162 protein-coding genes and 4 pseudogenes (1 of these 166 only partly in view) are annotated in these 230,686 nt (G+C 71.9%); 105 read left to right on the forward strand and 61 right to left on the reverse strand.

The window, feature by feature from the left end:
* Positions 1 to 679 precede the first annotated feature (679 nt).
* The 5 genes from ACIBEA_RS21300 to ACIBEA_RS21320 all read left to right on the forward strand — a co-directional run bounded on the left by ACIBEA_RS21300 (position 680) and on the right by ACIBEA_RS21320 (position 5,651).
* Complete coding sequence (locus tag ACIBEA_RS21300) at positions 680 to 1,549, forward strand: ParA family protein (protein ID WP_385059211.1); 870 nt, start codon at positions 680 to 682, stop codon at positions 1,547 to 1,549.
* A complete protein-coding gene (locus tag ACIBEA_RS21305; protein WP_399263109.1) occupies positions 1,542 to 2,351 on the forward strand; it encodes a hypothetical protein in 810 nt (269 codons plus the stop codon). Before ACIBEA_RS21300 ends, ACIBEA_RS21305 begins: the two co-directional genes overlap by 8 nt.
* Before the next feature lie 332 nt (positions 2,352 to 2,683).
* Positions 2,684 to 3,157: a hypothetical protein gene (locus ACIBEA_RS21310; RefSeq protein ID WP_399263111.1), complete on the forward strand. Its 474-nt coding sequence runs from the start codon at positions 2,684 to 2,686 to the stop codon at positions 3,155 to 3,157.
* A 392-nt stretch (positions 3,158 to 3,549) separates the two neighbouring features.
* Complete coding sequence (locus ACIBEA_RS21315; protein ID WP_399263113.1) at positions 3,550 to 4,920, forward strand: transcriptional regulator; 1,371 nt, start codon at positions 3,550 to 3,552, stop codon at positions 4,918 to 4,920.
* A complete protein-coding gene (locus ACIBEA_RS21320) occupies positions 4,917 to 5,651 on the forward strand; it encodes a DciA family protein (protein WP_399263115.1) in 735 nt (244 codons plus the stop codon). The genes ACIBEA_RS21315 and ACIBEA_RS21320 overlap by 4 nt, the downstream gene beginning before the upstream one ends.
* Here the strand turns inward: ACIBEA_RS21320 and ACIBEA_RS21325 are convergent.
* Positions 5,632 to 6,207 (reverse strand): hypothetical protein, encoded by a 576-nt coding sequence (locus ACIBEA_RS21325; RefSeq protein ID WP_399263117.1) that lies wholly within the window; start codon positions 6,205 to 6,207, stop codon positions 5,632 to 5,634. The two genes, ACIBEA_RS21320 and ACIBEA_RS21325, sit on opposite strands and share 20 nt — an antisense overlap.
* Before the next feature lie 166 nt (positions 6,208 to 6,373).
* On the opposite strand from ACIBEA_RS21325, the gene ACIBEA_RS21330 reads away from it, so the two are divergent.
* Together ACIBEA_RS21330 and ACIBEA_RS21335 are read left to right on the forward strand one after the other, a co-directional pair.
* A complete protein-coding gene (locus ACIBEA_RS21330; RefSeq protein ID WP_399263119.1) occupies positions 6,374 to 7,108 on the forward strand; it encodes a response regulator transcription factor in 735 nt (244 codons plus the stop codon).
* Positions 7,105 to 8,499, forward strand: coding sequence for a sensor histidine kinase (locus ACIBEA_RS21335; RefSeq protein WP_399263121.1), 1,395 nt, complete (start codon positions 7,105 to 7,107; stop codon positions 8,497 to 8,499). The genes ACIBEA_RS21330 and ACIBEA_RS21335 overlap by 4 nt, the downstream gene beginning before the upstream one ends.
* Positions 8,500 to 8,570: 71 nt before the next feature.
* Here ACIBEA_RS21335 and ACIBEA_RS21340 read toward each other — a convergent pair whose 3' ends face one another.
* The 4 genes from ACIBEA_RS21340 to ACIBEA_RS21355 form a co-directional block, all read right to left on the reverse strand.
* Positions 8,571 to 9,248 (reverse strand): response regulator, encoded by a 678-nt coding sequence (locus tag ACIBEA_RS21340; RefSeq protein WP_399263123.1) that lies wholly within the window; start codon positions 9,246 to 9,248, stop codon positions 8,571 to 8,573.
* Entirely contained in the window at positions 9,245 to 10,540 is a 1,296-nt protein-coding gene (locus ACIBEA_RS21345) for a sensor histidine kinase (RefSeq protein ID WP_399263125.1), read from the reverse strand. The genes ACIBEA_RS21340 and ACIBEA_RS21345 overlap by 4 nt, the downstream gene beginning before the upstream one ends.
* A gap of 5 nt (positions 10,541 to 10,545) precedes the next feature.
* Positions 10,546 to 12,447, reverse strand: coding sequence for a nitrate- and nitrite sensing domain-containing protein (locus ACIBEA_RS21350; RefSeq protein WP_399263127.1), 1,902 nt, complete (start codon positions 12,445 to 12,447; stop codon positions 10,546 to 10,548).
* A 273-nt stretch (positions 12,448 to 12,720) separates the two neighbouring features.
* The gene (locus ACIBEA_RS21355; protein ID WP_399263129.1) at positions 12,721 to 13,350 is read right to left on the reverse strand and encodes a LuxR C-terminal-related transcriptional regulator; all 630 of its coding nucleotides are present in this window, start codon (positions 13,348 to 13,350) and stop codon (positions 12,721 to 12,723) included.
* A 125-nt stretch (positions 13,351 to 13,475) separates the two neighbouring features.
* Between ACIBEA_RS21355 and ACIBEA_RS21360 the strand changes: the two genes are divergently transcribed.
* Positions 13,476 to 14,117 (forward strand): response regulator, encoded by a 642-nt coding sequence (locus ACIBEA_RS21360; protein ID WP_399263449.1) that lies wholly within the window; start codon positions 13,476 to 13,478, stop codon positions 14,115 to 14,117.
* 51 nt (positions 14,118 to 14,168) lie between these two features.
* On the opposite strand, the pseudogene ACIBEA_RS21365 reads toward ACIBEA_RS21360, so the two are convergent.
* Positions 14,169 to 15,770 (reverse strand): annotated as a pseudogene (locus ACIBEA_RS21365) (sensor histidine kinase); the annotation flags it as partial.
* A 90-nt stretch (positions 15,771 to 15,860) separates the two neighbouring features.
* Here ACIBEA_RS21365 and ACIBEA_RS21370 point away from each other — a divergent pair.
* From ACIBEA_RS21370 to ACIBEA_RS21385, 4 genes are all read left to right on the forward strand, one after another.
* Positions 15,861 to 16,538, forward strand: a complete 678-nt coding sequence (locus ACIBEA_RS21370; protein WP_399263131.1) for a peptidoglycan-binding protein — start codon at positions 15,861 to 15,863, stop codon at positions 16,536 to 16,538.
* Positions 16,539 to 16,679: 141 nt separating this feature from the next.
* Complete coding sequence (locus ACIBEA_RS21375; protein WP_399263133.1) at positions 16,680 to 17,783, forward strand: alpha/beta hydrolase; 1,104 nt, start codon at positions 16,680 to 16,682, stop codon at positions 17,781 to 17,783.
* Between the two features lie 26 nt (positions 17,784 to 17,809).
* Positions 17,810 to 19,102, forward strand: coding sequence for a D-alanyl-D-alanine carboxypeptidase family protein (locus ACIBEA_RS21380; RefSeq protein WP_399263134.1), 1,293 nt, complete (start codon positions 17,810 to 17,812; stop codon positions 19,100 to 19,102).
* 241 nt (positions 19,103 to 19,343) lie between these two features.
* Entirely contained in the window at positions 19,344 to 20,213 is an 870-nt protein-coding gene (locus ACIBEA_RS21385) for a ParA family protein (RefSeq protein ID WP_399263136.1), read from the forward strand.
* Between the two features lie 40 nt (positions 20,214 to 20,253).
* Here ACIBEA_RS21385 and ACIBEA_RS21390 read toward each other — a convergent pair whose 3' ends face one another.
* The gene (locus ACIBEA_RS21390) at positions 20,254 to 20,703 is read right to left on the reverse strand and encodes a hypothetical protein (protein ID WP_399263138.1); all 450 of its coding nucleotides are present in this window, start codon (positions 20,701 to 20,703) and stop codon (positions 20,254 to 20,256) included.
* A 781-nt stretch (positions 20,704 to 21,484) separates the two neighbouring features.
* Positions 21,485 to 22,243 carry a signal peptidase I gene (locus ACIBEA_RS21395; RefSeq protein WP_399263140.1) on the reverse strand — a complete coding sequence of 253 codons (759 nt, stop codon included), beginning with the start codon at positions 22,241 to 22,243 and terminating at the stop codon, positions 21,485 to 21,487.
* A gap of 257 nt (positions 22,244 to 22,500) precedes the next feature.
* On the opposite strand from ACIBEA_RS21395, the gene ACIBEA_RS21400 reads away from it, so the two are divergent.
* Entirely contained in the window at positions 22,501 to 23,373 is an 873-nt protein-coding gene (locus ACIBEA_RS21400; protein WP_399263142.1) for a hypothetical protein, read from the forward strand.
* 87 nt (positions 23,374 to 23,460) lie between these two features.
* On the opposite strand, the gene ACIBEA_RS21405 is transcribed toward ACIBEA_RS21400, so the two are convergent.
* The 5 genes from ACIBEA_RS21405 to ACIBEA_RS21425 all read right to left on the reverse strand — a co-directional run bounded on the left by ACIBEA_RS21405 (position 23,461) and on the right by ACIBEA_RS21425 (position 28,086).
* Entirely contained in the window at positions 23,461 to 23,904 is a 444-nt protein-coding gene (locus ACIBEA_RS21405; RefSeq protein ID WP_399263144.1) for a roadblock/LC7 domain-containing protein, read from the reverse strand.
* A 47-nt stretch (positions 23,905 to 23,951) separates the two neighbouring features.
* On the reverse strand, positions 23,952 to 24,587 hold the full coding sequence (locus tag ACIBEA_RS21410; RefSeq protein WP_399263146.1) for a GTP-binding protein: 636 nt from the start codon (positions 24,585 to 24,587) through the stop codon (positions 23,952 to 23,954).
* Positions 24,568 to 24,837: a DUF742 domain-containing protein gene (locus tag ACIBEA_RS21415; RefSeq protein ID WP_399263148.1), complete on the reverse strand. Its 270-nt coding sequence runs from the start codon at positions 24,835 to 24,837 to the stop codon at positions 24,568 to 24,570. Before ACIBEA_RS21415 ends, ACIBEA_RS21410 begins: the two co-directional genes overlap by 20 nt.
* A 121-nt stretch (positions 24,838 to 24,958) precedes the next feature.
* On the reverse strand, positions 24,959 to 25,432 hold the full coding sequence (locus ACIBEA_RS21420) for a roadblock/LC7 domain-containing protein (protein WP_399263150.1): 474 nt from the start codon (positions 25,430 to 25,432) through the stop codon (positions 24,959 to 24,961).
* Positions 25,429 to 28,086 (reverse strand): nitrate- and nitrite sensing domain-containing protein, encoded by a 2,658-nt coding sequence (locus ACIBEA_RS21425; RefSeq protein ID WP_399263152.1) that lies wholly within the window; start codon positions 28,084 to 28,086, stop codon positions 25,429 to 25,431. Before ACIBEA_RS21425 ends, ACIBEA_RS21420 begins: the two co-directional genes overlap by 4 nt.
* Before the next feature lie 279 nt (positions 28,087 to 28,365).
* Here ACIBEA_RS21425 and ACIBEA_RS21430 point away from each other — a divergent pair, with 279 nt between their 5' ends.
* Together ACIBEA_RS21430 and ACIBEA_RS21435 are read left to right on the forward strand one after the other, a co-directional pair.
* Entirely contained in the window at positions 28,366 to 29,079 is a 714-nt protein-coding gene (locus ACIBEA_RS21430; protein ID WP_399263154.1) for a response regulator transcription factor, read from the forward strand.
* Positions 29,080 to 29,144: 65 nt separating this feature from the next.
* Complete coding sequence (locus ACIBEA_RS21435; RefSeq protein WP_399263156.1) at positions 29,145 to 29,882, forward strand: peptidoglycan-binding protein; 738 nt, start codon at positions 29,145 to 29,147, stop codon at positions 29,880 to 29,882.
* 25 nt (positions 29,883 to 29,907) lie between these two features.
* Here the strand turns inward: ACIBEA_RS21435 and ACIBEA_RS21440 are convergent, their stop codons facing one another.
* Entirely contained in the window at positions 29,908 to 30,573 is a 666-nt protein-coding gene (locus ACIBEA_RS21440; RefSeq protein ID WP_399263158.1) for a response regulator, read from the reverse strand.
* A 253-nt stretch (positions 30,574 to 30,826) separates the two neighbouring features.
* Between ACIBEA_RS21440 and ACIBEA_RS21445 the strand changes: the two genes are divergently transcribed.
* A complete protein-coding gene (locus ACIBEA_RS21445) occupies positions 30,827 to 32,179 on the forward strand; it encodes a choice-of-anchor A family protein (protein WP_399263160.1) in 1,353 nt (450 codons plus the stop codon).
* A gap of 94 nt (positions 32,180 to 32,273) precedes the next feature.
* On the opposite strand, the gene lepB is transcribed toward ACIBEA_RS21445, so the two are convergent.
* Positions 32,274 to 32,897 carry a signal peptidase I gene (gene lepB, locus ACIBEA_RS21450; RefSeq protein WP_399263162.1) on the reverse strand — a complete coding sequence of 208 codons (624 nt, stop codon included), beginning with the start codon at positions 32,895 to 32,897 and terminating at the stop codon, positions 32,274 to 32,276.
* A 627-nt stretch (positions 32,898 to 33,524) separates the two neighbouring features.
* Here lepB and ACIBEA_RS21455 point away from each other — a divergent pair.
* The 6 genes from ACIBEA_RS21455 (at position 33,525) to ACIBEA_RS21480 (ending at position 40,491) form a co-directional block, all read left to right on the forward strand.
* Positions 33,525 to 35,315: a cellulose binding domain-containing protein gene (locus ACIBEA_RS21455; protein ID WP_399263164.1), complete on the forward strand. Its 1,791-nt coding sequence runs from the start codon at positions 33,525 to 33,527 to the stop codon at positions 35,313 to 35,315.
* 28 nt (positions 35,316 to 35,343) lie between these two features.
* Positions 35,344 to 35,505: a hypothetical protein gene (locus tag ACIBEA_RS21460; RefSeq protein ID WP_399263166.1), complete on the forward strand. Its 162-nt coding sequence runs from the start codon at positions 35,344 to 35,346 to the stop codon at positions 35,503 to 35,505.
* Between the two features lie 170 nt (positions 35,506 to 35,675).
* Positions 35,676 to 37,052 (forward strand): fibronectin type III domain-containing protein, encoded by a 1,377-nt coding sequence (locus tag ACIBEA_RS21465; RefSeq protein ID WP_399263168.1) that lies wholly within the window; start codon positions 35,676 to 35,678, stop codon positions 37,050 to 37,052.
* A 76-nt stretch (positions 37,053 to 37,128) separates the two neighbouring features.
* A complete protein-coding gene (locus tag ACIBEA_RS21470) occupies positions 37,129 to 37,890 on the forward strand; it encodes a lytic polysaccharide monooxygenase (RefSeq protein WP_399263170.1) in 762 nt (253 codons plus the stop codon).
* A gap of 363 nt (positions 37,891 to 38,253) precedes the next feature.
* Entirely contained in the window at positions 38,254 to 38,772 is a 519-nt protein-coding gene (locus tag ACIBEA_RS21475) for a hypothetical protein (protein ID WP_399263172.1), read from the forward strand.
* Between the two features lie 60 nt (positions 38,773 to 38,832).
* Positions 38,833 to 40,491 carry a hypothetical protein gene (locus tag ACIBEA_RS21480; RefSeq protein WP_399263174.1) on the forward strand — a complete coding sequence of 553 codons (1,659 nt, stop codon included), beginning with the start codon at positions 38,833 to 38,835 and terminating at the stop codon, positions 40,489 to 40,491.
* 5 nt (positions 40,492 to 40,496) lie between these two features.
* On the opposite strand, the pseudogene ACIBEA_RS21485 reads toward ACIBEA_RS21480, so the two are convergent.
* Positions 40,497 to 42,683, reverse strand: a pseudogene (locus ACIBEA_RS21485) (ATP-dependent Clp protease ATP-binding subunit); the annotation flags it as partial.
* Positions 42,684 to 43,136: 453 nt separating this feature from the next.
* Between ACIBEA_RS21485 and ACIBEA_RS21490 the strand changes: the two are divergent.
* From ACIBEA_RS21490 to ACIBEA_RS21505, 4 genes are all read left to right on the forward strand, one after another.
* Positions 43,137 to 44,747 (forward strand): phage tail sheath family protein, encoded by a 1,611-nt coding sequence (locus tag ACIBEA_RS21490; protein WP_399263175.1) that lies wholly within the window; start codon positions 43,137 to 43,139, stop codon positions 44,745 to 44,747.
* Between the two features lie 58 nt (positions 44,748 to 44,805).
* Complete coding sequence (locus ACIBEA_RS21495) at positions 44,806 to 45,228, forward strand: hypothetical protein (RefSeq protein WP_399263177.1); 423 nt, start codon at positions 44,806 to 44,808, stop codon at positions 45,226 to 45,228.
* Positions 45,229 to 45,296: 68 nt separating this feature from the next.
* Positions 45,297 to 45,704 (forward strand): hypothetical protein, encoded by a 408-nt coding sequence (locus ACIBEA_RS21500; RefSeq protein WP_399263179.1) that lies wholly within the window; start codon positions 45,297 to 45,299, stop codon positions 45,702 to 45,704.
* 2 nt (positions 45,705 to 45,706) lie between these two features.
* A complete protein-coding gene (locus tag ACIBEA_RS21505; protein ID WP_399263181.1) occupies positions 45,707 to 45,862 on the forward strand; it encodes a DUF6760 family protein in 156 nt (51 codons plus the stop codon).
* Between the two features lie 4,394 nt (positions 45,863 to 50,256).
* Here ACIBEA_RS21505 and ACIBEA_RS21510 read toward each other — a convergent pair.
* Positions 50,257 to 50,625: a hypothetical protein gene (locus ACIBEA_RS21510; protein WP_399263183.1), complete on the reverse strand. Its 369-nt coding sequence runs from the start codon at positions 50,623 to 50,625 to the stop codon at positions 50,257 to 50,259.
* Positions 50,626 to 50,946: 321 nt separating this feature from the next.
* On the opposite strand from ACIBEA_RS21510, the gene ACIBEA_RS21515 reads away from it, so the two are divergent.
* From ACIBEA_RS21515 to ACIBEA_RS21570, 12 genes are all read left to right on the forward strand, one after another.
* Complete coding sequence (locus tag ACIBEA_RS21515) at positions 50,947 to 51,399, forward strand: phage tail protein (RefSeq protein ID WP_399263185.1); 453 nt, start codon at positions 50,947 to 50,949, stop codon at positions 51,397 to 51,399.
* Between the two features lie 13 nt (positions 51,400 to 51,412).
* On the forward strand, positions 51,413 to 51,889 hold the full coding sequence (locus tag ACIBEA_RS21520) for a hypothetical protein (protein ID WP_399263187.1): 477 nt from the start codon (positions 51,413 to 51,415) through the stop codon (positions 51,887 to 51,889).
* On the forward strand, positions 51,886 to 52,113 hold the full coding sequence (locus tag ACIBEA_RS21525) for a LysM peptidoglycan-binding domain-containing protein (protein WP_399263189.1): 228 nt from the start codon (positions 51,886 to 51,888) through the stop codon (positions 52,111 to 52,113). The genes ACIBEA_RS21520 and ACIBEA_RS21525 overlap by 4 nt, the downstream gene beginning before the upstream one ends.
* A 69-nt stretch (positions 52,114 to 52,182) precedes the next feature.
* The gene (locus ACIBEA_RS21530) at positions 52,183 to 53,991 is read left to right on the forward strand and encodes a VgrG-related protein (RefSeq protein ID WP_399263191.1); all 1,809 of its coding nucleotides are present in this window, start codon (positions 52,183 to 52,185) and stop codon (positions 53,989 to 53,991) included.
* Between the two features lie 187 nt (positions 53,992 to 54,178).
* The gene (locus tag ACIBEA_RS21535) at positions 54,179 to 54,628 is read left to right on the forward strand and encodes a GPW/gp25 family protein (protein WP_399263193.1); all 450 of its coding nucleotides are present in this window, start codon (positions 54,179 to 54,181) and stop codon (positions 54,626 to 54,628) included.
* On the forward strand, positions 54,615 to 56,585 hold the full coding sequence (locus ACIBEA_RS21540) for a putative baseplate assembly protein (protein ID WP_399263195.1): 1,971 nt from the start codon (positions 54,615 to 54,617) through the stop codon (positions 56,583 to 56,585). The genes ACIBEA_RS21535 and ACIBEA_RS21540 overlap by 14 nt, the downstream gene beginning before the upstream one ends.
* Before the next feature lie 46 nt (positions 56,586 to 56,631).
* On the forward strand, positions 56,632 to 57,279 hold the full coding sequence (locus tag ACIBEA_RS21545) for a hypothetical protein (protein WP_399263197.1): 648 nt from the start codon (positions 56,632 to 56,634) through the stop codon (positions 57,277 to 57,279).
* Positions 57,280 to 57,314: 35 nt separating this feature from the next.
* Positions 57,315 to 58,937, forward strand: coding sequence for an NADase-type glycan-binding domain-containing protein (locus ACIBEA_RS21550; protein ID WP_399263199.1), 1,623 nt, complete (start codon positions 57,315 to 57,317; stop codon positions 58,935 to 58,937).
* Positions 58,934 to 60,256: a hypothetical protein gene (locus tag ACIBEA_RS21555; RefSeq protein ID WP_399263200.1), complete on the forward strand. Its 1,323-nt coding sequence runs from the start codon at positions 58,934 to 58,936 to the stop codon at positions 60,254 to 60,256. The genes ACIBEA_RS21550 and ACIBEA_RS21555 overlap by 4 nt, the downstream gene beginning before the upstream one ends.
* Before the next feature lie 51 nt (positions 60,257 to 60,307).
* Positions 60,308 to 61,039 (forward strand): DUF4255 domain-containing protein, encoded by a 732-nt coding sequence (locus ACIBEA_RS21560; RefSeq protein ID WP_399263202.1) that lies wholly within the window; start codon positions 60,308 to 60,310, stop codon positions 61,037 to 61,039.
* Positions 61,040 to 61,093: 54 nt separating this feature from the next.
* On the forward strand, positions 61,094 to 64,156 hold the full coding sequence (locus ACIBEA_RS21565) for a lantibiotic dehydratase (RefSeq protein WP_399263204.1): 3,063 nt from the start codon (positions 61,094 to 61,096) through the stop codon (positions 64,154 to 64,156).
* 4 nt (positions 64,157 to 64,160) lie between these two features.
* Positions 64,161 to 65,198, forward strand: coding sequence for a lantibiotic dehydratase C-terminal domain-containing protein (locus tag ACIBEA_RS21570; protein WP_399263206.1), 1,038 nt, complete (start codon positions 64,161 to 64,163; stop codon positions 65,196 to 65,198).
* A 48-nt stretch (positions 65,199 to 65,246) separates the two neighbouring features.
* Here ACIBEA_RS21570 and ACIBEA_RS21575 read toward each other — a convergent pair whose 3' ends face one another.
* From ACIBEA_RS21575 to ACIBEA_RS21600, 6 genes are all read right to left on the reverse strand, one after another.
* Entirely contained in the window at positions 65,247 to 66,749 is a 1,503-nt protein-coding gene (locus ACIBEA_RS21575; protein ID WP_399263208.1) for a hypothetical protein, read from the reverse strand.
* A gap of 202 nt (positions 66,750 to 66,951) precedes the next feature.
* A complete protein-coding gene (locus ACIBEA_RS21580) occupies positions 66,952 to 67,737 on the reverse strand; it encodes a LysM peptidoglycan-binding domain-containing protein (protein ID WP_399263210.1) in 786 nt (261 codons plus the stop codon).
* A 231-nt stretch (positions 67,738 to 67,968) separates the two neighbouring features.
* Complete coding sequence (locus ACIBEA_RS21585; protein WP_399263212.1) at positions 67,969 to 73,029, reverse strand: enterotoxin A family protein; 5,061 nt, start codon at positions 73,027 to 73,029, stop codon at positions 67,969 to 67,971.
* A gap of 92 nt (positions 73,030 to 73,121) precedes the next feature.
* Complete coding sequence (locus ACIBEA_RS21590; protein WP_399263214.1) at positions 73,122 to 75,194, reverse strand: ATP-binding protein; 2,073 nt, start codon at positions 75,192 to 75,194, stop codon at positions 73,122 to 73,124.
* 71 nt (positions 75,195 to 75,265) lie between these two features.
* Positions 75,266 to 75,571 carry a PAAR domain-containing protein gene (locus ACIBEA_RS21595; RefSeq protein ID WP_399263216.1) on the reverse strand — a complete coding sequence of 102 codons (306 nt, stop codon included), beginning with the start codon at positions 75,569 to 75,571 and terminating at the stop codon, positions 75,266 to 75,268.
* A 167-nt stretch (positions 75,572 to 75,738) separates the two neighbouring features.
* Positions 75,739 to 77,418, reverse strand: coding sequence for a chitinase (locus ACIBEA_RS21600; RefSeq protein WP_399263451.1), 1,680 nt, complete (start codon positions 77,416 to 77,418; stop codon positions 75,739 to 75,741).
* Positions 77,419 to 77,735: 317 nt separating this feature from the next.
* On the opposite strand from ACIBEA_RS21600, the gene ACIBEA_RS21605 reads away from it, so the two are divergent.
* Together ACIBEA_RS21605 and ACIBEA_RS21610 are read left to right on the forward strand one after the other, a co-directional pair.
* On the forward strand, positions 77,736 to 78,572 hold the full coding sequence (locus ACIBEA_RS21605) for an L-threonylcarbamoyladenylate synthase (RefSeq protein ID WP_399263218.1): 837 nt from the start codon (positions 77,736 to 77,738) through the stop codon (positions 78,570 to 78,572).
* Between the two features lie 497 nt (positions 78,573 to 79,069).
* On the forward strand, positions 79,070 to 80,611 hold the full coding sequence (locus tag ACIBEA_RS21610; protein WP_399263220.1) for a S8 family serine peptidase: 1,542 nt from the start codon (positions 79,070 to 79,072) through the stop codon (positions 80,609 to 80,611).
* Positions 80,612 to 80,724: 113 nt separating this feature from the next.
* Here the strand turns inward: ACIBEA_RS21610 and ACIBEA_RS21615 are convergent, their stop codons facing one another.
* Positions 80,725 to 82,317: a hypothetical protein gene (locus ACIBEA_RS21615; RefSeq protein ID WP_399263221.1), complete on the reverse strand. Its 1,593-nt coding sequence runs from the start codon at positions 82,315 to 82,317 to the stop codon at positions 80,725 to 80,727.
* Positions 82,318 to 82,430: 113 nt separating this feature from the next.
* On the reverse strand, positions 82,431 to 84,200 hold the full coding sequence (locus tag ACIBEA_RS21620; RefSeq protein WP_399263223.1) for a hypothetical protein: 1,770 nt from the start codon (positions 84,198 to 84,200) through the stop codon (positions 82,431 to 82,433).
* Positions 84,201 to 84,532: 332 nt separating this feature from the next.
* Here ACIBEA_RS21620 and ACIBEA_RS21625 point away from each other — a divergent pair, with 332 nt between their 5' ends.
* From ACIBEA_RS21625 to ACIBEA_RS21650, 6 genes are all read left to right on the forward strand, one after another.
* Entirely contained in the window at positions 84,533 to 85,405 is an 873-nt protein-coding gene (locus ACIBEA_RS21625; RefSeq protein WP_399263225.1) for an ABC transporter ATP-binding protein, read from the forward strand.
* A gap of 14 nt (positions 85,406 to 85,419) precedes the next feature.
* Complete coding sequence (locus ACIBEA_RS21630; protein WP_399263227.1) at positions 85,420 to 86,154, forward strand: ABC transporter permease; 735 nt, start codon at positions 85,420 to 85,422, stop codon at positions 86,152 to 86,154.
* A 93-nt stretch (positions 86,155 to 86,247) separates the two neighbouring features.
* A complete protein-coding gene (locus ACIBEA_RS21635) occupies positions 86,248 to 87,357 on the forward strand; it encodes an ABC transporter substrate-binding protein (protein ID WP_399263229.1) in 1,110 nt (369 codons plus the stop codon).
* Between the two features lie 169 nt (positions 87,358 to 87,526).
* Entirely contained in the window at positions 87,527 to 87,706 is a 180-nt protein-coding gene (locus ACIBEA_RS21640) for a hypothetical protein (RefSeq protein WP_399263231.1), read from the forward strand.
* Between the two features lie 77 nt (positions 87,707 to 87,783).
* A complete protein-coding gene (locus ACIBEA_RS21645; RefSeq protein ID WP_399263233.1) occupies positions 87,784 to 88,287 on the forward strand; it encodes a hypothetical protein in 504 nt (167 codons plus the stop codon).
* 167 nt (positions 88,288 to 88,454) lie between these two features.
* Complete coding sequence (locus tag ACIBEA_RS21650; RefSeq protein WP_399263235.1) at positions 88,455 to 90,449, forward strand: hypothetical protein; 1,995 nt, start codon at positions 88,455 to 88,457, stop codon at positions 90,447 to 90,449.
* 47 nt (positions 90,450 to 90,496) lie between these two features.
* Here the strand turns inward: ACIBEA_RS21650 and ACIBEA_RS21655 are convergent, their stop codons facing one another.
* The 5 genes from ACIBEA_RS21655 to ACIBEA_RS21675 form a co-directional block, all read right to left on the reverse strand.
* Positions 90,497 to 90,787, reverse strand: a complete 291-nt coding sequence (locus ACIBEA_RS21655) for a hypothetical protein (protein WP_399263454.1) — start codon at positions 90,785 to 90,787, stop codon at positions 90,497 to 90,499.
* A gap of 26 nt (positions 90,788 to 90,813) precedes the next feature.
* The gene (locus ACIBEA_RS21660; RefSeq protein ID WP_399263237.1) at positions 90,814 to 91,371 is read right to left on the reverse strand and encodes an RNA polymerase sigma factor; all 558 of its coding nucleotides are present in this window, start codon (positions 91,369 to 91,371) and stop codon (positions 90,814 to 90,816) included.
* Between the two features lie 356 nt (positions 91,372 to 91,727).
* The gene (locus tag ACIBEA_RS21665; protein ID WP_399263239.1) at positions 91,728 to 93,059 is read right to left on the reverse strand and encodes a lanthionine synthetase LanC family protein; all 1,332 of its coding nucleotides are present in this window, start codon (positions 93,057 to 93,059) and stop codon (positions 91,728 to 91,730) included.
* Between the two features lie 210 nt (positions 93,060 to 93,269).
* Positions 93,270 to 94,862 (reverse strand): hypothetical protein, encoded by a 1,593-nt coding sequence (locus ACIBEA_RS21670; RefSeq protein ID WP_399263240.1) that lies wholly within the window; start codon positions 94,860 to 94,862, stop codon positions 93,270 to 93,272.
* 128 nt (positions 94,863 to 94,990) lie between these two features.
* Complete coding sequence (locus ACIBEA_RS21675; RefSeq protein ID WP_399263242.1) at positions 94,991 to 95,692, reverse strand: TNT domain-containing protein; 702 nt, start codon at positions 95,690 to 95,692, stop codon at positions 94,991 to 94,993.
* Positions 95,693 to 96,058: 366 nt separating this feature from the next.
* Here ACIBEA_RS21675 and ACIBEA_RS21680 point away from each other — a divergent pair, with 366 nt between their 5' ends.
* The 7 genes from ACIBEA_RS21680 to ACIBEA_RS21710 all read left to right on the forward strand — a co-directional run bounded on the left by ACIBEA_RS21680 (position 96,059) and on the right by ACIBEA_RS21710 (position 102,297).
* Positions 96,059 to 96,565 carry a hypothetical protein gene (locus ACIBEA_RS21680; RefSeq protein ID WP_399263244.1) on the forward strand — a complete coding sequence of 169 codons (507 nt, stop codon included), beginning with the start codon at positions 96,059 to 96,061 and terminating at the stop codon, positions 96,563 to 96,565.
* A 531-nt stretch (positions 96,566 to 97,096) separates the two neighbouring features.
* The gene (locus tag ACIBEA_RS21685) at positions 97,097 to 97,696 is read left to right on the forward strand and encodes a papain-like cysteine protease family protein (protein ID WP_399263246.1); all 600 of its coding nucleotides are present in this window, start codon (positions 97,097 to 97,099) and stop codon (positions 97,694 to 97,696) included.
* A 2-nt stretch (positions 97,697 to 97,698) separates the two neighbouring features.
* Entirely contained in the window at positions 97,699 to 98,574 is an 876-nt protein-coding gene (locus ACIBEA_RS21690; RefSeq protein ID WP_399263248.1) for a hypothetical protein, read from the forward strand.
* Positions 98,575 to 98,696: 122 nt separating this feature from the next.
* Positions 98,697 to 99,680 (forward strand): hypothetical protein, encoded by a 984-nt coding sequence (locus ACIBEA_RS21695; RefSeq protein ID WP_399263250.1) that lies wholly within the window; start codon positions 98,697 to 98,699, stop codon positions 99,678 to 99,680.
* A 162-nt stretch (positions 99,681 to 99,842) separates the two neighbouring features.
* Positions 99,843 to 100,238 (forward strand): ATP-binding protein, encoded by a 396-nt coding sequence (locus ACIBEA_RS21700; RefSeq protein WP_399263252.1) that lies wholly within the window; start codon positions 99,843 to 99,845, stop codon positions 100,236 to 100,238.
* A gap of 254 nt (positions 100,239 to 100,492) precedes the next feature.
* Complete coding sequence (locus ACIBEA_RS21705; protein WP_399263253.1) at positions 100,493 to 101,818, forward strand: GNAT family N-acetyltransferase; 1,326 nt, start codon at positions 100,493 to 100,495, stop codon at positions 101,816 to 101,818.
* Between the two features lie 71 nt (positions 101,819 to 101,889).
* Complete coding sequence (locus ACIBEA_RS21710) at positions 101,890 to 102,297, forward strand: DUF3224 domain-containing protein (protein ID WP_399263255.1); 408 nt, start codon at positions 101,890 to 101,892, stop codon at positions 102,295 to 102,297.
* A gap of 42 nt (positions 102,298 to 102,339) precedes the next feature.
* Here the strand turns inward: ACIBEA_RS21710 and ACIBEA_RS21715 are convergent, their stop codons facing one another.
* From ACIBEA_RS21715 to ACIBEA_RS21725, 3 genes are read right to left on the reverse strand one after another with little or no spacing between them, the layout of a single operon-like run.
* The gene (locus ACIBEA_RS21715) at positions 102,340 to 103,029 is read right to left on the reverse strand and encodes a response regulator (protein ID WP_399263257.1); all 690 of its coding nucleotides are present in this window, start codon (positions 103,027 to 103,029) and stop codon (positions 102,340 to 102,342) included.
* The gene (locus ACIBEA_RS21720; RefSeq protein WP_399263259.1) at positions 103,002 to 104,144 is read right to left on the reverse strand and encodes a hypothetical protein; all 1,143 of its coding nucleotides are present in this window, start codon (positions 104,142 to 104,144) and stop codon (positions 103,002 to 103,004) included. The genes ACIBEA_RS21715 and ACIBEA_RS21720 overlap by 28 nt, the downstream gene beginning before the upstream one ends.
* Positions 104,141 to 105,277: a sensor histidine kinase gene (locus tag ACIBEA_RS21725; RefSeq protein ID WP_399263261.1), complete on the reverse strand. Its 1,137-nt coding sequence runs from the start codon at positions 105,275 to 105,277 to the stop codon at positions 104,141 to 104,143. Before ACIBEA_RS21725 ends, ACIBEA_RS21720 begins: the two co-directional genes overlap by 4 nt.
* A 180-nt stretch (positions 105,278 to 105,457) precedes the next feature.
* Here ACIBEA_RS21725 and ACIBEA_RS21730 point away from each other — a divergent pair, with 180 nt between their 5' ends.
* From ACIBEA_RS21730 to ACIBEA_RS21760, 7 genes are all read left to right on the forward strand, one after another.
* Positions 105,458 to 106,030 carry a phospholipase A2 gene (locus ACIBEA_RS21730; RefSeq protein ID WP_399263263.1) on the forward strand — a complete coding sequence of 191 codons (573 nt, stop codon included), beginning with the start codon at positions 105,458 to 105,460 and terminating at the stop codon, positions 106,028 to 106,030.
* Positions 106,031 to 106,548: 518 nt separating this feature from the next.
* The gene (locus ACIBEA_RS21735; protein ID WP_399263265.1) at positions 106,549 to 106,767 is read left to right on the forward strand and encodes a hypothetical protein; all 219 of its coding nucleotides are present in this window, start codon (positions 106,549 to 106,551) and stop codon (positions 106,765 to 106,767) included.
* The gene (locus tag ACIBEA_RS21740; RefSeq protein ID WP_399263267.1) at positions 106,764 to 107,654 is read left to right on the forward strand and encodes a sigma-70 family RNA polymerase sigma factor; all 891 of its coding nucleotides are present in this window, start codon (positions 106,764 to 106,766) and stop codon (positions 107,652 to 107,654) included. The genes ACIBEA_RS21735 and ACIBEA_RS21740 overlap by 4 nt, the downstream gene beginning before the upstream one ends.
* Positions 107,651 to 108,427 (forward strand): hypothetical protein, encoded by a 777-nt coding sequence (locus ACIBEA_RS21745; protein WP_399263269.1) that lies wholly within the window; start codon positions 107,651 to 107,653, stop codon positions 108,425 to 108,427. Before ACIBEA_RS21740 ends, ACIBEA_RS21745 begins: the two co-directional genes overlap by 4 nt.
* A 115-nt stretch (positions 108,428 to 108,542) precedes the next feature.
* Positions 108,543 to 109,391, forward strand: a complete 849-nt coding sequence (locus ACIBEA_RS21750; RefSeq protein ID WP_399263271.1) for an ABC transporter ATP-binding protein — start codon at positions 108,543 to 108,545, stop codon at positions 109,389 to 109,391.
* Positions 109,388 to 110,239 (forward strand): ABC transporter permease, encoded by an 852-nt coding sequence (locus tag ACIBEA_RS21755; RefSeq protein WP_399263273.1) that lies wholly within the window; start codon positions 109,388 to 109,390, stop codon positions 110,237 to 110,239. The genes ACIBEA_RS21750 and ACIBEA_RS21755 overlap by 4 nt, the downstream gene beginning before the upstream one ends.
* Positions 110,240 to 110,310: 71 nt before the next feature.
* Positions 110,311 to 111,318: an ABC transporter substrate-binding protein gene (locus ACIBEA_RS21760; protein WP_399263275.1), complete on the forward strand. Its 1,008-nt coding sequence runs from the start codon at positions 110,311 to 110,313 to the stop codon at positions 111,316 to 111,318.
* A gap of 38 nt (positions 111,319 to 111,356) precedes the next feature.
* On the opposite strand, the gene ACIBEA_RS21765 is transcribed toward ACIBEA_RS21760, so the two are convergent.
* The 8 genes and pseudogenes from ACIBEA_RS21765 to ACIBEA_RS21800 all read right to left on the reverse strand — a co-directional run bounded on the left by ACIBEA_RS21765 (position 111,357) and on the right by ACIBEA_RS21800 (position 119,291).
* Positions 111,357 to 112,622, reverse strand: coding sequence for an FAD-dependent oxidoreductase (locus tag ACIBEA_RS21765; protein ID WP_399263277.1), 1,266 nt, complete (start codon positions 112,620 to 112,622; stop codon positions 111,357 to 111,359).
* A gap of 185 nt (positions 112,623 to 112,807) precedes the next feature.
* The gene (locus ACIBEA_RS21770) at positions 112,808 to 113,278 is read right to left on the reverse strand and encodes a cupin domain-containing protein (RefSeq protein WP_399263279.1); all 471 of its coding nucleotides are present in this window, start codon (positions 113,276 to 113,278) and stop codon (positions 112,808 to 112,810) included.
* A gap of 166 nt (positions 113,279 to 113,444) precedes the next feature.
* On the reverse strand, positions 113,445 to 114,998 hold the full coding sequence (locus ACIBEA_RS21775; RefSeq protein WP_399263281.1) for an APC family permease: 1,554 nt from the start codon (positions 114,996 to 114,998) through the stop codon (positions 113,445 to 113,447).
* A gap of 383 nt (positions 114,999 to 115,381) precedes the next feature.
* Positions 115,382 to 115,777, reverse strand: coding sequence for a sterol carrier protein domain-containing protein (locus ACIBEA_RS21780; RefSeq protein ID WP_399263457.1), 396 nt, complete (start codon positions 115,775 to 115,777; stop codon positions 115,382 to 115,384).
* Positions 115,675 to 115,992 (reverse strand): annotated as a pseudogene (locus ACIBEA_RS21785) (3-oxoacyl-[acyl-carrier-protein] synthase III C-terminal domain-containing protein); the annotation flags it as partial. The pseudogene ACIBEA_RS21785 and the gene ACIBEA_RS21780, both read right to left, overlap by 103 nt.
* 885 nt (positions 115,993 to 116,877) lie before the next feature.
* A complete protein-coding gene (locus tag ACIBEA_RS21790; RefSeq protein ID WP_399263283.1) occupies positions 116,878 to 117,618 on the reverse strand; it encodes a hypothetical protein in 741 nt (246 codons plus the stop codon).
* Positions 117,619 to 118,101: 483 nt separating this feature from the next.
* Positions 118,102 to 118,472, reverse strand: a pseudogene (locus ACIBEA_RS21795) (leucine zipper domain-containing protein); the annotation flags it as partial.
* A 108-nt stretch (positions 118,473 to 118,580) separates the two neighbouring features.
* Entirely contained in the window at positions 118,581 to 119,291 is a 711-nt protein-coding gene (locus ACIBEA_RS21800) for a TetR/AcrR family transcriptional regulator (RefSeq protein WP_399263285.1), read from the reverse strand.
* 123 nt (positions 119,292 to 119,414) lie between these two features.
* Between ACIBEA_RS21800 and ACIBEA_RS21805 the strand changes: the two genes are divergently transcribed.
* Positions 119,415 to 120,656: a saccharopine dehydrogenase C-terminal domain-containing protein gene (locus ACIBEA_RS21805; protein ID WP_399263287.1), complete on the forward strand. Its 1,242-nt coding sequence runs from the start codon at positions 119,415 to 119,417 to the stop codon at positions 120,654 to 120,656.
* Positions 120,657 to 120,798: 142 nt separating this feature from the next.
* Here the strand turns inward: ACIBEA_RS21805 and ACIBEA_RS21810 are convergent, their stop codons facing one another.
* Positions 120,799 to 121,308 (reverse strand): SRPBCC family protein, encoded by a 510-nt coding sequence (locus tag ACIBEA_RS21810; protein WP_399263289.1) that lies wholly within the window; start codon positions 121,306 to 121,308, stop codon positions 120,799 to 120,801.
* Positions 121,305 to 121,913 carry an RNA polymerase sigma factor gene (locus ACIBEA_RS21815; protein ID WP_399263291.1) on the reverse strand — a complete coding sequence of 203 codons (609 nt, stop codon included), beginning with the start codon at positions 121,911 to 121,913 and terminating at the stop codon, positions 121,305 to 121,307. Before ACIBEA_RS21815 ends, ACIBEA_RS21810 begins: the two co-directional genes overlap by 4 nt.
* Positions 121,914 to 122,133: 220 nt before the next feature.
* Between ACIBEA_RS21815 and ACIBEA_RS21820 the strand changes: the two genes are divergently transcribed.
* Together ACIBEA_RS21820 and ACIBEA_RS21825 are read left to right on the forward strand one after the other, a co-directional pair.
* A complete protein-coding gene (locus ACIBEA_RS21820) occupies positions 122,134 to 123,669 on the forward strand; it encodes a carboxylesterase/lipase family protein (protein WP_399263293.1) in 1,536 nt (511 codons plus the stop codon).
* Positions 123,670 to 124,001: 332 nt separating this feature from the next.
* A complete protein-coding gene (locus ACIBEA_RS21825; RefSeq protein WP_399263459.1) occupies positions 124,002 to 124,499 on the forward strand; it encodes an RNA polymerase sigma factor in 498 nt (165 codons plus the stop codon).
* Here ACIBEA_RS21825 and ACIBEA_RS21830 read toward each other — a convergent pair.
* Positions 124,476 to 124,979: a hypothetical protein gene (locus ACIBEA_RS21830; protein ID WP_399263295.1), complete on the reverse strand. Its 504-nt coding sequence runs from the start codon at positions 124,977 to 124,979 to the stop codon at positions 124,476 to 124,478. The two genes, ACIBEA_RS21825 and ACIBEA_RS21830, sit on opposite strands and share 24 nt — an antisense overlap.
* 305 nt (positions 124,980 to 125,284) lie before the next feature.
* Here ACIBEA_RS21830 and ACIBEA_RS21835 point away from each other — a divergent pair, with 305 nt between their 5' ends.
* The 16 genes from ACIBEA_RS21835 to ACIBEA_RS21910 all read left to right on the forward strand — a co-directional run bounded on the left by ACIBEA_RS21835 (position 125,285) and on the right by ACIBEA_RS21910 (position 145,236).
* Positions 125,285 to 126,079: a 4'-phosphopantetheinyl transferase superfamily protein gene (locus ACIBEA_RS21835; protein ID WP_399263297.1), complete on the forward strand. Its 795-nt coding sequence runs from the start codon at positions 125,285 to 125,287 to the stop codon at positions 126,077 to 126,079.
* A 180-nt stretch (positions 126,080 to 126,259) separates the two neighbouring features.
* Positions 126,260 to 127,510, forward strand: a complete 1,251-nt coding sequence (locus ACIBEA_RS21840) for a 3-deoxy-7-phosphoheptulonate synthase (protein WP_399263299.1) — start codon at positions 126,260 to 126,262, stop codon at positions 127,508 to 127,510.
* 162 nt (positions 127,511 to 127,672) lie between these two features.
* Entirely contained in the window at positions 127,673 to 128,569 is an 897-nt protein-coding gene (locus tag ACIBEA_RS21845) for an alpha/beta fold hydrolase (protein ID WP_399263301.1), read from the forward strand.
* A 303-nt stretch (positions 128,570 to 128,872) separates the two neighbouring features.
* On the forward strand, positions 128,873 to 130,480 hold the full coding sequence (locus ACIBEA_RS21850; protein WP_399263303.1) for a class I adenylate-forming enzyme family protein: 1,608 nt from the start codon (positions 128,873 to 128,875) through the stop codon (positions 130,478 to 130,480).
* Positions 130,481 to 130,485: 5 nt separating this feature from the next.
* On the forward strand, positions 130,486 to 132,183 hold the full coding sequence (locus ACIBEA_RS21855) for an AMP-binding protein (protein ID WP_399263305.1): 1,698 nt from the start codon (positions 130,486 to 130,488) through the stop codon (positions 132,181 to 132,183).
* Complete coding sequence (locus ACIBEA_RS21860; RefSeq protein WP_399263307.1) at positions 132,180 to 132,437, forward strand: acyl carrier protein; 258 nt, start codon at positions 132,180 to 132,182, stop codon at positions 132,435 to 132,437. The genes ACIBEA_RS21855 and ACIBEA_RS21860 overlap by 4 nt, the downstream gene beginning before the upstream one ends.
* On the forward strand, positions 132,434 to 133,459 hold the full coding sequence (locus ACIBEA_RS21865; protein WP_399263308.1) for a hypothetical protein: 1,026 nt from the start codon (positions 132,434 to 132,436) through the stop codon (positions 133,457 to 133,459). Before ACIBEA_RS21860 ends, ACIBEA_RS21865 begins: the two co-directional genes overlap by 4 nt.
* The gene (locus tag ACIBEA_RS21870; protein ID WP_399263309.1) at positions 133,456 to 133,683 is read left to right on the forward strand and encodes an acyl carrier protein; all 228 of its coding nucleotides are present in this window, start codon (positions 133,456 to 133,458) and stop codon (positions 133,681 to 133,683) included. Before ACIBEA_RS21865 ends, ACIBEA_RS21870 begins: the two co-directional genes overlap by 4 nt.
* Position 133,684: 1 nt before the next feature.
* Positions 133,685 to 135,199: a class I adenylate-forming enzyme family protein gene (locus ACIBEA_RS21875; protein ID WP_399263310.1), complete on the forward strand. Its 1,515-nt coding sequence runs from the start codon at positions 133,685 to 133,687 to the stop codon at positions 135,197 to 135,199.
* Positions 135,196 to 136,323 (forward strand): ferritin-like domain-containing protein, encoded by a 1,128-nt coding sequence (locus ACIBEA_RS21880; protein WP_399263311.1) that lies wholly within the window; start codon positions 135,196 to 135,198, stop codon positions 136,321 to 136,323. The genes ACIBEA_RS21875 and ACIBEA_RS21880 overlap by 4 nt, the downstream gene beginning before the upstream one ends.
* A gap of 87 nt (positions 136,324 to 136,410) precedes the next feature.
* Positions 136,411 to 136,911 (forward strand): PaaI family thioesterase, encoded by a 501-nt coding sequence (locus ACIBEA_RS21885; RefSeq protein ID WP_399263312.1) that lies wholly within the window; start codon positions 136,411 to 136,413, stop codon positions 136,909 to 136,911.
* Positions 136,904 to 138,046, forward strand: a complete 1,143-nt coding sequence (locus ACIBEA_RS21890) for an acyl-CoA dehydrogenase family protein (RefSeq protein WP_399263314.1) — start codon at positions 136,904 to 136,906, stop codon at positions 138,044 to 138,046. Before ACIBEA_RS21885 ends, ACIBEA_RS21890 begins: the two co-directional genes overlap by 8 nt.
* Positions 138,047 to 138,081: 35 nt before the next feature.
* Positions 138,082 to 140,076, forward strand: a complete 1,995-nt coding sequence (locus ACIBEA_RS21895) for an FAD/NAD(P)-binding protein (RefSeq protein WP_399263316.1) — start codon at positions 138,082 to 138,084, stop codon at positions 140,074 to 140,076.
* The gene (gene pcaB / locus ACIBEA_RS21900) at positions 140,073 to 141,524 is read left to right on the forward strand and encodes a 3-carboxy-cis,cis-muconate cycloisomerase (RefSeq protein ID WP_399263318.1); all 1,452 of its coding nucleotides are present in this window, start codon (positions 140,073 to 140,075) and stop codon (positions 141,522 to 141,524) included. The genes ACIBEA_RS21895 and pcaB overlap by 4 nt, the downstream gene beginning before the upstream one ends.
* A gap of 35 nt (positions 141,525 to 141,559) precedes the next feature.
* Complete coding sequence (locus tag ACIBEA_RS21905; RefSeq protein WP_399263320.1) at positions 141,560 to 143,845, forward strand: anthranilate synthase component I; 2,286 nt, start codon at positions 141,560 to 141,562, stop codon at positions 143,843 to 143,845.
* Positions 143,842 to 145,236, forward strand: a complete 1,395-nt coding sequence (locus ACIBEA_RS21910; RefSeq protein ID WP_399263322.1) for an ABC1 kinase family protein — start codon at positions 143,842 to 143,844, stop codon at positions 145,234 to 145,236. The genes ACIBEA_RS21905 and ACIBEA_RS21910 overlap by 4 nt, the downstream gene beginning before the upstream one ends.
* Positions 145,237 to 145,339: 103 nt before the next feature.
* Here ACIBEA_RS21910 and ACIBEA_RS21915 read toward each other — a convergent pair whose 3' ends face one another.
* From ACIBEA_RS21915 to ACIBEA_RS21930, 4 genes are all read right to left on the reverse strand, one after another.
* A complete protein-coding gene (locus ACIBEA_RS21915) occupies positions 145,340 to 146,068 on the reverse strand; it encodes a VOC family protein (protein ID WP_399263324.1) in 729 nt (242 codons plus the stop codon).
* A 60-nt stretch (positions 146,069 to 146,128) separates the two neighbouring features.
* Complete coding sequence (locus ACIBEA_RS21920; RefSeq protein ID WP_399263325.1) at positions 146,129 to 146,629, reverse strand: hypothetical protein; 501 nt, start codon at positions 146,627 to 146,629, stop codon at positions 146,129 to 146,131.
* Positions 146,626 to 147,777 carry an NUDIX domain-containing protein gene (locus tag ACIBEA_RS21925; protein ID WP_399263327.1) on the reverse strand — a complete coding sequence of 384 codons (1,152 nt, stop codon included), beginning with the start codon at positions 147,775 to 147,777 and terminating at the stop codon, positions 146,626 to 146,628. The genes ACIBEA_RS21920 and ACIBEA_RS21925 overlap by 4 nt, the downstream gene beginning before the upstream one ends.
* Positions 147,778 to 147,917: 140 nt before the next feature.
* On the reverse strand, positions 147,918 to 148,652 hold the full coding sequence (locus ACIBEA_RS21930) for a helix-turn-helix domain-containing protein (protein WP_399263330.1): 735 nt from the start codon (positions 148,650 to 148,652) through the stop codon (positions 147,918 to 147,920).
* A 229-nt stretch (positions 148,653 to 148,881) separates the two neighbouring features.
* Between ACIBEA_RS21930 and ACIBEA_RS21935 the strand changes: the two genes are divergently transcribed.
* Positions 148,882 to 149,553 carry a DUF4097 family beta strand repeat-containing protein gene (locus ACIBEA_RS21935; protein ID WP_399263332.1) on the forward strand — a complete coding sequence of 224 codons (672 nt, stop codon included), beginning with the start codon at positions 148,882 to 148,884 and terminating at the stop codon, positions 149,551 to 149,553.
* A 40-nt stretch (positions 149,554 to 149,593) separates the two neighbouring features.
* On the opposite strand, the gene ACIBEA_RS21940 is transcribed toward ACIBEA_RS21935, so the two are convergent.
* Positions 149,594 to 150,349: a hypothetical protein gene (locus ACIBEA_RS21940; protein ID WP_399263334.1), complete on the reverse strand. Its 756-nt coding sequence runs from the start codon at positions 150,347 to 150,349 to the stop codon at positions 149,594 to 149,596.
* A gap of 236 nt (positions 150,350 to 150,585) precedes the next feature.
* On the opposite strand from ACIBEA_RS21940, the gene ACIBEA_RS21945 reads away from it, so the two are divergent.
* On the forward strand, positions 150,586 to 150,789 hold the full coding sequence (locus ACIBEA_RS21945) for a cold-shock protein (RefSeq protein WP_399263336.1): 204 nt from the start codon (positions 150,586 to 150,588) through the stop codon (positions 150,787 to 150,789).
* A gap of 49 nt (positions 150,790 to 150,838) precedes the next feature.
* Here the strand turns inward: ACIBEA_RS21945 and ACIBEA_RS21950 are convergent, their stop codons facing one another.
* From ACIBEA_RS21950 to ACIBEA_RS21965, 4 genes are all read right to left on the reverse strand, one after another.
* Positions 150,839 to 151,267, reverse strand: a complete 429-nt coding sequence (locus tag ACIBEA_RS21950) for a nuclear transport factor 2 family protein (RefSeq protein WP_399263338.1) — start codon at positions 151,265 to 151,267, stop codon at positions 150,839 to 150,841.
* Positions 151,264 to 152,244 (reverse strand): NAD-dependent epimerase/dehydratase family protein, encoded by a 981-nt coding sequence (locus tag ACIBEA_RS21955; protein ID WP_399263461.1) that lies wholly within the window; start codon positions 152,242 to 152,244, stop codon positions 151,264 to 151,266. Before ACIBEA_RS21955 ends, ACIBEA_RS21950 begins: the two co-directional genes overlap by 4 nt.
* Positions 152,245 to 152,264: 20 nt before the next feature.
* Positions 152,265 to 155,081, reverse strand: coding sequence for an AMP-binding protein (locus tag ACIBEA_RS21960; protein WP_399263340.1), 2,817 nt, complete (start codon positions 155,079 to 155,081; stop codon positions 152,265 to 152,267).
* Between the two features lie 126 nt (positions 155,082 to 155,207).
* Entirely contained in the window at positions 155,208 to 155,594 is a 387-nt protein-coding gene (locus tag ACIBEA_RS21965) for a 4'-phosphopantetheinyl transferase family protein (protein ID WP_399263342.1), read from the reverse strand.
* An 807-nt stretch (positions 155,595 to 156,401) separates the two neighbouring features.
* Here ACIBEA_RS21965 and ACIBEA_RS21970 point away from each other — a divergent pair.
* The 4 genes from ACIBEA_RS21970 to ACIBEA_RS21985 all read left to right on the forward strand — a co-directional run bounded on the left by ACIBEA_RS21970 (position 156,402) and on the right by ACIBEA_RS21985 (position 159,797).
* Positions 156,402 to 157,184 carry a DNA-binding response regulator gene (locus ACIBEA_RS21970; protein WP_399263344.1) on the forward strand — a complete coding sequence of 261 codons (783 nt, stop codon included), beginning with the start codon at positions 156,402 to 156,404 and terminating at the stop codon, positions 157,182 to 157,184.
* 108 nt (positions 157,185 to 157,292) lie between these two features.
* On the forward strand, positions 157,293 to 158,039 hold the full coding sequence (locus tag ACIBEA_RS21975) for a TrmB family transcriptional regulator sugar-binding domain-containing protein (RefSeq protein WP_399263346.1): 747 nt from the start codon (positions 157,293 to 157,295) through the stop codon (positions 158,037 to 158,039).
* Between the two features lie 353 nt (positions 158,040 to 158,392).
* Entirely contained in the window at positions 158,393 to 159,178 is a 786-nt protein-coding gene (locus tag ACIBEA_RS21980) for an IclR family transcriptional regulator (RefSeq protein WP_399263349.1), read from the forward strand.
* A 151-nt stretch (positions 159,179 to 159,329) separates the two neighbouring features.
* Positions 159,330 to 159,797 (forward strand): hypothetical protein, encoded by a 468-nt coding sequence (locus ACIBEA_RS21985; RefSeq protein WP_399263351.1) that lies wholly within the window; start codon positions 159,330 to 159,332, stop codon positions 159,795 to 159,797.
* Positions 159,798 to 159,851: 54 nt separating this feature from the next.
* Here ACIBEA_RS21985 and ACIBEA_RS21990 read toward each other — a convergent pair whose 3' ends face one another.
* Positions 159,852 to 160,535 carry a hypothetical protein gene (locus tag ACIBEA_RS21990; RefSeq protein ID WP_399263353.1) on the reverse strand — a complete coding sequence of 228 codons (684 nt, stop codon included), beginning with the start codon at positions 160,533 to 160,535 and terminating at the stop codon, positions 159,852 to 159,854.
* Between the two features lie 246 nt (positions 160,536 to 160,781).
* Between ACIBEA_RS21990 and ACIBEA_RS21995 the strand changes: the two genes are divergently transcribed.
* The 5 genes from ACIBEA_RS21995 to ACIBEA_RS22015 all read left to right on the forward strand — a co-directional run bounded on the left by ACIBEA_RS21995 (position 160,782) and on the right by ACIBEA_RS22015 (position 168,940).
* A complete protein-coding gene (locus ACIBEA_RS21995; RefSeq protein ID WP_399263355.1) occupies positions 160,782 to 161,834 on the forward strand; it encodes a polyprenyl synthetase family protein in 1,053 nt (350 codons plus the stop codon).
* 24 nt (positions 161,835 to 161,858) lie between these two features.
* The gene (locus tag ACIBEA_RS22000; RefSeq protein ID WP_399263463.1) at positions 161,859 to 163,400 is read left to right on the forward strand and encodes an acyl-CoA carboxylase subunit beta; all 1,542 of its coding nucleotides are present in this window, start codon (positions 161,859 to 161,861) and stop codon (positions 163,398 to 163,400) included.
* 11 nt (positions 163,401 to 163,411) lie between these two features.
* Positions 163,412 to 163,621, forward strand: a complete 210-nt coding sequence (locus ACIBEA_RS22005; RefSeq protein ID WP_399263357.1) for an acyl-CoA carboxylase epsilon subunit — start codon at positions 163,412 to 163,414, stop codon at positions 163,619 to 163,621.
* A gap of 154 nt (positions 163,622 to 163,775) precedes the next feature.
* Positions 163,776 to 166,766, forward strand: coding sequence for an AfsR/SARP family transcriptional regulator (locus ACIBEA_RS22010; RefSeq protein ID WP_399263359.1), 2,991 nt, complete (start codon positions 163,776 to 163,778; stop codon positions 166,764 to 166,766).
* Positions 166,767 to 167,122: 356 nt separating this feature from the next.
* Positions 167,123 to 168,940, forward strand: coding sequence for a BTAD domain-containing putative transcriptional regulator (locus ACIBEA_RS22015; RefSeq protein WP_399263361.1), 1,818 nt, complete (start codon positions 167,123 to 167,125; stop codon positions 168,938 to 168,940).
* A 20-nt stretch (positions 168,941 to 168,960) separates the two neighbouring features.
* Here ACIBEA_RS22015 and ACIBEA_RS22020 read toward each other — a convergent pair whose 3' ends face one another.
* Positions 168,961 to 169,200 (reverse strand): DUF6269 family protein, encoded by a 240-nt coding sequence (locus ACIBEA_RS22020; protein ID WP_399263363.1) that lies wholly within the window; start codon positions 169,198 to 169,200, stop codon positions 168,961 to 168,963.
* A 243-nt stretch (positions 169,201 to 169,443) separates the two neighbouring features.
* On the opposite strand from ACIBEA_RS22020, the gene ACIBEA_RS22025 reads away from it, so the two are divergent.
* Positions 169,444 to 171,564 carry an ABC1 kinase family protein gene (locus ACIBEA_RS22025; RefSeq protein WP_399263365.1) on the forward strand — a complete coding sequence of 707 codons (2,121 nt, stop codon included), beginning with the start codon at positions 169,444 to 169,446 and terminating at the stop codon, positions 171,562 to 171,564.
* Positions 171,565 to 171,588: 24 nt separating this feature from the next.
* On the opposite strand, the gene ACIBEA_RS22030 is transcribed toward ACIBEA_RS22025, so the two are convergent.
* A complete protein-coding gene (locus ACIBEA_RS22030; protein ID WP_399263367.1) occupies positions 171,589 to 172,806 on the reverse strand; it encodes a cytochrome P450 in 1,218 nt (405 codons plus the stop codon).
* A 242-nt stretch (positions 172,807 to 173,048) separates the two neighbouring features.
* Here ACIBEA_RS22030 and ACIBEA_RS22035 point away from each other — a divergent pair, with 242 nt between their 5' ends.
* The 4 genes from ACIBEA_RS22035 to ACIBEA_RS22050 all read left to right on the forward strand — a co-directional run bounded on the left by ACIBEA_RS22035 (position 173,049) and on the right by ACIBEA_RS22050 (position 178,842).
* Entirely contained in the window at positions 173,049 to 173,831 is a 783-nt protein-coding gene (locus ACIBEA_RS22035) for an ABC transporter ATP-binding protein (RefSeq protein WP_399263369.1), read from the forward strand.
* The gene (locus tag ACIBEA_RS22040; protein ID WP_399263371.1) at positions 173,831 to 176,374 is read left to right on the forward strand and encodes an ABC transporter permease; all 2,544 of its coding nucleotides are present in this window, start codon (positions 173,831 to 173,833) and stop codon (positions 176,372 to 176,374) included. Before ACIBEA_RS22035 ends, ACIBEA_RS22040 begins: the two co-directional genes overlap by 1 nt.
* Positions 176,375 to 176,591: 217 nt before the next feature.
* Complete coding sequence (locus ACIBEA_RS22045) at positions 176,592 to 176,846, forward strand: LysR family transcriptional regulator (protein WP_399263373.1); 255 nt, start codon at positions 176,592 to 176,594, stop codon at positions 176,844 to 176,846.
* Positions 176,847 to 176,898: 52 nt separating this feature from the next.
* On the forward strand, positions 176,899 to 178,842 hold the full coding sequence (locus ACIBEA_RS22050; RefSeq protein ID WP_399263375.1) for an ArnT family glycosyltransferase: 1,944 nt from the start codon (positions 176,899 to 176,901) through the stop codon (positions 178,840 to 178,842).
* 7 nt (positions 178,843 to 178,849) lie between these two features.
* Here ACIBEA_RS22050 and ACIBEA_RS22055 read toward each other — a convergent pair whose 3' ends face one another.
* On the reverse strand, positions 178,850 to 179,500 hold the full coding sequence (locus ACIBEA_RS22055; RefSeq protein WP_399263377.1) for a response regulator: 651 nt from the start codon (positions 179,498 to 179,500) through the stop codon (positions 178,850 to 178,852).
* Positions 179,501 to 179,654: 154 nt separating this feature from the next.
* Between ACIBEA_RS22055 and ACIBEA_RS22060 the strand changes: the two genes are divergently transcribed.
* From ACIBEA_RS22060 to ACIBEA_RS22085, 6 genes are all read left to right on the forward strand, one after another.
* Positions 179,655 to 183,653: a PA14 domain-containing protein gene (locus ACIBEA_RS22060; RefSeq protein ID WP_399263379.1), complete on the forward strand. Its 3,999-nt coding sequence runs from the start codon at positions 179,655 to 179,657 to the stop codon at positions 183,651 to 183,653.
* Positions 183,653 to 184,618: a TauD/TfdA family dioxygenase gene (locus ACIBEA_RS22065; RefSeq protein WP_399263381.1), complete on the forward strand. Its 966-nt coding sequence runs from the start codon at positions 183,653 to 183,655 to the stop codon at positions 184,616 to 184,618. The genes ACIBEA_RS22060 and ACIBEA_RS22065 overlap by 1 nt, the downstream gene beginning before the upstream one ends.
* Before the next feature lie 286 nt (positions 184,619 to 184,904).
* Positions 184,905 to 191,216, forward strand: coding sequence for an amino acid adenylation domain-containing protein (locus ACIBEA_RS22070; protein ID WP_399263383.1), 6,312 nt, complete (start codon positions 184,905 to 184,907; stop codon positions 191,214 to 191,216).
* A complete protein-coding gene (locus tag ACIBEA_RS22075) occupies positions 191,216 to 206,665 on the forward strand; it encodes an amino acid adenylation domain-containing protein (protein WP_399263385.1) in 15,450 nt (5,149 codons plus the stop codon). Before ACIBEA_RS22070 ends, ACIBEA_RS22075 begins: the two co-directional genes overlap by 1 nt.
* 17 nt (positions 206,666 to 206,682) lie before the next feature.
* Positions 206,683 to 221,487 (forward strand): amino acid adenylation domain-containing protein, encoded by a 14,805-nt coding sequence (locus tag ACIBEA_RS22080; RefSeq protein ID WP_399263387.1) that lies wholly within the window; start codon positions 206,683 to 206,685, stop codon positions 221,485 to 221,487.
* Positions 221,488 to 221,631: 144 nt separating this feature from the next.
* Positions 221,632 to 222,786 carry an NYN domain-containing protein gene (locus ACIBEA_RS22085; protein ID WP_399263389.1) on the forward strand — a complete coding sequence of 385 codons (1,155 nt, stop codon included), beginning with the start codon at positions 221,632 to 221,634 and terminating at the stop codon, positions 222,784 to 222,786.
* A gap of 90 nt (positions 222,787 to 222,876) precedes the next feature.
* Here the strand turns inward: ACIBEA_RS22085 and ACIBEA_RS22090 are convergent, their stop codons facing one another.
* The 3 genes from ACIBEA_RS22090 to ACIBEA_RS22100 form a co-directional block, all read right to left on the reverse strand.
* Positions 222,877 to 223,725 carry an ABC transporter permease gene (locus tag ACIBEA_RS22090; RefSeq protein ID WP_399263391.1) on the reverse strand — a complete coding sequence of 283 codons (849 nt, stop codon included), beginning with the start codon at positions 223,723 to 223,725 and terminating at the stop codon, positions 222,877 to 222,879.
* Positions 223,722 to 224,675, reverse strand: coding sequence for an ATP-binding cassette domain-containing protein (locus ACIBEA_RS22095; RefSeq protein WP_399263393.1), 954 nt, complete (start codon positions 224,673 to 224,675; stop codon positions 223,722 to 223,724). Before ACIBEA_RS22095 ends, ACIBEA_RS22090 begins: the two co-directional genes overlap by 4 nt.
* A gap of 131 nt (positions 224,676 to 224,806) precedes the next feature.
* Positions 224,807 to 226,006, reverse strand: coding sequence for a cytochrome P450 (locus tag ACIBEA_RS22100; RefSeq protein ID WP_399263395.1), 1,200 nt, complete (start codon positions 226,004 to 226,006; stop codon positions 224,807 to 224,809).
* Between the two features lie 157 nt (positions 226,007 to 226,163).
* Between ACIBEA_RS22100 and ACIBEA_RS22105 the strand changes: the two genes are divergently transcribed.
* Positions 226,164 to 227,162, forward strand: coding sequence for a methyltransferase (locus ACIBEA_RS22105; RefSeq protein ID WP_399263397.1), 999 nt, complete (start codon positions 226,164 to 226,166; stop codon positions 227,160 to 227,162).
* On the forward strand, positions 227,159 to 228,328 hold the full coding sequence (locus ACIBEA_RS22110; RefSeq protein WP_399263399.1) for a hypothetical protein: 1,170 nt from the start codon (positions 227,159 to 227,161) through the stop codon (positions 228,326 to 228,328). The genes ACIBEA_RS22105 and ACIBEA_RS22110 overlap by 4 nt, the downstream gene beginning before the upstream one ends.
* A gap of 46 nt (positions 228,329 to 228,374) precedes the next feature.
* Here the strand turns inward: ACIBEA_RS22110 and ACIBEA_RS22115 are convergent, their stop codons facing one another.
* On the reverse strand, positions 228,375 to 229,628 hold the full coding sequence (locus ACIBEA_RS22115) for a sensor histidine kinase (RefSeq protein WP_399263401.1): 1,254 nt from the start codon (positions 229,626 to 229,628) through the stop codon (positions 228,375 to 228,377).
* Positions 229,629 to 229,720: 92 nt separating this feature from the next.
* Here ACIBEA_RS22115 and ACIBEA_RS22120 point away from each other — a divergent pair, with 92 nt between their 5' ends.
* Together ACIBEA_RS22120 and ACIBEA_RS22125 are read left to right on the forward strand one after the other, a co-directional pair.
* On the forward strand, positions 229,721 to 230,263 hold the full coding sequence (locus ACIBEA_RS22120) for a hypothetical protein (RefSeq protein ID WP_399263403.1): 543 nt from the start codon (positions 229,721 to 229,723) through the stop codon (positions 230,261 to 230,263).
* 342 nt (positions 230,264 to 230,605) lie between these two features.
* A protein-coding gene (locus ACIBEA_RS22125; RefSeq protein ID WP_399263405.1) for an MbtH family protein crosses the window boundary here: on the forward strand, positions 230,606 to 230,686 show its start. Its footprint extends 138 nt past the window's final position; the window shows 81 of its 219 coding nt (coding positions 1-81); its start codon is at positions 230,606 to 230,608; its stop codon lies beyond the right edge, outside the window.

The raw sequence follows: 230,686 nt of genomic DNA on the forward strand, positions 1-230,686 counted from the left end.
GGCGAGTTGCTCGAATTTCCTTACAGGGTGGTGCCAGATTCACGATGAGGGGAAGGGCCGTAGGTCCTGGATGTGTGATCTCGACGCCGAATGGTGAGGTTGCATTTCAGCGCCGCATCACCTTTCGGACTCTCGTGGGCTTTCTGTCGGTATGGGCGTTTCTAGCCTTTGGTTGACCGGCCCGAACCCGAGTCGACAGTCCTGTGGCCAAGGGGCCGACCGGCCGGTCGGCCGTACGGACCTGCGGCACGGGAAAGGCGGAAAGTCGGGGGAGGCCGGCGCGGAATCGCGATGTTCAGGGACTAAAGGCCCCGTCCCGGGAGGTCCTTTGGTCCCGTAATTCGCGGGACCAAAGGGCCGGATCCGGATCCGCAAGGGCCGTACGCCTCTTACTGGCCCGTCGGGGCCAATATCGTCTTTATGGACAGTTTTTAGTGGGCCCGCGTGGTCGATTAGCAAGAAAGCTCCCCCGCCGCCGAAGGATCACGGTGGCTGCTGTTATGGTCCTCCTGTTATTCCGGTGTCAATCGAAGATCGTGAATGCATGCGTGGCGGACGAGGCGCGGTACGCCCACGATCCGAGAGAGCGGACAGGAAACGTGGCGCCGCCCCGGTCTCGTGACAGAGGAACCGGGCAGCGCGCCGCCGACCACCGAAGGTGTTTGTGAAGATCATCTCCGTGGCGACGCAGAAGGGCGGCGTCGGCAAGACGAGCTCCACCGTCAACCTGGGCGCGGGCCTGGCCCTGGCCGGGCAACGGGTCCTCGTGGTCGACCTCGATCCACAGGCCCAGGCGGGCACCGCACTCGGACTGAACCTCTCCAGCGAGGAGCAGCTCGCCCGCTCGCTCGGCTGGGTCATGCAGGGGCGGCTCCAGGGCATGCGCATGGACCTGCCCGCCATCTGGTTCGACCGCAGCGAGCTGCTCGCCGACTTCGAGGGGGCTGGCTCGCTGCACCTGCTGGCCTGCGAGGAGTCCACGATGACGGCGGCCCAGGACCTGATCCACAAGAAGGGGTACCAGGCGACCCCCGTGCTGCGGCGGATGCTCCTGGAGGTCGCCTCCGAATTCGACTTCGTGGTGATCGACACCCCGCCCGCGGTGACATCGATGTCAGCCACCGCGCTGGCGGCCGCCGACTACGTGCTCACCGTGTGCGTCCCCGAGTACCCGGCGCTCAAGGGCGCGGCGGCCACCCGCGGCACGGTGCGCTACGTGAAGGACCGCACCGGGGGCGAGTGCGACCCCCAGTACCTCGGGGCGATCATCAACCGGTCGAATCCGCCGTCGAAGTGGAAGATGCAGGAGGTCAACATCCGCAACGGCATGCTCGACACCGACCTGGCCCCCTTCCGGACGGACATCCGCGTCGACAACCGGATCAGCGACTCGTTCGCCTTCGGGGTCCCCGCCGTCGTCCGCTACGCCAGCTACACCCCGGGCAAGATGTACGGCGAGCTGATGGTGCAGATCCTCCGCAGGATGGGGCAGCCCCCGGAGCTGTGGGAGACGCCCGAACGCATCGAGGGCGAGGTGCCCCGTGTCTGAGGAGTCGACTCCGGGCCGGGCGCCCCGGGGCAAGCGGATGCCGCCGTCCTACTTCAGGATCCAGGGGAGCTCCCTGGTCAAGGACCTGCTGGCCGGTGCGGACGCGGTGGCCGGGCGCTCCTTCCTCGGCTCGGGAGGCCAGGCCCCCGGCCCGGCCCCGATGCCCGCGGCAGCCGGGGTCCACCCGGCCGAGGTGGCCGACGTACCCCAGGTCGACGTACCCCGGGTCGACGTCCCCGCGGCCGACGTGCCCGCGGCGGGCGGCCTACCGGCCTCACCCGCCGCCGTACCCCTCGGGCCCCTGGCGCCCGGGTGCGCCGAGCCCGGCGCACCCGTCGACCGGCCCACCGGGCCATGGGCGCACGGCGCCGTCCACGTGAGCTACGCCGACGCCAAGCTCCGCTCCTCGCAGTGGCGCGCGCACGGCTTCCGCATCGCGCCCGACGTGCTCGCCCGCCTGAAGACCAGGGTCAACCGGGACCGGCGCACCACCGGGAACCCGCACCTGGCCATCGGCCACTACGTCGACGCCGCCCTGCGGCACATGCCGGGCGACGTCGGCGCGCTCATCGCCATGGCCGAGGAATTCGGCACCGGCCAGCTCTGGGACCAGGAGCGGACCCAGCCGTCCACCTACCGGGTCGGCCGGCGGGCGTACGCGCTGGCCTCCGGAATGAAGATGCAGCTCCAAGAGGCGGATTTCGGCCGGCGCGGTACCCAGGTGGTCTCCGCCGGGATCGAGACCTTCCTCGACGCCCTGGAGACGGAGGGGCCGTTGCAGCGGCCGGTCAAGAAGCCCTGACCGTCAGCTGACCGCAACGGCCACCGGGTCGGCCGGGCCATCGGGCCGGCCCCCGACCCATGGCTGCAACGATGCCTGCAACGCTGTGACGAACCATCTCTGTGACGATCGCTCCATCGATGTCACCAACAGCTCACAATTACTTGTGACAGCGGTGCCGAAAAACAATGGAAAAGCTTCTCGCTGATGATTCCTCGACTGTTTTCCAGGCCCTGACAGGTCTCCGGGCAATGGGGCATCGTCGCCGTTTCTAGTGACGCGAGATTTCATTCCGCGTTGCGTTATGATCCCATCAACGGTGAATCACAGACATGTGACGGAGATGGCGCTGTATGTCCCTGCCCAGTGGAAAGCTCAGTACCAGTGCTGTCGCCGCTGCGGCGGGGCTCAGCGAATCGTGGGCCTGGAAGGCGCGGGACCAGGGCGTGCTCAGCGAGCCGCATTTCGAGGAGGACGTCGTCGCGCTGCGCGTGTACGCCTTCGTCTGTCAGATCGTCTGGCCCGGTACGCGCCGCCCGCGCAGCGCCCGGCAGGATCTGGAGCTGTGGCAGCAGTCGGCGGTCGATGCCGCCCGACGGGCCGCGAGCGACCCCGCCACCACTTCGGAAACGGCCTTGTGGGTCCTGGAGGACTCCGTCCACCTGGTGACCTCGCCCGATCAGCGGGCCTCGTTCGACCTCAAGTACCTCGGCGGGCGCTCCGCCTTCCGCATCCCGGTGGGCCTGTGGGCCGCCCAGTTGCCCGACACGATGGCCGCGCTGGCCTCACGGCGCCGCCGCGGCGGAAACTCCGGGTCCGCGCGGTGATCTCCCGCGGCGTCGCCCCGTACGCGGCGCGGCCGTACGTCATTCCGGTCCCCCCTGTTAACGGGGAGGCCGAAATGACGTAGGCCGAAGACGGCTCAGCCGTTGGGAAGACACCGGGGGTCGGGGTGTTTCGCAGTCACCCGCCCGGTGTTTCCAGTCTCCGGAAGGCTTCGCAGGCCTTCCGAAGGAATCCGGCGACCGGCTTACGCCCGGTCGTCCCGGCATTCGAACCGTTCCTGCCGAACACCCGAGGAGAAGTACGAGAGTCGGCTTTGCCATGCTCTCGTCGTACGAGAAGGCTTCGCCATTTTGCACTACCGCCATGCCATTTTTCAATCAGGCCGTCTCCGGCTCGCCACCGTTCGGCCGTCGAGGGCCGGGGGAGCGAACCGGTGAGCCTCTCGGTGAGCGCCCCGGTGAGCGCCCCGGCCCCGGCGAGCGTCCGCGTCGAGGACCCGTTGTGGACCCCCGAGGCCGGCCAGTGGGTGTCGACCACGACGGGTCGGATCGCTTCGGACGGCTACGGCTGGATGCAGGCCGTGCACTGGGTCGCCGACGGCGGGCACTACCGCCCCCGCCGCGCCCACGGACCCGCCTTCGGCGACACCACCGTGCGGATCGCGAACGAACTCGTCCGGTTCTCCCCCTGCCGCCCCGGGGTCGACCACCTCGCGCGCCGGCTCGGTGTGAGCGAGCGCACCGTCCAGTACCACCTTCAGATGCTCCGGCAGGCCGGGCTGCTCGCCTACGTCCAGCGCGGCACGCGGGTGCGGGCCCAGGGCCGGCGGGCGAGCGAGTTCGCCAGGATCGTCCCCGCCGCCTTCGACGACCACCTCGGGGTCCGCGTCATCGGCACCGGAGTCCGGCGCCGGCCGGTCGGGATGGCCGAAGCGGGGCGGGCCGAGATGGCCGCGCTGGGCCGCAAGGCCGTCCGCAGCGCACGGCGCCGGCGCTCCCGTTCGGGCCGCCGCGGACTCCCCGCCCGTTGCACCCCAATGGGGGTCGCTACTCATGCTCTTTCCCCCACCGCTGATACTCATCCGCCCTCTGAGGCGAAGCTCGGTCGCGGGAAACCGCCCACGTCCACGCCCACCAGCACCGGCGGGACCGGACGGCTCAATGCCGTCGGGTGCCGCTTCCGGCTCGCAGCCGAGTTGATCCGCCGGGTCGGCTGGCTCGGCCGCAGCTCCACCCCCCGGATCGCCTGGATCGTGCGGCACGTCGCCGACGCGGGCTGGACCGCCGACGAGGTGATGGCCTGGCTGCACGCCCGGGGCGAGGCCGATCTGGTCCGCCGTCCCTCCGGGCTGCTGGCGACCCTGCTCCAGGGCGCCGAAACCCTCCTCGACACCCCGCGGAAGCGGGCCATGGCCGTCGAGGACTGGCGGGACTCCCGGGCCGCGGGGCAGCGCCGCCACCGCGGCTGGCTGCCCGCCACGAACGCACCGCGGTCCCGCGCCGTACGGGAGCTGGTCACGACCGCCCTCGTGCCCCGGCCGCGCACCGACCTGCGCCCCGCCCCCGCCGCGCTCCGGGCCACCGCCGACGGCCGGCCGTTGGCACCCGACGACACGGCCCTGCTGCGCGAGACCGCCCGGGCCGAGTTCATGCTCGGGGACAGCACGCTGGTGCGCTCCGCCGTCCGGGCCTGGGGCAGCGAGCGGGCCGCCGAGGTCTACGGCGAGGAGCTGGTGCGGCGCGTGCTCGGGCTCGCCCGCGCCACCGGGCTGCTGACCCTCGCCGACCCCCGGGCCGGGTCGTGACCCCTGCCGTCGGCCCCGCCGCCCACGGCTCCGGCCCGGGCTCCGGCCCCGGGGCCGACCTCGCCCGGGTCGCCCTGGAGGCCGCCCGCGCGGCCGCCCGGAGCGCCGCCGAGCCGGGTGCCCGGACCGCCGCCCGGAGCGTCCGGTCGGCGGGCGGCGGCGGGGCCCGCGACCCGGAGCCGCTGGGCGCCGTGGTGCGCGGCGTGGTGACCGAGCGGGCCTGGGGCCCGGGCCGCGGTCCCGACGGCGTACTCGCCCACTGGCCCGAGGTCGCCGCCGAACTGGCCGGGCACGTACGGGCCGTGGGCTTCTCGGAGGCCGAGGGCAGGCTGGACCTGCTGCCCGACGCCCCGGCGTACGCCCTGCACCTGCGGCTCCTCGGGGACGAGTTGCTGCGCCGGTTCGCCGCGGTGCCGGGAGGCGCGCGGGTACGGGAGATACGCGTCCTGGAGGCGGCTCCGCCGGGGGCACCGGACCTGCCCGATCCGCCGGCCCTCGCGACCCAGCGGGATCCGGCGGACCCGACGACCCGACCGCCGGTGGAGGGGGCCGACGGGGCCTACGAGGGCGCGGCGCCCTCCGCCGGCTACCGCCGGGCGTTGGCCGCCCACCGGGTGGGCCGCCAAGCGGGCCTACGGGCCCGCGGCGCCGACCCGGCGGACGGAACGGCGGGCGGAACGGCGGGCGGAGCGGGCAGCAAGGGCGGGGCGGTCAGGCGGGATCGGTCGTGATGGTGGGTGCCTGGTCGTGCCAGACGCAGAACACGGAGACCGACCTGGAGCCGCGGGTGAAGGTCACCCGGATCCACTTGGCCTCTTCCCAACGCTGCACGGACCAGCCGGGCGCCGGTGAGGCCGTGAGCAGGCTGGCGGAGTCCTTTCGGACCGCGAACGTGACGGTGCCGCCCTCGGTGACGCGGGACTGCGTGTCGCCCCGGGGCGCCGACAGCGACGGCGAGGGGGTGTTCCCGGTGCTCCGGGACGGACCGCTGCTCGGGCCGTTCGTTCCCGGCGGGGTGCCCGGATCGTTGGAGCGGTCGCCCTGGCCGCGCGCACCCGCACCGGCCGGTGGGGAAGGGGAGGCGGACGGGGCGTGCGGGGGCGGAGAGGTGGACGGCGAGTGCTTCGGCGGTGGTGCGGGCGCGGAGGCTCCGGCCGTGATGAGCAGGGCCTGCGGCGGATCGTCGCCGGCCCCGTGCATGACGCTGCGGATGCCCCACCAGGAAACCGCGACCGCCGCTCCCATGGCCAACAGCCACACGGATCTGCGCAGCAATCCTGTCTCCATTCGGGCAGCGTATCCAGCGCCCTTCGCGCGGTGCAAAGAAATCAGTACGCTTCGTCCGGATCCCGCGGTGCCGCACGCCGATCGCGCCGCCCGGGCCGCCCGGGCCGAAGTCCGCATTCCTTTGCCGCCGTTCGCTGTCGGGAAGTCGTGTCGTACACTTCGGGCCATGGCATGTGTGCTCGTAGTCGAAGACGACCTGTTCGTGCGCTCGGCCCTCATTCGTCATCTGACCGAATCCGGTCACGTGGTGCGAAGTGCCGGAACGGCAATCGAAGCATTGCGCGAAGTGACCGCCCAGGACATCGACGTCGTCATCCTCGACCTCGGACTGCCGGACCTCGACGGGTCCGAAGTCCTGAAAATGATGCGGGGGATAACCGACGTCCCCGTCATCATCGCGACCGCCCGTGACGACGAATCAGAAATTGTGCGGCTGCTCAACCGCGGCGCCGACGACTACCTGACGAAACCGTTCTCGGTGGAACAGCTCTCCGCGCGGCTCTCCGCCGTTCTCCGCCGCTCCGGCCGCGCCTCGTACGACGAGGGCCGCGGTGAGGAGTCGCCCCTCATCTCCGTGGGCGAGCTGCGGATCGACCCGGTCCGGCGCAGGGCGGCCCTCGGCGAGCGGATGCTGGAGCTGACCCGGCGCGAGTTCGACCTGCTCGCCTTCCTCGCCGAACGCCCCGGCGCCGTGGTGCCCCGGCGGGTCCTGCTGTCGGAGGTCTGGCAGCAGACCTACGGCGACGACCAGACGATCGACGTCCACCTGTCCTGGCTGCGCCGCAAGCTCGGCGAGAGCGCGGCGCAGCCGCGTTACCTCCACACCGTCCGCGGGGTCGGCTTCAAGCTGGAGGCGCCCGGCACGTCGGCGTGCTTCGGAGCGGGCGCCCACACCGCATGAAATGGGCTCTCGTACGGGTGTGCCTCGCGGTCACCCTGATGGTCGTCGCCGCGTTCGCGGTCCCGCTCGCCATCGCCGTCCGTGACGCGGCCCGCGACCGGGCCTTCACCGCCGCCGAGCGCGAGGGCGCCGCGATCGGGCCGGTGCTCTCCCTCACCATCGACCGCGAGCTGCTCGCGCACGCGTTGGCCAGTACGCGGGCCGGGGCCGAGGGACGGATGTCCGTGCACCTGCCGGAGGTGCCGGTCGCCGAACTCGGCGGCACCCGGGTCCGTCCGCAGGACGTCGAGGACGCCGAGCGGCGCGGTCGGATGGTGCGGATCGCGGTGCCCGGCGGGTGGGTCGTCCTCCAGCCCACCGCGCTGGGCTCCTCCCGGATGGCCGTGGTGGAGGTGTTCGTGCCCGCCCACGACGTCACCGAAGGGGTGCGCACCGCCTGGCTGGTGCTGGCCGGGGTCGCTCTCGCGCTCGTCGTCGGTTCGGCCGTCGTCGCCGACCGGCTCGGCGTCCGGATGGTGCGCCCCGCCGAACGGCTGGCCGAGGCCGCGCACGCGTTGGGCGAGGGCCGGCTCGACGCCCGCGTGCCGGAGGCGGGGCCGGCGGAACTGCGCACCGCCGCCCAGGCGTTCAACAAGATGGCCGAGCAGGTGATCAGCCTGCTCGAAGCGGAGCGGGAGCTCGCCGCCGACCTCTCCCACCGGCTGCGGACCCCGCTCACCGCCCTACGGCTGAACGCGGCCTCGCTGGGCGACGGCCCGCCCGCCGAGCAGACCCGCGCCGCGGTCGCGAAACTGGAGGGGGAGGTCGACACGATCATCCGCAGCGCCCGCGAGCACCGCCCCTGCGCCGGCACCGGGCCGGTGCCCGGCCTCGGCTGCGACGCCGCCGCCGTGGTCCGCGAACGCCTCGACTTCTGGGCGGCCCTGGCCGAGGACGAGGGGCGTCCGGTCCGCGTAGCGGGCACCGAGGAGCCCGCGACCGTACCGGTGGCCCGGGCGGAGCTGGCCGCCGCGCTCGACGTGATGCTCGGCAACGTCTTCCGGCACACGCCCGAGGGCACCGGTTTCTCCGTCGACCTGCACCGCGGCGGCGACGCGCTGATCGTGCTGGTCTCGGACGCCGGCCCCGGCATCGCCGACCCGGAGGCGGCCCTGCGCCGCGGCAACGAGGGCGGCCGGGCGGGCTCCACGGGCCTCGGGCTCGACATCGTCCGCAAGCTCGCCGAATCCACCGGAGGCGAGGTGAGCATCGGTCGCTCCGTGCTCGGCGGCGCCGAGGTCCGGGTCCGCCTCGGCCACGCCCCCCGCCCGACCGGCCGGCGCCCCCGGGCCCGGCGCGGCGGCCGCCGCGGCACCACCGCCCGTCACACGGCGTCGTCCGGCCCCCGCTGACGCGGCCGCCAACTGTCCCTCCGGGGGCGCCTCAAACGCCGGCGAGGCTGGATTTCCCAGCCCCGCCGGCATCAGCGGGCCGTGGGGGCCGGGGGTGTGGCCGCCAGGCCCATGCCGTAGGCCACCACCGCGGCCTGGGTGCGGTTCTCCAGGCCCAGTTTGGCCAGGGTGCGCGAGACGTACGTCTTCACGCTGGTCCCCGCCAGGTGGAGCTCCCGGGCGATCTGTTCGTTCGTCATCCCCATGCCGATCAGCCGCAGCACCTTGCGCTCGCTGTCGCTGAGCGAGGCCACCTTGGCGTCGACGCCGTCCACCCGCACCGGGACGCGGCGCATCGCCTGGCGCACCAGGCTGCGCAGTACCTCGGGGGCGAAGACCCGGCCGCCGGTGGCCACCACCTCCAGCGCGGAGAACAACTCCTCGCAGCGCAGGTCCTTGAGCAGGAACCCGCTCGCCCCGGCCTCCAGGGCCTCCAGCACCTGGCCGTCACCGCTGTACGTGCTGAGCACCAGCACCCGCGGCGGATCGGGCAGTTCCAGGAGCTTGCGCGTCGCGGCGATCCCGTCGACGTGCGGCATCCGCAGGTCCATCAGGACGATGTCGGGCCGGTGCACCCGTACTTGGACGAGGGCCTCGGCGCCGTCGACCGCTTCGCCGACCACCTCGAACCCGTCGCCCGATTCGATCATCATCCGCAGGCCGGACCGGATGATCGTCTGGTCGTCCACGATTACCACGCGGATGCTCACAGGGCGCGTCCTTCGTTCTCGGAGTGCTCGGTCTGCTCGGTCGGCTCGATCTGCTCGGTCGGCTCGCGGGGGACGGGCACGGTGACCCGGTCCGGCGCGGCCGGCAGCGGTACCACCGCCTGGACCCGGTAGCCGCCACCGGCCACGGGCCCCGCGTCGAAATGGCCGCCGACCGCGTGGAGCGCGTCGGTCAGCCCGCGCAGCCCGAGCCCGGCCGAGCCGTACCCGGCGCCCGGGCCCGGGTGTTCGCAGGTCCGCCCGTTGACGACCTGGAGGGAGACCGTGCCGGGCCCGTACACCAGCCGGACCCGGACCGGCGCCCCCGGCGCGTACTTCGCCGCGTTGGTCAGGGCCTCCCGGCTGACCCGGTAGAGCAGGGACTCGCACCGCTGACCGAGGTCGCGCGGGCGGCCCTCGACCGCGTGCGAGGCGTCCATGCCGATGGCCCGCATGTTGCGGGTCAGGCCCTCCAGGAACTCGTTGCAGCTCAGGTGGCCGCGCAGCGGCTCGTCCGGATCGTCCGGCTCGCGCAGGACGTTGATCACCCCGCGCAGCTCCTGCATCACGGTGATGGCGCCGTCCTGGATCGCCCCGAACTCCGCGGCCACCTCGGGCGTGAGCCCCTTGCGGCGCTGCGCGGCTCCCGCCCGCATCACCAAGTAGGTGGCGTGGTGGCCGACCGTGTCGTGGATCTCGAAGGCGAGCTGGGTGCGCTTCTCCAGGATGGCGAAGCGCGCCGCGCTGTCGATCGCGGACTCCGCGCTCGACAGCCGCTCCCGCAGCCGCTCCCGCAACTCCCGCTGGCGGCGCACGAGGCAGCCCAGCATCGCCGGCACCACGAAGTTGACGACGGCGACATACACCTGCCTGCGCGGGTCGTCCACGAAGTCCCCGATCAGCGGACGCGTGCACACGTAACCGAGGACCGCCGCGCCGACGACGGCGCCGGGTCGGCGCCGCCCGTGGACGGCCGTCGCGTAGACGGCGGCGATCAGCGCGGTGCCCTCGTCCGACGCCAGGGTCGAGGCGAGGGCGACGGCCACGCACAGCTCGGGGCGGGTGCGCCGCCACATCAGGCTCCCGGCCGCCACCAGCGCGCACGCGACGCTGCTCCCGTACCCCAGGAGCAGGCCGGTCCCGTGGACGGTGGCCAGGGCCAAGCAGCTCGCCGCCCCCACCAAGGCCGCCAGGAGGGCGTCCTGGAGGACGCGCTGGCGCGGGGAGAGCGGCGTCTCGCAGCGGCCGAGCGCGCGCAGTTTCCGCTGGGCGAGGCGGTAGACGTGAGTGGGCATGCGGGTCACTCCAGGGGACGTTCTGCCGGTGCGGTCGCCGGCCGCCCGGCCGGCAGGCGGACGACGACGGTGGTGCCCCGCCACGACGAGTCGAGGCAGACGCGGGCGCCGAGGTGGGCGGCGAGCCTGCCGATGACGTGCAGCCCGATCTGCTCCGACTCCATCCAGTCGGCGGACGGAGCGCCCTGGAGCAGCACGTTGAGGGTGTCGAGCCGCTCGCGGGGGATGCCGGACCCCTCGTCGCGGACCCGGACCACGAGCTGCTGCCCGGGCAGCAGCTCGGCGGACACCTCGACCGGTCGGTCCGGCGGGGAGAAGCGGACGGCGTTGTCGATGACCTCGGCCAGCAGGTGCGTCAGCGTGCTGACGGCTCCGGCCGGGACGGTGACGGCGGGCACCGGCTGGCGCACGGCGGCCCGGGTGTACTCGTCGACCTCCGAGGCCGCCGCGCGCAGTACGTCGATCAGGGGCTCGGGGCGCGGGTGGGCGCGGCCCGGCGCGGCGCCGGTCAGCAGCAGCATGTTCTCCCCGTGCCGCCGCATCCGGTTGGCGAGGTGGTCGAGGCGGAAGAAGGAGTCCAGTGCGTCCGGGTCCCCCTCGGTCATCTGGAGCCGGCCGAGCAGGTCCAGCTGTTCCTGGACCAGTACGTGCGAGCGGAGCGACATGGCGGCGAGCCGCTCGTGGACCACCGCGCGCAGCACCACCTGGCGACAGGTCTGGGTGACGGCCTCCCGCACCACCGCGTCGAACGCCCGGGTGACGTCCCCGACCTCATCGGTGGCGCCGAGGTCCACCGGAGTCACATCGAGGGCCAGGCCCCCGGGGTCGGGGGCGCGCGACACCCGGGCGACCAGGGCGGGCAGTTCGTGCTGGGCCTTGAGCGCCGCCCTGCGCAGTCGCTGGAGGCGGCGCACCAGGCGCCGTGCGACGAACACCGCCACGCCCGCGGAGACCAGCACGGCGCAGGCCACCAGCGCCACGTGGGCGAGCAGCGCCTCCCAGGCGCGCGCCCGGGCGGTGGAGGCCGCGCGCAGCGACTGCTCCTGCAGGGACGAGGAGACCTCGTGCATCCGGTCCAGCACCCGGGTGGCGCAGCCGCCCCACTCGGCGCGGGCGGGCCGTTTGCCCTCGGCGGCGCGGGCGAGCGGCGCGGTCAGGCAGCCGTCGTCGATCGCGGTGGTGTCCGGCCCGGGCGCGCTGCGGGCGTCGGCGGCGGCCCGGAACTCCCGCGCCGCGTAGCGCCGCTGCCCGTCCTGCTGGGCGAGGAAGGCCATGTCCTTGCCGGACAGCGCCGTGGTGTCGGGGGCAGCGTCGATCAGGGCGCGCTGCGCGGACAGCGCGGCGGTGCCCGCGGCCAGCGCGCGCACGGCCCGGGCCGTGTCGGTGGTTCGGGGGGCGGTCCCGTCCGCGGAATCGGGTCCGGGACCGGGTCCGGGGGCGAAGGCGAGGGCGCCGAGCGCCTCGACGGCGTCGGCGTAGGCGGAGACCGCGTCGGGGAGGTCGCCGGGCCGCGTGAGGTCGGCCGCACGGGCCCGGTCCAGCCCGTCCAGCGCGGTGCGCGCGCGGGCCAGCCGGGGCGCGAGGGCGGCGTCGGCGGCGCCGGGGCCGGCGTCCTCGCGGAACTTCCCGACGGCCCGGTCGGTCTCCAGCCGGCGCTGCTCGACCTGGTCGGTGACCTTGCCCCCGGCCAGGGCGAGCGCGGCCCGCTCGTTCTCCAGGCCGCGGGTGACGGCCGTGGCCGCCAACGCGACGAAGGCGCGGCGTTCGGTGACGACCGTGTCGTGGTGCTGCTCCGCCGCGTCCCGCACGACGGTCACCGCGAGCCCGAGCGCCAGGCAGAGCGGCAGCAGGAGGACGAGTCCGACCTGCGTGCCCAGCCGCCTGTGGTGCAGTGCGTAGGTGCTCATGGGTCCCAACGTCTTCCGGCGCGGGCTCGGTCCGGCCGTGGTGTGGTGCGGGGGCGCGTCCCACGGTGGCAGCCGATCGGACCGACGTCCGGCGCCGAACGGCGTCAACCCCGCTCCGATGGTGGACACTCCGGTGCGGTGGGAGTGAACTCCGTATCAGCGTATGCACCGCTGGATGGACCATCGGCCGACTAAAGGCCTAGGAACATCGGCCGAAGGTCGCAGGTCGGGGCGGTCCTGCCGGACGTAAGGGGTGTAGCTGGTGGCCGGCTCTCACGGGAAGAGCATGCGGGCCGCCTCGACCCGGTTGTGCGCGCCGAGGCGGGTGAGGATCTCGCTCACGTGCGTCTTCACCGTGGCCACCCGCAGGTGCAGCCGGTCGGCGATCGCCGCGTTGGACAGACCGGTGGAGAGCAGCTCCAGCACCTCGCGCTGCCGGTCGGTCAACGCCTCCGACACGGCCGCCGACGGCCGCCGCGCCGCCCGCGGCCGATGGGCGACGAGGGAGAGGACGTACGAGGTCATCTCCGCGGAGAAGAACGCCTGACCCGCCGCCACGTACCGCACCGCCCGCCCGAGGTCCTTGTGCAGCGCACCCACGGACAGCACCCCCGACGCACCGGCCGCCACCGCGTCCGCCACGATGCTCGGGCCCGGCCGGCCGACGAGGACCACCTCCGGGCCGCCCGGCCCCCGCCGCAACTCCCGGGTGAGGGCGCACCCGTCGAGGCGCGCGTCGGCGTACACCACGGCGACGTCCGGCAGCAGCACCCGGATCCGCTCGCGCGCGCTCGCCTCGTCCCAGGCCTCGCCGATCGGGTTGACGTCGGCGGCGCGGCGCAGCTCGTCGCGCAGCACCGCGCGCAGTTCGTGATCGCCGCTGACCGGCAGGACCGTGATCATCGCTTGCTGCTCCGAACGGGGGGAGGGGAGGGGGAGGGGCGCGCGCAGGGGAACCGGTGGGAGCGGGCCGGAGTTCACGTTGACCGTACGCCGTGACCGTCTGGAGCCTGCTGTTGCTGATCAAAGTGCTGGTCATCGAGGACAACGTCATCACCGCGGCGGGTCTGGAGCAGATCATCGGCTCCGCCGGGGACATGGAGGTGGTGGGCATCGCCCGCGACGCGGCACAGGCCGTCGTCGAAGCCGCGCGGACCCGGCCGGACGTCGCCCTCGTCGACCTGGTCCTGCCCGACGAGGACGGACTCGTGGTCGCACGAAGACTGCTGGAGGCGCCCCGGCCGCCGCGGGTGCTCGTCATGACGGCCTTCCACGACGAGTCCCGGGTGCGCGAGGCGCTCGATCTCGGGGTGTCCGGCTTCCTGCTGAAGGACCTCGCGGTCGACGACCTGTTGGAAGCCGTCCGCGCGGCCCGCGCCGGGCACTCGGTGCTGCACCCGGTGGTGACCCGGAGCCTGCTCGACTCCCTGCGCGCGGACACCTCCGCCTCCGCCGAGGACCTCGACCTCCTCGCCACCCTCACGGACCGCGAGCGTTCCGTGCTGCGCCTGCTCGCGCTCGGGCTGACCAACGCGGCCATCGGCGAACGGCTCGGCGTCACCGAGGCGACGGTCAAGAACCACGTGGCCCAGCTCTTCGGCAAGCTCGGCCTGACCGGCCGGGTGCAGCTGGCCCGCTTCGTCAACCGGCTCGGGCCGCTGGAGATGTGAGCCCGCTGCCCCGGTGTCCGGCGTCCGCGCCGGTCGGTGCGGTACGGACGCGCTCACCGCGAAGCCGTCGCCGGCCGGCCCGGCCGTGAAGGTGCCGCCCAGCAGCCGCACCCGCTCGGCCAGCCCGGCCAGCCCGTTGCCACCGCCGGGCAGGGTGCGGGCGGGCAGCCGCACGCCGCCGCTGTCGCGCACCTCCACCCGGATCCCCTCGACGTCGCAGTCGACCCGGACCGTCACCGCCGCGCCCACCGCGTGCTTCGTCGCGTTCGTCAGCGACTCCTGGATCACGCGGTACGCGGCCAGCTGGAGCGGTGTGGGCAGCACTTCGGCGTGCCCCTCCTGATCCAGCGTCACGTCGAGGCCGCCCCGTCGGGCGTGGGCGATCAGCTCGGGGATGCGCTCGGCCGGACAGGGCAGGTTGGCGGCCGTGACGAGGTGCAGCGCCTCGCGCAGCTCCTCCAGGGCCCGCTGCCCGCTCTCCCGGATCCGGTCGACGGTCCGCACGGCCACGGGGGGCAGGACGGCGCGGGAGGTGGCGTCGAGCGCGTTCGCGGCCAGCACGATGTCGCTCACCCGGTGGGCGACGATGTCGTGCAGATCGCGGGCGACCCGGGACCGCTCCCGCGCCTCCGCCCGCTCCACCAGCCGGGCCTGGGCCCGCTCCAGCTCCGCGGTGCGTTCGCGGTCCGCCGCCGCGGCCCGCTCGCGCCGGCCCCACGTGCGCCCCGCCCACAGGGGGCCCAGGGCGAGGGCGAGGGCCACGAGTGTCTGCCGCACGTCGAAGGAGCCGGGGTCGAGCGGGCCGGAGGAGCCGGAAGGGGGACGCCCGTAGACCGCGACGGCGACCGCGACCAGGGAGCCCGTCACGGCGAGGGCGGCCAGTACGCGTCGACCGCGGACCCGGACGCCGGCCGCGTAGAGGGCCACGGCGAGGACCAGCGGGGTGTCGGCCAGCAGGTGCCCCAGCATCGCGAGCACGGCGTAGACGACCGGACGGGCCGCGTGGCGGACCATCGCGACGACGAGCAGGACGCACAGCACGACCACGAGGGCCGGCCGGTCGGAGAGCACGAGGCCGCCGGGCATGTGGCCCAGCCAGTTCCATGCGCTCCAGAGGGCAACCGCGGGCGCTATGCACCGGCATGCGTGCGGTAGGGACCGTATTCCGGCCGGACTCTTGAGCATTGTCAGAATTAGAGCAGACCGGACCGGTTTACAAAGGGGCCATTGGCCTCTTCGCAGCCGGGTCGAAAGTCCCGAGGCGGCGGACTGTCGAGTTCCTCGCGGAGGACCTGTGGGTGATTTCGCATAGGCCCTACGGCTGTACCGGGAGATAGCCGAGGTGTTCTTCCCAAGTGAGGAGAAGTTCCCCGGGGATGATCGAATCCATCGTGGGATCGCCCAGGTCGGCGACGGTCCGGTCGTACACGGGTGTGTCGCCCGGCCAACCGGACCGGTAACCGGACGGGTAAGGGGTGGTGGAATGAGAACGGCGCTGGTGTTCCACGGGGATGGCCCTCTCGTCTTCCCGGCGGCAGCGGTGTGACGGGAATTCACCCGCCGGGCCCGCACGGGCTGAAGCGTGTCTTCGGTCCGTACGATACCGCTGATTCGTCGGGTAATTGCCTGTTCCGGACGGCCCGATATTGACATTCCGTCACATGCGCTTTTCCTGTCGGCGATTTAAGGAGTTTTAAGGTTCTTTTGGATCACCGATAAGGGAGGGCCGGTGAGACTGGGCCCATGGACAGATGGGGCGCGGCCCGGGACGAACGGGCCGGGGACGAACGGGCAGGCGACGGACGGGCGGAGACGACGCTGGTGCTCGACACCGTCCGACTGCCCAGCCGCCGGCGGCCCCCCGGGTCGCGGCTCCCGCGGCGGGCGCTCGCCCTCGCGGCCGTGGTCGTCGTGACCCTCGTCCTCGTCGCCGTCGCCGTCGGCAGCGACGGCTTCCGCGCGCTCACCGACCCGGCCCGCTCGGGCAGCGGGGCCCCGCGCGCCGCCGCCGGGAGCTCGGAGAGCTCCGGATCCGCGGCCCCGTCGTCCCCGGCGCCCGATCCCGCCGCGCACCCGGACCGGTCCGCCGGGCCGGTCCGGTCGCCGGGACCGGATGTCCCGTCGCCCTCCGGGGAACGGTCCGGGGGCACGTCCGCGGGGCCGGGCTCCGGCTCTGCCTCCGGCTCCGGAGGGGACATCCTCGGCCCGGGCGACGCGGGGGAACCGGTGACGCGGATGCAGCGCATGCTCTACTCGATCGGCATGTACCACGGCCACCGGTTCGGGTCCTACGACGAGGACACGGCGGCGGCGGTGCGCGCGTTCCAGCGATGGTCCACCGTCGCGGCGGCCGTCGCCGCCGATCCCCCCGGCCGCTACGGCCCGGCCACCCGCACCGCTTTGGAGCGGGTCGCACCCTGACCTCGGGGCCCGCGCGGTCCCTGCGGTTCCGGGCAACCTCATGCCGGTTCGATGGAACCGATTTGTCGCTGTATCGATCTCTACCTGCGAGATCCGTTCGAGACCGCGTTCGAGATCCTTCAGTCTGCACCGGAGATCCGAGTGATACACCGTTCCGCCACGCTCTGCGCGGCCCTCGTCCTGTCCGCCGTCGCCGCGCTGTCCGGCTGCTCCAGCGATGGAGATCCCGTCTCCTTCGCCCCGAAGGAGTCGGCGAAGCCGGGAGAGACCAAGGCCGCCAGCGACGTACGGATGCCGACCAAGCCGCGCGAGTGGACGACGCAGCGGGAACTGCCCGACGGGACCCGCGTGGTGCGCACCGACCTGACGGGGGCGAAGTCCGGCTTCACCGGTCGGGTGTGGGCCTGGGTGCCGAAGCAGTACGGCAAGCCCGAGTACAAGGACAGCGCCTTCCCGGTGCTGATGGCGCTGCCCGGCGCCGTGGGCTACCCGACGAACTACTTCTTCTCCAAGGAGTTCCGCCTCCAGGAGCGGATCGGGGAGGCCGCCGACAAGGGCGAGAGCCTGCCCTTCATCGTGGTCATGCCGGTGCTGAACGCCAAGGAGGGCGTCTACCTCGACGGCAGCGACATACCGGGGCAGCCCAAGATGGGCACCTGGATCTCGGACGACGTCCCGGACCTGGTGCGGGAGAACTTCCGCACCTACGCCGACCCGAAGGGCTGGGGCTTCTTCGGCTCCTCCTCGGGCGGCTACGTGGGCATGAAGATGGTGCTCCAGTACCCCGAGCGGTTCAGCGTGGCGATCGCCGGCGGGCCCGACGCGGCCCCCGACTCGCCGCTGTGGAACGGCCATCCGAAGGAGAAGCAGGAGAACAGCCCGGCCTGGCTGGCCGAGCAGCTGATCAAGAAGAGCGGCGCGGGCGGCCCTTCCAGCAGCCCGTCGAGCAGCGCCAAGGCGGGCTCGAAGGCCAGTCCCAAGAGCACGCCCAAGAGCAGCCCCTCGCCCTCCGCCCCGACGACCGGCCACAAGGTGTCGATCTCCTTCCTCATGGGCACCAAGGAGCCCAAGTCGGAGGTCGCGGCGCTCGACAAGCTCCGCCAGGACATCACCAAGGGCCCGATAGAGACCAAGGTGACGTCCTTCGAGGGCGGCCACGACGGCTACAAGTACACGGACACCCTGTTCACCGGTGACCTGAAGTGGATGAGCGACCGGATGCGCGGCCCGGTCGCCGCGAAGTGACCGTGCGCAGGGGAAGGGACGTGCCGATGACGACCACGACATCGACCACGACATCGACCGTGACCACGCCCCTCGACCGGGGGTCCGCGATGCCACGGCGCGCGCTGGTGGCGCTGGCGGCGACCGCACTCGTCGCGTGCGCGGGCGTCGCCCCCGCCCACGCGAGCACCCCGCGGGCGCCGCGGACCCCCGCGCCGTCGACGACACCGACGCCCGGGGCACCCGGCGGCGCCGCGGCGCGCAAGGAGCCGCCGGCGCAGATGTCGAAGGTGGGCGGTGAGCGGCTCGGCAGTCCCGGGGACCAGGTGGGCGCGGGCGCCCCGAACCTTCCGGCGGGGCTCTCCGCGCTGTCCTGGGTGGTGGCCGACGCGGACACCGGCCAGGTGCTCGGGGCGCGCAACGCCCACTGGCAGCTCCCCCCGGCCAGCACCTTGAAGATGCTCTTCGCGGACACGGTGCTGCCGGCGGTGCCGCACACCGGCAGCCGCACGGTGACGCCCGAGGACCTCAAGGGGATGGGCGACGGCAGCAGCGCGGTCGGCATCGTGCCCGGGGGCACCTACCAAGTGCCGGACCTGTGGCGCGGGGTGTTCCTGCGCTCGGGCAACGACGCCGTGCACGTGCTCGCGGCGATGAACGGCGGCGTCGAGAAGACCGTCGCCGACATGCAGCGGCGCGCCAAGGAGCTCGGTGCCGGTGACACGAACGTGCGCAGCCCCGACGGCTACGACGCCCCCGGCCAGGTCTCCTCGGCGTACGACCTCACGCTCTTCCTGCGGCAGGGCCTGAAGGACAAGGACTTCAAGGAGTACTGCTCGACCGCCTCGGCGCAGTTCCCCGGTGGGCCCGCCGGACCCGGCAAGGACAAGCCCTTCGGGATCAGCAACACCAACCGCATGTTGTCCGGCGCCGACGGGGTGGCCCCGTACCCGGGCCTCATCGGCGGCAAGAACGGCTACACCACGAACGCGGGCAACACCCTGGCCGAAGCGGCCCAGCGGGACGGTCACACCATCGTGGTGACCGTGATGAACCCCCAGGACAACAAGCGCGACCAGGTCTACACCGAGATGCGCGCCCTCCTCGACTGGGGCTTCGCGGCGGCCGGCAAGGCCACCCCGGTCGGCACCCTGGACCAGGCCGGGGCGGGCGGCGGCGCCGCGGCGAAGGGCGGGGCGGCGGCAGCCTCCACCTCCGCCACCGGCTCCGGTTCCGGTCCGGGCGCGCTGGGTTGGAGCGCGATCGGAGTCGGGGCGGCGGCCGTGGCGGGGGGCTCGGGCTGGTTGCTGGTGCGCCGGCGCCGCCGCGCGCAGGGCTGAAACGGGATGGCAAGAGGAAAAGGGCCCGCTGTGGGCACGGAGGAAGACTGGCCATAAGGCCGATATTTCGTGTGATGCGTTCCTCCGGCGGATGGCACGGCCCCGTGTTTTCGTACGAATGCAGGGCGCTGGTCAGCGGAAAGGGGAAGTCGGGCCAGAATTCCGCTCTCCCCGATCACCGCGGGGTCGCTGTTATGGTCCTGCTTGACATTCCCGCGTCACGTACCCGAGGGCTCCTGCCGTGAAGATCATTGCCATTGCTACGCAGAAGGGGGGCGTCGGCAAGACCAGTTCCACCGTCAACATCGGTGCGGCGCTGGCCTTGGCGGGCCAACGCGTGCTCGTCGTGGACCTGGACCCCCAGGCCCAGGCGGGTTCCGCGCTGGGACTCAACCTCTCCAGCCAGGACCAACTCGCCCGCTCGCTCGGCTGGGTGATCCAGGCAGGGCTACAGGGCATGCGCGCGGACCTGTCGGCCGTCTGGTTCGACCGCAGCGAACTCGTCGCGGGTTTCGAGGGCGCCGGCACGCTGCACCTGCTGGCCAGTGAGGAATCGACGATGACCGCCGCCCAGGACCTGATCCACAAGGCCGGCTACCCGGCCACTCCGGTGCTGCGGCGGATGCTGATGGACGTGGCGGACGCCTTCGACTTCGTCGTCATCGACACCCCGCCCGCCGTCTCCTCCATGGCGGCGACCGCTCTGGCGGCGGCCGACTACGTGCTGACCGTCTGCGTGCCCGAGTACCCCGCGCTCAAGGGCGCGGCGGCCACGCGGGGCACGGTGCGGTACGTCAAGGGGCGCACCGACGGGGAGTGCGACCCCGTGTACCTCGGCGCGATCGTCAACCGGTCGAACCCGCCCTCGAAGTGGCGGGCGCAGGAGGTCGACACCCGCAACGGCATGCTGGACGCCGACCTCGCGCCCTTCCCGGCCGACATACGGCTGGACAACCGGATCAGCGACTCCTTCGCCTTCGGGGTCCCGGCGGTCGTCCGCTTCGCCGGCCACGCCCCGGGCCGGATGTACGGCGAGCTGATGTGCCAGGTCCTCACCCGCATGCGCCAGCCCCAGGCGGACTGGGACACCCCGGCGCGGATCGTGGCCTGAAGCCCATCGGGTGTTCCACGGACAGCCCCCAAGGCGGCTTTCAGGGGGGAGGCGAGAGCGAACCGGAAGGCGAAGCCGCCGGCGTCGCGGATGCGCTGGGGAGCGGAGACCTCGGAGGAGGCGTAGGTCGGCCCGATTCCGAGGGCTTCGGCGCCGCGGGAGCGAGCCTCAAGGGGTTGACCTCCACGATGCCGGCGGAGTCCTGTGCGCCGCCGACCCGCGCCCGCAGCCTGATGTCGGCCACCTCAACACCGGCAGCCTTCGAGGGAAGCGGCGCGGTGAAGCTGAGGACGACCTTCACGATCGCCTCCTCGCGGGCTTTGAGCGGCATCGTCCCACCGACGGCCCCGGTCTTCGCGCATCCCGCGTCGGAGCAGCGTGCGACCTTCATCTCCGGGATCCCCGATCCCAGCGCGGCACCTCCGAGCAACTGGAAGGACACGTCCTGATCCGTGGTGGCCAGACTGGTCACCTTCACGTGCCGCTCCACGCTTGATCCGGTGGTGATCCCCGTGAGGGGGTCGGAACCGAAGGCCGTGAGGCCGGATCCGGGAGCGCTCAGTCTCACCCCGGTCGCACCCGTCGCAAGGGAACCGATCTCCACGTTCTCCACGGGCCGGAGAGCCAGGACACCCGCGGCCGTACTGCCCGAGGCGAGACACAGTGCCGCGCCCGCGAGAACCGCCCTGGACCGCAACCGGACCAGTTGCCGGTGCTTCATCTAATCCACTCCCTTTGTGACAGATCGTCCACGACGCTTCACGAGAACGATTCCGTTGGCGACGAGAGCCAGGGCCAGGCCGCCGAGCAGCGCGAGGATTCCGGCCCGCATCCCGGTGTGCGGAAGCGTGCCTCCGGGAGGCGGATCCGTCTCTCCCGGTCGATCCCCGCCTCCCGGCCGATCCGCCTGCCCGGCGTCACCAGAGGCCGTGGCGACCAGGTTCACGTGGATGTCGGCCGACTTGCCTCCGGCCGAAGCAGGGGCGTCGCCCGCCATGGCGGCGGTCACCCGCACGTACGCCTCCTCACCGGGTGAGAGGGAGAAGGGCGTCCAGGGGGACTCCCCTTCCAGGGGTCCGGGCGCGGCCAGAGGGCGGGGACCACCGGGCGCGGAACACTGACCGTCGTCGCTCCACGGGAGGCCACAGGCCGTGGCCCGTACGGTGACGCCCCGCTGCCCCACGAGGTCGCCGTCGGCATGCAGCGTGGCCCTGATGCGGGCCGGGTGCGAGGAGCCGTGGAGCGTCGTCTTGAAGTCCCGTGACGATGTCTCACCCGGATTCAGTTCGGGCCACGTCAACTGCTTGGTCGCCGAGACCCCGAGACGGAGCTCCACGTCCCCGGACGCGGCAGGCGCGGCCGTTGCGGGAGCCGCCCCCGCGAGGAAGGCCGCCAGTCCCAGGACCGCCGTGCCGGAATTCCGGAGCGGCCGTCGTGTTCTGTGGAGGAAATTCTTGTGCACGGAGGGAAGCCAATTCCTTTTGTGGGGCGTGCTTTCCGCCCTTCGTTCCTTGTCTGTTCCGGTGGCGCCCGACACCACGGAAGGCCCTCACGATCGCGGTGAGTACGAAGCCGAGGCCGGCCAGTACGGCGCCGTAACCGATGACTCCCCGCGAGCTGTTGATGACAGATCCCAGGTAGGGCACGGAGAAGACGACTCGCTGGAATTCACCCGTCGCGAGGTTTATCTTCCAAGGATCCAGGTCCTTGTTCGCATCACCTTTGGTGCGCAACAGGCGCATCCCGGCGCGATCCTCGAACGAGTGGACACGGTGGACGACCGGAATCGCGCCGGGGAGCGTCCACCCCGGGGGCGGCTGGAAGACGGCCACGTCCCCGACGTGGAGATCCGAGGGCTTGGCCCCCGTCACCACGACCAGCGCGCCCTGCGGGATGGTCGGGTGCATCGAGCCGGTCAGTACGGGAAGGAAGGCGGCGCCGGCCAGTTGGGCGGCCGCGGCTCCGGCAACGGTGAAGACCAGGGCGCCGACCAGTCCGTTGATCGCCCACTGGTACAGACGACGCAACAAGCTCCACCTCGTGAATGACTAGACCAGCTGACCGCTTCAGTCTTCCGAGGGAGGAGCCGAAAAGGACATCGCCATTATGTGACCTTTATTTGCCAAAAGTTGACCGATGTGTCGGGGAATTCGGTGCGGTGTGCTCCTCCTTCATTCGGCGACCACTTATCAACTTTTTACATCAAAAGGATGGTCAAATCTGCCCTGAAGATGAGGGAACCCCCGCGGTGCGGGGCCATCGTCAAAGAGAAACCTGAGGGGCCCTCATGGACCATTCGATCGAGTCCGCTTCTGCCGAGAAGGTGCGAAAGGTGAAGCAGCACCGGCGGAAGCTACTGGCGGGATCGCTGACGCTGGGTCTCGGTCTGGCCGGCCTGGGTGGCTACGCCGCGCTGCAGCAGACGGAGAACGTCGACCTCGGCACGATCCGGACCGGAGAGGTGGAGATCGACAAGCCGATGCAGGTATCGGTCAAGACGTCCTTCACCGGCAAGCCGGTGCAGCCGGGCTCGGAGATCGGTGACAGCGCCACCGCCGAGGTGAAGAACATCTCGGACGAGCCGCTCAATGTGGCCCTCACCGGAATCACCTTCTACAAGGGCAACACGGAGGTGACCAAGGCCGAGGTCAACAAGCTGAAGCAGTACATCACCTTCGACAACGGCCTCGGCCTCGGAAGCGACGGCAAGGTGACGGTCGAGGGCAAGGGCAGCAAGACCATCAAGGCCACGTTCAAGCTCCCGAAGGACCTCCCCGCGAACCTGCAGAACATCGAGATCCCCACGGTGAAGATCGACCTGACGGCAACCCGGGGCCAGGCCGCGCTGAAGCCGGGCGAGGTGCGGCTGCACGAAACCGAGGTGTCGGTCGCCGACGTCAAGGCAGGCAAGGTGAAGCTCGACTACAACCTCACCGGACGCATGCCCGCGCAGGGCTATCTCGCCGATGTGGCCCTCCGGAAGGAGGGCGTCCCCGGGAACACCGTGAACACGAACGTCTACTGGTACCTCAAGAACAGCGACGCGCCTACGGGAACGATTCAGCTGACGAAGAAGGGCGGCGCGTTCGAAGCGACCACCGCGGGTGCCTACAAGATCTACGTCAACAACCGTGAGGTGGCCGCGATCACGGTGAAGTAGCCGAACCGGGAGCATCGGGGCTCCGGTGGTCGGGCGACGTGAAGGTCACCCTGATCATCGGAGCTTCGGCGCGTGCGGACCCCCGGCTCAGCCCGGCAGCAGGAAGAAGCGGCCCAGGTGGTCGCGGGCGCTGTCGTCCAGGAGGGGGGCGACCTCGGCGGCCAGGACGGCGGTGGCGTAGGTGATGCGGCCGGTGTCGAGGGCGGCGTCGGCGAGGACCACGAGCGAGGTCTGCTCGTCGACGGGGGCCATGCAGAGGTGGTGGTCGCGCATGGTGATCACCGAGGCGGCCACCCAGCCGCTGTCGTAGGCGTGCGAAGCGGCCTTGGTCAGGGACATCAGGCTCGCGGCGAGGGCGGCGAGCCGCTCGGCGTCCGCCTTGTCGGTCGCCGCGTCCGTGCACAGCACGAGCCCGCCCGCGGACAGCAGTACGGCCCGCTCGACGCCGGGGGTGCCGGCACACCGCTCGTGGACGGCGCGGGTGATGGCGGCGGCCCGCTGGTCGGCCGACTGCACGGGAGCTGATTGCATCGGAGGTGCTCCAGGAGGGGGAGGGGAGAGTGGGGAAGGGCGGGGAGTCAGCCGGCGGCGGCCAGGGCCGGGGCCGCAGGGGCGGCGAGCCTGCGTTCCAGGGCGTGTTCCACCATCCTGATCAGCAGTTCCTTCACCGCGTCGCGGCGCCGCGCGTCGGTCAGCAGCACGGGAACGTCGTCGCGGATCTGCAGGGCCCCGCGCACCTGCGCCGGGCTGAAGGGCTGGTGCCCGCCGAAGCCGTTGAGCGCCACGATGAAGGGGACCCCGTTCTCCTCGAAGTAGTCCACCGCGGGGAAGGAGTCGGCCAGCCGGCGGCTGTCGACCAGCACGATCGCCCCGATCGCACCCGTCACCACGTCGTCCCACAGGAACCAGAACCGGTCCTGGCCGGGCGTGCCGAACAGGTACAGGGCGAGGGAGTCCTCCAGGGTGACCCGGCCGAAGTCCATGGCCACCGTGGTGGTCCGCTTGTCGGGGGCGCCGCTGAGGTCGTCCACGCCCTCGGAGGCGGCCGTCAGGACGGCCTCCGTGCGCAGCGGCACGATCTCGGAGATGCTGCCGATCAGGGTGGTCTTGCCGACGCCGAAGCCACCGGCCACGACGATCTTCGCGGACGACCGGGCACCGCCCGGGTCCGCCGTCGCGGGCGGCCGGTGCTGCTCAGATGCTGTGAAGTCCACTGAGGACCCTTTCGATCAACGTGGTGGACGGTGCGTCACCCGTGGGCTCGGTGACGGAGACCAGCCCCATGCCGGACAGGTCCGACAGCAGGACGCGGGCCACCCCGATCGGCACGTGCAGCAGGGCGGACACCTCGGCCACCGAGGTGGGCCGGACGCACAGCGTCAGGATGTGGTCGTGCTCGGGGTGCCCGGTGCCCGGCCACGGGCTGGGCACCGTCTGCACCAGGGCCTCCAGCGGCAACGCCAACAGGGTCACCGTCCGGCCCGCCGTGATGGCGTACGGGCGGGGGGCGATCGGCGCGGGGGCGGGCGACGGGGGAACGGACGCGTGGGGAACTGACGCGTGGGGAACGGACGGTCTGAGGGGATCATTCGGCGACGGCGGCATGGTCCCTCAAGGTGGAGCGGAGTTCGGGGGTCAGGACGTGGCCGACGCGGCGCACCAGACGGGTCATCTCGTAGCCGAGGACCGCGCGGTCGGTGCCCGCGTGGGCCGCCACCGCCAGCAGCGAACCGTCCGAGACGGTGACCACGGCCAGCACGCCGTGCTGCATCTCCAGTACGGTCCGGCTCACCGGCCCCGAGCCGTGCAGCGCCGACGCCGCGCCCGCCAGCGCGGCCAGCCCGCTGGCGATGGGCGCGACCAGCGCCGGAGCCGGCGACTGCACGGAGGTCGACCGGGCGAGCAGCAGCCCGTCGGCCGACACCACGGCGACGTCGAAGACACCGGGCAGGTCGCTCAGGAACTTCTGGAGCACCCATCGGAACTCCCGTACCCGCTCGGTGCCCGCGGGTGCGAGCAGGTCCCCGGCCGGGGCCGCCTCGATCGCGAACGGACTCATCTGTTCTCCTCCTGCTGCTGCGGACCGGCGTCGGCGGAACGCTCCGCCCCGGCCGGACCGGCGTGGGCGATGCCCTCGTACAGCCCGCTCATCCGGCGTCGGATCTCCTCCGGGTCGGGCAGGGAACCGGCGCCCGCGCCGCCGCCGTCCGCGGTGCCCGGGCGGGCGGCCGGGGCGGGGACGTGGACCGGGTTGCCGGGCGCGGTGATGCTCCCCGCGCGCGGTCGGCGCTGGCGCACGGGCAGCCCGGCGCTGGTCGACTCGTGGGCCGGACCGCTCCGTGCACCGCTCGGTGCACCTGGCTCCAGGTACTGGTCGGGTGCCTGTGCCTGTGCCTGTGCCTGGTCCCGCGTCGGGTCCGGGGTCGTCGGCAGCGGACCGCCCACTCCGGGACCGCCCATCCCCGGACCGCCCAACGAGCGGAACGTCAGGGTCGGGTGGTCGCCGCCCGGGCGCTGCACCTCGGCGGCCTTCGCGGCGCGTGATCCGGCCGGGCGGACCGGGGCCGTGGGCGAAGCCAGGGGCGCGGGCACGGCCCGGCCGCGGATGACGGGCCGCTCGCGGCCTGCGGAGGGCGCCGGAGCCGCGGGCCGACCGGACCCGGACCCAAGTTGCGCTGTGGGTTCCCGTACGGTCGGCGATGTCGGGGCGTGCCGCCGACCGGTGTGCGACGGTAGGCCGAGCGGCGGGCCATGGGGCGGCTGCGCCGCGGCGGGCTGGTCCTGGCGTACGAGCAGGGACTCGGGCAGCACCAGGGCGGCGACGAGCCCGGCCGGAGTGTTGGCGTACAGCCGGACGTCCACCGCGTGCTTGCGGGCCAGGGCGCCGACGACGTACAGGCCCATGGACTCGCTCAGGTTGTTGCGCCGGCCGGCCGGCTGGCGCAGTACGTCGTCCGCCCCGGCCAGCTGCTCGGGGCTCATGCCGATGCCCTGGTCGCGGATCTCCAACAGCAGCCGGCCGTCGGGCATCCGCTGGCCGCTGACCACGACCCAGGTGTCGGGGCTGGAGAAGGAGGCCGCGTTGTCCAGCAGTTCGGCGACGAGGTGCACGAGGTCGTCGGCCGCGTAGCCGACCACGCCGAGCGGCGGGACCGCCCGGTAGGTCACCCGCTGGTACTCCTCGATCTCCGAGGCCGCGGTCCGTACGACGGCCAGCAGTTCGGTCGTCTCGCGCCGCTCGGCGGTGATCTCCGCGCCCGCGAGCACCAGCAGGTTCTCGCTGTTGCGGCGGATCTGGGTCGCCAGGTGGTCCAGGTGGAACAGCCGGGCCAGCCCGTCGGGGGAGTGTTCCGCGCCCTCCAGCTCGGTGATCACGGCCAGCTGCCGCTGCACCAGGCCCTGGTTGCGCCGGGAGAGGTTCTGGAAGAGCTGGTTGACCTCCTCGCGCATCGCGGCCTGCTGCCGGGCGAGGCCGACCGCTTCCAGGTAGACGCGGTCGAAGGCGCGGCCGACGTCACCGATCTCGTCGCGGGTCCGCGGCGCCAGCACCTTGCCCTCCAGGGCGGCCGGCAGCTCGCTGCCCGCGTTCAAGTGGCGGGTCACCTCCGGCAGGTGCTCGTCGGCCACCGAGACCGCGGACCGGCGCAGCCAGCCCAGACCGCGCACCAGGTGCCGGGAGGTGGCGAGCACCAGCAGGGTGGCCAGCAGCAGGACCACCACGGCGATCACGAGGTCGGTCACGACCTGGTCGTGCGCGGTCTCCTTCTGCGCCGACGCCTCCGCCAGCACCCGCTGCTCGACCTTCTCCTGGAGCTGCGTCAGTTCGTCGTCGGTCCGGGTCAGGTCCTCGTACCAGGTCTTGGGCAGGCCCGCCTTGGCGACGGTCAGCTGGCCGGTCGCGGCGCTGACACTCAGCTTCTGGAGGGAGGCCGACAGTGCGAGGGCCCGATCGGAGCCGAGGATCCGCTGGAATTCGGCGGCCTCCGCGGGCTGTGCGTAGAGCCCGAACTCCATTCCGGTGATGTCACGCACGAGCTGTGCGGCGACGATGTTGCCCTGCTGGCCGGTGGTGAGCACCCCGGCCTGGCCCGTACTGGCGAGCACCGAACGCTGGCTGGTGACCATCGCCTTGTTCAGGGCGATCGTGTAGAGGGTCCAGCCCGCGCCACGGGCCTGTTCGCCGATCCCGCCGACCTGGTTGTAGAGGCTGGCGATCGAGACGATGACCCCGCCGTAGCCGTGCTCGACCTGGGCGGGGTCGGCGCTGCCCGAATCCGAGAGCTTGCGCAGGTCGACGAGGGAGTCCACGCCCGCCGTGGTCACCTTGCGCTGGCGTTCCATGCCGGTGTGTGCGGGCAGTTCGCCGATTTCCTTCAGGAACTGGCGCGCCCGGGCATCTGTTTCCGCGCGTCCCTTTTCGTCACCGGCCTTCTTCCCGCCTTCGCGGGCGGGCGCCTGGGGGTCGACGGCCAGGTCCCGTTCCCGGGCGAGCGCGGTGATCAGCTCGGAGCCGGTGCGGCTGGTCTTCGCGATCTGCTCCGTGCCCGCGTAGACATCGGCGACGTCGAGCGCGTCCTTGATGCGCAGCCCGGCGAAGCCCATGGCCGCCAGCAGCGGGACGAGGACGACGATCAGCATGCGGGTCGGGACGCGGAGGTCGGCGAGCACGCGCTTGCGCCAGGGCAGCGGCGGCCGGGTGCCTGCTTGGATCACGGGAGACCTGTTTTCGGAGTGCGGAGGAACACGAAGGAAGCACGGATGCCTTATTCGCGTCGTGTTGAGGCTTGCGCATGGAGCGGCATGGGGCACCTGCCTTTGGCCCTTTTCGTACGGGACCAAAGTCACCAGTGTGGGGAAAGGTGGAACCGATCTCCCTACGGGTGATTCGCCAATCATTGTCAATTTGCTCCGGTGAAAGCAATCTGACGATGGTTAAGTGCATTTAAGAATTCGTTACGCCGATCCTAAGTCGGCGCGGGGGACAATGTGATCATGAACTTGACGGCGGAACTTCCCGGAGCACCGGTGGACGCAATGCAGCAGGAGAATCGGCGCACCGTTCTCATCGCCGACGCCGACCCGATGTTCCGCACCGGACTGCGCCGCGCGCTGGAGGAGAAGCTGGGCCGGTACGAGGTGGTCGCCGAGGCCGGCACTCCCGCCGAGGTGACCCGGCTGCTGCGCGGCACGGAACCCGAACTGGTCGTCATGGACCTCGCCCTGGCCCGTAGCCTGGGACTGCGCGCCGACCGGCTCGGCGGCCTCCTGCCGCGCCCGCCCAAGGTGGTACTGCTCACCAACGGCGGCTGCCGCGACGGGCTCGACGAGGCGCTGGACGCGGGCGCCCGCGGCTTCGTCACCCGTGACCTCGACGCCGGACTGCTGGGCGCCGTGCTGTGCCACGTCCTCGCCGACGGCTGCGCCATCGCACCCGAGGTCTTCGGCGGGCTGATGGACCGTACGTCCGAGTGCCAGGCCCAGTTCGCCCGCGCCCATCACCGCATCCGGCTGCTCAACGACAGTGAGCGGCACGTGCTGCAACTGCTGGGGCACGGCTTCGAGAACGCGCAGATCGCCCGGGAACTCCACCTGTCCCGGGCGAGCGTGAAGACGTACGTCTCGCGCCTGCTGAGCAAACTGCACCTGGAGAACCGGACGCAGGCGGCCCTGGTGGCGAACGAGACCGGGCTGGCCGGGCAGGCGTAGTCCGTGAGTATTCTGTCCTGACGGTATGTATCAACATATATAGGGACAAGGGGCGGTGGTGGGCGATGGCCGACCGGTCCGAGCAATCCGAGCACTCCGCGGATTCCGAGCACTCCGAGCACTCCGAGCGATCCGAGACGATGGTGCTGGACGTCGGTGGGCTCGCCAGCCGGCGGCGGCTGTCCAGAGCGGAACGCTGGCGAGTTCCGCTCTGTGCGGCCGGCACCCTGCTGGTGTTCGGCGGCGGCGCACTCTTCCTCGCGAGCGGTGGCGGCGGGCTGACGGGATCGGCGGACCGGGGCGCGAGCGCCCCCGACGGCCCGCTGCGCGAGAACCTCGGCCCGGCCGCCGCGTCGGGATCGGCCGGTGGGCACAGCCCCGGCTCCGCTTCCGCCGCCGCCGGTTCGCCCTCGACGGGCCCCGGCGGGAGCCCGGCCCCGCAGGGCGGCTCCGCCGCGGCGGACCGGGACGGTTCCGCGACGCCGCACGGCGGGGGGTCCGACGGGGGCGGCCACAGCCCGGACGGTGAGCCGGGCTCGCACACCCCGAGCCCGCCCGTACCCCCCGTACCGCCCTCGCCGGAGCCGTCCGACGGCACCCTGCGTCCGGGCTCTCAGGGTGCCGAGGTGCGGTTGCTCCAACAACGTCTGTACGGGCAGGGGTTCACCTTCGTCCCGGTCGACGGCACGTACGGCGAGCAGACCCGGCTCGGGGTCGCGAAGTTGCAGAGCGACCGCGGCCTGACGGGTGACCCGTCGGGCATCTACGGCCCCCACACCCGGGCGGCGTTCGGCCTGGGCTGATCCGGCCCCGCCGCCCGCGCCTCGTTCAGTCCGACAGCAGGTCCAGCTCGTGCGCGACGACCGCGGCCTGGGTGCGGTTGTCCAGCTCCAGCCTCTGCAGCAGGCGGGAGACCCGCGCCTTGATGCTGGAGACGGACAGGAAGAGCCGGTCGGCGATCTGAGCGTTGCTCAGGCCCGAGCCGATCAGCGCCAGGACGTGGCGTTCGGACTCGTTCAGCCGGGCCAGTAGCTCCGCGCGGCGCTCCGCGGGCACCGCCGCCGTGCTCCGCGTCGCCCTGGTCATCATGTAGCCGAGCATGTCCGGCGAGACGAGCGTGCCGCCGTGCATGACCGAGTCCATGGCTCGGTGCAGTTCCTCGCGGCAGACGTCCTTGGTCACGAACCCGCACGCGCCCGCCTCCAGCGCCTCCAGGGCCTGGTCGTTCACGCTGAACGACGTCATGACGATGATCCGCGGCGGCTCCTGGGCGCGCATCAGCCGCCTGGTCGTCTCCACGCCGTCGACCCGTGGCATCCGCAGGTCCACGAGGGCCAGTGCGACCTCGTGTTCGCGGGCCCGGGCGACCGCCTCGATGCCGTCCCCGGCCTCGGCCACGACCGTGTACCCCGGCAGGGAATCGACGATGCAGGTGAGTCCGGACCGAGTGATCGGCTGATCGTCGACGACAAGGACGCGTACGTCTAGGCCCATGGGAGCCGTTCCTTCTGTTGAGCGGACATGTGGACATAAGGGCATTTCGATCAACTGTTATCAGGCTGGGGCGCTTTCGGCGAGACGGAGGGGCGGGGGTGAGTGACCTCCATCACACTTTAGATCCAATTAAGGAACTTAAGAATGCTTAGTCCGATCTGTCGGAAATGTCAGCATTTGACGTCAAGATCGCGTGTGATGGATGGTCGATCCGTCCCCCTCCCAAGCCGCCCGTTCGAACGGGAGTTCCTTCATGCGCGCCTCCACCGCCCTCGCCACCGCCATCGCCGCGGTAGCAACCGGCACCCTCGCCCTCGTCCCCGCCGCCACGGCCACCGCGGCCGTCGCGGCTCCACCGGTCTGCGCGCAGGGCGCCGCCGGACCGCTCGGACTGGCGGGCGTCTACGCGGAGTTCGTCGAGGGCGACGCGGTCCGATACGCCGACTCCGAGGGCGCCGTCGCCGTCGGCGGCAACGCCACCTTCGGTGACGCCGCGACCGGCCAGGGCTTCTCGGTGGGCGCCAAGCTCTCCGCCGCCGACCTGGCGGCCCTGCCCGGCGGCAAGTCCCTCGTCGTCGGCGGCGAACTGACGGCCAACCAGGTCGTCATCGGCAAGGGCGCCGGCGTCTACGGCTCGCTGAAGAACGCCAGCAAGCCCGGCGGGTTCGCCATCGACGGCCAGCACGCCAAGGGCGCCTCGCCCGTCGACTTCGCCAAGACCTTCGCCCAGCTGCGAGCGGGTTCGAACTCCTGGGCCGCGCTCAAGGGCACCGGCTCCGTCAGCCGGCCCGAGGGCTCCAAGTCCCTGCTGCTGACCGGCGAGGACGCCAAGCTGAACGTCTTCACCGTGGACGCCGCCGAGCTGCAGAAGGCCGACCGGATCGCGCTGAAGGTGCCCGCCGGATCGAGCACCATCGTCAACGTGCTCGGCGCCGGCTACGACATGTCGGCGGGCCACCTGTACGGGGTCGAGCTGTGGGACCCGCAGGCCAAGAAGTTCGTCATGGACGACTACGACGCCGGTTCCGCGCAGTTCAAGGAGATCCGCTCCCGGCTGCTGTGGAACTTCCCGCAGGCCACGTCCGTCAAGAAGAACCGCACCTCCTGGCCGGGCACCATCCTGGCCCCGAACGCCGCCGTCCAGCTCGGCTCGAAGGGGGCCGGGGGCGCCGGAGAGACGGGCCCGGGCCACGTCAACGGTTCGGTCATCGCCAAGCGGCTCACCTCCGTACCCGGCGCCGAGACCCACCAGATGAACTTCCGCGGTTGCCTGCCCGGCACGGGCGGCGGCGGCACCGGGCAGCCGATCCCGCCGGCCCCGAAGCCGAGCCCGACCAGCACCACCCTGCCGCCCGCCCCGAAGCCCACCCCGTCCAAGCCCGCCACCACCAAGCCGGGCACGGAGCCCTCCACGAAGCCCTCGGGCGCCACCCCGTCCGGCTCCGCCTCGCCGTCGGCCCAGCCGTCCGGCAACGCCGACGGCTCGCTCGCCACCACGGGCGGCGGGGTCGACTCCAAGATCGTGCTCGGTGCGGTCGGCGCCCTCCTCGTCGGCGGCGCCTGCCTGGCCACGGCCGCCCTGCGCCGCCGCGCGGGCCGCCGCTGACCCGGCAGGCCCCGTACGACGAAGACGCGACCGGGCCCGGACACGGGCCCGGTCGCGTGCGTCCACCGCTGTGGCCGCACGCGCGCCGTGCGCGTCAGATCGAGCCCCATCTGCCGAATGGCCAGGCGATGACGAGAGCCCTTCCGACGACATCGTCCTGCGACACGGTGCCCTGACCTTCGTCGCCCAGGTGGTAGCGGGAGTCCGCGGAGCGCTCCCGGTGGTCGCCCATGACCCAGAGGCGGCCCCGGGGAACCGTCAGCGGGCCGAACGGCTTGTCGCCGCACGGCCTGTTCATCGGATAGAGGTACGGCTCGTCCAGCGCGTGCCCGTTTACCGTGACCGGGCCGTCCTTCCTGCATTCGACGACGTCCCCGCCGACGCCGATGACCCGTTTGATCACGTGCTGCCCATTACTCGGCGGACGCAATCCGACGAATGTAAGACTCTCGTTGAAGAGCTTTACGACACCGGAATCCGGCGCTGCTTCCTTTTCCTTCGACGGAACCCAGTTGCCGGGATCCCGGAAGACCACCACGTCGCCGCGGGCGGGCTTGGCGGCGAACCACGGCGTCAATTTATCGACGAGAACGACGTCGCCGATCTTCAATGTGTGCTGCATTGATTCCGACGGAATCGAAAAGGTCTGGACGAGGAACGTCTTCACGCCCAGGGCGATGAGCAGCCCGGTGCACAGCAGGACCAGAGCGTCGAGCACGACCGAACGGCGTCTGCGCGCGGAGATCTTCCTGAGGATCCGGCGGCGCGCGTTACGGCCGGCGATCCGACGCCCCGCGGGAGGGCCGGACTTCCGGCGCCGCCCGGCCCGTACGGCCCGTTCAGCCCTTCCTGGCTGTGCGGGCCGTACGCGTGTGCGGGAAGGGCGGGGGGACGCGGCGCGGCGGGTGCGGCCGCCGTCACGCCGGCCTCGGCTACCCACGGACCCCACAGGGCTTGTTCACGTCCACTCGACCTTTCGACGCGATTACCCTACCGCTCCGGCGTGGGCCGATCGCACACGTGCCCGGCTTCTCCGTGCACCGCACCGCACCACGCGGCACCGTTTTAACAATCCTTGACCATATTCGCCGGTGAAGTTTTGTCACCCGATTGTCGATGCCGTGTAGGCGAACGTTGAAACCGTCAATTGCGAGCCATTCCCGGTGTTAGCGTCATTCGAGTGACCGCGTCGCGGAGGAATCGAGCGAACCGTCACTTCACGTAGTTGTCGCGCCTTCTGTTGCGAATGGCCAGGGGCGCAGGTGCAATCCATTCGAGTCGACGCGGGATTACGCGGCCGCGCATTCTGCCCGCACGCAGAAAATCCACTTTCAGGGAGAAACGCATGACGACCATCAAGAAGCCGAGCCGCCTCATCATCGGCCTGTGCACGGCGGGCCTCCTGACCGCCGGAGCGGTCAGCACCGCCCTGGCGACGGCGCCCGCCGACGCCCCCAAGCCGCCCCAGGCCCAGGGGAAGACCCTCTCGGCCACGGCGGCCGTCGGGGTCGAAGCCGGCGGGAAGCTCACCGGCAGTGCCTGGTACAAGAACGGCCAGTTCGACATCACCAATCACACCGACAAGCCGGTCAGCGACTGGAAGATCGAGTTCGACCTCGACGGGGCCTCCGCCGTCCAGATGAACTACGGCGCCACCGCCTCCCACGACGGCAAGCACTGGGTGATCAGCGCCGCGAAGGAGGGCGGCACCATCCAGCCCGGCCAGAAGGCGACCATCACCTTCGGGATCAACGGCGACGGCAAGAGCGACATCTCGTTCACCAACACCACCGTCAACGGCCAGGCCTTCACCTTCGACGACGGCACGAGCGCCGCCCAGGACGACCACAAGGCCCTGCCGAAGGAGCCGCTGGAGTCCGGCAAGTACTGGGTGTCCGACAGCTCCCTCGCGGCGGACGTCCAGGTCAACAGCTACAACGGTGGCTCGACGGTCAACGTCAAGCTCCACAACGGCGGCAGCAAGACCGTCAAGAACTGGACCGTCGCCTACGGCGTGGACCCGGGAACGAAGGTCGAGGGTCCCTGGGGCGCGGACATCACCGTGTCCAAGGACCAGAAGATGATCATCATTCACGGCGGCTCGCTCCAGCCGGGCGCCGACGCGGGATCGATCGGCTTCAGCACCAAGTACGACCCGAACGACCCCAGCGTGCCGGAGACCCCCGTGGCACCGGCCAAGAACCCGCACCTCGCCAAGAGCGCGCCGTACGTCGACCCGACGCTCGGCCAGGGCGACGGGACCATCTCCCTCAACGGCAAGGCGGTGACCATCGCCGACTACCTGAAGCAGACGGGCGCCGAGGACGTCACCCTCGCCTTCCTCCAGGCCGACTCCAAGACCGGCAAGCCGTCCTGGGCGGGCAACAGCACGCACAACTTCCTGGCCAAGCAGATCAATGAGATCCGGACGGCCGGTCACGACGTCGTGGCCTCCTTCGGCGGCCAGGCGGGCAAGACCCTGTGGAGCGCGAGCCAGGACGTCGACAAGCTCGCCAAGCAGTACGAGGAGGTCATCACCCGCTACAACCTGACCAAGCTCGACTTCGACATGGAGGGCGGCCCCAACGAAGGGAACACGCCCAACAACCAGGCCAACGGCAAGGCCCTGGCCAAGGTCCAGGCGTGGGCCAAGCAGAACAACCGCCCGCTGTGGATCAGCGCGACCCTTCCCGTCCTGCCGACCGGCCTCACCGCGGACGGCAAGGGCTCGCTCAAGAGCATGACCGACGCGGGCGTCGAGGTCTCCCGGGTCAACATCATGCAGATGGACTACGGCCCGTCGGGCATCGACATGGGCAAGGCCGGGATCGACGCGGGCGTGAGCCTGAAGGGCCAGCTCAAGGAGTTCTTCCCGGGCAAGAGCGACCAGCAGCTGTACGGCATGATGGGCTTCACCCCCATGATCGGACACAACGACGTTGCGGGTGAGATCTTCACGCTCGACAACGCGAAGACGCTCCGCAAGTGGGCCGACGAGAACGGGGTCGGCATGATGTCGATGTGGGCCGCGGGTCGCGACCAGACCGGCCGCACCGGTCAGGCCGGACCGGACCAGAGCGGTATCCAGCAGAGCCCGCTCGACTTCTCGAAGCTCCTGTTCAACGGGCGCAAGTAGCGCCCGGCTCCGTGTAGGCAGGAGGACCATGGCCGACCACGCCCGCCGCCGCGCGAGCCACCGCTGCCCCGGCCCCGCCCCGCGCGGCGGCCGGGGCTCCCGGCGTCTGCCCAACCCCGGGCGGCAGTTGACGGTCCTCCTGGCTCTGCTCGTCGTCATGGTGTGGTGCGCCCGCCTCGGCAACGGCTGAGGAACGTACGGCGTTCGGGACGGCGCCTTCCTAAAACCACCTGAGCGCGTCCTTAACAAGGGCATAAGAAATGCCCCTAACCATCCTTTTGTGGGCCCTTGGTGGCTTTTCGGCTCTATGGTCAATGGCATCCCCTCTCCCCGCACGCCACATCCCGACGCGAGGTTTCGATGTCCCGAAAGCCCAAGTCCCGCAAGCGAGTTGTCCTCACCAGTGCTGCCGTAGTCCTCGGCCTCGGCGCCCTGGCCGTCCCGATCGCGGCCAACGCCGGTACGGACACGGGTGACCAGCTGCGCACGACCTGCGGGGTCGCCGAGGGCGCCTCGAAGTGGTGGGCGTCGGGCCGGATGGCCCTCAGCAACCAGGGCACGGACGCGGCCAAGGACTGGAAGCTGGAGTTCGAGCTGTCGGAGGGCCTCGCCACCGTCAACGACCCGGGGACGTACGAGCTGAAGCAGACCGGCAAGAAGGTCACCGTGACGCCCAAGAAGGGCCAGGGCAGCGTCCCGCCCCAGGGCGAGCGCGTGGTGCTCGTCGGCATCAACCCGAGCGGCAAGGCGGTCCCGCAGATCACCGGCTGCACGGTGAACGGCGGGGGCGGCGACGACCAGGACACCGAGGCTCCCACGGCGCCCCAGAACATGGGCTCGTACGTCATCGACCACCAGACGGTCCACGTGATGTGGAAGCCGTCCACCGGCTTCGGCTCGAAGATCGAGAAGTACGAGGTCTTCCAGGACGGCAAGCTCGTCAAGACGGTGGGCGGCGACATCACGATGACCAACATCGAGAAGCTCACCCCCGACACCGCCTACCGCTACACGGTGCGCGCCGTCAGCGCCGCGGGCAAGACCTCGGCGTTCAGCAAGGAGATACCGCTCCGTACGAAGAAGGCCCCGGACCCGGACCGCCCGGCGCCGACCCTGCCCAAGAAGCTCGAAGGCAAGGCGAACGGCCCCCACCAGGTGGACCTGGCCTGGCAGCCCGGCAAGGACGGCGACGGCTCGGCGGACGGGGTGAGCGGCTACCGCGTCTACCAGGACGGCAAGAAGGTCCTCGACGTGGACGCCGGCACGACCAAGGTCGCGGCGCAGGGACTGCTCGCGGACAAGGAGTACGCGTTCAAGGTCACCGCGGTGAACTCCTCGGGCAAGGAGTCCGCTCCCACCGACGAGATCCGCGTGCGCACCGGCAAGGGCGACGGCGGGGGCGGCGGGGGCGGCCACGCGCCCGGCAACCTGACTGCGACCGCGAGCAGCAAGCAGAACGGCGGCGTCAAGGAGCACTACCTCGACCTCGCCTGGTCCGTCCCGCAGGGACAGGGCACCATCGGCACCTACCAGGTCCACATCGACGGAAAGTCCGCGCAGACCTTCATGTGGGGCACCGGCGACGCCGTGATGCCGATTCCGTCCGGCACCGCGAAGCGAGAGGTCGCGGTCGGTGCCCAGCCGGGCAAGACCTTCAAGGTGAAGATCCGGGCGAAGCTCGGCGACGGCACCTGGAGCGGGTTCTCGGAGGAGAAGACCGTCACCACCGGCAACTGACCCGCCTCCTTCCCTGCCCCGACTTCCCTTCCCCACCGAGCCCGTACCGGCCCGCACCGGCCCGAGGAGCCCCCACATGACCAGCACCACCCCTCCTACCTCTCCCAGCCGCCCCGCCCCGCGCGATGCCGTCCGGTCCCGCGGTACGGTGCTCGGCTCCGCCGCGGGGGCCGTCGTCCTCGCCCTGGCGGTGACGGCCACTGGCGCCACCCCCGCCGCCGCGCACGGGGCCACGGGCGACCCGGTCAGCCGGGCCGTGGCCTGCTCCAAGCAGGGGTGGAACCCGACGAACCCGGCCTGCGCCGCCGCGAAGGGCGTCAGCACGGGCCAGCTCGGCGACTGGAAGTCGATCGTGCAGGGCCTGGCCATGGACCACTCGACGCCGACCTCCTCGCCGCAGCACCGCGGGGTGATCCCGGACGGCAAGCTGTGCAGCGCCAACAACCCCCAGTTCGCCGGGCTGGACCTGCCGCGCACCGACTTCCCGTCGACTGCGCTGCCCAGCGGCAAGGAGTACGCCCTGATGTACGACATCAGCGCGCTGCACAACCCGTACCGCATGGAGATGTACGTCACCAAGGACGGCTACGACCCGAAGAAGCCGCTCAAGTGGGACGACCTGGAGCCCACCCCGTTCCTCAGCGCTGACAACACCGCGGCCACGGCGGCTCCGGCCGGGTACCTCGGGGGCAGCAAGGCGTTCAAATTCCTCGCCCAGTTGCCGGAGAAGAAGGGCAAGCACCTGATCTACACGATCTGGCACGGGCTGAAGAAGCCCGACGGCTCCGTGCAGAGTTCGGAGGCCTTCTACTCCTGCGCGGACGTCGATTTCAAGTGAGCTGAGGGGGAGGGGCTCCCGGGGCCGGTCGTTCACCGCTCCTCAGCCCTCCGCTGTCATGGCAGCCCGCGACTCCGGTCGCGGGCTGCTTCGCGTTCCGCCTCCGGAGAAAGGGGCCGGGCCACCCCGTGGCCCCGATGCCGTCAGGACCTTCGCCCCTGCCGCTCGACGCCTCCCCGGTAGATGATCTTCGCGAAGCGGATTTGTGGACTCCGCTGGACCTGAGGGAGACCCATGCCCGACGCGTACGCCCCCGATGCCGTTCGAGCCCCTTCCGGGCAACGCCAGGAGCCGGTGACGAAGGGATTACCGCAGCCGCGGAACCGGCCGGTACCGAACCCGCCGGCTCCCTCGAACACCGACATGTCGTTCGGTGCCTATCTGCGCGCGTGGGCCCGGCACGGTGCGGGTCTGACGCGGATCCGCAGCGCGCCGCTGCCCGAAGACGGTCGTCAGCCACGGGCGGAAGCCGTCGAGCACCTCCAGCAGGTCATGGCTTCGGCCCGGGCCGCCGGGACGATCGGCGGCGAACAGCACGTGGGAGACGACCTCGCCGCGTGTGTGTCCGCCTTCCGGCTGTTCTTCGGCGAGCACGGCTCCGGGACGATCGACGAGACGTTCAAGGACCCCGCCCTCGTACCGATCCTCCTCCAGCCCTCCGGGAATTCCGCGGCCCAACTGGCACTGGCCGCACGGGAATCCGCGGAATGGCGCCGTATGCACACCACCAATCCCGACCTGGCCACCACCGTTGCCGCCCGCCTGTCACCGACCGAGCGCGTGGCCCTTCAGTACTGGACCGGGAAACTGTTCGGTCTGCCCCGCGGTCCCGGCGCCGCACAGGACCCCTACCGGACCGGCGCGGACACCATCCCCTGGTGAGAGCACCACGGTGATCGGGCCCTCGGCTCGACGGACGCGCGGAATCAGGAGACATGGACCATGGCCGAACACCTCGATGCCCAACAGCACCCCGAACGGCGGCGCGAGCACGTTGCCGGACCCAGCGGCGTGGCCCAGTCGCAGGACCGCAGGATCCTGGGGCGTCTCGCCCGGGAGAAGTGGGGCGGGCGGCCGCAGCACATCGATCCCCGCATCGCCGGACTGATGCTCGCCCTGGGACCACAGCCGCGCGAGGGCGTCTTGTCCGAGGGCGCGCGGCAGCAGGGCGTGCTGCTGGACACGGCCGTGCAGTGGGAGGACCTCGGCGCCTTCCGCGTATCCGCCCGGAGCTACGCCGACGAACTCATCCGGGAGGCCGCGCGCCGGGACGCGGACAAGACCCTGCGGGAGCGGCTGCCCCGCTGGGCCCATTCGCGAGATACCCGCGCGCTTCGGGCCTTGCGCAAGAGGGAGGTGGCGCAGAAGACCGACAGTGCCGGGAACCTCCGCGCCGCGGTCGGACGCACCCATGTCCTCAACGACGCAGAACTCGCCTACCTGAAGGCCAAACCGGTCGCGGACGTCGCGCGCGCCGCGGTCAACACGGGCGAGGCGGTGCCCGATCTCGGCCGCTTCGCTCCCGACGCGGTCACCACGGCGCACCGGCTGCTCAAGGCGGCGCCGACGGCGGGCGGCGCCGTGTGGCACGATCCGTTCCACATCAAGGACGCCCTGGCCCGGGCGCGGAACGTCACGGCCGTCACCAACTCGGTCGAGGCATGGCTCGCGAAGGTTGCGGCGGACCGGGCGCGGGCTGCCGAGGGAGAACGGCAGGCCGCGTCCCGGGCGGCCGAGGCCGAACGGCGCGCGGCCACGCTCGCCTTCGAGGCCGGGCTCTGGGGTTCGGACGAGGAGCAGCTCGCCGGCCTGCTCACCGGGCCCGGAGCGGGCGGCGAACCCTTGCCCGGGCACATGCGCGCACTCGTCACGGAGCACCTGGCCGTCATGGGCGCGGCCCGCGCCGGAGGCGCCGTGGCCTACCTCGACGGAATGCGCGCGGAAGAGGCGGCGATCGAGCGGGCCAAGCACACGGGCCTCGACAAGTGGCTTCGTCAGGGGTGTATCTACGGCAAGAAGGGCATCCGCCGGTTGCAGGCGGCCGAGGACCTGGTCACGCGCCGCGCCGAGGACATCGCGGTGATGAGGGTGCTCCTCACTTACGGCCTGATCCGCCCCACCACCGGGCGGGCGAACACCTCGGTACCGGCCATGCTGGGCCTGACCACGCCCCAACTGGCCAAGGTCCGCGGCCTCCTGGAGCCCAAGGTCGCGATGACGCGGCCCGGCCCCGGCCGGGACGGACTGGCGGGCATGATCCGCGAGATCGACACGATCCCCGACGCGCGGAGCATGCTCAAGGCGGTGCACGACCACGGCACCGGCTACCTGGAGGCCCGGCGCAGGGCCACGGCCGACACGCTGGAGGGCCTGCGCCGCGGGATCGAGGAGTTGCAACGGTCCGGGAAGGACCGGCAGGGCGGGGAGGACGGCGAGGGTCGCAAGACGATCGCCACCGGAAAGGCGCTGGTGGCCGAAGCCGTGTCGGTCCTCGCGGCGCTCGACCGCCAGATCGTGCTCCAGCACTCCCCGGCCTACGCCGCCCTGGTGCGCGTCACCGCCCCGGCCTCCCCGACGCCCCGGCACGACCTGCCGGCCTGAAGCGGTCAGTCCTCCGATGTCTGCGCCTCCTTCCGCGCGCCCACGCCCATCAACAGGCGGTCGTCGTCGGCATCGACACGGACGGTGTCGCCGTCGCGGACGTCGCCGGAGAGGATCTCCTTGGCGAGGCGGTCGCCGATCGTGTTCTGGATCAGTCGGCGCAACGGGCGGGCGCCGTAGGCCGGGTCGTTGCCGTTGTCGGCGAGCCAGGCCAGGGCGGCCGGGGTCACGTCCAGGGTCACGCGGCGGTCGGCCAGGCGCCGGGCGAGGCCGGCGATCTGGAGCTCGGCGATGTGGGCGAGCTCGTCCTCGGTCAGCGCCGAGAAGACCACCTGGTCGTCGAGGCGGTTCAGGAACTCCGGCCTGAACGAGCCGCGGACCGCCTCCAGCACCCGCGCCCTCTTGTCCCCGGCACTGGTCGCCGGGTCCATCAGGTGCTGGCTGCCCAGGTTCGAGGTCAGGATCAGGATGGTGTTGCGGAAGTCGACCGTCCGCCCCTGACCGTCCGTGAGGCGCCCGTCGTCCAGGACCTGGAGCAGGATGTCGAAGACCTCCGGGTGCGCCTTCTCCACCTCGTCCAGCAAGACCACGCTGTACGGGCGCCGGCGCACCGCCTCGGTCAGCTGGCCGCCCTCCTCGTAGCCGACGTAGCCGGGCGGGGCGCCGACGAGCCGGGCCACGCTGTGCTTCTCGCTGTACTCCGACATGTCGATCCGGACCATCGCCCGCTCGTCGTCGAAGAGGAAGTCGGCCAACGCCTTCGCCAGCTCCGTCTTGCCCACGCCCGTCGGCCCCAGGAAGAGGAACGAGCCGGTCGGCCGATCCGGGTCCGCGATCCCGGCACGCGTGCGGCGTACGGCGTCCGACACGGCGCGGACGGCCTCGCCCTGGCCGATCAGGCGACGGCCCAGCTCCTCCTCCATCCGCAGCAGCTTCTGCGTCTCGCCCTCCAGCAGTCGGCCCGCGGGGATCCCGGTCCAGGCGCCCACCACGTCCGCGATGTCGTCCGGGCCGACCTCCTCCTTGACCATCTGTTCGGAGGGGTCGAGGAGGCGGGCGGCTTCCCGTTCGGCCTCGGCGGCCTCGTCCACCTCCGCTTCGAGCGCGGGGATCTCGGCGTAGACGAGCCGGGACGCGGTGTCGAAGTCGCCGTCGCGCTGGGCGCGTTCGGCCTGTCCGCGCAGGTCGTCCAGGCGTTCCTTCAGCTCACCGACCCGGTTGAGGGACCGCTTCTCCTTCTCCCAGCGGGCGTTCAGCCCGCGCAGCTCCTCGTCCTTGTTCGCGAGGTCCTTGCGCAGCTTCACCAGCCGCTCGCGCGAGGCCGGGTCCGACTCGTTCTTCAGCGCCAGTTCCTCCATCCGCAGCCGGTCCACGGAGCGCTGGAGTTCGTCGATCTCCACCGGAGAGGAGTCGATCTCCATTCGTAGCCGCGACGCCGCCTCGTCGACGAGGTCGATCGCCTTGTCCGGCAGGAAACGGGAGGTGATGTAACGGTCCGACAAGGTGGCCGCCGCCACCAGCGCGCTGTCATTGATGACCACCTTGTGGTGCGCCTCGTACCGGCCCTTGAGCCCGCGGAGGATCGCGACGGCGTCGTCCACCGAGGGTTCCGGGACGAGGACCTGCTGGAAACGCCGCTCCAGCGCGGGATCCTTCTCGATCCGCTCGCGGTATTCGTCCAGCGTCGTCGCGCCGACCATGTGCAATTCGCCGCGGGCCAGCATCGGCTTGAGCATGTTGCCCGCGTCCATCGCGGAATCGCCGATGGCGCCGGCGCCCACCACGGTGTGGAGCTCGTCGATGAAGGTGACGATCTGTCCGTCGCTGGATTTGATCTCCGCGAGAACCGCCTTCATGCGTTCCTCGAACTCGCCGCGGAATTTGGCTCCCGCGATCATCGCGCCCAGATCGAGCGAGATCAGCCGCTTGTTCTTCAGCGATTCCGGTACGTCGCCCTTGACGATGCGCTGCGCCAGGCCCTCGACCACCGCCGTTTTGCCCACGCCGGGCTCGCCGATCAGCACCGGATTGTTCTTCGTACGGCGGGACAGCACCTGCACCACCCGGCGGATCTCCTGGTCCCGGCCGATCACCGGGTCGAGCTTGCCGTCACGGGCCGCCGCCGTGAAGTCGGTGCCGAACTTCTCCAGCGCCTCGCACTGGTCCTCCGCGTCGGGAGTGCTCACTCGCCGGTTCTCCTCACGTGGGTCGTCTCCCGTGCCCGGCCGCGCGCGACCACAGGTGGGTCCAGTGTCCGAGATCCACAGGTGCCGTGGGCGAGGAGAAAGTTGACTCCCTGGGCAACTTGGTTGATCGTCGCCAGTTCAACCGAATTCCGCTGCGGAGGTCCCTCTCCGTAGGCCAAAGGTTGATCGGCCGCAGACCCCGGATGACAAATGCCCGGCAGGCTTCCATATCTATTGTTTTCGTTTGACACGTCGTCGAACCGTTGGCCATGATCCTCAACAGAATCCACGGACTCGAAACCGGCTACAGGCCAGGCGGCGCGGCACAACTTCCGCACCCGGCCCCGGAGGACGGGTAACCCTTTCCATTCCCCCACGACGGAAAGTGTGAACCGCTCCAGGATTCACCCCCGACCCCAGGATCAGCCCTCGGGGCAACTCACCAAGAAGGAGTGCTGGATGGCAACCTACCTGGCCCCCGGCGTATTCGTCGAAGAATCTGCCGGTGGTTCGCGCCCTGTAGAGGGTGTCGGAACGGCAGTTGCTGCTTTCGTCGGTTTCGCTGAGCAGGGACCGCTCAACGAGCCGGTCCGCCTCACCAACTGGGGTCAGTTCACCAAGACCTTCGGTGAGTTCATCGAGGGTTCCTACCTCGCGCACTCCGTCTACGGCTACTTCACCAACGGCGGCGGCACCTGCTACGTCGTCCGCGTCGGCGGGTCCGGCAAGGAAGCGGTGGAGAGCAGCGCCCAGTCCGTGGGCGCCGCACCGACCAAGGTGCTCGGCGGCTTCCGCGTCGCCGCGCTGCCGGTCGCCGCGGGCCGTGACATCTCCGTCGACGTGCAGAAGAAGCCCGTCGACCCCAAGGCCAAGCGTCCGGCCACCGGTGCCACCGCGAAGGCGGGCGGCAAGGAAGGCGAGCCCGCTGCCGAGGGCGACACCTTCACCTTCACCGTGAAGGTGGACGGCTCCGCCGCCGAGACCTTCGACGTCAGCGCCGACAAGGCCTCCCCGGCCTACGTGGTGACGCAGGTCAAGGAGCGCTCCCAGTACGTCATGGTGGAGGAGGCCCCGGCCGCCACCGGCGCCGCGCTGGCCCTGCCCGACTCCTCCTCGCTGGCCCTCCCCGGCGCCCCCAAGGGCGAGGCCGCGAGCGGCCAGGTCGTGGCCAAGGACGTCGTCGGCAAGTACGTCGGCAAGGTCAACGACCGCTCCGGCCTGTCCGGCCTGGAGGCCATCGACGACATCACCATGGTGATGGCCCCGGACCTGATGGCCGCCTACCAGGCGGGCAACGTCAGCCGCGAGCAGGTCAAGGCCATCCAGATGGCCATGATCAACCACTGCGAGAACATGGCCAACCGCATGGCCATCATCGACCCGCTGCCGGACATGGGCCCCACCGAGGTCTACGAGTGGCGGCAGAACGAGGCGGGCTTCGACTCGAAGTACGCCGCGCTCTACTACCCCTGGATCCAGGTCGCCGACCCGGTCTCCGGCAAGGGCTTCCTGATGCCGCCGTCCGGCCACGTCGCCGGCCTGTGGGCCCGCAACGACGAGGCCCGCGGCGTCCACAAGGCCCCCGCCAACGAGGTGCTGAGCGGCGCGCTCGACCTCGGCATCCAGATCACCAAGGGCGAGCAGGAGCAGCTCAACCCGGCGGGCATCAACTGCATCCGCAGCTTCCCGGGCCGCGGCATCCGCGTATGGGGTGCCCGCACCCTCTCCAGCGACCCGGCCTGGCGCTACCTGAACGTCCGACGCCTCTTCAACTACCTGGAGGAGTCGATCTACCTGGGCTCGCAGTGGGCCGTCTTCGAGCCGAACGACCCCCGCCTGTGGTCCACGATCCGCCGCAACATCTCCGCGTTCCTCACGAACGAGTGGCGGAGCGGCGCGCTCTTCGGCAACTCGCCGGAAGAGGCCTTCTACGTCCGTTGTGACGAGACCACGAACCCGCCCGAGGTGATCGAGGCCGGTCAGGTCGTCTGTGAGATCGGTGTCGCTCCGGTCAAGCCTGCCGAGTTCGTCATCTTCAGGATCGCTCAGGATTCGATGTCGGGCGAGTAGGGGAAATCTCGTTCGATTTCGATAACCGCAAGCCGAATAATATTCAGAAGGAGAAGTGATGAACGAAACCCTTTCCATTACCGTAAAGATCGACAAGCATCAGATCTCGAGCATCGTCGGCGATCCCGCCATCCCCGAGCAGAAGCGCTCGTATGACCGGGTGAAGTTTGTGAATGACAAGGGTATTTCAGGCCAGCACGTCATCATCGGCGAGCCTGAGCCTCCGGCGGACTTCACGTTCCAGTACATGGACAACCCGAACGACAAGACCGACAAGAAGAACAGCCAGGCTCTCGCGACCTGGTTCGCTGAGCCGCCGTCCAGCGACAAGCGCGTCAACTTCTCCGTCGTCAAGTACGAATTCGGCGAGATGAAGACCTATGACGTCAAGGGCGCCAAGCTGATCGCGCACACGGAGCCGTCCGGGAAGAACCCCGGGTCGGCCACCGTCGTCGCCGAAGAGTGGATCCCGGGCAAGTGAGGAGAGGGCGCGTGCCGGAGGGGCAGACCCGCCCCGACGCCAGCACCACAGCTGCGACGCCCGCGCCCATGGACGCACCGACCGCCGCGGGCAGGGACTCCCTGCCCGCGGCGGGCGCGACCTCCTTCGCGTTCACCCTCCCCCGTGGATACGTGGACGAGCGCGGGAAGGTCCACCGCACGGGCGTCATGCGGCTCGCGACCGCTCGCGATGAGATTCAGCCACTGACCGACATCCGGGTCCGCCAGAACCCCGCCTATCTTTCCGTGGTCCTCCTCAGCCGACTCATCACCAGCCTGGGAACAGTAGAGGAAATAACCTCGCAAGTGGTGGAGAACTTCTTCGCCGTCGACGTGGCCTTCCTGCAGAAGTTCTACGAGAAGATCAATGTCGACGGAACTCCCGTGGCATCGACCGTATGCCCCGACTGTGACCACGAGTTCGAAGTGGACATGGGGAGCCGCCTGGGGGGGTAACGGTGTACTCGGTCGAGGACCTGCGTTCGGAGATCGCGTACATCGCCTACCACTTCCACTGGTCTCATAACGAACTGCTCGATTTGGACCACGTTCAGCGACGTGCGTATATCCAGAGCATCGCAGAAATCAATCAGCTCCTCGAAAGCAGGGATTAGCAAATGTGGCGGACCGCTGGGGCCACCGACACCACACCGCGGGACGCGGATGTGGCCGCGGCCCCGATCGGCACCGGCAGGGTTCCGATGGTTCTGCCGCTGCCCGTGGAGCGGATCGCCACGGACCTGGTGAGCGTGACCGACCGACAGCGGCTGAGGCAGCCGTCGCTCATGGACCCCCGGTTGTCCGGCGGACTGATCACATTCATCAATCCCGAAGCGCCCCTGGTCTTTCACTTCGACGCGGAAGCCAACCCCTGGCGGCTGTCGTCCCCGCTCGGACACCACCCCTCCGTGCCGCTCCGCTGGCGGATCCCGGCCAGGGCGGAGACCGTCTCCGAGATCCCGCCACAGGAGATGGGCGCGGGTACGGGTCGGGGTGTGGTCTCCGCTGCCACGTCCTCGACCCGAACGGTCCAGGACCGGCAGGAACTCCCGACGACGGAACGTGCGCACACGGCGCGGGCCGGACTGGTCGGGAGGGTCAGGCGCGCTTGGGCCTCGTCCCTGGCCACTCGGGGGTTCCGACGTCCGCCCCAGGTCGTCGGCGTCCCGGATGTTCCCGGAGACCCCGGCACCCCGGCTCCCACGCGGGCGGCCGTCCAGGCTTACCGTCCGATACCCCCGGCGGCGGACGGAGACGACAGCACGCCCGCCCTGCGGCGGCCGGACACGGCGCCGCCTGCCCGTCGGAGCGCTGCCCCCCGGCACCGCCCGCCGGACCCCTCAACCGCAGCCGCCACAGCCACAGCCACAGTCCCGGCACCGGTACTTCCCGTGCCCACCGCTGCCACGGATGCAGTCCGGGCTGCTGTGGAGGGCGCCACCTCCGCGGCCGGGCCCGCAGTCTCCAGGTCGGCTGTCGACGCCGTCGCGGGCTCCGGTGCGTCCCCGGTATCAGACACCATCAAGACCCCGGCCCAGCAGCACGCACCGACCGCCGGGGCGTCCTCCCCGGCGGGCACCAAGACGCCCGCGGAAGATTCGCTCGTGCCACGTGTGGCGGTCCCTGACGCCGTGATCCCCCCGTCCGTCGCCGCGCGCCCTGCCGCTCCCGATGCCCCTGACCCGTCTTTCGCGGGCCGGGCCGACGGTGTGACCTCGCCCGTCCCGGACACCGCTGCCGGGGCGGCGCGTCACCCCTCCGTACGGTCTCTTCCGGCTCCGGTGGCGCACCGCCCCACGGCGTCGCGGCCCCACCCGTCCGCGGCCTCGGCCGGGACGCCCGATACGGCGCCGCAGCTCGGACCTGCGGGCGACGCACCCGGCCAGGGGACTTCCGTAGCGCCTACTGCCGTGCGGCCGATGGCGACATCACCCGGGGTGACCGGTGTGGAGCGGGGAACTGACGCGACGCTCTCCTCCGAGGCCCGCTCGGCCCGCCCGGCCCGCTCGCAGCCGGGTGCCCCGGAGCTCCGGGGCACCCGCGCCGTCGCCGCTCTCACCACGCCGGTGACGCCCACGGGGACCGAAACGCACGCCGCCGCCCCGGTGACCGAAGGCCGTCAGACCGCTGCCCCGGATGCCGTCCGGGCTGCTGTGGCGGGTGCCACCTCCGCGGTCGGGCCCGCAGTCTCCAGGTCGGCTGTCGACGCCGTCGCGGGCTCCGCCGCGTCCCCGGTATCAGACACCTCCAAGACCCCGGCCCAGCAGCACACACCGACCGCCGGGGCGTCCGACCCATCGGGTACCGAGGCGTCCGCGGACGATTCGCTGGTGCCAGGTGTGGCGGTCCCGGACGCATTGAGCGCCCCGTCCGCCGCTGCGCGTCACCCCTCCGTACGGTCTCTTCCGGCTCCGGTGGCGCACCGCCCCACGGCGTCGCGGCCCCACCCGTCCGCGGCCTCGGCCGGGACGCCCGATACGGCGCCGCAGCTCGGACCTGCGGGCGACGCACCCGGCCAGGGGATTCCCGTAGCGCCTACTGCCGCGACGCTCTCCTCCGAGGCCCGCCCGGCCCGCTCGCAGCCGGGTGCCCCGGAGCTCCGGGGCACCCGCGCCGTCGCCGCTCTCACCAGGCCGATGACGCCCCCGACGACCGAGACGCACGCCGCTGCTCCAGTGTCCGAAGGCAGTACGGTTCCCACCGCTCCGTGGTCGGAACCGCCGGTCCTCCACACCGGTTCTCACTCTGGCGCACCGCGACGGTCCCCGCTCCGCTCCTTCCGGTGGATCAGGAATGCCGGAGTCGCTGTGCGGAGCCTTGTACGTGGCGGCTTTCACCTGGACGGCGAAGCCGCTCCTTCCCACAGCGGACCCCGTCCAGAAGCCCGAAGGACGGACCCGCCCCCGGCTGCGACTCCGCACGTCTACGCGACGCCGGGCAGCGGCACCGGAACGGACGGTACGACCAGTGCGGTCAGTACCACCGGTGCGGCCGGACGAGTACCTGCGGACTCAAGGACGATCCCCTTCATCGGACCGGACCGCGCGGCGTCCCATGAGGTCGAGGCCCATGAGGTCGAGGCCCATGAGGTCGAAGCCGACGGGGCGGTTGCGGGCCGGATCGTGCTGTCGCACTCGGACCGGAGGGCCAGCCCGGCCGCGGCAGTGGCCGGGCCCGAGGGCGTCCTGGCCGACTCGTCAGTCGTCCAGGGGCCCGGGAGGAATGCGGGTGCGCCCGTCGATCAGGACGCGAACGACCTCGCCGTCGATCGTTTTCCGACCCGTGCTGATGCCCCTTCCCCGGGCTTCGGCGGGGAGTTGGAAGGTAGCGCTGTTGAACCGCTGACAGGGCTGCCCGGCGGTTCGACGGTTTCCGTGGCTGCTGTGGGTGCGCCTCCGTGCCTGGAGAGCCCGGGCGGGGACGTTGTTGAGCCGCAGGACGGACCGGCCCACGGGTCAGGACTCCGTGCTCTCCGCTGGTTCGCGGGAACCGGCACCACCGCGCGCCGCCGCCTCCGCCGGAAACCGCACCACGACGATGCGGGCCACCCCCACGGGCTCCATCCGGAAGCCCCTGAAAAGCACACCCGCCTTACGACGCACACTGCCGACGCACCGAACGCATCCACGGATCTCCGACCCGCTCCGATGCCGACTGCTGATCCGGCTACCGCAACCGGCACGAACACGCGCACGGCGACCGGATCCGTCCCGGCCGCTGAGGCGGCCACGCCCGCGGCGACCGGCACGGACACGGGCAGGAAGCAGGTTCCGGCCCCTGGTACGCACACGAGCACTCACACGGATGTGATCCCGGCTCCTCATCAGAAGGTCATCGCGCAGGGATCTGCGAGTGATGCGGGTGTGCCCGCAGGCCAGGACGTGCCCGGCCGGTCCGAGCGCGCCCGTTCGACGGCGTCCGTCATTGCCCCGCCGTCTCCCCGCGCTCACGGCGCAGAGACCACCCCTTTGACGGCCGGCACCCACACCACCGACGACAAGGCGACAGCCCCGCCCACCACGACGATGAGGCCCGTGCCGGACGATGCGTCTCGGTCCGGGGCCGTCACAGCCACCCCTCAAACCGCTCGTTTCCCGCGTCCGGAGCACACCGACGTCGCGTCTCCGCCGGAACCCTCGACTGCCCGACCCGCTCAGGTCCGAGCCGTCACGGCACCGGAGGCGAGGCCGCTGGCAGCCCTCTCCCACGTCCGGCAACAGCACGGCAGGAAGACTTCCACACGCGCCGGGAACGCGGAGTCGCAGCCGTCCACGACAGCAGCCGGTACCGGTACCGAGGACACCCCGCAGGTGGAGCCGGCTGTGACGTCCGGCAGCCCTGATGCCGTGCCGGACCACGGGACCGCCGGTGGCCCCGTGCGCCCTCCGGCGGAGGAGCGACGCTCCTCCGCCTCCGCTCCGCCGGCACCGCCCTCCGCTCCGCGTACCCCGGTTCCCGGTCTTCGCACGTCCTCCTCGCCCGCCTCGCCCGCCTCGCCCGCCTCGCCCTCCACGTCCGACACACCCGCCACCCCCGACACGGAAGCCGTTGACGGCACGGCTCACGGAGACTCCCCGGTCGGACACACCGGACCACCCGCACCGCATCGGCGTGCAGTCGACAGATCGCGTCCAGCGGTCGGCGCGGAGGGCGGGGGCCCGCTCACGTTCGAGGCCGGTCCGACAGCGGTCGCTGCTCCTCAGCGGCAGACGGGGAGGACTCCGCAGGCCACCGCCGTACCAGCACGCCGGATCGTGGGCGAAGTTCCGGCCGACCAGGCCGACCAGGCCGACCAGGCCGACCCGCGTCAGCGTCGCCGGCGTGCTGCCTCCGGGACGCTGCCTGTTCCCGCGGTCGAAGGCATCGAAGGCCGGACGGCTTCCGTCGCGGCCGAAGCAGTACCCGAGGACCCCGACGCCGTCGAGAGTCAGGCCGCGGGGCCCGCCTCTCCCGCTTCGGTGTCCGCTCCGCAAGCGGGCCGGATGCCGGCTCCCGCGCGCCGCCGGCCTCAGCGGCGTCCGGCTCCGGTGCCAGGCCGCCCGTATGACCCGCGCTCGGCCGGAGCCACGGACCCGGTGTCGGCCGAGGCCGGGATGGCCGGGGCGAAGTCCGTTTCCCGCTCGGCGACGGACTCCTTGGTCAGCCGTGCCCGCAGCTCCGTCACCGTGGCTCCGCCCGACCGTGGGCCGGGGCGGGAGACGGCGACGGGGGCGCCCGCACCGTCCGGTGCCGGACTCCGCTTCACCTCACCCGCGGAAACCGCCGGGACCAGTGCGCGGGCGCAACGCGGCAGGACCACGAACGCAGGCGGGGTCGGTGGCGCGAAGGTGTTCCGCTCCGCGGAGACCGCCACCGTCGCGCCCGCTCCGTCCGCCATCTCCCCCGGCGGGCCGGTGCCGTTGACGAGCGACGGCGCCGTCCCGTGCTCGTGGGTCCTGACCCCTCTCGGGTCGATGGGGGTACCGGCCCCGAACGGCCATGCCGTGTTCCACGAGTTCGGGACGCACCGCGTGTTCCGGCCTCACCCGACGGCGGACGGACGTGCCGTCTTCCGTCCCGCCGTGGCGGACGCCCCCCTGATCGCACCAGCAGGCGGGTGTGCAACGACAGGCGGCGAAGGCCGCCCGGCGCCGGCTGCAGAAACGTCGAGCTGGGGCATTCCGCCAGGAATCCAGCTCCCCGAATAGGAGACAGCACCGTGACTCTGATAACGCTCAAGAAATTCAGCTTGACGTTTCCGGGAAGCAAAGGTGGAGAACTCTTTGGAGATTTCACCAACATCTCGGAACTCTCCATGTGGATGGAGGGGGAACAGGTGTGGGAAGGGGGGGATGACGCGCCTAATTGGCGACCCATGCGTATCAACTACAAGCCTCTCATAGTCTCCCGGGTCCTTTCGCGCGAGCAGTCGCCGAAGACTTGGGAATGGGTCTTCGACAACATGAAGAATCCAGTACAGCGGACGGGTGAGATCGCTTTTTTCGAGGATGGCGGAACAAAAGAAATAATTAAGTTCCAGTTTCTGGAGATAATGCCGGTCTCCTGGCGGGTGCCGGTGCGACAGGCGTCGGCGGATACGCTGGCGGAGGCGGGTGCGGTCGCCTTCGAAGAGATCGAATTCGCCCACCGGGGCTTCAAAGTCATCACCTAGGAGACCAGACGCCATGGAAAAGGCAATCCTGACCGCCTACGAACCGCCCCTCGGTGGAATGTCGAAACCAGATCTTTCCTCCAAGGACCCACTGGCTGTGGACTACAACCCCGCCAAGCTGAGCCTGGTCAAGGAGACGGAGTGGGCCCGGCACGCAGCGCGGCTCGCACCTCACACGTCCGTGCCGGAATTCCTCGGCGGTCGGCCGAGGATCTTGACTATGTCACTGCTGTTCGACGAAGCCAACGAGTCTTCCAAACCGGTTGACGCGAAGGTCAAGAAGCTCATGAAATGGTGTGAGGTCACCACGAAATCCCATGACCGGAACGAACCCTCACCGCCCTGGCTGACGTTCACGTGGGGCAAGATGTCGACGGTTAATTTCTACATGGTCCTCAAGCAGCTGTCGGTGCAGTATCTCCGTTTCTCCCACGACGGCACCCCCTTGGCTGCGCGGTGTGAACTCGTCCTGGAAGAGGTCGGCGTATGAGCCGGCGCCCGACCGATCCGCACCTCCGCGGAACAGCGCCCGGGGCGTACGCGGCCCGACAGGTCTGCGTCGTAGTGCGCGGAGATTCTCTGCAATCGGTCGCCGCACGGCACAGCGGGCGGGTCAACGACTGGCGGGAAATCGCCGAGCTGAACGGGATCGACGATCCCTCCAAACTCCAGCCGGGCACCACCCTCCTGCTCCCAGGTCCGGCCGAAATCTGACCGCCCTCGAATTCAGGGCGCTCCGTCGCCGACCCCCTTCCCTCACTCCGTACACGTAAGGACAGAAACATGACCGGGCGTCACACCGCCGGGGTGGAAATCTTGGTGGACAAGAAGACCATCCTGCCCAAGATCGCCAACGTCCTGGCCTGGGTTTCCGTGGAAGAGGACGGGCGTACCTCCGCCAAGGCCGAGATCGGTTTCCGGGACCCGCGCAACGCGTCGCTGTTCAAGGAGTCCGGCATCAAGCTGGGAAGCCGGATCGAAGTGAAGGCGATCACGGCCGCGGGTCCTGTTCCCATCTTCGTCGGCGAGGTGACGGAGTGCGAGGCCAAGGCCTCCGTCGACACCGCGGGCGCGTCCGGGCACACCGGAGGCGTGATGACCGTGGTCCGGGCGCGAGACTTGTCCCACAGGCTGCGCCTCGGCCGGCGGACGGTCGCGTATGAGGGCATGACGGCCGGTGAGATCGTCAAAAAGGTCGCCAAGCTGGCCGAGGTGAACCCACCGGACGTCGAGGACACCAAGTTCCCCTACGAATACCTCAGCCAGCCGGGCATGTCCGACTGGGACTTCCTCAGCCACCTGGCCCGGGAGAACGGACGGGACCTGTACTTCCGTGAGGGGAAGTTGCACTTCAAGAGGCGTGTGGCCGCCGAAGACGGTCCGGGCGTCGTCCTGCACTTCGGGGACAACCTGATCAGCGTTCGGACGGCCGCTTCGCTGGCGCACCAGGTCCCGAAGGTGGAGGTGCGCGGCTGGGATCGGGAGAAGAAGGCACCGGTCACCTCCGAGAAGAAGACGGCCAAGGGCGGGGCGTGGGGGAAGCAGTCCGCGTCCTCCTCCAGCCACTACGCGCCCATGGTGCTGGCGGGACTGCCGCGCTCCAAGAGCGACGAGGTCGCGGCAGTGGCCGAGAGCATGGCCCAGGAGGTGGAGGGGGGCCTCATGCGGCTGCACGCGGTAGTGCGTGGGGAGCCCACGTTGCGGCTGCGCTCCGTGGTGAAGCTCAAGGGCCTCGGCACACAGTTCGAGGGACAGTTCACCGTGACCAAGGTGCGGCACCACTTCCACCCGGTACAGGGCTACCGGACCGAACTGACGGTGGACGAGGGTACCGACCGGGCGGTGGTCGGGCAGCCCGGCAACGCGGAGGAGGGGCTGCGTCGCATCCCCGGGTTCGTGCGGGGCAAGGTCACCAACATCAAGGATCCGAAGAAACTCGGCCGGGTGCGGGTGAAGTTGGACTGCCTGGACGCCAAGTACGAGACCACCTGGGCCGAGACCGCGCAGCTGGGCGGCAGCCGCGGCCACGGCGTGGTCCTGCCCGAGGTGGGCGACGTGGTGGCGGTCGTATTCGAGCAGGGCTGTCTGGACAGTCCGCTCGTGGTGTGCGGCATCGACGACACCCCGATCCAGCATTCGATGAAGATTATTGACGAAGGCAAGGGCCAGACCAACCTCCGGAGCTTCGCTTCGAAGGGGGGGCACCGGCTGGAGCTGATCGACAAGGACGGCGCCGGCATGGGCGTGAACCTCAGCACCGGCGACGGGAAGCTCTATCTCAGGATGGACGGGCACGAAAAGAGCGGCGGCACGGTCTCCATCAGCAGCGACGGCAAGATCAAGATCACGGGCAAGGGCGACGTGACGGTGGACGCCGGTGCGGGGGACCTGTTGCTGAAGGGCAAGAAGGTGACCATCAACGCCACGGAGGGCGAGGCCAGGCTCACCGGGCGCACCGTCTCCGTCGAGGGGCTGATGGACCTCACGGCGAAGGGCGGAAGCTCCTCCCTCGCGCTGAAGCCCGAGGGCGCGACCCTCAAGGGTGCCCCCATGGTCAACATCAAGGGCAGCCCCTTGGTCAACATCAACTGATCACGGCCGTGCCCGGCTTCTCGCCCCACTTCCCCATCCGCTCCACCAGAGGAGACCACACCGTGCTCGTGTCCGTTCGTGGCCATGACGCCAGCTCGTACGTCCGCATCCCGTGCCCCGCTTCCCTCTCGGCCCACGCCGGTGGCAGCGGCGGGCGGGGTATCACCGGGGTGGGAGGCTGATCCGGGTGTCCGATCTCTTCCTCGGCCACGGCTGGTCCTTCCCCTTGGGAGTGAGCCCCTCCGGCGGGATCGCCATGGCGGCCGGCTCCGCGGACGTCGAACAGTCCATCCGGCTGATCCTGAACACCGAGCCGGGTGAGCGGCCCATGCGGCCGGAGTTCGGCTGCGCTGTGCGCCACTACGTCTTCGAATTGTTCGACTCCGCTACTGGCGCCGCGCTCATGCAGGAGGTGCGCAGGGCGCTGGAGCGGTGGGAGCCGCGGATCGTCGTGGACGACGTGCGTGTGGAGCGGACCACCGACCACCAGGAGGTGGTCGACATCCACGTCGCCTATCACCTCGCCGGCACGAACGGCCCCCACAACCTGGTCCACCCCTTCTATCTGATCCCCACTCGCGACACCGCGGGTCAGCAGACCGAGCCACAGAGGAGGGACAGCGATGTCTCTGCCTAGCCCCCACCTGGACGACCGTCGCTTCGAGGACCTCGTCGACGACGCGATGCGCTTCATCCAGCGCCGCTGCCCCGAGTGGACCGACCACAACGTGTCGGATCCGGGTGTGGCGCTGGTCGAGGCGTTCGCGCAGATGGTCGACCAGCTCTCGTACCGGGTCAACCGGATACCCGACAAAGTGCAGTTGGGCTTCCTCGACCTGCTCGGCATGCAGTTGACGGCGCCTCAGGCGGCCACGACCGAGCTGACGTTCTCGCTCTCGGCGCCGCAGCCGGGGGCGGTCGTCGTCGAGGCCGGGACGGAGGTGGCCACTGTGCGGACCGGTAGTACCCCGGCGCGCGTGTTCACCGCGGACCGGGAGCTCACCATCGTCCCCACCGCCCTGACCCACATCGGGTCGGCGGGGGCCGGGCAGCCGCCCGAGCTGGTGACCGAGCGGTTCCTGTCGGGCGAGCCCGTCACCTGCTTCTCCACACCGCCCGTCCCGGGCGACGCCCTGCTCGTGGGCCTGGACAACGCGGCTCCGCGCTGCGCGGTCACGCTGCGCGTGGAGTGCCGGATGGACGGCGTCGGCGTGGACCCGCGGCGCCCGCCGCGGGTGTGGGAGGCGTGGTGCGGGGAGGGTTGGGTGCCCTGCGAGGTGGAGAGCGACGGCACCGGCGGCCTCAACCGGCCGGGGGACATCGTGCTGCACGTGCCCGACGGACACACCGCCTCGCTCCTCGGGCGCCGCAAGGCGGGTTGGCTGCGCTGCCGGATCGTCGAAGCGGCCCCGGGCCAGCCGCCGTACTCCTCCTCCCCGAAGGTGTCGGCCCTGGAGGCCTACACCGTGGGCGGGACGACCGGTGCGGTGGAGGGCGAGGGCGTCCCGCGCGACGAACTGGGCGTCTCCGACGGCACCCCCGGGCAGTCCTTCACAGTGCACCGCACCCCGGTGGTCGCCGGATCGCTGCGCGCGGTGGCGGTGGAGACCTCAGCGGGCCGGCGGGTGTGGAAGGTAGTGCCCTCGTTCGCCGAGTCCGGGCCGCGCGACCGGCACGTCACCGTCGACGAGGTGAACGGCACCGTGCGCTTCGGTCCGGCCGTGCGCCAGCCGGACGGCACGGTACGCCAGTACGGCGCCGTGCCCGAGATCGGCGCCCGGATCACCGCGGGCGGCTACCGGCGCGGCGGCGGGCGCAGCGGCAACGTGGCGGCGTCCACGCTGACCGTGCTGCGCACGCCGGTCTCGCTGGTGTCCCGGGTGGAGAACCGGATCCCCGCGACCGGCGGGGTGGACGTGGAATCGGTCGAGGGCCTCAAGCAGCGCGCCGGGCACTGGCTGCGCACCCAGGACCGGGCCGTGACCGCGAAGGACTACGAGGCGATCGCGAAGGCGGCCTGCCGGGACGCGGGCCGCGTCGAGTGCGTGGCCGAGGCCGAGGGCTCCGAACGCGCCGGCCTCGTAAGGGTGTTGCTCGTACCCCGGGTACGGGACGTGCGCGAGGAGGACAGCTGGCGCGAGCTGGTGCCCCCGGAGCCCATGCTGGCCGCCGCCGCGCGCGCAGTGGAGGCGGCCCGGCCGCTGGGCGTGCTGGTGTCGGTGAGCGGGCCCGCCTACCAGGGCGTGACGGTCGTCGCCGAGGTGGAGGCGGCCAAGGGCGCGGACCGGGCCGAGGTGAAGGAGCGGGTGCTGCGCTCGCTCTACGAGTGCCTGAGCCCGCTGCCCGCCGCCGCGGGCTCCGACTCCGGCGCGGGCAGCCGGTCGGGCTGGCCGCTGGGCCGCGCGCTGCGGCTGAGCGACCTGTACGCGGTGGCCGCGCGCTGCGAGGACGTCGAGTCGGTGGTGAAGCTGGAGATGTACCCCGCCGACATCGGCACGGGAGAGCGGATGCCCGCGTCCGACCGGATCGAGATCGGCCCGGCGACGCTCTTCCTCTCCTTCCGCCACCAGGTCGCCGTGAAGAACGCCCGGTAGAACGCCCGCTGGAACGCCCGCTGGAACAAGGGAGGGGACCGAACACATGGAAAGACTGCCCTCAGGGGCATCGCTGCACCCGGCGGTCGCACAGGCCGTCGCCGAGGTGCCGCCGCTCGTGCACGGCAGCAGGTCGCTGCGCGCGATCCTGCCGGAGAGCTACCGGCAGGGCGACTTCGCCGACCGGTACCTGGCCGGGTTCGACGACGTGCTCGCACCGCTGATCACCGCGCTGGACTGCCTGGATGCCTACTTCGACCCGCGCACCGCACCGGACTCCTTCGTGACCTGGATGCTGGACTGGAGCCTGACCGAGCTGCCCGCCTGCGTGGACTCGCAGGGGCGGCGCAACGCGCTGCTGCCGGGCCACCGGCTGCACGGGCTGCGCGGCACCAGGACCGGCCTCGACCTGCTGGTGCGCTACGTGCTGGGTGGGCGGCTGGAGCTGACGGAGTCGGGCGGCACACACTGCGCCGCCGGGCCCGACGACCCGTCGATCCCGGTACCGGGCGCGGCGCGGGCCCAGCTGCGTGTGCTGCTGCCGTACGGGACCTCGCGGGACCGGGCCGGGGTCGCCGAGGACGTGACGGAGCTGGTCCGCGAGTGGATCCCGGCGCACGTCAGCGCCGATGTCGTGGTCGAGGACGATGAGGACCCGCTGCTCGTGCGGGGCGTGGCGGGGGGCTCGTACTGATGGGGGCGGCCCAGTCGGGTCGGCGTGGCTGGCACGTGGAGACCGAACAGGACGTCTGCCCCGGCTGCGGGGTCGTGGCCTACCCGGGCGAGATGTTCTGCGTGTCCTGCGGGGCGTACATGGGGTGGGACGTCACCGGGAGCAACCGGGTGGTGGACCCGGGCCCCGCTGCTCCTGCTCCGGAGCCGCTGACCGGCAATGCGCCCGGCACCGGCACCGGGCGGGGCTCGCACCGGGGTCCGCACACGGAGACCGGGCCGAAGGTCGGCCCGGTCCCGACCCGGTCCGGCTCGCACCACGCGGCCGGGGCGGGAGCGGGCTCCGGGCAGCACCTCGCGGGGGCAGCCGGATACCCTGCCGCCGCCGCGCCCACGTCCGTACCCGCGCCCATACCCGCGTCCGTGCCGATCCCGGTGCCGTCCTCGTTGCACACGCCCTCGGACGGGAGCGCTTACGGGACCGGGCCCCAGGCTCCGTACCAGGCCGCCCCGACCGGCCAGGACGGCTGGCCGCAAGGGCTGCGCGACAACCGCACCGGCCGGGCCACCGAGCTCACCGGGGAGCTGTTCCGCCCCGACCCGCTGTTCGCGCAGGCGCCCACCGCGCCCGCCCCGTCGACCGCCCGACCGCAGCCCGCCCGTCCCCAAGCCGCCCGTTCCCCCGCGGACTTCACCGCGGCGGCCGCTTCGGGCGCCGCCCCCGTCGGGTACGCGGCCGCGCCCGTCGGATACCCGGCGGCCCCGGTCGGCTACGTGACCCCGGCGGCCGAGTCGGCCGCCGAGCGGACCCAGGTGATCAGCGGCCAGGTGGTGCTGCGCACCGCCCTGGCAGACCCGCCCCCGGCCACCACGGCAACCGGGCACCCCACGGCAACCGGGTATCCCGGGGGCCGCGGGGAGGAGGCGACCCCCGCCGCCGGTATCCCGCACCTGCTGCTGTGCCCCGAGTGCCGCCAGCCCAACGCGGAGAACCGTACGTACTGCCACCCCTGCGGGGCGCAGCTGCGGCCCGAGCCCGAGCCGCCGGAGCCCACCCGTTGGCAGCAGATCAAGCAGGACTACCTGGAGCGCCCGGACGTGTGGCACTGGGACCGGCGTTGGGGCGTGGTGGCCGTCGCCCTGCCGGTGTGCATGGCGGCGGGCATGTCGATGGGCAGCGCGGCGGCGGCCGCACAATCGGCCGTGCCGCTGATCAAGGACCGCTTCCTGTCGCAGTACCAGGTGCCGCCGGACAAGGTGTCTGCGTCGAGCAACGCCAAGGGCTTCGAGGCGAACCTGGCCGCGGACGGCATGGACAACAAGGCGTGGGCGCCGAAGGGTACCGGCGAGAAGGCGGTGGGTCAGTACTGGACCGCCGATTTCAACGCACCGTTCCGGCTGACGTCCCTGCTCATCGTCAATGGCGCGTCCAAGAGCCCGGGGCAGTTCTGGCAGACCGGGCGTCCCACCAAGATCACGGTGACGGCCACGACCACGGACCGGGGTCTGGTGGAGAAGGAGATCACGCTCGGCGGCCAGCCCGGTTCCCAGCGCTTCGACCTGGGCATCGACAACGTGGTGTCGGTCCAGGTCAAGATCGAGGCCGTGAACCCGGGGCTGAAGCCGAACATGCCGGTCGCCATGGCCGAGATCCAGTTCTTCAGCAGGCAGGCGACATGACCCTACGAGCCGAACTCACCGTCCCCGAGGACGTGATCACCCCGGGCGAGGCGCTCACCGCGCACCTGCGGGTGTGGAACGAGAGCCGGATCGTGGACGCGTACCAGCTGTGGCTGGTCGGGCCGCCCGCATACTGGCCGGACGCCGAGCCAGATCTCGGGCAGCTGCCCGTCTACCCCGGCAACCACGAGAAGATCAACATTCCGCTCTCGCTGCCCCGGGACAGCGAACTCACCCCCGGTCCGCTGACCTTCGCCATCCGGGTCGCCTCCGTGGAGGACCCTGCCGCGGTGGCCGTCCCCGAAGCGGACATCCAGGTCGGCGAGTTCCACGACGCGACGATCGAAGCGGACCGGGCGCGCGTCGGCGGGGCGCTGTGGAGCAGCAACCTGGTCCTGGTGGAGAACACCGGCAACGCGACGGCGACGGTGCGGCTGCGCGTGGCGCCGGAGGCCAAGGACGCGCCGCTGGCGGTGTCGCTGCGCCGCTCCCGGCTGGTGCTGAAGCCGGGGGAACAGGCCCGGGTGGCCCTCATGACGCGGGTGCGGACCCCGATGTTCACCGGGACGGCCGCCAACTGGCCGATCGTGATCCACCTGGAGCAGGAGCACGCGGAGGGCGCCAGCGCCTCCTTCACCCACCGGCAGCGCCCGCTGGTGCCCAAGCCGGTGCTCAAGGGACTGATCATGGCGGTGACGGCGCTGGTGGCGTTCGCGGTGCTGTGGTTCTCGCCGGTGGGCGGAAAGAAGCCGAAGGTCGCGGCCGAGTCCGCCAAGGGCCCCACCCAGATGGAGGCGGTCCAGCAGGAGCAGAAGAAGGAGGAGGACGCGAAGAAGAAGGAGGAGGAGCAGGCGGAGCAGAAGGCCGAGCAGGAGAAGAAGGACCAGAAGGACGCGGGGGCCCTGAAGAAGCAGCAGCTCAACAAGTCGATCGCGGTCACGAGCCGGCCCGGCGGGAAGCTGGAGGACAGCTACACCGTGCCCAAGGGCTACCGGCTCGCGGTCAAGTCCCTGAACCTGTCCGGCAGCGGTCCGGGCGTCCTCTTCGTCACGGTCGCGGGAAACCAACTGAGCAGCCAGGACGCGGCCAGTGCCAAGGACGTCACGGTGCCCGAGACGCTCTCGCCGAAGGAGGACCAGAAGGTCACGCTGCGGGTGCAGTGCCAGCCGCCCCAGTCCGGCGGCCCGTCGCCCAGCCCGGGTCCGTCCACCTCCGGCCAACCGGGCACCCTCACCACCTGCGAGGGCACCGTGGTGCTCGTCGGTGAGCTGATCCCGCTGAAGGGCCCCAACGCCGTGGAGATCAAGCCGCCGTCGTGATCGCGGACCCTCTTCCCCATCCCCCACACCCCCTCTGGAGCCGACCGTCCCATGAGCATCGTTCAGCACGTAGACGACACCCTGGAGCGTGAGCTGCGCGCCGGCCCGCTGAGCGGAGTGAACGCGGAGATCGCCTTCGAGACGCCCAACTCCGACTGGGCGGCCCGGCGTTCTGGGCTGTGCCTGAACCTCTTCCTACACAGCATCGAGGAGGACGTGGCCAAGCGGCAGGCGGGCGACACCAACGTCATCGACGAGAACGGCGTCGTCGTCGGCCGCAGCAAGCCGGCCCGGTCCTTCCGGCTCGGGTACGCCATGACCGTGTGGGGCCACAGCCCGCGCGACGAGCACCGGCTGTTGGGCACCCTGCTGGAGTGGTGCGTCGCCACCGAGCGGCTGACGCCCGCCCCGTCCGTGTACGGCGGCACCTCCCTCGTGGAGCGACCGAGGCTGCACCTGCGCGAGGTCCCCGAAGGCGCCGAATCCCCCGCGTCGAAGCTCTGGTCGGGGCTGGGCACCCCGGCCCGGCCGGTCCTGGACCTGCTGGTGACCGTGCCCGTCAGTCCGCCCGGCACGAAGGTGACCACCGAGCCGATCCGGGAGTTCGGTCTGCGGGCCGCCACGCTCGACCCGCCGATCGTGCCGCCGGAGCCGCGGCCCCGGCCGCCCCGGCCGCGGGGCACGGCCCGGCCGCGGCGCAATGTGGAGGAGATCGGCCGGAAGTCCTCCAGTGGATACACACCGTCATCTTCTGCCCCGGATACGGAGAAATCCGACGCCTAGATTGAATCCCGACACCATCGGGATTCTCGGACCACGGGCGGGGAGGGCAGGACAGTGCGGCAGTTCGGCGGGGGAGCGGAGCGGTTCGGCGCCGCAGCGGCACGGCTCACCGGACCGGAACCGGAATCCGGCGAGTGGATCGCACCGGCGTTCGTGGTCCGGGCCGCCGGAGTTCCGTCCGAGGAGCTGACCGCGCTGCGCGCCCCCCGTACCTGGGCCGCCGTCTACTCCCTCGTCCCGGCGCACCGCTGGCTGACCGAGGAGGGACGGCAGCTCTCCGGGCTGCTGGCCCGGCTCGCGGGCCGGGGCTCCGCGACCGGGGCGAGCGGGCTGCGGCCCGCCGTCGCCGAGGTGCGCTCGGCGCTCGCCGGGCTGGTGCCGCCGGACGACTGGGTGTGGGGCCAGCAGGTGTGGGACGTCCTCCCCGACGAGGTGTGCGAACGCGTGGAGCGGTGGCTCGGCGAACTGGAGCGCTACCGGCTCTGCACGGCCGAACTCGCCGGGATCCACGCCGCCGAGAAGCCCGCCACGACCGCCGCGCTGCGCACCGCCGTCGGTGGCCGGAGCTTCCGGCGCGGCCTGGTGCAGGGCAGTCCCGAGGTCTTCGAACAGCTCGATCAGTGGCTCCAGGACCCGGCCGCGCTCCCGGGCGACACCGTACTGAGGCTGCTGGCCCGCCAGGTGGCCCGGGCCGCGACCCGGCCCAGCCGGTACGCGACCTTCACCGTGACCGCCGACGGCTCCTTCCACCACGGCCCGGGCGCGGACGACGCCCCGTACGCGCTACCCGACCGCGACCGCGACCGCGACCGTGACCGTGACCGTCGCGGCGACGGGGCCGACCCCGCCCTGCGCAGCGTCGTGGAACCCAGCGCCTGGATGCTCCAACAGCTCGCCCGGCAGCTCGCCACCCGCCCCGAGCTGGCCCGCCGCCTCGCCGTACGGGTCAACCCCAGCGCCGTCGAGGAGGACGGCCACCTGTGGTTCCTCAGCGCCGAAACCGGTGAGCCCGTCGCCCGGACGCCCGCGGACGAGGCCGTACGGAGCTGCCTGCGCCTGGTCCGCGAGGCCCCCGGCCGGGCCACCCTCGGCGGCCTGCGCGCCGATCTGCTCGCCCTGGGTGGGCGGACCCCGCAACAGGCCGACGCGCTCGTCGACGCCCTGACCGCCGTCGGCCTGCTGGAACTGCGGCTCCCCTTCGCCGACCAGGCCCCGGACCAGCTGGGCGAACTCCTGGCCTGGCTCGGGCCGCCGGGCGGCCGGGCCCCGGCCCTGCCCTCCGGTGCACCGGACACCCCGTCCGCGGCTTCCGCTTCCGCTCCCGTTCCCGGGGGCCGGAGCGTGGCCGCGCCGCTGCGCGAGCTGCGGCGGCTGCTCCGGGCGTACGAGGACAGCGACAGCCCCGGCGAGCGGGCCGCGACCCGCACCGCCGCCCGGACCGTGCTGCGCTCGCCCGCCCTGGCCCCGACCGCCGACCAGCGGGCCCGGATTCCCGCCCGTGGCCGGACCCGGACGGCCGCCCGCGCCCCCTTCCACGAGAACTTCCTGTCGGACACCTCCACGGCGCTGCCCTGGGAGCGGTGGCAGCCGGTCTGCGCGGACCTCCAGACCGTCCGCCGCCTCGCCGGGCTCTTCGACGCCGACCTGCCGCTCAAGCTGGCGCTGGCCTCGGTACTGCGCGACCGGTTCCCGGGCGGGCTCCCGCTGCTGTCCTTCTACCGGTACGTCCAACAGTCCGCGCACGCCGTGCACGCCCCGGCGCCCGGCCGGATCGGAGCCGCCGAACTGCTGTCCCTGCTGGCCGGACCGCCATCGCCCGAAGACGACCCCGCCGGAACGGACACCGCGCTGGCGGGCAGTACGCTTGGCCCGCTCCGGCAGCTCGCACGGCTACGCGCCCACGCCCTGGCCCTCCTCGGCGACGGCCCCCGGGACCCGGCGGGGCCGGACGGCGCAGGTCCGGACGGCGCGGGTCCGGCCCGGGTCGAGGCCGCCCGGCTCGACGCGCTCCTCGCCGCGCTGCCCGCCCACGTCCGCGCGCCGGAGTCCCTGACCTGCTTCGTCCAGCCGCTGGAAGACGGTCCGCTCGAAGACGGTCCGTCGGTCGGGGACCCGGAGCCCGGCCGCGGCCCCGCTCCGCAGCGGCTCGTCCTCGCGGGCCTCGGCACCGGCTTCGGCGCGGGCCGGGCCCGCTACGACCGGCTGCGCGACCAGGACGCCGCCGCCCAGGACGCCGCCCCCCGCGACGCCGACCCGGCCGACGCACCCGCGCCCGCGCCCCGCCCCCGTTACACCGCCACCGCGCCCGACCGCGTGTACGCCGAGACCGACGGGGCGTTCGGCTCGAACCTCAACCTGCGGGCCCCGGGCGTCGCCCACCGCATCGACTACCCCTTCACGACCACCGGCGCCGACTGTCCCGCGGAGCAGCGGATCCAGCTCACCGACCTCCGGGCGGTCCTCGACCCGGGCACCGGGCTGCCGGTGTTGCGCTCCGCGCGGCTGGACTCCGTCGTGGTCCCGTTGCACCTGGGCAGCATGGCGGTGCCGCTGCTCCCGCCCGCGCTGCGGTTCCTCGTGCGCGGGTTCGGGGTGCACGGCGCGCCCGAGCGGCTGCCGTGGGACGCCCCGGGACCGCCCACGTCGGCCGGTGCGGTGGGGTTCCGGCCGCGGGTCGAGCTGGGGCGGCTGACCCTGCGCCGGGCCACCTGGCGGCTGCCCGCCCGGCTGTTCCCGGTCCGCAGGCCCACCGAGCCCGAGCACACCCACCTGGTGCGGCTGGCCGCCTGGCTGGACGGGCACGGGCTGCCGCGGGAGTTCTTCGCCCGGGTGGTGCCGGGCTGCGGGGAGCCGGGTCCCCGCCCGCTGTACGTCGACGTGGCCGTGCACCCGTTGCTGGCCGCGTTCACCCGCTCCTTGCCGGGTGGGGGCCGGGCCGCCGAGGCGGTCCTCGTCCTCCAGGAGGCCCTGCCCGGCCCGGAGCGACAGACCAGGGTGACCGAGTACGCCCTGGAGATCAACGGACCGGAGGTTCGATGTGATGGGCAAGGGACACACGGGGGGCCACACGGGGTGCAAGCGGCCCCTCCCGAGCAGGGGGTGGGCCGCCGCCGATGACTGGGTGAGCCTGCACGTCTACCACTGGGGCGACCAGGATCTGCTGCTGTCCCGGGCCGTGAGCCCGCTGGTGCGCGGGCTGGAGGAGGCCGGGCTGCTGCGCGGCTGGTTCTTCCAGCGCTCCTGGGAGGGCGGGCCGCACATCCGGCTGCGGCTACTGCCCGCACAACCGATGCAGAGCGGCGCCGTGCGCCGGGCCGCCGAGGGGCGGCTCGCCGCGCACCTGGCCGCGCATCCCACACCGGCCCCGGTCACCGCCTCGTCCTACGCCGCCTCGGTCGCCGCGTACGCCCGGGCGCACCGCCTGGACGCCGCGGACCGGTCGGTGCGGGCGGCCGACACGGTGGAGGAGGCCCCGTACGTCCGGGAGCCCGACTGGTACGGGCACGGGGAGGCGGTCACCGCCGTCGAACGGCACTTCGCCCAGTCCAGCAACCTGGCGCTGTCCCTGCTGGCGGGGCCGGCGACCCGGCAGGCCCGGATGAACGTGGCGCTCGCGCACCTGACGATGGCACTGGCCGCGTCGGGCCTCAGCATCGCCGACTGCGCCCGGCTGACGGACCCCCAGGCGATCCTGGCGCACCCGCGCCCGTCCGAGCGGCGGCGGATAGCCGGCGAGGCCCACGCGACCTACCGCGCACGGGGCGCGAGCCTGCGCGAGCAGACCCGTCGGCTGTGGGCGGCGGTCGGCGGGCCCCGGGCCGTCGCGCTCCACGAGGATGCCGACCCGCGGGCACACGGGAGGCGGGGCACCGGCCCGGCCGCCGCGTGGTCGCACTCGGTACGGACGCTGTCCGCCCGGCTGACCACCCTGGTCGCCGAAGGGGCGTATGCGCCCGCGGGGCTGAGCGAGCTGTATCCGGACTCGGCCTGGCAGGGCACCCGGCGCCCGCCGGAGGCGGCGATCGCCGCCCACCACGTACTGGGCCGGGCCGCGCACCAGTTCACCAACCGGGTCGGCATCGGCTGCCAGCAGGAGACGTACCTCCGCCTCCTCCTCGCCCAGGCCGTTCACGACCTGGCCCGGCCGGGGCGCCCCTGAACGCCACGGGGTTCCGTGGCGTCGTCGGGAACGCCCCGCCCGCGGCCATCAGGTCGACAGCTTCTTCTCAATGGCTTCGATCCACGCCTTCTCCTCCGCGGGGGCACGGAGGGAGTCGCGCCACTGCGCCTCCGTCAGGAGAACCCTTCCGTCCAGGCGCCGGTGCTCGGCGAAGTCCTCGTGGCCCAACTGGAGTGCCCGAAGGAGCTCTTGAGCAGCCTGGGAAGCCGGACCGTCAGGTCCTGCCGCGAGTTCGTACAGCCGCGCGGCCAGCACCTGTCGGGTCGAGGTACCCACCGGGCGCCAGAGAGCGAGGGCCCGCCAGAACTTCGCGCTGGCGCTGAGATCACCCGGCTCCCACGCGGCCCGTTGGTACCGCTTGTAGACGGACCGGGAGACCTTGTACGCCCCCATCCCGATCGATGCCGTCGCGACGGTACCGGCGACCGCCCATCCGGCGACGGGGATGGCGGCTCCGGCCACGGCCGCGATGCCGATCGCGCCCCCGGCCGTCCCCAATCCGTCGGTACCCAGCTGCGCGGCCCGTTTGACCTGCCGACTGGAGCGCTGCTCCACGGCGTACTCGTGGATGCCCGCGAGCTGGTCGCGGAGCTCCTGGTAGGGCTCCACATGCGCTTTGAGTTCCCTTTGGGCTGCGACGAGCAGGGTGGATACCGTGTGCAGTTCACATGCCAGGTCGCCTGCGTCACGCGGCCCCAGGATCTCCTTGAGGAGCCCGTTCCGCCGCGCGCTCAGTGCCTCGACCCGCTCGACGTACTCCTTCCCCTCCGCCGTGTGCGCGTAGGGAGGCATTCCGGGCCATTCCTGCAGCCGCGACTTCACGTCGCTGCCGCGGACCAGGCTGCTCACGCCCTTGCCCACGTGATACGCGCCGATGGCCGTACCCACCGGGCCGGTGAAGTACGACATCCCCGCGAGCGCCGACGCCTGGACGTGGAAACCGCTCACGGCGTTCTCCGCCAGGGTGAGGCCGCCCTTGGCCAGCGAGACACCCGAAGTGGCCGTACCGATGGTCTGCTCGGCCAGAGATGCCGACTTCGCCCCCAGCGACGTCTGCGCATACGTCGCCGGTTGGCTCTGCGGGGAGGATTCCAGGCCCGGTGTCCGTTTGCGTGCAAGCCACCGTTTGCGCAGTTCGAGGATGTCACTGGCCATGCCGATGGGCCCCACAGGAAGGCCGATGATCCCGCTCACCAGGCCACTCACCTGATGGGGAAGCACCCCGTGCGCGAGGGCGACGTGCGGGTCCACCTGGGGCGGAGCCGTACCGTACTGATCGAGCATGGCTCTGGGCAAAGCCGTCGCGCTCATGCCGATGCCCCATTGCTGGAGCCTGACGGCCGCCTGGTCGTCCATGCCCTGTTGGGGCGCTTGCTGCGGGGAACCCTGTTGACCCGCTGTAAGAAGAGCAGTTGGGGTCGATGCGTCGAACTCGACCGCGCGATATGACGGCGATGGTGTGCTACCGCTCTGCAGATCGCCTTTCAACCGCTTGGGATCGACGAAGGCGTAACTTCCCTTGCCAGGCATTCGTATCCTTCCTGGGGGAGCCGGGCATGACCCGGGTCCTGGACGCCGCTATACGGCTGACACCAAGCCTACGCCTATTGATCTTTGACGGTATATCCGATGATTCGGAACACGTCTCCCACAAGGATGTCAAGTCCCAATAGGTCTTTTCGCAAGTACTCCTTCGGACAAGGAGCGGAGCGAAAGGTCGGGCGAGAGCAACTCAACCTGTCGGCATGGGCAGAAGGACCTCCTGTCCCGCCTTGAGGGTGAACGGAAACTTCCCGATCGTTCCCCTGTTGGACGCGTAGATACTGGCCCAGAGGTTCATGTTCCCGAGTTCCTTCGTGGCGATGGAGTGCAGCGAGTCCCCAGCCCTCACGGTGTACACGCGGAAGACCTCCTTCTGACACATGGGCACGCGGTTCCTCTTGCAGGTGACCTTGTCCCTGAAGACGAAGTTCGTCCCGGCGGCTTGTTGCGCAGCCCTCCACTGGTCTTTGGTGAGTTTACTGGAGAGCCAGATGATGAGTTTGTTGAGAACGGGCCGCACGTTGACCTTGGGTACCTTGGATCCCGGCAGAGTTATGGCCATGGATGCCCACTTCAAGATATCTCCGGCCTTACCGCCGTCCAGTTTCCAGTTGTAGTCATCGACAGCCTTCCGGTAGGCGTCGGGATCGGCATAGTAGAGCCCGATGGGCGGTTTCTGGTTCTCGGCTATGCGCCTGTTGCGTCCGGCGTAGGGATCACGGTCCAGGTGCGGTACGGAGGTGGGTACCGTCGGTTCGATGCGGGTGGCCGGAGCCGAGGCACCTTGAGCGGCCGCAGGTGACCCGGTGGACGGCCCTGCCATCCACTGCGCCAGCCCGTACGCCCCCAGAGCGCCCAGACCCACGACGCCCAGAGCCGCGCCACCGAGAATGGCCGCAGTTCCCGCATAGTCCTTCCAGGTCAGCTGCGTGTCCACGGCACTGGTGGTGTCCGCATAGACGCGGGGGTTCTCCATGTCGATCACGATGGGCTGCGCCCCCGGGGCCCATTCCCCGACGCTCCGGGCCGTCCCTGGGGCGACCAGAGGGAACGTCTCGTGCTCCACCTGCGGCGATGGAGTACCGCGCGTGACGGATTCCTTCTTTTTCGATACATGGGACGGGGACATCGGATTTCTCCAGAAATGAATCAGCGGGGAACTCCCTGCGTGGTCGCCGATCGGGTGAGGCCGGCGCAGGTTCGAGGACTACTGCGTCCGGATCAGGGTCACCGGGGTGGCCGTGTTCGTTTCGAACTGGTCCCCCGAGGCCTTCTGCTCGGGGGCGGTGTCACCGACCCGGACGCTGACCTGCGCGGTCACCGACGTGGCCCAGGTGGTTTCGTACCGCACCTGGCCGCCGCCCAAGTAGGTGACGACGAGGCGGACCCCGTCACGGTAGTTGAGCTCCATCACGTCACCCGCGCCGCCGAAGGTGTAGAAGAGCTCGTTCTTCTGCGGTCCGTTCCAGCTGAACGAGGGCTCGGTACTCGCGTGGGACGGGTCCTCGGGCCGCGCACCGGCCCGGGCGGAGACCTCGGGCCGGTTCCCCGCGGGAGAATTGGACACGTGGACGGCGACCGATCGGGCGGCCGCGTCCTCCACCACCAGGTCCATGGAGACCCCGGGCTCGGTGTTGAGCGTGTGCTCCGCCGTCTGATGGGTGAAGTCGAAGTCCTTGCGGCGGCCGTCGGACATCCGGATCCCGAGCCGCATGCCGAACTCACCGTCCAGCTTGTAGTGGATCCTGCCCTTCCTCGTCTTGCGCACGGTGACCACGACCTGGTGTCCGTCGGAACCCTTCAGGACCATGAGGGCCGGGTGTCCGTGCCGGACCGGGGGCGCCAGGACGGTGCTCATGCGCGTGGGCTCCTGGGCCAGCGTGACGTTCGTCCCGGCCCCTTCGAAGGCTGCCACCGGCACGCCGGACACGCTCCATGCCGCGGTGTGCCCGCCGGACACCGGCCCGGGCGAGCTGAGGTCCGCGGCGCCGCCGGAGGCGCCCGGCCCGGAGCCGCTGGCTGCCGAGACCCGCAGCACGACCAGTCGTCCGTCCCGGTTGGCCGCGGCCTCCTCGGCCAACCAGTCCTCGCACTGGCGCATGGCCTCCTTGCCGATCCGGCCGAGGGAGCCGAGGATCTCGTCCTCCATCCCGTACGTCCGCCACCGACCGTTGATGTACGCCTGTGAGGGACGGGACGGCGAGCCGGTCGGCGACGGCGTGTTGTCGACGCGGCCGATCCACATGGCGAAATTGATCAGGTTCGGGTAGTTGCCGTCCTGCGCACCCGCCAACTCCTCGGTGAGCGCGTACACGCCCTGATCGACCATCTTCTTGACGCCCGTCCGCAGCGTCGTGGAGATGTCCTGCTCCACCGAGTCGAGGTTCACCGTCCCCGGCGAGGCGGTGTCCATCCCGAAGAACGACCTGACCTGCGCGATGTGCGCGTCCAGTTCATCGATCTTCCGCCATGCGTCCCATTGCTTCTCGTACAGCGGGTCACCGCTCACCCCGTTCACCACGAGCACCTGCTTGCGCGGGCCCTGAGGCCGGGGCATGCACGCGGAGACGCCGTTGGCGCCCTTGCGCGCCGCGTACTTGGCGACCCAGTCGGCCGGGGAGTTGTAGAACTTGGCCTTGCAGAAGTCCAGGGCGATGCTCTGGACGGCTGTCTCCCGCATCATGACGAGGGTGGCGGCCAGGTTCTCGCGGTCCTGCGCCGAGAGCTGAAGTACGGCGAGCAGCCGCTGGTGGACGTACTCCGTCCAGCCCTTGTCCCACGACGCCTTGAAACTGTCCATGCGTTCCTGGATGGCGATTTTGGTCCGTTCCCAGTTCTTGTGGTTCTGGTACTCGTCCCAGACCTCGGCGAGAACCACCAGGAACGCCGCCACGTAAGGGTTGCTGAAGGCGAACGGGAGCAGCGCCAGCGAGCCGCCGTGGTAGGCCGCGGCTTCCCAGTCCCCGGTCTCCACCGACTCCTTCAGGCCCAGCGCGTTGCCCACGCCGGGGATGATCTGGATGCCGTGCATGATGTAGTCCGACACCTCGGCATCGCCGGAGGCCACCAGGTCGTAGAACCCCTTGAGGTACAGCGCGAGGTCCTTGATGTCCGCCGCGCTGTCGATCTTTCCGGCGGTCCGCCGGGCGAACCCCTTGGGACGCGTCGGGAACCGCCGGGTGCCCGTGCCCGTGCGCGGGTTCAGGCGGGGGGTCGACTGGCCGGAGGACAGCGTCTCCAGCACGATGGAGTCGATGGTGGCCATGGTGAGTCCGTGGCTGCGGCCCGGGTCGAACGACAGCGAGGTGATGTCCGGGCCGGTCCCCTTGGTCGCCGTCGCCGGGCCCAACACCGCCTGTACGGAGGCTTCGTTCTCGATCCCGTAGTACTTCGCCTGAGCGCGCAGCTCGGTGGGGTCGATCCGCTGGCACAGCGCGTCGCGCTTCTGGCGGGACGAGGAGCAAGCGGCGAACGTCCGCAACAGCTTGCTGCGGCTCTTCTCGTAACCTTCGCGATTGAACCAGGCGCCTTCCTGCACCGGAGCCACGTTCGCGTTCTTGATGCCGATGCGAAAGCCGAGGTGGATCTGGTCCAACCCGATGCCGCCCCGGGCGTCCCACTCGGCCTGGTACCCACCCATGCCCAGGGCCTCCAGCGCCCTCGCCTTCCGCGTGGGCGACTCGCCCGGCGCGTCGACGATCCGCCGGAGCTCACTCTCCACGCTGACGAAGTTCTCGTCGGTCGCGATGACGTAGACCCACGCTTCGTCCCCTCCGAGCATCGTGACCCACTGCGCCACCATCTGGTTGAGGTCCTGGCTGGTGGAGACGATGTTCGTCTCGCCGTTGCCCTTGCGCGTGCTGATGTCCCAGATGTGGTTGTAGACGTCGTTGTCCGTGCCGGCCCCCGGGACCGTGAATCCGCCCGCTGCCCTGATCTGCTCCGGTGACCGGGAGTCCACCCGGTACACCACCGAGGGCGTACCTCCGCTGAGGACGGGCACCCGGCCCGACAGGATGTCACTGGTCTTCGCGAACACAGTGAGGTCCTTCTGAACCTGCCGCGCGATCTGTTTGGCCTCCGGCATGCTCTCCGCGAGGTGTCCCGACAGGGCGGCGGGCAATTGCCCTGGTACCCAGGTCGGGATGAGGTGTCCTCCGAACGTGCCCCGCTGGGGATTGATTTGACCCGCGATTTGGTTGATCGAGCCCTTGGGGTCCTTCAGTTGTGCGTCGAGCTGCTTCCGAGAAAGGGACACCGGAGCGAATCGAGCGGTGTTGTCGCCTTCGGCCGGCCGGTATGTGGAGCGCATGTAGGGGCGCCCCGACTGGGTTTTCGCATCGTTGATGTCGAAATAAGCCTTGACGTCGGAAGTCCTGGAGTCGATCGCGTTTCGAGCGGGACCCCGGTCTGCTTCCGGCAGGGCGTCAGCCGCTTCGCGCAGTTCTTCGATTCGCGTACCGGCGTAGTGCTTGAAGATCAATTCGGAGATGCTGCCGAATTTTGACTTCAAATCGTGGCGGGCATCCTTTACGGTGCCGTATTCCTTTTCGAGGAAGGCGGTCTGGGCTGCGCCCAGATCGTTCGCGCCCAGGGTCTGGACTTCTTCGAGCGGAAGTCTGTATTCCCTTCCTTCGAAGGTGTACCGGACGCTGTCGCTCTTGTCGATGGCCAGTAGCGCGTTCTTCGCGTGGACCAGCTCATGCGCCAAGGAGCTCCTCGGGAGAATCACGAACGGCTTCTCATTCAACTGGCCGACGAATGCCGTGTCCGGCGCCCATTGGACGTACGAGTGTGATCCGAGGCTGAGGCCGGAATTTTCCGCCAGTGGCCTCGCGTAATTCTTACGGCTGGACGTCGGGCCGATGACGATCTTTCGGGGTATCTCTTGGCCCTGGTTGTCCCGGTGGATCTGCTCCGTCTGGCTGGTTGTCCGTCCGAAGACTTCGGGAGAGATGACGGAAGAACTCTCGATACCGGAGACGAGATTCCGCTCCGCGGTGGTTCCCTTGGCCAGCGCGTTCTCGGTACGGATGACCTCGCGGACGAAATTCAGGGTCTGTTCGTCGGTGAGGCGGGTGGCGGGGTTCGACAGGTTCGGATTGGCGGCGTCCGCGACATTGTCGATGCTGGCACACGTGAAGATCCGCCCGCAGTCGTAGACCTTGTACGAATGGCCGTTGACCGTCATGTCCCAACTTTGAAGATCGTCGAGTGTGAGATCTTCCAACTGGGCGTCCGTCAGCCGGTCTTTCTTCAGGTCGTACTTGGTCGTTGTGGGAGCTGCACCCACCGGCGCCGCTCCTACTCCGTGGCCGGGCGGCGTAGCGCCGGGTGGCGATGCGTAGGAACGGATCCAGCGGTCGACGAGCGCCGTGGTGCCGGCCGCGTGTTCCTCGACGCGCCGCCCCGCCGCGAGTGTCGTGCTGGCCAGGACGCCGAGACCTGCGGTGAAGGCGTCCTGGAGGTCTTCGTAGGCTTCTTTGAGTTCCGCCGTGTACCAGGTGGCGTCGACCGGGAGAGCGGGCAGAGGACTGGCGCCCGCCAGTGACATCGCGGACGGACGCGGACCCGGTCCGTCCGCCGGCGTGGTGGTTCCGCCCGCGGGCCGGGCCTGGTCCAAGCGCGGTTCCGTCGTGGGCGGGACAAGGGGAGTCAGCTGGACGGGCTGGTGCGGGTCCGTCCGCGTGGCTCCGGGCGGAACGTGCTCGTCGAGCGTGGGCGTCCGCGTCGCCCCGGTCGCCTTCGCCTCGGCTGCCCGGGCGTCCCGGATCTCTATGTTCAGTTCGCGCAGCCACTTGAGGTGTGCGGCTTCCGCCGCCGGGTTCCAGGCCTTGACGTCCTGCTTCCACAAGGACTCGCTCAGTTGCAGGGCCTGCCCGAGGGCGAAGTAGAGGCGGCCCATCCGGCCCACGTGGGATCCGGGCATGCCGGTGGGTCCCGGGGCCGGGGAGTGGGCAGGGCCGAACCGGGGCAACGGCTCCCCGGGGGCCAGCTCGAAGTACCGGGCCACCCACGGATGGATGCACGCTCCGCTGCCGGACATCTTCCACACGCGTACGTGATCGGCCAGCCAAGATCCCCACCCCTGGCTGTCCATGCGCTCGGTCTGCCACTTGTTGAACGCCGGGTTCAGCCCGAGGAGCGCCTCGTGAACCTGCTCCTCCAGCGTGAAGTCACGCGGGCCCTGCTCGCCGCCCCGGGGCCGTCGGGACCCCTCGCTCCCCCGCCCGAACTCCTGCTTCCGCTGTTCCTGTTCGTGCCTCAATGAGATCAATTCCCGATGGGTCGGATGGATGTCGGTTCAGGGAAGGACGCGCCGCGTGCACCGGACCGAGGCGTGTGGGGGCGGCTAGGGGCTCAGCCCACGCGGCCGAAGAGGCGGCCGAGTTTGGTGTATTCCGTCTCGATGCCCGCGAGGAGGTCCTCGCCGTTCACCGGGCGGCCCGCCGCCGCCGCTTCGAAGGCGGCGCTCTCCACACAGGAGCGGATGCTGCCGCCCGCCAGGTCGTAGGCCTGCGCGAGGACGTCGACCGGGAGGTCCGCGGGGGCGGCGTCGCCGAGGAGGCCGCGCCACAGCTGGGCGCGGACGTCGGGGCCGGGGCTCTCGAAGTGGACGACCTCGTCGAAGCGGCGGGTGAAGGCGGAGTCGATGTTGGAGCGGAGGTTGGTGGTGAGGATCGCCAGGCCGTTGAAGGCTTCGAGGCGTTGCAGCAGGTAGCCGCTCTGCATGTTGGCGTGCCGGTCGTTGGAACCCTTGACCTCGCCGCGCTTGGCGAACATCGAGTCGGCCTCGTCGAAGAGGACGACGGCTTCCAGTGCCTCGGCCGCGGAGAAGACCCGTTCGAGGTTCTTCTCCGTCTCGCCGATGTACTTGGAGACGATCGACGGCAGGCTGATGACATACAGGTCCAGACCCAGCTCGTGTGCGACGGCCTCGGCGCCCATGGTCTTGCCGGTGCCGGACTCTCCGGCGAACAGGGCGGCGGTGCCCTGGCCGCGGCCGCCGCCCCGGCGCATGCCCCACTCCCGGAAGACGTCCTCGCGGTGGCGGACCCGCGCGACCAGCATGTCCAGACGGCGGCGCACGGCACCCGGCAGGACCAGGTCCTGCCAGCCCACGGCCGGCTCGATGTGCCGGGCCAGTGAGCCGAGCTCGGCCGCCGCCCGGAGCCGGGCGGCGGCGCGCACCTCGGGCATGGCGGGGGTGGCGGCGCGCAGGGCGTAACGACGGTGCAGGCGCTCCACGGTGGCGGAGGCGGCCGCACCGATCTGTTCCCGCGGATGCCGGGCGACGGCGGAGCGCAGGTCGCTCTCGGCGGGCACCGGGGCGTCCCACTCGAAGGCGGACCAGGGCTGGGCGCCGTAGAGCAGCAGGGGCAGCGGGGCCGCGTCGAGGTGAGAGGCGATGTGACGCAGCATGTCGGTGCGTTCGGTGGTGGCCGTACCGGGAGGAGGCACGGGCAGCAGGACGGCGGCCCCCAGCAGCCGGGCCTCCAGGGCGGTCTGCTCGGCGAGCCGCGCGGGCGGAGTGTCGACGGCGGCGGCGACGAACGCTTCCGGGTCGAGGAGCAGCGGCACCAGACCGTGGGCGGCGAGGGCTTCCCGGGCGGCGGGGAGGGCCTCTCCCCGAATGCCCTGGCGCAGGTACCGGGTGCGGTCGGGTTCCGCGCCCAGCGCGTCGCACAGGGCAGCGGTGTGCTCGGGATCGGCTCCGTGGGCGGCTCCGGGGAAGGCGGGCAGTACCCGCAGCCAGGACGCGCCGCCCGCTTCGGGGCCGCCGTCGCGGCCGACGAGGAAGTCGACCAGCCGGCCCGGGATCTGGAGCAGCCTGTGGGGGAATGCCTCGGCGGGATCCTCGTAGGCCAGCAGCCCCGCTTCGAGCAGGGGCGAACCGGGCCGCAGCAGACCGGCGGCAATGGCCTCGGACACGGTGATGCCGTGGGTGGACAGGGCCACGGAGACGGTGGGACGGGAGGAGGGCCGTCCGCTCAGGAACCGGAAGGCGGTACCGCAGACCGGGTCGAGCTCCGGGAGCAGGCAGGTGAGCAGGAGGTCCGTCTCCCGTTCGGTCAGGCCGAACCGGCGGACCAGCCGGGCCAGCCGGTCGCCCTGCGCGTCGAGCTCGGCCAGCTGCCCGGCATCGGGCCACCGGGGCCGGGTGCGGGACGGGCGCGGGCGGTACGGACGGTCATGACGGTCCTCGCCGTCGGCGTGGTCCGCCTCGTCCGCCTCGTACGTCAGATCCGCCGCGTCTCCCTCGTCTGTCTCATCCGCCTCGTCCGCCTCGTCCTCCTCGTCGACTTCAGGCGGCTCGTCGGCCGGGGCGCCGGTCTCGTGGCGTATGTAGAGGCGTCGAAGCCGTTCCTCCACGGCTTCGACACGCTCCCTGAACAGGGGGACGGACGTGGTGCGGGTGGGCGTCGCTGTCATGCGGGGACGGTTTCCTCCGGTGCGCGGGAGTGGTTGCGGGAGCACCGCCCACGGCCGCGGGCGGTCCGGGGTCAGCCGCCGATCATCACCGTCGGCAGGCCGACGGCGATGGTTCCGCCATGGGCGGTGGCATCTCCCTGGCGAGCCGCCGGCAGACCGCCGATCATCACCGACGAGCTGCCGGCGAGGATCATGTCCGGCGCCGGGGCGGCGCAGACGCACTGGTTGCCCACCACGGCCGCGGGCAGCTTGCCGATGAGGACGGTGGGCTTGCCCGGCGGCATGATGGGGCCGCCGACGTGCGGGATGGGGGCCGGGACCGCGGGGGTCTGCATGGGGCAGGTGTGCATGTCGGTCACCCGTGCTGCAGGGGGCATGGGGCAGCTCCTTCCGAAAGGGGTCGTCCATCGCGACCGTACGGTGCGTGCGGCGGCAGGCGGACGGGCAGGAGGAGACCGTTTGTCATCGAAGGGTGACGATCGGGCCGAAGCGGTGGTGCGGCGCGGTGCGGCCGCAGCGCTCACCCCCGTGCCCCGGGCCGGAGTCAGCGCTTGCCGGTGCCCAGGTGACCGCCGACCAGTTCGGCGAAGCGGTTGCCGTTGGTGGCGTCCCAGTTGGTCGACCAGCTCATCGCGCCGCCGAGCGACGGCCAGGTCTGCGTCGGCTTGAAGGTGCCGCAGCCCTTGCCGTCCGTCAGGCAGGTCAGGGCGTCGTTGACCTTCGCCGGGTCCATGTGGCCGCCACCGGCGGCCTGCTGGGTGGCGGGCAGGCCCAGGCCGACCTTCTCCGGGGGGAGACCCGCCTGGATCACGGCGCAGGCCTGCGAGGCCACGAAGTCCACGGTGCCCTGCTCGTAGACCTTGCCGTCGCAGCCGTTCATCGAGCCCGAGTTGTAGTACTGGGTGTTGACGATCGTCAGGATGTCCTTGATCTTCAGGGCGAAGTTGAGGTAGCTGCGCTCCTCCTTCACCCCGGAGGGCAGCATGAACAGGGTCTCCGGGGCGGCCGTGATGACCAGGCCGTCGCCCGCCTTCTGGTGCAGCTTGCGCATGGCGTCCGCCATGTGGGTGGCGTTCAGACTGCCGTGCTCGATGTCGACGTCGATCCCGTCGAACCCGTACTCCTGCATCAGTCGGTACGTGGAGTCCGCGAGCCGGGTCGCCGACGCCGCGTCCGTGACCAGGACGTTCCCCTTCTCCCCGCCGATGGAGACGACGACCTTGCGGCCCGCCGCGCGCTGGGCGGCTATGTCCTTCTTGAACTCCTCGACGCTGCTGTACCCGGTGCCCGCGAGGTCGAGCTTGAAGCCGATCGAACCGCTCTCGGGGGCGGCCTCCGCGAAGGAGACGGCGATCAGGTTGTACTGGGAGGGGACGTCGGAGAGCTTCTGGCGGGCGGCCCCGTTGTTGAAGTTCTGCCAGTAGCCGGTCAGCCACCGCTTCTTCTCCGAAGGCGCGGGCGCCTTCTCGGTGGTGACGGTGACCGGTGCGGAGTCGGGGGAGGTGTTGCCCGCGCGGTCCTTGGCGCGGACCGTGAAGGTGTACGAGGTCTGCGGCTTCAGCCCGCTGGCGATGTACTCCAGGGTCTTGCCGTCGACGGAGGCGATCTTTTCCTTGCCCTGGTAGACGTCGTAGCCGGTGACGCCCACGTTGTCGGTGGAGGCGTTCCACTTCAGCTGTGCGGATGTGGAGTCCACCGCCTTGCCGGTCACCTGCTGGGGGGTGGTCGGGGCCTGCTTGTCCGGGGTGCCGCCCTCTTCGCCGCCCTCTTCCTCGCCACCCTCTTCGTGGCCGCCCCCCGTGCAGCCCTTCACCTCGGCGCCGTCCAGGGAACAGCCCGTCACCGACAGCGGCTTGTTGCCGTCGCCCTGGACGCCGTAGCCGATGGTGAGGGTCGAGCCGGGCGCGATGCTCTGCCCGGCCTTGGGCTCGATGACCACCCGGGTGCCCTTCTGGGTCGTCTTGGTGGCCCACTCGCCGTAGTTGGCGAACTTGCCTTCGGGGACGTCGAACTCCAGCCGCCAGTTGGCATTCGCCGAGCCCGAGGCGTTGCGCAGCGTGAACTCCCCGCCGGAATACCACACGGACCCCTTGTCGGTCCGCAACGATGCCTCGATCGGCCGATCCGCTCCGGCGTGGGCGAGGAGGGGAACGGACGTGCCGACGACTCCGATGACCGTCGCACCGATGGCGATGCGGGCGCGTCGGCTCTTCCAGATCTGCATGTGCGTCACTCCGGGAGTGTGTGGGGATGGGAGGAGACGTGATCACTCTCGGACGGGGCACACAGTCAGTCAACAACGGTGATTATGGAATGAATAAGGAGTAAACGGACAAGTGTCCTTAAGTCATCCTGAAGTCAGCTTCAAGGCGCCGAAATGGGGTCGGAATGCCTACGGGGAAAGGTCGTTGGGCCCCAGGGGCGCTCTGGATGACGGACCTTCGGCTCTTCCGGGCCGTGTCGGGGTACGGCAGTCTCGGCTGGACGTGCGTGCGGCGGTACGGAGGCCGCACGCGTCGGCCACCCTGGAGACCAGCCCGTATGAGCAGCAAAGACAGCGAAGACGGCGGCGGCGCTCGCGCTGACGGCGAGGTGTACGTGCCTGGGGTGCGGTGGAACGGCGGCCTCCAGCAGGAGGCGGTGGACGTGCTCGCCGGTGAGGGCGGGCTGGTCGTCGCCCCGGCGAAGATCGGCTACGCCCTCATGACCACCGACCGGCAGGGGCTGGAGCGGAAGTTCGCCGCGAAGAACCGCAGCCGGACCAAGCCCGGTGTCGTCATGTGCGCCTCCTTGGACCAGCTCTTCCTGCTTGCCCGCACGAGCGCGGAGATCCGCGGCTTCATCACGGACCACTGGCACCAGGACGTCCTGCTCGGCTGTGTCCTGCCGTGGCGGAGCTCCGGCCTCGCGCACGTTCCCGACGGCGCGGGGGAGCTGGTCATGGATGCCCGCGGGACCAGCTGCTTCGTCATCCGCTGCGGCGCGCCCGTCGACCCGGTCACGGCGGCCCTCTGGGAGCGGCACGGCAAGGTCACGTTCGCGAGCTCGGCCGACCCGTCGGGCAGGGGCAACCGGGGCACCATCGAGGGCATCGGGCGGCGCATCGCCGAACGCGCCGACCTGCTCGTGGAGGCGGACGGCTACGTCCGGTCCCTCCAGCCGGGCAGTGGTCCGCACGACCGCTACGCCCAGGGGGTGATGGTCTCGCTGGTCGACTCCGACGGCGTCCTCGTGCCCCGGCAGACCACGGCCGACGCCGGTTCCGCTCCGGCGGCGCGGCCCACCGTCATCCGCCGCGGGCTCGACGTCGACCGCGTCATGCTCGCGCTCGGCCGCCACTTCCCGGCCTGGGACTACCGGCACGGCGCCTACCACTGAGCGGCTCGCACACCCCGTCCAGGAAGGAGGGGCCGGTCAGTCCCCAAGCCGGCCACAGCACCAGCATCACGAGATCGGCGATCACGCGGGAAGTCCCTACTGATTAACTTTTGCTCCATATCTGTCCACTTTTGCCACTTGATAGGGATCCGCAGCCGTTCTACGGTCGCCGTAGCCATGGAACTGGCGGAGGCTCTGGTTCACGACATATGTGAGTGTGCATGCTGTATTCGTCGCCGACCGCTAGGGAGAACCACAGGAACCTTCGCGGACACCCTGGTGGCCCTCAAGGCGGAAAAGGCAAGGAAAAGAAGAAAACGAATCGTCTGTTCAGGGAGATCCAGAGAGACCGCAGCGTCTCCCCGGGGCTGACCCGATGGCAGCTCCTCACTCTCTTCCTGTTCATGCAGGGAAATGGTGTGGGGAACATGTCCTCGCTGGCCCCTGAGTCTGTCGGACAGCCTCCGGTCGACAGCTCTTCCCCGCCGGAGGGTGGCGTGCAGAAGCCTCTGTGGGGCGAACGGAACGCGACAGATGTAGTGCTTCACAATGATGTCGCAAGCCGAATCATGCGTGCTCCTGTCCGGTTGCGTACGCAGGGCCGTCTCGGTACCTATCGGGGCGAGGGGCAGATCATCGCTATCGCTGACACAGGGCTGGATACGGGCGATCTGCGCACCATGAGTCCAGCTTTCGCCGGCCGTATCGATCAGCTTTTCGCATGGGGCAGGAAGAATCCGGACCGCACCGACGACCCTCATGGCCACGGCACCCATGTCGCGGGATCGGCTCTAGGCAGCTACCGCACCCCGACCGGTGGGTGGATCAACGGGACGGCGCCCGAGGCGCGCCTTGTGATGCAGTCAACGGCCACGCAGGCTGGTGGCGTCCATATTCCCGACGACATCACCGAATTCTTTCAGCAGGCGTACGATGCCGGTGCCCGGATTCACAGTAATTCGTGGGGCTTTGCATTCCATGGTCAGCAGGATCCGTATACGGATGATGCGAGAAATATCGACAGGTTCGTTCATGATCACCCCGGTATGGTGATCCTCGTTGCCGCCGGTAACGCCGGAAAAGATGCCGATGGGGATGGTGTCGTTGATTCCTCGTCCATCATCGGCCCGGCAGCCTGTAAGAACTGCATAACTGTAGGTGCCAGTGAAAGCATCCGAAACAACAGCATCACCTGGGGCGGCCAGTCCCCCCTTGGTTTCCCGGTCCAGCCCCTCCGTGGCGACGCGATCGCCGATTCCTCGCGCGGTATGTCGGCCACGAGCAGCCGTGGTCCGACCAGAGAGGGTCGTATCAAGCCGGATGTCGTGGCCCCCGGTACATCGATTCTTTCCGTCCACTCCCGCAACGCACAGCACCGGCATGTCGCCGACGGGGTTTCAGTAGATCCGAATCTGACATACATGTCGGGCACCAGCATGGCCACGCCCCTCACCGCCGGAAGCGCCGCCGTGCTCCGAGAGATATTGGTCAAGAGCAACCACCCGAACCCCAGCGCCGCTTTGATCAAGGGTGTACTCATCAACGGTGCCCGACCTCTGGCAGGTCAGTACGATCCTTCCGAGACGGGAGCCACACCCAACAACAACAGCGGGTTCGGGCGGGTTGACCTGCAACGGTCGGCTGAAGCCGTGTACGCGGACGCGACTGATTCCGGATTCCATGACCACGTGCAAGGGCTGCGCCGGGGTGATTCCTATCGGATGAACGTGGAAATTCCGAGGAATCGCCCCCGCGGTAGCACGCTCAAGGCCACGCTGGTGTGGACGGACCCGCCTGGTCCCGACCTCATGAGCGACCTGGACCTCCGCATTCACCATGCCGGCAAAGCGAAGGCCAGGAACGGGAACTCCGGTACGTCCGCCCGGTACGACCGTGTCAACAACGTTGAGCAGGTCACCTGGACGAATCCGCCCCGCGGCACCCTTGAGATCAAGGTCGCAGCTCACCGCGTCCACGGGCACGCCCAACCCTTCGCGCTGGTCTGGAGCTTTCACATGCCACACCGCCGCGGCCAATAGCCCCGATGTCGCGTGACGGTCCGTCGGTTCATCCGGCGGACCGTTTCGGCTGATCGGGATGGGACGCCGTCGGGGCGCCGGGCCGGCGGTCGTCGGCGGCCCGGCGCCTTGCGTCAGGACCTCGGGGAGTAGGTCCCACGAATGAGCTGGCCGGGGAAGTCCGCGGCGAACGCCGCGGCGAGCTCCGGATGGACGGTGGGCAGACCGCCGGGTTCGTCGACGATCTTCAGGAGCCTGACGAGCTTGCCGATCTCGTCGTTCGAGGCGCCGCCGTGAGCGAAACTCGGAGATCCGGAGTCCGGGCCCGCGCCGGTTCGGGCCATCATCTGGGCACCGCGGAAGATCTCGTACAGGGAATGGTCATGGCGGGGGAGCATCCAGGCCAGGAGGGCGTAGAGGAAGTCGGTCGGCTTGCCGCCGGGCGTCCCGAGGGCGCCGTAGCTGACCAGCATCCGCATCGTGGTGCCGGAGGTGCCGGTGCGGACGGGATGGCCCTGCTTGTCGTGCACGTCCTTGGACCAGGCGGAGTCCGGGGCAACGGTGAAGTACTCCTCCCCCGTTCGCCAGGGCAACGGAATGTCCGCGTCTGGAACCTGCGGCTGACGGGCGTCCCTGGGCACCGTGACCCACTTGACCTTTCCGGCGGTGACGTCAACCGTTTCGACGATGACCTTTCCATCGGCGCCAAGAACGTACGTCCCGTTCCCGTCGGTTTTGTAGTTCTCTTTGACGAGAGCGACATCGGTATGCTTCCGGAGTTCCTTCAGGGACTTCGCGCCGTGCTGGGCGAGCGCCTCATCCACCGTGTACGTAGCGGTGTCCAGATCGTCCCGCTTGAAGGCGTAGACGAAGCTCCTCAAGTACTCCGTCTCATTGAGCCCCATGGGCTCTCGTGCCCCCTGCAGGTCTCCCACCGAGGTCATGGGATGCTCGATGCTGGAGCGCCACTTTCGACTCTCCATCGCCCGCGCGTAGTCACTGGCATCCGCCGCAGAGGAATACTCGGCGAGCCAGGGAGGGGTGAGCACGTCGGGAGCGGTGCCCGGCCCCTTCTTCTCCGCCAGCGCCCGTACGAAATCGGAAAGCGCACTCAGGTAGGTGTCGTTGAGCCCCGCATCGCCTATGAAGCGCGCGGTGGATATGGCATCCGCCGCGGGTGTCAGATAGAAGTCGGTGATGATCCCCTTGAGTGAGAGGACTTCCGGGTTGCCCGAATTGCCGAAGATCTTGGCGTAGGAGGCGTTGTAGACAGCCGTCATGATCTCGCGCACGTTGGCGTCCGGAGCCAGGAGCGATTCATATCGCTCCTGAACGTCTGCCAGACCGACCTGCCCGGCGCTTCCCGGATCATCCTGGAAGAACGCCTGCCGGACCAGGCCATCGATCTTCTCCTCCGGAAATCCCTTCCAGCAGGCGTAGTGGGTCAGCGCCTTGTAGAGGGCGCTCAGCATGTCCTGTGCCGCCTTCCGCGGCCCCTCCTGCTTCGACAGGAAGATGCCGAGCCTGTCCTCCTCGCCGGCGACCAGCGAGGTCAACGCCCCCTGGCCGCCACTGCGGCCCCGATAGGTGCCCTGTCCCTCGGACCATGCCCTGAGGCGGTGGATCTCCGATGAGGTGATGGGCCCCTTGGGGGTCCGGTCGCGCCCGCCTGTGGAGTTGTTCCGCTCCCTGGTCCGTCGTTGCCGTTCTTCATGGGTGCGTGGCATGCGGTATTCCCATTTCTCTATCGGAGAGTCGACAGCCCTGATGGCCACCCTGAATCAGATCCCACTTGTCGTCGACCGCAGTGGAACGCCGCGGTAGGACGCGCTTCGGACTCCTATGAAAAACTCTGCACCGGGCGGAAAGTGTCCCTACGCACAGAATATTCCGCATACTGCGTCGCCGTGCCGTTGGTCACCGTCACCCGGATGATGGAAGGGCCTCCCGACATATCGGAGACGGTCCACCCGGATCCGAAGCGGTCATTCACCGCCCTCTTCACCTGAGCCAGCAGGGGAGGCTTGGTGGCCTTAAATTCTGCTTTTGCGGAATCATCGTTCAATAGCGTGTAAGAGCTTTCGCTGTGTACGAGGATCAATCCCTCGGGAGTGGCGTAAATGTGCACAGCGTTCCCGATGTGGTCCTTCGCGCCCGAGAACTTCTCCCATTTTTCCGGCCAAAACGTCTGCTGTGCAGACCCGTTCCCGCGCCGGTTCTTGGAGTACTTCTGTCCCGTGAGGCGGATGGATTCCACTGCATAGAAGTCGCCCTGGCCGCCACCAGTCACCTTCAGGACGAAGATGACCTTCTCCCCCATGGGCCAGACGCCCTCCACGGAGGAGGTGCCGAACACCTTGAAGGTGTTCTTGAGGTATTGCGCCAGGTCGGGAAGCTCTTCCCAGGCCCCCGCCGCGGTGGTGTGCCGGAACACTTGCCCGCTGACCCTGTTGTAGGCAACCGTCTCACCCGCGTGCATCCGGGCGTATGTGAAGCCTTCCTTGTCGAGGGGGCGGGAGAAGTCCGCCTTGGGTTTGAGGTGCTCGCTGGTGACCGTGGTCCGCCCCTCCAGGATGTCGTTCGCATATGTCCTGACGGAATCCTTGACCGACTGGCATGCCTCCCCCGACTTCTTGACGAACTGTTTCGCCGCTCCCCACTTCACGTTCTGCAGCTGCTCGCGCACCACGGCGTTCTGCCGGGCCCGCTCTCTGTCAATCTTCCTCTGGCAGCGGAAGACTATTTCGTTCACTTCTTTCTTGAATTGATCATCCCGGATACTCGAGGCACCCCTCCTCTCCGCCCGGTCCCACGCCTTGAGGAAGATCATCTGCTTGCAGTTGTTCGCAAATCCCTCGACCGCACCGGCGAGCTCTTCGTTCAGCTTTCGACCCAACGCATTTCCGCGCAGGCTGTTGTTGTTCCGCAGCCGCATCGAGAAGATCTTCCAGGTGAAGTCGACCCCCCAGGCGACGGCCCCGATCGTTCCTGCCCTGAGCTTGGCGCCCTCTCTGATGGACACCCATGTCGCACCCAGCTTGTCCTCTGAATTCCACTTGGCGGAGGGGTCGAACGGAGCGGACCCGATGACCGGAATGCCGGCATTCTTGGTAAATTCGAGAACGGGACGCTTCCCGTCCCCCATCGACCCCAGGCCGCCGCTGATCAGGCGCCTGACGGGACCCCCCAAGCCGCTCAGGTCACGCCTTTTGTGGCCACTCTCTCCGTCTTCGTAGCCTGATGCCGTGGAGTTGAAGTAGGGAGTGTTCTGCGTGGCGGACATGGCGTTCACACCCGTCGTATCGCCCATGGCCGTGCTGCCGGACGCTCCCGCCCCGTACCCCGCCCACCGCGCGAGACCGTACAGACCGCCGCCCAGGAACACGCCCCCCGTCACGATGGCGGCGCCGAGGCCGATCGCCTTGGCGTAGTCCCAGGACGTCAGCTCCTCCGTACTGCTCTCCGGATCCTGACTTTGGTAAGGGTTCTCCGTGTGCTCCAGAAGCCCAGTTGACTGACTTTCCTGGTCCATGGCCAGTACGAAGGAATCAGTCGCCCGCGGCTGCAGCGGCTGCATCTCCATCTTCGGCGCGGACTGATTCTTCTTCACCGCATGGGACGGTCCTGGAGACATGGGTTCTCTCATTGCTGGCTGCTGCTCGGGCGTGGACAGCACGACCGTAGGGCAGTTCCGAATCCCCATCGACGGGCACAAGAGGACAGTGCAGGTACAAAGGTCAATCCGGGGAAAGGTGTTGCCGTGACCGGGCTGAAAGTGCTGGCCTGCATCGTTCGTGCGGGATGAATTCTGCGGACCGGTCTGCCTAGACTCACCGGAGCGATGGGATCCGGGTCGGTGTGCGACGGCCGGACCTCGCTCTGCCCATTTTCCTGTTCCACGTCGTGGGTGCGACCTCGACGGATTTCTGAATCGAATCCCTCATGTCCTCATCGTTTCTTCCTGACGACCCGGCCGTTCAGCTACGCAACCTCTGCTTCGGCTACCCGGACCGGCCCTGCGGCGGTGCCGGCCGCACGGTGCTGGAAGGCGTCGGCCTGGCAGTGGAACGCGGCCGTTTCGTCTCCGTCGTCGGCCCGTCCGGCTGCGGGAAGTCCTCCCTGCTGAACCTCGTGGCGGGGCTGGCCCGTCCCACCTCGGGGAGCGTGGAGGTCTCCGGCCGTCCCGTCACCGGCCCGCAGCCGAGCGTGGGATACGTGTTCCAGCAGGACGTGCTCCTGCCCTGGAAGACGCTCCTGCAGAACGTGGCGCTCGGGCCGCTCCTGGCCGGGATGGAGCGCGCCGCGCGCACCGGCCTGGCCCGGGACTGGCTGCGCCGCGTCGGTCTGGCCGGGTTCGAGGACTCCTACCCGCACCAGGTGTCCGGCGGGATGCGCAGGCGCGCGGCCATCGCGCAGACATGGATAACCGATCCGGACATCCTGCTCATGGACGAGCCCTTCGGGTCCGTGGACGTACAGACGCGGCAACTGCTCGGGGACGAACTGCTCGCCCTGTGGGCGGATTCCGCGAAGACGGTCCTGTTCGTGACGCACGACCTGGAGGAGGCGGTCTCGCTCTCCGACGAGGTGGTGGTGCTCTCCTCGGGACCGGGCAGCACCATCGTGGACCGCTTCGACGTGCCCCTGGAGCGGCCCCGGGCCCTCATGGACATCCGGACCGGGCCCGAGTTCCGCGAGATCTACGCGCACATCTGGGACTCGCTGCGCGGCGAGGTCGCCCGGGCCCAGGGCCGCACCGAGCCGTCGGCCGACGCGGCGGCGGACGCGGCGGCGGACGCGGGTCGGCTCCGATGAGGCTCCGGAGCCGGGTGGCACTGCACACGGGAATCGTCGTCCTCGTGCTCGGCGGTTGGGAGTTCGCCACCGCGCGCGGCTGGAGCGACCCGTTCTACCTCAGCCGTCCCTCGGCGATCGCCGACCGGCTCGCCGACTGGTTCGGCTCCGGCAGCATCTGGCCGCACCTGGGCACCACCACCGTCGAGGCACTGCTCGCGCTGGTCGCCGGTACCGTGCTGGGTCTGGCGGCGGGGCTGGCGTTCGCCCGTTCCCGCGTGCTGTCGACGGTGCTCGGGCCGTACGTCACGATGCTGAACTCGCTGCCCCGGGTGGTGCTGGCGCCGCTGTTCCTGATCTGGTTCGGGCTGGGCATCTGGTCGAAGGTGGCCTTCGGCATCACGCTGGTCTTCTTCGTGGTGTTCTTCAACGTCCACCAGGGCGTTCGAGACGTCGATCCGGTGCTGGTGCGGCACGTGCGGATGCTGGGCGCCAGCGACGCGCAGCTGCTACGCCAAGTCCATCTGCCCGCCGCGCTGACCTGGCTGTTCTCCAGCCTGCACACCGGTGTCGGCTTCGCCCTCGTGGGCGCGGTCGTCGGTGAGTACCTGGGCGCCTCACAGGGTGTCGGCTATCTCATCTCGCAGGCCGAAGGGGTGCTGGACACCACCGGCGTCTTCGCCGGAATGGCCGTCCTGGCCGTGCTCGTCCTCGCGGTCGACGCGGTCGTGCGCCGTGCCGAGCGGCGCCTGCTGCGCTGGAAGCCGTAACGCACCCGCGCCCGCCCGTCCCGTGCCCTGCTCGCCACTTCTCTCCCCTTCTCTCTCCACTTCCCTTCTCCGTCCCGTCCTGGAAGGACGTCGATGCGTTCCGTACGCCCCGCTGCCCCCGCCCGTCCCGCTCCGCGCCGCCCCGCAGGCCGTCCAAGGCGCCGTCGCGGCGCCGTACCCCTCCTCGCCCTCGCCCTCGCCGGCCTCCTGACGCTCGTGCTCGGCGGCTGCGGGTCGGCCGCCGACGCGGGTGGCGCACGCACCAAGGTGACGATCGGCATCGGCGGCCAGCCCCTGCTGCCGTACCTCCCCACGACCCTGGCGCAGCAGCTCGGGTTCTACGAGGACGAGGGCCTCGACGTCGAGCTGCAGGACCTCAAGAGCGGGTCCAAGGCGCTCCAGGCGATGCAGGGCGGCAGTGTGGACGTAGCTTCCGGGTACTACGACCACACCGTGCAGATGCAGGCCAAGGGCAAGGACGTACGGGCCTTCGTCAACATGCTCCGCACCCCCTCCATCGTGCTCGTGGTCTCCCCGAAGGCGTCGCGGGAGATCAAGAGCCCGGCGGATCTGAAGGGCGCCAAGGTCGGGATCACCGCGCCGGGTTCGTCCACGGACTTCTTCCTGAAGTACCTGCTGGGCAAGAACGGGCTGGCGCCGGACGCGGCCTCGGTGCAGGCCGTCGGCGGTGAGGCCGCCGCCATCGCCGCGATGGAGTCCGGCCGCGTGGACGCCGCTGTGATGGTCGACCCGGCCGTCTCGCTGCTCCAGAAGCGCATGGGCGGCCAGGAACTGCGGATACTCGCCGATACCCGTACTCCGCAGGGCTCCCAGGCGGTGTTCGGGGTGTCCAGCTACCCGGCGGCGGTCTTCTACGCCGGTCACTCCTGGCTGGAGAAGAACGAGGCCACGGCGACGAAGCTGACCCGCGCGATGCTCCGCACGCTGCGGTGGATCCAGGACCACTCGGCGCAGGAGATCGCCGACGCGATGCCCAAGGAGTACGCCGCCGGTGATCCGGGGGTCTACCGCGCGGCCATCGAACACGCCAAGCCGGGCTACTCCGCCGACGGCGCCATCGACGCGGACGGCGCCCGCGCGGCGGCGGCGCTGCAGAAGTCCTTCTCGCCCGAGGTCGCGGCCAAGGAGATCGACCTCGGCCGCACCTACACCAATGACCTGGTCGGGGCCGCGGCGCGCTGACTCCGGTCAACGCCGCGCGTTTCGCCAGACGCCGCCAGGCGGTACGAGGCTTCGCCGTCGGAGCGGGCAGCCGGCAGAAGTGCTGCCCGTTCGGGGGAGGCGGCACGGGGCCGGCTGCCCCATACTCGGACCACCGCCCCCGCCCCTTCGCGCTCCGTGGGACCTTGTCGTGTTCGTGAATCTGAAGAAGTGCGGCACCCGTCTGTGGTCCGCCCTCGTCGTCTCCGGCCTGCTGGGCGATCCCGCGGTCGACGGCATCGATGCCGAGGCCCGGCTCGCCGCGCTCGACGTCCACCTCCCCGGGACCGCCGTGCCCCGCCCCGCCGAAGGCGACGGGGAGCCGGCCTGATCGCGTCCGGCAGTCACCTGTCAGCCGCTCACTCGTTCTATCCGTGTCATCACCGCCGAGGAAGGGACGGGACGCGGATGAGCCGTCGTCAGAAGGGCCGCAAGCACCGTGAGGTGAACCGGACACCCCGCCCGGTGGGCCGGGCGCCGCTGCGGCTGCCGGGAAGTTCGCCGCGCAAGCGGCGGTCACCGGCCGCGCGGGCCGTGGAGGTCGCCACCACGGTCGCAGCGGTGCCCGCGCCCGCGCCGTCGGCGCAACCGCCCAGGGACACCGGGCCGGCCCCCGTGTTCACGGTCCCGGTGAGTGGTGGTGGCCTCGGGCTGCCCGCCGCGCGCACCTGGCAGGGTCTGCGGGGTTCGGGGCCGGCGGGGGTGAGCGTCGCGGAGTTGTGCGCCACCGCCGGGTTCACGCCGCCGACCGTGGTCCGGCACCTGCGGGCGCTCGCCGGCTTCGGTCTGGCCCGCCGGTCGGAGAGCGGCCAGGTGTGGCACCCGACCGACGCCGACCCGGCCGCGATCGCGCTCGTACCAGCCCCCGCCCGCAGCGGGATCGAGGCGGGGGCCGGGTCCGGGGCGCGCTGACGCGAGGCCGATGCGCGGGGCCGGCTGTCGCCGCCGCCCGGCGACTTCCTTCCCCTCCCCTCCCGGTCCGCCGGGAGGGAAATCGGACAGGGGAGCCGTTTTGTGATGGACATGCCTAATCTCGTCCTGTTGCCTGTGCCCGCCGAGAGCATGGGGGGCGAACGGACATGGCGAGGACAGGACGTCCACAGGGGGCTCCGCGGGGTCGCTCGCAGGCGGCCAACGAGTTGGCCGGGCTGCTGCGGGACGTGACGCGGGGCATGACGGTGAGGGAACTCGCCCGGCGCTTCGGGGGCGGCAAGACGGCCTGGAGCGAGTACCGGTCCGGGGCCCGGGTGATCCCGCTGGGGCGCCTCGGCATCGTGGTCGAGGACCGCGTCCGCGATCTCCGCAGCAGGCGGGAGCTGCTGGACCGGGCCCGGAAGCTGCACGGCCGGGCGCTCACGGCGCAGGCGGAGGCAGAGGCGGAAGCGGAAGCCAAGGCGCCGCCCGGGCTGGAGGACGCGCTCGGCCGGGCGCAGGACGACCTCGCCGCATCGGGGCAACTCGTCGAGGGACTCCTGGTGTTGATGACGATGCTCCAGGAACAAGCCAAAAGTGCTCCGCCGTCCCGGCCGGAGGGGGACGGCCCGCAGGACGACGGCGCGGAGACCGTACGGACGGACGCCGCCGCCGCGCGCTCCGGGCCCCTGCTGCTCCGGCCGGACCAGGCGTTCGACCAGCTGATCGCTGCCCGGGAGGCCGGGGAAGCCGTACGGCAGGCGGTCGCCGAGGCCCGGGCCCACGGCTGTGCCCCGCCCGCGGCCACAGCGGACCGGTCCGTGTCCGTCGAACTGTCCCGGCTGCACAGCCTCGTGGAGCAGCAACGAGAGGACGCCCACTGGCTCTGGGAGCGCACGCGGGCCGCCGGCCGGCGCCTCGTTCCCACCGGTCCGGCCGGTCCGGCCGGTCCCGTTCAGGGGGTCGTGCTCGACCGGCTCGACCACCTCGATCGCCTCGACCGGATTCCCGCGGTCCGGACCCGGGCCCCGGCCCTCGTCCGCGTGCCGCCGCCGAGCCCACGGACCGACAGGTCCCTGTCCGCGGCGCTGGCGGTCTGCGCCGTCCTCGCCGTCCTCGTCCTCGTCGCGGCGGCGACCCTCGCCGGGGTCCTCCTCGGACGGCAGCGCACGGTGCCCGCGAACGACGCCGTGCAGGCACGGCCCCACGCACACCCCGTGGACCCGCGCACCACTTCGACGCCATCCGCGTCACCCTCTCCGTCCCCGACGCCGACCGGCACCACCCCGTCCGTACCGCTCGTACCACCCGTACCGTCCCCCTCCACGGTGCTTCCCGCCCCGGGTCCCACCACCCCCGCGGCCCCGCCCGCGCACCCGTCCCCCGGCCGTGCCTACGTCGTCTCGCCGGACCACCGCAGCGTCCTGCGCTGGACCGCCGGGGACGGCGCCTGGAAGGTGATCGGCCCCGCGGCCGACCAGGTCTACGCCGGGCCCGCCGGGGTCTTCACCACCAGCCCCGGTGACGGCCGCATCTTCAAGCACGACGAGGCCTCCAGCTCCTGGACCCAGATCGGAGCCCCGGGCGAGCAGTTCGTCCTGGCGGGCGACGGCCTCTACGCGATCACCGAGCAGCGGAACGCGGTGATGCGCTGGACCGGCCTGGGAGCGGAGTGGATCCCCGTCGGCGCCGCGGCCACCCGGCTGTACGCGGGTGGCGCCGGACTCTTCGCCACCAACCCGGAGACGGGCGGCCTCTTCCGCTACGCCGGTTACGGCTACACGTGGCTGGAGGCCGGCGGCCCGGGCGCCGACTTCGCCGTCGGCCCCGACTACGTCGCCCGGATCTCCCCCGACGGCAAGGAGATCTGGCAGGCCAACGCCAAGGGCAGCGGCTGGCGCCGGATCGGCGGTCCGGCCCGCAACCTCTACGCGGGCGGGGCGGGGCTCTTCGCCGTCGACGCCGCCACCGGGCAGATCCTCAAGTACGGCGGGGCGCCGGACGCGTGGACCCCCGTGGGCGCCGCCGGCATCAACCTCGCGGTGGGCTCCGACGCCGTCTACCGCGTCGACAGCGCCCTGCGGGTCTCCCGTTGGAGCGGCAGCAGTGCGGGGTGGACACCCCTGGGCATCTCGGCCAGCTCCATCGCGGCGTCGGGCTAGTGCTGTGACCGGAACGCTTCACCGTGTCGCGGCGCCCGGCGCGCGGGCTACTCGGCGGTCTCCGCGGTCTCGGTGATCTGTGTGGTTCTCGGGGTGAGGGTGCAGACCCCGTCCGCGCAGTGGCGTTCCAGGCGGCCGCGCGAGATGGTCTGCGCCAGGCCGACCATCCAGCACGTGGGGCAGCCGCGGAAGGCGACGAGGGCCAGGGGGGCCGCCAGCAGGGCGAGCGGACCGACGGCCGGCACCAGTGCGATCGAGCCGATGACCAGCCCGAATCCGATGGCGCCGCGCACCAGGTGGCGGGGGACGGACGCGCTGGCGAAGCTCGTCTCGGGCATCGCGGACCGTGTGGGCTTCAGGGTGTTCACCGTCGTGGGTCTCCTTCGACTGTCAATGAGGTGCGTACTGTCGCGCGGGCCCGGTGCAGCCGCGACTTCATCGCGGCGGTGCTCAGGCCGAGCGCCTCGGCAACGGCCTTGCCGGGCAAGCCCTGGACGTCCCGCAGGACCAGGACCTGGCGCTGGTCGCGGGGCAGGGTGCTGACGGCGGCCGCGATCCGCTCCGCCTCCAGCCCGTGCAGCACGGCCTCCTCGGCGGAGGGGCCCGCAGGCTCCGGGCAGTCCTGCGGCTCGGCGCTCCGCGCGAGGAGCAGCCGTACCTGCCGCAGGCACTCGTTGCGCACGATCCGGAACATCCACGAGGCGAGGGCGCCGGTGGCCCGCAAGGAGCCGATCTTCCGGTAGAGGATGATCAGCGCCTCCTGCGCCGCGTCCTCCGCGTCCTGCGGCGAGGCGCAGAGCGAGCGGGCGAACCGGCGCACATGGGGCTGCGATTCCCTGACGACCCCGGCGAGCGAGGAGATGTCGCCGTCCTGGGCGGCCTTGATCAGCCGCTCGTCCGGCCAGGCGAAGCTTTGGTTCATGGGCTGCTCATTCCCTACGGCAGGTTCTGGTCAGGCCCGGCTCTTGTAGCGCCGCAGCAGGTAACGGCTGCACGCGCCCACGAGCAGGGCTCCGACGACTGCGAGACCGGTGATCATCATGGGTGATTCCTCCTGGCTGGGCCGGCCCGTCCGGCCGGTACACGGACAAGAGGCACGCAGCACCGAAAAGGATTCAGGGCCGACCCGGGACGGCCTGACGACTCCCGACTCCGCAGCCGCGGTTGGCAAGCCCCGCGGCGGGCACGGCGATCCGTACGACTAGGACCAGGTGTGTTGTCCCGGGACGTTGGTGACACGCGTGTTGGGTTCTTGAATTGGGTGAGGCCACCACTCGCTCATGAGTCCGTGCGAGTGCTCCGCAGGTGCGCCGGCACGGCCCACCACTGGTCCGGGCGGTCCACGACCGGGGCGCCGGGGCCGCTCTCGCCGTACCGGGCAAGGCGCAGAAGGTAGGCCGCGATGCCTGCCGCGCCCTGCATCCACGTCGTCCGGGGCGGCAGCAGCGGCGGGTCCTCGCGATGTTCGAGAAAGCGCCAACGGGCGCCCGCATCATCCCTGATGACCCGGTCGACCAGCGCATCGCCCATCCGGTGCGCGGCCCGCAGCAGGGTCTGCCTCCGCTGCGGCGTCCGGCAGTCCTGGGCGGCGTCCAGCAGGACGTCTCCGACGCCTGCCGTTCCGCAGCAGCGGCCGTCGTTGTCCCAGAAGCCGGGACGGAGGCGTTGCGGCAGGCCCGAGGTGAGGATCGAGGTCATACAGCGGTGCCGCAGTTCGTCGACGTCATGGCCCACCACCTCGGCGACCCCTGCGTGCGCCAGTGCGGTGAACAGGTGCGAGGTGCCCGCCGGGCCGTGGCACCACGTGTACGTCACCGGTTCCACCTCCCGTTTCGACGGCGGGATCGTGTGCGGGACGACGAAACCGGCGTCCTCCAAGGACCCCACCGAGAGGACGTGCCGGGCGCCTTCCACTGCGGCCTCGATGAAGTCCTGACGATCCAGGGCGGTGCCCGCGACCGCCAGTGCGGCCGCGATGCCGGCGGTTCCGTGCGAGTAGTTCGGTGCCCTCGACGGCCTCCCCGGCGTCATGCCCCAGTCGAGGCCCGCTTCCGTACGGTCCGCCGCCCGCAGCAGCGCCTCGCCTCCCGTCGTCGCGATCGCCTCTGCGAACTCGCTCTTCGCCCAGACCGCCGTCATCACGACGCCCGCGGTCCCCATGATGACGTCGGTGAGGGGCGCGTCGGTGCCCGGTTCGACATCGAGGGTGGTCTTCCATCCGTCGCTGGTCGCCAGGGCGGCCAGCCGCCGCAGTGCCACCGCTTCCTCGCCCGGAGCGAGCAGTCTGAGCGCCGTCGCGTCGCCTGCGAGGCCGTCGTACAGCGAGGGTTCCGTTCGCTGCCCGGCCTGTGCCGACAGCCTGGTCACGATGCCGGTCGCCAGTGCCGCTTCCCGCGCGCTCAGCTCCCGGTACTGCGCGATCTCGGCCAGTACCGGGGCCAAGCCGGCGATCCCCGCGTACAGCGAATCGCGGTCCTGTGGCGGCGACACGGTTTCCGGACCGCCCTCCACCACCGCCTGCACGAGCCATGGGCCCTCGGCCTCGCGCACGTGGTCCAGCACCCACGACCAGGCGGCCTCGCCCACGTCCCGATATACGTCGCTCCTCATCCGGGCACGCTACAACCCCCCCCGGATGAGCAGCCCGTTCGGCGGGGTGTCACCAGTCTGTCGGTTCCGGCGGTCCGGGCTCGGCGAAGACACCGCCCGGTGGTTCCTTCTGCAGGCCACTCTGCCTTCGGGCTCCGGCCGCGTGCTGGTGGGCGCACCAGACGCCGCGGGGCCGCCCTCCGGGCGACGACCCGACTTTGACGACAGGCCCTAGGGCAGCTCCGGCCGCGCACCGCGCAGTGCGGCGTTGACCCGGGCGGACAGTTCCAGGACGCAGTGGCGCAGGCTCTTGTGGTCGTTGATCGCGAGGGTGCGGCCGTAGACGCCGGCGGCGATGTCGGAGCGGTCGGTCGCGGAGGTCGTCTCGTACTCCTCCTTGCCGCCGCGCAGGGCCAGCAGGGTGCCGTCGGCCGAGCCGATCTCCTCCAGCTGGGTCAGCAGGGCCAGATCGGCGTCCGCGAGGCCCGAGCCCGAGGTCTCCAGGACGCGGCGGGCGGCGGCCGTCATCCGCTGGAGGTACTTCGCGCTGCGGTAGAAGGCCTCGCCCGCGTCGTCGTAGTGGTGCAGGTCCTTGAGCAGGTCGCCGAGCTGCTCGTTGAAGGACTGGAGGTAGTGGGCGCCGGTCACGCTCACCGCGCTCCCGGCCTGCTTGCCGACGACGTCGAGCACCGCGCCCTGGGAGTGGTAGGCCTCCATCGCGTGCCAGAGCGCGTAGCTCGTGTCCCGCCGGATCCGCAGCGCGAGGTCGTCGGACGGGTTCTCCGCGAACTGCTGCTGGGCCTCGCCCAGTCGGGCCGCGTGTTCGGCGTAGATGAGGTTGCGGGCCCGGATGACGGTGTCGGGGCTCTTCTGTTCGAGATCCTCGATGTACGCCTCGTTGTGCGTCGCCGGCCGCACCTGCCCCGTCTCCTTGCGCAGCCGTTCGGCCAGCTCGCGCACGGCCCGGCGGTGCACGGCGTCCGCCGCGTCGTGGCGGGCCCGGGCGACCTCCGCCGCCGGGGCCGGCAGCAGGTCGGTCAACTGCCCGACATACTTTCGCCACTGATCGGCCGTCAGGTACTTGCGCAGTTTGCTCAGCGCGGCCACGTCCTGGTCGGCCTCGGCCACCTCAAGCGCCGCCGCGCCGGTCGGCGCGACGATGCCGACCGGGTCGGGTGCCTCGGAACTGAGGGTGCGGGCCCCGACACCCTCCCAGCTACCGTCCGCCCGCGCCGTCCAGCGCCGGGGCCGCAGCGCTTCCCGGCCGTCGCCCACCAGGAGCTCCGTCTCCTGCCAGCGCAGTCCCGGGGTCCCGGGGACGTACGGGAAGGCGAAGTTGCCGCGCTCCGGCATGAAGTCCTTGACGTAGAGGTTCACGTCGAAGACGGTCGCCGACTCCTTGCCCCACTCGGCGCGGAACCGCGCGTTGAACAGGGCGACGGCCTCGGCCGCGCCGGCCCCGCTGACCGTGATGTCGTAGTCCGAGGTGGGGTTGTTGCTGCCGACCGAGCGGATGCGCAGGTGCGGGTAGCGCTCGCGCAGCCACAGGAGCATGGAGTCGATGAGCACCTTGCGGTAGAAGAACACCTCGCGCATCAGGTCCGCGGAGCCGCCCGAGCCGCCGTACATCTCCTTCGCCGTCGCCCAGTCGTTGCCGGCGTCCTCCAACAGTCGGCGGGCCCGCTCGAAGGCGGTCCGCTCAAGCGGTCCTTGCGCCATCCGCCCCGGTGGGCCGCTCGACGTCGGGCTCGGACGCGTGGTGGTGGACGTGCGGTGCCGGGCGGCGGTCCGTTGCTGCGCCGCCTCGGGACTGGTCTCGGTCATGGGGGCTGCCTCACAGGTGCGGTCGGTTCCGCCTCCCGACGCTACGAGGACCCCTCCCGGGGCGGTAGCGCCATGAGTACAGGGTCTGTCCCCTTCCGGCGGACGTTCACGGGGGGCGTGGCGGTCGGTCACGGCGCCGGGGCAGCGGTGCGCGCGGCGAGGTAGCCGTGGTCGAGGAGCCACTTCACGTTCAGGCGCTGTCCCGGGCCCGGGTCCAACAGGGCGGCGTCCAGCTTGAACTGGGTTCCGCCGCCGGGCTGTTCGAACCAGGGCGCCGCGGGACCGCGCCGCACCGGCAGCGTGCGCAGCACCTCGTACACGTGGTAGTCGCAGGCGGCGCCGCCCGGGCGGGTGCGCAGGCTCTGGGGCGGGAGGGAGCGGGCCGGGTAGGGGTCGCCCGCCGGTGCGAGGAAGCTGCCGCTGTCCGGGCCGAAGCGGTCCAGCACGCTGCCCGGGGGCAGCGCGTCGTCGGTCCGGTCCGGTACGCCGTTCAGCTCGGCGAAGCCGTCGTGCGGCGGGTACTTCCAGCGGCCGGTCTCCGGCGGACCGTCCCAGTACCGCTGGAGGAACGCGGACGGTTCCAGTGGGCCGGTCCGGTGCCAGTCGGTGAGCATCTCGCCCAGGGGGTGCAGGCCGACGGCGGGCAGTACCTCGGGGCCCAGCCGGGCGTCGTCGCCGAACCGGCCCGTGCAGACGTCGGCCGTCGCCGGCAGGGGAGTTGGGGGAGGGGGAGCGGGCGCCGCGGTCGCGGGCGCGCTTGTCAGTGCGAGCAGGAGGAGGGTGAGAAGCAGGGAGGGGAGGGTGCGTCCGGTCGTGCGGGTCCGCCTCACGGGGGGCTCCGTTCCAGAGGGGGCGGGGATCCCCGTCATGATCATCTCGGCGGTGCGCGGGGCCCGCGCCCGGCACCCCGATCCGGACAGAGTCGACGGCCGTACGTGCCCGTGCACCCGTCACATGTCGGCCGGGCGGGGCCCCGCGCGGCGGTGCGCGGGACCGCGGCGCCGGAAGGGGGTGGGCCCGGCCACGGATCCGGGAGTGGATCTGGCGGTGATATCCGGACGGTCCCGAGTTGTCCTGATCCGTGCCCGTCTGATTGCCAAGATCCACGGATCCGCCAAATGATCACGTCCGGTGCGGTGCGGCCCTGACGGAACCCCGACAGCGGCGCCCGCACCTCTCGGACCAAGGAGACGACGTTGTCATCCCGACCTCTTTCCCTTCCGTCCCGCCGCCTCGTCACCGCGGCGGCCGTGACCGCCGCCGCTGCGCTGACCCTCGGCCTCGCACCGGTCGCCGCGCAGGCCGCGGCGCAGCCCGGAGGCGCAGCCGCCGCGGCCACGACCGACACCCCCACCTCCACCCCCAACCCCTTCGCCTGGGCCGAACTCGACGGGCTGCGCGCGCGCCAGGTGACCACCTGGCACGGCGGGCAGCCGCTGAGCCACTGGGCCCTCACCCTCGACGAGGCGACGGCCGCCCGCAGCTACACGGGCGGCGTGTTCTTCCTCTACGCGCCCGCGACGGGTGACCGGGGCTTGTTCCGCAACCTCGACCTCGTGTCGGCCACGGTCAAGGACCCGCGCCAAGTGACCGTCACCGACGCGCAGTTCATCCGCTCGCACCCGCGGGTCGAGGTGCGCTACGGCGACCCCGCGCAGCCCGAGCGGGCCCGGGTGGTGGCCACCTCCACCATCTGGATGTAGTCCGGCCGCCCTTCCCGCCCATGCGGTGCGTCCGGGCCAACACGGCCCCGGGCGCACCGGATCGGTAGCCGGCCCCGCCCCCGCGCGCGCCGTCCCGCGCGAAGCGGCTGGTCCGGCGGCCCGGGCGCGGTCGTACCGGACCCGCACCCCGCTACCGCCGGGGCCGGGTCCTCCGGGCCGGTGGGGCCGGGCCCACCGGCCCGCCCCACCAGCCCGTACTGCCGTGCCGGGGCCGCGCACCGGGCCCGGCCGGGCCCCGTGCGCCCGTACGAGCACATCAGGTCATATGCCGGACAACTTTCCCTTTGGCATGTACGGCCGCCCCGCGCCGCCGGTAGCGTCGGCCGCGCTCACTCCCCGTCAGAAACGGGCCCGCGCCGCGGGCCCCGGCACGGGGGGCGTCCGCGGACCGTGCGCCGGGCCACCGAGTACCAGTACCGAGTACCAGTACCGAGTACCAGTACCGAGTACCAGTACCGAGTACCGGGCGCCGGGAGACCGCCGCGGGCGTCCCCCGGGGAAGGACGTCAGATGCGGAAGGACGACATAGGCCCCCGGGCCGTCCGCGGCCGACACCGATACGGTCCCGTCCTCGTCGCCGCGCTCGTGGGCGCGGCCGCGGTCGCCGCCACCGGCACGGCGCAGGCCGCACCGGTGCGGATCGACATCGAGATGCGCAAGCAGGAGAAGACCAACTGGTGCTGGGCCGCGGCCGGTTCGACGATCGCACGGCAACTGGGCAGGGACCGTACGCAGAACGCGTTCTGCAACGCCGCCTTCGACCGGCGCCAGGACACCGAATGCCCCAACGACCAGGCCGACTTGGGCCACGTCCAACGGGCCCTGCGGTGGGCCGGGATCGCGCCGGGCACGTACGTCACGGGCTGGCTGCGCTACAGCACGCTCAAGACGGAGATCGACGCGGGCCGCCCCGTAGAGACCAGGGTCCTTTGGGCCTCGGGCGGCGGGCACATGCACGTCATCTACGGCTACGACGAGGCGAAGCAGTGGGTGTACTGGGGCGACCCCTGGCCCTCCTACACCCGCTACAACTGGGGCTCGCACGACTACTACAGGGACAACGGTTCCTTCCGGTGGACCCACTCGCTCTACGAGATCGGGAAGGGATGACCGTGACCCTGACTGTGACCGCACGCCCGCCGCGCCGTCGCACGGCCGTCCCCATGCTCGTCGCCGCCGCCCTCCTCGCGCTCGGGGCGCCCGCCTCCGCCGTCTCGGCCGCGGGCGGCCCGGCGCCCGTCGACCTGGTCCGGGCCCGGGAAGCGGCCGGCGCGCCGCACTCCCTCGGCACGGTCGAGGCCTTCCTCGCCGCCGACCGGGAACGCTCCGCACCGGGCGCCGCCGCTTCCGCCCCGCCCGGCGGCCGCGCCCCGGACGACCACTCCGCCAGCGGTACGGGGGCGGCCCCGCCCCGGCTCGGCGCCACCGTCGCCGTCCACGTCCTCGACCCCGACTTCGTCCGGGGCCTGCCCGGAGCCGGGCCCGCCCGTGCCGAGGGCGCTGCGACCACGGCCACCGACGCGACGGGCCGGACGGCCACCATCCGCACGGCCCCGTCCCCGGCCGGGGACGGCTGGCAGGTGGTCTCCGTCGCCTCCGGCGACGAGGAGGAACGCCACGCCCGCGCCGCGGGCCCGGACCGGACCGCGTTCCGCGAGCCGCAGACCAACACCTGGTACGCCTGGGACGGCGAACGCGTCGAGCCGCTCCACGCCGAGGCCGCCTCGGTCCTGGGCGCGCCGGCCCTGTCCACCACCGCCTACCAGCAGCAGGTGGCCGCGCGCTACGCGGACCGGCTCCCCGGCTCCCCGTACGACGCCTCGGGCCTGGCCGGCGGCGACGCCCCCGCGGCCGGCGGGGGAGACCGGGGCGCCCGGGCCCCCGCCCTGCCGCTTGCCCTGGCCGCCCTGACCGGCCTGGTGCTCACCGCCGCCGGCCTGGCCGGCACCCGCCCCGCCCGGGGGCCCTCAGGCCGCGCCGAAGGGTGATGGTGGGCGTCTTTGGATCACGGTCGATCGGGTGAACCGGAGGAAGCCCCCGCGCGGGACCGTGGCAAGGGACGACACCTCCCTCCCGCGCCCGCACCGTCCTCCCGGAAGGCAAGCCAGACATGTACGTCACCCACAAGAACCAGGTCAAACTCGCGTACACCGGCAAGCAGAGCCAGCAGAAGGCCCAGAACAAGCTGAAACAGGTCGACAAGGACTTGCAGGCGTACCTCAAGGAGGCGGGCCCCTTCGCCTCCGCCAGCAGCTTCTGCAGCAGGTACGGGTACAGGCAGGGCGGCGGGCGGGCCGACCTCGCCCGGCAGCTGTTCGAGTGGACCCAGGAGACGCGGAAGGAGCGGAGCGGGGCGCAGCAGCGGGCCGCTGCCAAGCAGCAGCGCAACGAGCAGGAGGAGGAGCGGCGGATCCTGAGCCGGGCGGAGGCGTGGTTCTACGGGACCGAGCTGGGTTCCGCCTACATCTCCCAGATGTTCCGCCTCTGCAACCGCGATGACCTGAGCGACGCCGGGCTGCGCCGGCCCACGGCCGGGCAAGTGGCCTACGAACTGCGCAGGACCCTCACCGACTGCGGCCGTGACGACGACGTCCGCCTGATGGAGCCGCTCTTCGCGAAGTTCCTCCGGATGAAGCCGGCCCAGTTGGCAGACCATTTCCGCGAAGCCTTCCGGCTTCCCTCCGCGCCCGGGAAGAGCAGGCCCTACTACCGCGCGGAGGTGTTGGCGGGACGCTTCGCCCACAAGCCGGGTGACGTGCTGCGGACACAGGCGCCCACCTCGGTCTCGACCTCGGAGGAGAAGGCCGCGTCCTTCCTCGGCCATCGCAAGGAGCACGGCTCGGAGCGGGTGCTGTACACCTTCGCCGGAGTGCCCACTCGGCCCCTGAACACCGCGCTGAACGTGTCGAGCACGGGTGAGGGCGAGGCGATCGTGCCCGACCGCACCGACGTGCAGGTCATCGCGGTGGAACGGACCTCGTTCGAAGGAGAGCCCCTCGTCCGGGTCACGCTGGGTCCGGCGAAGCGGGCCCGAGCCGATGGGTGGGACTGGATGGGCCACGACGCCGGCCTGAGCCGCGCGACGGGCCGCTGACGGAGGTCGACGAGCGGGGTCGGCGGGGGCGCCCGCGGCGAGCGCCGTGACCATCCTCCGAAAGGCCGGTTCGGCACGGCCCATCGGCCGGTATGCGATCCACCTGAGGTGCCTACCGTGGAAGGAGGGGGACGTCACCTGCCGGACGCCGAGGAGCCCGCCGTGTCTGCTCACCTGATCGACATCACGCTGCCCGCCACCCCCGCCGCCGCCTCCGCGGCCCGGCGGGCCCTGGGGGAGTGCGTGGGCGCCGGAGAGCTCGCCGACGACGGGCGGCTCGCGCTCTCCGAGGCGGTCGCCAATGCGGTGGAGCACACGGTCAGCGACCGGATCCGCCTCGTGATCAATCACGACGCGGAGACGGGCAGCCTGATGTGCGCGGTCCGCGACGGGCACGCCGAGCTGGCACCGGCCGCCGACCGTACCCGCACGGGGTGTGCCGACCAGGAGGGCGGCCGCGGCCTCGGGATCATCGCGGCCCTGAGCCGGTCCTGGGGCTTCAGCACCTTCGGGCACGGCAAGTGGCTCTGGTTCTGCCTCGGCGCCGCCCCCGCGTGACCGGAGCCGACGGTCCGGGACGGGCCCCGAACAGGCCCCGAACAGGCCAAAGAAAACCGAGCGCGCCCGGTGGTGGAGTAGCTGGTACATCGTTGTCGAGCCCGTGGATGGCAAGGCGTACATGGCCTCCACCTGCCCGAATCGAAGGACGGGGGTCCGTGGCGTGAACAGGTCTCACCCTCTGTGAACATTCGACTCCGATTGCTAGAGATGGTCGCTGACCGATCACCACAGCTCCTCGGAAGGGCGCCCCGATGTCCTCGTCCACCACGCATGCCCGCACCACCGCTCCCTCCGCGCCCCGCGCCGTACGCCCGCCCGCCTGGGACGTGCGTGCCCTGTTGCCCGGCCAGTGGGACGCCTTCTACACCGCCGTGCTCGACGCGTTCCACGAGAGCGAACCGGCCGGGGCGACCGCCCTGTGGCGGCGCCTGGCCGAGCCCGAGCGCTGCGTGGCCGTGCGCGACGGCGCCGACCTCGTCGGCACCGCCGGGATCTTCTCCTTCCGGATGAGCGTCCCCGGCGGGCACCTCGTCCCGACCGCGGGCGTCACCATGGTCGGCGTCCGGCCCACCCACCGGCGCCGCGGGATCCTCTCCGACCTGATGCGCCATCAACTGGAGTCCCTCCAGCGCCAGGGCGAACCCCTCGCCGTCCTGACCGCCTCCGAGGCGCCCATCTACGAACGGTTCGGCTACGGAGCCGCCGCCCGCCAACTCTCCCTCGACGTCCAGTCGCGCCGGATCTCGCTGCGCACGCCCGCCGAGCCCGCCGGGGCCCCGCCGCTGACCCTCACCCTCGAAGACCCGCACGAGGCCCTGGAGATCACCGAGGAGATCTACGCGCGTCAGGTCCCCACCCGCCCCGGGATGCTGGCCCGCGCTCCCGGCTGGGAACACCTCCCGCTGCTCGACCCGCCCGCCACCCGCGCCGGGGCCCGCCCCCTGGAGTGCGTCGTCGCGCGGATCGACGGCCGGCCCGTGGGCTACGCCCGCTACGCCGTGAGCGTCGCGTGGTCGGCCGCGAACACCGCCGAGGGGACCGTCCGCGTCCGCGACGTCGAGGCCACCGACCCGCGCGCCTACGCCGCCCTGTGGCGCTTCCTCCTCGACACCGACCTCACCTCGCGCGTCGTGGCCCCCAACCGGCCCGTGGACGACGCCCTGCTCCACCTCGTCTCCGACGTGCGGCGCTGCGCCCCTACCGTGCTCGACAGCCTCTACGTGCGCGTCGTCGACGCCCCGATCGCGCTGACGGCCCGTTCCTACGCCGCCCCGCTCGACCTCGTCCTGGACCTCGACGACGCCCTCGCGCCCTGGAACCGGGGCCGCTGGCGGCTCACCGGCGACGCCTCCGGAGCGGTGTGCGCCCGTACGTACGACGCCCCCGACCTCGCCCTGGACGCCAGCGCCCTCGGCTCGGCCTACCTGGGCGGCACCACCCTCACCGAGCTGGCCGCCGCGGGCCGGGTGCGGGAGCACACCCCGGGCGCGCTCGCCGCCGCCACGACGGCCTTCGCCTCGCCCGCCGCGCCCTGGCTCCCGCACGGCTTCTGCCGCTCCCTGCTGCCGCGGCTCTGAAACCCGCAGGTCGGCCACGGGCCGGGCGCGGGTCGGCCGCCGTTGTCGGACCCCCTCGGTACCGTCGGTGCATGAGAGCTACGGCAACCTTCACCGTCACCGGATTCACCCCCGCCGCGTTGCAGCCGGAACCGGCCGTGCCCACCGGGACCCCGGTGGGCGTCGCGACGATGGAGAAGCACTTCGAGGGGGAGGCCGTGGGGCGCTCGGCGACCCTGTTCACCGCCGCCTTCGACCAGTCCACCGGGGTCGGCACCTACGTGGCCATGGAGTCCTTCGAGGGCTCGCTGGGGGGCCGCGAAGGGGCCTTCAACTTCGCGCACTCGGCGACCACGTCCGGCGTCGACCGCACGGCGGAGTTCTTCACCATCGTGCCCTCCAGCGGCACCGGCGAGCTGGCCGGCATCACCGGCGCCGGCGGGATGGCCGTCGACGCCGATGGCACGCACCGCATGTGGTTCGACTACGAGCTCGGCTGAGCCGTCTGGACTCGGCCGGGCGAGTGGCAGCTGGTCGGCGTGCTACGTCTCGTCCCAGGGGTCGTTGGCGAGCGGGTCGGCCTGACTGGGACTCAGCCGACCGTCCTGGATCAGCCGGTTGGTCATGCTGACCTTGTTCGGGGCGGGGCGGCCGACCTCGTCGTAGCGCCTGCGGGCCCGCTCGATGTGGGTGGCGACCGTGCTGGGGGTGATGTGGAGCTTGCGGGCGACCGCCGGTTTCGACAGCCCGCCGCACCAGGCGAGGAGGACCTCGACCTGCTTCTCGGAGAGGTCGGGGCGGTCGGGGGCGCGGGCACCGACGATCGTGCCCGCGTGCCGGGGAGCCGTGTACGTCTCCCCCTCCTTGGCGGCGCGGATGGCGTTGATCAGGTGTTTCTCGCCCTCTGCCTTGGTCACGAAGGACATGGCCCCCAGCCGCCCGCACTGCAGGATGACCTCGGCGGACTCCTCCCCGGAGAACACGACGACCCGGCGCCCGCTGCTGACCAGTTGGCGCAGCTCGTGGAACTCGTAGACCTTGTTCGTCACGTAGCAGAGGTCGAAGACGACGACGTCGGCCCGGGCGCCCTCGCCGGTCCACACCCGGCTCAGCTGCCCGCCAGCCGAGACGAAGTGGATCGGTGGCTGCGCCCGCTCGCACCATCCACGCACTCCGTCGATGACCACTTCGTGGTCATCGACGATCACGACGGTGATCGGCTCGTCCGCCATTGCGCCTCCATCCAGAGGGTGTCGTCATCCGTGTCGAAGAAGCTGTCGGTCGAGATCTCGGGCGCGCAGGGACCCAGGGGCGCCGGCTCGATCGCCCCGCAGTCGCCCACCACTTGCACCGAGACGAAATCGGGGGTGAAGACCACGGTGACCTTGGCCCAGCTCCGGGCGCTCGCCAGCGCCGGGAGCAGGAAGCCGCCGAGCGCCAACCGGACCTCCGGCGGCGGGTCGACCGGGGTGCCGTGGGCGATCACCTCCGCCCGCACCCGGCGCCGCTCCGCCGCGTCCGCGTACTCGTGCAGCTCGTGCACCAGTTGGTTCGCCACGTCGTCGGTCTCCGCGAAGAGCCGGCGCATCCGGGCGGCCTCGGTCCAGCAGACCCGCTGGACCTCCGGGTCGTTGCTGTCGAGGGTCCCGTCGGCGAGCCCGCGGAGCAGGGGGCCCGTGCTGTCCTGCAGACCGGCGTAACTGTCCTGGAGCGCCTGGGCGGTCCGGGCGGCGATCCGTTCGGAGTGCCGGATGTGCTCGGTCCGCCGGCGGGCCGCCTCCGCTTCGTGCGCGGTGCGGCGCAGGGCGGTGGCGGCCACCCCGCAGGCCAGCGGAAAGCCGATCGTGCCGAGGGAGCCGGTGACGAAGTTCAGTACGGCGCCTTCGTCCACGGGCCCGGACAGGGCGAGGTTCACCGCGGTGATCGCCTCGTGCGCGCCCAGGAAGAGGACCAGCTCGGCCATCGGCCGGTCCAGGAGCAGCACGACCCCGATCCAGCCGACGGTGCCGAAGGCCCAGTCCGCGGCGGTCGTCGGCGTCCCGGCGGGCAGTGAAGCGCAGGACAGGACCGACGCGCCGAGGGCGAGGAACACACCGACCCAGCGCTCGGCGCCCCACGGCCGGCGGCGCAGCGTGAACGCCCCCTCGACCACGGCTATGCCCAACAGCAGTCCGTACGCCAGGAGTTGCATCCACAGCGGCCGGTATGCGTCGAGGTTGCGCAGCCAGCTCATCGACAGCAGCACGACGCAGGAGATGCCGAGCACGGCGAGGCGCAGGTGGTACAGGAACTCTTCGGCGGCAGGAGCCGCGGCAGCCGGCCCGTCCGCCCGGTGGAAGCTCTTCATCGTGGCCACTCCAGACTGACGGTGGTTCCCCTGCCCTGCCGGGACCTGACGTCGGCCCGGCCGCCGACTTCCTCGACGCGTTCGACGATGGACGCGCGCACCCCGCGCCGGGTGGGCCCGACGGCGGCCGGGTCGAAGCCGATGCCCTCGTCGGCCACCTCGACGCGGGCGCCCCCGCCCGACCCGTCGCTCGTGACGGTGACCGAGCAGTGGCCCACCTCGGCGTGCCGGGCCACGTTCACGAGCGCCTCCCCGGTGGCGTCGGCCAGCGCCACGGTCACCTGCGGGGGCAGCCGCAGCGACCGCGGCCCCCGCAGCTCGACCCGCACGGCCGTGAGGCCGATGGCCGCCCGCAGCCGCCGCATCAGGTCCGCCTCCAGGGCGGGTTCCGTCGCCCAGGACAGCCGTTCCAGATCGCGTTCCGCTTGCGCCGCCAACCGGGCCGGGGAGATGTTCTCGTCGCCCGAGCCGACCCACAGCAGGGTCGTGGCCGCGGTGTCGTGCAGGGTCCGGTCGTAGGTCAGCCGGGCGGCCCGGATCCGCGCCTTCGCGCGCTGCTCGGCGCGGGCCGCCTCGGCGTCCGCGGCGTCGGCGTCGGCCAGCCGGCCGCCGCGCAGCATCAGTTCCCACAGCATGCGCGCGAGCAGGGCGACGACGAGCGACCACAGCGCGGTCACCAGGCTGTCGAGCGAGCCGCGCGCGGGCAGGGCCGCGGCCGTGCCGACGATGGCGCCGGACAGCACCAGCAGCGCCGCGACCCCGCCGAGCAGCCGGCTCGCGTAGTACTGGTAGCCCACGCAGGCGAAGGACAGGAACGGCAGCAGCCAGGACCTGCCGTGCTCCAGCCAGTCCAGCGGCACCGACCACGGCGCGCTCGCGGCCAGCGCCGCCAGGACGACGGCGTCGGTCAAGGTCGCCGCCGCCCCCGGCCCCCGGAGCAGGGCCCGTACGTACACGGCGCTCCACACCGTCGCCAGCGCCAGGACGGCGAAGGCCACCCGCGCGGAGGGAGCGGCGGGCGCCGCCCAGGAGGCGACGACGAGCGTCGGGACGCCCGTCGCGATCCGGATCACCGCCACGTAGCGGTGGCCGAGCAGGTAGAGGTGGGCGACCGCGCTGTCGGCTACCGGCATGAGCCCTCCCTCGCGCGTCCGGCCCGTGTGTCGAGCCGCGGATTCGATTGTGCCGGTCGGTCGGGCCGCGTGCTGTCGGTCGGTCGCACGACTCCCAACCGGCTTCCGTTTCCCTAGCGTTGGGCCCGGGGACGGGCCGCCCGGCCGGTCCCTGCTCGCCCCTGCGACGAGGAAGGCACCATGTCCACTCCGCACCCGCACGTGCACTCGAATCCACAGCCGCAGCCGAAGCGGCGGCCCCACTCGCACCGCCGGCCCCGGACGGGCGGCGCCGTCCGCCGGCGGCTGGTCGCCGCCGCCACCGCGGTGCTCGGCGGCGGGGTCCTGCTGCTGGTCCCCGCGTCCACGGCTGCGGCGACCACCCGCCCCGGCGTCAACGCCACCCCGTTCAACGAGGGCGGCGAGTACTGGGACACCGACGGCTGCACGGACGTCCCCGACGACGGCCTCCACACGATCCGGACCGTGTACGGCAAGCCGCCCCTCGCGCTGTACGGCTACCTCACCGGGCGCTTCGACTTCCACCACGCGTGCAAGCACCACGACGGCTGCTACAAGTTCCGCTGGGCGGACCGGGCCACCTGTGACCAATGGTTCCGCAACGACATGCACGCCTCCTGCACCGCGATGAAGTCCAATGCGGCGTGCGACGACATGGCCGAGCTGTACTACCGGGGCGTGCGCGTCTTCGGCGAAGTCCCGTGGAAGCTCCACGACATCAGGATCTCGATGAAGCAGTACGTCGGCTGGTGAAGCAGTACGTCGGCTGACGATCCGACCGACAGCGGCCCGCGCTGTCGGTCGGGTGAGCTATATGTTCGTCCAGCGCTTCGACGCGCCGCTTCGGCTTCGACGCGCTCCGTTCCCGCCCGGCCTCCAACAGCGGCCGGGCGGGAACGGTTCAGCGCGCCCCCTGTTGTTCTCGGCACGGGAGCGGGCTGCTTCCGGATGGAAGGCCGACACCAACGGTGCCCTGCACCCATTGACGGGGGTCGGCGCCGGGATTGCAAGGAAATCCGGGAACTTCTCCCGGAGGCACGCGCTTGTGCCCTCGACCAGCACCGGAACGGTCATCCGTGTTCAGCCCCGCGTCACTCCGTGATCGCCATTGTTCCGTGAATCCATGATCACGTGGCGTTGCGGAGGGTCGGCGGTCCATGCTGAGCCTCCCCAACAGCCGGACGGCACCCGGTTGTTGAGGAAACCCGTCGCCCGGCCCCGGATGGCCGGACGGGTCATGAGGCCGACTCCCAACGAAGTCGAGGACGACCATGCCGAAGAAGTACATCGTGTTCATCGTCGCGCTGCTGATGGTGCTCGGTTGGAGCGTGGCGATGACCGCCATGGGCCAGAGCGCCGCGATCGCCACCCTCGCACCGGCCCTGGGCCTCACCGTGCAGCAGGTCTTCCAGGCGGCCCGATCGCGGACCGCCGCGGCGTCCGGCCACCGGGTGGCGGCCGTCCCCGACGGGGAGGACGGCGCCCCGTGACCACGCCCTCCGAATCGAAGGTCCCTCCCCAGCAGGTCCCCGCGCGCCCCGGCCGCAAGCTCGGCCCGATAGCGGACACCGTCGGCAGCTCCCACCGCGCATGGCTGGAGCACGCACGGGACCAGTACCTCGCCAGCGGCCTGACCCTCAGCGAGCTCGGCCTGCGCGTCCCGCTGGCCAAGTCGAAACTCTCCGAGCTCCTGCGGGGCCTGGGGCTGTACCCCCGGTGGGAGGTCATCTACCGGCTCTCCGCCGAGCTCGACATGCCGCTCATCCCCCTGTACCGGCTCTGGCGCCAGGCGGCCCTGGACGCGCAGAAGACCTACGAGTGGGTCCAGCGGTGCAGTGACAAGTCGGCCCTGACCGCCCCGCAACCCAACCCGCCCGTGGCCCACGAGCCCTTCCGCCGGACCGTGGAGGGCGGCTACCGCCGCTACGCCCAGGCGTTCCTCACCGACGCCCCCTGCGACGCGGCCGTCGACGACACCTTCGACATCCTCTGGCTGTCCTGGAACAGCGCCCTGGCCAGCCCCGACATCCGCCGCTACGCCTGGAAGATCCTGCGGGCCACCGTGATGGCCAAGACCCCGCACCTGGACGGCTGGCCCGAGCTGGTCCCCGCCGCCTTCGACACCGTCGCCGTGCGCCGCCTGACCCGCTCGACCGACCCGACCGAGCAACTGGCCGAGAGCCTGGAGCTGTTCCGGGCCATCGGCCGACTGCCCGCCAACCTCCAGGACGTCATGGTGCTGCGCCACCTGTGCGGCAACACCGTCGAGGAGACCTCCGCCCTGCTCGGCGTCCCGCCGCCGATGGTGCGCTCAGACGAACGTCACGCCCGCCGCATCATCTTCCCGCCGCCCGAGAGTGAAGGCCCCATCGAATGACAGCCGTCGAAGCGATCCTGGCCCGGGCGCTGCTGGTGCGCGAGCGCACCGTCCCCCGGGACGTCGTCCGCACCCACCCCTACCCCCAACCCCACCTCCGCCCGCGCGCGCACGCCCTCCCGTCGACCGACACCACCACCGCCGTGGCCGCCGAGAACCTGCGGGCCCTGTGCGAGACGCTGGTCAGCCACACCCCGGCCGTCACCGTCACCAAGTTCGTCACGGACCAGGTGCCCGAGCCGCGCAGCGCCCTGGTGCTGGCCTGCGTGCTCCAGCTGACGGAAGCCGACGACGGGGCCCGGTTCTGGTGGCAGTACGCGGCGGGCGCCGGGCAGGCGACCGCCGCCTACTGCCTCTACCTGCACCACCTGTCCCTCGGCGAGACCGACACGGCCCAGTGGTGGCTCCGGCAGACCGACGACGTCCAGTCGACCCCGCTCGACGGGGCCGCGGGCGCGGGCGCGGCCGAGCCCGACGAGCGGATCACCAGCCCGTCCACGGCCACGATCCTGCGCGTGCTGCACCGCCTCGCCAAGCAGATGGCCCGGCACCGCTCGGCCGCGGTGATCGAGCTGATGGACTTCATGCCCACGGCGGTGGCCACCGGCTACCTCCGCGAGCCCGACATGGACCTCCCCATGCCGGGCCCCGGATTCGCCGCCCGCATCAGCACCCTGCTGGCACCACGGCCCCGCCACACCCCGGCCGCCGCCCCGCTCCCGATCGTCCGCACCCGCGGCCTGCACCCCCTCGGCGAGACCGCCACCCGCTGACCGGACCGGGTGGGGTGCGCGCACCCCACCCGGCCTTGTCTTGTCCTCTTTCGGACCCGTGAACGGGCCGAAGGGTGGAAGAAACGATCGGCCCCTACCCGGTTGGCTCGTTCCGATGACCACCTCTCGCACGGCCCCGACCCCGCTGCGCCCACCTTCCCCGCCGCCCCCGGCCGTCCTCGCGGCGGACCGCGTGGACCAGTACTTCGCCGCCCCCGGCGGCGGCGTGCTGCACGCCCTCGACGGGGTCAGCCTGAGCGTGCGGGAAGGCGAGTTCGTCTGTGTCGTCGGCCCCTCCGGCTGCGGGAAGTCGACCCTGCTGCGCCTCCTCGGCGGCCTGCTCGCCCCCTCCGCCGGCCACGTCGCCACGGTCGCGCCGGGCGGCACGGGCCCGGGTCCGGCCGGCCGGCCGGACGTCGCCTTCGTCTTCCAGGACTTCGGCGTGCTGCCCTGGCTGACCGTACGGTCCAACGCGGCCTTCGGGCTGCGCATGGCCGGCATGCGCAAGCGCCCCGCCGAACGGACCGTGGAGCCCTGGCTGGCCCGGGCCGGGCTCGCCGAGTTCGCCGACGGCTACCCGCACCAGCTCTCCGGCGGCATGCGCCAGCGCCTCGCGATGGTCCGGGCCTTCGCCACCGGCAGCCCCGTCCTGCTGATGGACGAACCCTTCGGCTCCCTCGACCCGCAGACCCGGCGGCTGATGCGCGAGCACCTGCTGGAGCTGTGGCAGCAGGAGCGCAAGACCGTCGTCCTGGTCACCCACTCCCTCGACGAGGCGCTCCTCCTCGGCGACCGGGTGCTGGTGATGTCCCCGCGGCCGGGCGCCCTGACCGACTCCTTCACGGTGCCCTTTCCTCGGCCGCGCACCCCCGACGTCGAGGACTCCACCGCCTTCGCCCGGCTGCGTGCCGAGGTCTGGGAGGCCCTGCGGGCCGCCCCGGCGCGGGACGGGGGACACCGGTGAGCACCACCGCCCCCCGTCCCGGCCCGTCGGGCACCGCGACCGCGGCGGCCCGGGCCGCGGTGCGCCGCGGCCGCCGGGAGTCCGCGGTGGCCCTGGCCCTGGGGGCGGGCGTACCGGCCGCCCTGCTGCTGGGCTGGGAGGCCGCGGCCCGGCTGGGCGCGGTGGACCCGCTGCTCTTCCCGCCCCCCTCGAAGATCGCGCTGTGCCTGGCGGACCTGCTCGGCAGCGGCGAACTCGGCGCGCACCTGGGGGCCACCCTCGCCCGGCTGCTGCCCGGTTACGCGCTGGGCGCGCTGGCGGGCGTACTGGTGGGGCTCGTGATGGGGGCCTCCCGGCACGCCAGGGCCGCGCTCGGGCCGCTGTTCGCCGCGCTGTACTCCGTACCGAAGATCGCCACCCTGCCGCTGCTGCTCCTCGTCTTCGGGCTGACCGAGACGCCCAAGGTGCTGTCGGTCGCGATCACCGTCTTCTTCGTCCTCCAGATCAACACCACCGCCGGGGTGCGCCAGATCGACCCGCGCACCCTGGAGACGGCCCGCGCCTACGGGGCCAGGGGGCCGCGGCTGCTGCGCCTGGTGCTGCTGCCGGGAGCCTGCCCCGCCGTACTGACCGGGCTGCGGACCGCCGCCGGGCTCGGGGTGGTCGTGGTGGTGGCCGTCGAGTTCGTCGCCTCCGAGAGCGGGCTGGGGTTCCTGATCTGGAACTCCTGGACCCTCTTCCAACCCGAGCGGATGTACGCCGGCATCGTCGCGGTCGCGGTGCTCGGCACGGTGTTCTCGGCGCTCCTCGCCCTGACCGAGCGGGTGGCGATGCCCTGGCGCCGGGGCCGGGACCGCACCGCCGCTTGACCTGACCTTCGACCCGCCCCCTTCCGACCAACCCTCATGCTCAGCCTCAGCTTTAGAAGGAACGATTCACCATGCGCCGCCGCGGCTTGCCCCTCCTCGCCCTCACCACCGTCTCCGCCCTCCTCGCGGCCACCGCCGCCTGCCAGCGCGCCAGTCCCGCCGACGCGGGGGCCGACGGGGCCGCGGGTCCCGTACGCGTCAGGGTGGCCCACGTCCCCTCCACCCTCTTCGCCCCGCTCTACGTGGCCGAGGCCAAGGGGTACTTCAAGGACGCCGGCCTCGCCGTCGAGCTGAACAAGGTCAAGACGGGCCAGGACGCCGTGCCCCTGGCGGGCACCGGCAAGGTCGACGCGGTCGCCGCGGGCTTCTCGGCTGGTCTCTTCAACGCCATGGCCAAGGGCGTCAAGGTGAAGGTCGCCGCCTCCATGGGCGCCTCCACCGGCGAGAACCCCTCTCCCACCACCCTTGAAGTGTCCCGGCGCCTGGCCGACTCCGGCGAAGTGGCCCGGCCCGAGGACCTGCGCGGACGCAAGGTGGCCGTGGCGGGCGGCGGGGGAGCGGCCGGCGGCTACCAGCTCGCCGCGACCCTGCGACAGGCCGGACTGACGGTCAAGGACGTCACCGTCGTCAACGTCGCCATCCCGGACATGAAGAACGCCCTGGCGAACGGCGGGGTCGACGCCGCCATGGCACCGGCCCCCTTCACCACGGCCATGGAGGCGGACGGCACCGCCAAGGCCCTCGCCGTCCCGCCGCGCGGCACCACCGCGAGCGGGCTCGTCCTGGGCTCCGCCTTCGACGGCACCCCCGGCGCCGCCAAGTTCCTGGCCGCCCTGCGCCGGGCGGCGGCCGACCTCCAGGGCGACGGCGCGAAGAGCGAGGAGGTCCTGGCCGCCCTGTCCCGGGCCACCGGCCAGAGCGTCGAGGTCCTGCGCGCCACCCCGCCCTACCGGTGGACCCCCGACCTGGCCCCCGACACCGCCGAACTCACCGCCCAACAGCAGGCCTACGCCACCGCGGGCCTCCTCGACTCCGCCCCCCTCCCCGCGGACCGGCTCGTCGCGGACTCCGCCCGCTGAGGGCTGTGGGAGCGGCGTGGCCCCGGCGCGGCCCCGGCTCAGATCAGGGCGTCCTGGCGCAGGAGTTCCGCGCGGATCGAGCGGAGGTCGTGCGCCGGGCCGCCGCGGGCGGCGAGGGCCGCGGCGACGCCCGCCGCGTGCCCCGTGGCGAAGGCGGTGCCCATGACCCGCAGGGAGGTGAAGGCGTCGTCGTCGGAGCCGGTCAGCCGCCCGGCGGCCCAGAGGTTCTCCCGGTCCACCGAACAGATCGCCCCGTAGGGGATGTCGTACCAGCCGCGGCCCTCGATGGGTTCGTACCGCGTCACCCCCGGCGCCTCGTGGTCCTCGATCGGCCAGCCGCAGCGCGCGATGGAGTCGTACGGGCGCTTGCGGGCCGAGCGGACGTCGTCGCCCGTGACCACCTCGCGCGCGGCGATCCGGCGGGATTCGCGGATGCCCAGTTGGGGCCCGGTCGCCACCAGGTACGCCCCGGACCAGCCCGCCAGGCCCGCCCGCAGGGCGTCGAGGTAGTCCCGCGCCTGCCGGCGGGCCCCGGTCTCGGCCCGGGTCAGCGCCACCGGGTCGAGGGTGTCGACGTGCTCGTCGACCAGCAGGGAGAGCACCTCTCCCGTCACCGGCAGCCGGGCGAGCACGCCCCGGTCCCGGGGCAACGTGCGGCCGGTCACCGCGTTGTGGGCCGCGATCGCGGCCGCCGTGCCCTCCCGGGAGAGGTCCGCGTCCGGCCGGACCCCGCCGATCCGGCTGACCAGGGTGCTGGTCTGGCGGGCCGCGACGGGCGCCACCACGACCCCGGCCCCGGCGAGGGCCGAGAAGGAGCCGCAGCCGCTCGCGTCGACGAAGGACCGGGCCCGGACCCGGTGGCGGCCGGCCGGATCGGCGACCTCCACCTCCCGCACCCGGCCGCCCGAGCTCCGCGCGTCGACCACCCGGCTGTGCAGCCGCACGTCGACGGTGGAAGCGGCGAGCTCCTCGTCCAGCACCGCCTTGGTGATCTCCACGTCCAGCAGCACGAAGCTGTTCCCGGACCAGGGGAACCCGGAGTCCCAGGAGCCGCCCGCCGCGTGCAGGCGGCGCAGGATCCCGGCGCCGACGCCCGCCACCACGCGCTCGCGCCGCTGATCGGTGAAGCCGCAGTAGATGGCGACGCCGGAGGCGGTGGCGGCGCCGCCGAGGAAGCCGTACGCCTCGATCAGCCGGGTCCGGGCACCGGCCCGGGCGGCGCCCAACGCCGCGGCCACGCCGGCCGATCCACCGCCGACCACGACGACGTCGATCTCCTCGGTGGGCAGGGGGGTGCTGTGCACGGTGGCGGTACCGCTTTCATGTCGGGCGGCGCCGCGGTGTTCGGGACGTCGTGGGACATGTGCGGTTCCGCGGAGAGGGGTGGTGCTTCCATCCTGCGCGGTCGGCGCGTCCGGCGCACTCACCCAAGGGACATTCCGCGTCGCCGAAAGAGGACGTTACGCCCGGTCTCCGGGACGAGCGGATCTCAGTGGCCGGTGCCGCAGTGCGCGAGGTCGCTCTCGGCCAGGGGCTTGCCCTGGGGGGTGACGTAGGTGACCCACAGGACCGTGTCCTCGGTCCCCTCGTTGCGGCCTTCGTGGACGTAGCCGCTGCCCTCGACGAGGGAGTCGCCGGCGTGGTAGACGTGCACCCCGCCGGTGTAGACGGGCGCGTAGTGGGTCAGCGTGCCGGACTTCACGACGCCGACCAACTGCCCGTAGTGGCAGTGCCGGCCGGTGCCGGCGCCCGGCGGCAGGGTGATCTCCCGGAAGTTGACCTGGGTCGCGCCCTTCACGTCCACCTCGACGGGCCCGTCCTGCCGGCCCTGTGCGATCTCCTTCACCACGGGAGCGGGCCCGGCGCCGGGCGCCCCGGCGGCCGCCGAGGCTCCTGTGGCGGTCAGGAGGACCGCGACGGCGGCGGCCGTCCCGGACAGGGCGCGGAACGGTTTGCGCATGGGGTGTACTCCCTCGATCACGGTGCGGGACGATCCGCGTGCGGCGGCAGGGACGGCTGCCGCCGCCGGACGCGTTCCATCGTGTGAGAGGGACGCCCCGTGCAGCAGGGCCGAAGGTCACCGGTCACCCGGGACCACCGTCCCGGCCATCCCTCCCGGCGCCCCGTCAGTGCCGGCCGGCCGACTCGGGGGTGCGCGCCGCCGCCGCGGGGTCGGGGCGGCCCACGGCGGCCAGTTGCACCCGGTCGTTCGCGGGGTCCGGCGCGGTGGAGGGCCGCTCGGTCCAGAAGGCGCCGGACGCCACGCGCCGCGCGAGCATCAGCAGCACTCCCGCCAGGCCCAGGCCGAGCGCGATGACGAGCGGGGGTCCGAGCCCGAACCAGGAGGTCCCGCCGGCGGAGTTGGCGGGGTCCGCCATGTCGGCGACGGATTCGCCGAGCAGCCACAGCAGCAGCCCCGCGCCGAGGAGCGGACCGGCGCCGATGAAGAGGAACTCGCGCACCCCCGCGGTCAGTCGCCGCCGGTGGTAGACCGCGCAGGCGATGCCCGTGAGGGCGTAGTAGAAGGCGATCAGCAGCGAGAGGGCGGTCAGCGAGTCGGCGAGGGCGTTCTCGCTGATCCGGCGGATGACCAGGTACCAGACGGTGGCCGCGGCGGCGACCCACCAGGTGCTGATCGCGGGCGTGCGGTGGCGCGGGTGGATCCGGCCGAAAGCGCCGGGCAGGGCCTGCCTGCGGGCCATCGACAGGGCGGTGCGGGAGGCCGGGATGATCGTCGTCTGGGTCGAGGCGAGCGCCGAGGTGGCGACGGCGAGCAGGACGATCCAGTCCCAGCCGCCGAGGGCCTCCCGGGCGAGCGAGGCGAAGACGGCCTCCTCGTCGTCGGCGTGCGCGGCCAGGTAGCCGGTCCCGGCGAAGGCGACGACCGCGAAGGCCACGGACACGTAGGTGGCCAGGAGGATGACGGTGGACCAGATCCCCGCCCGGCCCGGGGCGGAGGAGGAGTCCTTGGTCTCCTCGGTCAGGTTGACGGCCGACTCCCACCCCCAGTACACGAAGACGCCCAGGAGCAGACCGCCCGTCAGCGCCGAGCCGCCCGCCCCGAAGGGATCGAGCCACTCGACGGAGGGCCGGACGGTGTCCGCGGAGCCCGTACCCACGTAGACCCGGTAGAGGGCGACACCGGCGAAGACGAACAGGCACAGGGTCTGGAGCAGGACCAGTACGTTCTGCAGCCGGGCCGCGGCCTGCGTGTCCCGTACGCACAGGGCCGACATCACCAGGATCACCAGGACGGTGAGCACCTCCCGGACCAGGGTGTCGCCCGCCAGCTCCTCCAGGCCGACGGCCAACAGGCCGAAGCGCACCGCCACGTCGGCGAGCGAGCCGACCACCAGGACGCCGGTCATCGTGATCGCCCAGCCGCCGAGCCAGCCCGCGGTGGGCCCGAGGGCCCGCGTCACCCAGGAGAAGGTGGTGCCGCAGTCCGGATCGCTGCGGTTCAGGTAGTGGAAGGCCGAGGCGATGAGCACCATCGGGACGAAGGACGCGAGCATCACCCCGGGGGCGTGGACGCCGACCAGGGCCACGATCGGCCCGATCACGGCGGCCAGCGAGTACGCCGGTGAGGTGGCGTTCAGCCCGATGGCGAGGGCGTCGACGAAGCCGATCGCATTGGGTCTGAGCGTGGCGGCGGGAGTCCCCGGGGTGTCTTGGACCATGGTCCCTCACTGGTGCGGTGCCGTGTGGTGCGCTGCCGTACTGCGGTGCGGCGCGCGCGACCACGTGGCACGTCGAGGCGAACGTGAACGTGGCGTGAATGCGATGAGGAAACCCGTGCGTCACGCGGCGGGTCAATGGTGTTGGCGTAAGCGGGGGCGGACCCTGGGCCTCTGACCAGGAGGGTTCGCCGGGCTAGCTGGTCACTTCTGCTCGGAGGTAAGGGCAAGCCGTCGGCGGGTTGTGGGTCGAGGACCGCGCGGATGGGGCGCCCCGGGGTGGGCTGCCCGGATCGTTCTCAGGGCGATCCAGGCGTGGTTGATGCCCTTGCGGCCCAGCAGCAGCCGCGGTGGGTGGACGGTGAGCATCGACTCGACGACCTCCTTTAGAAGTGGTCGGGCAGCCAGGGCTCCAGCTCAGCCGTGGTCTGTAGGAGGCTGCTGAGAGCTGCATCCGTGACCGCGTGTACCCCGGCCATGCGCGCCGAGGCGGTCGACCGGTAGCCGCCGGCGTACCAGACCGCGAGCTGGCGCTGAGTGAGGGATACCTGGCCCTCGAGGTGCGTGGGGGTGATCTCGGCGGCTCCGGCTTCGAGCTGGAACAACCAGCGGCCCCGGTTCCCGGTCTCGTCCTCAAGGGTGTTCTGGCCAGGGGGAGTTCGGGGCAGGTGAGGGCGGTGGCGCCCCAGGTCAGTCCGGCGCCGAACGCGGTGAGCAGGGTCCGGTGGCCGGGGGCGAGGTCTCCGCGGGCGTTGGAGCTGGCCAGGAGGAGGGGGATGGATGCGGCGCCGGTGCTTCCGACATCGGCCAGGTTGGCGAGCTGCCGGTCCGCGGGTACGCCGAGTCGGCGGGCGACGAAGGAGGTGATGCGGCTGTTGGCCTGGTGCGGGACCAGGCGGTCGACGTCTGCGAGTTCCCAGCCCATGGCGGTAGCGGCCCGCAGGGAGGCGGCGCTCAAACGGCCTACTGCGTGTCGGAAGATATCGGCGCCGTCCATGCGCAGCGCTCCGGGCGGCTCGGCGCGGATCAGGTCGGCGCCGAAGAGCGGGACCGTGGTGTGGCCGTCGGGGTGCGGAAGGCTGGCGAGGCGGTCGGCACCGATGACCAGGACCGTTCGGAGGGGTGCGGGCCGCGATGAGTCCGGCCGCGGTGGCGAGCGCGTAGAGGAGGGCGGAGCGGCAGCCGGCGGCGAGGTCGTAGGCGGGGATGCCGGTCAGGCCGAGCCGGGTCGCGACGGTGGGCGCGGTGGCTGGGCAGCACCGGTCCGGGGTGGTGGTGGCCACCACGATGGCTTCCACCTGGACCGGGTTGCTGGTTGGCAGGGAGAAATTCCGGCCACTCCGCTGGCCACGGCCATGGACTCGATGGACAGCGGAACTTTCATCAAGTGCGCGTCGGCGGCCGAGGGCCAGCACGCCCTGTACGTTGCCGCGGAGAAGGACACCTTCCGGCAGCAGCCGACCGGCTGGCCCGATTTCGCGGGCATCGCCGTGCTCATCGTCCGCGGCTTCAGCTCCCAGCCTTACGTCGGCGTCGTCCGCGACCGCGTCGCCCATGGGTATCGCGCGGCTCATCTTGCCGTGGTCGGCGACCTCGACGGCTTGGGGGAGGACATGGAGCGGGACTGCTCACCCACGAACAGGTCCGCGCGTACGACCTGCCGGCGACCGAGGGTAAGCGCGACGACTCGAGGTAGCCGACCTTCGCCCGCCGCTACAGCGTCGACATCGACCGGTGCAGTAGGAGGTTGAAGCGCTGAAGCCGGACGAACTCCAGCGCCTGTCCTCGCCGGCGTCGCCTCGGATACCGAACGCGACGTTCTCGCCGGGTCGATCGCCCGCGAGGGTCCAGCAGCGCCGCGCCTTGGATGAGTCGGCGGCTTCTATTCTTGGGTGTTCCAGTCGGAGCGCTTCTTGATGTCCACGATTTCTCCTTTGGAATTGACGATTTCGAGCCGGTCTATGTACTCCGGTCGAATCCCTTTCCAGAAGACTACCTCCTGCTGCTTGACGAGAGACTTTGCGCCTAGAGTGGCCATGAGATCGATTCCGCCAGGCGCCTTGATCACGTATCGGTAGATCAATGAGTCGGGTCGCTGAAACCAATCTGGCGTTGATCCCCACCAAGGCGAACGGGTCGTGCTCACGAATGCAGTCCCGTCATCACCGGAATGGAGAGTGTGTTCGTAGAAGCGTAGGCTTGCCGGTACCTTTTCTGTCAAGGGTTTGAAGCCTTCGCGGAATATCTCGTCAGGCTCTCGGGTGTCGAATCGATAAAGCAATTCGTCATCTTGTCGGTAGAGCAGTTTTGGCGGGCAGTCTGCTGGATAGAACCCGTCCTCGTCGGGATCGTCGGCGAATTCCCTCCATTCGTGACGCAGGGTTTTGAGTTTTTCTGGCGGTACGCCGAATCGACTTTTTCCAAAACCGACCGTTGCTTGAGGGGTCGTGGTTGTGGATCTGGGGAAACTGTTGTATGCGGCCTCGAAATCATCCGAACTTGCCTCTGGATGTTCAGATATTTGGTACGCTCTCTTGACTTCGACCTCTGAGTATTCTTCCAGCCCCCTTTCTGGATCTTCTCTTATTCCATTCCTCGGAATCCCTAGCCAATCCGCAACCATGTCCCCCTTCTTTAGGGTCGGCGCATCGGAGGCCCAAGCTGCGAGTGCTGAAGTTGTAAACGAATTGGCGTTTGTGCTATTAGGGATCTGTCGGGGTGGGGTCCTTTCGGTGCAAACTGTGAGAGCGGACCGTTCTTTTCGGCGAGTTTCCCTGGAAAGCAAAATAATTTCCTCAAATCGGCATGAGTGATGTGTGGGCAATGCGTCCTAGGGTGGGTCTAATTTTATGCCATCCGCAGCCCAGATTTTGTAAGCCGGAGTCAATGAAATGTCATCAAAGGTTGACCTGAAGAGTTCACCGGTATTGGTCTAATTGCGCTCGGATGTGCCTGATCTTTGAATGAGGTCGGGTGCAGAGGCTTCTGGTGTTGTGGGTAGGGTCTTCGTTCGCAGCCGTGCCCACCGGACTCCGAGGTTGGCCAGTTGTGCGGGGCCGGGCCGGGCCGGCGTTGTTTCTCGTTCGCCTGGGCGGACGCGTCCGTAGCGGCGGACGGGGTCGCCGGTGGCCCGGTCCAGGGCCGCGAGGGGCGGCAGGCCGTGCCGGGTCAGGATGCGGTGGCTCGTCGAGGGTGCGATCCCGGTGCGGGCGGCCAGCCGCAGGGGACCGATCCGGTGCTGCGCCGCAGTCGCAGGACGTTTTCCTCGGCCTCGGCCGGTGTCCTTCGCGGCTGGTGATGCGGGCGGCTGGAGCAGTCACTCATTCCGGCGACGCCCAGGAGCCGGTAGCGGGCGGCGGTGGTGTGGCTGACCTGGAAGCGTTCCGCTGCCTGCTGCACCGGCCACCCGTCGTCCGCGACACAGCGGGCCAGGCGAAGACGCCCGGTCTCGGTCAGCGGGGCGTGACGGTGGGGCATGAGGGCCTCATGAACTCGGTGGAGATGTCGCAATCCACACCCAGCCAGAAGGCCCTCACCCATTTCAAGAACCCAGCACGCGGTCACCAACGTCCCGGGACAACACATCTAGCCCCCGGCCCCGTCGTGCAGCTGCCGCTCGGCGCTCTCCAGCAGCATCTCCAGCGCGACCGGGTAGGCGCTGTGCGGCATCCGCGCGGCCAGCAGCCCCGCCGTGGCCGCGATGTTCGGGTAGGCGTCCGCCGGGAGCCGGGCGTACGTCGACTCCCACATCTCCTCGTCGGAGGCGCGGGCCTTCTCGGTCAGCGCGAGGGAGCCCGCGTCCAGCGCCGAGAAGGCCAGGCACTGGTCGATGTAGGCGTGGTAGATCCGCACGGCGTCCACGTCGGGGAAGCCCGCTCCGCGCAGGCTCCCGAGCACCGCCTCGTCGGCGGCGATCTCCCGGGGACGGCCGGTCACCCGGCTCGCGGTCAGCAGCGCGGCCTGCGGATGGGCGAGGTAGGCGGCGTGGATCCGCAGCCCGAGGGAGCGCAGGTCCTCGCGCCACCGCCCGGTCGCGGCCCACCCGTCCAGCGCGCGGCCGATCAGCTCGTCGCCGATGGCCAGGGTGAGCCCGTCCATGCCGTCGAAGTACCGGTAGAGGGTGCTGGGATCGGCGCCGAGCGCCGCTCCGAGCCGGCGGGCGGACAGGCCCGCGCCGCCGTGCTCGCGCACCATCCGCAGCGCGGTCTCGACGATCAGCCGCTCGGAGAGCACCGTCCCCTGCCGGGTCGGGCGCCGCCGCCTGCGCGACTCCTCCGGCACCACGTCCTTCGCCATCGCCCGCGCCTCCGCCCCTGGTCAGCCGCTGGCGCCCTTATGCCAACACCATTGACCTTACCTCGGAGCGCCGGGTTCCATCAGCCCCCGGAGGCACCGGCCTCCTGGAGAAAGGACCTCGTCATGCGTGTTCTGCTCGTGGGTGCGGGCGGTGTCGGCAGCGCGATCGTCAAGATCGCCGCCCGCCGCGGATTCTTCGACCACTTCGTCGTCGCCGACTACGACCCGGACCGCGCCCGGGCCGCCGTCGCGGCGCTGGGCGAGGAGGAGCGGCGCTTCAGCGCCTGCCGGGTCGACGCCTCCGACGGGGCCGCGGTCACCCGGTTGCTCACCGAGCACGGCTGCGACGTCCTGATGAACGCCACCGACCCGCGCTTCGTGATGCCGCTGTTCGACGCCGCGCTCGCGGCGGGCAGCCACTACGTCGACATGGCCATGTCCCTGTCGCGCCCGCACCCCGACGACCCGTACGGCACCTGCGGGGTCAAGCTCGGCGACGAGCAGTTCGAACGGGCCGAGGAGTGGGCGAAGTCGGGCCGCCTCGCGCTGGTCGGCATGGGCGTCGAGCCCGGGCTCTCGGACGTCTTCGCCCGCTACGCCGCCGACGAACTCTTCGACGAGATCGACGAGATCGGCATCCGCGACGGCGCCGACCTGGCCGTCGAGGGCTACGACTTCGCCCCGTCCTTCAACATCTGGACGACGATCGAGGAGTGCCTGAACCCGCCCGTCGTGTACGAGCGCGAGCGCGGCTGGTTCACCACGGCGCCCTTCAGCGAGCCCGAGGTCTTCGACTTCCCCGAGGGCATCGGCCCCGTCGAGTGCGTCAACGTCGAGCACGAGGAGGTGCTGCTGGTCCCGCGCTGGGTCGGAGCCCGCCGGGTCACCTTCAAGTACGGCCTCGGCGACGACTTCATCGGCAAGCTCAAGACCCTGCACGCGCTGGGCCTCGACTCCACCGAGCCGGTCACGGTCCGCGGCGCTGACGGCGGCCCGGTGCGGGTGTCGCCGCGCGACGTGGTGGCCGCCTGCCTGCCCGACCCCGCCACGCTCGGCGACCGGATGACCGGCAAGACCTGCGCCGGTACCTGGGTCAAGGGCACCAAGGACGGCCGGCCCCGCGAGGTCTACCTCTACCACGTGGTCGACAACCAGTGGTCGATGAAGGAGTACGGCTCCCAGGCGGTCGTCTGGCAGACCGCGGTGAACCCGGTCGTCGCCCTCGAACTGCTCGCGAGCGGTGCCTGGTCCGGGTCCGGCGTCCTGGGCCCCGAGGCGCTCGCCCCGCGGCCGTTCCTCGACCTGCTCACCGCCTACGGCTCCCCGTGGGGCCTGCGGGAACAGAGCGCGACCACGCACCACTGACCCCGGCCGGGCCCAACCCAGCCCCTCCGGCGTTTGAGGAGCGGGGTTCGGGGCGGAGCCCCGAGAGGCCCGGCACAGCCGCCCTCCTCCCCTCTCCCTCCGCGGCCCCCGGGTTCCGCCGAGGGAGAGGGGCCGACGGCCCTCAGGGCCCCTGCGGCCCGGCCCCGCCGAGGGCATCGATCCGCCGCCGCGCCCGCGCGATCATGCGCCGCCCCCGATCGTCCCCCAGGGCACACAACGCCCGCAGCGCCCGCGCCTCGTAACCGCCACCGCGCACACCCCCGAGCACCGCGAACCGCGTGCCCTCGCCCTCGGCGACCGCAGCCATCCCCCCGACCACCCGCCTGCTCTGCATCAGGCAGTAGCCGGGCTGGAGCAGCACGTCGAACCGGGCCCGGTAGCCGAGGGGACCGTGCGCCCAGCCCTGGACCTGACCGGGCCCGCCGGCGCGGTGGCCCGGGAGCATGCGGAACTCCCGAAGGGTCGGCACCAGGTGCGGCAGCTCCCCCTCCAGGTCGCCCGCCACGTCCCACACGACGTCCGGGGGAGCGGCGACGTACTCCTCCACGTACATGACGGCGCCCAGTCCGGCGGCCAGGACGCGCAGCCGCTGGACGGGGTCGAGTTCTGTCGTGGGCCAGTCGGTGGTCATCGCGTCCACGCCTTCCGAAAGCTGTTGCGGGCCCGGTGCAGCCTCGATTTCACCGTGCCACAGGGGATGTTCAGGGCATCGCTGGCCGCGCGTTCGTCCAGCCCTTCGAGCTCGCGCAGCGTCAGCACCGCGCGGTGCTCGGAGGACATCCGGCTCAGGACGTCGTGGACCTCGCAGGCCAACTCCGCGTCGAGCGGGCCGGGTACGTCGTCGAACTCGCCCCACGGGGTCTCCCGCCGGGCGCGCCGCGCGACCCGCACCGCCTCGCGCACGGTGATGGTGCGCACCCAGCCGTACAGGGCGGTCGGGTCCTTCAGCCGGGGCAGGCCCTGGAAGACGGCGATCAGGGACTCCTGCACCGCGTCCGCACTGTCGGCGAGGGCGATCGGCCGGCAGAGCCGACCGACGTACGGGGTCAGCAGGGTGATCAGGTCGTCGACGGCCAGCGCGTCGCCGGCCTGGGCGGCGCGCACCAGTCGGGCCGCGGGCTCCCAGGGACCCGGCTCGGGGCCGGGCCGTGGCGTGCGGGCCCCTCCGGGGTCGGGCTCCTCCGGCCGTGGAGTGTCCGGCTCCTGGCGCCGGGTCGGGGCGTCGACTGCTCTCATCTGCCGGTCTCCTCCGTTGCGTGGGGCATCGCTCCGTCCGCACGCAGGCGGCGCAGATCGCACGGTGCTTCACAGGACAGAGGTGCGAAACGGAGCGGACACTCCCACGGCCCGCCCATTTGCTCGCAGGAATCACGGACCGGGGGGAGTGTGCGGAGCGCGGACCGCCTCTTGTCTGGTGTCGGCAATGCCCGCCAGAGCTGTGAAGGGGCCGAGGACAGTGGAGAAGGAGCGTCAACCCGAGGTGCGCACCGGTCGGGGCGCGGTGCGGGGTCGGGTCGAGGACGGGATCGCCGTCTTCCGGGGCATCCCCTACGCGCGCCCGCCCTTCGGCGCGCTGCGCTTCGCCGCGCCGGAGCCGGCCGAGCGGTGGGACGGGGTCAGACCGGCGCTGGAGTTCGGGCCGCCGCCGCCGCAGTTCGACCGGATGAGCCCGCGGCCGGTCACGGACGCCGGGGACCCGGCCCCGGACTGCCTGACAGTCAACGTGTGGAGTCCGGCGCTCGGGTCCGCCGCCGCCCTGCCCGTGATGGTGTGGTTCCACGGCGGCGCGTACGTGTTCGGCAGCGCGGCGGACCCGGTGTACGACGGGGCGCGGCTGGCCCGCCGGGACGTGGTGGTGGTGACCTTCAACTACCGGGTCGGGATGGAGGGGTTCGGGCAGCTCGCCGGCGCCCCGGCCAACCGCGGCCTGCTCGACCAGATCGCGGCCCTGCGGTGGGTGCGGGAGAACATCGCGGCCTTCGGCGGCGACCGGGACGACGTGACGCTCTTCGGCGAGTCCGCCGGGGCCGGTTCGATCGCGGCCCTGCTGGCGATGCCCGCGGCCGCGGGGCTCTTCCACCAGGCGGTGGCGCAGAGCGTGCCCGGCTCGTACTTCGCCCCGGAGCTGGCCTCGCGGATCGCCGGCGCCGTGGGGGCGCGGGTGGGCGCCGGGGCCACGGCGCGGGACCTGCGGGAGGTCGATCCGCACCGGCTCGTGCGGGCCGCGGACGAGGTCTTCGCGGCACGGGGCGACCACGCGCGGGAGTGGGGCGCGGTGGCGCACGCGGAGACCGTGTTCTCTCCGGTGGTCGACGGGGAGTCGCTGCCGTGCACCCCGTGGGAGGCGGTCGCCCGGGGGGATGCCCGCGAACTGGCCCTGGTGTTCGGCCACAACCGGGACGAGTACCGGCTGTTCATGGCCAAGCGGGGGGAGTTCGGGTCGGTGAGCGGCGAGCGGGCGGAGCAGGCCCTGCGGGTGTTCGGGCCGGGCGGCGGGAGCAGGGGGAGCGGGAGGAGCGCCTGGAGCGCGTACCGCGGGGCCTACCCGGGGGCGGGCCCGGAGGAGTTGTACGAGACGGTGATGTCCGACTGGATGTGCCGGATGCCCACGGTGCGGTTGCTGGAGGCCCAGGTGGCGGCGGGCGGCGTGGCGTACGCCTACGAACTGCGCTGGTCGGCCCCGGTGTCCGGGGGACGGCTGGGCGCCTGCCACGGTCTGGACGTGCCGCTGGTGTTCGGGACCCTGGACGCGCCGCTCGCGCGGCAGATGCTGGGGGAGGAGGCTCCGGCGGCGGCCGGCGCGCTCTCGGAGCGGATGCAGGCGGCCTGGGCGGAATTCGCGCTTCACGGCGATCCGGGCTGGCCCGGATACCGGGCGGCGGACCGCCTGTCGAAGGTTTTCGACTGCGAAGACGCTCTGCTGGGAGACCCGGTGGCGGCCTCTCGGAAGGTGTGGCGGAATCATTCATTCACCGCCCTGGAGCCGCGGTAAAGACCTTTCCCGGGCAGAGGGTGGGTGGCCGTCTCAGATCGCGGAGTTCTTTGGGGCAGTTCAACTTCCTGATGTTAGGGTGGCTGCTGCTGCTCATGGTCGGATTCTGGTTGCGACGGGGGTTGAATGACCGCAATCCGGCTGTTTGCAGAGGGTTACTCGCGGGTTAATCGCAAGAAGAGCCCTATGCGTTTCCAGATTTCATGCAGTTGACATCTTTTATTGACGATGAACAATCGAATGGTTTGACGCCGCCCCCGTCCGGCGATACGAATACCGACAATGGGGGCGCAGTGGCCGAAATCGAAGTTGCGCGGACGACCGGCTGGGACATGGAGGAATTGGCCCGGCTCGTGGAAGGCGCGCAGCGGGGCGATGCGCTGGCCATGGACGAACTGCTCGGCGTCGTCGCACCGTACGTCGGTCGGATCTGTGGACCGGTGGCGCTCCAGGACGCCGCGGACGCGGCGCAGGAGGCGCTCATCGCGGTGTTCCGCAACCTCGGCCAGCTGAAGACCCCCGCGGCGTTCCTCGGGTGGGTCCGGTCGATCGCCGTCCGGGAGGCGCTCAAGTACGCCAAGCAGCGTCAGCGCCAGGGTCCCCAGCCCGCGGACTGGGACGAGAAGCCGGTGCTGGAGGACCTCCAGCTCGCCTCGGACATCGCCGACGTGATGGGGCGGCTGGCGCCCGAGCACCGGGTGGTGCTGACCTTGCGGCACATCGACGGCCTGGACGAACAGGAGGTCGCGAGGATCCTCGTGTTACCCGTGGGGACGGTCAGGTCCCGGTTGTTCCGGGCCCGCCGGTCATTTCGTTCCGCTTGGGAGTGAGCGGGCGTCCAGGCGCCGCTGCAAGCGGTCGAAGAGCATGCCGGTCCGTTGTTCCGCCCGCAGCGCGCGCACGCGGTCGACGAGCCGGCCCCCGGGGAAGCGCAGGCTGCTGTAGAAGGCGAAACGGGTGCGCTCACCCTCGGCCACGGCGGCCATGCCGCCGACCAGCACCTTGCTCTGCATGAGGCACCAGCCCGGTCGCAGCACGATGTCGAAGTGCTCGCCGTGCCCCAGGACGCTGACGGCCCGTCCCGTCAGCCTGCCGTTCCCGGATCCGGTGACGGCGAAGGAGCGCAGTCCCGGGACGATATGCGGGAGTTCCCGTTCCAGATCGGACGCGACGGCCCACAGGGCATCGAGGGGCGCGTCGAAAAGGCGCTCTCCGTAACTCGGGTACTTCGATGCGGAGGCGATGACCTTCAAACGTCGGAGCGGGTCGATTTCGACCGCCGGCCAGTCGCTGTGCAGCGGACCAGTCACTGGAAACCGCCCCCTCTGTTTCGTATGGGAGGAAGGCTCGCAGCATCCCCCTGCATGGTCAAGCACTTCGAAATACCCGATCGGAGTGACCGCGCGCAATAGCGTATCGAGACGGCCCCGATACGGGTCCCCCCACCGATTTCTCGGAAAGAAATCCGGTCCCGCGGGAGTGCATCCGCGCCGCGCGGCCTCTTCCTCCTCGAAGGAACACGGTTACACGAGCATCGTACAAGGGGAGCAGCGGCATGCGGTTCGCCCAGTTGCCGGAGCGCAATGCGGGAACGAAAAGAACGGGGAGGGCAGTCGTGCTGACCAAGGGGGCTCCGCCGAGGACCCGACCGACACTGCCGCGCGCCCTGGCGGAGGCCGGGCCGCGCGAGGCGGGACTCGGCTTCGGCATCTGTTCCGTCCATGAGGGGCCGCCCGTGGCGGTGCACGAGGCCGAGCGCCGGATGGCGAGGGCCATGCCGCCCCGGCGGCGGGCGGACTTCCTGATCGGCCGCGGCGCGCTGCACCGTGCGCTGCGCGCGGCCGGACTGACCGCCGACGCCGTGCTGTTCGAGGGGGTGCGTCCGCTCCTGCCCCCCGGGATCTCGGCGTCGATCAGCCACTGCGACGGAGTCGCCGTGGCCGTGGCGGGGCCCGCGCGGCTCTTCCCCGCGCTGGGCGTCGACCTGGAGCTGTCCGGGCCGCCCCTGCGGGCGGCCCACCTGGTGCTGCGCGGGGCCGAGGCCGCCGCGCTGCACGGGGCGGGGCGCGCGGCGGAGCGGCGGCTGCTCGCGATGTTCTCCGCCAAGGAGGCCGCGTACAAGGCCCTCAGCCCGGTCCTGGGCCCCGAACTGCGCGGCCTGCGCGACCTGGTGCTCACCGCGGACACCGCGGACACCGCGGACACCGCGGACACCGCGGACACCGCGGACACCGCGGATGCCATGGACGCCACTGATGCCGCTGATGCCACTGACAGCGCGGACGCCGGCGGATTCCTGGTCCACGCCGCGAGCCGCCCCGATCTGAGCCTGCGGGTGAGCGTCCGCACGCTCCCGAGCGGCGGCGTCCTGTGCTGGGCCCTCCCGCTGGTCACCCCGCCCGCGCCCTGACCGGCCCGCGTCCCGACCGGCCCGCCCGGATCCCGACCGGCCCCGCCCGGGCGTCCGTACGGGCCCGCGCCCGCTCCCGACCCTGAGCACGGGCCCGCACACCCTCGACGACTCCCCGCGCGATCACACCCTCACGCGATCACCCGCACGGAACCGCACCCTCACGGAGGTCACGCCGCCATGGACGCACCCACCCTGCTCGCCCCGCCCCGGCCGGCGGACTGGACGCCGGCCGGCTGGCGTCGGCACCCGGCCGCCCAGCAGCCCGAATGGCCCGACCACGCCCTGCTGCGCAGGGTGCGCACCCGGCTCGCGGGCACCGCACCCCTCGTCCACCCCGGCGAGATCCTGGAGCTGCGCCGGGGGCTCGCCCGGGCCGCCCGCGGGGAGGGCTTCGTGGTGCAACTGGGCGACTGCGCCGAGACCTTCGAGGCGCCCACCTTCGCGGGCACCGCGGCCCGGGTGGAGCTGCTCCACACCACCGCCCGGACGCTGGGACGGGCCCTGCACCGGCCGGTGATCCCGATCGGGCGGATCGCGGGCCAGTACGCCAAGCCGCGCTCCTCGCCCACCGAACGCGTCGGTGACCTCGTACTGCCCTCCTTCCGCGGCCACTTGGTCAACGACCCCGCCCCCACGCCCGCCGCCCGCGTCCCCGACGCCACGCGGCTGCTGCGCGGCCACGCCCACGCCCGTGACGTGCTCGCCCTGCTGCGCGAACTCGCCGCGTCGGGGATGGTCGTGCGGGAGCCCGCGGCGGCCGGCGCCCCCGCCGTGTGGACCAGCCACGAGGCCCTGTTGCTCGACTACGAGGAGCCGCTGGTGCGCCGGGACCCGGTGACCGGCGGCTGGTTCCTGACCTCCACCCACCTGCCCTGGATCGGCGCGCGCACCGGTGAACCCGACGGCGCGCACGTCCGCTTCCTGGCGGGCGTGGCCAACCCGGTCGGGGTGAAGGTCGGCCCGGGCACGGATCCCGAGCGCCTGGCCGAACTGTGCGCGCGGCTCGACCCGGACCGCCGGCCGGGCCGGCTGGTGCTCATCTCGCGGATGGGCGCGGACGCGGTGCGCTCCGTACTGCCGCCCCTGGTGGAGCGGGTCGCCCGGCTCGGCCACCCCGTGGTCTGGGTGTGCGACCCGGTCCACGGGAACACGTACACCAGCGGTACGGGCCACAAGACCCGCCACGTGGACGTGGTGGGGGAGGAGATCCGCGGGTTCTTCGCCGCGGTGCGCGCCGCCCGCGGCTGGCCCGGCGGCATCCACCTGGAGGCCACCCCGGCCGACGTCACCGAATGCGTGGGCGGCGCGCCCGCGGTGGCGGAGCGGGACCTCCCGCTGCGGTACGAGAGCGCCTGCGACCCCCGGCTGAACGGCGCGCAGACCGCCCGGCTGGTGGAACTCGTCGCGGAGCTCTGCGCGACCCCCTGACCCGACCGCTCGCCCGCGGGTCACGAGGCCGCCGGGCCCGGAAGGGTTCCGGTGACGTCCGTCGCATTCCCGGACGGAACGTCCGGCGCCGTCGCCGCCTCCTGACCGTGCGACCGGCCCGCACGGGTCCGGCCGAGCGACCGAGCGACCCTGGGAGTTGTCATGCAGGACCGGACACCGCCGACACCGCCGATGCCCGAGCTGGAAGGCGTCCGGCACCACTACGTCGACGTGCGGGGGGTGCGGCTGCACGTCGCGGAGGCGGGCCGGGGCCGGCCCGTGGTGCTGCTGCACGGCTTCCCGCAGCACTGGTACGGCTGGCGGCGGCTGATCCCGCTGCTGGCCGACGACCACCGGCTGATCTGCGTGGACCTGCGCGGTTTCGGCTGGTCCGAAGCGCCCGCCGGGGGGTACGACACCGACAGCCGGGTGGCCGACGTCCTCGCGCTGATGGACGGGCTCGGGCTGGACCGGGCCGCGCTCATCGGCCACGACTGGGGCGCGTGGACGGGCTTCCACCTCTGTCTGCGCGCCCCGGAGCGGTTCAGCCACTTCCTCGCGCTGAACATGCTCCACCCGTGGCCGCTGCACCGCCGGTTGATGCCGCAGTCGTGGCGCTTCTGGTACACGGCGCTGCTGGAGCAACCGCTGCTGGGCCGCTGGGTCCTGCGCAACCGCCCCGCCTTCACCCGCTACTTGATGCGCAAGGGAGTCACCGACCCGGCCGTCTGGGAGCCCGCCGTGATGGACGGCTTCGTCAGTTCGAGCCGGGAGCCGGACCGGGCGCGGGCCGGCGAGGCGCTGCACCGGGCCTTCGCGCTGCGGGACATCGCGAAGCTGCTCCTGGGCAGCTTCAAGAAGCACCGGCTGACCACGCCGACCGTGATCATGGCGGGGGCCCACGACTTCATGCTGCCGCCGAGCGTGCTGTCGGGCGGCGGCCGGCACGCCGACGACCTGCGGGTCGACGTGGTCGCCGACTGCGGGCACTACCTGCACGAGGAGCGCCCCGACCTGGTCGCCAAGACCGCCCGCACGCTCTTCTCCGAGGCCGGCTGACCGAGGGCCCCCGCACCGTTCGCGCCGACGGTGCGGGGGCCCGTACGCGACCGTCGAGCGATCCGTGCGGCCTCCCAAGTCCCCCGTGCGGGGCGGATCTTAGGCCTGCCCGGCCGGAGCGAGGGGCTCCGGAAAAATTTTCGAATCTCGGTGGAGTGTGACGGCCCCTCCCCGTCTCTTATCTGGTGTCGGCCGCTTCGAGCCGCTTGCCGCGAGACCCCGAAACCCCAGCGCCCCACGACCGCCCCCGGGCGGACTCAGCGCTGCCCGAAAGCACCAGCCAGGCCGAGCAGAGGGATGAACATGCCCGACATATCCGCACTCAACCTCGACGTGATCCCCCAGCCCACCGCGTCCCTCGGGGTGCTGCCGACCGTCGCCGCGGAGAAGCACCCCGACACCCCCTTCCTGTCCGACACGGCCTGGCGCACCTACGACGGTCCGGTCCGCACCTTCGCCGAGTTCGCGCGGGCCGTCGACGACTACGCCGACCGGTTGTGGGCCGCCGGCATCCGCAAGGGCGACGTGGTCGCCGTGGTCCAGCGCAACCACATCGAGGTCGAGGCCGTCATGTGCGCCCTCGGCAAGATCGGCGCCCTGCCCGCCCTGCTCTCCTCCGGGATGGAGGTCGGCGAGCTGCTCGAATGCTTCGCCCGGCTGGACAACCCGTACCTGCTCGTCGACTCCCTCGGGCTCTCCCTCTTCGGCGACGCCCGCCGCGCCCTGCGGCTCCTGGTGCGCAACGTGCTGTGCCTGGAGCCGACCGAGCAGAACTGGGTCGTCCCGGTCCAGGACCGGCTGCCGCATGTGGCGAACCCGCGCGACGAGGACGAGTGGTTCGTCATCACCCACTCCTCGGGGACCACCGGCGCCCCGAAGATGGCGGCCCACTCCACCCGTTCGCTCTTCGGCATGGTCGCCCCGATGATCATGATCTTCCGGGACCAGTACTCGACGGACGACCTGAACGCCAAGCACCTGTCCTTCGTCCACGCCCGCACCTGCGCCGGCACCCTCGCCTCGCTCGAAACCGCGATGCCCGCCCTGGCCATCGCCGACCCGGACCCGGCCAACGTCAAGCGCCTGATGCTCGAACACCGCCCGACCTCCCTGGAGACGCACCCCAACGTCTACATCCAGTGGGAGTCGCTGGCCGACGACCCGGACCGCCCCTTCCAGCACGTCGAGCGCTTCATCAGCACCTTCGACGCGATGCACCCCCGCACCGTACGGGCCCTGCTGAACGCCTCCGAGCACCCCGACGCCCACTACTTCCAGGCGTACGGCCAGACCGAGTCCGGCCCGATCTGCCTGCGCATCGTGACCCGCGAGGAGTCCGCGGACTACTCGCCGCGCAACGTCGGTCACGCCGGCGGCGGCATGGAGATCCGCATCGTCGACGAGCAGGGCACCCCGCAGCCCGCCAACACCCCCGGCATCATCGAGACCCGCTCGCCCGGCCGCATGCGCGGCTACGTCGGCGGCGACCCGATGCCGCCGCAGGACTCCTGGTGGCCGATGGGCGACATCGGGCGCCAACTCGACGACGGCTCCCTCGAACTCCTCGACCGCGTCGTCGAACACGTCGACGGCGTCGGCAGCCTCCTGGAGAAGGAGGACCACCTCCTGGAGGCCCTGCCCGAGCTGGTCGAACTGGTCCTGGTGAAGGCCGAGGACACGGAGGACAGCGAGGTCTTCGCCGTCGCCTGCCCCCGCCCCGGCACCGTCCCCGACCCCGAGCGCTTCCGCGCCGTCGCCGCCGAGGCCGGGCTGCCCGACCTCCAGGTGCGCTTCTGGGAGTGGGAGGCGATGCCGATCACCGGTTCCTACAAGGTCCGCCGCTCCGTGCTCCGCCGCAAGCTCGCCCGCCGCATCCAGCGCACCACCACCACCCCCGCGAAGGAGTCCTGACCGCGATGGTCCAGCTCTGGAACCTGCTCTCCGCGTCCGTCCACGACGCGACGATGCTCCACACCCCCTCCCGCCAGGAGGAGCCCGTCAGCGGCCCCGCCCTGTTCGCCCGCGCGGAGCGCACCGCGGGCGGCATCCTGGCCGCCTGCGACGGCCGTCGGCCGCTGCGCGCCGGACTGCTCATGGCCAATGGGGAGCCCTGGGTGCGCGGCCTGCTGGCCCTGTTCCGGCTCGACGCCGCGGCCGTGCCGCTCGCGCTGCCGGTCGCCTTCGGCGGGGCCGACGCCTACGCCGCGCACATCCAGCGGATCGCGGCCGACGCCTCCCTCGACGCCCTGCTCGTCGACGGGAGCCTCGGCAGCCGGATCGTCTCCCGCGTCGCGGCCGCCGTACCGCACCTGCCGGTCATCGACATCGCCGAACCGCCCCGGGACGCCGTGGACCTCCCGCCGGTGAGCGGCGGCGGCGACGCCGCGGCCGTCATCCAGTACACCTCGGGCAGCACCTCGGCGCCCAAGGGCGTCGTGATCACCCACGCCAACGTCGAGGCCGGACTCGACGCCATCGGGGACGGCACCCGCTGGGGACCCGAGGACGCGCTCGGCCAGTGGCTGCCGCTCTTCCACGACATGGGCCTGTTCACCATGCTCGCCTCGCTGCGCCACGGCACCAGGACCTCGCTGTGGCAGCCCGGCGACTTCGTGCGCCGCCCCATGCAGTGGCTCGGCGAGTTCGCGGCGTCCCGCTCCACGATCCTGCCCGCGCCCAACTTCTTCTACGACTACCTCGTCGCGGCCGCCGCCAAGGGCATCCCCGACGACCTGGACCTCTCCGCCTGGCGCTACGGCGGCAACGGCTCCGAACCGGTCAGGCTGAGCAGCCTGGAGGCCTTCCAGCGGACCTTCGCCCCCTACGGGCTGCGCCCGCAGGTCGTCCAGCCGAACTACGGCCTCGCCGAGGCCACCCTCATCGTCAGCAGCGGCGTCCCGCGCACGGACTACCGCAGCCTGCTGGTGGACCGCGCCAGCCTGTCCGTCGGCGACCGGATCACCGAGAGCGCCGAGGCCGGACCCACCGTGCGCTCCGTCGTCTCCTGCGGTCCCGCCGTCGCCGGCATCGAGGTCCGCATCGGTGACGCCGAGGGCGCCTCGCTGGCCGAGGGCACCGTGGGCGAGGTGCAGATCGGCGGAGCGCCCGTCACCGCCGGGTACCTCGGCCTGCCCGCCGCGCAGCAGCCCTTCACCGCCGACGGGTTGCTCCGTACCGGCGACATCGGCTTCCTGCACGAGCGCGAGCTGTACGTCATCGGCCGGATGAAGGCGATGGCCGTCGTCCGGGGCCAGAACTATTACGCCGAGGACGTCGAAGAGATCGTCAAAGCCACCCCCGGGGTCGACCGCAGGCACTGCGCCGCCTTCGCCTGGGACGTCGAGGGCGAGGAACGCATGGTCGTCATCTGGGAGTCCCGGCTCGACGGGGAGAGCGCCGCCGCCGTCGGCGAGGCCATCCGCGCACGCCTCCTGGAACACCTGGGCCTGGGCGCCGTGGAGACCCTCGCCGTCTCCCCGCAGAGCCTGCCCTTCACCAGCTCCGGCAAGGTCAAGCGCTCCGGCGCGGCCGACCTCTACCGCCAGCAGACCGCGACCCCGATCGCGACCCCGACCGCCACCCTGACCACCGCACCGGAAGGACCCGCCCAGTGAGCGCCGAGAAGACCCTGGACACCGTCGTACGCGCCCTGGCCCACCAGGCCAACGTCCCCACGACCACGATCGACACGGACAAGCCGCTCACGGCCGTGCCCGGCATCGAGTCCGTCAAGGCGCTGCGCGCGATCACCGACATCGAGGACGAGTACGACGTCGTCATCCCCGACGACTTCCTCTTCGAGACGGCGACCGTCGGCGAACTGGCCGCCTTCGTCGCCTCCTTGATCCCGGAGGGCAGCTCCGCATGACGACGACCGTGGAGAGCGCTGCGCCCGAGGCACTGCTCGGCGCCCTCGGCCGCTTCACCGCCGTGCCCCGGGACCTCGGACGCTACGACACCGACGCCCGCACCGCGGCGCAGGCCCTGCGCGCCGCCCCCGAGCAGGTGGCCCGCCTGGCCGCCGAGGGACTGCCGCACGTCGAGGACTCCGCGCGCGGCCCCCTGTTCGACTACGACGACCTGATGAACGTCGGCATGTTCTGCGGGACCGGACAGACCGTGCCGGAGCTCGGACTGCGCTTCCTCATGCGGTTCGCCGCCTCGTCCCGCGACAGCTGGTACGCGCCCCGGGAATGGGAGATCGGCGTCCACCCCGCCCGCACCGCGGGCGGCGAGGACGCGGGCGCGCCGGCCCCCGCCGGCCGGCTGCCCGAGGTGAGCGTACGGGTGCCGGACCTCTCGGCGCCCGGGGTGGAACTCCTCTCCGAGCACCCCTTCGAGGACCCGCTGCGCGTCGGCGGCTACACGGCCACCGTCCGCCTGACCGGCGCCGACCGGAGCGTGCGCGACCCGCGCATCCACGCGGCGTGGAACGAGGTCGTCGAGGGCCTCGCCTCCCGCCGGGTCACCTACCAGACGGTGCCGGAGGCGCTGCGCGCCGACCACCACCGGGCCTGGGAGATGGGCATCGCCGACTGCGTGGTCGCCTCCCGCCTGCTGGCCGACCGGCTGCGCGCGGCCGGCCTGCGGGCCACCGCGCGGCGCGGCTACCTCCTCGGCCTCTTCGGCAGCGACCACGCCTGGTGCGACGTCGTCGAGGACGGGGTGCACAAGTCCCTCGACCCGGTCTTCGCCTTCGTCGCCACCGTCGGCGACGAGCGCGGGGTCGCCGAGTCCCCGGAGTTCGCCGCCGCCTGCTTCGGCAGCCGCTTCAACCGACTGCTGCCGTGCCGCACGGACAGCGCCGAACCCCTCGTCTACTTCGACGGCGAACCCGCCCCCTACTGGGCGATGGTCGGCGTCAGCGCCCGCCCCCGGAGGAACGCATGAGCCTGGCACGCACCCTCGTACGGCAGAGCCTGGACCACCCGGCCCTGCTCGACCGGATCACCGACGGGGCCCCGCTCGCCGGCGCGGGGGTCAACTCCGGCGAACTCATCCGGCTCGCCCTGACCATCGAGGACCACCTCGGCCGGCCGCTCCAGGACGAGGAACTGCTGGAGCTGACCTCCATCCAGGCCGTCGCGCAACTGGTGGGGAACGGGGCGGCCTGAGATGTGGCTCAACCACGTGGTGCGCCGCGGACTGGACCGCACCCCCGACGCCCTCGCCCTGCGCGACGCCGCCCGTGACGTCAGCTGGCGCCGCCTGCACCGCGACGTCGAGGCGCTGGCCGACCGGCTGCGCCGGGACGTCCCGCGCGGCAGCCGCGTCCTGGTCCTCAGCGGCAACCGGGTCGAGGTCATCGAGACCTACCTGGCCTGCGCGTCCGCCGCGCTGGTGGCCGTACCCGTCAACCCGGCCCTCACCGACCGCGAGGTCGACGCGATCGTCGCCTCCGTGGAACCGGCCGCCGCGATCGCCGACACCGAGGGCCTCGCCCGGCTCGCCGCCCTGTACCCCGTGCTGCCGCTGACGGACATCACCGCCGTCGGCGACCTCCCGGACGCCGGGCCGCGGCCGACGCCCCACGAGGGCGCCGGCCTCGCCGACCCGGTGATGATCCTGCACACCTCCGCCACGACCGGCACCGCCAAGGGCGTCGTCGTCGACCAGCGCTCCCTCCAACTGAACGCGCTGTCGTGGCTGGCCGAGGTGGGGCCGCGGCCCGGCACCGTCTTCCTCAACGCCGGTCCGCTCTTCCACGGCAGCGTGGTGATCGCGCTCGACCACCTCGCGGCAGGCGGTACGGTCTGCGTCCTGGACCGCTTCACCCCGCAGGGCTGCCTCGCCGCCCTGGAGCGCTGGCAGGTCGAACACGCCTTCCTCGTACCGTCCATGGTCCGCCTCACCCTCGACGCGCGGGCCCTGCCCACCACCGACCTCGGTGCGCTGCGGCTGCTCCTGCACGGCGCGGCCCCGATGCCCGCCGAGCTGGCCGCCGAGGCGCGCGAGCGGCTCGGCGTCGAGCTCCAGACCGTCTTCGGCATCACGGAGGGCGGCGGACCGGTCGTCTCGCTCGCCCCGCACACCGAGATCGGCGCACCCCCGCTCCCCGGCGCGGTCTGCGTCGGACGCCCCATGCTCGGCACCGCGCTGCGCATCACCGACGCCGACGGCCGGGACACGGAACCGGGCGAACTCGGCGAGGTCCAGGTGGCCGGCGGCGGCCTGATGCAGGGGTACTGGAAGCGCCCCGAGGCCACGGCCGAGGTGCTGCGCGACGGTTGGCTGAACACCCACGACATGGGGTGCGTCGACGCGGACGGCCTGGTCTGGATCGTCGACCGCCGCAACGACCTGATCCTGCGCGGCGGCCAGAACGTCTACCCGGCCGAGATCGAACACGTCCTGCGGCAGTCGCCGAACGTCGCCGACGTCGTCGTCGTACCGGTGCACTCCCCGGTGTGGGGCCAGATCCCCGTCGCGTTCGTCCAGCCCCGGACCCCCGAGTCCTTCGACGCGGCCGAACTGCTCGGGCTGTGCATCGAGTCACTGGCCGCCTACAAGCGGCCCGGCCACTTCCTGCCGCTGGAGACCGTCCCGCGCAACCCCGCCGGAAAGGCACTGCGGCCCCGACTGCGGGAGCTGGCCCACCGGCTCGTCATCGAAAGCGAGAACACCCCGTGACCACCACCGACTACACGCGCCCGGAGATCCTGACGGCGCTGGCCGGCGAATGGGCCGTCCCGGTGCAGGGCAACGCCGTCATCCAGTGGGACTACGACCGGCGCAACGACAAGATGGTCCGGCTCTACCAGCAGGGCAAGCAGCGCCAGTGGGACATGGACGACCGCCTCGACTGGGACCACGAGGTGGACCCCGACGACCCGCTCGGCCTCCCGGACGACTTCATCTCCATCTCGGGGTCCAAGCTGTGGGACCGCATGCCCGAGAGCGAGCGGACGCTCGTGCGCAAGCACAGCAGCGGCTGGCTGTACTCGCAGTTCCTGCACTCGGAGCAGGCCGCCCTGATCGCGGTGGGCAAGATCCTCCTCACCGTCAACGACCTGGACTCCAAGCTGTACGCGGCCACCCAGCTGATGGACGAGGCCCGGCACGTCGAGGGCTTCAACCGCTTCCTGCACACCAAGATCGGCCTGCGGTACGGGCTCTCCCCGTCCATCGCCGCGATGTTCGAGCACGCGATGCGCGAACCGCGCTGGGACTTCGGCGTGCTCGCGGCCCACATCCTGGTGGAGAACATGGGCCTGGCCACCTTCGGCGTGCACCGCGAGCGCCTCAAGGACCCGCTGGCCCGCGCGTTCAGCGCCTACGTCGCCCGCGACGAGGCCCGCCACGTCGCCTTCGGCCGGCTGCTGCTGCGCGAGTACTACCCGCAGCTCAGCGAGACGGAGCTGAAGGAGCGCGAGGACTTCGTCGTCGAGGGCTGCTGGGCGCTGCGCGACCGGTACGTCGACGACGACATCTGGAACACCCTCGGCTACGGCGAGGAGGCCATCAAGGCCTCGCGCCGCTCGCCCGCCAAGCGGGAGTTCCGCCGCCTGGTCTTCATGCGGATCGTGCCGGGCCTCAAGGAGATCGGCATGTTCGGCCCGCGGGTGCAGGAGGCGCTCCAGAAGATGGGCGTCCTCGGCTTCCACTCCGTGGACGAGGCCGCGCTGCGCGAGCTGGACGACAAGGCGGCCGTGGACGAGCTGACGCGGAGCGAGATGGACTTCCGCCGCCGCGACATCGCCTCCGTCGTCGACCTCGGCTCCCTCGCGGCGGACGGCGCACCCGCCGCCTCCTGACCGGGCTCCGCACGCCCGCCCCCGCCCCGTCCCGCCCCGCGCGGGACCACGCCCCCGTCCCGCCCCCGGACCAGCGGAGAGACCGACATGCTCGAAGCCACCCTGCCCCCCGTCCGGCCCGGTCGCATGCGCGGCCTCGCCGCCCCCGACGCCGACACCAGCGGGCGGCGGACCCTGACCGGGCTGGCCGACGGGACCGTGCCCGACCCGCCCGCCGCGCACACCCTCGCCCTGCCGCCGGCCACCTCCTGGCTGCCCGGCCTGGTCACCTGCGAGACGGAGTTCGACGCGCGGCTGACGCTGACCCCCGGGGTCGTCTTCGGCGGCTGGATCGCCTGCCTCGTCGACCACTTCGCGGGCCTGGTGATGCTGTCGGCGATCCCCGACGGGTCGGGCTTCCTGACCGCCGGGCTGTCCGTCGTCTACCACGCGCCGCTGTTGCCGGGTCCGGTGACCGTGGAAGCCGTACTGACCAGCTGCTCGACCCGGCGCGCGGTCGCCGAGGTGCGCTTCCACCAGGACGGGCGGCCCGCCTGTACCGGGACGGTCGAGCAGATCATCCACCGGGCCGGGAGCCACCGTGCGTGAGAGCGAGTTGGAGCAGGAACACCTCGACTTCCGGGACATGGTGCGCGAGTTCGTGGACCGGGAGATCGCCCCCTTCCACGCCGACTGGGAGCGGGCCGGGCTGGTCGACCGGCAGGTGTGGCGCGCCGCCGGCAAGCACGGCCTGCTCGGCATCGACGTGCCCGAGGAGTACGGCGGCGGGGGCGTGCGCGACTTCCGCTACCAGGCGATCATCAGCGAGGAGATCATGCGGGTCGGCGCCACCGGCGTCGGCTTCGCCCTCCACAACGACGTCGTCGCCCCGTACCTGCTGGACCTCGCCACCGAGGAACAGAAGCGCCGCTGGCTGCCCGGTTTCTGCTCGGGCGAGCTGATCACGGCCATCGCCATGACCGAACCCGAGGCCGGCAGCGACCTGCAGGCCATCCGCACCAGCGCCCGCCGCGACGGCGACCACTACGTGCTGAGCGGCGCGAAGACCTTCATCACCAACGGCATCCACGCGGACCTGGTGGTCGTGGTGGCCCGGACCGAGCCGGGCAGCGGCTCGCGGGGACTGAGCCTGCTGGTCGTCGAGCGCGGCATGCCCGGCTTCGAGCGCGGCCGCAAGCTGGAGAAGATCGGCATGGCCGCGCAGGACACGGCCGAGCTGTTCTTCGACGAGGTGCGGGTGCCGGTCGCGAACCTGCTGGGCCGGGCCGGACGCGCCTTCCTGTACCTGGCGAACAACCTGCCCCAAGAACGCCTCGGCATCGCCGCCTACGCCGTGGCCGCCGCCGAGACCGCCTTCGCGCAGACGCTCGCCCACTGCAAGTCCCGCAGCCAGTTCGGCCGGGCCATCGGCTCCTTCCAGCACATCCGCTTCGAACTCGCCGAAATGGCCACAGAGTTGGACGTGGCCCGCACCTACGTGGACCGGGCGATCGCCGAGCACAACGCGGGCCGCCTCGACGCGGTCGCCGCCGCGAAGGCCAAGTGGTGGGCCACCGACGTCCAGCGCCGCGTGCTGGACCGCTGCGTGCAACTGCACGGCGGCTACGGCTTCATGCGCGAGACCCCCGTGGCCAGGGCCTTCGTGGACAACCGGGTGCACGCGATCTACGGCGGCACCAACGAGGTCATGAAGGAACTCATCGGCCGCGACCTCGGCGTGTAGTGCCGTGGCCCTCTTCCCCCGAACGGAGAACGTACGTGAGTGACAGACAGCTGGAGGTCTGCGTCATAGGCGCCGGTCCCCGTGGGCTCTCGGTGGTGGAGCGGCTCTGCGCCGACGCGCGCGAGCGGGCCGCCGGGACCACCGTCACCGTGCACCTCGTGGACCCGGCCCGGCCGGGCGCGGGCAGCGTCTGGCGCACCCGGCAGTCGCACCACCTGCTGATGAACACGGTCGCCTCCCAGGTCACCCTGTTCACCGACCCGAGCGTCGAGATGGCCGGCGCCCCCGCCCCGGGGCCCAGCCTGTACGCCTGGGCCCGCGGCCTGGTCGACGGAACCGCCCACGACGGGGCCGTGCACGACGGGGCCGCCTACGACGGGACCGCCTACGACGACCAGGTGTTGGCCGAAGCCAGGGACCTCACCCCGGACTCGTACCCGACGCGCGCCTTCTACGGGCACTACCTGGAGTGGGTCTTCCGCCGTGTGGTGCGCACCGCACCCCCGCGGCTCACCGTCCACGTCCACCCCCTGCGCGCGGTCCGCCTCCACGACCAGGCGGACGGACGCCAGTGCGTCACGCTCGCCAACGGCACCCGCATCGCCGACCTCGACGCCGTGGTCATGGCCCAGGGCCACCTGCCGCTGCTCCCCGACGCCGACGAGCGGCGGCTCGCGGAGTTCGCCCGTACGCACGGCCTGCGCCACGTCCCGCCGGCCAACCCCGCGGACACCGAGCTGTCCGCCGTCGCTCCGGGCGAGGCCGTCGCCCTGCGCGGGCTCGGCCTCAACTTCTTCGACCACATGGCCCTGTTCACCCTCGGCCGCGGCGGCACCTTCGAGCGCCATGACGGGACCCTGGTCTACCGTCCCTCGGGCCGCGAACCCCGCCTGTACGCCGCCTCCCGGCGCGGAGTCCCGTACCACTCGCGCGGCCGCAACCAGAAGGGCGCGCACGGGCGCCACCACTCCCGGCTGCTGACCCCGGACCGGCTGGCGCAGCTGCGTGCCGTCGCCGACGTCGAGGGCCTCGACTTCGTCCGTGACCTGTGGCCGCTGATCGCCAAGGAGGTCGAGACCGTCTTCCACACGGCGCTGCTGGCCCGCCGGGCGACCCCCGAGCAGGCCCGCCGGTTCGAGGAGGACGCCCTGGCGACGCCCTGGGGGTCCGCCGAGGAGAGCGAGGTCTTCGCCCGCTTCGGCATCGGCCCCGAGGACCGCTGGGACTGGGAGCGGATCGCCCGCCCCTACGGCGACCGGCCCTTCCGCGGCGCCGAGGACTTCCGGGCGCGGCTGCTGGAGGTCCTGCGCCGGGACCTCGTCGCCTCCGAGGAGGGGAACGTCGACGGTCCGCTGAAGGCGGCGCTGGACGTCCTGCGCGACCTGCGCAACGAGATCCGGCTGGTCGTGGACCACGGCGGGCTCACCGGCCGCTCCCACCGCGAGGACCTGGACGGCTGGTACACCCCGCTCAACGCCTTCCTGTCCATCGGTCCGCCGCCGCGCCGCATCGAGGAGATGATCGCCCTCGTCGAGGCCGGGGTGCTCACGGTCCTCGGACCGGGCATGCGGGTGGAAGCGGACGAGCGGGCCGGCGCCTTCGTCGTCGCCTCGCCCGAGGTCCCCGGCTCGCGCACCGAGGTCACCACCCTGATCGAGGCCCGGCTGCCCGAACCCGACCTGCGGCGCACCGCCGACCCGCTGCTGCGGCACCTGGCCGCCACCGGAGCCTGCCGCCCCCACGAGATCCGCGACCTCGACCACGGCTCCCACCGCACCGGTGGCGTGGCGGTCACCGCCCGCCCCTACCGGCTGGTCGACGCCGCGGGCCGGGCGCACCCGCGCCGCTTCGCCTACGGGGTGCCGACCGAGGCCGTGCACTGGGTGACGGCGGCGGGCATCCGGCCCGGCGTGAACTCGGTGACCCTCGGGGACTCCGACGCGATCGCGCTGGCGCTGCTCGACCTCGCCGTGCCGGCAGCCGTACCCGAGCCCGTACCCGCCGGAGCCGTGCCGCGGGAGCGCCCGTGAGCGCGCCGCGGCCGGTGGGGGAACCGGCACCGGACACCGGCCTGCTGTCGCCCGTACGGGCGGGCACCGCCGCCGAGGCCGCGACGGGCGACCCCGCCGTCCTCCAGGCGATGCTCGACGCGGAGGCCGCGCTGGCCCGGGCCCAGGCCCGGCTCGGCGTGGTGCCCGCCCGCGCCGCCCGGGCCGTCACGGCCGCCGCGCGCGCGGAGCTCTACGACCTGCGCGAGGTCGCGGTGCGCGCCCGGGCGAGCGCCAACCCGGTGGTGGCGCTGGTGCGGATGCTCACCGAAGCGGTGGCCCGCCAGGACCCCGGGGCGGCGCAGTACGTCCACCAGGGATCCACCAGCCAGGACGTCCTCGACACCGCGCTGATGCTGGTCGCGGCCCGCACCGCGGACCTGATCCTGGCGGACCTGGACCGTACGGCCGCCGCGCTGGCCGCGCTGGCCCGCGCCCACCGGGACACCCCGATGGCCGCGCGCACCCTGGGCCAGCACGCGGTGCCCACCACCTTCGGGCTCAAAGCGGCCGGCTGGCTCCAGGCCGTACTGGACGCCGAGGAACGGCTGCGCCGGGTCCGGGAGCAGGGCCTGCCCGTCCAACTGGGCGGCGCGGCGGGGACCATGGCCGGCTACCTGGAGTACGCGCGCCTCGGCGACGGCGACGGCGTGGGCGGGGCCGGGGTGCGGGAGCCGGACGACTACGCGCCGCGGCTGACCGCGGCCGTCGCCGCCGAACTCGGCCTGGCCGAACCGCTGGTGCCCTGGCACACGGTGCGCACCCCGCTCGCCGACCTGGCCGCCGCGCTGTCCCTGACCGCGAGCGGGCTCGGCACGCTCGCCGCCGACGTCCAACTGCTCTCGCGCACGGAGACCGCCGAGGTCACCGAGGCGGCCGCCGAGGGACGCGGTGCCTCCTCCGCCATGCCGCACAAGCGCAACCCGGCCCTGGCCGCGCTGATCCGGTCCGCCGCCTACCAACTGCCCGCTCTGGTGGCCACCCTCGCCCAGGCCGCCGTCACCGACGACGAACGGCCCGCCGGAGCCTGGCACGCCGAGTGGGAGACGCTGCGCACGGCCCTGCGACTGACCGGCGGCGCCGCCGCCACCGCCGCCGAACTGGCCGCGGGCCTCGTCGTCCATCCCGCGCGGATGCGGGCGAACCTGGAACTCACCGGCGGCCTGGTGGTCTCCGAGCGGCTCGCCGCCCTGCTCTCGCCGGAGCTGGGGCGCGCCGGTGCGCGGAGCCTGGTCTCGGCGGCCTCCGCGCGCGCCGCCGAGAGCGGCCGACACCTGGCCGACGTACTCGCCGCGGCGCCGGAGCTCGCCGGCCGCCTCGACGCCCCCGCGCTGCGCGCGCTGTGCGAACCCGCGCACTACACCGGGGCGGCCGCGACCCTCGTGGACCGGGTCCTGGCCCGCCACGCGCGCACCCGACGCCCGGGCTGACCGCCCCCCCGACCATGCAGAAGGACGACCACACGATGACGGCAAGCACGGCACGTACCGCAGGCATCCCGGGTCCGGGGCCGGCGGCGACCACCCTGCACTGGACCACTCCGGCCGGAGTGCAGGTCACGCGGCTCTCCGAACCCCTGGACCCGGCCGGGGCCGAGGCGGAGTTGGCCCGCCTGGAGGAAGCCCTCGACACGCGGCGCGGCCTGCTCATGTCGGGCCGCTCCGAGCAGCCCGGCCGCTACCGGCCGTACGACCTGGGCCACGTCGACCCGCCGGTGGAACTGACCGCCGTCGGCGACCGGCTCCACGTACGGGCCCTCAACGCCCGCGGGCGCGTCCTGCTGCCCGCCCTGGCCGACGCCCTGCGCCCGCACGGCGCGCTCCACGACGCCGCGGACGGCACGTACAGCGCGGACGGCGCCTTCGCCGTCGCCGTCGGCGCGGAGCCCGGTCCCGTCGGCCGGGAGGAGGACCGCACCCGCCGCCGCTCCGTCCTCACCGTCCTGCGCGCCGCCGTCGCCGCTCTCGCCAGCCCGCAGGACCAGGTGTGGGGCCTGTACGGGGCCTTCGGCTACGACCTGGTCCTCGGCTTCGACCCCGTACCGCTCCACCAGGACCGGGACCCGCGGGACCGCACGGTCGTCCTGCACCTGCCGGACACCATCCTGGAGATCGACCGCACGCGCGGCACCGCCGTGCGGCACAGCTACGAGTTCGCGTACGCGGGCCGCTCCACCGTCGGTCTCGACCGCGCCACGCCCGCCGCCGCCTACGGCCCCCCGGCCGAACCCGCCGCCTACCGCGACCACGCGCCCGGCGAGTACGCGCAGCTGGTCCGCACGGCCCAACAGCGCTTCCGAGACGGGGAGATGTTCGAGGCCGTGCCCGGACAGAGCTTCCACCGCCCCAGCGCCGACGCCCCCTCCGAGGTGTTCCGCCGGCTCCGCGCCCGCAACCCCGCCCCCTACGGCCTGCTGATGAACCTCGCCGCGGGGGAGCACCTGGTCGGGGCCTCGCCCGAGATGTTCGTCCGGGTCGACCCGGACGCCCGCACGGTGGAGTCCTGCCCGATCAGCGGCACCATCGCGCGCGGCGCCGGCCCTCTGGAGGACGCCGAGCGGATCCGCACCCTGCTCGACTCCCGCAAGGAGGAGTCCGAGCTCACCATGTGCACCGACGTGGACCGCAACGACAAGGCCCGCGTGTGCGAGCCGGGCAGCGTGGAGGTGCTCGCCCGCCGCCAGATCGAGCTGTACTCCACCCTCATCCACACCGTCGACCACGTGCGCGGACGGCTGCGCGGCGACCGGGACGCCCTCGACGCGTTCCTCACCCACATGTGGGCCGTCACCGTCACCGGGGCGCCCAAGCGCGCCGCCGTCGCCTTCATCGAGGAGCACGAGCGCAGCCCGCGCCGCTGGTACGGGGGCGCCGTCGGCCGCATCGGCTTCGACGGCGGCCTGGACACGGCCCTGACCCTGCGCACCATCCAGATCCGCGACGGGGTGGCCACCGTACGGGCGGGCGCCACCCTGCTCTTCGACTCCGATCCGGAGGCGGAGGAGAGCGAGACGATCCTGAAGGCGTTCGCCCTCATCGACGCGGTGGAGAACCCCGCGCCCCGCACGCCGAACGGTGCCGGCGCCGGCGCCGGGCCCGTCCCCGGTGCCGTGGGCGGTGGTCGGCCCCCGCGCGTGCTGCTCGTCGACCACCAGGACTCCTTCGTGCACACCCTGGCCGACTACGTCCGCCAGACCGGCGCCGAGGTCATCACCTACCGGGCGGGCTTCCCGCCGGCGCTGCTCGACGCGCTCGCCCCCGACCTGCTGGTGCTCTCGCCCGGCCCCGGCCGCCCCGCCGACTTCCGGATGTCCGCCCTGATCGAGGAGGCCCTGGCCCGGCAACTGCCCCTCTTCGGGGTCTGCCTCGGCCTCCAAGGCCTGGTGGAGCACTTCGGCGGCGCCCTCGGCGTGCTGCCGCGCCCGGTCCACGGCAAACCCTCGCCCGTGGACGTGCTCGACGGCGGCGGCACGGTGTTCAAGAACCTCCCCGCCCGCTTCCCCGCGGGCCGCTACCACTCCCTGTACGCCGAGGAGGGCACGCTGCCCGAGGTCTTCGACGTGACCGCCCGCACCGCCGACGGGATCGTGATGGGCATCGAGCACCGCGAACTGCCCATCGCAGCCGTCCAGTTCCACCCAGAATCGATCATGACCACGGACGGCCGGGCCGGTCACACCCTGATCGCGAACGCCGTCGCCGGGCTCACCCGCGCCGCCGTGCCCCGCGTCCCCGCCGGGAGCCTGCGATGAGCGCCCCCGACCCCGCCGCCGCGCCCTCTTCCGATTCCGCCGCCGTCCCTGTGCGCCGCCCGGCGCGGGACATCCCGCGCTCCCCGCTCACCCGCAACGCCCGACTGGCCTCCCTCCCCCTCGGCTTCGCCGGCCGCAGCGCCCTGCGCATGGGCAAGCGGCTGCTCGGCCAGCCGGTCGAGCGGCTCACCGGCGAACTCCAGCGCCGCACCGGCGAGCAGCTCTTCCGGGTCCTCGGCGAACTCAAGGGCGGGGCGATGAAGTTCGGGCAGATGCTGTCCGTGTTCGAGGCGGCCCTGCCCCCGGAGGTCATCGGCCCCTACCGGGCCGCCCTCACGGTCCTCCAGGAAGCCGCGCCCGCCCTGCCCGCCCCGCGGATCCACGCCGTGCTCGCCGCCGAACTGGGCGCCGACTGGCGCGAGCGGTTCACCTCCTTCGACGACGAACCGGCCGCCGCCGCCTCCATCGGCCAGGTGCACCGTGCGGTGTGGAAGGACGGCCGCCCGGTCGCGGTGAAGGTCCAGTACCCGGGCGCGGGGGAGGCCCTGCTGGGCGACTACCGCCAGCTGGGGCGCCTGATGAAGCTGTTCTCCCTCGTCACGCCCGGCCTCGACGTCGAGCCGATGCTCGACGAACTGCGCGAACGGGTCACCGAGGAGCTGGACTACCGCCTGGAGGCGGCCGCCCAGCGGGCCTTCGCCGACGCCTTCCGCGACGACGCGGAGGTCCTCGTCCCCGAGGTGATCGCCTTCAGCGAGCGGGTCCTGGTCACCGCGTGGATGGAGGGCACCCCGCTGTCGGCCGTCATCCGCGACGGAACGCAGCAGGAGCGCGACGAGGCCGGGTTGCGGTACGCCCGCTTCCTCTTCTCCGGCCCCGAACGCGCCGGGTACCTGCACGCCGACCCCCACCCGGGGAACTTCCGGATGCTCGCGGACGGTCGACTCGGCGTCATCGACTTCGGGGCGGTCAAACACCTACCGGACGGCTTCCCGGCCGCCCTCGGCACCCTGAACCGGCTCGCGCAGCTCGGCGACTGGGGCGCCGCCCACCAACTCCTCGTCGAGGAGGGGTTCATGCGCCCGGGGTCCGAGCCCGACGACACCGCGCTCGCCTCGTTCCTGCTGCCCATCGCGACCCCGACCCGGGAGGACACCTACCGGTTCACCCGCCAGTGGCTGCGCGAAGAGGTCGTCCAGGCCGTGGACCGCGGCCCGGGCAGCCTGCTGCGCCGCTTCAACCTGCCGCCGTCGTACGTCCTGGTGAACCGCGTCGTCGGCGCGGCGACGGCCGTCCTGTGCCAGCTGGAGTGCGAGCTGCCCTTCCGCGCCGAAGCCCTCCGCTGGCTCCCCGGCTTCGCCACCCCGCACGACGCGCCCGCCCCCGCGTGACGTCACTGCCCGGGGGCAGTGGGCATGGTCGCTTCCTCTTCCGTCGGCCCCGCCCACGATAGTGCGCGGGGCCCGACGGCGGGACGGCCGAACGGGGAACGGGCTACCGCGGCGCCCGTACGGAGAATTCGTTGCCGTCGGGGTCGGCCAGGGCGACGGGGCCGTCCTCGTCGCCGGTCGTGGCCGGGTCGATCCGGGTCGCGCCGAGGGAGAGGAGTCGGGCGACCTCGGACCCCGGGTCTTCGCCCGCCGGTACGGCCAGTTCGAAGCGGACCCGGACCCGACCCGCCTTCGGCGCCACCGGGGGGCCGCCCCACGTGATCTTCGGGCCGCCGTGCGGCGAGCGGATGGCGGTCTCCTCGTCCTGGTCCCAGACCAACGGCCACCCCAGCGCCTTGCTCCAGAAGTACCCGACCTCCTGCGAGCCGTCGCAGGCCAGCGCTCCGAGGAAGCCGCATTCGGCGAGGAAGCGGTTGCCCGGCGCGAGCACGCAGAACTCGTTGCCCTCGGGGTCGGCGAGCACCACGTGCCCCTCCTCCGGGAGCTGGCCGACGTCGATGTGCCGGCCGCCGTGTCCCAGCGCCGCGTCCACCGTCCCCTGCTGCTCCTGCGCGGAGGCGCTCGTCAGATCGAAGTGCACCCGGTTCTGCTCGACCTTCGGCTCCTGGCTCGCCACGAAGCGGAGCCGGAAGCCGGTGTCGTCCGAGGGCACCAGCGCGACGCCGTCCCGCGCGTCGTCGCTCATCTCCCACCCCAGGACCCCGGACCAGAACCGGGCCACTCGCAGCGGGTGGCCCGCGTCGAAACTCACCGCAAACAATTGAGACGTCATTCCGCGGAGCCTAAGCGCCGCCCCGCCCTCCCCGCCAAGGATTATCGGGACGAAATGCCGCTAATTGCGGGTCCGCTCCTCGATCGTGCGCTGGACGCGGGCGATCCCGGAGCGCGCGGCTTCGAGCCGGACGCCCTGCGCACGGGCGAGCGCGAGGTAGTCGTCGAGCAGGCGCCCGTCCGCGGCCAGCCGGTCGGCGTGCCGCTCCGGCAGCGCGTGCACCCGGTAGGCCTCCAGCTCCGCGACGATCACGGCGAACGGCAGGTCCGGGGAGTGCTGCTGGGCGATCCTGAGCCTGCTGACCACGTCGACCAGCTCGCGCAGCTCGGGCGTGACACCCTCCACGGCCGTCGTGAGCGACAGCCGGTTCACCACGAGGAGCGCACCGCTCGACGCGTCGTAGTCGGGCTGGTGCCACCGCACGGCCCGGTCGCGGCGGCGGTTGTCGATGACGAGCCAGGTGCTGACGACCAGGGCGACGAGGGCGATCAACGCCCCCCAGGTCCAGGAGGAGGCGCTGGCGGGGGGTACGGGCAGCATGGTGGCGTCCTTCGTGGTCACGGCACTACGAGGGTGGCGCGGCGGCCGCGCATCATCGGCGGGTACAGCAGGTCCGCCGTGCCCCGGCGGAACAGGACGGGCGGCTTTCCCAGCCCCGACCTGCGCACCTTGTTGGTCTTGACCACGAAACCCGCGGTCTCCTCCACGACCTTGCGGTGGAAGTTCCCCGGGTTGAGCTCGTAGCCCCACACGGCCTCGTAGACCTTGCGCAGATCGGTGATGGTGAAGAGGTCGTCGCAGAAGGCGGTCGCGACGGTGGTGTGCTCCAGTCGGGTACGGGCGCGTTCGAGCCCGTACCGGAGGATCTCGCCGTGGTCGAAGGCGAGGCTGCTGTGAGGGCCCCACAGGGATTCCTCGACCTCGACCCAGTCGGCCTCGCTGGCGTCGCTCGCGCCGGTCACCTCCGGCGGGTCCGGCGTGACCGCGAGGAAGGCGGTCGAGATGACCCGGCCCCGGGGGTCGCGGTCCGGGCGCGAGTACGTGTGCAACTGCTCCAGCCGGATCCCGGAGCTGCTCAGCCCCGTCTCCTCCTGGAGCTCGCGCCTGGCCGTGTCCTCCAGCGACTCTCCCGCCCGGACGAACCCGCCGGGCAGGGCCAGCATCCCGCGGTACGGCTTGGTGCCGCGGCGCACGAGCAGCGCCCGTAGTTGTCCCGAGCGGATCGTGAAGATCACGAGGTCGGCCGTCGGCTGCGCCGAGACCCGCGGCCGCCGCACCGGAGCGGGCCCCCGACCGCTGCCGCGGATGATCTCCACCAAGCGGCGCGCGTCGACGACCGTCCCCTCCGGGACGGCTATGGGCAGGTCCTTCGGCGGCTCGGCGTAATAGACGGCCATGCCGCGCTCGTGGACGCGCCCCAACTCGTACGCGGTGGTGCGACCGACGTATCCGCCGGGATTGACGACGTACACCAGGCCCGCGGTGAAGATCTTCGCCAGGGTCGCCGCCTGGAGGTCGTGGTCCGAGGACTGGGGCGGGTCGGACTCGAACCGTACGAACTCGGGTCCCTGGCTGACGATCCGGCAGATCGGCGGGCTCGTCACGGTCAGCCCGGAGTCCGTGAAGGTCCGGGCGGCCGCGCGGACTTCGGGGTAGTGCTGCCGGAAGCTTCCGATGAGGGCGACGGAGGCCGTGGTCGAGATGCGCATGCGGGGACTGTGCCAGTGGAGCGTCGCCGAGCGGAACTCCCGAAAGCACCCTTCTGACAAGAACTCCGGTGTCGGCGCAGGTGGGAGTGGATTGTTCGACAACGTGTCAGAACGAAAAGAAGCCGCCCGGGCGGCGCCGGCTACGGCGCGGTGGGCGGGGGTGTTTCCGGTTTCGAGTGGAGGACGGCGCGGGCCTGGTCCGCGGCGCGGGCGATGCTTTCGGAGACGAAGTCGACGAAGCGGGCGATGTTCTCCAGGCGGGCGGCGGCCGGGGTGCCGGGGCCGAGGACGCCGACGCCCTGGCGGGCGATCTCGCCGAGGTGGGCGGTGGCGCGGGCGCTGGCCATCGTGGACTGGTAGAGGACGTCGTCGTCGACGATGTAGCGCTCGCGGCGGCGCTCGTCGCGTTCCCGGCGGATGAGGCCCTGGCTCTCGAGGAACGCGATCGCCTTGGAGATGGACGCGGGGCTGACCTCCAGGCGCGCGGCGAGTTCGGCGGCGGTGAGGCTGCCGACGTCGGTGGTGTAGAGGGCGGCCAGCACCCGGGCCGTCATCGTGGGCAGGCCCGACTGCATGAAGACGGTGGCGAACACCTCCTCGTACGCGCGCACGGCCTCGGTGTCGCGGCCGTGGGCCGGCGGCGTCGCCTTCGGGTCGCGCGGCGCGCTCTGTCCGCGCCGGTGCGCGCGGCGTTCGGTGGCGCGGTGGGCGAGGTCGGCGCGGTAGGTGGTGGGGCCGCCGTTGCGCATGACCTCGCGGGTGACGGTCGACGTCGGGCGGTCCAGACGCCTGGCGATCTCGGCGTAGGCGAGCCCGTCGGCGAGTCCCAGCGCGATCTGTTGGCGTTCCTGCTGGGTGAGTCTGCCTCCCGGCATCGTGGTCTCCTCCGTGGTCGTCCTGGGGTGCCGCCAGCATAGCGTTCATTCTTGGTTCATTGCAACGCACCAGAGGGTGAGTGTTGCATTGAAGCCTTGGTCATTGCAATGAAAAGGGGGCTCTGAGCTGCGCATATGCGGATCTTGCGCAACGAGTGTATTGCCTCATCTATGAACGCAACGTAGCTTTTCCCATGTCGGAAACAACGAGTGAGTGAAGGAAGACATCATGCAGAAGTTCATCACCCCCGCCCCGGTCGCCGCCGTCGTCGAGGTTCCCGCGGGTCGGATCCGGTTCATCGCCGCGGACCGTGCGGACACGACCGTCGAGGTCCTGCCCGCGGACGCGTCGAACGGGCGTGACGTGAAGGCCGCGGAGCGGATCACGGTCGGCTACGCCGAGGGCGTCCTGCGGATCGGCGCCGAGCCGGCGAAGAGCCGGGTGCTGGGCAGCTCCGGTGCGGTCGAGGTGACGGTGCAACTGCCCGCCGGTTCGCGGGTCGAGGCGAAGGTGGCCAGCGCGCAGGTGCGGGGCGTCGGGCGACTGGGCGAGGTCGTCTTCGAGGGGGCGCAGGCCACGGTCAAGCTCGACGAGACGGCGGGTGCGCGGCTGACGCTGCAGGCCGGCGACGTGTCGCTGGGGCGGCTCGGCGGTCCCGCGGAGATCACCACGGCGAAGGGCGACATCCGGATCGCCGAAGCCGTGGGCGGCCGGGTCGCGTTGCGGACGCAGGCGGGGGAGATCTCGGTGGGCGCGGCGCGCGGGGTCTCGGCCACCCTGGACGCGGAGACCGGCCACGGGCGGATCCGCAACGCGCTCCTGAACAGCGAGGGCGCGGCCGCCGGCCTGAACATCCACGCGAGCACGACGTACGGCGACATCAGCGCCCACAGCAACTGAGCGCCCGGACGTGCGCGACGCCCGCCACGTCGGCCCCGGTTCACGAGACCGCGTCGACCGGCTCCGGGTGCTCCGAGGTGAACTGGGCCACGGCGGTGGGCATGAACCCCGCCACCGTGTCGCCCTCGGACGGGGTCGACGACAGGACGCTGCTGATGACGACGAGCGAACTCCCCACGCGCACGACGGTCGCGTCGCCGCGCTGGGAGTCGCCCTTGGCCCCCGTCACCCTCGCCTGGACGACGAGGCTCTCGTCCCCGATCCGGGGCCCCTCGGCTACGACGAAGGCGGCCTTGTCCGCGGGCTCCCCCGACGCGTGGGGCAGTTCCACGCTCCGGCACCGGCTCACCAGGTCGCGCAGGTCCAGCATGGCCCGGGTCGCGCCGTTGTCGGCGAAGGAATAGAGCGTCTCGCTCCCGGGGATGACGCCGCCCCCGGCGGAGCGCCCGCCGCTGAAGGTGGTGCGGGCGGAGGCGGCCGACGCCCCCGTGCTCGCGTCCACGACGCTCTGCCCGTCGATCAGGTCGGTGCAGGGCGACGGCGATGGCGACGCCGTCGCCGAAGCGTTCGGGGCGGAACCCTGCGGCCGGTCGTCCGCGGGATCCGCCACGGAGGTCCAGCCGTAGGGCAGGGTGGCGGGCAGGAGGCGGGTGCGCAGCTCGGCGGCCGACAGCGGTCGCGCCTCGGCGGACGCCTGCGACCCCTGGTCCTCGGCGGAACTCCCGCACGCCGTCAACGACGCGAGCGACGCGAGCAACACGCATCCGGCCACGCGCCGGAACTTGAGGTTCCGCACCTCGACACCTTCCACCCCGAGTGATCAAATCGCCCGAAGGTAACAGGCCCGCGGGCCTTCGACAAACGTTTCCTCAGGCCGTGAACCCGCTACTCCGTTTGTACTGCGTTCGGGTGTGCGTTCACCCGGTCGAGTCAAGAACCGCGTCACCCGCGCGCTGCGGGCCCGTGGACGGGAGAAGATCTGCGCGTACCGCGGCGAGGTGCCCGCGGACGTGAACAAGAAGGAATCGGGACATGGCTCAGGGCGCGGTCAAGTGGTTCAACGGGGAGAAGGGCTTCGGTTTCATCGAGCAGGACGGGGGAGGCCCCGACGTCTTCGTGCACTACTCCGAGATCCAGGGCAACGGGTACAAGAGCCTGGAGGAGGGCCAACGGGTCGAGTTCGAGATCGGACAGGGCCAGAAGGGCCCGCAGGCCCAGCAGGTCCACACCATCTGATCCCGATGTCGTAGGTCGGGCCCGCGTCAGCGGGCCCGCGCCGGTGCGCTCAGCGCTCGATCAGGCGCTTGAAGGCCGCCGTGTCGAAGACGTCCTCCATGCGGGCGGCCCGGCCGTCGCGCAGGGTCCAGGAGTGGACGAAGCTCAGCTGTTCGGTCCGGCCGCTCACCGACGTCACGTGCCGCACGCCGAACACCACGACCCGGTCGCCCGACTCCACGAACTCCAGCGGCTCCAGCAGCATCCCGCCCACCACGGTCGGCGCGTGGGCCAGGAACGCCTTGACGCCCGCGTGGCCGTGCTTGGTACCGCCGAGGTCGTAGTCGGACATGCTGTCGGGATGCACCCACTCCACGTCCGGCGCCAGGGCCTCCAGCAGCGCCCCCACGTCGCGGGTGCGGAAGGCGTCGTAGGCGCGGCGGATGAGCGCGAGGTTCGCCGACTGCGTGGGGCAGGGGCCGCAGGTGGTGATGGTCATGCTGCTCTTCCCAATCCGTGGTCGGCGTACAGGGCGTGCTCGGCGCGCTCGGCGGGCTCGCGGAGGAGCTCGGGGTGCAGGGCGCGCAGGGTGTCGCGGATGCCGTCGCGCCAGGGGACCGTGCAGGGCCCGGTCAGCGCGCGGCGCAGCGCGGGATCGAACTGGTAGGTCTCGCGGGTGACGGCACTGGGCACCAGGCGCGCCTCCACACCCGTCAGCTCCTCCATGTGGCGGATGCAGTCGGTGATCCCCACCGCTTCGTCACCACCCCAGTTGACCAGGGTCGCCGGGGTGGTGGCGGCCCTCCACAGGTGCGGCACCTGCCGCACGAGGTCGTCCGTGTGCAGCGGCGAGCACCAGTTCTGGCCCCGCAGCGGTACGGCGATGGGCTCACCGGCGAGCATGCGCGCGAAGTACAGCATCGGGACCCCGCCGTAACCGCCGGGCCCGTAGGCGATGTTGAGGCGCGCGATGGTCGTGGGCAGCCCCAGGACCTGGGCGAAGGCCCGTACGGCCCCCTCCGTCGCGAGCTTGCCCACCGGGTAGGCGGGCAGCCAGTCGGCGACGCCGTCGACCGGGTCGGACTCCGTGTAGCGGTGCTCCAGGGTGCGGCGGGCGTAGAGGGCGCCCGTGGAGACGTACAAGAACGCCTCCGCGCCGCGGCAGTGGTTCATCAGCCGGCCCGCGGCCACCGAGTTGACCTCGGCCGCGGCGTTGAAGTCGCCGTCCTCGCCGCGGCGGACCGCCGAATGGATCACGTGGGTGAAGTCCCGCGGGAGGTCCCGCAGGGAGCCGCCGTCGGGGTCGTCCATGTCCCAGTGCCAGGTGGTGACGGACTTCTCGTTCAGCGCCCGCTCGATGCCCGGGGCGCCGAAGCGGCCCAGGCACCAGACCTCGTTGTGCTCGGCCAGGGCCTCGGCCACCGGCCGGGCGACCTGACCGGTGCCGCCCGTGACCAGGATCTTCTTGCCCTTCATCGGTGCGCTCATCCGTTCGCTCATCCGTTCGCTCCCTGCGGGGTCGTGGGGTGCGCCGCGGCGGCGCGGGCGGCGCTGATCCGGTCGGCGTCGCCGAGGGCCAGGTCGAGCTCGCGGCGCAGGACGCTCTGGAAGGCGGCCACGTGTCGGCGGCCCATCAACGTGTAGTGCTCGCCGGGGACTTCGACGTAGCGGTTCGGTCCCGTCGTGTGTTCGTCCCAGCGCCGCAGCTCGTGGTCGAGCCAGTCCTGCTTGGTGCCGCGCAGCGGGGTCGCGTAGAAGACGTGCATGGACGGGACCGTGCCGCTGGGCTCGTAGTCGCGGCCGAGTTCGGTGAGCCGTGCGGCCACCTCCGCCCAGGCGTCGAACTTCGTCCGGTCCAGGTCCAGTTCCGCCAGCCGGGCGGCGGGGGCGAGGCCCACCAGGCGGTCGACCTGCTCCTCGCGGGGCAGCCCGCGCAGGCTCTCCGGGAGCTCCCGCGCCTGCCGCTTGTCGATCAGCTCCAGGAAGAAGGCCAGATTGACGGCGGTCTCCACGAAGTCGAGTTCCTCCATGCGGTACTTGATGTGCGGCGGCAGGTTGAAGCTGCCGACGAAGTCCACGCGCTCGCCCGCGGCGCGGAGCACCTTCGCGATCTCGAAGGCGACGGCGCCGCCGTACGAGTAGCCCGCGACGGCGTAGGGGCCGTGCGGCTGGCGGGCCCTGATGGCGGCCACGTAGGAGTCCACCATCTGCTCGAAGGTGGTGAAGGGCTTCTCGCCCTCGTTGAAGCCGCGGGCGCGCAGCGCGTGGAAGGGCCGGTCACCCGCGAAGTACGTGGCGAGGTTGACGAAGACCAGGACCTCGCCGACCCCCGGGTGGACGCAGAACAGCGGGGTCCGGTCCCCGCCGGTCTGCATCGGCACCACCGGGTCGTACTCCCGCGCGGCGGAGCCGCCCGCCGCGCCGATCCGCGCGGCCAGCGCCCGGACGGTGGGGGACGTCAGGACGGTGATGACCGGCAGGGCGTCGACGCCGAGGCGCCGGGCCACCTTGCCGCGCAGGCGCAGGATGTCCAGGGAGGTCCCGCCCAGGTCGAAGAAGTTGGCGGTGGCGCTGATCGAAGCCGGGTCCGCCTCGAACAGCTCCGCGAAGACCTCCGCGACGGCCCGCTCGGTCGCGCCCTCGGGCGAGGTGTACCCGCCGAGCCTGCGCAGCGCCAGGTCCGCGAGGCGGTCGCGGACGGTGTCGTAGGCGCCCGACTCCAGACGCCGGCGCATCAGCGCGCGCTGGATCTTGCCGAGGCTGGTCTTGGGGAATGCCTCCTGCGGCAGTGCCAGGACGAGCGACGGCCGCAGGCCCCAGCGCATCACCACGCTGCTGCGGACCGCGGTGAGCACGCGGTACAGCTCGGCCTCGTCGTGCTCGGCCGCCTCGCAGTGGAAGGCGACCACCAGCTCTTCGGTGTCGCTGCCGGCCGAGCGCGTGGGGAAGGCCGCGACGAAGGAGCCGGCGACCCCGTCCAACTCCTCCAGCGCGGTCTCCAGTTCGTGGCTGAAGTAGTTGACCCCGTTGATGATGACGCTGTCCTTGCTGCGCCCGACGAGGGCGAGGCGGCCCCCTTCCACCCGGCCCAGGTCGCCGCTGCGGAACCAGCCGTCGGCGGTGAAGGCGGCGCGGGTGGCCTCTTCGTCGTTGTGATAGCCGCGGGTGACCATCGGGCCGGTGAACTGGAGCTCGCCCACGCCGCCCGCCGCGAGCGGCCGGTCGTCGGGGCCGACGATCCGCATCCGCAGGCCCGTCACGGCGGTGCCCAGGTCCGCGAACTCCGCGCCGGCGCCCTCCGGCTCCGGGAACTCCCTGGAGTAGACGGATCCCGCGCAGGTCTCGGTCATTCCGAAGGCGGGCCACAGGGCGCCCGGGCCCAGTCCGTACGGTGCGAACCGCTCCAGGAAGCTTTCACCGGTGCTACGGACCACCGCCTCGCCGCCGCTGATGATCTGCCGCAGACCCCGAAGGTCCAGTCGCTCTCCAGTGGACTTCAAGCGGTCCGTGCTTGAATTCAGCTGCCCCAGAAGGAAATTGGGCGTGAAGGTCATCGTCACGCCGTGCCGGGAAATGAGCCGCAGGAATTCCAGGGGTTCGTCGAGGATCACCGGGGCCTGCGTGTGGAGCTGGCGGCAGCCCACGGAGAGCGGCAGGAGATGGCACTCCAGCAGCGCGGCCACGTGGTCGAAGGAGACCCAGTTCATCGTGGTGTCGGCCGCGGTCAGCCGGTGGTGGCCGTTCTTGGCGGCCATCGACGCCAGCAGGTTCGCGTGGCTGAGCACCACCGCCTTGGAGTTGCCCGTCGAGCCCGAGGTGAGGACGAGGACGGCGGCGTCCTCTGCGCGGGCGTCGGCGTACGGGGCGGCCGGCGTGGGGCCGTACAGGGCGTCCAGCTCGGCGACCTCCAGGCCGTCGACCGCGGGCAGTTCGGCGGCCAGTGATGCGCTGGTGACGACCAGGGGTCCGTCCAGGAGCGCGTCGACGTGGGCGAGCTGGGCGGCCCAGCGGTCCCGGTCGCCGCGCAGGGGCGCCATGGGGCACGGGACGAAGCCGCCCAGGACGGCGGCCCAGAACGCGGTGAGGAACTCCTGCGGCTGCTCCAGGACCAGCACGACCTCGTCCCGCGGCCGCAGCCCCCGGGCGCGCAGGCCGGTCAGGACGCGCAGGGCCTCGTGCAGCAGCTCCGCGTGGCCCTGGTCGCGGTAGGCGCCGTCGGCGGGGCCCGGGCAGTAGCGGAAGCCCTGGTCGGGGTGGTGCCGTGCGGCGTCGAGGAGCAGGTCGGCGATGCTGTGGGGAGGTGGCGTGTTCACGAGTACTCCGTTGCCTGGTGGCGCGGCGGGGCGGCGTTGGCCCGCGCGGCGCCGGAGGTAGGGAAGACGTGGAATCGGGGCGGCCGATGCCCGGACGACGAGGTCGGGCGGGCGCGGACGGCGCGGTCAGGCGGGCCGTACGACGACGGTGCGGCCGACGCCCGCCGGCAGCGCGACCGCTGCGGTCCAGCCCGCGGGAGCCTCGATGTCGGCCACCCACCAGGTGGACGGCGCACCGAGGGCGAGCGTGGTCACCTCGACCGGTCCCGGCGTCCCGGCGTGGGTCTCCAGCCGGGTGAGTTCGTCGGTGATGCCCACCCCGGTCGCCTTCAGCACCGCCTCCTTGCGGGTCCAACAGCGCAGGAACGCGAGGCTGCGCGCGGCCCCGGCCGGCTCGGCCAGTACGGCGCGGCGCTCCCGGGGGGTCAGCGCGACGCCGGCGACCTCCGCGACCGGGACCTCGCGGACGGGCTCGGTGTCGATTCCGACGGGGTGCGGGGAGACGGCCAGCATGCCGAGGCCCCTTGTGTGGGAAAGGCTGATGCGCGGAGAAATCGTGGGACGGATTATGGCGGGCGGGCCGTGCTCGATATCACCGCACCCGCCGCAGGGGGCGCGGCCTATGGAGATTTCACGGGCGGGAACGCTAAGGGCGTCTGACATTATGCGGCGAATAGCGGCGCGGGAGCTGATGAATTCCGCGGCCCGCGAGGGAGATGTGAATGCGTGTGCACGTCTCAATTCCTCGGTGTCCAGGAGGGCGAGATCGGCCGCGCTGGAACGACCGTCCCGAATCGGCCACCACCACACGAGGACATCGGCGGAATCGAGGCTGGAAGACGCGGTACCGGATGTCCGAGCGGTGTGTGCATGGCGTGTGGTCACTGGGGAACCGTAGGCAGCAACAGGTCTGACCTGGGGACTCGTTGACAAATTCCGGTCAGCTGTGAAACAGAGGGTGAGGGTAGCGCTGCTGACGGTGTCCGAAACGGTAAGGGGAGGTACCGTTTCCGGCCTCCGCGTGCAGCTTCCTGACATGGCTGGCGGGTATCCTCGACGCCCCGGGGGCGCCGGGATATCCCGTCCGGTCGGGCGGTCGCGTCTCAATAGGTCGATGGTTTGTTGACGGTGTCTCAGGATCTGAACTCGGGACGAGCAGATTCTCGCCGCTCTTGACACGGGTTCGAATAGTTGGCGCCTCAACCACATGTCCGTGGATGGCCGGATTTTTTGGCCGGACACGCCGGGTCCAGTGGTTAGGATGGGTCCGACCAGTGCATGCCCTGTGGTACCGGGCGGCGCTAAACATACGGGGGCGAAATGATGGGAATTAGATTTGAAACACCAAGCGCGGCAGAGGCCGACGGGGAGGACGGAGCAGGGACCGATCACGCGGCATATCTGGAGCGCGCCCTGCTCCAGGCCCACGCGCTGATCGAGTCGACCGTCTCCCTGCACCGGACGCGACCGGTGGCGCCGTCCGCGGTGGCGCGCACGCGCGCCACGCTGACCGGGGACACCCTGGAACAGCTGGTCAAGCGGGCGCGGCACTCGGTCTGTGTCGCCCTCACCGACACCGGTGACTTCTCGGAGGCCGTGCTGGCGCTGTTGGCGACGATCCCCGCCCGGGCGGTCGTCCGGGTGCTCTGCACCGCCGAGGCGGTGGGGCCGGTCGTGACCTTATCGGAGCTCCCGGACCGCCGGGTGGAGGTCAGGGTCTCCGAGAGCGACCTCCGGGAGATCCTGGTGGTCGACGGGTCGGTGGCCCTGGTGCGGGCGGCCGGCAGCGCGGGCGACGAGGCGGCCGTCGTGAACGACGTGGCCGCGGTGCGCGCCCTGGAACTGCTCTTCGCCGGAGCCTGGTCGCGCGGCACCCGACTCGCCGACCACCTCCAGCTCAGCCCGCGCCTGCGCACGGAGCTCGCGCGCAACATCCTGGAGCGGCTCCGGGCGGGCAACACCGACGAGATCGCCGCGCGGGAGCTGAACGTCTCCCTGCGGACCTACCGGCGCCACGTCGCGGACATCATGCGCGAGCTCGACGCCAACTCCCGCTTCCAAGCCGGCGTGCGGGCCGTGGAGTTCGGTCTCCTGGCCGAATAGCCGAACAGCGGACCCCGCCCCGGCGTCCGCGAGCAGGACGCCGGGCCCTTCACGGCTGCCCGCGGGCAGCCCCACGCCGACCGGATCGTCAGGAAGAGGGAGACACGCGTGTCCCAAAGGGCAGAGGACGTGATGGAGCGTGCCCTGCTCCAGGTGCGGGAACTGCTGGAGTCGACCGTGGCCATGCACCGCGGCCGCAGCCTCCAGGAGCAGGTCATCAGCGTGCTGGAGAACGACTACGAGGTCGTTCTCGACACCGCGCAACGGTTGATCGAGAGCGCGACCGAGAGCATCGACATCGTCCACGCGAGACTGCTGGGTTCGGACGAGAACCCGGTGCGGACGGAGAGGGGACTGATCTACAGCGCGGCCGAGGGGGTCTCCGTACGGCTGCTCGCCTCACCCGCGCTGCTCGACGAGGAGTTCGTCCGCGAACAACTCGACAGGGACCGGCCGGTGGCGGTGCGGGTGGCCAAGGTGCCCCCGTTGCAGGCGCTGATCGTCGACGGCCGGGCCGCCCTGGTGGTGGCGGAATCGGCGGTCGGCCGACGGGCCTCGGTGATCCGGGTCCCCGAGGTCCTGCACACCCTGCACACCCTGTTCGAGAGCGTGTGGAGCAACGCCGTGCCCGCCGGCGAGCGCATCGTCTTCGGCGACCGGGACCGCGCGGCCCTCGCGCGGCAGATCCTGGGCGCGCTGCAGGACGGCGCCACCGACGAGGTGGCCGCCCGGGAGCTGTCGGTCTCGGTGCGCACCTACCGCCGCTACGTGGCGGAGATCATGGCCCTGCTGGGCGCCAACTCCCGCTTCCAGGCCGGCGTACGGGCGGCGGAGCTGGGGCTGCTGCCCCGGTGAGCGGGATGCGGCCGCCCCGGTGACCGGGGCGCGGCGGGCGGGTCCGCTGGCAACTTCCTGAAAGGGGCGTTGTACGTACACCCGTCCGCCCAGTTGTATGGGCCGTCAGGGACGGGGGGCGCGCCGCACGGCGCGACCCCCCTTCCCCTGGCGGCCGGTCCCCCCACCCGAGCGCCGTCGCCGTACGGGGGGCCGCTGCCCGGATCGTCGGGCCGGCCTCCCGTGCCCCCAGGTGAACGCCCAACGGAAGGCAGGACCATGAACCAGTCGGCGGTCGCTCCCGACGTCCCGGCCCGGGGAACCCACCGGTGGAGGTCCGCCGTGACGCGCTCCGCCCGCCCGGGGGGCGGGCGATGAAGGTCCTGACCCAGGAGCCGCGGATCAGCGGGGTCGGCGTGCTCGACAAGGCGTCCGCGCTGCTGGCCATCGTGGAGGACGGGCCCGCCACGCTGGCGGAGCTGGTCACCATCAGCGGCCTGACCAGGCCGACGGCGCACCGGATCGCGCAGGCGCTGGAGCGCCTCGACCTGCTCACCCGGGACCACTGCGGCCGCTACCTGCTCGGCACCCGGCTGGGCAACATCGCCGTGGAAGTGAAGCGGGACCGCCTCGTGGGGGCCGCCCTGCCGGTCCTCACGGACCTGGCGGCCCTGACCGGGCTCGACGCGAGGATCTTCCGGAAGCGGGGAGAACAGCAGGTCTGCGTCGCCACCTCGGTGGACCCCTTCTGCCTCACGGACTGCCTCCCCGTCGGCACCGCCCGACCGGCCAAGGCGGGTGCGGCCTCGCAGGTGCTGCTCGCCTGGGAGGAGCCGGAAGAGCTGTACGAGGGCCTGCGCGGTGCCCGGTTCACCGCGGCCCAGCTCGCCCTGGTGCGCCGCCGGGGCTGGGCGCACGGCCCCGATGCGGCGGTGCCGGAAGCGGTCTCGATCGCCGTGCCCGTGCGCGCCGACGAGAACCTGGTGGTGTGCGCGCTGGTCCTGACCGGCAAGCGACCCCGGATGCCCATCGAACCCAACCGGGCCCTGCTGGGCGCGGTGATCGACGCGGCCTCCCGGCTCTGCGACGCGGCGGCGAGGACCCGGGCGCCGGGGATGCGGCGGCCGATCGCCCACGCGGGCGCGGTTGTTGGCAGCTAGTTGTCAGGCGTCACCTCGGGTGCGGCGGGCGTGATCGACTCGATCGTGGGGCACCGGTGCCCCACGGAGCGGAGGGGCCGGACATGGCGCGGCTCAACGCGTTCGACGTCGGCGGCATCGAGGTCGTCGCCGTGGTGGAAGAAGGAGGTCCATGAGCGTGAACACCGCCACCGGACCGGGTGCGGGAGCAGCCGTACGCGGGGCCGGGGCCCTCGCGGCTGGACCGGCGGAACCCGAAGGCCGGAGCGGGAACGAGGACCGGGACTGGGTCGAGCGCGCCGCGGGCGCGCCGAGGTTGCTGTTCGTGGAGAACCGGGTGCGGGAAGGGGATCGGGCCGGCGAGCCGGACGGCTTCCGCAGCGATGCGGTCACGCAGGTGCTCATGGGCAACTCCGTCGTGCTCTTCCTGGTGCAGGAGGGAGTGGTGCTGGCGGTGCCCGGCCGGGACACCGACATCGACCGGTTCCAGCGCGAGGGCGGACTGCTGGCCGCCGACCGGTTCTCCCTGGAGGAACACGGCCTCGCCGAGGACGCGCTCCGGCGCGGGACGCGGATCACCGGCATGGACGAGGTGGCCGGCTGGATCCTCGACCCGTCCGTGCGCGTGCTGTGGCACTGACGCGCCCGGCCGGTGGGGGAGCGGGTACGGGCCCCCACCGGCCGGGCGGAGGGGTCACGCGCAGCCGCGCTGCCAGTTCCAGCCGATGAAGGTGCTCTTCAGCTCCACGTCGAAGGTGCAGGTCGAGGTCCCGTCGCCGTTCAGCTTCACGTACGAGTGGTGGGAGTTCGCGTAGGTGTTGCCGGACAGGTCGAAGATGCCCTTGTAGGTGAAGTCCGCGTGCGCCGCGTAGGACGCGGCGGCGGCGCCCTGCGTGCTCGACGACTTCAGGGACCAGCCCGCGTTCCACGGCTCGCGGTTCCACTCCTGGCGGGCCGTGCTGGCGGCGCCCGTGACCTGGCCGTTCGCCGCGTCCCAGGTGGAGTTCGTGTACAGGCCGGTCATCCGGATGTTGCAGCAGTCGAACATCTCGTTCCAGCTGCGGACCGTGCGGGTGGTGGCGGCGGAGCCGGCGGCCGCGGCGTTCGCCCCCGCGGTCTTCGCCCCCTCGGCCCGCCGGCCCGCGGCCGGTACGTAGCGGACCTCGCCCAGCACCGGCTCGCAGTCCGCGCCGATCGTGACCTGTTGCTGCACGGCCATGCCGGCGGGCGGCAGGGGCAGCGACCCGGACAGCTTCACGCCCTCGCACTTCCGGTCGGCCGGGGCCGGGGCCGAGGCGTCGGCAGGAGCCGCGACGGCGGCGGGGCCCATGAGGGCCAGCAGACCGACCGAGGCTGTGACGACGGTTGCGATGCGCATTCTTAATTCCCCTTGTTCTTCAACGAGTTCCTCGGTCCGTGAGCTTAACCACGGTTATTCGACGGAAGGCGGGACGCTCCGATGTTGGCAGGAAGATGGCACTGAGCTGGCACATCGTCAGATGGCGTAGCCGTGGCACCTTCATGCCAATTCCCTTGGGCGACCTTCCGGTGCGGTGCCAGAGTTTCGCGCAGAGCCGCCGTTCGGATGGCGAATGGCGATCCGGCGTGAGGTGGGGGATTCCTCGTGGGTCGTATTCCGGCGCGATCGGCCGCCGTAGCCGAGCGGGCGGACGCGGGCAGTTCTCTGCTCGCCCGACTGTGCCTGGACGACCCGGAGTTCGAGGTCCGCATGGGCGATGCGCTGGCCGGTGCGGAGAAGAGGCTCCGGGACTGTGCCACGGACGCCCCGGACCCCAGGATCGCCGACCTCACCGGGCACCTCGCCGCCGCCGGGGGCAAGCGCATGCGTCCGGTGCTCGTGCTGCTCGGCGCCGAGTTCGGCGACCCGTGGCGGGACGGCGTGACGGACGCGGCCGTCATCGCCGAACTGGTCCACCTCTCCTCGCTCTACCACGACGACGTCATGGACGGGGCCGAGACCCGGCACGGCGTGCCCAGCGCCAACGTGCGCTGGGGCAGCCGGGCCGCGGTGCTCGGCGGGGACTGGCTGCTGGCGCGCTCCGCGCAGCTCGCCGCCGGACTCGGCCCGCAGGCCCTGCGGCTGAACGCGCGCACCGCCGGCCGACTCGTGGCGGGCCAGCTGCGCGAGCTCACGGGACCCGCGCCGGACGAGGACCCGGTCGGCCACTACTTCGAGGTGGTCGCGGGGAAGACGGCCGCCCTGATGGCGATGGCCCTGGGCATCGGCGCGCTCCAGGCCGGCGCGCCCGAGCCGTACGTACGGGCCCTGACCTCCTACGGGGAGCACCTCGGCGCCGCCTTCCAGATAGCCGACGACCTGCTGGACCTGGCCGCCCCGGCCGACGCCACCGGCAAGGAGCGGGGCAAGGACCTGCTCGCGGGGGTCGCGAGCCTGCCGGTCCTGCTCGCCCTCGCGGACCGGAGCCCGCAGAACGAGGAACTCCGGGTGCTGCTGGCCGCCGGCCCGGTGACCGAACCGGCCGCACACCGCCGGGCCCTGGAGCTGTTCGCCACCGCGTCCGCCACGGCCGGGGCCGCGGCGATCATGCACCAACGGCTGGCGTTCGCCCGGGACGCGCTCGGCGTCCTGCCCCGGTGCACGGCACGCCGTGCGCTGGACGCGCTGTGCGATTTCGTCGCCTTTCGCACCACATGACAAGGACAGGGGTAGGCCATGACGATGCAGGAGAGGGTCGGCGAGCTCACGCGGATCCGTGACGAGGTCCTGGACGGCGGGGCGCAGGCCACCGCGGCGCAGCACGGCAGGGGGAAACTGACCGCGCGCGAACGCCTCGCCCTCCTCTTCGACGAGGGCTCCTTCACCGAGATCGAGCAGCTGCGGCGCCACCGCGCCACCGGCTTCGGCCTGGAGGCCAAGCGGCCCCACACGGACGGCGTGGTCACCGGGTGGGGGACGGTCGAGGGCCGTACGGTCTTCGCCTTCGCCCACGACTTCCGGATCTTCGGCGGAGCGCTGGGCGAGGCCCACGCCGCCAAGATCCACAAGGTGATGGACCTCGCCCTCGCGGCGGGGGCGCCGCTGGTCTCGCTGAACGACGGCGCGGGGGCCCGTATCCAGGAGGGCGTCAGCGCGCTCGCCGGCTACGGCGGGATCTTCCAGCGCAACACCCGCGCCTCGGGAGTCATCCCGCAGATCTCCGTGATGCTCGGCCCCTGCGCGGGCGGCGCCGCCTACAGCCCCGCGCTGACCGACTTCGTCTTCATGGTCCGCGACACCTCGCAGATGTTCATCACCGGACCGGACGTGGTGAAGGCGGTGACCGGCGAGGAGATCACCCAGAACGGCCTCGGCGGCGCCGACGTCCACGCGGAGGTCTCCGGCGTCGCGCACTTCGCGTACGACGACGAGGAGAGCTGCATCGCCGAGGTGCGCTACCTGCTCTCGATGCTGCCCGCGAACAACAAGGAGATGCCGCCCGGCGCGCCCGTCGACGACCCGGCCGGGCGGCGCTGCGACCGGCTGCTCGACCTGGTGCCGCTGGACGGCAGCCGCCCGTACGACATGCGGGGGGTGATCGGTGAACTGGTCGACCACGGCGAGTACATGGAGGTCCACGAGCGCTGGGCCACCAGCGTCATCACGGCGCTGGCCCGGCTCGGCGGCCAGGTCGTCGGCATCGTCGCCAACCAGCCGCAGTCCTTCGCCGGGGTGCTCGACATCCGGGCGTCGGAGAAGGCCGCACGGTTCGTGCAGATGTGCGACTCCTTCAACATCCCGCTGGTCACCCTCGTCGACGTGCCCGGCTTCCTGCCCGGCGTCGACCAGGAACACGGCGGGATCATCCGGCACGGCGCCAAACTGCTCTACGCCTACTGCAACGCCACGGTGCCGCGGGTCCAGGTGATCCTGCGCAAGGCCTACGGCGGCGCCTACATCGTCATGGACTCCCGCTCCATCGGCTGCGACCTCTCCCTCGCCTGGCCCTCCAACGAGATCGCCGTCATGGGGGCCGAAGGCGCGGCCAACGTCGTCTTCCGGCGCCGGATCCAGGCGGCCGACGACCCCGACGCGACGCGCGCGCAGTTGGTCAAGGAGTACCGGGCCGAGCTGATGCACCCTTACTACGCGGCCGAGCGCGGCCTCGTCGACGACGTCATCGACCCGGCCGACACCCGCTCCGCGCTGATCGGGGCGCTCTCCATGCTCCGGGCCAAGCACGCCCCGCTGCCGTCCCGCAAGCACGGCAACCCCCCGATGTGAGGAGACGCGCCATGTCGACGCACGCACTCGACGGACCCCTCGGTCCCACCTTGATCGAGATCATCCGCGGCGCCCCCACCGCCGAGGAGGTCGCCGCGCTCGCGGCGCTCCTCACCACGCTGGCGGCGGCCGTCCCGGAGCCGGAGACCGGGCCCGTGCCCGCCGCCGGCTGGCACCGGACCGAGCGGATCCCGCCCGTCTCCTGGCGGTCCCGAACCTGACGTGGCCGCCCGTCCCCTGGCGGTCCCGGCCCTGACGTGGCAGCTTGCTGCCAGCCGCGTTGCCTCCCCCCGCGCATACCGTGTTAATTCAGTGGAAAGCGGCACGAACGCGCCGCGTGACCTCGGCCGCGGCCGAGTGATGGGGAGGCAGCTCGTGCGTCAGGTGGTGTTCCGGGTCCTGGGTTCCTTGGACATCAGCGCGGACGGGACACCGGTGAACCTCACGGGCGCCCGCCAGCGCACGATCATGTCCATGCTGCTGCTCGCCCCCAACCGGATCGTGTCCGTCGACACCCTCGCGGACGCCGTCTGGGACGGGAACCCGCCCGCCACCGCGCGCAACCAGATCGCCATCTGCGTCTCCGCGCTGCGCAAGACCCTCAAGGCCGCGGCCGGCGTCGAGGACGTCCTGGTCACCAGCCACCCCGGCTACGTCCTCTTCGCCGCCGGACACCGCATCGACGCCGTCGAGTTCGAGGAGCTCGCCGAGCTGGGACGCGAGGCCGCCCGCGGCGGACGGGCCGAAGCGGCCTGCGGCCACTTCGGCGACGCCCTCGCCATGTGGCGCGGCCCGGCGCTGGAGGGCATCACCACCGAACGCGTCGCGGCCGGCGCCGACCGGCTCACGGAGCTGCGCCTGGACGTGTACGAGGAGCACATGGGGCTGCGCCTGCACCTGGGTCACCACCGCGACGTGATCGGCGAGCTGACCGCCTTCGTGCGCGAACACCCGCTGCGGGAGCAGGCCAAGGGGCACCTCATGCTGGCCCACTACCGCTCCGGCCGGCGGGCCGAGGCCCTGGAGACGTACCGCGAGGGCCGGCGGGTGCTCAACGACGAACTCGGCATCGACCCAGGTCCCGGCCTCCAAGAACTCCACGAGCAGGTCCTGGCCGACTCCCCGAAGCTGAACCCGCCCGTCCGGGCCGCCGTCGAGGTCCCCCCGCGCAGCGTTCCGGCCCAACTGCCCTCCGACGTCGCCTCCCACACCGGACGCGGCCCCGAGCTCGTCGCGCTCGACCGACTCCTGGACCACCTCGACGGCCCGTCCCTGCCCGTCGGATCCGTCACGGGCATCGGCGGCGTGGGCAAGACCGCCCTCGCCGTGCACTGGGCCCACCAGGTGGGGGACCGGTTCCCGGACGGCCAGCTCTTCGCCGACCTGCGCGGCTACGACGAGGAGGCGCCGTTGCGCCCCGGGGCCGTACTGGACCGCTTCCTGCGCGCGCTCGGAGTACCGGGAGCGGAGGTCCCCGGCGACCCGAACGAGCGCGCCGCGCTCTTCCGCAGCGTCCTGGACGGCCGCCGGGTGTTGATCCTCCTGGACAACGCCCGTTCCTTCCGGCAGATCCGACCCCTGCTGCCCGGCACCGGCCGCTGCTGCGTCCTGGTCACCAGCCGCGACCCCATGGGCGGCGCCTTGGCCGGCGACTACGCCTTCGTCCCGCTGCACCTGGGCGCCCTGGAGCAGGACGAGGCGATCGCCCTGCTCTCCCGGGTGGCGGGCGACGACCGGCTGTCCGCCGACCCCGCCGGGGCGGCCCGGCTCAGCGCGCTCTGCGACGGGCTGCCGCTCGCCCTGCGCATCGCGGCGGCCCGGCTCGCGGCCAAGCCGCACTGGCCCGTGCGCACCCTGGTCTCCCGGCTGGAGGACCAGCACCGCAGGCTCGACGAACTCAGCCCCGACGAGCGCGGCGTCCGCGCGGGCCTGCGCCTGAGCTACCGCGACCTGCCGGCCGCCACCGCCCGGATGTTCCGGCTGCTCGGCGCGGCGAACCTGCCCGACTTCTCCGCCTGGGCCGGCGCCGCGCTCCTCGACATCGACCTGTTGGACGCCGAGGACCTCATCGAGGAACTCGTCGACGCGCAACTGCTCGTACCGCAGAGCGTCGCCTCCGCCGGCGGCCACGTCCGCTACCGCTTCCAGGCGCTGCCCCGGCTCTTCGCCCGGGAGGTGGCGCTCGCCGAGGAGGCGGCCGAGGAACTGCGCGCCGCGACCCGGCGGGTGGCCGGTGCCTGGCTGGGGCTCGCGGTGGCCGCCCACCGCAAGGTGTACGGGGGCGACTACACCGTCATCCACGGCCCGGCGGAGCCGCACGCGCTTCCGGACCACCTCGTGGAGAGCCTGCTGGTCGACCCCATGGAATGGTTCGAGTCCGAACGCGCCACGATCACCGCCCTGGTGGACCAGACGGCCCGGGACGGCGAGTCGGCGTACGCGTGGGACATCGCGGTGACCGGGGTGACGCTCTTCCAGAACCACAACCACCTGGAGGACTGGCGCCACTGCGCGGAGCGCGCGCTCGCGGTCGCCCGCACGAGCGGCGACCGGCTGGGCGAGGCCGTGATGCTGCACTCGCTGGGAACGCTCGACATCGTCGAATGGGACTACGCGTCCGCCATCGAGCACCTCGGCCTGGCGCTGCTCCTGTTCGAGGAGCAGCGCCAGGATCGAGGACGTGCCCTGGTGCTCAGGAACCTGGCGCTGTGCGAACGCCACCGCCGCGATCTGAAGGCGGCACGAGAGCTGGGACACCAGTCGCTGGAGATCTTCCGAGCCGTCGGTGACCACTATGCGGAGGCACACGTACTGGGGCTTTTGGCCCAGATAGAACTGGAGGGAGGACAACCTCAGACGAGCCTGGTGCTGTCCTCGGAGGCGGTCGCCCGGAGCAGGGGATTGGGCACGGTCCGGGGCGAGGCACAGGGGACCGTGCGGCTCGCCGAGGCGCTGATCCACCAGGGCGACGGGCCCCGGGCGGAGGAAGCCTCCCGGCGCGCCCTGGAGCTGGTGCGGGGCAGTGGCGACCGCCGCGGCGAGACCCACGCGTTGCGGACGCTGGGCGAGTCGCTGTGGCGGCAAGGGCGGTACGAGGAAGCCGAGGCGGTCCTGGGCGAGGCCCAGTTCACCGCGACGAGCGTGCCGGACCGGTACCTGGAGGCGCGGGCCGGGGCCGCACTCGGTTGCGTGCGCGGCCTGCTGGGCGACCGGGCCGGCGCCGCGGGGTCCTTCAAGTCCGCGGGTGATCTGTTCGCCCAGGTCGGAGCACCGGCCTGGCAGGCCCGGACCGAACGCCTGCTGCAACTGCTGGGCACCGGCGAACGGATGGAGTCGGGAGAGCTGTTCGCCCTGATCCAGCCCTGATCCGGCCGGACCGTGGGGGGAGGGGGACGCGGTCAGGTCCAGGGATCGTCGGAGCCGGGGGCGGCGGGGTGACGGAGGCAGGGGAGCCACGGGTTCGACATGGTCACCCGAGCCGGGGGATGAGGCGCTGCATGAGGTCCTCCTGAGATCTGCGTGACGCGTCTTCGGTCGCTGCGGACCGTGTCGTCTCGTCCTGGGGTACGGACAGGAACCTACCGACGACGCTTTTCCCGGCGGTTTCGTATCGCTTTCGCGCGCACGAAACGGATCCGATGCAGCCGGGTAAGCACCGCGCCCTAGCGTGCCGCGGCAGGTGGCGCGCGGCTGGAGCGGGCCCGCGGCAGGCGGAGGACGTCATGCACTTCACGGTCCTTGGAACCGTGTCGGCCCAAGTGGAAGGCCATGTGGTGGCACTGGACGGCAGTAAGCAGCGCACCGTGCTCGCCGCCCTGCTGCTGGCCCGAGGCAGGGTCATGACGGACGAGCGGCTCACCACGCTCCTGTGGGGCTGGGAGCCACCGGCCAGCAGCACCAACCAGCTCTACACGTACGTGTCCCGGCTGCGGACCCGCCTCGGCGTCCGCAACGGCCTGGAGCGGGTCGGCTCCGGCTACCGGATGGACATCGGGGACGCCGACTTCGACTGGGACACCTTCCGGCGACTCGCCGACACCGGCCGGGCGGACCTGGCGGCGGGACGGTACGAGGACGCCGAGAGCGGCCTGGCCGCCGCCCTCGCGCTGTGGCGCGGACCGGCCCTGACGGACGTCACCGCCCAGTTGACGGCGGCCGAGGGGCCCCGCATGGAAGAGGCCCGCCTCGGCGCACTGGAGGACCACACCGAGGCCGCCCTCGCCCTGGGCCGGCATGCGGACACGGTCCCCACCCTGACCCGGCAGGTCAACCGGCACGCCCTACGGGAACGGCTGCGCGGACAGTTGATGACCGCGCTGTTCCGCTGCGGCCGTCAGGCCGACGCACTGGCCGTCTACGAAGAGGGGCGGCGCGTCCTGGCCGAGGAACTCGGCATCGACCCGGGGCCCGAACTGCGCACACTGCGCCAGAGCGTCCTCACGGGCACCGTCCCCGCGCCGCGGGCCCTCGGGTACACGAACGCCGTCCTACCGCTGCGGCCCCCCGTCGGTCCGCCGGCCGGTCGGGGCGGATGGCCGGACCCGGTGCCCGCGCTGCTGCCCGCCGCGCCCGGTGACTTCACCGGCCGGGAGGAGGAGACCGCCGAGATCCTCGCGGCCCTGCGCACGGGCCGGGACGCCGTCGTCACCGGGGCGCCCGGCATCGGCAAGACGGCGCTGGCCCTGCGTGCGGCGGAGCTGTGCCGCGGCGCCTTTCCGGACGGCCAGCTCTACGCCGACCTGCGCACCCCCGCCGGCGCCGCCCGCACCCCGTACGAAGTGCTCGGCTGGTTCCTGCGTGCCCTGGGCACCGAACCCGCCAGGCTGCCCGACGGTCTCGACGAGCGCGTACAGCTCTACCGGACGCTGCTCTCGGGGCGTCGCGTGCTCGTCGTACTCGACGACGCGGACGACGACGACCAGGTGCGTCCGCTGCTGCCGGGCGGGGACAGCCGCACCGTCGTCACCGGCACCCGCCCACCACTGGCCTCGCTCGCGGGGACCCGGCTGCTGCGCCCCGCCCCCTTGACGGCCCCGCAGGCATTGGCGCTGCTGGCATCGGTGGAGGGAGCGGGCCGCATCGCGCGGGACCCGCGATCGGGCGCGCGGATCGCCGAGTTCTGCGACCGGCTTCCGCTGGCCCTGCGCATCGCGGGTGCGCGGCTCGCCGCCCGTCCCCAGTGGACGGCCGCCCACCTCGCGGCCCGGCTGGAGCCCGAAGGACGCAGGCTGGACGAGCTCCGGCTGGGCAGCCTGGACGTGCGGGCCGCCCTCACCAGGGCCGTCGACCGGCTGCCGCCCGATGTCCGCGGAGCCTTCGGCGCCCTGGTGGGAACGGGCCGCACGCGGGTGACGGTCGTCGAGGTGGCCGGCTCGCTGGGGACCGGAACCGAGGAGGCCGAGGCACTGCTGGACCACCTGACCGACGCGTGCCTGCTGGAAGGGTGGAGCGTCGCCGGTGATCCCTGGTCGCACTACCGCTGCACGCCGCTGGTCCGGCTGCTCGTGCGGGAGCGCAGCCGTCCCGCGCTCGTCGCCTGAGGCCGCTCGGCCCCGTGAACTCAGCCGCAGCCCCCCGCGTGGCCCGCGTCGAGGCTGTACAGCTCGGCGGGGACGCGGGAATCCTGGGCATCGGACATGAGCGCGGTGAGCTTCTCGACGTAGTCCGCGAGCAGGGCGGCCCAGGGCGCGGCGCTGTCGCGCAGCAGGATCTCGTGATGCCTCGACGCCCGCTGTTCGATCTCCGTCAGGAAACTCAGCACGTCGGGCGCCTTGAGCGGGGTGATCTCGCTTTCGAACATCTCTGCTCCCGTGTCACCAGGACCTCAGACGGGTCCCGCACGGACACAGGTTCGGAGCCACCGATAGCCGAAAACATGCGTGGTTCTGTACCGCGGGGTCCGGCCCCGGAAGGCCCGGTACAGATTCCGTACAGACGGCCGCGGCGGCCGCCGCGGGCGACGGCTGCATGAAGCTGCCACGTTCCACCGACCTCGCGCGAGATCGGCCTAGGGTGGCCCGCGACCTACCGAGGGAGCACCTTCATGACCCGACTGGCCGACGGCGCGATCGACGACATATCCCTGACGCTCATCATCCTCGCGACCGCGGCGGTCCTGGCGGGCATCGTCTTCGGTGTGTCGACGGCCTCCCGCCGGTTGCTCGGCATCAGGGTCGGCCCCGTGCGCGCCTTCTGTGCCGGACTGACGGGGGTGGCGACCCTGGCCGTCCTCGAACAGGTGATGGGCGACACCCAGGACGGGAGCGCGCTCTCCACCATCCAGATTCCGCTGGCCCTCCTCGCCGCGATGGCCGTCCTCGTGTTCGTCGAGGTGTTCCTCCCGTACGGCAGCTGGTCGAGGCCGCTGCAGGCGCTGCGCGGGATGGGCGACCGGATGCGCCGTGCACGCCGCTACTCCCAGGTCAGCCGCATCTTCATGCGGCACGGCCTGAGCCGGATGCTGCGGGGTCGGGTGGCCTGGGAACGGGCGCTGCGGCCGGGCGAGTTCGGCGAGCGGTCGGCCCGGTCCGCCCGGCTGGCGCTGGAGGAATGCGGCGGAGCACTCATCAAGATCGGGCAACTGATGTCCACCCGGCGGGACCTGCTGCCCCCGCACTTCATCGACGAACTGAGCCGACTGCAGAGCAACGTGCCCCCCGCGCCGTGGCCCGAGGTGGAGGCGGTCCTCCACAAGGAACTCGGCAAGCCGGTCGCCGACGTGTTCGAGTGGATCGAGCACAAGCCGCTGGCCGCCGCCTCGATCGCCCAGGTGCACAAGGCCCGACTGCTGGGCGGCCCGACCGTGGTCGTCAAGGTGCAGCGGCCCGGCATCCGGGAGACGGTCGAGCGCGACCTCGACATCGTCATGGCCATCAGCCGGAGCCTGGAGAGCCGGACGCGTGCGGCGCAGACCTTCGGCTTGCGCGAGTTGGGCGACGGGTTCGCCGCATCGGTGCGCGAGGAGCTGGACTTCCGCATCGAGGCCCGCAATTCGAGCGCCGTGGCCTCGGCCAGCGGGGGGTTGGAGCCCGATGCGCCCGTACGCATCCCGCGGGTGTACTACGAGCACACCTCGGCCCGGGTCCTGGTGCAGGAATGGCTGGAGGGAGTGACCCTGGACCGGGCCGGACCGGTCGCCGACCGGGCGGGTCTGGACCGGGAGGAGCTCGCCCGGACCGCCTTCACCGCCGTCCTCCACCAGATCCTGCGCGTGGGCGTCTTCCACGCGGACCCCCACCCGGGCAACATGCTGCTGCTGGAGGACGGGCGGATCGGACTGCTCGACTTCGGCTCCGTGGGCCGCACCGACCCCTCGATCCGGCTCGCGATCCAGGAGCTGCTGGTGGCCGTGGACCGCGGGGACCCCGCGGGACTGCACGACGCGCTGCTCATGCTGTTGGGGACGCGGGCCACCACCCACGAGGACCTGATGCCCGACCCCGCCCTGTTGGAGCGGGAGCTGGGCCGGTTCATGGCCCGCCACCTGGGAGTGGGCGCGCAGCCGGACACCGAGATGTTCACGGCGCTCTTCCGGATGCTCTCCCGGTTCGGCCTGGCCGTTCCGCCCGAGGTCGCGGCCGTCTTCCGCGCGCTCGCCACGATCGAGGGCACGCTCACCCAACTCGCCCCCGGATTCAACCTCCTGGACGAGGCCCGGGGATTCGCCGTCGCGATGCTCATGGACCGCCTCACGTTCGGCGCGGCCAAGGGCAGGGCGAAGGGCAGGGCGAAGCCGGGAACGGGGGATCGGGAGGGCGAGGGGGGCCGGGGCCCCGGGGGCTACGGCGTCCCCGACCTCTCGGCCCTGGCCCACGGCGCGGCCCAGGAGGTGCTCTCCGTACTGCCGATGCTCCGCCGGCTGCCCCGCAGGGCCGAGCGCATCAGCGCCTCACTGGAGGAGGGCCGGCTCGGGGTGCGGGTCCGCGTGCTCGCCGACGAACGGGAGCGGCGCTTCGTCTCGGGTCTCATCCACCAGATGACGGTCACCCTGCTGGCCGCCTGCACCGGGCTGATGGGCGTGGTGCTGGTGGTGTTCGGCACCGACCGGGGACCCCGCCTGACCGGGAAGCTCGAACTCTTCCCGCTCCTCGGCTACCACACGCTCACGGTGAGCGCGATCCTGATGCTGAGAGCGCTGTACACGGCGATGCGCCGTCCCACCTGACCGGTGCGACGGGCGGCCGGCCGCTCAGAGGAACACGGGCAGCGCCTCCAGCGGGCGGACCACCACGTTCTGCTGGTAGCGCAGCTCCGCGGGGTCGACGGCGAGCCGGACGTCCGGGAACCTCTCGAAGAGCCGACGGGCGGCGATCTCGGTGATGACCTTCGCCATGTGGGCTCCCGAGCAGTAGTGGATGCCGAAGCCGAAGCTGAGGTGCGCGGGCTTGTGGCGGTCGAGGTCCAGGCGGTCGGGGTGGTCCGGGAACTGCTCCTCGTCCCGGTTGGTCGACATCACGCTGATGATGACGACCTCGCCCGAGGGGATCGTCACTCCGCCGAGTTCGACCGGTTCGGTCGTCACGCGCTGGAGGGCGTTGCTGATGGGGCTGACGTAGCGGATCAGTTCGTCCATCGACTTGCCCCAGCGGGCCGGCGAGGCCAACAGCTCGGCCCGCTGCGCCGGGTGGGTCAGCAGCGCCGAGATCACACCGCCGACCAGGCTGGCGGTGGTGTCGTTGCCGCCCGTCATCAGGGCGAAGCCGGTCGAGAGGATCTCGGTCGGGGTCAGCCGCCGTTCCGGGGCCGCGTGGATCAGGGCGGACAGCAGGTCCTCGCCCCCTTCCCGTTCCTTCCGCGCGATCAGCTCCGCCATGAAGGAGGAGAGCTCCTGGATGTTGGCGTCCAGGACCCCCGAGCCGTCGGTGGGCGAGTAGTTGCGTAGCGCGGCCGACCAGCGCAGGAAGTCGGGCCAGGCCGAGGCCGGTACGCCCATCAGCTCGGCGATGGTGATGACCGGCAGCGGGTCGGCGTAGCCAGTGATCAGGTCCGGGACCGGCCCTGCCACCAGAGCGTCCAGGAGCTCGTCGGCGATCTGTTCCACCTTCGGGCGCAGGGCTTCGGCCCGGCGCGGGGTGAACGCGAAGCTGATGGCGCGCCGGAGCGGGGTGTGCCGGGGCGGCTCGACGTTGGCGAGGTGGTTGGCCTCCTCCGCGGGCGGGGTCAGCAGGCGGCCCGACCGCTCGGACATCAGCCGGAAGTGCACGTGGATGTCGCGGCTCAGCCGCGGGTCGGCGAGCGCGGCCTTGGCGTCCTCGTACCGCGTCACCACCCAGGCGCGGCCGCCGCCGGGCATGGACAGCTCGCGCACGGGACTCTCGCGGCGCACGTACTCCAGCACCGGAAAGGGGTTCTGGGTGAAGTCGTTGGTGAGCATCCAGAACTTGGAAAGTGCCCTGGTGCCAGTCATATCCGTCCTCCGTGCCGTAGGCGCCGGCGGCTGCCCTTTCGTGGGACGTTATGGCGCTCCCGCGCTCGGCGCAGGCCCGATCTCAAGAGTTCTATCTGGCCTCGGAACCGGAAGGCGGGAGGGGCCAGTATCTATGCCGATTGGCAGATGCGTCCGTCCCCGGACCGCTCCTAGTCTCAACTCAATTGCCGGACCACGGTGCACAGTGCTCCGGTCATCGACTGTCAGAATTGAAACCCGATATGGGGAGTGTGAGTCGTGTGACCGCGACCATCTCGACGAAGCGGCAGATCGCCGCCCGAGCAGTGGGCGTAACCAAGCTGTACGGCGAGGGCGAGGCGCAAGTAGCGGCTCTGCGTGGGGTGAACGTCGACCTGGTCGGCGGTGAGTTCACCGCGATCATGGGGCCGTCCGGCTCCGGCAAGTCCACCCTCATGCACTGCCTCGCCGGGCTGGACACCATCACCGCGGGTGAGGTGTTCATCGGCGACGCCCGGGTCGACGGGATGTCCGACAAGGACCTCACCGCACTGCGCCGGACCCGTATCGGTTTCATCTTCCAGCAGTTCAACCTGCTGCCGACGCTGACGGCGCAGGAGAACATCCTGCTGCCGCTCGCGATCGCCGGACGCAAGCCGTCCCAGGACTGGTACGACCGGGTCGTCGACACCGTGGGCCTGTCCGAGCGGCTCTCCCACCGGCCCACGGAACTCTCCGGTGGGCAGCAGCAGCGGGTCGCCTGCGCCCGCGCCCTGGTGTCGCAGCCCGAGGTGATCTTCGCCGACGAGCCGACCGGCAACCTCGACTCCACCTCGGGCACCGAGGTGCTGAAGTTCCTCCAGCACTCGGTGCGCACGCTGGGCCAGACCATCGTGATGGTCACGCACGACCCGAACGCCGCCTCGTACGCGGACCGGGTCATCTTCCTCGCCGACGGCGCGATCGTGAACGAGCTCAGGGAGCCGACGGCGGACGCCGTCCTCGACATGATGCGCCGGATCGACGTCCGCACGACGGTGGCGTGATGCTGAACGCAACCCTCAAGAGCCTCTTGTCGCGGAAGTTCCGCCTCATCCTGTCCGGTCTCGCGGTCGTGCTCGCCGTGATGTTCGTGTCCGGCGCGATGGTCATCCGCGACACCCTCGACCGTTCCCTGAACGCGCAGTTCGCCGGGGCCTACGACGACATCGCGCTGCAGGTCTCGCTCGCCCCCACGATGGACACCGCGACCGGTGACGCGGCCGCGGTCGTGCCGCCCGTGGACGCGGCGGCCGTGGACCGCGTATCCAAGATCGCCGGGGTCGGCTCCGCCACCGGGCTGGTCAAGGCCGAGGGCGCGCGCGCCGTCGGCAAGGACGGCAAGGTCGTGCCGAGCACCGGTGGCCCCCGCTACGGCGAGAGCTGGCGGGGCGAGAGCAAGCTGATCAGCCTGCGCGCCGGCCACGAGCCGCGGACGGACACCGAGGTGGTGATCAACGCGGGCCTCGCCAAGAAGGGCGGCTTCGCGGTCGGTGACCGGATCGGCGTGCTGACCCACGAACCACAGCGGACGTTCACCGTCGCCGGCGTCTTCGGGTACTCCCTGGACCGCGACTCGGTGGGCGGGGAACAGACCGTGGCCTTCACCGCCCCGGTCGCCCAGGAGCTGATGATCGGCAAGGCGGGCGGGTTCACCGGGATCGGCGTCGCCCCGGCGTCGGGCGCTTCGGTCGCCTCGGTGAAGACGGCACTGGCGAAGGAGCTCGGCGAGGGCTTCGAGGTGAACACGGGCACGGAGCTCGCCAAGAAGGCGTCGGACACCTCGCGGGGCGTCCTGAGCCTGATGAACCAGGTGCTGCTCGGGTTCGCCGCCGTGTCGGTGCTCGTCGGGATCTTCCTGATCGTCAACACCTTCTCGATCATCATCGCCCAACGGCTGCGGGAACTGGCCCTGATGAGGGCCCTGGGCGCCAGCCGCGGCCAGATGATCCGCTCCGTCCTGGTGGAGTCCTTCGTGGTGGGGCTGGTCTCCTCCGCCCTCGGCCTCGCCGCCGGCATCGGGATCGGCGCCCTGGGCGCCGATCTGCTGGCCGGCGCGATCGACGGGCTCAAGGTGGCCTCCCTCGGCGTCCCGGCGAGCGCGGTGGTGACGGCGTTCACCGTGGGCATCCTGGTGACCATGCTCTCGGCGCTCTTCCCGGCGATGCGCGCGGCGAAGGTGGCCCCCATCGCGGTCATCCGTGCCGCGGCCGCGCCCGAGGGCAAGGGCCGCAAGCAGACCTGGACCGGATCGATCCTGCTCGGTCTCGGTGTCGTCCTGCTGGCGCTCGGCCTCTTCGGGTCGGGCGGGATCCCACCGATCCTCACCGGCGTCCTGCTGGCCTTCGTCGGCATCGCGCTGCTCACCCCGCTGATCAGCCGTCCCTCCGTGTGGGCCCTCGGGGCGCTCTTCTCCCGCTCTCTGCCCGGCCAGCTCGGCCGGCGCAACTCGGCCCGCAACCCCCGGCGCACGGCCGTCACGGCCTCGGCGATGATGATCGGCGTCGCGCTGGTCACGGCCCTCAGCACGGTCGCCTCGTCGTCCGAGGACAGCATCAACAACGACATCTCGCACAACCTCAAGGCCGACCTGGTCGCCTTCGGTACGGGCGACACCGCGGCCTCGGCGACCATCGACCCGGGCGCGCTGGCCCGGGCGGCCCAGCTGCCCGGCGTGAAGAACATCGCGGCCGCGATGTACGACTCCGGGACGGTGTCCAAGGAGGTGCAGGGAGTCTCCTCCTGGCAGGACTGGGCCACGGCGCGCGAGGTCCTCGGCCTGCGCGTGCACGACGGGTCCATCGATGCCGTGGGCAGCGGCACCGTGGTCATGAACGCGGCCACGGCGAAGACCCGCGGCGCGAAGGTCGGCGAGAGCCTGACCGTCCAGCTCCAGCGCGGCGAGCCGCGGACCTACAAGGTCGCCGGCATCTTCGAGGACACCGCCCTGGCGAACGGTCTCATCGTTCCGTGGGCCGACGCGGAGGCCGGATTCGGCAGCAAGCTGCCGACCCAGGCGTTCTTCCAACTGCGGGACGGCACACCTGTGGCCGGCGTGCAGGCACAGATCGAGGACCTGCTCAAGGGCAGCCCGGAGGTGGCCCTCTCCACCCGGGCGCAGGTGATCGAGAAGTTCAGCAGCGGGTTCGCCATGATGCTCACCGTGGTGCAGGTACTGCTCGGCGTGGCGATGCTCATCGCGGTGCTCGGCATCATCAACACCCTCGCCCTGTCCATCCTCGAACGCACCAAGGAGATGGGCGCCCTCCGCGCGATCGGCCTCAGCCGGGGTCAGACGGTGCGCATGATCATGACCGAATCGGTGGTGATCTCGCTGTTCGGAGCGGTGCTCGGGATCGTGGTCGGCGGTGTCCTCGGACTCGCCATGGCGCACGCGATGAAGGACCAGGGCGTCAGCGAACTGTCGCTCCCCTGGTCGCAGATGCTCGCCTACCTCATCGGTGCGGGTGTGGTCGGTGTCATCGCGTCGATCGCGCCGGCGCGCCGCGGCGCACGGCTCAATGTGCTGACGGCCATCAGCCAGGCGTGACCGGGGTGCGCCGAGCACCCCGCGCCGAGGGCGCCCCCGCAGGACGCGGGGGCGCCCTCGGCGCGTCCCGGTGCGCGCCCGGTTGCAGCTTCCTGCCTCATCCATTGCCCCTGCCTCGCAGGTGGGCTGATATGGACTCGATTTCGTCGGACACCACCGCTGCGGCGGGCGGTACCGATGAAGCCGGTCGTGGTCTACCAAGAAGACGGGGGGCGAGATGCACGAGCGGGAATTCCGCGCTTTTGTGTCCGTGGCTGAGATTGGGCGCATGGACCGTGCCGCGAAAGTGCTCGGGTATTCGCAGCCTGCCATCAGCTATCAGATCAAGTGCCTTGAGCAAATGCTGGGCACCAAACTCTTCACCCGCGATTCCACGGGAGCGACGCTCACCCGGGAGGGGCGGATGATCCTTCCGTCCGCGCGGGCCGTACTGGTGCTCATCGACAGCATGAAGGGCGTGTGCGCGGCATGACGGGGCCCGCGGCCCTTTCCCCGTGCGCCCCCTGACGAAAGCGAAACCGCCCATGAGTCCTTCCCCTTCCGCCTCCACGCGTCCCGCCGCACCCGGACGGCCGGCGCCGCCGGCCACCGGCGGTCGATTACCCCCGTGGTCCGCACGCGCCGCGCTCGCGTCGGTCCTCGTCCTCGCCGCCGGCCTCTACGGCTGGTCCCTGGGGAACGCGGGCTGGGGGAACGTCTACTACGCGGCGGCCGCGAAATCGATGGGTACGAGCGCGACCAACTTCCTCTTCGGCTCCTACGACGCGGCCGGAGTGATCACGGTCGACAAACCGCCGAGCTCCTTGTGGCCGCAAGTGCTCAGCAGCAAGATCTTCGGAGTGCACGGATGGTCACTGATCCTCCCCCAGGTGCTGGAGGGCGTGGCCGCCGTCCTCGTGCTGCACCGCACGGTACGGCGCTGGGCCGGCGAGGGCGCGGGGCTGCTCGCCGCCCTGGCGCTGACCCTGACGCCCATCACCGTCGCCATCAACCGTGACAACAATCCCGACACCCTGCTGGTCCTGCTGCTCGTCTCGGCCGCCTACGCCCTGACCCGCGCCCTGGAGGGGACGGACGACGCCACCCTCCGCTCGGCGACCTGGTGGCTCTGCGCGAGCGGCTTCCTGATCGGGTGCGGGTTCCTGACCAAGATGCTGGCCGCCTGGATGGCGGTCCCCGCCTTCGCCGCGGCCTGGCTCGTGGGCGGGGCGGGCAGCCCGGTCGCCCGACTCTGGCGGCTGCTGGCCGCGGCCGCGGTCCTGGTCGTGTCCTCCCTGTGGTGGATCGTGCTGGTCGAACTGTGGCCGGGGGAGCGCCCCTACATCGGTGGCGGCAAGGACGGTTCCGCCTGGGACCTGGTGATCGGCTACAACGGCCTCGGGCGGATCTTCCACGCCGAGGGCGGCGCCGGGAGCAGCGACGTGTTCGGTGGCGCGGCCGGCGCCGGCCGCCTGTTCAACGAGCAGGTGGGCGGCCAGATCAGCTGGCTGCTGCCGCTCTGCGCCCTCGCGCTGGTGGTGGCCGTGACGGCAGGGGTACGGCGCCGTCGCGCCCGGCTGGCGGCCGACGCGGTGGTGCCCACCTCCGGCTGGGTGCTGTGGGGCGGGTGGATCATCGTGTGCGCCGGCTTGTTCTCGACCCAGCGCGGCGTCTTCCACCCCTACTACACCAGCGTCCTCGCGCCGGCCGTCGCCGCCTTGTGCGGTGGGCTGCTGTCCGCACTGGTGCGCGCGCACCGCGCGGGCGCGCGCTGGGCGGTCCCGGCGGCCCTGGCCGCCGTCCTCGTGTCCACCGGCTGGGCCGCGGTGATCATCCGTCGCACCCCGGAGTGGCACGGATGGCTCCTCTGGCCGGTGCTGGCGGCCGGCCTCCTCGCCGTCGCCCTGCTCGCGGCCTCGCGCCTGCGAGAGGCTCTGCTGCCCGCCGCGCTCTGCGGCGCCGTGATCGCCGTACTGCTGGCGCCCGGCGCCTGGGCGGCGACGGTCCCGGGATCCCCCCAGGTCATGGGCGGTCTCAACCCGATCGCGGGGCCGACGAAACTACCGCCCGTGCCCAGCAGCAGCGCCCGGCTGAGCGAACTCCAGCAGCGGATCCTCCAGTACGTCACCGAACGGGCGGGTACCGAGCGGATCGCCCTGGCCGTCGAATGGGGCTCCATGGGAGCCTCGTCCTACATCCTCAACACCGACGCCCCGGTCATCGGCATGGGGGGCTACGGCGGTGACAACGACTCGCCCTCGGTCCGGCAACTACAGGAGTGGACCCGCGGCGGCGCACTGCGCTACGCGCTCAGCGCGGACCGGGCCGCCCCGGGAGCCGAGATGTTCACCCGGCGGACCCAGTGGATCAGCGACCACTGCGCCAAGGTCCCCGCCACCGAGTACGCGGGCCCCCCGCGGCCCGAGCAGGCACCCCCGGCCATGGGATTCGGCGACGACGTCATCCTGTACGACTGCGCGCCCAAGTGAAGCGGGGTCAGTCGGCGAGGCCGTTGTCCCACACCCAGGCCGCGATGCCGACCCGGTTGCGGGAGTCGAGCTTGCGCTGGATGTTGGCGACGTGGGTCTTGGCGGTCCCGGCGGAGATGAAGAGTTCGGTCCCGATCTCCGCGTTGGTGAAGCCCTTCGCCACCAGCCGGGCGATCTCCGTCTCGCGCTCCGTCAACGCCTCGACCGGCTGACCCGCCCGCACCTGCGCGGGACGGTGCAGGTGCTTGAGCAGGCGCACCGTCAGTGACGGGCTGATCAGGGTGTCGCCGGCCATCGCGGCGCGCACCGCCTCGATGAGCAACGTCGTTCCCGACCGCTTCAGCAGGAACCCGCAGGCACCGTTGCGCAGCGCGGTGTGCACGTACTCGTCGAGGTCGAAGGTGGTGACGACGACCACCCGCACGGGCTCCTTGACCTGGGGGCCGGCGAGCCGTCGCGTCACCTCCAGCCCGTCGAGGCGCGGCATGCGGATGTCGGCGAGCACGATGTCCGGCTTCAACTCCTGCGCGAGTGCGAGGGCTTGGAGACCGTCGGCGGCCTCACCGACGACCTCCATGTCCGGCTGGCTGTCCAGGATCAAACGGAAACCGATGCGGACGGCTTCCTGATCGTCTGCGAGAAGTATGCGGATCGTCACGTCCAGCACCGTAGTTGCAGGTCGGGCAGGTCACCAACGCGGCGTATTCAAAGATTCTCTGCGGGCTTCGCTCGGGATGGGGCCGCTGACAGCCTCGGGAGGGTTGAAACCCGAGCGCCGCGCACGGTGCACGTCCGATGTTTTGGAGTGGTGAATGGGTATGGCTCCCCCCGGAAAACTCAGAGCGCTGACGACGACGACCGCCGTGGCGGCACTCCTCCTCACCCTGCTCGGCGCCGAGTCCCCCGCGGCGGCCGGATCCGGCGGGCAGACCCCGGCGTCCCGGTCGGCGTTCCTGGCGGCCCCGGCGGGCCCGCCCGTCCAACCGGCCTGGCCGGCCGGCGTGTTCGCGGGCGGCTCCGGACCGATCACGGCAGGTCCGGCCGCGCCGGCCCCCGCCGGGCCCGCCGACGGGGAGACCCTCACCGACTCCGTGCCCCGACTCGCCGCCGAGCAGCAGACCGGCGCGGCCGCCTACGAGTTCGTCCTCTCCACCGGAGCCACCGCGCGCACCGGCCTGGTGACCTCGTCCGGCTGGATCGACGCTCCGCAGTGGCAGGTCCCGGCCGGACTGCTGAAGGACGGCGGCCAGTACAAGTGGACCGTGCGGACCAAGGACCGCAGCGGCCGGAGCGGCGCCGACGCCCCCGCCCGTTCGTTCTCCCTGAACCAGCGGCTCGGTGCCCAGGCCCCCGGCAGCCCGGTGCCCACCGACGTCCTCGGCCCCGTCACGGTCGCCCTGCCCACGGGGAACGCCACGGTCTCCGTCAAGACCCCGCAGGTGTACACCGGTTCCGGCGTCCTGGGGGCGACGTTCCAGTACGACTCCCAGGCCGTCGCCACGTCGGCGGGGCTGACCGGCTCCTACTATCCCGGTGACGCCGACTCCGGCATCGCCGCCGACGAGAAGGCGGCGTTCGTACGCACCGACGCCCGCATCGGCTTCCGCTGGGGCGCCGAGGCCGCTTACCCGGGGGGCGCGCCCGACGCACCCTTCCGCGCGCGGTGGACCGGACGGTTGCAGGTGCCCGCCGACGGTGTCTACCGGCTCGGCGGCTCCTACGACGGTGGCGTGCGGATCCTCGTGGACGGCCGGCCGGTCCTCGACGAATGGCGGGGTGCGCACCCCGCAGGCGCCCGTGAGGTGTACGGCCGGGGCGTCACGCTCCAGGCCGGGCACGGCTACGACGTCACGGTCGAGTACCGCCGCGGCGCGAGCGGCGGGGAGGCCGGGCTGTGGATCAGCCGGGCGGGCCGAGCCGTTCCGGTACCGGCGTCCTGGCTGCAGCCGGTCGGTGCCGTGCTGCCGCCGGGATGGAGCGTCACACCGGGCGCGGCCGGCCCGGACGCCGCGAACGCGGCCGACCCGGCGGCCGGTACGGCCGCCCGGGGCGCGGGACCCGTCCCGTCCGGACCCCCGGCACGGGCGGCCGCACCGGCGGGTGCGGGGGCTCAGGCCCGCGGCGCGCGGAAGGCGCCGCAGTCCGTGGGCGGCGCGGGCGGCGGCGACGCCGCACGCGCGGGGATCAAGAGCGCCGAGGACACCGGGCTCAGGTTCTTCTATGCCGGCAGCACGGAGTGCGCGGACGGCGCGGCTCCGGCCGGCCACGTCTGCGCCGTACGGGTTCCCTCGGCGGGCACCACCCAGCTCGTCTACCGGGGCGGGAAGCTGGTCCGCTTCGTCAACCCCGGTGAGGAGACCACCGACTTCGGCTTCACGGCGGACCACCGACTGACCGCCGTGCGCCCGCCGCTCGTCATGGACTGGATCGCGGCGGGCCGCGGGCGCGACACCGCGGCCGCCCAGTACCGGATCGCCTACCGGGAGGGTTCGGCATCGGCGGCCGAGGTGACCGCACCCGACCCGGCGGGCGCCGCCGGCCACCCCGAGCGGCGCCCCCAGCACGCCTACACCGTCTCCCCCGGGTCCGCGCAGGTGCGGACCGCCGGCGTGAGCACGGCGCAGGGCTGGACCCGCAAGGTGACCTTCGATTCCGCGGGCCGGCTGCTCACGGACACGGACGCGACCCTGCGCACCACCCGGTCCACGTGGACGGCCACCGAGGGCCCCGCGTCGACCACGGACGCCGCCGGCCGCATGAGCACGACGGTGTACGGCGAGAACGGCATGCCGGCGGGGTCGTACGGGCCCGGCCCGCGCGAGTGCTTCGGCGCGGACCTGCGCCCGCTCTCCCCGGCCCCCGACACCTGCGCCAAGGTCGCGGCCACGACGACGTCGTACGGCCCGACCGGATCGAGGACCGTGCGCGCGGACTCCGACGGGGTGCCCCAGCAGGTCGTGGAGACCCGCCTGAACCCGTTCGGCCTGCCCGTGGCCACGGTCGCCGACCCCGACGGCCTGGCACTGAGCACCGGTTACGAGTTCGACGACGCCTTCCGACTCACGGCCGAGGTGGCGCCGGGCGGCGGGAAGAAGACCACCGCCTACTACGGGGCGACGGAGGACGCGGACAACCCCTGCACGGCCGCGAACGACCCCGCTCCCCAGCGCGGCCTGCCGAAGTCCGTCAGCCTGCCCGATCCGGCGACCGGCTCGGCGCGGGTGGAGAGGCTCGTCTTCAGCGCACGGGGCCTGCCGATCGCCGTGACCAACGGCGCCACCGACTGGACGTGCGTCACCTACGACGCGCGCGGCCGGATGTCCGGCACCTTCGTGCCCGCGGACGCCGACGCACCCGCGCGGACCGTGACGTTCGACCTGGCGGTCGGGGGCGACCCGCTGACGTCGCGGGCCACCGACAGCCGCGGCGCCATCGGCTTCACCACCGACCTGCTGGGCCGCACGACCCGCTTCACCGACGTCCACGGCACCCGCACGGACACGGAGTACGACCGCGCGGGCCGCCCCGTCCGGGAGCGCACAGCGCCGCCCACGCCCTTCGACGCACCGCAGGTCAAGACCCTCCGGTACGACGCGGCCGGCCGGATCCAGGCCGTGTCGCTCGACGGCGCCACGCTCGCCTCCGTCCGCCACGACGCGGGTGGGGACGTCGCCGCCGTGGACTACGCGAACGGCACGCGGCTCGCCGTGGAACGCGACCCCCAGGGCCGCACGATCGCCAAGAGCTGGACCCTCGCGGACGGGCGCACGCTCGCCAGCAAGGTCACCCGATCCAGGTCCGGCGCCATCGTCGACGAGTCGACGGCGGGCGAGGACCCCCGCCCGGACGGCCCCAACTACCGCTACGACGCGGTCGGCCGGCTCATCGACGCCTACGTCACCGGGCACCACTACGGCTACGACTTCACCTCGCCCGCCGCCGCCGACTGCCCCGCGCCCGCCGCCGCGAACGCGGGAGCCAACGGCAACCGGGTCAACCTCGTCGACCGCACGGCGTCCGGCACCTCCACGACGCACTTCTGCTACGACGGCTCCGACCGCCTGCTGGCGACCACGGGCGCACAGGTGATCGGCCGCACCCAGTACAGCGTGGCCGGCGCCCTGACCCGCTACGACCTGGGCGGGACCCCGATGGGCCAGGTCTTCGACGCCGCCGAGCGCTACCTCGGCAAGAGCGCCGCGGGTCCCGACCCGGCCGTGATCGCCTACCCGGGCGACCTGCTCGACCTGCACGCGGGCCGGACGATCGCCCAGGGGCCGGCGGCGGGCACCCTGCTGTACGGGTACACGAGCGCCGCCGATCCCCAGCTCGACCTCGTCATGGACGGCGACAAGCGGCTCCTGACCCGCACCGTCGCGCTGCCGGGCGGCGTGGTGTACGTGGCCAAGGGGCGCTCGTACCGGGGCGAGACCAGCTGGAACCTGCCGACCGTCCGCGGCGACATCTTCCTCGTCGCCGGCGCCGACGGCCGCCAGCGGGGCGACCTCTACCGCTACGGGCCCTTCGGCGAGGCCCTGCTCGCCGACGGCCGCGTGGACGGTGACCACGTACCGGACAACCTGCCCGGCGAGAACGACTACGCCTGGCTGGGACAGTACGAGGTCCGCTACGAGCACGCCGGGAGCAACGCGGCGTACTTCCTGCGCACGCGCGTACTGGAGCCCGCGACCGGCCGGTTCTCGGGACCCGTGACGCACGGTCCCTTCGCGAACCCCTACGACTACGGATCCGGCGATCCGATCAATCGCGTGAGCGTCGACGGAGTCGGCCTGAAGGAGGAGGACAAGTGATGTCGGAGCAGTTCACCTCGGCGACCACCGAGGTCATCGAGCACGGGGGGACCCGCCTGGTCCGCGTCACCCCGCTGCACGACGGCGAGCGCCGGGACTGGTTCCGGCGGAACACCGGAGCCCTGCGCACCGCGATGTACGAGCACGGAGCGGTGATGGTCAAGGGCGGCGTCCTGGCCGAGCAGGCCGAACTCGCGCTGCTCGCCGCCGAAATCGGCGGGGAGACCCTGGAGTACAACGAGCGCTCCACGCCGCGCAGCCGGGTCACCGGAAACGTGTACACCTCCACCGAATATCCGGCCGACCAGACGATTCCCCAGCACAACGAGGCCGCATATTCGCGATCCTGGCCGCACAACGTCTTCTTCTATTGCGCCCTGGCGGCGCGGAGCGGCGGCGAGACCCCGGTGGCCGACAGCGCCGCGGTGCTCGAACGCCTCCCGGCCGCACTCGTGGAACGGTTCGCCGCACACGGGGTGCTCTACACCCGGACGTACCGCCAGGGCATGGGCCTCTCCTGGCAGGAGGGGTTCCAGACCGAGGACAAGGGCGAGGTGGAGAGCTACTGCGCCGACCACGACATCGCGACGGACTGGGACGGTGAGGTCCTGCGCACGCGACAGCGCAGGGCCGCGCTGATCGTGCACCCGGTGACCGGGAAGCGGGTGTGGTTCAACCAGGCGCACCTCTTCCACGTCAACGCGCTCCCGGAGGACCTGCGGGAGGGACTGCTGGAGCTCTGCGGGGCGGACGGGCTGCCCCGCAACGCCTACTACGGCGATGGCACGCCCATCACCGCCGACGAGCACGCCGTCATCACCGCCGCCTACGAGGAGGCGACGCTGGCCGAGGAATGGGCCACCGGGGACCTGATGATGGTGGACAACATCCTCACCACGCATGGCCGGCGACCCTTCACCGGTGAGCGCAAGGTGCTCGTCGCCATGACCCGGCGCACGAGCTGACCGACTGCCGGGCGCCCGCCACGGAGCGCCCGGTCCCGGGACCGGAACCCCCGCCGGTTCAGGACCCGAATGCCCGGCCTCCCCCCGGCCGGGCATTCGGCGTTCCCCGGCCGCCGCAGGGCCTCCCCTACGCGGCGAACCCCGCTCCCAACAGCTCGATTTACATTCTTCGATATGCGATTCCGGGCGCATCGAAGTTTTTCATGAGCCCGAAGCCGGCGGTGCAGATCTTCGTAGTGTGGGTGCCGGATGTTTCGTCGCGCTTACGCAATCGAGGTGGATGGCAATGGCCGATCAGAATCGGTACGAAATGCCGTTGACGGCCGCCCAGTCCGGAATGTGGCTCGCGCAGCAGATGAACCCGGACAACCCCATGTACAGCATCGCGGAATGCGTGGAGATACAGGGTGGGGTCGATACCGGAACCTTCGAAGCCGCGCTGCGCCGCGTGGTCGACGAGGCGCAGACCCTGCGGATCCGCTTCGTGGCGGGCCCCGACGGTCCGCTCCAGGTCATCGCCCCCGCGCCGCAGGAGCTGCTGCACACGCTGGACGTGAGCGCCCTGGCCGACCCCGCGGCCGCCGCGGAGGAGTGGATGCTCGCCCGCACCGCGGAGCCCGTCGACCTCGCCGGGGGGCCGTTGTTCACCTTCGGTCTGATCACGCTCGCCGCCGACCGCCACACGTGGTTCAGCCGCGTGCACCACGCGATCGTCGACGGCTACAGCTGGTCCCTGATCGTCGCCCGGGTCGCCTCGCTCTACACGGCGATGGCAGCGGGCCGTGAGGCGTCGGCCACGCCGTTCCACCCCTTCGGCCGGCTCGTCGAGCAGGACGCCGCCTACCGGGAGTCCGAACGGTTCGCCGCGGACCGCGCGTTCTGGACCGAACACCTCGCTGGCCTTCCCGCGCCGGTGAGCCTCGCACCGCGTCCCACCCGGGTACCGACCGATCACGTGCGGCAGACCGGCGAGGTGTCCGCCGCCGCCGCCGACGCGCTGCGCGCCCTGTCCACCGACATCGGGGTCAGCTGGCCGACGGCGGCGGTCGCGGGCATCGCCGCCTACCTGCACCGCCTCACCGGTGTCGAGGACATCGTGCTCGGCCTCGCCGTCGCCGCCCGCCCCGACGCGGTCGCCAGGGCCACGCCCGGCATGGTGTCCAACGCCGTTCCCGTCCGCTTGACGGTCCGTGCGGACACCACCGTGGCGCAGCTGCTGCGCTCCGCGAGCGACGAGGTCCACGCCGTCCTGCGGCACCAGCGCTACCGCTACGAGGACATCCACCGCGACCTGCACCGGGTGGGGGAGAGCAAGAGGCTCTGGGGGCCCGAGATCAACCTCATCATGTACGGCCAGCGGCTCTCCTTCGCGGGCCACCCCGCCACGGTGCGCGGCTTCTCGATCGGCCCGGAGGAGGACCTCTCGCTGATCGTGGACAACCGCGAGGCGAACGACGGCTTCCTCGTCGACCTCCACGCCAACGCCGACCTGTACGACGCGGACGCGGCCCGAGGACACCGGGAAGGGCTCGTCGCCTTCCTCTCGACCCTCGCCGCCGCCGCCCCCGACCAGCGGCTCGACGCACTCGACCTGCCCCTGCCCGCGCACTGGACGCGCCCCGCCGACACCGACACCGACACCGACTCCGTCGACACCGACAGGGGCCGCAGCCGGGAGCCCGCGCCCTACCGCGCACCGGGCACCCCGCGCGAGGAACGGCTGTGCGCGCTGGTCGCCGAGGTCCTCGGCGTGCCGCGGGTCGGCCTCGACGACGACTTCTTCACCCTCGGCGGCCAGTCGCTGAGCGCCATCCGGCTCCTCAGCCGGATCCGGGAGGTCTTCGGCGCCGAGCTGTCGATCCGGACGGTCTTCGAGGAGCCCACGGCGGGAGCCCTGGCACGGCGGATCGAAGGCGCCCGCCGCGCCCGCCGTCCGGTGGCGCCCGTGGCGCGGCTCGAAGAGGTTCCGCTGTCGCCCGCGCAGCAACGCCTCTGGTTCATCGACCGGTTCCAGGGATCCACGGGTGCGTACAACATGGGCCTCGCCCTGCGCCTCGGCGGCCGGTTGGACCGGATGGCGCTCGCGGACGCGCTGGCCGACGTGGTCGCCCGGCACGAGAGCCTGCGCACCGTCTTCCCCGACACCGACGGCAGGCCGCGCCAGCAGGTCCTCGCTCCCGAGGACGCACGACCGGTGCTGGGGGACCTGCGGGTCGAGGCGCGCGACCTCGACCGCACGGTCGCGGAAGCCGTCGCGGAGGGCTTCGACCTGGCGGCCGGCCCGGCGATCCGGCCGCTGTTGCTGGAGGTCGGCCCCGAGGACCACGTCCTGCTGGTGATCCTGCACCACATCGTCGGGGACGGCCTGTCGCTGACCCCCCTCGCCCGTGACCTCGAACGGGCCTACACCGCCAGGGCGCAGGGGCACGCGCCCCTCTTCGAGCCGCTGCCCGTGCAGTACGCCGACTTCACCCTGTGGCAGCGCGAACTCCTCGGCGCCGAGGACGACCCGCGCAGCCCCGTCGCGGAGCAACTGCGCTACTGGAAGGAGGCGCTGGGCGACCTGCCGGAGGAGATCGCGCTGCCGGTGGACCGGCCGCGGCCGGCCGAGCTGAGCCAGCGCGGGGAGATCGTCCGCTTCGACATCGACACCGTCCTGCACGAGCGGCTCACCGCGCTCGCACAGGAGCACCAGGTCAGCCTGTTCATGGTGTTCCAGGGCGCCGTGGCGCTGCTGCTGAGCAAGCTGGGCGCCGGCCAGGACATCCCGATCGGCGCACCCGTCGCCGGACGCACCGACTCCGCGCTGGACGACCTCATCGGCTGCTTCGTCAACACCCTCGTCTTCCGCACGGACGTGTCGGGGGACCCGACCTTCGGCGAGCTGCTGGCCCGGGTGCGCGAGACGACGCTGGGGGCACAGGCCCACCAGGACCTCCCCTTCGAGCGCCTGGTCGAGGCCCTCAACCCGGAGCGCTCCCGGTCCCGCAACCCGCTCTTCCAGGTCATGCTGGACGTGGACACCGCCCAGAGCCCCACCTTGGCGCTGCCCGGCCTGACGGCCGTCCCGCAGCAGGTCGACCCCGGCCTGATCAAGGTCGACCTGGTCTTCGGCGCCGAGGAATCCCTGCGCACGGACGGGACCCCGGCCGGCATCGCGGCGCGTCTCGAATACAGCCGCGACCTCTTCGACCGGGAGACCGTCGAAGTGATGGCGGAGCGCCTGCTGCGCCTGCTCACCGCCGCGGCGGCCGATCCACGGCGGCCGGTGAGCCGGATCGACGTGCTCTCGGCCGACGAACGGCAGCGCCTCCTCGTCGATTTCAACGACACCACGAGCGGGACCGCACCCGGCGGGACCTTCCCGGAGCTCTTCTCGGCGCGGGCGGCGCTCACCCCCGGAGCACCCGCGGTGCTCTTCGAGGACACCGTGGTGAGCTACGCGGAACTGGACGCCCGGACGAGTGCCCTCGCGTCGCTGCTCGCGGAGTACGGCGTCGGCCCGGAGAGCCGCGTCGCGGTGGCCCTGCCGCGGTCGGTGGAGTTCGTCGTGGCGGTGCTCGCCGTCCTCAAGGCGGGCGCGGCGTACGTGCCGGTGGACACCGCCTACCCGGCGGAACGCATCGCCTACATCCTGGAGGACTCCGCTCCGGCCCTGCTCGTGAGCGTCCGGGAGATCGCCGGGACCCTGCCCGGCGGGGGCGTACCGGTCCTCCTGATCGACGAAGCGGGCGACCCGCGCCCCGGCCCGCCCGCGGCGTGGCGGGTGTCGCCGTCCGGGGCCGCGTACGTGATCTACACCTCGGGGTCGACCGGTCGGCCGAAGGGCGTGGTGGTCTCCCACGCCGGCGTCGCGAGCCTGGCGCGGTCGCAGGCGGAGCACCTGGGCGTCGGACCGGGCAGCCGCGTGCTGCAGTTCGCCTCGCCCAGCTTCGACGCGGCGTTCTGGGAGCTGTGCATGGGGCTGCTGACCGGGGCCGCCCTGGTCCTGGCGCGGGCCGAGCGACTGCTGCCGGGGCCGGACCTGGCCGACGTGCTGGCCCGGCACCGGGTCACCCACGCCACCATCCCCCCGGTCGCCCTCGCGGTGCTGACCACGGCTCAGGTGCCGGCCGCGATGACCCTCGTGGTGGCCGGCGAGGCGTGTGCACCGGAGCTCGTGGCCCGCTTCGCGCCCGGCCGCACGATGATCAATGCGTACGGTCCCACCGAGACGACCGTCTGCGCGACCATGAGCCACCCGCTCGCCGCCGACGCGGGCGTCCCGCCGATCGGCGGGCCGATCCGTGACACCCGGGTCTACGTCCTGGACGGCGCCCTGCAGCCCGTCCCCCGGGGCGTGGCCGGCGACCTGTACGTGGCCGGAGCCGGCCTGGCCCGCGGATACCTGGGCCGGCCCGGCCTGAGCGCCGAGCGCTTCGTCGCGGACCCCAACGGCACGGGCGGCGGCCGGATGTACCGGACCGGCGACCTGGTCCGTTGGCGCGCCGACGGTCAGCTGGAGTTCCTCGGACGCGCCGACGAACAGGTCAAGCTGCGGGGCTTCCGCATCGAGCTCGGAGAGATCGAGTCCGTGCTGGCGGGCCACCCGGACGTGGCCCGCGTCGCGCTCGCGGTCAGGGAGGACGAGCCCGGACGCAAGCTGCTCGTGGCCTACGTCGTGCCCGAGCAGGGCCGGCGGACCGAGGGGTCGGACCTGCGCCGGCACGTGGCCGCGGCCGTTCCGGACTACATGGTGCCCGCGGCGTTCGTCGTCCTCGACAGCATGCCGGTCACCCCGAACGGCAAACTCGACCGCCGCGCGCTGCCCGCGCCCCGGTTCGGCACGGCCGACGGGGACGGCACGCCCCGCGACGAGCGGGAGGAAGCCTTCGCGACCCTGTTCACCGAAGTGCTGGGACTCGCCGGCGTCGGCCTCGACGAGAGCTTCTTCGAGCTGGGCGGCGACAGCATCCTCTCCATCCAACTGGTCAGCAAAGCCAGGCGACTTGGCCTCGACCTCTCGCCCCGGGACGTCTTCGAACACAAGACGGTGGCCCGGCTCGCCGAAGTGGTCACGATGCTGGCCGCGGGCCCCGTCGTCTACGACACGGACGCCGGAATCGGCGAACTGACCGCGACTCCGATCATGCGGTGGTTGGAGGACCGCGGCGGCCCCGTCGACACGTTCAACCAGTCGATGCTGCTCCAGGTGCCAGCCGGCCTCGGCGCGAGCGAGCTGACCACCGCGCTCCAGGCGGTGCTCGACCAGCACGACGCCCTGCGCATGCGCCGCCGCCGGGAGACCGGGAGCGGACCGTGGACCTACGAGATCGCCGGGCGCGCGGACGTACGGGCCGAGCGGCTGCTGCGGACGGTGGACATCACCGCCCTGGCGGACGACCGGCTCGGCGAGGCCATCGGCGCCGAGGCCCGCGCGGCCTGGTCACGGCTGGCGCCGGAGGCGGGGCTGATGCTCCAGGCCGTCTGGTTCGACGCGGGGACGCAGCGCCCCGGCAGACTGCTCCTCGCCGCCCACCACCTGGTGGTGGACGGCGTGTCCTGGCAGATCCTGCTCCCCGACCTGCGCGCCGCGTACGAGGCCGTCGTCGCCGACAAGGAGCCGCAGCCGGCCCCGGTGGGCACGCCGCTGCGGCACTGGGCCCAACTGCTGCGATCGGAGGCCCTGCGGGACACCCGGGTGGCGGCGGAGACCACGCTCTGGACCGAGGCCCTGCGCCTGCCGGCGCCCACCCTGGTGGACGCGGAACTCGACCCGGACCAGGACGTCGTGGGCACCGCGCAAAAGCTGAGCCTGAGCCTGCCGACCGAGCAGACCCAGCGCCTGTTGACCAGCGTGCCCGCCGCCTTCCACGCCACCGTCCAGGACGTCCTCGTCACCGCCCTCGCCCTGGCGGTGACCGACTGGCGCCGGCAGCGGGGACGCACCGGCGCGGGCGAAGTCCTCCTGGACATCGAGGGGCACGGCCGCGAGGAGATCGCCGACGGCCTCGACCTGTCCCGCACGGTCGGCTGGTTCACCAGCCTCTACCCCGTCCGCCTCGACCTCGACGTCGAGGACCGGGAGCGACTGTGGTCCGGTGGCGCCCCGGCGGGCGCCGCGCTGCGCACCGTGAAGGAACACCTGCGGTCCCTGCCGGACGGCGGGATCGGCTACGGCCTGCTGCGCCACCTCAACCCCGTCGCGGGACCGGCACTGGCGGCGCTCGCCCGGCCGCAGATGCTCTTCAACTACTTCGGGCGGGCCGCCGCCCCGGGCGACACGGCGAGCGCCGACTGGGGTCCCGCCACCGAGTCACAGGTCGTGATCGGCGACGGCGACGCGCGACTCGCGCTCACACACGTCGTGGAGGTCAACGCCCTGGCCCAGGAGCACCCCGACGGCCCGCGGCTCCTCGCCTCGTGGACCTGGCCGGAGCGACTCCTCGCCGAAACCGACGTGCGCGAGCTCGCCGAAGGGTGGTTCCGGGCGCTCAGCGCGCTCATCGACCACGCGGACGGGCCGGACGCCGGCGGCTACACCCCATCGGACCTGGCTCTGGTGGAACTTTCCCAAGACGAGATCGACATGCTCGAAGCCGAGTGGAGGACGTTGTAATGACGAAGTCGGGTCCCGAGGACATCCTTCCGTTGTCGCCGCTTCAGGAGGGCCTGCTCTTCCACGCGCTGTACGACGAGCAGGGCCACGACGTCTACACCGTCCAGGTCGTCCTCGACCTGGCCGGCACCGTCGACGTCGAGGCCCTGCGGGCCAGCGCCGCCACCCTGCTGCGCCGTCACGCCAACCTCCGGGTCGGCTTCCTGCACCCGAAGCAGAGCCGGCCCGTCCAGGTGGTCGCCCGGCAGGTCGAACTGCCGTGGGAGGAAACCGACGTGGCGGGCCTCGACGCCCCCGAGCGGGCCGCGGAGCTGGAGCGCATCCAGATCCAGGAGCAGGCCCGGCGCTTCGACCTGGCCCGACCGCCGCTGATGCGCTTCCGCCTGATCGACCTCGGCGACGGGACGTACCGGCTGTTGTGGACGTTCCACCACCTGCTGCTCGACGGCTGGTCCACCTCCGTCCTGCTCGGTGAGTTCTTCGAGCTCTACGGGCACCAGGGCGACGACCGCGCACTGCCCAAGGTCACCCCGTACCGGGACTACCTCGCCTGGCTGGCCAAGCAGGACCGGGGCGCGGCCGAGTCGGCGTGGCAGCAGGCGCTCTCCGGACTCGACGAGCCGACCCGGCTGGGCGGGGGCCAGGAGCAGGGGCACGCCGTCGTCAAGCCGGAGCTGGTGTTCCTGGACGTACCGGCCGACACCACGGAGGCGATCGCCGCCGTGCTGCGCGGCCACGGGCTGACCTTCAACACGGCCCTCCACGCCGCCTGGGCCGTCGTGCTGGGCGCGCTCACGGGCCGGGAGGACGTCGTCTTCGGCACGGTCGTCGCGGGTCGGCCGCCGGAGATCGTGGGGTCCGAGCGGATGGTCGGCATGCTGATCAACACGCTGCCGGTCCGGATCCAGGTGCCGACGGACGCACCGCTGCTCGACGTCCTCGGCCGCATCCAGCGCGAGCACACGGACCTGATGCCGCACCAGCACCTCGGCATGAGCGACATCCAGCGGGTCTCCGGCCACGCGGAACTCTTCGACACCTACGTGGCGTTCGAGAACTTCCCCTTCGACCTGGAGGCGCTGCGCAACCAGGCGGGCGGCCTGCGGATCGAGAACTTCGAGGTCCTCGACGCCAACCACTACCCGATGTGCCTGATCGCGCACATCGAGGAGGGCCGTCTCCGGCTGCAACTCAGCTTCCGCCCGGATGTGTTCGGGCGTGGGGTGGTGGAGTCGATCGCTGGTCGTGTGGTGCGGGTGTTGGAGTCGGTGGTCGGTGGGGTTTCGGGTGCGGTGGGTTCGGTGGGGTTGTTGTCGGGTGAGGAGTTGGGGTGGTTGTCGGGTGGTGGTGGTGTTGCGGGTTCGGTGGTGGTTCCGGAGGCGTTGACGTTTTCGGAGTTGTTCGCGGGGCAGGTGGTGCGGACTCCGGGTGCTGTGGCGGTGGAGTCGGTGGGGGAGTCGTTGTCGTATGCGGAGTTGGATGCTCGTGTGGAGCGTTTGGCTGCGTATTTGGTGGGTTCGGGTGTGGGGCCGGAGTCGGTGGTGGCGTTGGTTCTGGGTCGTTCGGTGGAGTCGGTGGTGGCTTCGTTGGCGGTGATGAGGGCGGGTGCCGCTTATTTGCCGGTGGATCCGGATTATCCGGCTGAGCGTGTTGCTTTCATGTTCGGGGATGCGCGGCCGGTGGCGGTGGTGACGTCTGCGGAGTTCGTGGGTGTGGTGCCGCGGGTTGATGGCGTGGCGGTGGTGGTTTTGGATGAGTTGGTGTTGCCGGAGGTCGAGCCGGGCGATTCGGTTGTTTCGGTTTCGGGTCCGGCATCGGTGTTGTCTCCGGCGTATGTGATTTATACGTCGGGTTCGACGGGGGTGCCGAAGGGTGTGGTGGTAACGCATGCGGGGTTGGCTGCGTTCGCGTCGTCGGTTCGTGAGCGTTTTGCGGTGTCGGGTTCGAGTCGGGTGTTGCAGTTTTCTTCGCCGAGTTTTGATGCGTCGGTGTTGGAGTTGTGTATGGCGTTGACTTCGGGTGCTGCTTTGGTGGTGCCTGGGGTGGGGGTGTTGGCGGGTGAGCCGTTGGGGGAGTTGATTGCGGGGCGTGGGGTGACGCATGCGTTGATTCCGCCGGCGGCGTTGGCGGGTGTGCCGTTGGTGGGGTTGGAGGGTTTTGAGTCTTTGGTGGTGGGTGGTGATGCGACGTCGGCGGAGTTGGTGTCTCGGTGGGCTCCGGGGCGTCGGATGGTGAATGCGTATGGGCCGACGGAGTCGACGGTGGCGGTGTCGATGAGTGTGCCGTTGGTGGCGGGTGGTGGTGCGCCGGCGATTGGTGTGCCGGTGGTGGGGACGCGGGTGTTCGTGTTGGATGGTGGGTTGCGTTTGGTGCCGCCGGGTGTGGTGGGTGAGTTGTATGTGGCGGGTGTGGGTTTGGCGCGGGGGTATTTGGGGCGGGCTGGTTTGACGTCGGAGCGGTTTGTGGCGTGTCCGTTCGGTGGTGTGGGTGAGCGGATGTATCGGACGGGTGATGTGGTGCGGTGGGGTGTGGATGGTGAGTTGGAGTTTGTGGGGCGTGTGGATGATCAGGTGAAGATTCGGGGTTTCCGGATCGAGTTGGGTGAGATCGAGAGCGTGTTGTTGCGCCATGGGGGTGTGGGTCAGGCTGTGGTGGTGGTGGATGAGGCGCGGCCGGGTGTGAAGCGGTTGGTCGCGTATGTGGTGCCGGTGGGTGGTGGTGTGTTGGACGGTGGGGAGGTTCGTGAGTTTGTTGCGGGTTCTCTGCCGGATTACATGGTGCCTTCGTTGGTGGTGGTTGTGGGTGGGCTGCCGTTGATGGCGAATGGGAAGTTGGATCGTAGGGCGTTGCCTGTTCCGGAGTTTTCGGTGGGTGTGGGGCGTGGTCCGGGTTCGGAGCGGGAGGAGCTTCTCGCGGGGTTGTTCGCGGAGGTTCTTGGTTTGGATTCGGTGGGTGTCGACCAGTCGTTCTTCGAGTTGGGTGGCGACAGCATCATTTCGATCCAGTTGGTGGGTCGGGCGCGTAAGGCGGGGTTGCATTTCAGTCCCCGGGACGTATTCACACACAAGACAGTGGAGGCCATCGTGGCGGTCGCCAAGGAGGCCGCCGCACCCGTGCGCGGGTCGTCCGACGACGGAATCGGCGGAGTTCCTCTCACTCCCGTCATCCACTGGTTCAACGAACGCGGCGGTCCGGTCGACCAGTTCAACCAGGCCATGCCCGTCCCGGTGCCCGCGGGCCTCGGGCAGCAGCAGCTCGCCGAGGTCCTCCAGGCCTTCCTCGACCACCACGACGCGCTCCGGCTGCGGCTGACCCGGATCGAGGGCGTCGAGGACATCGAGGACTGGGCCCTGGAGGTCGCGCCGCGCGGCGCGGTCCGGGCAGCGGACCTCCTGCACCGCGTCGACGTGGCGGGTCTGGACACCGAAGCACTGGCCGCCCTGACCGAGAAGGAGTTCGCCGCCGCGCAGCAGCGGCTCGCCCCCGGGGCCGGGACCATGGTGCAGGCCGTCTGGTGCGACGCCGGACCGCGCTCCGTCGGCCGGCTCCTCCTGGTGATCCACCACCTGGCCGTCGACGGCGTGTCGTGGCGCATTCTGCTGCCCGAGCTGGAGCAGGCCCTCGCCGCCGCCCTCGCGGGCCGTCCGCTGGAGCTGGAGCCCGTGGGCACCTCGTTCCGCCGCTGGGCACAGCACCTCACGGCGGCCGCCGGCGAGCCGGCCCGCATCCGGGAACTGCCCCTGTGGCGGGAGGTCCTGTCCACCCCGGACCCGCTGCTCACCGACCGTCCCCTGGATCCCGCACGGGACACCCTCGCACGGGCCGGGCACCTCACCGTCGAGCTGCCCGCGGCCGTCACCGAGCCGCTGCTGGGCAAGGTCCCCGCCGCCTTCCGCGCGGGCGCCAACGACGTACTGCTCACCGCCCTGGCGATCGCCGTCGCCGCGTGGCGCCGCGGACGGGGCCGGGGCGACGGCACGGCCGTGCTCGTCGGGCTGGAGGGACACGGCCGCGAGGAGATCGCGCCCGACGTCGACCTCTCCCGCACGGTGGGGTGGTTCACCAGCCTGTACCCCGTGCGCCTCGACCCCGGCGCCGTCTCGATCACGGAGGTGGAGGCGGCCGGTCCCGCACTGGCCACGGCCCTGAAGGCGGTCAAGGAGCAGCTGCGGGCGATCCCGGACAACGGCATCGGCTACGGCCTGCTGCGCTACCTCAACCCCCGCAGCGCCGTCGCCCTCGCGAAGCTCTCCGAGCCGCAGATCGGCTTCAACTACCTGGGTCACCTGGGCTCCGTCACCGATGCGGACCACGGCGGACTCGGCGGCGGCGCGGACCAGGACACGGCCCTGCCCCACACCCTCTCCGTCAACGCCGTGACGATGACGCACGCCGACGGGCCCCGGCTCGGCGCCACGTGGACCTGGCCGCGGGACCTGCTCGCGGAGCAGGACGTGCGGGAGCTGGCGCAGCTGTGGACGAGGGTCCTGGAAGCGCTGGTCGCCCACACCGAGCAGCCGACGGCCGGCGGCGGGTTCACGCCCTCCGACCTGCCCCTGGTGGCCCTGACGCAGGACGACATCCACGCGCTGGAGGCGGCCCAGCCCGGTCTGACCGACGTGCTGCCGCTCTCCCCGCTCCAGGAGGGCCTGCTCTTCCACACCGCGTACGACCAGCGGGCCGAGGACGTCTACATCACCCGGCTCGCCGTGGACGTGCGCGGGAACCTGGACGCCGAGGCGATGCGCGCGGCCGTGCGCGGGCTGCTGGCGCGCCACGACAGCCTGCGCGCCGGATTCCACTACACGGCGGACGGGCGACCCGTACAGCTCATCCCGGACCGGGCCGAACTCGCCTGGAACGACCTCGACTTCAGCGAACTGGCGGGCGCGGAGCAGGAAGCCGCCCTGGACCGGCTGCTGACCGAGGAGCGCGGCCGACGCTTCGATCCACAGCGCCCGCCGCTGCTGCGCTTCACGCTGATCCGGCTGGGCGAGGACCTCCACCGGCTGCTGTTCGCCGCGCACCACCTGCTGCTCGACGGCTGGTCGGCTCCCGTGCTGGCCGCGGAGCTCTTCGAGCTGTACGGGCACCGCGGCGACGCCGCCACCCTGCCCCCGGTCGTCCCCTACAAGAACTTCCTCGCCCATCTCGCCGCCCAGGACCGCACCGAGGCGGTCGCCGCCTGGCGCACCGCACTGGCCGGAGTGGACGAGCCCACCCTGATCGCCCCCGGCGCCCCGGCCGGCGAGTCCGTACTGCCCGGGCGCGTGGTCGACCAGCTGCCGCCGGAGCTGACCGCCGCGCTCGTCGACCGGGCCCGCGCACACGGGCTGACCATGAACGCCGTCGTCCAGGGCGCGTGGGGGATCGTGCTGTCCCGGCTCACCGGGCGGGACGACGTGCTCTTCGGCGAAACGGTCTCCGGCCGGCCGCCGGAGCTGCCCGGCGTCGAGTCGATGGTCGGACTCTTCAGCAACACCGTGCCCGTACGGGTCCGCCTCGACCCGGCGGTCCCCGTGATCGACACCCTGGCCCGCGTGCAGCAGCAGCGGGTGGACCTCCTCGCGTACCACTACCTCGGACTCGCCGAGCTACAGCAGATCGCCGGCCTGGGCACCCTCTTCGACACGGCCGTCGTCTTCGAGAACTTCCCCCCGGAAGCCGAGGACGGGCAGCCGCCCGTGCACGGCCTCACCCTCTCCCAGGTGGACACCCGGGGCGACAACCACTACCCGCTCGGCATGGTGGTGATGCACGAGGGCCGACGCACCGTCCTGAACTGGTACTACCGCCCGGACCTCTTCGACGAGGACGCGGCCCGCGCCATCGTCGGGCAGATGCGCCGGGTGCTGGAGGCCGTCGCCGCCACCCCGGAGCTCCCCGTCGGTCGGCTCGACACCCTCGACGGGGCCGAACGGGAACGGCTGACCCAGGGCTGGAACGGCCCGCCGACCCCCGCTTCCGACGCGGCCGTCACCGAGCTGATCCAGGACCAGGCGGCGCGCACGCCGGACGCCGTGGCCCTGGTGTCCGGTACGACCGAGCTCAGCTACGGCGAGCTCAACGCACGGGCGAACCGGCTCGCGCACGAACTGATCGCCCGGGGCGCCGGACCGGAGACCTTCGTCGCCGTGGCCGTGGAGCGGTCCGCGGAGCTCGTCGTGACCCTCCTCGCGGTCCTGAAGTCCGGGGCGGCCTACGTTCCGGTCGACCCCGCCCATCCGCGGGAGCGCATCCGCTACGTGCTGGCGGACTCCGCGCCGCGGCTGGTGGTGACCACCGCCGCGGTGGCCTCCGGGCTGCCGGACACCGGTGTCGAACAGGTTCTCCTCGACGCCCCCGGCACGGTCGCCGCCCTCGCGCTGCGCCCCGTCGCCGACCCCGTCGACGCGGTGCGCACCGCGCCCCTGACCCGGGAGAACCCCGCCTACGTCATCTACACCTCCGGTTCCACCGGGCAGCCGAAGGGCGTGGTGGTCACCCACCGTTCCGTGGTCGACTACCTGGGCTGGACCGGGCGCGTGTACCCGGGGGCCGCGGGCGTCGCGCTGCTGCACTCGCCGGTCTCCTTCGACCTCACCGTCACCGCACTGTTCACCCCCCTGACCGTCGGGGGCGCGGTGGTCATCGGCGACCTGGCCCAGGACGAGGCGCTCTCCGCGCGCCTGTCCGCGGCGCCGTGCACCTTCATGAAGGCCACCCCCAGCCACCTGCCGCTGCTCGGCGCCCTGCCGCAGGCGTACTCCCCGACGACCGAACTGCTCCTCGGCGGCGAAGCGCTCGTGGGCGAGGCGCTCGCGCCGTGGCGCGAGCTCCACCCGCACGCGACCGTCTGGAACGTCTACGGGCCCACCGAGGCCACGGTCAACGTCACCGAGTACCGCATAGAGCCGGGGGCCGCCGTGCCCTCCGGTCCGGTCCCCATGGGCCGCCCGCAGGGCAACGTACGGGCCTACGTGCTGGACGCGAACCTGCGGCCCGCACCCGTGGGCACGCCGGGCGAGCTGTTCGTCGCCGGGCCCTGCCTGGCCCGGGGCTACCTCAACCGGGCGGCCCTGACCGCCGAAAGGTTCGTCGCCGACCCCTTCGGCCCGGCCGGGGAACGGATGTACCGGACCGGCGACGTGGTGCGCCGCCGGCCGGACGGCAACCTGGTCTTCGTCGGCCGCGCCGACGACCAGGTCAAGGTCCGGGGCCACCGCATCGAACTCGGCGAGATCGTCGCCGCGGTCGCCGCCCACCCCGGCGTCGCCGCGCAGACCGTGGTGGTCCGCACCGACCGGCCGGACGCCCAGCAGCTCGTGGCGTACGTCGTGCCCGGGCTCGGAGCCGTGGTCGACGCCCAGGACGTGCGCGAGCGGGTGGCCGGCCTGCTGCCGGAGTACATGGTCCCGGACGCGGTCGTCCTGCTGGACTCGCTCCCGCTGACCCCGAACGGCAAGCTCGACCGCGCGGCGCTGCCCGCACCCGAATTCATCACCGCCGCGGCCGAGAACCTCGCCCGGACCCCGCAGGAGGAGATCCTGTGCGGCCTGTTCGCACAGGTCCTGGACGTGCCCCGGATCGGCGTGGACGACGACTTCTTCGCCCTCGGCGGGAACTCGCTGAGCGCGATCCGGCTGCTCAGCCGGGTCCGGGCGGCCTTCCGCACCGAGGTGGACGTGCGGGCCGTCTTCGACGCCCCGACACCCGCCCTGCTCGCGGCGCAGATCACCCCCGGCCACCGCGACCGACCCGCCCTCGACGTGCGCGAACGGCCCGCGGAGATCCCCCTGTCGTACGCCCAGCGGCGCCTGTGGTTCCTCGGCCGGCTGGAGGGCGATACCAGCACCTACAACATCCCCATCGGCATCAGGCTGTCGGGCACCCTGGACCGGCAGGCACTGACCCACGCGCTCGCGGACCTCGTCGCCCGACACGAGAGCCTGCGCACCGTCTTCGCGGAGGAAGGGGGCAGGCCGCGGCAGTCCGTCCTGGACCCGGCCGCGGCGGTCGTGCCCGTGGAGAGCGTGCGCACCACCGAGGAGGCCCTGCCGGAGGCGATGCGGGCCGCGGCCGAGCGGGGATTCGACCTGGCGGCGGAACCACCGCTGCGGGCCACCCTGTTCGTCCTCTCGGACACCGAGCACGTACTGCTCCTGAGCGTCCACCACATAGCCACCGACGGCTGGTCGAACGGCCCGCTCGCCAGGGACCTCTCCGTGGCCTACACGGCCCGCCGGGACGGGCGCGCACCGCTCTTCTCCCCGCTGCCCGTGCAGTACGCGGACTACACCCTGTGGCAGCGGGAACTCCTGGGCAGCGAAGAGGACCCCGACAGCCTCATCTCGCGGCAGCTGGACTTCTGGGACACCACGCTGGCCGGGGCGCCCGCGGAACTGGAGCTCCCCTCCAGCCTGCCGCGCGGGTCCGAGGTGAGCCACCGCGGCGGGTCCTTCGAGTTCACCGTCGACGCCGCACTGCACGCACGGCTCGCCGAGCTGGCCCGCACCCATCAGGCCAGTCTCTTCATGGTCGTGCAGGCGGGCCTCGCCACGCTGCTGAGCCGACTGGGCTCCGGCACCGACATCCCGATCGGCACCGCCGTCGCCGGCCGCACGGACCAGGCCCTCGACGACCTCGTCGGGTTCTTCGTCAACACCCTGGTGCTGCGGACCGACGTCTCCGGCGATCCCACCTTCGCCGAGCTGGTGGCCCGGGTACGGGCCGCCGACCTGGCCGCCTACGCCCACCAGGACGTGCCCTTCGAGCGGCTCGTCGACCACCTGGGCGTCGAGCGTTCGGTGGCGCACAGCCCCCTGTTCCAGGTGTTCCTGTCCTTCCAGAACAACCGGGCCCCCCGGCTGGAGCTGCCGGGTCTGACGGTCGGCGTCGAAACCGTCGAGCTGGCCTCGTCCAAGCTCGAACTGGGAGTGGAGCTCGGTGAGGAACACGACGAGAACGGCGCCCCCGCCGGCCTCGCCGGTCGCGTGGACTACCGGACGGACGTCTTCGACCGGGCCGGGGTCGAGGAGCTCGTACGACGCTTCGTGACCCTGCTCGACGCGGCCTCCGCCGATCCCGGCCGGCCCGTCGGCCGGCTCGACCTGCTCTCGGCCGCGGAGCGCCACCACGTCCTCGACGAGTGGCACACCACCGAGCGCCCGCTCGAAGCGGAGACCTTCCCGGCCCTCTTCGAAGCACACGCCGCGAGCGATCCCGAACGGGTGGCGCTGGTCTGTGGAGACCGGTCGCTGACCTACGGCGAGCTCAACGCGCTCGCCAACCAGTGGGCTCACCTCTTCATCGCGAAGGGCATCGGCCCGGAACAGCGGGTCGCCGTCGTGGTGCCGCGGTCCGTCGACTGGATCGCGACCACGCTCGGTGTGCTCAAGGCGGGGGCGGCCTACCTGCCGGTGGACCCCGGATACCCCGCCGAACGCATCGGGTTCACCGTGCGGGACGCCCGGGCGGCGCTCGTGCTGACCACCCGGGACGCCGGTGGGGACCAGCCCTCCTGGGCCGCCGGATCGGTGGTGACCGACGCGCCCGAGACCCGTACCGCGCTCGCCGCCATGCCCGTCACCGACCCCACCGACCGGGACCGCACCGCACCGCTGTCGGTGGCCCACCCCGCCTACGTCATCTACACCTCGGGCTCCACCGGGCGCCCCAAGGGCGTCGTGGTCACCCACACCGGATTCGCGAGCATGGTCGGCGCGCAGCGGGAGAACCTGCGGGGCGGGCCGGACGCCCGGGTCCTCCAGTCGGTCTCCCCGAGCTTCGACGTGTCCGTCGGAGACCTGGCGCTGTCCCTGCTGAGCGGTGCCGCGCTGGTCCTGCCGGAGGGCCACCGGTCACCCGTGGGGCAGGAACTCGCCACGCTGATCGAGCGGCACGGCATCACCCACCTGCACACCACCGCGGGCGTCATCTCCACCCTGCCGGACGTCGAACTGCCCACCCTGCGCACCATGGTCACCGGTGGCGAACCCATCGCGCCGCACCACGTGGCGCGGTGGTCGCGGGGCCGGCGCCTGATCAACGCCTACGGGCCGACCGAGGCGATGGTGTACGCCACGATGAGCGGCGCGCTCACCGGGGACGGCCCGGCCCCCATCGGCCGGCCGCTGTGGAACGCCCGCCTCTACGTCCTCGACGGGACGCTGCGGCCCGTACCGCCCGGCACGGCGGGCGACCTGTACATCGCGGGGGTCGGGCTGGCGCGCGGCTACCTGGAGCGGCCGGCCCTGACCGCGGAGCGGTTCGTGGCCGACCCGTTCGGGACGCCCGGCGAGCGCCTCTACCGCACCGGCGACGTCGTGCGCTGGAACGCCGGCGGCGAGCTGGAGTTCGTCGGACGCTCCGACGACCAGGTCAAGCTCCGCGGCTTCCGCATCGAGCTCGGTGAGATCGAATCGGCGCTCGTGGCCTACCCGAAGGTCGCCGACGCGGCCGTGATCGTCCACGAGGACGCCGCGGGCCGACAGCAACTGGTCGCCTACGTCGTCACCAAGGGATCCCGGGCGCCCAAGGCGGAGCTGCTCCGCGAGCACCTCGCGGCCCGCCTGCCCGAGTACATGGTGCCCGTCGCGTACACGACGCTGGCCGAGCTCCCGCTCAGCGCCAACGGCAAGGTGGACCGCAAGGCCCTGCCGGAACCCGACTTCGGCGTCCGGCCCCAGGGTCGCGCGCCGCGCGACGCGAAGGAGACCGAGCTCTGCAAGCTCGTCGGCGAGGTGCTCGGTGTGGCCGATGTCGGCATCGACGACAGCTTCTTCGAGCTGGGCGGGGACAGCATCGTCTCCATCCAGTTGGTCAGCCGGGCCCGCGAGGCGGGACTGGAGTTCACGGCCGCCGACGTACTGCGCCGGCGCACCGTCGAAGAGCTCGCCGCGGTCGCCGTCTACGTGGCGGACGAGGCCGACGTCGACGACGAAGCCGCCGCCGACACGGGCGTCGGGGAGATCCCCCTCACCCCGGCCATGCACCTGCTGCGCGAGCGCGGCGGAGCGTTCGAGCAGCTCAGCGGCACGGCCCTGGTCTCCCTGCCGGCCGACTGCGACGAGCAGCGGATCGGCGCGGTCCTGCGCGCGCTCGTGGACCGCCATGACTCGCTGCGGCTGCGCCTCACCCGCCGCGCGGGCAACCTGCTGTGGAGCCTGGAAGCGCTGCCCCGGGGCGCCGTGGACCTGGCGCCGCTGCGCGTCGACGTCCAGGGGCTCGGTGAGGACGCCGTCGACGCCGTCGTCCGGGAGCAGACCGCGGCCGCCCGGGCCCGGCTCGCGCCGCAGGACGCGGTCGTGGCGGCGGCGGTCTGGTTCGACGCCGGCCCCGCCGCGGCCCACCGGCTCCTCCTCGTGGTGCACCAACTGGCGGCGGACGAGGGCTCCCTCGCCGTCCTGGCGGACGACGTGCGCGCCCTGTGGGAGGGCAAGGCCGTCCCGGTCGGCCGCAGCTACCGGGCGTGGGCGCAGGAACTGGCACAGAAGGCGTCCGCACCCGACCTCCTGGAGGAACTCCCGCTCTGGGACGCCGTCCTCGGCACTCCCGCCCCGCCGTTCGCCGACCGGCCCCTCGACCCGGCCCGCGACCTCACGCGTACGGCCCGCAGCCTCGACCGCGCGCTCCCGGCTGCCGCGACGGCGCCCCTGCTCGACCAGGTCACGGCGCGCTTCGGCACCGGCGTGGCGGAAGTCCTGCTCGCGGCGCTGGCCGCCGCGGTGGGCGAGCGCCGCGGTCGCCGCGGCCAGGACGCCGAGGGCGGTGTCCTGGTGGCCCTGGACCGGGACGGTCGGGCCGCGACGGCCGAGCCGGAGCCGTCCCGCACGACCGGCTGGTTCACCGTGACGCACCCGCTGCTCCTGGACGTCCCCGCGCCCGGCGGGACCCTCCCGGAGGGCGACCGGATCGGGTCCGTGCTCAAGCGGACCAAGGAACGGCTCGCCGGCGTCCCGGCCCACGGCGTGGGCTACGGGCTGCTGCGCCACGTCAACCCGCAGACCGTGCCGCTGCTCGCCCGCCACGCCGGACCGGAGATCCGCTTCGCCTATCTGGGCCGCTTCGAGGACACGGCGCCGCACGGCGCCGGCGACCACCCGGACGCACCGCTCGCCCACGCCCTGCGCATCGAGGCGGCCGTCGTCGACCACGTCGACGGTCCCCGCCTGTCCGTGCGCTGGACCTGGCCCGACGGCGTGCTCACCGAGCAGGACGTGCACGAACTGGCCCGCGACTGGGAGCAGGCGCTGGCCGCTCTCGCCGCCCATGCGGGACGTGCGGGCAGCGGTGGCCGCACGCCCGCCGACTTCCCGCTGGTGGACCTCGGCCAGCAGGAGATCGAGCACCTGGAAGCGGGCCGGCCCGCCCTGGTCGACGTCCTCCCGCTCACCCCGCTCCAGGAAGGGCTGGTGTTCCACAGCCTCTACAACGACCAGGGGCCGGACGTCTACACCGTCCAGTTCGGCCTGGACCTGGAGGGGCCGCTCGACGCGAGCGTCCTGCGCCGGTCCGTGGAGGCCCTGCTGCACCGCCACGCGAACCTGGGCGTGGGCTTCGCGCACGAAGGGCTCGCCCACCCCGTCCAGTTCCTGCTGGCCGAGAACCGGCTGCCCTGGGAGGAGCTCGACCTGAGCGCCCTGGGCGACGCCGAGCGCACGACGGAGGTGGCCCGGGTCATGGAGGAGGCGGCCGCACGCCGCTTCGACCTCGATCGGCCCCCGCTGCTGCGGTGCGTGTTGCTGCGCCTGGCACCGGGACGCCACCGCATGGTGATGACCTTCCACCACCTGCTGCTGGACGGCTGGTCGACCCCGATCCTCATCGGGGAACTCCTCCGGATCTACCGCGCCGGGGGAGATGCGGCGGCGCTGCCCCCCGTCCCGGCCTACCGCGACTACCTCGGCTGGCTGGCAGCCCGGGACCGGTCCGCCTCGGGCGCCGCCTGGGCGCGCGAACTGGCCGGTCTCGGCGAGCCCACCCTGTTGGCGCCCGCCGACCCCGACCGGCCGCCCGTCGTCCCGGAGAAGGTCTCCCTGATGATGCCGGGCGACGCGACGGGCCGCCTCGCCGCGCTCGCCGCACGGCACGGCTTCACCATGAACACCGTGGTGCAGGGGGCGTGGGGACTGCTCCTCAGCCGGATCACCGGACGCGACGACGTGGTCTTCGGTGCGGTGGTCTCCGGACGGCCGCCCGAGGTACCCGGCATCGAGCGGATGGTGGGCCAGTTCATCAACACCGTCCCGGTCCGCGTCCGCATCGAGCCCGGGGCCACGGTCGCGCGGTTCCTGCGCGACCTCGCCGACCGGCAGGTGGACCTGATGAACCACCAGTTCGTGCGCCTGATGGACCTCCAGAGGTCGATCGGGACGGGAGAGCTCTTCGACACGCTGCTGGTCTTCCAGAACACGCCCGCCGACGGCGCCGGCTTCGGGGACGGCGAGGACGGACTGCGGGCCGTCGACGTCGAGATGAACGGCGACAACTCGCACTTCCCGATCACCCTCGACGCCGGTCTGGACGGAACCGCGCTGCACTGCCGGATCGGGTACCGGCCCGACATGTTCGGCGAAGCCGAGATCAGCGCGCTCCTGGACGCCCTGCGGGACGTGCTGGAGGGCCTGGCCGCCGGCGCCGACGAGCCGGTGCGGAGCACCGGGGGCGACGCGCCCGCCCGCTGGTGGACCGCGGTGCGGCCGATGCTCCTGGAGCGACTGCTGCTGGCCGGGCGGTCCGGCGAGGGCCCGGCGCAGGCCGGGCCGCAGGAGCGGACCCCCGAGGTACGGCAGCGCGAGGAGCTCCTGGCGGGGCTGTTCGCCGAGGTCCTGCGCATCGACGGCGCGGGGCCGGACGAGGACTTCTTCGCGCTGGGCGGCGACAGCATCATGGCCATCCAACTGGCCGGCCGGGCCCGCGAGTCCGGTGTGCGGATCGGCCTGCGCGACGTGTTCAAGCACAAGACCGCACGCGCGCTCGCCCGGATGCCGCAGCAGGACGTGGGCGCCGTCGGCCGGGAACGTCCCGAGGACGCGGCGGGCGGGCTGCCGCTCACCGCACCGGTGCTCGCGCTCCTCGGGCGCGGTGCGCCCGAGGACACGGCGCACGCCGTGCAACTCCTCGCCGTACCGGCGGGCGTGACGCAGGAGGCGGTACGCGCGGCGGTGCAGTCCCTCCTGGACCGCAACGACGCGCTGCGGCTGCGGGTGACGCCCGACCCGGAATCCGGCTGGTCGCTGGAGGTGGCCGCGGCCGCCTCGGTACGCGCGGAGGACCGCCTCACCCGGGTCGTGGCCCGGGACGCGGCCCTGGTGGACGAGCAGGTCGCGGCGGCGGTGCTGCGGCTGGCGCCCGCGGACGGGACGGTCGTGCAGGCCGTCTGGTTCGACGCCGGACCCGACCGCGCGAGCCAACTGGCCCTCATCACCCATCAGTTGGTTGCCGATGGCGCGTCCGGGAGGATCCTGCGGCAGGACCTCCAGGCGGCCTGGGAGGCTGCCGGGGCTGCCGGGGCAGGCGGGTCCGTGGGGGCCGCCCCCGCGGGGACCTCGTACGCCAGCTGGGCGCGCACGCTGGCCGGGGCGGCCGTCGAACCGGCCCGGGTGGCGGAACTCCCGCTGTGGCGGGAGATCGTGGCGACCGACGACCCGCTGCTCGCCGACCGCCCGCTGAACCCCGCCGCCGACGTGCTGGGATCGGCGCGCGAGACCGAGCTCACGCTGCCCGCCGGCGTGGCCGAGCCGCTGCTGGGCCGACTCCCGGAGGCGTTCAACGCCGACGTCGAGGACGTGCTCCTGACCGGACTCGCCCTCGCCGTCGCCCGATGGCGCCGCGAACGCGGCGTCGGCGACGGCAGCGCGGTGCTGGTCGGCCTGGAGGGCGCGGGCCGCACCCCGCTCGCCGACGGAATCGACGTCTCCCGGACGGTCGGGCGGTTCGCCACCGGATACCCGGCGGCCGTCGACCCCGGCGAGCTGTCGCCGGACGAGGTCCGCTCCGGTGGCCCGGCCCTCGGCACCGCACTGAAGGCGGTCAAGGAGCAACTGCGCGCGATCCCGGACGGCGGCATCGGCTACGGGCTGCTGCGCCACCACAACCCGCAGACGGCCCGCAAGCTCGCCGGTCACCCCGAACCCCAGATCGGCTTCACCTACGAGCCCCCCGAGGACCGACCGCGGCCCACCGCCACGGGAGCCCCCGCGCACACGCCGTTGCGCCACGCCCTGACCCTCTCGGCCGAGGCGGTCCGCGGCACCGACGGAGTGCGCCTGCACGCCCGCTGGACCTGGCCGGACGCGCTGTTCGCCCGGGAGGACGTGCAGGAGCTGGCAGAGCTCTGGTTCGAGGCGCTGCGGGGCCTGGTCACGCACGCGGAACTCCCCGCGGCCGGCGGCTTCACGCCGTCCGACCTGTCCCTGCTCTCCCTGTCACAGGACGAGATCGACGAATTCGAGAGTGGTCTGAGCTGATGAATGGAACGAGCGACGTGACAAAGCCGGGATTCGTCGACATCTGGCCGCTGGCTCCGCTGCAGAAGGGCATGCTCTTCCACGCCCTCTACGGCGCGGGCGACGCCGACACCGACGTCTACGTGCTCCAGATGACGCTGGACCTGCGCAGCGCCGTCGACGCCGGGGCCCTGCTCGGCGCCGTACGGGCCGTGATGCGCCGCCACGACGCGTTGCGGGCCAGCTTCCGCAACCGCAAGAACGGCGAGCCGGTCCAGGTGATCCTGCGCGACGTCGAGCCCGAGTGGACCGAGGTGGACCTCGGTGGGTCCGCCACCGACGCGGACCGCGAAGCCGAACTGTCCCGGCTGCTGCACGCGGACCGCACGCGCCGGTTCGACCTGGCCGTCCCCCCGCTGCGCTTCACGCTGGTCCGCCTGGCCGACGAGGAGTACCGCTTCGCGGTCACCGCACACCACATCGTGCTGGACGGCTGGTCGATGCCGCTCGTACTCGGCGAGCTCATGGCGCTGTACGACAACGGCGCCGACCCGACCCGGCTGCCGCCGGTCACCCCCTACAGCACCTACCTCTCCTGGCTGGCGCGGCAGGACGGGGCCGAGGCCGAAGCCGCCTGGCGGCAAGCCCTGGACGGGATCGGCGGCCCCACCCGGGTCGCCCCGGCCGGCGTCGCCCCCGGATCCGCGCTGCCCGGCAAGCTCCTCCACGAAGTGCCGACCGAGGTGGCCGGCGCCCTGGCCGCACGGGCCCGGTCCCTCGGTCTCACGCTGAGCAGCGTGGTCCAGACGGCCTGGGGCCTGGTCCTGGGCAGCCTGACCGGCCGCTCCGACGTCGTGTTCGGCGAAACCGTGTCCGGCCGCCCGCCGGAGGTGCCCGGCATCGAGAGCATGGTCGGCCTGTTCATCAACACCGTCCCGGTCCGGCTGCGGATCGACGGCGCGCTGCCCCTGCGCGAGCAGGTCCGCCAGCTGCAGGACGCGCAGGCCGAGCTGCTCCCGTACAAGCACCTCGGGCTGGCCGACATCCAGCGGGCCGCCGGCGTCGGCGAGCTCTTCGACGCCATGACGATCTTCGCCAACTTCCCCGTCGACGCGGACGAGCTACGGAACTCCGCGGCGCGCATCGGCGCCGTCTCGGCCGCGACCAGCGACGCCACGCACTACGCCCTCAACCTGGAGAGCACCGTCCGCGGCGACCGGATGGAGGTCCGGCTCGACCACCGGGAGGACCTCTTCTCCGCGGCCGCCGCCCGCGAGGTCCTCGACCGCTTCCTGGGCCTCCTGGAGGTCTTCGCCTCCGAGCCCGAGCGGGAGGTGGGGGCGATCGAGCTGTTCTCCGCCGCCGACCGCGCGCGCCTGGTCCCGGCCGCCGACGCGCACGGGGCGGCGGAGCCGGAAGGACCGGGGGAGGCGGCCCGGGCGCCGCGCGACGAGCGCGAGGAGACGCTGTGCGCGCTGTTCGCCGAGGTCCTCGGCATCGCCGCGGCCGGCGTGCACGACAGCTTCTTCGCGCTCGGCGGCGACAGCATCAGCTCCATCCAACTGGCCCACCGCGCGCGGAAGGCCGGTCTGACCCTCACACTGCGGGAGATCTTCGCGCACCGGACGCCGGCGCGCCTGGCCGCACTCGACCCGGGCGCCCGAGCCGCTCGTACGACGGCGGACGACGGCGTGGGGATCCTCCCGCTGACCCCGGCCATGCACGCACAGCTCGACCAGGGCGGCTCTCTCGGGACCTTCCACCAGACGATGACCCTGCCGGTTCCGGCGGGGCTCGACGAGGCCGGCGTACGGACCGCCGTGCAGGCGGTGCTGGACGGCCACGACGCCCTGCGGCTGCGCCTGGACCAGGGGACGGATTCCGCGTGGTCGTTGGAGGCCGCCGCGGTGGGCGCCGTACGCGCCGAGGACATCGTGCGCCGCGTCACGGGCGCGGACGGGGACACGGACGTGGCGCAGGAGGTGCGGGCCGCGGTCCTGCGCCTGGAGCCGGCCGCCGGTCGGATGCTGGAGGCGGTCTGGTTCGACCGGGGAGCCGAAGAACCCGGTGAACTGGCCCTCGTCGCCCATCACTTCTCGGTCGACGGGGTCTCCTGGCGCATCCTGCTGCCGGATCTGGCCGCCGCCTTCACGGCTGTCCGCGAGGGACGGCCCGTACGGCTGGAACCGGTGGGCACATCCCTGCGCGGCTGGACCCGGCTGCTGGCCGCGGAGGCGTCCGCGGCGCACCGCACCGCCGAGCTGGAGCTGTGGAAGACGGTCGCCGGCACGGCGGATCCGTTGCTGGCCCCGCGCAGGGTGGACCCTGCGCGCGACGTGGTGGGCAGCGGTCGCCGGCTCACGATGACGTTGCCGGCGGACGTCGCGGAGCCGCTGCTCGGCCCCGTGCCGGAGGCGTTCAACGCCGGTGTGGAGGACGTGCTGTTGACGGCCCTCGCGCTCGCCGTCGCCCGTTGGCGCCACGAGCGCGGGCTCGGTGACGACGGCGCCGTCCTGGTCGGTCTGGAAGGCCACGGCCGCGAGGAGATCGCCGACGGCCTCGACCTGTCCCGCACGGTGGGTTGGTTCACCAGCGCCTACCCGGTGGCGCTGGACCCGCGGGCCCCGTCCCTCGCCGGGGCGCTGAAAGCGGTCAAGGAACAACTGCGCGCGATCCCGGACAAGGGCATCGGCTACGGCCTGCTGCGCCACCTCAACCCGGAGACGGCCCGCGAGCTCGCGGGCCACCCGGCGCCGCAGATCGGATTCAACTACCTGGGTCGCGTGGGTACGGCAGCCCCCACCGCCGCCGCCGACACGGACCCGGTGCGGGCGCACGACCTCGGCGGCAGCGCCGATGCCGGCCTGCCCCTCGCCCACACCCTGGACCTCGACGCCGCCGCCGTCGCGCACCCCGAGGGGCAGCGTCTGGTGGCGTCCTGGACGTGGCCGGCAGAGCTGCTGACGGACGCCGAGGTGGGCGAGATCGCCCAGGGCTGGTTCCGGACGCTGCGCGACCTCGCCGCTCTCGCCCGCACTCCGGACGTCGGCGGACTGACGCCGTCCGACCTGCCGCTCGTCACGGTGTCCCAGAGCGAGATCGACCGGCTGGAGGCCGCACCCGGCGGGCTCGCGGACGTCCTGCCGCTCTCCCCGCTCCAGCAGGGCCTCCACTTCCACGGCCTCTACGACGCCGCGGAAGCGGACGTCTACACCATCCAGTCCGCCCTCGAACTGGAAGGGACGGTGGACGGGCCCGGCCTGCGCGCCGCTGCCGAGGCCCTCCTGCGCCGGCACGACAACCTCCGTGCCCGCTTCGTCACCGGTGATGCGGGCCAGGTGCTGCAGGTCGTGCCGCGCACGGCCGAACTCCCCTGGAACGAGGTCGACCTGACCGGCCTCGACCCGCGCGCGGCGGACGACGCCGTCGCGCGCCTGCTCGCCGAGGACCGCGCCGAGCGGTTCGACCTGGAGCGCTCCCCCCTGATCCGCTGCACCCTGATCCGGCTCGCTCCCGACCGCAACCGCTTCGTCCTGACCGTGCACCACGTCGCGGTGGACGGCTGGTCCATGCCGCTGCTCGTCCAGGAGCTCTTCGCGCTGTACGGGAGCCGGGGCGACGACGGCGCACTGCCAGCGGTGGTCCCGTACCGCGACTACCTCGGCTGGCTCGCGGCGCAGGACCGCCAGGCCTCGGAGGACGCCTGGCGCACGGCACTGGACGGGGTGGACGAGCCGACCCTGCTCGCCCCCGCGGGCGCGGACCGCCCGACGGCCGCGCCGCAGCGGTGGACCCAGCGCCTGCCCCAGGAGCTGGTCTCCGGGCTGGTCGCCGTCGGCCGCGAGCACGGTCTGACCGTCAACACGCTGGTCCAGGGCGCCTGGGGAGTGGTGCTGGGCGCGCTCACGGGCCGGGAGGACGTCGTCTTCGGCGCCACGGTCTCGGGCCGGCCGCCGGAGCTGGCCGGTGTGGAGAAGATGGTCGGCCTGTTCATCAACACCCTTCCCGTGCGGGTCCGTGCCCCGCACACGGAGCCGCTGCTGGACGTGCTGGTCCGGCTCCAGGAGCAGCAGTCCGCCCTGCTGGACCACCAGTACCTGGGCCTGACCGACCTGCAGCGCCTCACCGGCACGGGCGAGCTCTTCGACTCGCTCGTCGTGTTCGAGAACTACCCCGTCGACGCCGACGCCCTGGAGAGCTCCGCCCAGGAGCTCGGCGTGGTGGACGCGGCCGTCGAGGACTCCCTGCACTACCCGCTCGGGCTGATCGTGATGCAGCGCGGCGACGAGATGAGCATCCACTGGTCCTATCGCCCGGATGTGTTCGGGCGTGGGGTGGTGGAGTCGATCGCTGGTCGTGTGGTGCGGGTGTTGGAGTCGGTGGTCGGGGGTGTGTCGGGTTCGGTTGGTTCGGTGGGGTTGTTGTCGGGTGAGGAGTTGGGGTGGTTGTCGGGTGGTGGTGTTGCCGGTTCGGTGGTGGTTCCGGAGGCGTTGACGTTTTCGGAGTTGTTCGCGGGGCAGGTGGTGCGGACTCCGGGTGCGGTGGCGGTGGAGTCGGTGGGGGAGTCGTTGTCGTATGCGGAGTTGGATGCTCGTGTGGAGCGTTTGGCCGCGTATTTGGTGGGTTCGGGTGTGGGGCCGGAGTCGGTTGTGGCGCTGGTTCTGGGTCGTTCGGTGGAGTCGGTGGTGGCTTCGTTGGCGGTGATGAAGGCGGGCGCGGCGTATTTGCCGGTGGATCCGGATTATCCGGCTGAGCGCATTGCCTTCATGTTCGGGGATGCGCGGCCGGTGGCTGTGGTGACGTCTTCTGGTTATGCGGGTGTGGTGCCGCGGGTTGACGGTGTGGCGGTGGTGGTGCTGGACGAGGTGGTGTTGCCCGAGGTCGGTGCTGGAGTCCGTGGTGTTTCGGGTGCGGTGTCGGTTTCTTCTCCGGCGTATGTGATTTATACGTCGGGTTCGACGGGGGTGCCGAAGGGTGTGGTGGTGACGCATGCGGGGTTGGCTGCGTTTGCGTCGTCGGTTCGTGAGCGTTTCGCGGTGTCGGGTTCGAGTCGGGTGTTGCAGTTTTCTTCGCCGAGTTTTGATGCGTCGGTGTTGGAGTTGTGCACGGCGTTGACTTCGGGTGCTGCTTTGGTGGTGCCTGAGGTGGGGGCGTTGGCGGGTGAGCCGTTGGGGGAGTTGATTGCGGGTCGTGGGGTGACGCATGCGTTGATTCCGCCGGCGGCGTTGGCGAGTGTTCCGCCGGTGGGGTTGGAGGGTTTTGAGTGCTTGGTGGTGGGTGGTGATGCGACGTCGGCGGAGTTGGTTTCTCGGTGGGCTCCGGGGCGTCGGATGGTGAATGCGTATGGGCCGACGGAGTCGACGGTGGCGGTGTCGATGAGTGTGCCGTTGGTGGCGGGTGGTGGTGCGCCGCCGATTGGTGTGCCGGTGGTGGGGACGCGGGTGTTCGTGCTGGATGGTGGGTTGCGTTTGGTGCCGCCGGGTGTGGTGGGTGAGTTGTATGTGGCGGGTGTGGGTTTGGCGCGGGGGTATTTGGGGCGGGCTGGTTTGACGTCGGAGCGGTTTGTGGCGTGTCCGTTCGGTGGTGTGGGTGAGCGGATGTATCGCACGGGTGATGTGGTGCGGTGGGGTGTGGATGGGCAGTTGGAGTTTGTGGGGCGTGTGGATGATCAGGTGAAGATTCGGGGTTTCCGGATCGAGTTGGGTGAGATCGAGAGCGTTCTGCTGCGCCATGGGGGTGTGGGTCAGGCGGTGGTGGTGGTGGATGAGGCGCGGCCGGGTGTGAAGCGGCTGGTCGCGTATGTGGTGCCGGTGGGTGGTGTTCCGGTGGATGGGGCGGGGGTTCGTGAGTTCGTTGCGGGTTCTCTGCCGGATTACATGGTGCCTTCGTTGGTGGTGGTTCTGGATGGGCTGCCGTTGATGGCGAATGGGAAGTTGGATCGCAAGGCGTTGCCTGTTCCGGAGTTTTCGGTGGGTGTGGGGCGTGGTCCGGGTTCGGAGCGGGAGGAGGTGCTCGCCGGTCTTTTCGCGGAGGTTCTGGGTTTGGATTCGGTGGGTTTCGATCAGTCGTTCTTCGAGTTGGGTGGCGACAGCATCATTTCGATCCAGTTGGTGGGTCGGGCGCGTAAGGCGGGGTTGCATTTCAGTCCCCGGGACGTATTCACACACAAGACAGTGGAGGCCCTCGTGGCAGCTATCGAGTCGGCCGAGGCAACGCTGACCCCGGCGACCGTGACCGAGACGGACGGCGTCGGCGACGTGCTGGTGACGCCGATCATCGACTGGCTCCGTGAACTCGGCGGTTCCATGGACCGGTTCAACCAGACGATGGCCATGACCGCCCCGCCGGGCCTGGACGAGTCCCTCGTGACCGCCGTGGTGCAGCGCGTGCTCGACCACCACGACGCCCTGCGCATGGTCCTGACCCGGGTCGGCGACATCGGCTGGTCGCTGGAGACGCTCGCCGCGGGCACGGTAGCGGCGGGGGACCGGCTGCGCCGGGTCGACCTGGCCGCACTCGTGCGGGCCGGCGCCGACGACGCCGAGCTGGACGAGGTCGCCGCCCGGGAGACCGCCCGGGCGCAGGACCAACTGGACCCCGACGCCGGTCAGATGATCCGCTTCGTCTGGTTCGACATGGGGCCCGAGGCTCCGGGCCAGCTGGCCATCGTCGCCCACCACCTGGTCGTCGACGGGGTGTCCTGGCGGATCCTCGTACCGGACCTGGAATCCGCCTTCGAGGCCGTACTCGCGGGCCATCCGATCGAACTGGAGCCCGTCGGCACCTCGTTCCGCCGCTGGTCCCAGCACCTCACCGAGCTGTCGAGCGATCCCGAGCGGATGCGCGAGCTGCCCCTGTGGCGGGACATCCTCTCCACCCCGGACCCGCAGCTGACCTCGCGCCCGCTCGACCCGGAACGGGACACGATGGGAACGTCCGCGGTCCTCAGCCTGAGCCTGCCCGCGGCCGTCACCCAGCCGCTGCTCGGCAAGGTCCCCGCCGCGTTCCACGCGGGCGTCAACGACGTGCTGCTGACCGCCTTGGCGATCGCCGTCGCCGACTGGCGCCGCACCTCGGGGCGCGGCGAGGGCTCGGCGGTCCTGGTGGACCTGGAGGGACACGGCCGCGAGGAACTGGTCGACGGCGTCGACCTCTCCCGTACGGTCGGCTGGTTCACCAGCAAGTACCCGGTGCGCCTCGATCCCGGTGCGGCTCCCGTCGCGGAGCTCCACAAGGGCGGCGCCGCCATCGGCGCGGCGCTCAAGGCGGTCAAGGAGCAGCTGCGCGCCCTTCCCGACAAGGGCATCGGCTACGGCATGCTGCGCCACCTGAACCCGCAGACGGCCCGCGCGTTGGCCCGCTACGCCGAGCCGCAGATCGGCTTCAACTACCTCGGCCGGCTCAGCACCTCCGCCGGCTCGGCGCAGGACGACGGAGCGCCCGTGTTCCGCCACGACATGGCGGCCGTGCCCGAGGCAGGGCTCGCGCTGCCGCACGCGCTGGACGTCAACGCCCGGGCGGTGACCCACTCCGACGGCCTCCGGTTGGCCGTCTCGCTGACCTGGCCCGAGGAGCTGTTCTCCGACGAGGAGATGCTGCGACTGGCCCGAGGGTGGTTCACGGCGCTGGAGGCCATGGTCGCCCACGTCGACGGCGCGGCGGGCGGCGGCCTGAGCCCGTCCGACCTGTCCCTCGTACAGATCACCCAGGCCGAGATCGAGGACCTGGAGGCGGCGCAGCCCGACCTCGTGGACGTCCTGCCCCTCTCGCCGCTCCAGGAGGGCCTGCTCTTCCACGCCCGGTACGACGACCGGGTCGCCGACGTCTACAACGTGCAGATGGCCCTCGACCTCCGGGGCGACCTGGACGCCGACACGCTGAAGGACTCGGTCCGTGCGGTGCTCCGCCGGCACGACAATCTGCGTGCGGGCTTCCTGCCGGGCAGCTCCGGCCAGTCGCTCCAGGTCATCGCCCGTGAGGTGGAACTCCCCTGGGAAGAGGTCGACCTGAGCGATCTCGGCGGGGCCGAGCAGGAAGCGGCCCTGACCCGCCTGCTGGCCGACGACCTCGCCCGGCGCTTCGATCTGCGCCGCCCCCCGCTGCTCCGCTTCACCCTGGTCCGGCTGGGCCCGGACGCGCACCGCCTGGTCTTCACCAACCACCACATCCTGCTCGACGGCTGGTCGGTCCCCCTGGTGATGGGCGAGCTCTTCGAGCTGTACGGACGCGCCGGCGACACCCGCGCGCTGCCCGCGCCCGTCCCGTACCGGGACTACCTCGGCTGGCTGGCCGGCCAGGACCGCACCGCGTCCGAGGCCGCCTGGGACGAGGCACTGGCGGGTGTGGACGAGCCGACCCTGCTGACCCCGGCCGAGGCGAGCGGCGCCGTGGTGCGGCCCGCGACGGTCGAGGTGAAGCTGTCCGAGGAGGCCACCGCGGCGCTCGCCGCGCAGGCCCGCCGCCACGGACTGACGCGGAACACCGTCGTCCAGGGCGCCTGGGGCCTCCTCCTGGGCGGGCTGACCGGACGCGACGACGTGCTCTTCGGCGAGACGGTGAACGGGCGTCCCGCGGAACTGCCGGGCGTGGAATCCATGGTCGGCCTGTTCATCAACACCCTGCCCGTGCGCGTCCGCGCCCAGCGCGGCGACACCCTGCTGGACCTGCTGGGCCGCCTCCAGGGCTCCCAGCTCGACCTGCTGGCGCACAAGTACGTGGGGCTGGCCGAGATCCAGAGCCGGGTCGGGCTGGGAGAACTCTTCGACACCGCGACGGTGTTCGAGAACTTCCCGGTCGACGCCGACGGCCTGGAGGAGTCCGCCGAAGGACTCGGCGTCGTCGACGTCGCACTCCAGGAGGGCACCCACTACGCGTTGGGCCTGTCCACCTCGGACGGTCCCCGCACCATGGGCCTGAAGGTGACCTACCGGCCCGACCTCTTCGAGGAGGCGGCCGTCCGCGGCTTCGGCGACCGGCTGGTGCGGATACTCGAAGCCTTCGGCAGCGATCCGGGGCAGCGGCTCGACGCCCTGCGGACCCTGTCCGACGCGGAGCGCCACCAGGTCCTGGAGGAGTGGAACGACACCGGCCGCGAGGCGCCTCCCCGTACCTTCCCGGAGCTGTTCGAGACCCGGGTGGCGGCAACGCCGCGGGGGACCGCCGTGGTGGCGGGGGAGCACACCCTCTCCTACGCGGAGCTCAACGAGCGGGCCAACCGCTGGGCGCACCTGCTCATCGCACGGGGCGTCGGGCCCGAGGACACCGTGGCCGTGGCGGTGCCCCGGTCCCCGGAGTGGCTCGCGGTCACCCTCGGCGTCCTGAAGGCGGGCGCGGTCTACGTACCCGTGGACCCGGGCCACCCGGCCGAGCGCATCGCCTTCGTCACGCAGGACGCGCGCCCCGTCCAGGTCCTCACCACCAGCGCGGCCGCCGGCCCGCTCGCCGCGGCCGGTACGGCGCCACTCCTGCTGATCGACGCACCGGACGTCCGGGAGGAGTGGGCGGCCGCCGCGGCCGGCGACCCGGTCGACGAGGACCGGGTGCGGCCCCTGGTACCGGCCCACCCCGCCTACGCGATCTACACCTCGGGCACCACCGGCCGCCCCAAGGGCGTACTGGTCACCCACGAGGGCTTCGCCAGCCTGGCGGGCGCCCACGCGCAGAACCTGGCGATCGAGACCGACAGCCGGGTGCTCCAGGTGATCTCGCCCAGCTTCGACGTGTCGGTCGCGGACTTCTCGATGACCCTGCTCAGCGGCGCCGCGCTGGTCCTGCCCGAGGGCAACGAGCAGCCCGTCGGCGATGAGCTGACCCACCTGATCCAGCGGAACGCGGTCACGCACGTGCAGCTCGCGGCAGGTGCGCTGGCCACGCTCCCGGCCGACGAACTGCCCAGCCTGCGCACGCTGGTGACCGGCGGCGAACCCTGCCCGCCGGACCAGATAGCGCAGTGGTCCTCCGGCCGGCGCATGATCAACGCCTACGGCCCGACCGAGACGATGGTGTGCGCCACCATGAGCCGCCCGCTGGCGGGGGCGGTGCGCCCGCCGATCGGTGGTCCGCTGTGGAACCGGCGGGTGTACGTGCTCGACCGGAACCTGCAGCCCGTACCGGCCGGCGTGCCGGGCGAGCTGTTCATCGCGGGAGCCGGTCTGGCCCGCGGCTACCTGAACCGGCCGGCACTGACCGCCGAGCGGTTCGTGGCCAACCCGCACGGCGCGCCGGGAGAGCGTTTCTATCGCACCGGCGACGTGGTGCGCTGGACCGCGGCGGGCGAGCTGGAGTTCATCGGCCGCGCCGACGGACAGGTGAAGATCCGCGGCTACCGCGTGGAGCCCGCCGAGATCGAAGCGGTCATCGCCCGCCGCCCCGACGTCGACCGCGTCGTGGTCCAGGCGCGCGACGGCGGTCCCGGCGGCCGGCGTCTGGTGGCCTACGTCGTGCCGGCGTCCGACGCCGGCGTGGACGTGCGCGCCGTGCGGCAGCACGTGGCCGCGGTGCTCCCCGAGTACATGGTCCCCGCGGCGGTCGTGGAGCTGGCGCAGATCCCGCTGACCGGCCCCGGCAAGGTCGACCACCGGGCGCTGCCCGAGCCCGAGTTCGCCGACGCGGGCGAGGGTCGCGCGCCGCGCGACGAGCGGGAGCAGCAGCTCAGCGCGCTCTTCGGCGAGGTGTTGGGCCTGCCCGAGGTCGGCATCGACCACAGCTTCTTCGACCTGGGCGGCCACTCGCTGCTCGCCACCCGGCTCGTCAACCGCATCCGCACCGCCTTCGCGGTGGAGCTCCCCGTGCGGGCGGTCTTCGAAGCGCCGACCGTCGCCGCCCTCGCCGAACGGCTCGCGGACGCGGACGACGCCCGCACGCCCCTGGGGCCCGTCGAGCGACCGGAGCAGATCCCGCTGTCGTACGCGCAGCGGCGGCTGTGGTTCATCCAGTCCGTCGGGGACAGCAGCGGCCGCTACAACATCGCGCTGGCCGCCCGGCTGCTGGGCGAGCTGGACACGGCCGCCCTGGGCGCCGCCGTGTCGGACGTGGTGGCACGGCACGAGAGCCTGCGCACCGTCTTCCCCGTCACGGGCGGGGTGCCCCGCCAGCACGTCCGCACCCCCGAGGAGGCCGAGGTCCCGGTGACGGCCGTCACGATCGCCGCGGACGAGCTCGACGCGGCCCTGGCCGCTGCCGCCGCCCGCGACTTCGACCTGGCGGCCGAGCTTCCGCTGCGGGTGCACGTGTGGGAGCTCGGGCCGCGCGAGCACGTACTGCTGCTGGTCCTGCACCACATCGCGGGCGACGGTTCCTCCATGGCGCCGCTCGCCCGCGACCTGGGCGCCGCCTACGCCGCGCGGCTGGAGGGCCGGGCACCGCGGTTCACCCCGCTGCCGGTGCAGTACGCCGACTACACGCTCTGGCAGCGCGAGGCGCTCGGCGACGAGGAGGACCCGCAGAGCGCCATCGCCCAGCAGCTGCAGTACTGGCGGACGGCCCTCGCCGGGCTGCCGGAGGAACTGGAACTGCCCCTGGACCGGCAGCGCTCGGCCGAGGCCGGCAGCAAGGGCGCCCAGGTACCCGTCCGCATCCCCGCGGACCTGACCCGGGAGCTCGCCGCACTCGCCCGTGCGAACGACTCCAGCATCTTCATGGTGGTGCAGGCGGCCGTGGCCGCCCTGCTGTCCCGGCTCGGCGGCGGCACGGACATCGCGCTCGGCGCCGTCATGGCCGGTCGCAACGACGAAGCGCTCGACGAGCTGGTCGGCTTCTTCGTCAACACGCTGGTGCTGCGGACCGACGTCTCGGGCGATCCGGGCTTCGCCGAGCTGGTGCGCCGGGTGCGCGCCACCGACCTGGCCGCGTACGCCCACCAGGACGTGCCGTTCGAGCGGGTCGTCGAGGAGCTCAACCCGGTCCGGGCGCTCCACCGCAACCCGCTGTTCCAGGTGGCGATCAGCTTCCAGAACAACGAAGAGGCCTCGTTGGAGCTGCCGCGCCTGACCCTGGCGCCGCAGCCGCTCCGCTCGGACGTCGCCAAGTTCGACCTCTCCTTCAACTTCGAGGAGGCCCGCGGGGCCGACGGCGCGCTGAGCGACCTCGGCGGCGTGGTCGAGTACAACACCGCACTCTTCGATCCCGCGACGGCACGGACGATCGCCGCCCGACTGGTGCGCCTGCTCGAAGCGGCCGTCCGCGCCCCCGACGCCCCGGTCGGCAGCCTGGACCTGCTGGCGGCCCAGGAGCGCCGGCTCCTGCTGGAGGACGCGAACGACACGCTCCACGCGGTGCCCGAGGGCACCCTCGCGGACCGCTTCGAGGGCTGGGTGGCCCGGACCCCGCACGCTCCGGCGGTCGTCGGCGACGGCGTCCGGCTCACCTACGCGGAGCTGGACGTGCGGGTCAACCGCCTCGCCCACCACCTGATCGGGTGCGGCGTGCGCCCCGGAGCCCGGGTGGCCGTCCTCCAGCAGCGGTCGGTCGACTTCGTGGTCTCCCTCCTCGCCGTGGCGAAGGCGGGCGCCGCGTACGTGCCGCTGGACTCCCGCTACCCGGCGCCCCGTCTGGAACTGATCCTGTCGGAGACGAAGTGCCACGCGCTCCTCACCGACCGGGCATCGGCGGGGACCGACTTCCGGCACGACGCGCTCGTCGTCGTGGTGGACGAGGAGCCCGCCGTCGGGCGGGCCCCCGGCACGGCGCCCGCCGTACCGCGGTACGCGCGGGAACTGGCGATGATCATCTACACCTCCGGCTCCACCGGGCAGCCGAAGGGCATCGGGATCACCCATCAGGACGTCGTGAGCATGGCGGCCGACCGGCACTGGCTCACCGGCCACGAGCGGGTCCTGGTGCACTCGCCGCAGGCGTTCGACGCCCTCACGTACGAGGTGTGGTCGGGCCTGCTGGGCGGACACCAACTGGTGGTCGCGCCCCCCGGACAGCTCGACCACCACGTGCTGCGCAAGGTGCTGGACGAGCACGAGGTGACGGCGGCCCTGCTGACCACGGCCCTCTTCAACCTCGTGGCCGAGGAGGGGCCGGAGGCCCTGGGCGGTCTGCGCATGGTCCTCAGCGGTGGCGAGCAGGCGTCCCCGACCGCGATCCAGCGGGTCCTGGACGCCTGCCCGGAAACCGAGGTGGTGCACCTGTACGGGCCCACCGAAGCCACGGTCTACGCCACGCGGTACAGCATGCGCTCGCCGCACCGGGTCGGCCAGGCCGTGCCGATCGGCAGGCCGGTGGACAACATGCGCTCGCACGTGCTCGACGAGTGGTTGCGTCCCGTGCTGCCCGGAGTCCCCGGTGAGCTCTACCTCGCCGGCACCGGCGTGGCCCGGGGCTACGTGGGCCGGCCCGCACTGACGTCGGAGCGCTTCGTCGCGGACCCCTTCGATCCGGCCGGCGGCAGGATGTACCGGACCGGCGACCTGGTCCGCTGGAACGTCGACGGGCAGATCGAGTTCGTGGGCAGGGCCGACAACCAGGTCAAGATCCGCGGCCTGCGGATCGAGCTCGGCGAGATCGAGGCCGCCCTCCACGCGCACCCCGACATCGCCCAGGTCGTGGTCGTCGTCCGCGAGGACCAGCCGGGCAGCCGGCAGCTGGTGGCGTACACCGTGGCGACGGCCGGCTCGGGGCCGCTCGACCCGGCGGCGCTGAAGAAGACGGTCGGGCTCACCCTCCCCGAGTACATGGTGCCCGCGGCCTTCGTCACCCTCGACGCCCTTCCGCTGACCCCCAACGGGAAGGTCGACCGCAAGCAGCTGCCGGCGCCGGAGTTCGGCGGGAAGGCGGACGGCCGCGGACCGCGCAACCCGAGGGAGGAGGTGCTGTGCCAGGTCTTCGCCGAGATCCTCAAGGTCGCGCAGGTCGGGATCGACGACAACTTCTTCGAGCTGGGTGGCGACAGCATCGTCTCCATCCAGCTGGTGAGCCGGATCCAGGCGATCTTCGGGGTCGAACTGTCCAACCAGGCCACCTTCCAGGCACCCACGGTGGCAGAAATGGCCGAGCTCGTCGGCGCCGGGGAGGCGGAGCCCGGCAGCGGCTTCGAGGTGATCCTGCCGCTGCGGACCGGCGGCGACAAGCACCCGCTGTTCTTCCTGCACCCGGTGGGCGGCGTCGGCTGGATGTACTCCGGTCTGATGCGCCACATCCACCGCGACTACCCGCTCTACGCCGTCCAGGCCCGCGGTCTCGCGGGCGAGGAGGAACTGCCCTCCTCCGTGGCGGAGATGGCCCAGGACTACCTGGAGCAGATCCGCACGGTCCAGCCCGAGGGCCCCTACCACCTGGTGGGTTGGTCGATGGGCGCGCTCCTCGCGCACGAGATCGCCGCGCTGCTCCAGCAACAGGGCGAGGAGGTCGGGCTGCTGGCCAACCTCGACCAGCCGCCGATGACCAGCGACATGATCAGCGCCGACTTCACGGGCACCAGTCGCGAGCAGACCCTCATGGTGCTGCTGGACTTCGTCGGGCGCGACCCCGGCATGTTCGGTGACGGCCCGCTGGACCACGACGCGGTCATGGCGGTCCTCAAGGAGGCGGGAAGCTCCCTCGCCACCTTCGACGAAGAGGTGATCCTGCGGATCGGCGCGGTCACGAACAACAACTGGCGCGTCATCACCGAGCACGTACCCCAGGTCTACGACGGCGATCTCCTGCTGATCGCCGCCGCCCAGGACCCCGACGACGAGGACAAGGTCGCGCGGACCGTCGCCAAGCTCCTCCCGTACGTCGCGGGCACGCTGGAGACCCGGGAGGTCGACTGCGAGCACCGGCAGCTGTTCAGCGCGGGCCACGTGGCGGACGTCGCCCGGATCCTGCGCGAGAAGCTGCGCGAACTGGAGGGCTGACCACCGCAGGAGGGGCCCCGAGGCCGTGCCGCGCACGGCCTCGGGGCCCCTGTGTCGTGCCGGCCTTCCGGCAGGACCGCGGGGCGGCCGGACGCCGATGTATCCCGATCGGCAGATGTGCCGCCGCCCCCGGTCCGGAACCCTATGAATACGACGAAAGCGACCGTCGAGGGCGGCGTGAAGGGGAACAGGGCGATGGCGAACACCATGAAGACCCAGGGCGAAGAGCGAGCGGTAACCGGCCCGGCGCCAGTGCGCCGGTGGTGGTCGGGATGGCCCGACTGGGCGGGGTACCTGGCCGCCGTGTGGTCGCTGCTGTACGGGGCCGCCGGCGTGTACTGGGCCCTGGGCGGGGACGGATACCCGTTCGCGCAGGCCGACCCGGAGCACTCCTCGGGATCCCTGCTGGAGCCGAGCCGGGCCGCGGTCGTCGCGCCCGTCATAGCGGTCGTGGGGCTGGTCGGCGCGGCCGTGGGCCTGATGATGGCGCGGCGCCGGGTCAGCACCGGCTTCCACCGGCTCGTGTGGGCCTTCGGCTGGACGCAGGCCGTCGTGCTCACCCTGATCCTGCCGGACTACACGCTGCTGGCGCTGGTCATCTTCGCCCCGCTGTTCGTGGTGTTCGCCTTCACGGGAGTGCCGGGCCAGCAGGACGGCCTCGGCGACATCCTCTTCTGGCACCGCAACAACCTGATCATCCTGTTCGTCGGCGGAGTGCTCTGGGCGGCGGCGACCCTCGTCCACCAGCGGCGGGCGCGCGGGCTCTGCGTGCGCTGCGGGCGCGGCGGCCGGGCGGCGGCGTGGACGAGCCCCGAGTCGGCGGCGAGGTGGGGGCGCAGGGCCGTGCTGATCGCCGTCCTGTCCAGCGTCCCGTACGAGGTCACCAGGTTGGCCTGGTACTTCGGGTACCCGCTCGGCATCACCGACGCCTTCCTCAAGGACATGCAGGACACGCCGGGCATGCTGGAGATCGGTCTCGGTCTGGGCGTCGCGTCGGCCGCCGGTGCGCTGCTCACCCACGGCCTGGTGCACCGCTGGGGCGAGGTCTGGCCGCGCTGGGTGTGGTTCAAGGCCGGCAGGCCCGTCGCCCTCGCCACCGCGATCGTTCCGGCCCTGCTCGTATCGCTGGTGCTCATCCCCGGCGGCGTGATGATGGTCCGGGGCGGGAACCAGCCCGAGGGCTGGGGGACGAACTACCCGGCGATGCCGTGGATCCTGTGGGGCATCGCCCTGGCGGCCGCCACCCTCGCCTACTACCTCCGCCGACGGGGGGCGTGCCGGTACTGCGCCCGGGGTTGAGCCGGGGCGGTCCGCCGCCGGGCGGGACGCGCGAAACGCCTCGGGCCGCAACCGTAGGACGGTTGCGGCCCGAGGCGTTTCGCGCCCGGGTCACCCGACCCGGCGGAAGCCGCGGATCGCCACGGGCGCGGCGGCCAGGACGATGACCAGGCACAGCGCGGGCGTGAGCAGCACGCTGGCGAGGTCCGCGTGGCCCAGGGCCAGGTCCCGGGCCGCGGTGATCGCGTGGGACATCGGATTGACCTCGGCGAAGCCCCGTAGCCAGCCGGGCAGACCGTCCGTGGGGACGAAGGCGTTCGAGGCGAACAGCAGCACGAGGTTGACGATGCCGCCGATGGGCTGCATCGCCTCGGGGCGGCGCAGCCACGCGGACAGCGCCATGAACACCCAGCCGAGCGACCAGCTGAGCATGACGCCGATGAAGAGCGCTCCGGCCGCGCCGGCCACGCCGCCGGCCGGGTCGAAGCCGAAGACGAGGGCTCCGGCCACCAGCATGACCAGCATGTTCACACCGCTGAGCACGGTGTCGGCGATGTTGCGGCCGATCAGGATCGAGACGGACCGGATCGGCATGGAACGGAAGCGGGCGACGATCCCGTTGTTGAGCTCGGTGGTGAGCGCCACGCCGGACTTCAGCCCGGCGCTGATCGCGCTCGTGACCAGGAAGGCCGGCAGCAGGTAGTCGATGTAACTGACCCCGGCCGGGAAGGACGAGGTCTGCGAGACGCTCTTGAACACCTGGCTGAACACCGTCAGCATCAGGATCGGTTCGAGCAGGCCCGGCACGATCAGGGCCGGGTCGCGCAGGGCCCGCAGGGAACGCCCGGTCAGGACGCCGACCTGGCGCAGGACGCCCGAGCCCTGGTACCGGGGGGCGGACGCGGGGGCGGGGGCGTGGTCGTCCGGGCGCGTCGCGGCCCGGGTGGTGGCGGTGGTCATCGTGATTCCCCCTCGTGCGGGCTGGAGTGGTTCAGGGCCATGTACACGTCGTCCAAGGTCGGTTCGGAGTAGGCGAGACCCGCGATCTCGACCCCCGCGTCGTCGGCCGCCCGGACGACGACGGCGATCTCCGTGGAATCCGTCACGGGCACGGTGAGCACCAGCCGCTCCTCGTCGTGCGTGGGCACGAGCCCGGTCCGGGCCAGGGCTTCGGCGACGCGGGGGCCGTCCACGGAGTCGCGCAGGGTGAGGTTCACGCTCCGCCGTCCGACGCGGGACTTGAGTTCCTCCGCCCGCCCCGAGGCGATGATCCGCCCCTTGGACAGCACGGTGATCGAATCGGCGAGGAAGTCGGCCTCGTCCAGGTACTGGGTGGTCAACAGGACCGTGGCGCCGTCCGCGACCAGCTTCTGCACGATGTCCCACAGGTCCCGGCGGGCCACCGGGTCGAGTCCCGTGGTGGGCTCGTCCAGGAAGATCACCTCAGGTCTGCCGACCAGACTGGCCGCCAGGTCGAGCCGCCGCCGCATGCCGCCCGAGTAGGTCTTCGCCCGGCGCCGCCCCGCCTCGGTGAGCTGGAACAGCTCCAGGAGCTCGTCGGCCCGGGCCGATGCCTCGGCCCGGGCCGCGCCCAGCAGTCGGGCGATGAGCACGAGGTTGTCACGGCCGGAGAGGGTCGCGTCGACGGCCGCGTACTGGCCCGTCAGCCCGATGCGCCTGCGGACCTCCAGGTCGTCGCGGGTGACGTCGTAGCCGGCCACCCGCGCCCGCCCGGCCGAGGGGTGCACCAAGGTGCTCAGAATGCTGACGAGGGTCGTCTTCCCGGCCCCGTTGTGGCCGAGCAGCCCGAGCACGGAGCCCCTGGGCACGCTGAGGCTCACATCGTCGAGCGCCGTCACCGACCCGAAGGTCTTCGTGACACCGGAAACGTCGATCATCGCTGTATCCACACGCTTCTCCTTCGTTCGACAGGGTGCGCGGCACCATCGAAGCGCAGCGGGAGAAGCACCGGCGGGGCAGTGTCAATTCTTCGATCTGGCGCGCCCCGCGCCGGTGGGGGAGCCGCCGGAGCCGCCCCGCGTCACGGAGCGACGGTCCAGCGGACCGGGAGGGCGCGCGTCCCGCGCATCAGGACGCTGTCGATCCAGGGCAGTTCGTCCACGACGGCGTCGAGCGCGAGGCCGGGGCAGCGATCGAGGAGCGCGCGGACGGCGATCTGGAGCTCCATGCGGGCCAGCGGTGCGCCGACGCAGTAGTGGAGCCCGTGCCCGAAGGTGACGTGTCCGCGCGCCTCACGACGGATGTCGAAACGCTCGGGATCGTCGAACTTCTCCGCGGCGTGGTTCGCCGCGGACAGCGCCACGAGCACCTGCTGGCGGGCCGGTACGAGGGTGCCCCCGATGTCGATCGGCTCCGTGGTGAACCGGTCCGTCGCGGACTTGAGCGGTCCGTCGTAACGGAGCATCTCCTCCACGGCGTTGTCGATCAGCGACGGATCCGCGCGCAGGGCCGCCAGCTGGTCGGGGTGCTCCAGGAGGGCCCGGACGCCGTTGGTGAGCTGGTTGAGCGTGGTCTCGTGGCCGGCGATCAGCAGCAGGAAGGCCACGCCGAGGAGCTCCGACTCCGAGAGCCTGTCGCCCTCCTCGTCAGTGATCTTGACCAGAGCGCTCATCAGATCGCCGCCGGGGCCGACGCGCTTGTCCTCGATGAGCCCGATGAAGTACGTCGCGATCGCGCGCAGCGCCGCGCCCTCCGCGGCGGGGCCGGACGGGGCGATGATCGCACTGGACCAGTCGTGCAGCCTTGCGGCGTCCCGCGGGGGCACGCCGAGGAGTTCGCAGATCACCGTCATGGGCAGCGGGAAGGCGAGTGCCTCGACGAGGTCCGCGCGGCCGTCGGGGGCGGCGAGCATGGCGTCGAGCAGGCTGTCGGTCGTCGCCTGCACGCGGGGTCGCAGCGCCTCGACGCGGCGCGGAGTGAACTCCCGGGTGACCAGCTTGCGCAGCCGGGTGTGGTGGGGCGGGTCGCTCTCCAGCATGTTGGCGAGGGCCGCCGCACCTTGGCCGACGTCGTCACCGAGGAGCGTGCGGGGATCCTTGCTGAGCCGCGGGTCCGCCAGCGCGGTGCGCGCCTCTTCGTAGCCGACGACCAGCCACACCTCTCGGCCGTCCGGGGTGCGCGCGCGGTGCACGGGGCCCCGCGCACGCAGCTCGGCGTACATCGGGTACGGGTCCCTCGCGAAATCCGCGCCGTGGGCTCCCAAATCGAGGATCTCCGTCATTTCACCTTTCCTGCCCTTCGGTAACCTCCGATCACCGTAGGTGTCCGGCCGTGAGCGGGATACGCCATATCAGGGTTGTTGAATCGCGCTAACGGTGCGGTGCGGTCCGGCGTGAATCTGTTCCGAAAACGCGCGGTATTCCCCGTGAGAGGAACCGATGATTTCCCACACCCTCGACAATGCCCTTTTCGGGTTGTTCTCGACCCACGCGCTGCATCTGGCCGACAAGCACGGTGTCTTCGCCCACCTCATCGAGGAAGGGCCGGCCGACCCGGTCGGCATCTCCGTGTCACGGCAGATCGACGCGGAGACGCTGGAGAGGCTGCTGCTCGTCCTGGCCGCCGTGTCCGTCGTCGAGCGCGACGACGAGGGCCTGTACCGCCTCGCTCCCGAGCTGGTGCCCGCCCTCGACCGACGCAGTCCCCGCTACCTCGGGAGCTTCGTCCGCCACCTCGTGACCAACACGACGGGCCAGCTCCACCAGCTCGACGCGTACCTGACGCAGGGCAAGGCCGCCGTCGACGCCGAACTGCCCGCGCCGTTCGACACCATCTACAAGGACGAGGCGGCCACGGAAGCCTTCCTGGAGGCCATGTGGCAGCTGAGCTTCGGCGTCTCGGGCGAACTGGTGCGGCTCGCCGAGCTGGACGGGGTCCGCACCCTGGTCGACGTGGGCGGCGCCAGCGGCGCCTTCGCGGTGGCCGCCCTGCGGAGCTACCCGGAGCTGAACGTCACGGTCTTCGACCTGCCGCAGGTCGGCCCGTTCCTGGAGCGCACCCGCGAGGCGGAGGGGAGCGGCGACCGGCTCGGGTTCGTACCGGGCGACTTCTTCGCCGACGCCCTGCCGCGCGCGGAGTGCCTCTCGTTCGGATACATCCTCTCGGACTGGGACGACGAGACCTGTGTCGAGCTGCTCACCAAGGCGTACGACGCGTGCGCGAACGGCGGCCGCGTGCTGCTGATGGAGCGCCTGTTCGACGAGGCGGGCGGCCCGCTGGCCACCGCCGCGATGAACCTCTCCATGCACGTGGAGACGCAGGGGCGCCACCGCACCGCGTCCGAGTACACCGAGCTCCTGGAGAAGTCGGGCTTCGTGGACTGTTCCGTCCACCGCTCCACCTGGGACAAGCACCTCGTGGTGGGGAGGAAGCCGTGAGCGTCGACGCCGCCCTTTCCACCCGGGCGCTCCTGACGCCCCGACAACGGGAGGTCGCGGCGCTCCAGCGGACCCGCGGGCGGGCCCGGTTGGAACCCGAGGAAGCGGCGCACCTCGCCGCCCTGCACGACGGCCTTCCGGAGCGGGCGACCGGTGAGGACGAGGTCACCCGGCTGCTCACCCGCTCGGTCAGCCGTGAGCTGGAGATACCGGAGTACTACCGCTACACGTGCCTGCACGCCTACGGCTGGTACCTCGACCGCTTCCCGGACGACCCGGTGGCCGGCGCCCTGCTGGCACTGCGCGTCACCCTCGTCGACCTGCTGGACGTGGAGCGCGCCGCCTGGGCGGTCGGCGAGCGGCCGGAGCGCGGTGACGAGCGGATCAAGCGGCTGGAGGACGCGATCCTCGCCGTGGGCGGCACGGTGACCGATCCGTTGCTCCAGGTGCGGATCGCCGATCTCGTGGACCGGGCCGCGGTCGACCCCGAGCTCGCCCGGCGGGCCGCACTGCTCGCGGAGTCCACGCGCTTCCCCCGCTCCCCGCTCCATGAGGAGAACGTCTTCCTCCGGTCCGTCCAGGCGTGCGAGACGCTGTTCTTCCTGGTTCGGCGGCTCGCGGTGGAAGTCGCCGCGGCCAAGGACGAGTTCCCGGCCCGGGCCGCCGGCCGGCTGGAACTGGCGGGCGGCTGCGCGCGCCTGCTGAACGACGTCTTCCACGTGCTGCTCACGCTGACCCCGGACGGGTTCATGACGTTCCGGGACTACACGGGCGCGGCCAGCGCGGTGCAGTCCTTGAACTACCACGCCATGGAGATCTCGGTGTACGGGTACGACCCGCGCAAGGCCGAGGTCTTCGACTCCGTCGACCACCTCCACGTGCTCGACACCCCGGAGGTCCGGGACCACCGACCCCTGTCCGCCGCACTGGCGGACACGGCGGACGTGCGCCTGCGGGACGGCTGGCACGTGCTGGACCGGGCCCTGTCCAAGTGGCGCGGCAACCACTACCGCTTCGCCCGCACCTACCTCCCCGCGCACACGCCGGCCTCCGGCGGGACCGACGGGGCCGCGTACGTGAAGCGGTTCGTGAAGAAGGACGCCTGTGTGGCCGGGGCCGATCCGTTCGGCGGCCTCCCCCTGCTCTCCGGGTTCCTCTACCGCTGACCCGCGCGGCCCCCGCGACCGACCGCGGTCCGGTGCCGGCCGGTCCCTACCGGTCGGCGCCGGGCCCCGCCGCGTTCCCCACGGAGTCGGCCCGCGCCACGACGGTGTCCACCGGCAGTTCGATGCGCAACCGCCAGCCACCGGTCCCGTACGGACCGGCGGCGAGCGAGCCGCCGAGGGCCTCGACGCGTTCGGTGAGGCCGACCAGCCCGAGGCCGCCGCGCCGTTCGCCGACGTGGAGGGGGGCGGCGGAGGTCAGGGGGTCGTCCGTGTTGGTGACCATGACGACCAGCGCGGGGAGCGGACCGACCGTACCGGCTTCGACGACGACCCGCACGACGGCCTCCGCCGGTGCGTGCCTGCGGATGTTGGTCAGGGCCTCGACGACCGCGCGGTGAGCGGTTCCGGCGACCTCACGGGGCACCAGGGCGGCCGTCCGCGCCGTGAACCCGAAGTCCAGGGCGACGTCCGCGGTGCCCGACGCGGTGAACCGCGCCACGACTTCGGGTATGTCGGCCAGGCCGTAGGAGTTGGGCCGCCCGTCGCGGTCGTCGTTCCCGTCGGTCGTGCCCTTCTCGGCGTCGTGCAGCATGAGCACGGTCCGGTCCAGCGACTTCAGCGCCTGCTGGCCGGCGGCTTCTATCTGCTCCAGCAACGACGCGACCAGGTGCGGCCGTTCGCTTCCCATGACCTGCGCGGCCTGGGCGAGCACCACGATCCCGGACACGTCGTGGGCGACGAAGTCATGCAGGTCCCGGGCGAGTTCGATGCGTTGGGAGCGGCGTGCGGTCAGGACGGCGTCGATGCGCTGGTCCTCCAGCCACCGCAGGTAGCCGCCGACGGCGCCGGCGCACAGCGCGCCGAAGGAGAGGAAGGCGCACTGCCCGACGGCCTCCAGCGAACTGCCGTACTCCTGCGCGCGCAGCACCAGGGTGGAGCCGGCCGTGCCCAGCGCGAGCCAGAGCGGGACCGCCCGCCGCAGCGGCAGGAACCGGGTCACGACGAAGAGCAGTCCCAGTACGGCGAGGTACTCGGCGGACATCAGCGACGCGGCCGGGGAGTCCGCCTTGATCGCGCGGCCGGGAAAGGTGAGCAGGGTCCCGATGCCGGAGCAGAGGGCCACCGTGGTCGCCGAGACGGCCAGGCGGTGGGGGTCGCGGGTGTGCCAGCCGGCCGCCACCAGGGCCGTGACGCACGCCGTCGCCATGGTGAGGGAAGAGAGCCAGCCGCCTCCGGGTCCCGCCACGGCCGCGGCGGCCAGGGCGCCCGCCGCGGTCACCGCGCAGATCGTCTTGGCCACGCCGGTTAGGGGAGTTCGATACGGCATTGCCGTGACCTCGTCGTTCCTGGGAGGACTTGTCTGGACTGCACCGCTACTGCTGGGAGAGTGCGATGGGCGAGCCGACCGCCGCGAAAATAGACTACGTACTGCCGAGGTGGCACTTCCGCGAGTCCCACTCGATCCCCCTGCCGAGAGGGGTCCCGCCGGAGCGGGTGATGAGCGCCGTGCGGGAGACGACATGGGGCGAGGCGCCCGTGTCGCGCGCGCTGATGTCGCTGACCAAGGTGGACGTGTCGGCCGGTCGCCGGATCGTCTCCGACTTCCTCGGCGAGGCCATGGAGGCGGTCGAGGCCGGCGAGGGCGAGATCCTCTTCATCTCCCTGGACTGCCTGGAGGACAGGCCGAAACCGGTGGGGCCGCTCGCCGAGGCGTTCGCGGGGTGCACCGAGGCGGGGTTCCTCAAGATGGCGATGAACCTTCGTTACGACGGACGCGTCCTGAGCACCGAGACCCGCGTGTACGCGACGGACGAGCACACCCGACGCAGGTTCCGCGGGTACTGGTTCACGATCAGAGCGGCCAGCGGACTGAGCCGCCGGTCCCTGCTGCGCGCCATCCGCCGCCGGGCCGTGAAGGCGTCGGTCCAGGGATGACGGTAGCCCGTTCCGGCGGATCGCTCCGGGGGCGCCACGGATCGCTCGTGGGAGCGTCGCAAACTTCTTGATGTCCGGCGGTGACGCTGGGTGCCGGGAGGTGAGGTGCGGGTGACGGGCCGCCACCGATCGCGCTGCCGAGCCGGGCGGACGGCCCCTTCCGCCCCCGCACCGGCCCCGACGAGAGCCCGCCGGCGCGTCGCGCAACGCGTTATCGAATTCTTCTCATTGCAATCTCTCGAACATTTACTTCACGAGCCCGTCCGAAAGTTCTTGTCTGGTCGAAAGCAAGCTGCTTAAGGTCGACCGGAATTATATGAAGGTGCCTGGAAAGGACGACTCGTGGCCAATCCGTTCGAAGACGATGACGCCGAGTTCTATGTGCTGGTGAACGACGAGGGTCAGTACTCCATCTGGCCCGCC

The sequence above is a fragment of the Streptomyces sp. NPDC051555 genome (assembly GCF_044454405.1).
In the GTDB taxonomy this organism is placed as follows: domain Bacteria; phylum Actinomycetota; class Actinomycetes; order Streptomycetales; family Streptomycetaceae; genus Streptomyces.

Bases quoted from the DNA above. Each gene is read 5' to 3' on its own strand.
- ACIBEA_RS21310 (WP_399263111.1), top strand. From the start codon at position 2,684: ATGTCCCTGCCCAGTGGAAAGCTCAGTACCAGTGCTGTCGCCGCTGCG.
- ACIBEA_RS21325 (WP_399263117.1), bottom strand. From the start codon at position 6,207: ATGGAGACAGGATTGCTGCGCAGATCCGTGTGGCTGTTGGCCATGGGA.
- ACIBEA_RS21330 (WP_399263119.1), top strand. From the start codon at position 6,374: ATGGCATGTGTGCTCGTAGTCGAAGACGACCTGTTCGTGCGCTCGGCC.
- ACIBEA_RS21335 (WP_399263121.1), top strand. From the start codon at position 7,105: ATGAAATGGGCTCTCGTACGGGTGTGCCTCGCGGTCACCCTGATGGTC.
- ACIBEA_RS21345 (WP_399263125.1), bottom strand. From the start codon at position 10,540: ATGCCCACTCACGTCTACCGCCTCGCCCAGCGGAAACTGCGCGCGCTC.
- ACIBEA_RS21350 (WP_399263127.1), bottom strand. From the start codon at position 12,447: ATGAGCACCTACGCACTGCACCACAGGCGGCTGGGCACGCAGGTCGGA.
- ACIBEA_RS21355 (WP_399263129.1), bottom strand. From the start codon at position 13,350: ATGATCACGGTCCTGCCGGTCAGCGGCGATCACGAACTGCGCGCGGTG.
- ACIBEA_RS21370 (WP_399263131.1), top strand. From the start codon at position 15,861: ATGGACAGATGGGGCGCGGCCCGGGACGAACGGGCCGGGGACGAACGG.
- ACIBEA_RS21380 (WP_399263134.1), top strand. From the start codon at position 17,810: ATGACGACCACGACATCGACCACGACATCGACCGTGACCACGCCCCTC.
- ACIBEA_RS21400 (WP_399263142.1), top strand. From the start codon at position 22,501: ATGGACCATTCGATCGAGTCCGCTTCTGCCGAGAAGGTGCGAAAGGTG.
- ACIBEA_RS21405 (WP_399263144.1), bottom strand. From the start codon at position 23,904: ATGCAATCAGCTCCCGTGCAGTCGGCCGACCAGCGGGCCGCCGCCATC.
- ACIBEA_RS21420 (WP_399263150.1), bottom strand. From the start codon at position 25,432: ATGAGTCCGTTCGCGATCGAGGCGGCCCCGGCCGGGGACCTGCTCGCA.
- ACIBEA_RS21430 (WP_399263154.1), top strand. From the start codon at position 28,366: ATGAACTTGACGGCGGAACTTCCCGGAGCACCGGTGGACGCAATGCAG.
- ACIBEA_RS21435 (WP_399263156.1), top strand. From the start codon at position 29,145: ATGGCCGACCGGTCCGAGCAATCCGAGCACTCCGCGGATTCCGAGCAC.
- ACIBEA_RS21440 (WP_399263158.1), bottom strand. From the start codon at position 30,573: ATGGGCCTAGACGTACGCGTCCTTGTCGTCGACGATCAGCCGATCACT.
- ACIBEA_RS21445 (WP_399263160.1), top strand. From the start codon at position 30,827: ATGCGCGCCTCCACCGCCCTCGCCACCGCCATCGCCGCGGTAGCAACC.
- ACIBEA_RS21455 (WP_399263164.1), top strand. From the start codon at position 33,525: ATGACGACCATCAAGAAGCCGAGCCGCCTCATCATCGGCCTGTGCACG.
- ACIBEA_RS21460 (WP_399263166.1), top strand. From the start codon at position 35,344: ATGGCCGACCACGCCCGCCGCCGCGCGAGCCACCGCTGCCCCGGCCCC.
- ACIBEA_RS21465 (WP_399263168.1), top strand. From the start codon at position 35,676: ATGTCCCGAAAGCCCAAGTCCCGCAAGCGAGTTGTCCTCACCAGTGCT.
- ACIBEA_RS21470 (WP_399263170.1), top strand. From the start codon at position 37,129: ATGACCAGCACCACCCCTCCTACCTCTCCCAGCCGCCCCGCCCCGCGC.
- ACIBEA_RS21475 (WP_399263172.1), top strand. From the start codon at position 38,254: ATGTCGTTCGGTGCCTATCTGCGCGCGTGGGCCCGGCACGGTGCGGGT.
- ACIBEA_RS21480 (WP_399263174.1), top strand. From the start codon at position 38,833: ATGGCCGAACACCTCGATGCCCAACAGCACCCCGAACGGCGGCGCGAG.
- ACIBEA_RS21490 (WP_399263175.1), top strand. From the start codon at position 43,137: ATGGCAACCTACCTGGCCCCCGGCGTATTCGTCGAAGAATCTGCCGGT.
- ACIBEA_RS21495 (WP_399263177.1), top strand. From the start codon at position 44,806: ATGAACGAAACCCTTTCCATTACCGTAAAGATCGACAAGCATCAGATC.
- ACIBEA_RS21500 (WP_399263179.1), top strand. From the start codon at position 45,297: ATGGACGCACCGACCGCCGCGGGCAGGGACTCCCTGCCCGCGGCGGGC.
- ACIBEA_RS21510 (WP_399263183.1), bottom strand. From the start codon at position 50,625: ATGGCGGACGGAGCGGGCGCGACGGTGGCGGTCTCCGCGGAGCGGAAC.
- ACIBEA_RS21520 (WP_399263187.1), top strand. From the start codon at position 51,413: ATGGAAAAGGCAATCCTGACCGCCTACGAACCGCCCCTCGGTGGAATG.
- ACIBEA_RS21525 (WP_399263189.1), top strand. From the start codon at position 51,886: ATGAGCCGGCGCCCGACCGATCCGCACCTCCGCGGAACAGCGCCCGGG.
- ACIBEA_RS21530 (WP_399263191.1), top strand. From the start codon at position 52,183: ATGACCGGGCGTCACACCGCCGGGGTGGAAATCTTGGTGGACAAGAAG.
- ACIBEA_RS21540 (WP_399263195.1), top strand. From the start codon at position 54,615: ATGTCTCTGCCTAGCCCCCACCTGGACGACCGTCGCTTCGAGGACCTC.
- ACIBEA_RS21545 (WP_399263197.1), top strand. From the start codon at position 56,632: ATGGAAAGACTGCCCTCAGGGGCATCGCTGCACCCGGCGGTCGCACAG.
- ACIBEA_RS21555 (WP_399263200.1), top strand. From the start codon at position 58,934: ATGACCCTACGAGCCGAACTCACCGTCCCCGAGGACGTGATCACCCCG.
- ACIBEA_RS21560 (WP_399263202.1), top strand. From the start codon at position 60,308: ATGAGCATCGTTCAGCACGTAGACGACACCCTGGAGCGTGAGCTGCGC.
- ACIBEA_RS21575 (WP_399263208.1), bottom strand. From the start codon at position 66,749: ATGCCTGGCAAGGGAAGTTACGCCTTCGTCGATCCCAAGCGGTTGAAA.
- ACIBEA_RS21580 (WP_399263210.1), bottom strand. From the start codon at position 67,737: ATGGAGAACCCCCGCGTCTATGCGGACACCACCAGTGCCGTGGACACG.
- ACIBEA_RS21590 (WP_399263214.1), bottom strand. From the start codon at position 75,194: ATGACAGCGACGCCCACCCGCACCACGTCCGTCCCCCTGTTCAGGGAG.
- ACIBEA_RS21595 (WP_399263216.1), bottom strand. From the start codon at position 75,571: ATGCCCCCTGCAGCACGGGTGACCGACATGCACACCTGCCCCATGCAG.
- ACIBEA_RS21600 (WP_399263451.1), bottom strand. From the start codon at position 77,418: ATGCAGATCTGGAAGAGCCGACGCGCCCGCATCGCCATCGGTGCGACG.
- ACIBEA_RS21605 (WP_399263218.1), top strand. From the start codon at position 77,736: ATGAGCAGCAAAGACAGCGAAGACGGCGGCGGCGCTCGCGCTGACGGC.
- ACIBEA_RS21615 (WP_399263221.1), bottom strand. From the start codon at position 82,317: ATGCCACGCACCCATGAAGAACGGCAACGACGGACCAGGGAGCGGAAC.
- ACIBEA_RS21625 (WP_399263225.1), top strand. From the start codon at position 84,533: ATGTCCTCATCGTTTCTTCCTGACGACCCGGCCGTTCAGCTACGCAAC.
- ACIBEA_RS21635 (WP_399263229.1), top strand. From the start codon at position 86,248: ATGCGTTCCGTACGCCCCGCTGCCCCCGCCCGTCCCGCTCCGCGCCGC.
- ACIBEA_RS21645 (WP_399263233.1), top strand. From the start codon at position 87,784: ATGAGCCGTCGTCAGAAGGGCCGCAAGCACCGTGAGGTGAACCGGACA.
- ACIBEA_RS21650 (WP_399263235.1), top strand. From the start codon at position 88,455: ATGGCGAGGACAGGACGTCCACAGGGGGCTCCGCGGGGTCGCTCGCAG.
- ACIBEA_RS21655 (WP_399263454.1), bottom strand. From the start codon at position 90,787: ATGCCCGAGACGAGCTTCGCCAGCGCGTCCGTCCCCCGCCACCTGGTG.
- ACIBEA_RS21660 (WP_399263237.1), bottom strand. From the start codon at position 91,371: ATGAACCAAAGCTTCGCCTGGCCGGACGAGCGGCTGATCAAGGCCGCC.
- ACIBEA_RS21665 (WP_399263239.1), bottom strand. From the start codon at position 93,059: ATGAGGAGCGACGTATATCGGGACGTGGGCGAGGCCGCCTGGTCGTGG.
- ACIBEA_RS21670 (WP_399263240.1), bottom strand. From the start codon at position 94,862: ATGACCGAGACCAGTCCCGAGGCGGCGCAGCAACGGACCGCCGCCCGG.
- ACIBEA_RS21685 (WP_399263246.1), top strand. From the start codon at position 97,097: ATGCGGAAGGACGACATAGGCCCCCGGGCCGTCCGCGGCCGACACCGA.
- ACIBEA_RS21695 (WP_399263250.1), top strand. From the start codon at position 98,697: ATGTACGTCACCCACAAGAACCAGGTCAAACTCGCGTACACCGGCAAG.
- ACIBEA_RS21705 (WP_399263253.1), top strand. From the start codon at position 100,493: ATGTCCTCGTCCACCACGCATGCCCGCACCACCGCTCCCTCCGCGCCC.
- ACIBEA_RS21710 (WP_399263255.1), top strand. From the start codon at position 101,890: ATGAGAGCTACGGCAACCTTCACCGTCACCGGATTCACCCCCGCCGCG.
- ACIBEA_RS21715 (WP_399263257.1), bottom strand. From the start codon at position 103,029: ATGGCGGACGAGCCGATCACCGTCGTGATCGTCGATGACCACGAAGTG.
- ACIBEA_RS21720 (WP_399263259.1), bottom strand. From the start codon at position 104,144: ATGAAGAGCTTCCACCGGGCGGACGGGCCGGCTGCCGCGGCTCCTGCC.
- ACIBEA_RS21725 (WP_399263261.1), bottom strand. From the start codon at position 105,277: ATGCCGGTAGCCGACAGCGCGGTCGCCCACCTCTACCTGCTCGGCCAC.
- ACIBEA_RS21730 (WP_399263263.1), top strand. From the start codon at position 105,458: ATGTCCACTCCGCACCCGCACGTGCACTCGAATCCACAGCCGCAGCCG.
- ACIBEA_RS21735 (WP_399263265.1), top strand. From the start codon at position 106,549: ATGCCGAAGAAGTACATCGTGTTCATCGTCGCGCTGCTGATGGTGCTC.
- ACIBEA_RS21745 (WP_399263269.1), top strand. From the start codon at position 107,651: ATGACAGCCGTCGAAGCGATCCTGGCCCGGGCGCTGCTGGTGCGCGAG.
- ACIBEA_RS21750 (WP_399263271.1), top strand. From the start codon at position 108,543: ATGACCACCTCTCGCACGGCCCCGACCCCGCTGCGCCCACCTTCCCCG.
- ACIBEA_RS21760 (WP_399263275.1), top strand. From the start codon at position 110,311: ATGCGCCGCCGCGGCTTGCCCCTCCTCGCCCTCACCACCGTCTCCGCC.
- ACIBEA_RS21770 (WP_399263279.1), bottom strand. From the start codon at position 113,278: ATGCGCAAACCGTTCCGCGCCCTGTCCGGGACGGCCGCCGCCGTCGCG.
- ACIBEA_RS21775 (WP_399263281.1), bottom strand. From the start codon at position 114,998: ATGGTCCAAGACACCCCGGGGACTCCCGCCGCCACGCTCAGACCCAAT.
- ACIBEA_RS21790 (WP_399263283.1), bottom strand. From the start codon at position 117,618: ATGGTTGCGGATTGGCTAGGGATTCCGAGGAATGGAATAAGAGAAGAT.
- ACIBEA_RS21800 (WP_399263285.1), bottom strand. From the start codon at position 119,291: ATGGCGAAGGACGTGGTGCCGGAGGAGTCGCGCAGGCGGCGGCGCCCG.
- ACIBEA_RS21805 (WP_399263287.1), top strand. From the start codon at position 119,415: ATGCGTGTTCTGCTCGTGGGTGCGGGCGGTGTCGGCAGCGCGATCGTC.
- ACIBEA_RS21810 (WP_399263289.1), bottom strand. From the start codon at position 121,308: ATGACCACCGACTGGCCCACGACAGAACTCGACCCCGTCCAGCGGCTG.
- ACIBEA_RS21815 (WP_399263291.1), bottom strand. From the start codon at position 121,913: ATGAGAGCAGTCGACGCCCCGACCCGGCGCCAGGAGCCGGACACTCCA.
- ACIBEA_RS21825 (WP_399263459.1), top strand. From the start codon at position 124,002: ATGGAGGAATTGGCCCGGCTCGTGGAAGGCGCGCAGCGGGGCGATGCG.
- ACIBEA_RS21840 (WP_399263299.1), top strand. From the start codon at position 126,260: ATGGACGCACCCACCCTGCTCGCCCCGCCCCGGCCGGCGGACTGGACG.
- ACIBEA_RS21845 (WP_399263301.1), top strand. From the start codon at position 127,673: ATGCAGGACCGGACACCGCCGACACCGCCGATGCCCGAGCTGGAAGGC.
- ACIBEA_RS21850 (WP_399263303.1), top strand. From the start codon at position 128,873: ATGCCCGACATATCCGCACTCAACCTCGACGTGATCCCCCAGCCCACC.
- ACIBEA_RS21855 (WP_399263305.1), top strand. From the start codon at position 130,486: ATGGTCCAGCTCTGGAACCTGCTCTCCGCGTCCGTCCACGACGCGACG.
- ACIBEA_RS21865 (WP_399263308.1), top strand. From the start codon at position 132,434: ATGACGACGACCGTGGAGAGCGCTGCGCCCGAGGCACTGCTCGGCGCC.
- ACIBEA_RS21870 (WP_399263309.1), top strand. From the start codon at position 133,456: ATGAGCCTGGCACGCACCCTCGTACGGCAGAGCCTGGACCACCCGGCC.
- ACIBEA_RS21875 (WP_399263310.1), top strand. From the start codon at position 133,685: ATGTGGCTCAACCACGTGGTGCGCCGCGGACTGGACCGCACCCCCGAC.
- ACIBEA_RS21885 (WP_399263312.1), top strand. From the start codon at position 136,411: ATGCTCGAAGCCACCCTGCCCCCCGTCCGGCCCGGTCGCATGCGCGGC.
- ACIBEA_RS21905 (WP_399263320.1), top strand. From the start codon at position 141,560: ATGACGGCAAGCACGGCACGTACCGCAGGCATCCCGGGTCCGGGGCCG.
- ACIBEA_RS21910 (WP_399263322.1), top strand. From the start codon at position 143,842: ATGAGCGCCCCCGACCCCGCCGCCGCGCCCTCTTCCGATTCCGCCGCC.
- ACIBEA_RS21915 (WP_399263324.1), bottom strand. From the start codon at position 146,068: ATGACGTCTCAATTGTTTGCGGTGAGTTTCGACGCGGGCCACCCGCTG.
- ACIBEA_RS21925 (WP_399263327.1), bottom strand. From the start codon at position 147,777: ATGCGCATCTCGACCACGGCCTCCGTCGCCCTCATCGGAAGCTTCCGG.
- ACIBEA_RS21930 (WP_399263330.1), bottom strand. From the start codon at position 148,652: ATGCCGGGAGGCAGACTCACCCAGCAGGAACGCCAACAGATCGCGCTG.
- ACIBEA_RS21935 (WP_399263332.1), top strand. From the start codon at position 148,882: ATGCAGAAGTTCATCACCCCCGCCCCGGTCGCCGCCGTCGTCGAGGTT.
- ACIBEA_RS21945 (WP_399263336.1), top strand. From the start codon at position 150,586: ATGGCTCAGGGCGCGGTCAAGTGGTTCAACGGGGAGAAGGGCTTCGGT.
- ACIBEA_RS21950 (WP_399263338.1), bottom strand. From the start codon at position 151,267: ATGACCATCACCACCTGCGGCCCCTGCCCCACGCAGTCGGCGAACCTC.
- ACIBEA_RS21955 (WP_399263461.1), bottom strand. From the start codon at position 152,244: ATGAAGGGCAAGAAGATCCTGGTCACGGGCGGCACCGGTCAGGTCGCC.
- ACIBEA_RS21965 (WP_399263342.1), bottom strand. From the start codon at position 155,594: ATGCTGGCCGTCTCCCCGCACCCCGTCGGAATCGACACCGAGCCCGTC.
- ACIBEA_RS21970 (WP_399263344.1), top strand. From the start codon at position 156,402: ATGATGGGAATTAGATTTGAAACACCAAGCGCGGCAGAGGCCGACGGG.
- ACIBEA_RS21980 (WP_399263349.1), top strand. From the start codon at position 158,393: ATGAAGGTCCTGACCCAGGAGCCGCGGATCAGCGGGGTCGGCGTGCTC.
- ACIBEA_RS21985 (WP_399263351.1), top strand. From the start codon at position 159,330: ATGAGCGTGAACACCGCCACCGGACCGGGTGCGGGAGCAGCCGTACGC.
- ACIBEA_RS21990 (WP_399263353.1), bottom strand. From the start codon at position 160,535: ATGCGCATCGCAACCGTCGTCACAGCCTCGGTCGGTCTGCTGGCCCTC.
- ACIBEA_RS22000 (WP_399263463.1), top strand. From the start codon at position 161,859: ATGCAGGAGAGGGTCGGCGAGCTCACGCGGATCCGTGACGAGGTCCTG.
- ACIBEA_RS22005 (WP_399263357.1), top strand. From the start codon at position 163,412: ATGTCGACGCACGCACTCGACGGACCCCTCGGTCCCACCTTGATCGAG.
- ACIBEA_RS22015 (WP_399263361.1), top strand. From the start codon at position 167,123: ATGCACTTCACGGTCCTTGGAACCGTGTCGGCCCAAGTGGAAGGCCAT.
- ACIBEA_RS22020 (WP_399263363.1), bottom strand. From the start codon at position 169,200: ATGTTCGAAAGCGAGATCACCCCGCTCAAGGCGCCCGACGTGCTGAGT.
- ACIBEA_RS22025 (WP_399263365.1), top strand. From the start codon at position 169,444: ATGACCCGACTGGCCGACGGCGCGATCGACGACATATCCCTGACGCTC.
- ACIBEA_RS22030 (WP_399263367.1), bottom strand. From the start codon at position 172,806: ATGACTGGCACCAGGGCACTTTCCAAGTTCTGGATGCTCACCAACGAC.
- ACIBEA_RS22035 (WP_399263369.1), top strand. From the start codon at position 173,049: ATGGGGAGTGTGAGTCGTGTGACCGCGACCATCTCGACGAAGCGGCAG.
- ACIBEA_RS22040 (WP_399263371.1), top strand. From the start codon at position 173,831: ATGCTGAACGCAACCCTCAAGAGCCTCTTGTCGCGGAAGTTCCGCCTC.
- ACIBEA_RS22045 (WP_399263373.1), top strand. From the start codon at position 176,592: ATGCACGAGCGGGAATTCCGCGCTTTTGTGTCCGTGGCTGAGATTGGG.
- ACIBEA_RS22050 (WP_399263375.1), top strand. From the start codon at position 176,899: ATGAGTCCTTCCCCTTCCGCCTCCACGCGTCCCGCCGCACCCGGACGG.
- ACIBEA_RS22060 (WP_399263379.1), top strand. From the start codon at position 179,655: ATGGGTATGGCTCCCCCCGGAAAACTCAGAGCGCTGACGACGACGACC.
- ACIBEA_RS22065 (WP_399263381.1), top strand. From the start codon at position 183,653: ATGTCGGAGCAGTTCACCTCGGCGACCACCGAGGTCATCGAGCACGGG.
- ACIBEA_RS22070 (WP_399263383.1), top strand. From the start codon at position 184,905: ATGGCCGATCAGAATCGGTACGAAATGCCGTTGACGGCCGCCCAGTCC.
- ACIBEA_RS22075 (WP_399263385.1), top strand. From the start codon at position 191,216: ATGACGAAGTCGGGTCCCGAGGACATCCTTCCGTTGTCGCCGCTTCAG.
- ACIBEA_RS22085 (WP_399263389.1), top strand. From the start codon at position 221,632: ATGAATACGACGAAAGCGACCGTCGAGGGCGGCGTGAAGGGGAACAGG.
- ACIBEA_RS22090 (WP_399263391.1), bottom strand. From the start codon at position 223,725: ATGACCACCGCCACCACCCGGGCCGCGACGCGCCCGGACGACCACGCC.
- ACIBEA_RS22100 (WP_399263395.1), bottom strand. From the start codon at position 226,006: ATGACGGAGATCCTCGATTTGGGAGCCCACGGCGCGGATTTCGCGAGG.
- ACIBEA_RS22105 (WP_399263397.1), top strand. From the start codon at position 226,164: ATGATTTCCCACACCCTCGACAATGCCCTTTTCGGGTTGTTCTCGACC.
- ACIBEA_RS22120 (WP_399263403.1), top strand. From the start codon at position 229,721: ATGGGCGAGCCGACCGCCGCGAAAATAGACTACGTACTGCCGAGGTGG.